This is a genomic window from Flavihumibacter sp. UBA7668 (assembly GCF_002483205.1).
Classification (GTDB): domain Bacteria; phylum Bacteroidota; class Bacteroidia; order Chitinophagales; family Chitinophagaceae; genus Flavihumibacter.
In genome coordinates this window covers 1-230686 of record NZ_DLHM01000006.1, presented here as the reverse complement: position 1 = coordinate 230686, position 230686 = coordinate 1, and the positions used below count along the sequence as shown (strand labels likewise).

The 230686-nt window shown below is 42.2% G+C and carries 185 protein-coding genes, 2 tRNA genes, 1 other RNA gene and 2 pseudogenes (1 of these 190 cut by a window edge); 98 read left to right on the top strand and 92 right to left on the bottom strand.

Annotated elements, in window-relative coordinates; genetic code table 11:
• The 3 genes in view from B2746_RS17610 to B2746_RS17600 are tightly spaced (at most 9 nt apart) and all read left to right on the top strand, a layout consistent with a single transcriptional unit that may run on beyond the window.
• Positions 1 to 1121, top strand: the 3' portion of a protein-coding gene (locus tag B2746_RS17610; protein WP_290796660.1) for a TolC family protein. 250 nt of this gene lie to the left of the window's left edge; only the last 1121 of its 1371 coding nucleotides appear in the window; its start codon lies beyond the left edge, outside the window; the stop codon is at positions 1119 to 1121.
• A 5-nt stretch (positions 1122 to 1126) separates the two neighbouring features.
• On the top strand, positions 1127 to 2194 hold the full coding sequence (locus tag B2746_RS17605) for an efflux RND transporter periplasmic adaptor subunit (RefSeq protein WP_290796656.1): 1068 nt from the start codon (positions 1127 to 1129) through the stop codon (positions 2192 to 2194).
• A 9-nt stretch (positions 2195 to 2203) separates the two neighbouring features.
• Positions 2204 to 5380, top strand: coding sequence for an efflux RND transporter permease subunit (locus tag B2746_RS17600; RefSeq protein WP_290796654.1), 3177 nt, complete (start codon positions 2204 to 2206; stop codon positions 5378 to 5380).
• A gap of 33 nt (positions 5381 to 5413) precedes the next feature.
• On the opposite strand, the gene B2746_RS17595 is transcribed toward B2746_RS17600, so the two are convergent.
• Together B2746_RS17595 and B2746_RS17590 are read right to left on the bottom strand one after the other, a co-directional pair.
• A complete protein-coding gene (locus B2746_RS17595; RefSeq protein ID WP_290796652.1) occupies positions 5414 to 6445 on the bottom strand; it encodes an AI-2E family transporter in 1032 nt (343 codons plus the stop codon).
• A gap of 68 nt (positions 6446 to 6513) precedes the next feature.
• The gene (locus tag B2746_RS17590) at positions 6514 to 8871 is read right to left on the bottom strand and encodes a TonB-dependent receptor (RefSeq protein ID WP_290796649.1); all 2358 of its coding nucleotides are present in this window, start codon (positions 8869 to 8871) and stop codon (positions 6514 to 6516) included.
• Positions 8872 to 8961: 90 nt separating this feature from the next.
• Here B2746_RS17590 and abc-f point away from each other — a divergent pair, with 90 nt between their 5' ends.
• Both abc-f and B2746_RS17580 read left to right on the top strand, forming a co-directional pair.
• On the top strand, positions 8962 to 10917 hold the full coding sequence (gene abc-f, locus B2746_RS17585) for a ribosomal protection-like ABC-F family protein (RefSeq protein ID WP_290796646.1): 1956 nt from the start codon (positions 8962 to 8964) through the stop codon (positions 10915 to 10917).
• Between the two features lie 11 nt (positions 10918 to 10928).
• On the top strand, positions 10929 to 13196 hold the full coding sequence (locus tag B2746_RS17580; protein ID WP_290796643.1) for a patatin-like phospholipase family protein: 2268 nt from the start codon (positions 10929 to 10931) through the stop codon (positions 13194 to 13196).
• Here the strand turns inward: B2746_RS17580 and B2746_RS17575 are convergent.
• Genes B2746_RS17575 through B2746_RS17545 form a run of 7 tightly spaced genes read right to left on the bottom strand, consistent with a single transcriptional unit; the run spans position 13193 to position 21874 of the window.
• Complete coding sequence (locus B2746_RS17575) at positions 13193 to 14254, bottom strand: arginase family protein (RefSeq protein ID WP_290796640.1); 1062 nt, start codon at positions 14252 to 14254, stop codon at positions 13193 to 13195. The two genes, B2746_RS17580 and B2746_RS17575, sit on opposite strands and share 4 nt — an antisense overlap.
• Before the next feature lie 12 nt (positions 14255 to 14266).
• Entirely contained in the window at positions 14267 to 15499 is a 1233-nt protein-coding gene (locus B2746_RS17570) for a cation:proton antiporter (RefSeq protein WP_290796637.1), read from the bottom strand.
• 29 nt (positions 15500 to 15528) lie between these two features.
• Positions 15529 to 16773 carry an imidazolonepropionase gene (gene hutI, locus B2746_RS17565; protein ID WP_290796635.1) on the bottom strand — a complete coding sequence of 415 codons (1245 nt, stop codon included), beginning with the start codon at positions 16771 to 16773 and terminating at the stop codon, positions 15529 to 15531.
• Between the two features lies 1 nt (position 16774).
• Positions 16775 to 18151, bottom strand: a complete 1377-nt coding sequence (locus B2746_RS17560; protein ID WP_290796632.1) for a UDP-N-acetylmuramate--L-alanine ligase — start codon at positions 18149 to 18151, stop codon at positions 16775 to 16777.
• Positions 18148 to 19809: a urocanate hydratase gene (hutU, locus tag B2746_RS17555; protein ID WP_290796629.1), complete on the bottom strand. Its 1662-nt coding sequence runs from the start codon at positions 19807 to 19809 to the stop codon at positions 18148 to 18150. Before hutU ends, B2746_RS17560 begins: the two co-directional genes overlap by 4 nt.
• A gap of 17 nt (positions 19810 to 19826) precedes the next feature.
• Positions 19827 to 21395 carry a histidine ammonia-lyase gene (hutH, locus tag B2746_RS17550; protein WP_290796626.1) on the bottom strand — a complete coding sequence of 523 codons (1569 nt, stop codon included), beginning with the start codon at positions 21393 to 21395 and terminating at the stop codon, positions 19827 to 19829.
• A complete protein-coding gene (locus B2746_RS17545; protein ID WP_290796623.1) occupies positions 21392 to 21874 on the bottom strand; it encodes a MarR family winged helix-turn-helix transcriptional regulator in 483 nt (160 codons plus the stop codon). The genes hutH and B2746_RS17545 overlap by 4 nt, the downstream gene beginning before the upstream one ends.
• Before the next feature lie 118 nt (positions 21875 to 21992).
• On the opposite strand from B2746_RS17545, the gene B2746_RS17540 reads away from it, so the two are divergent.
• Positions 21993 to 22066 (top strand) — tRNA-Arg (locus B2746_RS17540).
• A 58-nt stretch (positions 22067 to 22124) separates the two neighbouring features.
• Here the strand turns inward: B2746_RS17540 and B2746_RS17535 are convergent.
• The 3 genes from B2746_RS17535 to B2746_RS17525 all read right to left on the bottom strand — a co-directional run bounded on the left by B2746_RS17535 (position 22125) and on the right by B2746_RS17525 (position 27240).
• Complete coding sequence (locus B2746_RS17535) at positions 22125 to 23867, bottom strand: hypothetical protein (RefSeq protein WP_290796620.1); 1743 nt, start codon at positions 23865 to 23867, stop codon at positions 22125 to 22127.
• Positions 23868 to 23964: 97 nt separating this feature from the next.
• Positions 23965 to 25623 carry a serine hydrolase domain-containing protein gene (locus tag B2746_RS17530; RefSeq protein ID WP_290796618.1) on the bottom strand — a complete coding sequence of 553 codons (1659 nt, stop codon included), beginning with the start codon at positions 25621 to 25623 and terminating at the stop codon, positions 23965 to 23967.
• 24 nt (positions 25624 to 25647) lie between these two features.
• A complete protein-coding gene (locus tag B2746_RS17525; protein ID WP_290796615.1) occupies positions 25648 to 27240 on the bottom strand; it encodes an ABC-F family ATP-binding cassette domain-containing protein in 1593 nt (530 codons plus the stop codon).
• Between the two features lie 226 nt (positions 27241 to 27466).
• Between B2746_RS17525 and B2746_RS17520 the strand changes: the two genes are divergently transcribed.
• Entirely contained in the window at positions 27467 to 28003 is a 537-nt protein-coding gene (locus B2746_RS17520; protein ID WP_290796612.1) for a CAP domain-containing protein, read from the top strand.
• Here B2746_RS17520 and B2746_RS17515 read toward each other — a convergent pair.
• The gene (locus tag B2746_RS17515; RefSeq protein WP_290796609.1) at positions 27992 to 30106 is read right to left on the bottom strand and encodes a GDSL-type esterase/lipase family protein; all 2115 of its coding nucleotides are present in this window, start codon (positions 30104 to 30106) and stop codon (positions 27992 to 27994) included. The two genes, B2746_RS17520 and B2746_RS17515, sit on opposite strands and share 12 nt — an antisense overlap.
• 37 nt (positions 30107 to 30143) lie before the next feature.
• Positions 30144 to 31187: a glycosylase gene (locus tag B2746_RS17510; RefSeq protein WP_290796606.1), complete on the bottom strand. Its 1044-nt coding sequence runs from the start codon at positions 31185 to 31187 to the stop codon at positions 30144 to 30146.
• 84 nt (positions 31188 to 31271) lie between these two features.
• On the opposite strand from B2746_RS17510, the gene B2746_RS17505 reads away from it, so the two are divergent.
• Genes B2746_RS17505 through B2746_RS17495 form a run of 3 tightly spaced genes read left to right on the top strand, consistent with a single transcriptional unit; the run spans position 31272 to position 33504 of the window.
• Positions 31272 to 32873 carry a DUF7133 domain-containing protein gene (locus B2746_RS17505; protein WP_290796604.1) on the top strand — a complete coding sequence of 534 codons (1602 nt, stop codon included), beginning with the start codon at positions 31272 to 31274 and terminating at the stop codon, positions 32871 to 32873.
• A 22-nt stretch (positions 32874 to 32895) separates the two neighbouring features.
• Positions 32896 to 33216 carry a hypothetical protein gene (locus B2746_RS17500; RefSeq protein ID WP_290796600.1) on the top strand — a complete coding sequence of 107 codons (321 nt, stop codon included), beginning with the start codon at positions 32896 to 32898 and terminating at the stop codon, positions 33214 to 33216.
• A gap of 30 nt (positions 33217 to 33246) precedes the next feature.
• Positions 33247 to 33504, top strand: coding sequence for a YncE family protein (locus B2746_RS17495; protein ID WP_290796598.1), 258 nt, complete (start codon positions 33247 to 33249; stop codon positions 33502 to 33504).
• Between the two features lie 133 nt (positions 33505 to 33637).
• Here the strand turns inward: B2746_RS17495 and B2746_RS17490 are convergent, their stop codons facing one another.
• From B2746_RS17490 to B2746_RS17480, 3 genes are all read right to left on the bottom strand, one after another.
• Positions 33638 to 34669, bottom strand: a complete 1032-nt coding sequence (locus tag B2746_RS17490) for a PmoA family protein (RefSeq protein WP_290796595.1) — start codon at positions 34667 to 34669, stop codon at positions 33638 to 33640.
• 8 nt (positions 34670 to 34677) lie between these two features.
• Positions 34678 to 36033 carry a Gfo/Idh/MocA family protein gene (locus tag B2746_RS17485; RefSeq protein ID WP_290796590.1) on the bottom strand — a complete coding sequence of 452 codons (1356 nt, stop codon included), beginning with the start codon at positions 36031 to 36033 and terminating at the stop codon, positions 34678 to 34680.
• Between the two features lie 62 nt (positions 36034 to 36095).
• Positions 36096 to 36683, bottom strand: a complete 588-nt coding sequence (locus B2746_RS17480) for a DUF937 domain-containing protein (protein ID WP_290796587.1) — start codon at positions 36681 to 36683, stop codon at positions 36096 to 36098.
• Positions 36684 to 36761: 78 nt separating this feature from the next.
• Between B2746_RS17480 and ung the strand changes: the two genes are divergently transcribed.
• Both ung and B2746_RS17470 read left to right on the top strand, forming a co-directional pair.
• Positions 36762 to 37433, top strand: a complete 672-nt coding sequence (ung, locus tag B2746_RS17475) for a uracil-DNA glycosylase (protein ID WP_290796584.1) — start codon at positions 36762 to 36764, stop codon at positions 37431 to 37433.
• 13 nt (positions 37434 to 37446) lie between these two features.
• The gene (locus B2746_RS17470) at positions 37447 to 38187 is read left to right on the top strand and encodes a lysophospholipid acyltransferase family protein (protein ID WP_290796581.1); all 741 of its coding nucleotides are present in this window, start codon (positions 37447 to 37449) and stop codon (positions 38185 to 38187) included.
• Positions 38188 to 38704: 517 nt separating this feature from the next.
• On the opposite strand, the gene B2746_RS17465 is transcribed toward B2746_RS17470, so the two are convergent.
• Positions 38705 to 41440 carry a putative LPS assembly protein LptD gene (locus tag B2746_RS17465; protein WP_290796578.1) on the bottom strand — a complete coding sequence of 912 codons (2736 nt, stop codon included), beginning with the start codon at positions 41438 to 41440 and terminating at the stop codon, positions 38705 to 38707.
• A gap of 17 nt (positions 41441 to 41457) precedes the next feature.
• On the opposite strand from B2746_RS17465, the gene B2746_RS17460 reads away from it, so the two are divergent.
• The 9 genes from B2746_RS17460 to B2746_RS17420 all read left to right on the top strand — a co-directional run bounded on the left by B2746_RS17460 (position 41458) and on the right by B2746_RS17420 (position 54999).
• Positions 41458 to 42438: an N-acetylmuramoyl-L-alanine amidase family protein gene (locus tag B2746_RS17460; protein ID WP_290796576.1), complete on the top strand. Its 981-nt coding sequence runs from the start codon at positions 41458 to 41460 to the stop codon at positions 42436 to 42438.
• Between the two features lie 30 nt (positions 42439 to 42468).
• The gene (locus B2746_RS17455; RefSeq protein WP_290796574.1) at positions 42469 to 43467 is read left to right on the top strand and encodes an MlaD family protein; all 999 of its coding nucleotides are present in this window, start codon (positions 42469 to 42471) and stop codon (positions 43465 to 43467) included.
• Position 43468: 1 nt separating this feature from the next.
• On the top strand, positions 43469 to 45166 hold the full coding sequence (locus B2746_RS17450) for an OstA-like protein (protein ID WP_290796571.1): 1698 nt from the start codon (positions 43469 to 43471) through the stop codon (positions 45164 to 45166).
• A 1-nt stretch (position 45167) separates the two neighbouring features.
• Complete coding sequence (gene nhaA, locus B2746_RS17445) at positions 45168 to 46352, top strand: Na+/H+ antiporter NhaA (RefSeq protein WP_290796570.1); 1185 nt, start codon at positions 45168 to 45170, stop codon at positions 46350 to 46352.
• Positions 46353 to 46521: 169 nt separating this feature from the next.
• Positions 46522 to 47274, top strand: coding sequence for a DeoR/GlpR family DNA-binding transcription regulator (locus B2746_RS17440; RefSeq protein ID WP_290796567.1), 753 nt, complete (start codon positions 46522 to 46524; stop codon positions 47272 to 47274).
• 66 nt (positions 47275 to 47340) lie between these two features.
• Positions 47341 to 49203, top strand: coding sequence for a PQQ-binding-like beta-propeller repeat protein (locus B2746_RS17435; protein ID WP_290796564.1), 1863 nt, complete (start codon positions 47341 to 47343; stop codon positions 49201 to 49203).
• Positions 49190 to 52423: a SusC/RagA family TonB-linked outer membrane protein gene (locus B2746_RS17430; RefSeq protein ID WP_290796562.1), complete on the top strand. Its 3234-nt coding sequence runs from the start codon at positions 49190 to 49192 to the stop codon at positions 52421 to 52423. Before B2746_RS17435 ends, B2746_RS17430 begins: the two co-directional genes overlap by 14 nt.
• Positions 52424 to 52442: 19 nt before the next feature.
• Positions 52443 to 54128: a RagB/SusD family nutrient uptake outer membrane protein gene (locus tag B2746_RS17425; protein WP_290796559.1), complete on the top strand. Its 1686-nt coding sequence runs from the start codon at positions 52443 to 52445 to the stop codon at positions 54126 to 54128.
• Between the two features lie 121 nt (positions 54129 to 54249).
• Entirely contained in the window at positions 54250 to 54999 is a 750-nt protein-coding gene (locus B2746_RS17420; protein WP_290796556.1) for a DeoR/GlpR family DNA-binding transcription regulator, read from the top strand.
• Positions 55000 to 55132: 133 nt separating this feature from the next.
• Here B2746_RS17420 and B2746_RS17415 read toward each other — a convergent pair whose 3' ends face one another.
• Positions 55133 to 56371, bottom strand: coding sequence for a nucleoside recognition domain-containing protein (locus tag B2746_RS17415; RefSeq protein ID WP_290796553.1), 1239 nt, complete (start codon positions 56369 to 56371; stop codon positions 55133 to 55135).
• Positions 56372 to 56547: 176 nt separating this feature from the next.
• Between B2746_RS17415 and ychF the strand changes: the two genes are divergently transcribed.
• Positions 56548 to 57648, top strand: a complete 1101-nt coding sequence (gene ychF, locus B2746_RS17410) for a redox-regulated ATPase YchF (protein WP_290796549.1) — start codon at positions 56548 to 56550, stop codon at positions 57646 to 57648.
• A 321-nt stretch (positions 57649 to 57969) separates the two neighbouring features.
• Here the strand turns inward: ychF and B2746_RS17405 are convergent, their stop codons facing one another.
• Both B2746_RS17405 and B2746_RS17400 read right to left on the bottom strand, forming a co-directional pair.
• Positions 57970 to 59034 (bottom strand): fasciclin domain-containing protein, encoded by a 1065-nt coding sequence (locus B2746_RS17405; protein ID WP_290796546.1) that lies wholly within the window; start codon positions 59032 to 59034, stop codon positions 57970 to 57972.
• A 17-nt stretch (positions 59035 to 59051) separates the two neighbouring features.
• Positions 59052 to 61769 carry a TonB-dependent receptor gene (locus B2746_RS17400; protein ID WP_290796543.1) on the bottom strand — a complete coding sequence of 906 codons (2718 nt, stop codon included), beginning with the start codon at positions 61767 to 61769 and terminating at the stop codon, positions 59052 to 59054.
• 91 nt (positions 61770 to 61860) lie between these two features.
• Between B2746_RS17400 and B2746_RS17395 the strand changes: the two genes are divergently transcribed.
• From B2746_RS17395 to B2746_RS17370, 6 genes are all read left to right on the top strand, one after another.
• Positions 61861 to 62787: a phosphoribosylaminoimidazolesuccinocarboxamide synthase gene (locus tag B2746_RS17395; RefSeq protein ID WP_290796539.1), complete on the top strand. Its 927-nt coding sequence runs from the start codon at positions 61861 to 61863 to the stop codon at positions 62785 to 62787.
• A 9-nt stretch (positions 62788 to 62796) separates the two neighbouring features.
• Complete coding sequence (locus tag B2746_RS17390) at positions 62797 to 63372, top strand: Crp/Fnr family transcriptional regulator (RefSeq protein WP_290796536.1); 576 nt, start codon at positions 62797 to 62799, stop codon at positions 63370 to 63372.
• A 107-nt stretch (positions 63373 to 63479) separates the two neighbouring features.
• Complete coding sequence (locus B2746_RS17385) at positions 63480 to 65870, top strand: TonB-dependent receptor (protein WP_290796533.1); 2391 nt, start codon at positions 63480 to 63482, stop codon at positions 65868 to 65870.
• Between the two features lie 38 nt (positions 65871 to 65908).
• The gene (locus B2746_RS17380) at positions 65909 to 66343 is read left to right on the top strand and encodes an ABA4-like family protein (protein WP_290796530.1); all 435 of its coding nucleotides are present in this window, start codon (positions 65909 to 65911) and stop codon (positions 66341 to 66343) included.
• A complete protein-coding gene (locus tag B2746_RS17375) occupies positions 66333 to 67106 on the top strand; it encodes a hypothetical protein (RefSeq protein WP_290796528.1) in 774 nt (257 codons plus the stop codon). Before B2746_RS17380 ends, B2746_RS17375 begins: the two co-directional genes overlap by 11 nt.
• An 18-nt stretch (positions 67107 to 67124) precedes the next feature.
• Positions 67125 to 68147 (top strand): YCF48-related protein, encoded by a 1023-nt coding sequence (locus B2746_RS17370; protein ID WP_290796525.1) that lies wholly within the window; start codon positions 67125 to 67127, stop codon positions 68145 to 68147.
• Positions 68148 to 68168: 21 nt separating this feature from the next.
• Here the strand turns inward: B2746_RS17370 and B2746_RS17365 are convergent, their stop codons facing one another.
• Positions 68169 to 68741, bottom strand: coding sequence for a peroxiredoxin-like family protein (locus B2746_RS17365; protein ID WP_290796522.1), 573 nt, complete (start codon positions 68739 to 68741; stop codon positions 68169 to 68171).
• 243 nt (positions 68742 to 68984) lie between these two features.
• Between B2746_RS17365 and B2746_RS17360 the strand changes: the two genes are divergently transcribed.
• From B2746_RS17360 to B2746_RS17335, 6 genes are all read left to right on the top strand, one after another.
• A tRNA-Leu gene (locus B2746_RS17360) sits at positions 68985 to 69068 on the top strand.
• A 660-nt stretch (positions 69069 to 69728) separates the two neighbouring features.
• Complete coding sequence (locus B2746_RS17355) at positions 69729 to 70133, top strand: hypothetical protein (protein WP_290796520.1); 405 nt, start codon at positions 69729 to 69731, stop codon at positions 70131 to 70133.
• Positions 70090 to 70566, top strand: a complete 477-nt coding sequence (locus tag B2746_RS17350; RefSeq protein ID WP_290796517.1) for a hypothetical protein — start codon at positions 70090 to 70092, stop codon at positions 70564 to 70566. Before B2746_RS17355 ends, B2746_RS17350 begins: the two co-directional genes overlap by 44 nt.
• A 420-nt stretch (positions 70567 to 70986) precedes the next feature.
• The gene (locus tag B2746_RS17345) at positions 70987 to 71943 is read left to right on the top strand and encodes a hypothetical protein (RefSeq protein ID WP_290796514.1); all 957 of its coding nucleotides are present in this window, start codon (positions 70987 to 70989) and stop codon (positions 71941 to 71943) included.
• A 256-nt stretch (positions 71944 to 72199) separates the two neighbouring features.
• Positions 72200 to 73048, top strand: coding sequence for a toll/interleukin-1 receptor domain-containing protein (locus tag B2746_RS17340; RefSeq protein ID WP_290796511.1), 849 nt, complete (start codon positions 72200 to 72202; stop codon positions 73046 to 73048).
• A 98-nt stretch (positions 73049 to 73146) separates the two neighbouring features.
• Entirely contained in the window at positions 73147 to 73770 is a 624-nt protein-coding gene (locus B2746_RS17335; protein WP_290796509.1) for a hypothetical protein, read from the top strand.
• A gap of 301 nt (positions 73771 to 74071) precedes the next feature.
• On the opposite strand, the gene B2746_RS17330 is transcribed toward B2746_RS17335, so the two are convergent.
• Positions 74072 to 76027, bottom strand: coding sequence for a glycoside hydrolase family 127 protein (locus B2746_RS17330; protein WP_290796506.1), 1956 nt, complete (start codon positions 76025 to 76027; stop codon positions 74072 to 74074).
• A gap of 394 nt (positions 76028 to 76421) precedes the next feature.
• Between B2746_RS17330 and B2746_RS17325 the strand changes: the two genes are divergently transcribed.
• Entirely contained in the window at positions 76422 to 76898 is a 477-nt protein-coding gene (locus B2746_RS17325) for a hypothetical protein (protein WP_290796504.1), read from the top strand.
• Between the two features lie 147 nt (positions 76899 to 77045).
• On the opposite strand, the gene B2746_RS17320 is transcribed toward B2746_RS17325, so the two are convergent.
• Positions 77046 to 78172, bottom strand: a protein-coding gene (locus B2746_RS17320; RefSeq protein WP_290796750.1) for an IS630 family transposase whose coding sequence is annotated in 2 segments (ribosomal slippage) — positions 77046 to 77749 and positions 77749 to 78172 — 1128 coding nt in all. Because the reading frame shifts where the segments join, the coding sequence is not laid out codon by codon here.
• Positions 78173 to 79060: 888 nt separating this feature from the next.
• On the opposite strand from B2746_RS17320, the gene B2746_RS17315 reads away from it, so the two are divergent.
• From B2746_RS17315 to B2746_RS17305, 3 genes are read left to right on the top strand one after another with little or no spacing between them, the layout of a single operon-like run.
• A complete protein-coding gene (locus tag B2746_RS17315) occupies positions 79061 to 81379 on the top strand; it encodes a hypothetical protein (RefSeq protein ID WP_290796503.1) in 2319 nt (772 codons plus the stop codon).
• Positions 81380 to 81398: 19 nt separating this feature from the next.
• The gene (locus B2746_RS17310; RefSeq protein ID WP_290796500.1) at positions 81399 to 84155 is read left to right on the top strand and encodes a hypothetical protein; all 2757 of its coding nucleotides are present in this window, start codon (positions 81399 to 81401) and stop codon (positions 84153 to 84155) included.
• 11 nt (positions 84156 to 84166) lie between these two features.
• Positions 84167 to 85873: a caspase family protein gene (locus B2746_RS17305; protein ID WP_290796497.1), complete on the top strand. Its 1707-nt coding sequence runs from the start codon at positions 84167 to 84169 to the stop codon at positions 85871 to 85873.
• Between the two features lie 68 nt (positions 85874 to 85941).
• Here B2746_RS17305 and B2746_RS17300 read toward each other — a convergent pair whose 3' ends face one another.
• Positions 85942 to 86559, bottom strand: coding sequence for a porin family protein (locus tag B2746_RS17300; RefSeq protein WP_290796494.1), 618 nt, complete (start codon positions 86557 to 86559; stop codon positions 85942 to 85944).
• Positions 86560 to 86707: 148 nt separating this feature from the next.
• On the opposite strand from B2746_RS17300, the gene B2746_RS17295 reads away from it, so the two are divergent.
• The 3 genes from B2746_RS17295 to B2746_RS22850 all read left to right on the top strand — a co-directional run bounded on the left by B2746_RS17295 (position 86708) and on the right by B2746_RS22850 (position 90772).
• Positions 86708 to 89032, top strand: coding sequence for a TonB-dependent receptor (locus B2746_RS17295; protein WP_290796491.1), 2325 nt, complete (start codon positions 86708 to 86710; stop codon positions 89030 to 89032).
• The gene (locus B2746_RS17290; RefSeq protein ID WP_290796488.1) at positions 89032 to 90168 is read left to right on the top strand and encodes a PepSY-associated TM helix domain-containing protein; all 1137 of its coding nucleotides are present in this window, start codon (positions 89032 to 89034) and stop codon (positions 90166 to 90168) included. Before B2746_RS17295 ends, B2746_RS17290 begins: the two co-directional genes overlap by 1 nt.
• A gap of 367 nt (positions 90169 to 90535) precedes the next feature.
• The gene (locus B2746_RS22850) at positions 90536 to 90772 is read left to right on the top strand and encodes a hypothetical protein (protein WP_414655285.1); all 237 of its coding nucleotides are present in this window, start codon (positions 90536 to 90538) and stop codon (positions 90770 to 90772) included.
• 6 nt (positions 90773 to 90778) lie between these two features.
• On the opposite strand, the gene B2746_RS17285 is transcribed toward B2746_RS22850, so the two are convergent.
• Positions 90779 to 92221 carry a PLP-dependent aminotransferase family protein gene (locus B2746_RS17285; protein ID WP_290796485.1) on the bottom strand — a complete coding sequence of 481 codons (1443 nt, stop codon included), beginning with the start codon at positions 92219 to 92221 and terminating at the stop codon, positions 90779 to 90781.
• Between the two features lie 80 nt (positions 92222 to 92301).
• Here B2746_RS17285 and B2746_RS17280 point away from each other — a divergent pair, with 80 nt between their 5' ends.
• The 9 genes from B2746_RS17280 to B2746_RS17240 all read left to right on the top strand — a co-directional run bounded on the left by B2746_RS17280 (position 92302) and on the right by B2746_RS17240 (position 105746).
• Positions 92302 to 93231, top strand: coding sequence for a ketopantoate reductase family protein (locus tag B2746_RS17280; RefSeq protein WP_290796482.1), 930 nt, complete (start codon positions 92302 to 92304; stop codon positions 93229 to 93231).
• Positions 93228 to 93971, top strand: coding sequence for an SDR family oxidoreductase (locus B2746_RS17275; protein WP_290796479.1), 744 nt, complete (start codon positions 93228 to 93230; stop codon positions 93969 to 93971). Before B2746_RS17280 ends, B2746_RS17275 begins: the two co-directional genes overlap by 4 nt.
• An 8-nt stretch (positions 93972 to 93979) precedes the next feature.
• The gene (locus B2746_RS17270) at positions 93980 to 94558 is read left to right on the top strand and encodes a Crp/Fnr family transcriptional regulator (RefSeq protein ID WP_290796476.1); all 579 of its coding nucleotides are present in this window, start codon (positions 93980 to 93982) and stop codon (positions 94556 to 94558) included.
• Positions 94559 to 94621: 63 nt separating this feature from the next.
• Positions 94622 to 95494 (top strand): acyl-CoA thioester hydrolase/BAAT C-terminal domain-containing protein, encoded by an 873-nt coding sequence (locus tag B2746_RS17265; RefSeq protein ID WP_290796473.1) that lies wholly within the window; start codon positions 94622 to 94624, stop codon positions 95492 to 95494.
• A 21-nt stretch (positions 95495 to 95515) separates the two neighbouring features.
• On the top strand, positions 95516 to 96841 hold the full coding sequence (locus B2746_RS17260; RefSeq protein WP_290796470.1) for a hypothetical protein: 1326 nt from the start codon (positions 95516 to 95518) through the stop codon (positions 96839 to 96841).
• Between the two features lie 21 nt (positions 96842 to 96862).
• Positions 96863 to 98824 carry a hypothetical protein gene (locus B2746_RS17255; RefSeq protein ID WP_290796468.1) on the top strand — a complete coding sequence of 654 codons (1962 nt, stop codon included), beginning with the start codon at positions 96863 to 96865 and terminating at the stop codon, positions 98822 to 98824.
• Between the two features lie 130 nt (positions 98825 to 98954).
• Complete coding sequence (locus B2746_RS17250; protein WP_290796466.1) at positions 98955 to 102053, top strand: GH116 family glycosyl hydrolase; 3099 nt, start codon at positions 98955 to 98957, stop codon at positions 102051 to 102053.
• Positions 102054 to 102066: 13 nt separating this feature from the next.
• The gene (locus B2746_RS17245) at positions 102067 to 104667 is read left to right on the top strand and encodes a GH116 family glycosyl hydrolase (protein ID WP_290796463.1); all 2601 of its coding nucleotides are present in this window, start codon (positions 102067 to 102069) and stop codon (positions 104665 to 104667) included.
• On the top strand, positions 104664 to 105746 hold the full coding sequence (locus B2746_RS17240; protein ID WP_290796460.1) for a GTP-binding protein: 1083 nt from the start codon (positions 104664 to 104666) through the stop codon (positions 105744 to 105746). The genes B2746_RS17245 and B2746_RS17240 overlap by 4 nt, the downstream gene beginning before the upstream one ends.
• A 4-nt stretch (positions 105747 to 105750) precedes the next feature.
• On the opposite strand, the gene fucP is transcribed toward B2746_RS17240, so the two are convergent.
• From fucP to B2746_RS17205, 7 genes are all read right to left on the bottom strand, one after another.
• On the bottom strand, positions 105751 to 107085 hold the full coding sequence (fucP, locus tag B2746_RS17235; RefSeq protein WP_290796457.1) for an L-fucose:H+ symporter permease: 1335 nt from the start codon (positions 107083 to 107085) through the stop codon (positions 105751 to 105753).
• A gap of 4 nt (positions 107086 to 107089) precedes the next feature.
• A complete protein-coding gene (locus tag B2746_RS17230) occupies positions 107090 to 108847 on the bottom strand; it encodes an L-fucose isomerase (protein WP_290796454.1) in 1758 nt (585 codons plus the stop codon).
• Between the two features lie 18 nt (positions 108848 to 108865).
• Positions 108866 to 110098, bottom strand: a complete 1233-nt coding sequence (locus tag B2746_RS17225; protein WP_290796451.1) for a DUF6786 family protein — start codon at positions 110096 to 110098, stop codon at positions 108866 to 108868.
• Between the two features lie 5 nt (positions 110099 to 110103).
• Positions 110104 to 111276 (bottom strand): glycoside hydrolase family 172 protein, encoded by a 1173-nt coding sequence (locus B2746_RS17220; RefSeq protein WP_290796449.1) that lies wholly within the window; start codon positions 111274 to 111276, stop codon positions 110104 to 110106.
• Between the two features lie 71 nt (positions 111277 to 111347).
• Positions 111348 to 112403, bottom strand: a complete 1056-nt coding sequence (locus B2746_RS17215; protein WP_290796447.1) for a LacI family DNA-binding transcriptional regulator — start codon at positions 112401 to 112403, stop codon at positions 111348 to 111350.
• Between the two features lie 3 nt (positions 112404 to 112406).
• On the bottom strand, positions 112407 to 114068 hold the full coding sequence (locus B2746_RS17210; RefSeq protein WP_290796445.1) for a ribulokinase: 1662 nt from the start codon (positions 114066 to 114068) through the stop codon (positions 112407 to 112409).
• Between the two features lie 75 nt (positions 114069 to 114143).
• Positions 114144 to 114590, bottom strand: a complete 447-nt coding sequence (locus tag B2746_RS17205) for an SRPBCC family protein (protein WP_290796443.1) — start codon at positions 114588 to 114590, stop codon at positions 114144 to 114146.
• A 117-nt stretch (positions 114591 to 114707) separates the two neighbouring features.
• On the opposite strand from B2746_RS17205, the gene B2746_RS17200 reads away from it, so the two are divergent.
• Positions 114708 to 115697, top strand: coding sequence for a GlxA family transcriptional regulator (locus tag B2746_RS17200; RefSeq protein ID WP_290796441.1), 990 nt, complete (start codon positions 114708 to 114710; stop codon positions 115695 to 115697).
• Here the strand turns inward: B2746_RS17200 and B2746_RS17195 are convergent.
• Positions 115691 to 116479 (bottom strand): hypothetical protein, encoded by a 789-nt coding sequence (locus B2746_RS17195; RefSeq protein WP_290796438.1) that lies wholly within the window; start codon positions 116477 to 116479, stop codon positions 115691 to 115693. The two genes, B2746_RS17200 and B2746_RS17195, sit on opposite strands and share 7 nt — an antisense overlap.
• Positions 116480 to 116606: 127 nt before the next feature.
• Here B2746_RS17195 and B2746_RS17190 point away from each other — a divergent pair, with 127 nt between their 5' ends.
• Genes B2746_RS17190 through B2746_RS17180 form a run of 3 tightly spaced genes read left to right on the top strand, consistent with a single transcriptional unit; the run spans position 116607 to position 119866 of the window.
• Positions 116607 to 117203 (top strand): Crp/Fnr family transcriptional regulator, encoded by a 597-nt coding sequence (locus tag B2746_RS17190; RefSeq protein ID WP_290796435.1) that lies wholly within the window; start codon positions 116607 to 116609, stop codon positions 117201 to 117203.
• 53 nt (positions 117204 to 117256) lie between these two features.
• Positions 117257 to 117985 (top strand): LytR/AlgR family response regulator transcription factor, encoded by a 729-nt coding sequence (locus tag B2746_RS17185; protein WP_290796433.1) that lies wholly within the window; start codon positions 117257 to 117259, stop codon positions 117983 to 117985.
• A 42-nt stretch (positions 117986 to 118027) separates the two neighbouring features.
• Positions 118028 to 119866 carry a hypothetical protein gene (locus B2746_RS17180; RefSeq protein ID WP_290796430.1) on the top strand — a complete coding sequence of 613 codons (1839 nt, stop codon included), beginning with the start codon at positions 118028 to 118030 and terminating at the stop codon, positions 119864 to 119866.
• A gap of 9 nt (positions 119867 to 119875) precedes the next feature.
• Here the strand turns inward: B2746_RS17180 and B2746_RS17175 are convergent, their stop codons facing one another.
• Positions 119876 to 121771 (bottom strand): CocE/NonD family hydrolase, encoded by a 1896-nt coding sequence (locus tag B2746_RS17175; protein WP_290796428.1) that lies wholly within the window; start codon positions 121769 to 121771, stop codon positions 119876 to 119878.
• Between the two features lie 49 nt (positions 121772 to 121820).
• Between B2746_RS17175 and B2746_RS17170 the strand changes: the two genes are divergently transcribed.
• The 11 genes and pseudogenes from B2746_RS17170 (at position 121821) to B2746_RS17125 (ending at position 127498) form a co-directional block, all read left to right on the top strand.
• Positions 121821 to 122222 (top strand): putative quinol monooxygenase, encoded by a 402-nt coding sequence (locus B2746_RS17170; RefSeq protein WP_290796426.1) that lies wholly within the window; start codon positions 121821 to 121823, stop codon positions 122220 to 122222.
• Positions 122223 to 122329: 107 nt separating this feature from the next.
• Positions 122330 to 122770, top strand: coding sequence for an SRPBCC family protein (locus B2746_RS17165; RefSeq protein WP_290796424.1), 441 nt, complete (start codon positions 122330 to 122332; stop codon positions 122768 to 122770).
• A gap of 105 nt (positions 122771 to 122875) precedes the next feature.
• Positions 122876 to 123244: a hypothetical protein gene (locus B2746_RS17160; RefSeq protein ID WP_290796421.1), complete on the top strand. Its 369-nt coding sequence runs from the start codon at positions 122876 to 122878 to the stop codon at positions 123242 to 123244.
• 11 nt (positions 123245 to 123255) lie between these two features.
• A complete protein-coding gene (locus B2746_RS17155) occupies positions 123256 to 124269 on the top strand; it encodes an AraC family transcriptional regulator (protein WP_290796418.1) in 1014 nt (337 codons plus the stop codon).
• 103 nt (positions 124270 to 124372) lie between these two features.
• Positions 124373 to 125224 (top strand): helix-turn-helix domain-containing protein, encoded by an 852-nt coding sequence (locus B2746_RS17150; RefSeq protein ID WP_290796417.1) that lies wholly within the window; start codon positions 124373 to 124375, stop codon positions 125222 to 125224.
• 57 nt (positions 125225 to 125281) lie between these two features.
• Positions 125282 to 125731 carry a hypothetical protein gene (locus B2746_RS17145; RefSeq protein WP_290796414.1) on the top strand — a complete coding sequence of 150 codons (450 nt, stop codon included), beginning with the start codon at positions 125282 to 125284 and terminating at the stop codon, positions 125729 to 125731.
• Positions 125694 to 125795: pseudogene (locus B2746_RS22845) on the top strand (HNH endonuclease); the annotation flags it as partial. The gene B2746_RS17145 and the pseudogene B2746_RS22845, both read left to right, overlap by 38 nt.
• Before the next feature lie 105 nt (positions 125796 to 125900).
• Complete coding sequence (locus tag B2746_RS17140) at positions 125901 to 126326, top strand: hypothetical protein (RefSeq protein ID WP_290796411.1); 426 nt, start codon at positions 125901 to 125903, stop codon at positions 126324 to 126326.
• Positions 126327 to 126371: 45 nt separating this feature from the next.
• A complete protein-coding gene (locus B2746_RS17135) occupies positions 126372 to 126653 on the top strand; it encodes a serine hydrolase domain-containing protein (protein ID WP_290796409.1) in 282 nt (93 codons plus the stop codon).
• Positions 126556 to 127134 (top strand): annotated as a pseudogene (locus tag B2746_RS17130) (serine hydrolase domain-containing protein). Before B2746_RS17135 ends, B2746_RS17130 begins: the two are co-directional and overlap by 98 nt.
• Positions 127124 to 127498, top strand: a complete 375-nt coding sequence (locus B2746_RS17125; protein ID WP_290796406.1) for a hypothetical protein — start codon at positions 127124 to 127126, stop codon at positions 127496 to 127498. Before B2746_RS17130 ends, B2746_RS17125 begins: the two are co-directional and overlap by 11 nt.
• Here the strand turns inward: B2746_RS17125 and B2746_RS17120 are convergent.
• From B2746_RS17120 to B2746_RS17110, 3 genes are all read right to left on the bottom strand, one after another.
• A complete protein-coding gene (locus B2746_RS17120) occupies positions 127473 to 128552 on the bottom strand; it encodes an NAD(P)H-dependent flavin oxidoreductase (protein WP_290796403.1) in 1080 nt (359 codons plus the stop codon). The two genes, B2746_RS17125 and B2746_RS17120, sit on opposite strands and share 26 nt — an antisense overlap.
• A complete protein-coding gene (locus tag B2746_RS17115; protein ID WP_290796400.1) occupies positions 128530 to 129090 on the bottom strand; it encodes a YceI family protein in 561 nt (186 codons plus the stop codon). The genes B2746_RS17120 and B2746_RS17115 overlap by 23 nt, the downstream gene beginning before the upstream one ends.
• A gap of 86 nt (positions 129091 to 129176) precedes the next feature.
• The gene (locus tag B2746_RS17110) at positions 129177 to 129746 is read right to left on the bottom strand and encodes a Crp/Fnr family transcriptional regulator (RefSeq protein WP_290796397.1); all 570 of its coding nucleotides are present in this window, start codon (positions 129744 to 129746) and stop codon (positions 129177 to 129179) included.
• A 60-nt stretch (positions 129747 to 129806) separates the two neighbouring features.
• Between B2746_RS17110 and B2746_RS17105 the strand changes: the two genes are divergently transcribed.
• Positions 129807 to 130337, top strand: a complete 531-nt coding sequence (locus B2746_RS17105; RefSeq protein WP_290796395.1) for a hypothetical protein — start codon at positions 129807 to 129809, stop codon at positions 130335 to 130337.
• A gap of 13 nt (positions 130338 to 130350) precedes the next feature.
• Here the strand turns inward: B2746_RS17105 and B2746_RS17100 are convergent, their stop codons facing one another.
• The 3 genes from B2746_RS17100 to B2746_RS17090 form a co-directional block, all read right to left on the bottom strand.
• A complete protein-coding gene (locus B2746_RS17100; protein WP_290796393.1) occupies positions 130351 to 133626 on the bottom strand; it encodes a GH92 family glycosyl hydrolase in 3276 nt (1091 codons plus the stop codon).
• A gap of 191 nt (positions 133627 to 133817) precedes the next feature.
• A complete protein-coding gene (locus tag B2746_RS17095) occupies positions 133818 to 135254 on the bottom strand; it encodes a RagB/SusD family nutrient uptake outer membrane protein (protein WP_290796391.1) in 1437 nt (478 codons plus the stop codon).
• 18 nt (positions 135255 to 135272) lie between these two features.
• On the bottom strand, positions 135273 to 138269 hold the full coding sequence (locus B2746_RS17090) for a SusC/RagA family TonB-linked outer membrane protein (RefSeq protein WP_290796389.1): 2997 nt from the start codon (positions 138267 to 138269) through the stop codon (positions 135273 to 135275).
• A gap of 248 nt (positions 138270 to 138517) precedes the next feature.
• Between B2746_RS17090 and B2746_RS17085 the strand changes: the two genes are divergently transcribed.
• Positions 138518 to 138727, top strand: coding sequence for a dodecin family protein (locus B2746_RS17085; protein WP_290796387.1), 210 nt, complete (start codon positions 138518 to 138520; stop codon positions 138725 to 138727).
• Positions 138728 to 138744: 17 nt separating this feature from the next.
• Here B2746_RS17085 and B2746_RS17080 read toward each other — a convergent pair whose 3' ends face one another.
• Both B2746_RS17080 and B2746_RS17075 read right to left on the bottom strand, forming a co-directional pair.
• Entirely contained in the window at positions 138745 to 139704 is a 960-nt protein-coding gene (locus tag B2746_RS17080) for a D-2-hydroxyacid dehydrogenase (protein ID WP_290796385.1), read from the bottom strand.
• Positions 139705 to 139734: 30 nt separating this feature from the next.
• Positions 139735 to 141900, bottom strand: a complete 2166-nt coding sequence (locus tag B2746_RS17075) for an alpha-galactosidase (RefSeq protein ID WP_290796383.1) — start codon at positions 141898 to 141900, stop codon at positions 139735 to 139737.
• 127 nt (positions 141901 to 142027) lie between these two features.
• On the opposite strand from B2746_RS17075, the gene B2746_RS17070 reads away from it, so the two are divergent.
• Positions 142028 to 142885, top strand: a complete 858-nt coding sequence (locus tag B2746_RS17070) for a dienelactone hydrolase family protein (protein ID WP_290796381.1) — start codon at positions 142028 to 142030, stop codon at positions 142883 to 142885.
• Between the two features lie 74 nt (positions 142886 to 142959).
• On the opposite strand, the gene B2746_RS17065 is transcribed toward B2746_RS17070, so the two are convergent.
• A complete protein-coding gene (locus tag B2746_RS17065) occupies positions 142960 to 143547 on the bottom strand; it encodes a diheme cytochrome c-553 (protein ID WP_290796379.1) in 588 nt (195 codons plus the stop codon).
• Between the two features lie 170 nt (positions 143548 to 143717).
• Between B2746_RS17065 and B2746_RS17060 the strand changes: the two genes are divergently transcribed.
• Positions 143718 to 144164: a DoxX family protein gene (locus tag B2746_RS17060; RefSeq protein WP_290796377.1), complete on the top strand. Its 447-nt coding sequence runs from the start codon at positions 143718 to 143720 to the stop codon at positions 144162 to 144164.
• 1 nt (position 144165) lies between these two features.
• Here the strand turns inward: B2746_RS17060 and B2746_RS17055 are convergent, their stop codons facing one another.
• A complete protein-coding gene (locus B2746_RS17055; protein WP_290796375.1) occupies positions 144166 to 144411 on the bottom strand; it encodes an acyl carrier protein in 246 nt (81 codons plus the stop codon).
• Between the two features lie 74 nt (positions 144412 to 144485).
• Between B2746_RS17055 and B2746_RS17050 the strand changes: the two genes are divergently transcribed.
• Positions 144486 to 146195 (top strand): phytoene desaturase family protein, encoded by a 1710-nt coding sequence (locus B2746_RS17050; protein ID WP_290796373.1) that lies wholly within the window; start codon positions 144486 to 144488, stop codon positions 146193 to 146195.
• Positions 146196 to 146231: 36 nt separating this feature from the next.
• Here B2746_RS17050 and B2746_RS17045 read toward each other — a convergent pair whose 3' ends face one another.
• From B2746_RS17045 to B2746_RS17035, 3 genes are read right to left on the bottom strand one after another with little or no spacing between them, the layout of a single operon-like run.
• Positions 146232 to 146936 (bottom strand): hypothetical protein, encoded by a 705-nt coding sequence (locus B2746_RS17045; protein WP_290796371.1) that lies wholly within the window; start codon positions 146934 to 146936, stop codon positions 146232 to 146234.
• A gap of 10 nt (positions 146937 to 146946) precedes the next feature.
• Positions 146947 to 147729, bottom strand: coding sequence for a DUF5602 domain-containing protein (locus B2746_RS17040; protein ID WP_290796369.1), 783 nt, complete (start codon positions 147727 to 147729; stop codon positions 146947 to 146949).
• Between the two features lie 25 nt (positions 147730 to 147754).
• Positions 147755 to 149092, bottom strand: coding sequence for a glycosyltransferase (locus B2746_RS17035; RefSeq protein ID WP_290796367.1), 1338 nt, complete (start codon positions 149090 to 149092; stop codon positions 147755 to 147757).
• Between the two features lie 228 nt (positions 149093 to 149320).
• Between B2746_RS17035 and B2746_RS17030 the strand changes: the two genes are divergently transcribed.
• Positions 149321 to 152392 carry a ligand-binding sensor domain-containing protein gene (locus B2746_RS17030; RefSeq protein WP_290796365.1) on the top strand — a complete coding sequence of 1024 codons (3072 nt, stop codon included), beginning with the start codon at positions 149321 to 149323 and terminating at the stop codon, positions 152390 to 152392.
• A 12-nt stretch (positions 152393 to 152404) separates the two neighbouring features.
• Here B2746_RS17030 and B2746_RS17025 read toward each other — a convergent pair whose 3' ends face one another.
• The 4 genes from B2746_RS17025 to B2746_RS17010 all read right to left on the bottom strand — a co-directional run bounded on the left by B2746_RS17025 (position 152405) and on the right by B2746_RS17010 (position 156521).
• Positions 152405 to 153184, bottom strand: a complete 780-nt coding sequence (locus B2746_RS17025) for a LytR/AlgR family response regulator transcription factor (protein ID WP_290796363.1) — start codon at positions 153182 to 153184, stop codon at positions 152405 to 152407.
• A gap of 106 nt (positions 153185 to 153290) precedes the next feature.
• A complete protein-coding gene (locus tag B2746_RS17020) occupies positions 153291 to 154325 on the bottom strand; it encodes a sensor histidine kinase (protein WP_290796361.1) in 1035 nt (344 codons plus the stop codon).
• Positions 154326 to 154484: 159 nt separating this feature from the next.
• Complete coding sequence (locus B2746_RS17015) at positions 154485 to 155399, bottom strand: DUF1338 domain-containing protein (protein WP_290796359.1); 915 nt, start codon at positions 155397 to 155399, stop codon at positions 154485 to 154487.
• Between the two features lie 51 nt (positions 155400 to 155450).
• Positions 155451 to 156521: a saccharopine dehydrogenase family protein gene (locus B2746_RS17010; protein WP_290796357.1), complete on the bottom strand. Its 1071-nt coding sequence runs from the start codon at positions 156519 to 156521 to the stop codon at positions 155451 to 155453.
• Positions 156522 to 156808: 287 nt separating this feature from the next.
• Between B2746_RS17010 and B2746_RS17005 the strand changes: the two genes are divergently transcribed.
• The 3 genes from B2746_RS17005 to plsX are packed head-to-tail and all read left to right on the top strand — an operon-like array spanning position 156809 to position 158566.
• Positions 156809 to 157369 (top strand): YceD family protein, encoded by a 561-nt coding sequence (locus B2746_RS17005; protein WP_290796355.1) that lies wholly within the window; start codon positions 156809 to 156811, stop codon positions 157367 to 157369.
• Positions 157370 to 157395: 26 nt separating this feature from the next.
• Positions 157396 to 157590 (top strand): 50S ribosomal protein L32, encoded by a 195-nt coding sequence (gene rpmF, locus B2746_RS17000; RefSeq protein ID WP_290709547.1) that lies wholly within the window; start codon positions 157396 to 157398, stop codon positions 157588 to 157590.
• Positions 157591 to 157624: 34 nt separating this feature from the next.
• A complete protein-coding gene (plsX, locus tag B2746_RS16995) occupies positions 157625 to 158566 on the top strand; it encodes a phosphate acyltransferase PlsX (protein WP_290796353.1) in 942 nt (313 codons plus the stop codon).
• A gap of 9 nt (positions 158567 to 158575) precedes the next feature.
• Here the strand turns inward: plsX and B2746_RS16990 are convergent, their stop codons facing one another.
• Complete coding sequence (locus B2746_RS16990) at positions 158576 to 158965, bottom strand: hypothetical protein (RefSeq protein ID WP_290796351.1); 390 nt, start codon at positions 158963 to 158965, stop codon at positions 158576 to 158578.
• A 148-nt stretch (positions 158966 to 159113) separates the two neighbouring features.
• Here B2746_RS16990 and B2746_RS16985 point away from each other — a divergent pair, with 148 nt between their 5' ends.
• The 5 genes from B2746_RS16985 (at position 159114) to B2746_RS16965 (ending at position 164224) form a co-directional block, all read left to right on the top strand.
• The gene (locus B2746_RS16985; protein WP_290796348.1) at positions 159114 to 160082 is read left to right on the top strand and encodes a CPBP family intramembrane glutamic endopeptidase; all 969 of its coding nucleotides are present in this window, start codon (positions 159114 to 159116) and stop codon (positions 160080 to 160082) included.
• A gap of 14 nt (positions 160083 to 160096) precedes the next feature.
• Positions 160097 to 160507, top strand: coding sequence for an alternative ribosome rescue aminoacyl-tRNA hydrolase ArfB (arfB, locus tag B2746_RS16980; RefSeq protein WP_290796345.1), 411 nt, complete (start codon positions 160097 to 160099; stop codon positions 160505 to 160507).
• Between the two features lie 10 nt (positions 160508 to 160517).
• Positions 160518 to 161618: a DNA alkylation repair protein gene (locus tag B2746_RS16975; RefSeq protein ID WP_290796342.1), complete on the top strand. Its 1101-nt coding sequence runs from the start codon at positions 160518 to 160520 to the stop codon at positions 161616 to 161618.
• A gap of 34 nt (positions 161619 to 161652) precedes the next feature.
• Positions 161653 to 162042: RNase P RNA component class A (gene rnpB, locus B2746_RS16970), an RNA gene on the top strand.
• A 70-nt stretch (positions 162043 to 162112) separates the two neighbouring features.
• Entirely contained in the window at positions 162113 to 164224 is a 2112-nt protein-coding gene (locus tag B2746_RS16965; protein ID WP_290796340.1) for an LTA synthase family protein, read from the top strand.
• A 6-nt stretch (positions 164225 to 164230) separates the two neighbouring features.
• On the opposite strand, the gene B2746_RS16960 is transcribed toward B2746_RS16965, so the two are convergent.
• From B2746_RS16960 to B2746_RS16930, 7 genes are read right to left on the bottom strand one after another with little or no spacing between them, the layout of a single operon-like run.
• A complete protein-coding gene (locus B2746_RS16960) occupies positions 164231 to 166642 on the bottom strand; it encodes a TonB-dependent receptor family protein (protein WP_290796337.1) in 2412 nt (803 codons plus the stop codon).
• The gene (locus B2746_RS16955) at positions 166639 to 167328 is read right to left on the bottom strand and encodes a phosphatase PAP2 family protein (RefSeq protein WP_290796335.1); all 690 of its coding nucleotides are present in this window, start codon (positions 167326 to 167328) and stop codon (positions 166639 to 166641) included. Before B2746_RS16955 ends, B2746_RS16960 begins: the two co-directional genes overlap by 4 nt.
• Positions 167329 to 167379: 51 nt before the next feature.
• The gene (locus tag B2746_RS16950; RefSeq protein ID WP_290796332.1) at positions 167380 to 168423 is read right to left on the bottom strand and encodes a sensor histidine kinase; all 1044 of its coding nucleotides are present in this window, start codon (positions 168421 to 168423) and stop codon (positions 167380 to 167382) included.
• Complete coding sequence (locus tag B2746_RS16945) at positions 168420 to 169094, bottom strand: response regulator transcription factor (protein WP_290796329.1); 675 nt, start codon at positions 169092 to 169094, stop codon at positions 168420 to 168422. The genes B2746_RS16950 and B2746_RS16945 overlap by 4 nt, the downstream gene beginning before the upstream one ends.
• Positions 169095 to 169130: 36 nt before the next feature.
• On the bottom strand, positions 169131 to 171650 hold the full coding sequence (mgtA, locus tag B2746_RS16940; RefSeq protein WP_290796325.1) for a magnesium-translocating P-type ATPase: 2520 nt from the start codon (positions 171648 to 171650) through the stop codon (positions 169131 to 169133).
• Positions 171651 to 171677: 27 nt separating this feature from the next.
• Positions 171678 to 174215, bottom strand: a complete 2538-nt coding sequence (gene glgP, locus B2746_RS16935; RefSeq protein ID WP_290796322.1) for an alpha-glucan family phosphorylase — start codon at positions 174213 to 174215, stop codon at positions 171678 to 171680.
• Positions 174216 to 174254: 39 nt separating this feature from the next.
• On the bottom strand, positions 174255 to 175244 hold the full coding sequence (locus B2746_RS16930) for a GlxA family transcriptional regulator (RefSeq protein ID WP_290796319.1): 990 nt from the start codon (positions 175242 to 175244) through the stop codon (positions 174255 to 174257).
• 110 nt (positions 175245 to 175354) lie between these two features.
• Here B2746_RS16930 and B2746_RS16925 point away from each other — a divergent pair, with 110 nt between their 5' ends.
• Genes B2746_RS16925 through B2746_RS16910 form a run of 4 tightly spaced genes read left to right on the top strand, consistent with a single transcriptional unit; the run spans position 175355 to position 176888 of the window.
• Entirely contained in the window at positions 175355 to 175651 is a 297-nt protein-coding gene (locus B2746_RS16925; RefSeq protein WP_290796316.1) for an RNA polymerase alpha subunit C-terminal domain-containing protein, read from the top strand.
• Positions 175648 to 175995, top strand: coding sequence for a nuclear transport factor 2 family protein (locus B2746_RS16920; RefSeq protein ID WP_290796313.1), 348 nt, complete (start codon positions 175648 to 175650; stop codon positions 175993 to 175995). The genes B2746_RS16925 and B2746_RS16920 overlap by 4 nt, the downstream gene beginning before the upstream one ends.
• A 7-nt stretch (positions 175996 to 176002) precedes the next feature.
• A complete protein-coding gene (locus tag B2746_RS16915; RefSeq protein WP_290796310.1) occupies positions 176003 to 176494 on the top strand; it encodes a VOC family protein in 492 nt (163 codons plus the stop codon).
• Positions 176495 to 176504: 10 nt separating this feature from the next.
• Positions 176505 to 176888 (top strand): VOC family protein, encoded by a 384-nt coding sequence (locus tag B2746_RS16910; protein ID WP_290796307.1) that lies wholly within the window; start codon positions 176505 to 176507, stop codon positions 176886 to 176888.
• A 41-nt stretch (positions 176889 to 176929) separates the two neighbouring features.
• Here B2746_RS16910 and B2746_RS16905 read toward each other — a convergent pair whose 3' ends face one another.
• The 9 genes from B2746_RS16905 to B2746_RS16865 all read right to left on the bottom strand — a co-directional run bounded on the left by B2746_RS16905 (position 176930) and on the right by B2746_RS16865 (position 190055).
• Entirely contained in the window at positions 176930 to 177790 is an 861-nt protein-coding gene (locus B2746_RS16905; RefSeq protein ID WP_290796304.1) for a PKD domain-containing protein, read from the bottom strand.
• A complete protein-coding gene (locus B2746_RS16900) occupies positions 177787 to 179154 on the bottom strand; it encodes a DUF4832 domain-containing protein (protein WP_290796301.1) in 1368 nt (455 codons plus the stop codon). The genes B2746_RS16905 and B2746_RS16900 overlap by 4 nt, the downstream gene beginning before the upstream one ends.
• Before the next feature lie 28 nt (positions 179155 to 179182).
• Positions 179183 to 180649 carry a RagB/SusD family nutrient uptake outer membrane protein gene (locus tag B2746_RS16895; protein ID WP_290796298.1) on the bottom strand — a complete coding sequence of 489 codons (1467 nt, stop codon included), beginning with the start codon at positions 180647 to 180649 and terminating at the stop codon, positions 179183 to 179185.
• A gap of 18 nt (positions 180650 to 180667) precedes the next feature.
• Entirely contained in the window at positions 180668 to 184099 is a 3432-nt protein-coding gene (locus B2746_RS16890) for a TonB-dependent receptor (RefSeq protein ID WP_290796295.1), read from the bottom strand.
• A 191-nt stretch (positions 184100 to 184290) separates the two neighbouring features.
• Positions 184291 to 185475, bottom strand: a complete 1185-nt coding sequence (locus tag B2746_RS16885) for a FecR family protein (protein ID WP_290796292.1) — start codon at positions 185473 to 185475, stop codon at positions 184291 to 184293.
• Between the two features lie 113 nt (positions 185476 to 185588).
• Positions 185589 to 186194: an RNA polymerase sigma factor gene (locus tag B2746_RS16880; RefSeq protein ID WP_290796290.1), complete on the bottom strand. Its 606-nt coding sequence runs from the start codon at positions 186192 to 186194 to the stop codon at positions 185589 to 185591.
• A gap of 129 nt (positions 186195 to 186323) precedes the next feature.
• Entirely contained in the window at positions 186324 to 187352 is a 1029-nt protein-coding gene (locus B2746_RS16875) for a Smr/MutS family protein (protein WP_290796287.1), read from the bottom strand.
• A 13-nt stretch (positions 187353 to 187365) separates the two neighbouring features.
• Positions 187366 to 189045 (bottom strand): APC family permease, encoded by a 1680-nt coding sequence (locus B2746_RS16870; protein WP_290796284.1) that lies wholly within the window; start codon positions 189043 to 189045, stop codon positions 187366 to 187368.
• 44 nt (positions 189046 to 189089) lie between these two features.
• Positions 189090 to 190055 (bottom strand): polyprenyl synthetase family protein, encoded by a 966-nt coding sequence (locus tag B2746_RS16865; protein WP_290796281.1) that lies wholly within the window; start codon positions 190053 to 190055, stop codon positions 189090 to 189092.
• A gap of 160 nt (positions 190056 to 190215) precedes the next feature.
• Between B2746_RS16865 and B2746_RS16860 the strand changes: the two genes are divergently transcribed.
• The 4 genes from B2746_RS16860 (at position 190216) to B2746_RS16845 (ending at position 195187) form a co-directional block, all read left to right on the top strand.
• Positions 190216 to 190545, top strand: a complete 330-nt coding sequence (locus B2746_RS16860) for a hypothetical protein (protein ID WP_290796279.1) — start codon at positions 190216 to 190218, stop codon at positions 190543 to 190545.
• Between the two features lie 68 nt (positions 190546 to 190613).
• Positions 190614 to 191267, top strand: a complete 654-nt coding sequence (locus tag B2746_RS16855) for a hypothetical protein (protein WP_290796276.1) — start codon at positions 190614 to 190616, stop codon at positions 191265 to 191267.
• A 97-nt stretch (positions 191268 to 191364) separates the two neighbouring features.
• Positions 191365 to 191760 carry a (deoxy)nucleoside triphosphate pyrophosphohydrolase gene (locus tag B2746_RS16850; RefSeq protein WP_290796272.1) on the top strand — a complete coding sequence of 132 codons (396 nt, stop codon included), beginning with the start codon at positions 191365 to 191367 and terminating at the stop codon, positions 191758 to 191760.
• Positions 191753 to 195187, top strand: coding sequence for a DUF3427 domain-containing protein (locus tag B2746_RS16845; protein WP_290796270.1), 3435 nt, complete (start codon positions 191753 to 191755; stop codon positions 195185 to 195187). The genes B2746_RS16850 and B2746_RS16845 overlap by 8 nt, the downstream gene beginning before the upstream one ends.
• Before the next feature lie 7 nt (positions 195188 to 195194).
• On the opposite strand, the gene B2746_RS16840 is transcribed toward B2746_RS16845, so the two are convergent.
• Positions 195195 to 195410 carry a helix-turn-helix domain-containing protein gene (locus B2746_RS16840; RefSeq protein ID WP_290796267.1) on the bottom strand — a complete coding sequence of 72 codons (216 nt, stop codon included), beginning with the start codon at positions 195408 to 195410 and terminating at the stop codon, positions 195195 to 195197.
• A 167-nt stretch (positions 195411 to 195577) separates the two neighbouring features.
• On the opposite strand from B2746_RS16840, the gene B2746_RS16835 reads away from it, so the two are divergent.
• From B2746_RS16835 to B2746_RS16810, 6 genes are all read left to right on the top strand, one after another.
• Positions 195578 to 196462, top strand: coding sequence for a HEPN domain-containing protein (locus B2746_RS16835; RefSeq protein ID WP_290796265.1), 885 nt, complete (start codon positions 195578 to 195580; stop codon positions 196460 to 196462).
• A 95-nt stretch (positions 196463 to 196557) separates the two neighbouring features.
• On the top strand, positions 196558 to 196779 hold the full coding sequence (locus B2746_RS16830; RefSeq protein ID WP_290796264.1) for a hypothetical protein: 222 nt from the start codon (positions 196558 to 196560) through the stop codon (positions 196777 to 196779).
• Positions 196780 to 196829: 50 nt separating this feature from the next.
• A complete protein-coding gene (locus B2746_RS16825; protein ID WP_290796262.1) occupies positions 196830 to 197861 on the top strand; it encodes an AAA family ATPase in 1032 nt (343 codons plus the stop codon).
• Positions 197862 to 198360: 499 nt separating this feature from the next.
• Positions 198361 to 199755, top strand: a complete 1395-nt coding sequence (locus tag B2746_RS16820; protein WP_290796261.1) for a hypothetical protein — start codon at positions 198361 to 198363, stop codon at positions 199753 to 199755.
• A gap of 1332 nt (positions 199756 to 201087) precedes the next feature.
• Positions 201088 to 202227, top strand: coding sequence for a pYEATS domain-containing protein (locus B2746_RS16815; RefSeq protein WP_290796260.1), 1140 nt, complete (start codon positions 201088 to 201090; stop codon positions 202225 to 202227).
• 27 nt (positions 202228 to 202254) lie between these two features.
• On the top strand, positions 202255 to 202983 hold the full coding sequence (locus tag B2746_RS16810; protein ID WP_290796258.1) for a hypothetical protein: 729 nt from the start codon (positions 202255 to 202257) through the stop codon (positions 202981 to 202983).
• A 329-nt stretch (positions 202984 to 203312) separates the two neighbouring features.
• Here the strand turns inward: B2746_RS16810 and B2746_RS16805 are convergent, their stop codons facing one another.
• The 8 genes from B2746_RS16805 to B2746_RS16770 form a co-directional block, all read right to left on the bottom strand.
• Positions 203313 to 203540, bottom strand: coding sequence for a hypothetical protein (locus B2746_RS16805; RefSeq protein ID WP_290796255.1), 228 nt, complete (start codon positions 203538 to 203540; stop codon positions 203313 to 203315).
• Positions 203541 to 203558: 18 nt separating this feature from the next.
• Positions 203559 to 203747, bottom strand: a complete 189-nt coding sequence (locus B2746_RS16800; RefSeq protein ID WP_290796253.1) for a hypothetical protein — start codon at positions 203745 to 203747, stop codon at positions 203559 to 203561.
• 686 nt (positions 203748 to 204433) lie between these two features.
• Positions 204434 to 204661 (bottom strand): hypothetical protein, encoded by a 228-nt coding sequence (locus B2746_RS16795; protein ID WP_290796251.1) that lies wholly within the window; start codon positions 204659 to 204661, stop codon positions 204434 to 204436.
• A complete protein-coding gene (locus B2746_RS16790; RefSeq protein WP_290796249.1) occupies positions 204661 to 205092 on the bottom strand; it encodes a DUF5675 family protein in 432 nt (143 codons plus the stop codon). Before B2746_RS16790 ends, B2746_RS16795 begins: the two co-directional genes overlap by 1 nt.
• A 2-nt stretch (positions 205093 to 205094) precedes the next feature.
• Positions 205095 to 205661, bottom strand: coding sequence for a hypothetical protein (locus tag B2746_RS16785; RefSeq protein WP_290796247.1), 567 nt, complete (start codon positions 205659 to 205661; stop codon positions 205095 to 205097).
• A gap of 193 nt (positions 205662 to 205854) precedes the next feature.
• Entirely contained in the window at positions 205855 to 206172 is a 318-nt protein-coding gene (locus B2746_RS16780) for a LytR/AlgR family response regulator transcription factor (RefSeq protein ID WP_290796245.1), read from the bottom strand.
• A 53-nt stretch (positions 206173 to 206225) separates the two neighbouring features.
• Entirely contained in the window at positions 206226 to 206681 is a 456-nt protein-coding gene (locus B2746_RS16775) for a hypothetical protein (protein WP_290796243.1), read from the bottom strand.
• A 222-nt stretch (positions 206682 to 206903) separates the two neighbouring features.
• Positions 206904 to 207833, bottom strand: coding sequence for a helix-turn-helix transcriptional regulator (locus B2746_RS16770; RefSeq protein ID WP_290796240.1), 930 nt, complete (start codon positions 207831 to 207833; stop codon positions 206904 to 206906).
• A gap of 104 nt (positions 207834 to 207937) precedes the next feature.
• Between B2746_RS16770 and B2746_RS16765 the strand changes: the two genes are divergently transcribed.
• The gene (locus tag B2746_RS16765; protein ID WP_290796238.1) at positions 207938 to 208900 is read left to right on the top strand and encodes a helix-turn-helix domain-containing protein; all 963 of its coding nucleotides are present in this window, start codon (positions 207938 to 207940) and stop codon (positions 208898 to 208900) included.
• Positions 208901 to 209047: 147 nt separating this feature from the next.
• The gene (locus B2746_RS16760) at positions 209048 to 209344 is read left to right on the top strand and encodes a hypothetical protein (protein ID WP_290796236.1); all 297 of its coding nucleotides are present in this window, start codon (positions 209048 to 209050) and stop codon (positions 209342 to 209344) included.
• A gap of 33 nt (positions 209345 to 209377) precedes the next feature.
• On the opposite strand, the gene B2746_RS16755 is transcribed toward B2746_RS16760, so the two are convergent.
• The 4 genes from B2746_RS16755 to B2746_RS16740 form a co-directional block, all read right to left on the bottom strand.
• The gene (locus B2746_RS16755) at positions 209378 to 210721 is read right to left on the bottom strand and encodes a RagB/SusD family nutrient uptake outer membrane protein (RefSeq protein WP_290796235.1); all 1344 of its coding nucleotides are present in this window, start codon (positions 210719 to 210721) and stop codon (positions 209378 to 209380) included.
• A gap of 11 nt (positions 210722 to 210732) precedes the next feature.
• Positions 210733 to 214254: a SusC/RagA family TonB-linked outer membrane protein gene (locus B2746_RS16750; protein ID WP_290796233.1), complete on the bottom strand. Its 3522-nt coding sequence runs from the start codon at positions 214252 to 214254 to the stop codon at positions 210733 to 210735.
• Positions 214255 to 214401: 147 nt separating this feature from the next.
• Entirely contained in the window at positions 214402 to 215601 is a 1200-nt protein-coding gene (locus B2746_RS16745; protein WP_290796231.1) for a FecR family protein, read from the bottom strand.
• A 71-nt stretch (positions 215602 to 215672) separates the two neighbouring features.
• Positions 215673 to 216260, bottom strand: a complete 588-nt coding sequence (locus B2746_RS16740; protein WP_290796230.1) for an RNA polymerase sigma-70 factor — start codon at positions 216258 to 216260, stop codon at positions 215673 to 215675.
• A gap of 114 nt (positions 216261 to 216374) precedes the next feature.
• On the opposite strand from B2746_RS16740, the gene B2746_RS16735 reads away from it, so the two are divergent.
• Positions 216375 to 216902: a helix-turn-helix domain-containing protein gene (locus B2746_RS16735; RefSeq protein WP_290796228.1), complete on the top strand. Its 528-nt coding sequence runs from the start codon at positions 216375 to 216377 to the stop codon at positions 216900 to 216902.
• A gap of 202 nt (positions 216903 to 217104) precedes the next feature.
• Here B2746_RS16735 and B2746_RS16730 read toward each other — a convergent pair whose 3' ends face one another.
• On the bottom strand, positions 217105 to 217479 hold the full coding sequence (locus B2746_RS16730) for a helix-turn-helix domain-containing protein (RefSeq protein ID WP_290796226.1): 375 nt from the start codon (positions 217477 to 217479) through the stop codon (positions 217105 to 217107).
• Positions 217480 to 217638: 159 nt separating this feature from the next.
• Between B2746_RS16730 and B2746_RS16725 the strand changes: the two genes are divergently transcribed.
• A complete protein-coding gene (locus B2746_RS16725) occupies positions 217639 to 218919 on the top strand; it encodes a TlpA disulfide reductase family protein (RefSeq protein WP_349680617.1) in 1281 nt (426 codons plus the stop codon).
• Between the two features lie 440 nt (positions 218920 to 219359).
• Here B2746_RS16725 and B2746_RS16720 read toward each other — a convergent pair whose 3' ends face one another.
• From B2746_RS16720 to B2746_RS16685, 8 genes are all read right to left on the bottom strand, one after another.
• Entirely contained in the window at positions 219360 to 219809 is a 450-nt protein-coding gene (locus B2746_RS16720; protein ID WP_290796225.1) for a DUF6843 domain-containing protein, read from the bottom strand.
• A gap of 11 nt (positions 219810 to 219820) precedes the next feature.
• The gene (locus tag B2746_RS16715; protein WP_290796223.1) at positions 219821 to 221119 is read right to left on the bottom strand and encodes an RHS repeat domain-containing protein; all 1299 of its coding nucleotides are present in this window, start codon (positions 221117 to 221119) and stop codon (positions 219821 to 219823) included.
• A 128-nt stretch (positions 221120 to 221247) separates the two neighbouring features.
• Positions 221248 to 221655: a hypothetical protein gene (locus B2746_RS16710; RefSeq protein ID WP_290796221.1), complete on the bottom strand. Its 408-nt coding sequence runs from the start codon at positions 221653 to 221655 to the stop codon at positions 221248 to 221250.
• Positions 221633 to 223264, bottom strand: a complete 1632-nt coding sequence (locus B2746_RS16705; RefSeq protein ID WP_290796220.1) for an RHS repeat domain-containing protein — start codon at positions 223262 to 223264, stop codon at positions 221633 to 221635. Before B2746_RS16705 ends, B2746_RS16710 begins: the two co-directional genes overlap by 23 nt.
• Positions 223265 to 223365: 101 nt before the next feature.
• Positions 223366 to 223764 carry a hypothetical protein gene (locus B2746_RS16700; protein ID WP_290796218.1) on the bottom strand — a complete coding sequence of 133 codons (399 nt, stop codon included), beginning with the start codon at positions 223762 to 223764 and terminating at the stop codon, positions 223366 to 223368.
• A 2-nt stretch (positions 223765 to 223766) separates the two neighbouring features.
• The gene (locus tag B2746_RS16695) at positions 223767 to 225632 is read right to left on the bottom strand and encodes an SH3 domain-containing protein (protein ID WP_290796216.1); all 1866 of its coding nucleotides are present in this window, start codon (positions 225630 to 225632) and stop codon (positions 223767 to 223769) included.
• A 215-nt stretch (positions 225633 to 225847) separates the two neighbouring features.
• Complete coding sequence (locus B2746_RS16690) at positions 225848 to 226396, bottom strand: hypothetical protein (RefSeq protein WP_290796214.1); 549 nt, start codon at positions 226394 to 226396, stop codon at positions 225848 to 225850.
• A 5-nt stretch (positions 226397 to 226401) separates the two neighbouring features.
• On the bottom strand, positions 226402 to 228420 hold the full coding sequence (locus B2746_RS16685; protein ID WP_290796213.1) for an RHS repeat domain-containing protein: 2019 nt from the start codon (positions 228418 to 228420) through the stop codon (positions 226402 to 226404).
• A 154-nt stretch (positions 228421 to 228574) separates the two neighbouring features.
• On the opposite strand from B2746_RS16685, the gene B2746_RS16680 reads away from it, so the two are divergent.
• The gene (locus tag B2746_RS16680; RefSeq protein ID WP_290796210.1) at positions 228575 to 229252 is read left to right on the top strand and encodes a hypothetical protein; all 678 of its coding nucleotides are present in this window, start codon (positions 228575 to 228577) and stop codon (positions 229250 to 229252) included.
• Between the two features lie 10 nt (positions 229253 to 229262).
• On the opposite strand, the gene B2746_RS16675 is transcribed toward B2746_RS16680, so the two are convergent.
• The gene (locus B2746_RS16675; RefSeq protein WP_290796207.1) at positions 229263 to 230513 is read right to left on the bottom strand and encodes an RHS repeat domain-containing protein; all 1251 of its coding nucleotides are present in this window, start codon (positions 230511 to 230513) and stop codon (positions 229263 to 229265) included.
• Positions 230514 to 230686: the final 173 nt, after the last annotated feature.

Here is a 230686-nt window from a genome sequence, read left to right as displayed (position 1 = left end):
TTCTGCAGTTAAGTGCCGTACCAGGAGATTTGGCCGGGCAACCCGGAACCACTCTGTTAATTCCATTCGGACAAAAATGGAATGCCAGTTCAGCCATCACTTTATCGCAAAATATTTTTGACAAATCTGTATTTACCGGTTTGAAAGCAGCTAAAACCACCAGGGAATATTATCAGGTATTGGGAAAACTGACTGATGAACAGGTTATTGAGCAGGTTGCCAATAATTATTATCAGCTACTGGTACAAAGACAAAAACTTGCTGTTGTAGACACCACCATTGCCAATTCTACAAGGGTATGGGAAGTAATTGATGGACTGTTTAAAAACGGACTGGCAAAAAAAATAGATGCAGACCGCACCAGAGTTAATATTTCCAATTTGCAGGCACAACGGCAACAATTATTAAATGCGGTACAGATTCAGGAAAACACCCTTAAGTTTTTCATGGGAATGGAAATCGCAGATACCATACATGTACCTGCAGCATCTTTTGATGAAATTCAGCCGAACGCTTCTTTAATTACGGAGACACCGGTTGTAACGAACATGACTGATTACCAGTTACTCAAAACGCAGGAAAAACTCCTTCATTTTCAAAAAGAAAGTGTGAAAGCAGCAGCATTTCCAACACTTAGCCTGAATGGCAATTATGGTTACCAGGGATTGGGTAATATATTTCCAATAGGAAAAGGACCTTCTCAAAATGTCAACTGGTTTGATTATGCAAATGTGGGAGTTACACTTCGCGTACCAATCTTTACCGGATTTGGAAACAGGGCAAGAATCCGTCAGGCTGATATTGAGGTGAAAAAAATTCAGGAAGATTTGAATAAGCAGGAATTATCACTCAACCTGGCGTATGAAAATGCAAAAGCCCAATTGGTTAATGCGCTCACTACTTTAAGAAATCAACAGGAAAATGTGGAGCTTGCAAAAGAAGTATATACGAACACAAAAAATAATTATGATCAGGGCTTAGCACCTCTCACAGATTTACTGGATGCTGAAAACTCCCTGACCACGGCACAAAATAATTATTCAACCGCCTTACTCGATTACCGGCTGGCTGAAATCCAGGTAATCAAAACACAAGGAAAACTCCCCACACTATTAAACTAATTGTTATGAATAAGTTTGTAAAAATCCTATTAACACTGGGCCTTATCGGAGGTGCCTTATTTGCAATTGTTGTCGTATTAAAGAAAAATAAAGCAGCTGCTGCTGCAAAAACTGAAATAGTTGCACAAACCAATAGTACCGTATCCGTTCGTGTTGAAACGGTAAAGAAATCCAGTCCGGAAATATCCGTTTTAGCCAATGGAAATTTTGAACCCTTTCAGGAATTGTCTTTTTCAGCAGAAAAAGCAGGCAGGGTGGTTAACGTGTTTGTAAAAGAAGGGGATTATGTAAAAAAAGGCCAGGTATTGGCAACCATTCGCGTAGATCAGTTAAATGTAGACCTGCAGACTGCTGAAGCAAATTTCCAGAATGCACAAACCGATCTGAATCGTTATGAAAACGCCTTTCGCACCGGAGGTGTTACCCAACAGCAGCTGGATCAGGCAAGATTAAATCTGGCCAACGCCAAATCGAGGGTACAACAATCAACCATCAATCTAGGGGACGCTACTATTCGGGCTACCATTAATGGCATTGTAAATACAAGAAAAATTGAACCAGGTTCTGTGGTTGCACCCGGTACAGCACTTTTTGATATTGTAAATATTTCACGCCTGAAACTGAAAGTAAATGTAAATGAAGCGCAGGTTGCACAACTATCCGTGGGGAAACCGGTAAAAATTAAAGCCAGCGTATTTCCCGATAAAACATTTTCCGGAAAAATAGCATTTATCGCAGCAAAAGCAGATGAAGCTCTTAATTTCCCAATTGAGATCGATGTTCTTTCAAATCCGGGAAATCAGTTAAAAGCAGGTATGTATGGTACGGCTGAATTCGACTTCCCTCAACAACGGGCAATTGTTTTAATTCCACGTGCTGCATTTGTAGGCAGCGTAAACAGCAATGAATTATTTGTGGTAAAAAATAACAAGGCTGAGCTTATCAAAGTTACCAGCGGACGCGTACTTGGTAATCAGGTTGAAATTCTGGAAGGTATTCAGGAAGGTGAACAGGTCATAACCAGTGGACAAATCAACCTGACTACCGGAACTGCCATTACAATTATACCTTAAAAAAGCTACATGAAACTTGCAGAATTATCCATAAAAAGACCCTCTCTGGTGATCGTGTTATTTACGATCCTTACACTGGGCGGTCTCTTCAGTTATACCCAGCTGGGTTATGAACTGATCCCGAAATTTGAAACCAATGCCATTACGGTTTCCACCATTTATCCGGGTGCTTCACCCAGTGAAGTGGAAAATACGGTAACAAAAAAAATTGAAGATGCCGTAGCATCATTGGAGAATATCAAAAAACTCGAATCCAAATCACTGGAAAATGTATCCCTTGTAACCATTACGCTCACCAGTAATGCGGATGCCGATTATGCATTGAATGATGCTCAACGGAAAATTAACGCAGTATTGAAGGATTTGCCGGAAGATGTAGATCCCCCTTCATTAACCAAATTTTCTCTGAGTGATTTACCCATCATGACCCTGGCAGCATCCGCCAAACTGGATGAATCCGAATTTTATGACCTGATCGATAAACGCATCAGTCCGGTTTTATCCAGGGTAAATGGTGTGGCACAGGTGAACCTGATAGGCGGACAGGAAAGAGAAATCCAGGTTAGTCTTGATCCTGTTAAAATCAAGGGATTCGGCCTATCTGTTCCTCAGGTACAACAGGCTATTCTGAGCTCCAATCTGGACTTCCCTACCGGTAATGTTCAAACGCGGGAACAAAGTATCCTGGTGCGCTTATCCGGTAAATACAAAACAGTAGATGAACTGCGTAACCTGGTGGTTTTATCAAATAATGGAATTCAGGTGCGGTTGGGAGATGTGGCCGATGTACAGGACAGTCAGAAAGAAGTAGAAAAAATCGCCCGTGTAAACCAGGAAAACGCAATTACCATCTCCATTATCAAACAATCCGATGCCAATGCGGTGGCGGTAAGTGAAGAAGTTCAAAAACAGATCCAGCGACTGGAACAGGATTATAGTTCATCTGAGCTACATCTCAAGATCGCGAACGATAGCACGGAATTTACCCTTGAAGCAGCTGATTCAGTAGTACATGATTTGTTGCTGGCAGTAGTGCTGGTTGCATTTGTGATGTTATTCTTTCTGCATAGTTTAAGAAATGCCCTGATCGTGATGGTATCCATCCCGGCCTCGCTAATTGCCACATTTATCGGTATGGCTTTGTTTGGATACACGCTAAACCTGATGAGTTTACTCGGACTTTCGCTGGTAGTTGGAATTCTTGTAGATGATGCGATTGTGGTATTGGAGAATATTTATCGCCATATGGAAATGGGTAAAAACCGGGTGCGTGCAGCAATGGATGGTACCAAAGAAATTGGGTTTACCGTAACCGCCATTACATTGGTAATTGTAGTGGTATTTCTTCCAATCGCATTAAGTACAGGATTGGTTTCGAATATCATCAAACAGTTTTGTGTAACGGTAATTATTTCAACTCTCTTATCCCTCCTCTCCTCCTTTACCATTGTACCCTGGTTATCTTCCCGATTTGGAAAACTGGAACATCTGACAGGCAAAACTATATTTGGGCGGATAATCCTTGGATTTGAAACCGGGCTTGATAAGTTTACCCACTGGATTTCCGGTATCCTTACCTGGAGTCTCCGTCATAAGCGTATAACCCTGGGTGTAGTACTGGTGCTCTTCTTCGGTTCTTTCTATATAGTAGGTGCAGGTTATGTAGGTTCGGAGTTTTTTGCGAAGAGTGACAGAGGTGAATTCCTGGTTCAATTGGAATTACCAAAAGATGCAGCGATTGAACAAACCAATCAGCTGACCCAAAAGGCAGAAGATTTTCTGAAAAATAAAGTGGAGATTATTGATCTGATTACCACCGTGGGACAAACAAGCGAAGGGCTTGGTGCTTCACAAAGTACGGCCTACAAGTCGGAGATCAAAGTAAAACTGGTGCCGAAGCAATTGCGGGCAGATGACAGTTATGTGTTTGCTGCCAAAGTTAAAAGGGAGTTGGAGCAAAAATTGGTAGGTGCAAAAATAAAAACCACACCAATTGGGATGTTGGGCACCGCCGACCAGGCACCACTGGCATTGGTAGTAACAGCTTCTGATCTGGATAGTGCGATGGTATTCGCCAATGAGGCACATGCTTTATTAAAGAAAATACCCGGTGCAACTGAAACCAAACTGACGGTTGAATCGGGTAATCCGGAAATCAATGTACAGGTTGATCGGGATAAGATGGCGGCATTGGGATTAAATATGCAAACTGTTGGTCTGACCATGCAAACTGCCTTTAATGGTAATACAGATGGCAAGTTCAGGGCAGGTGAATATGAATATGATATCAATATCCGGTATGGAAGTTTTTCCAGATCCACTATCCAGGATGTAAGTAATCTCGAATTTGTAAACAGTCAGGGACAAACGGTGAAACTTTCCCAATTTGCTACGGTAACAGAAACTTCCGGCCCAAGTCAGTTGGAACGGAGGGATAAAAGTCCGTCTGTAACAGTACAGGGACAAACAGTCGGGCGGCCAACAGGAACGGTGGCAACCGAATGGGAAGCAGCATTTTCACAAGTTAGAAAACCAACCGGAGTGAATTATCTCTGGGGTGGTGATATGGAAAACCAGAGTGAAGGATTTGGAACGCTGGGCATAGCCCTTTTGGCAGCAATACTTTTGGTTTACCTGGTAATGGTAACTCTCTATGATAGTTTTGTTTATCCTTTTGTAGTGTTGTTCTCTGTTCCGTTGTCTTTTATCGGTGCCTTCCTTGCTTTGGGACTCACCAACAATTCACTGAACATCTTTACCATTCTGGGGATCATTATGCTAATTGGATTGGTATGTAAGAATGCGATTATGATAGTGGACTTTGCCAATCACCGGAAAGCGGAAGGAGAATCAACCTTCCAGGCATTGGTACAGGCTAACCACGCCAGGTTGCGTCCGATTCTGATGACAACCATTGCCATGGTATTTGGAATGCTGCCCATCGCACTTGCTTCTGGTCCGGGTGCAGAATGGAAAAACGGGCTGGCTTGGGTAATCATTGGCGGATTGGTAAGTTCACTGTTTCTGACCCTTGTAATTGTACCGGTGATTTATGCCATTTTTGATGGCTGGCTGGATAAAGCTAAAAACAAAAAGAAAGGACAAAAAACAATCGATGAATTAATTGTGGAAGACTATGAACCGTCTCCCACACAGGATGGATTTACACCTGCGCATGTGGTTTAAAAACCATAATGAAAGGAAAACATGTGGAAGCAGTCATTCATTGGCTGCTTCCATTTTTTTTACGTGTGTTTCTTTTATCAATACAATTAATGCTGCCAATATTGGAGAAGCTAATAATAAGCCGAGTGCACCTGCAACAGTACCCAATAATACCTGCCAGAATAAAGCCAGTACCGGTGGCAATTCCACCATTTTCTTCTCAATCATGGGGGTGATGAAATAACTTTCAACAATTTGTATAGAGAAATACAGGATGGTAATATATAGAGCCATTTGCGAGCTTTCCAGTAGTCCAACCAACACGGCCGGTACCAATGCAAGGTAGGGTCCGATATAGGGAATGAAAGTAAAAGCAGCTGCAATCAAAGCAAGGATCAACGCCATTGGTACACCCAAAATAGCAAGGCCAATACCGGTTGCCAGTCCCACTACCATCATAGAAGCAAATTTTGCTGCCAGCCAGGTAGCGAGTGTGTTATATATTTTATGAATCAACCCGCTGATTTCAGTTCTTTTTGGCAAAGGGAAAAAACGTACCAATCCCTTAACATAGGTACCAGGCGCCGCAGCCAAAAAGATAGCTGCGATTAGTACAATCAAAATATTTCCCAGAATACCCAGAAATGAACTTAGATAGGATGCCGCTTTAACGAGTAAATCCTTGTTCTCTGAAACTGCTTTTCCAGGATCATCGGGTAATTGTTTGATGAGTTTCTTTCCAATTGGGTGAGACTGCATTTTTTTCATCAACTGATCCACTGATTTCGGCAGAGAAGTGGAGATTTCCTCTATTTGTTTGGATACCGAGGGTCCGGCTAATAAAAAAAAGCCGGTTATTAAAAGAGCGATAGTTAAAAGCGTTATCGTTAACGACCAGATGTATTTGATTTTAATTTTTTTCTCTATCCAGCTTGCTACATAATGAAAAAGGATGGCTGATAAAACACTTGCGAAAATAAGCAGGAAGAAATTAAACTGCCAGATAAACAAAGCCGTTACCCCACAGGCAAGCAGTATTTGAAAAACAAACTGAATTCCAGATGCAGGTAAAAGTGTTCGCTTCATATGGTTTTTAAGTGCTCGCCAAAAAATCATACCAGCAATCAAATGCTCAAACCGGGAAAAAATTTCTCCTACAACTTGAAATTCCAGGTGACACTCGGTATAATTGGAAAAAGGCTTACCTGACGGGCATCAACTTTTAGAGATCCATCCAACGCCGAACCGGTTTGATCAAAATAAATGAAATAGGGATTCAGCCGACTGTAAACATTGTAGATGCTGAATACCCAATGTCCTTTGATCCGTCTTGGCTTTTTTGGTACCGGGGTGTAGGTGGCGGAAAAATCGAGCCGGTGATAGGAAGGTAGCCGATATTGATTAATTCGGCTATACTCTTGGGTTAGCACTCCGTTTACAAGATAAAAACGCTCGGGTAAGGTTGTTGCGCTTCCGGTACCATATACAAAAACAGCTGATAATTTCCACTTTTTATTCAGCTCATAAGATGCTACTGCTGAAAGATCATGCCTGCGATCATAGCGGGCCGGGTATTTATTTCCTTCATTAAGGTCAGGGAATTTCCGGTAGGTCCAGCTCAGAGTATAACCAATCCATCCGGTCATTCTACCCAGATTTTTTCGAACAAAAAATTCAGCACCATAACTCCATCCATCACCAAAAACAAATTCTTCTTCCGGATCAGCCAGTGAGGGTGTATATCCCTCCCGGTATTCGATCTGGTTTTCCATTTGTTTATAATAAACTTCAACAGATGTTTCAAAGGTATTTTCCTTGAAATTTCTGAAGTATCCCGCAGCATATTGCCAGCTTACTTGTGGCCGGACAAACAAGGTACTGGGCACCCATAAATCGGTTGGAAGTGTATTTCCGGCATTGCTGACGAGATGGATATACTGGTAATTTTTTGAAACAGACGCTTTAATCGAGCTGGCATCATTGATGCTATACCGCATGGTTAAACGAGGTTCCAATCCGCCGTAATTTTTCACCCGATCTCCTTTGCCATATACAGCACTATCCGTTTTATTGCCATCGGTATCCCTTTCATATCGGGTATAGGCACCCACCTGTGTGAAATTACTGTAACGCAAACCCGCACTGATTCGAAATTGATCCGTCAGATCCCAATCGTCCTGAATATAAATCGCAGTTTCCCGGGCAAATTTTCGTTGTGCATTATTGGGGGTAAAATCTATTGAATCAGACCGTCCGGAAACCAGATTGGGTTTAAATGTATGATGGGTAAACTGTGCACCAAACTTCAATTTGTGTTGCGAACCGGGATAATAATCCATATCAAATTTACCGGTAAGGTCCCGGATACCGGACTGTACATTAAAAGTCAGGTTATTCTGGGTTCCGTTAAATGCAAAATTATAATCGTTGAAAACCAGGGTGGTATTGGAGAATAATTTCCTGTGAAAGAGGTGGTTCCAACGCAGGGTGGCAGTGGCATTACCCCAGGGGATATTGGCACTGAAGGAGCGCTGGCTGTTTTTAAAGGTGAAAACATCCCGCCCGAAATAACCGCTTAGAAAAAGCCGGTCTTTATCTGAAAACTTATAGTTCACCTTGGTATTCAGATCATAGAAATAATAACCCGATCCATAAAACGCACTTTCCTTTTTTACAAAGGGTTTCACCAGGGCATCAATATAGGTTCTACGGGCGGAAATAATAAAAGATGCTTTATCTTTTATTATAGGTCCCTGTATATTTAACCGGGATGCAATCGCACCAATTCCTCCTTCCACTTCCATCTTTTTCATATTGCCATCTTTCATGGCGATATCCAGGACAGAGGAAAGACGTCCACCATATTGGGCAGGCATTCCACCCTTAATAAGGCTCACATTTTTTATGGCATCAGAGTTGAAGATGGAAAAAAAGCCGAAGAGGTGGCCGGAATTATAAACTACCGCATCATCCAATAATACCAGGTTTTGATCGGGTCCTCCTCCCCTTACATAAAAACCGGCATTTCCTTCTCCGGCATTCCGAACACCGGGGAGAAGTTGAAGTGTTTTCAATACATCCACTTCACCGAAAATTGCAGGGAGGGATTTGATCTGAGCAATGCTAAGATCCACTTTTCCCATCTGTGCATCCCGAACATTCCCATCTTTTCGCTTTGCATAGACTACTACTTCTTCGCTGGCAACGATCCGCGGAGACAGGTTCACCGTCAGATTTACATCCCGATCCAGCTGAATGGAATTGGTCTGCGGCTCATATCCGGTATAAGAAAAGCTAACCTGGTAGGTTCCCGGAGTAAGCGTAATAGAAAAATAACCATAAGAATTACTGTTCACTCCCTTGCCCTGGCCATTGATAGAAACTGTGGCACCGATGAGGTTTTCACCGGACAGGGTGTCTTTTACATACCCGCTAAGGGTAAATTTTTGCTGAGCAGTGGCGTTCCCCAGGGTAGCCAGGATCAGGTAAATGCAGAGGATAAATCGGTTCATTGGTGTAAAACTACCAGCAGTTCAACAAAAACATGCTGTCTTGGTTCATATTTTCCTGCGGAAAGCGCATTTATTTTAACTTTGCGCCCCATGTTAGTAGGATTACAAAATGTTACGTTCGAATTTGGTGCCCGGGTAATTGTGTCCGAAGCGTCCTGGCATATACAGCCGAATGAGCGAATTGGCCTGATCGGATACAATGGTACCGGCAAGTCAACCCTCCTTAAATTAATTGTTGGAGAATACCTCCCATCTGCAGGTACAGTGGAAAAAAGCAGGGGTACCAGTATTGGATACCTGCATCAGGATCTCCTGAGTTTTGAAACAAAGCAATCCATTCTGGAAGTTGCGCTGAGTGCTTTTGAGCGGGTGCAGCAACTGGAAAAGGAAATTGAGGAGATTGGCCAGGAGCTCGAAAGAACAGGTGATGAAAAGACCCTGCATTTGTATTCTGACAAATTGCATGAACTGGAAGTATTGGGTGGATATGATATTCACCACCGTACGGAAGAGGTATTACATGGTCTGGGTTTTTCTGTTGAGGATATGAACCGGCCCTATCAGGAATTCAGCGGAGGATGGCGGATGCGGGTATTGCTGGCAAAAATGATTCTTCAGCAACCGGATCTATTATTGCTGGATGAGCCTACCAACCACCTCGATCTTCCATCCATTGAATGGCTGGAAAAATACCTCCTGCACTATAAGGGTTCGGTGGTGATTGTAAGTCACGATAAGTTTTTTATCAACCGGATGGTTACCAAAATAGTGGAAGTTTACCAAAAGCAACTACATATATATACCGGTAATTACGAATTCTACGAAACCGAAAAAGCCATGCGAGTGGAATTGCAGCAGCGGGCTTTTGAAAATCAGCAGGAATATATTCGTCAGCAGGAACGATTCGTGGAACGTTTTCGGGCCAAAGCTACCAAGGCTGCTCAAGCACAAAGTGCCATGAAGCGACTTGACAAGTTGGATCGTATAGAAGAAGTTGAAATTGAACGTCCAAATATCAAGATCAATTTCCGGATCGATAAAATGCCGGGTAAGGTATTGGTGGAACTCAAACAGGTTACCAAAAAATATGGCGAACATACGATCGTGGAAAACTCCTCTGCTGAAATTGAACGGGGAGATAAAATTGCATTGATCGGAGCCAACGGAAAAGGTAAATCAACTTTGTTGCGAATTATTGCCGGTATTGAATCGTTTCAGGGAGAAAGGAAATGGGGACATAATGTGGACGAAGCATTTTATGCACAGCACCAATTGGAGGCATTGGACATCAACAACACGCTGCTGGAAGAAATGAAAGCCTGCGGAAGTCAGAAAACCGAACAGGAACTAAGAACCCTGTTGGGCTGTTTTCTGTTTAGCGGAGACGATACCGATAAAAAGATCAAGGTATTAAGCGGGGGCGAAAAAGCCAGGGTTGCATTGGCCAAAACCATTGTAAGTAAGGCTAATTTCCTGATGCTGGATGAACCAACCAACCACCTGGATATGCATTCGGTGGAATTGCTGGTGGAAGCATTGAATAAATACGAGGGCAGTTTTATACTGGTAAGTCACGATCGTTATTTTATTTCCAAGGCAGCCAATAAAATCTGGGAAATCGACAATCACCAGATCAAGGAATTCAAAGGCAGCTATGGCGAGTGGGTTGAATGGAAAGAACGAATGGCCAAACAGGCCGCCATAGCTGAACAGCCGGCAAAAGCTGATAAAAAAGAACCGGCTCCAGTGCTTGTTCAACAGCCGGTTGTAAAAGCACCGGCTCCTGTATTGAACAGGGATCAGAAAAAAGAATTACAGAAATTCCAGCGACAATTCAATCAGGTAGAAGAAAAAATTGCCCGGTTGAAAGAAGAAAAAGGGAAGCTGGAAGCAGCATTGGGAGATCCGGGAACTTATTCTAACAAAGATAAATTTGCGGCAGCAGAATCTGCTTATAAAAAGAATTCGGAAACGCTGGCTGAATTGAATAAGGAATACGAAATCTTATTCGAAAAGATCCTTTCAATGGAAACCGAAATGGACTAACTTCATGGACTATGAAACCATGGGTGCTCCTCCTTTCTGGAATTTTAGTAGTATCAACAAATATTATTGAGGCTCAGACCCAGCCTTCACAACGCCCCAAAATCGGATTGACGCTTAGTGGTGGTGGTGCGAAAGGGCTGGCACATATAGGTATTCTGAAGGCTATCGATTCTGCCGGCTTGCAAATCGATTATGTTACCGGCACATCCATGGGAGCAATTGTTGGAAGCTTATATGCTATCGGCTATTCAGGAGATACGATCCTTCAAATTGCCCGCAACATGAATTGGAATGTGTTGCTTAGCAATCGTTCTTCCCTGCAGGCCTTCATCATGGAAGAAAAACAGGAATATGGCAGGTATGCCCTGGAATTGCCTATGGAAAAAGGCAGGTTTCGGATACCATCCGGCGTATTGGAAGCGGAAGAACTCTGGCTAAAATTTAATGAGCTCTATAATCCGGTATATGGAATCCGGGATTTCAATGAATTCAAACGTCCTTTTAAATGTATTGCAACAGATCTGGAAACTGGAGATGCGGTGGTACTGGATAAGGGGGATTTGATTTCTGCGGTTCGCTCCAGCATGGCCATTCCATCTGTTTTTACAGCTGTTGAAATTGATGGAAAAAAATTGGTGGATGGAGGACTGATCCGCAATTTTCCGGTGAGTGATGTTCGGAATATGGGAGCTAATATTGTTATTGGAAGCAGTGTCAGTTCCGGTTTGCTGTCCGCAGATAAAATCACCTCACCAGTGCAGATTCTGATGCAAATTGCTTTTTTTAAAGAAGCTAATCTGAGTAAACAGGAAGTAGCACTGACTGATTATTTTATAGATCACCCGGTTGAAAAGTATACAGCAGGAAGTTTTAACTACAGCGATAGTATATTGGAAATCGGCCTGAGAATGGGAGATTTACATTACCCCTATTTCAAAAAGCTGGCAGACAGTCTGAATGCCATCTATGGAGCACCCTCCAAAGTGGAGTTTCCGCTCGTAAAAGAAAGAGTAACGATCCGGCATATTTTGAGTGACAGTCTAAGGTATATTACCAAACCTTTCCTGCGAAGAATGTTAGGGTTAAAGGAAGGCAATTCCTATAATGTGAGAGAAATGGAAGATGCCATCCGTCAGGCCTATGGAACCCGTTATTTCAACCGATTGTATTATCAGCTGGAACCAGTACCTGGAGAGGATGGTGTAGCGGATATGCGTCTGATTGCAGAAGAGAATGCTCCAATTACAGCAAAACTTGCCGTACACTTTAATTCGCTTAGTGATATGAGTTTGATTGCGAACTTAAGTTTTCGTGATTTTCTGGGCAAACAAAGCCGCACGTCGGTTTCAGCAGCGATCTCTGAAAATTTCCGTTTCAGAGCTGAACACAGCCAGGTTTTCGGTACACCGAAAGTACCGCTGGCCTGGGTGTCTGAATACTATTTTGAACGCCAGGAATTTCCAACCTATAATAATTACAAATCAGTAGGAGTAGCAAGAGAGCTGAGCACTTCAATCGATACCAGATTGCAATTGGCCTATAAAAGAAGACAGTCTTATGCTGCAGGATTACATTGGGAGCGGGCATCGTTGAAACCATTAACGGAGGGATTACAAACCATTGAAGGTAAGATTCGCTACCTGCAGGGTTATCTCCGGTATGAATACAATTCGCATGATCGCCTGTTTCTTCCAAGAAGGGGAACCTATACGCTCTTCGAACCATCCGTAATTTTTGCACAGCAACCAAATGCTGTATTTCTGGCATCTGGTGTTCCCATACTGAATATTGATTCCCTGGGCTTAACCTTCGGCACTTTTGCCAGAGTTCGGTTCCAGATTGAAAAAGTGTTGCCTATCCGAAGGAAATCCTACCTGACCCTTCAGGCAGAAGCAGCAGGCAATTTTAATGCCTCTCAATTTTTATTTCATGATTTTCTAATTGGCGGAATGAAACCAATTATGCGGAATCAGGTGAGTTTTGCCGGCATTCAGGATGCGGCTGTTACTACGAATAGCCTGATAAAAGGTGCAATCAACTGGCGATACCAGTTCACCGGTGCCGTTTATACGGCACTAACGTTTAATCTGATGTATACAAGTTTTCTTAAGGAGCCTTTTGAAGTAAACACAAACAGGCTGTTAAGCGGTTATGCTTTTACATTGGGAATCGACTCTCCTATCGGACCGCTTGAATTCAGTTTGATGTATGGAGATCAGTCACGGCATATCCGCAACTATGTGAATCTGGGATTTCGTTTTTCCCGACAGATGTTTTAATTAATCTTCAGATCCTGGCGGGCTTTCACAAAATCAGCCACCAGAAAGCCTATCAACTGCCCAATGGTATCGGTTTTGCGACCATCACTTAATTGTGCGGCCCCTTCACAAATATGCAGGTAGGCAGGCTTGAGATCCTGTGCTACAAAATTTACATACTGGCGTGCATGCATAACAGTTATACCCGATGATGCACAGGCACTGCTTAATACGTCCTGAATAACATCCAGATCAAGATCAATACCACAGTAATTCTCATCCATCAAATTGGTGCAATGTGCTACAGCCTGAAGAAAATTCCTTTTTTCATGCAGGAAAATATCCTCATAACTGATAAGATCAAGGAAAGGATTATTGACAAAATCGAGCCAGACATTCTGTTGAATATACGATTCCTTTACACCAATTACACTGTATTTCTGCAGATAACCATCTTCTTCTGCGTAGCGAAATCCATTGCCGGAATGCCTGCCTTCTGCGGGCCTGAAATCGGTATGAGCATCCAGATTGATCACATTGATCTGTGCCAACGGAATTTTGCCGGATTTGAACAATCCTTTTGCAGATCCTTTAATTAATGGGTAAGCATTGTTATGGCCTCCACCAATAGCGATAGGGATTTTTCCTGCTGCCGTTATTTGTTTGGATAGCTGTTCAACTTCTTCATCAATCTGATTAACCGCATGTCGGTAGGCTTCGATTTTTTCTTCTTCTGACCGGGCATGGTTTTCAATCAGGTATTGCAGGTCTCCAAAATCAAAATGACCCAGCAACAGGATTTCTTCACCGGTCAAAAAATCGTTGCTCTGCATATTGAGGAAACTGCTTAAGAAAGGCAGCCAGGCCGAATCTGCGCCTCCCTTACCATAGTTGGCCTTAACACCAATATCCTCCGGAATTCCAAATAATACATAGCTGGCGGAAGATTTGTCCAATTTTTCTTCAAATTGATCCGGGTGCGAAAGTACCTGAAGACGTTCGCCCAGTTTTGTTTCAAATCGTCTTAAACGGGTCAGGTAGAGTAAATCTTCCTTGTTGTAAAATTTAAAATGATTCATATGGCTGCATGGTTAAAATATATCGGTTCTTTCCGAAAAAGCGGGTTCTTCCACCAGCTCGGATGGTTTTTTCTTATAAAATAACATACCAATGGTCATAATGGCACCGGTTACCAGAATTATGAAAAACAAAATTCCTTCATCAAAATTATTTAAACGCAGGTTCTCCGGAATTTTATAAAACAGTACAATGGTAATAAGACCGCGTGGAATAAAGAATACTTCCGGAAATACATTGGTCTTGAGGAAAAACCGGAAATAGAGAAAGCGCACCATAAACAACGCCAAAACAATCACGCCACCTACCCGCATCACATTATTATCCAGGATGGTTTGAAAATCGATGGAAAACCCAAATAAAACAAAGAAAAATGTACGGATCAGAAAGGAGGATTCTGCTGTAATTGAATGCAGCAACTGGTTTAAACTATTCACCTGTTCCTGCGGAAAATGACGTTGAATCCAGGGAAAAGTTCTTAATAAATGCCAGTTATTAATCATCAGGCCAAATGCCAGAATAATGATCAGAGAAGGCAGATGCAGCATTTTTCCGCCTGCATAAATTAGTACAAGCAAGGAAAAAATCAGGAAAAATTTGATGGATAGTTTTGTTCTGGTCATGATGAACAGAAGCAGTAATGATACTAACCCGGATAACAGAATACTCAGTATCAGATTCCCAGAAAATATTCCGACCGATTTAATGGAAAATATTTCAGGTGAAATAAAATAGTTAAACAACATAATTCCGAGGATATCGGAAAAAGAAGCCTCATATACCAGAAAATCTTTTTTTTCTTCAGTTAATGCATGGAGGCTGGGTAATACAATTGAACTGCTGATAATTGACAGTGGAATTGCGTACACAATACAATTCAACAATGGCTGCTGTAAATATTCATAGAGAATATAGGATATCAGGGAGGTAGAGAGGAGTAAAATAATCAAGGCCGATAAAAAGGACTCCCGGATCAGTTTGATTCTGGATTTTTTGAGCTCCAGGTCCAATCCGGCTTCCAGCACAATCATAATAAGGCCGACCACACCAAGCGATTCTACCACCAGCAGCGGTACATTTAATTCATATTGATAAACTTCGGCAATCAGCCGTATTCCCATGCCAGCCAGCAGGAGTAATAAAACAGAAGGCACCCGTATGTAGCGGCTCCCTATCGAAAACAGATAAGATAGCACAACAGTGCAGCATAAGATTATTAATAGAAATTCGGATTCAATGGATTCCATTCTGTAATATACAGAACTGTGCGTGCTAATCAAGCGGTTTTTAGCAGCCGTCCTTTCAGGTAAACCTGGTGGATGGAAGTTTCGCTAAAAGCATATGGCAGATAGGCGATTGAGGGTACCTGATTTGTCAATAGTAAGTTTGCCCATTTACCGGGGTGGATTGATCCGGTTTCCACTTCAAGTCCCATGGCAAATGCACCATTGATGGTAGCAGCCTGAATTGCTTCTTCTGGCAACATTTTCAATTGAATACAAGCCATTGATACAACCCCCTCCATTCGATAGGCCGGAGATGAACCCGGATTAAAATCAGAAGCCAGGGCGATAGCAGCTCCGGCTTCAATCAATTGCCTGGCTGGTGGCGGAGCCATCCTAAGGAAATAGGCGGCTGTAGGTAAAAGGGTACCTATCGTGCCTGATTCAGCAAGTGCATGAATGGCTTCCATATCCATTGATTCCAGATGATCCACTGATAAAGCACCTACCTCTATACCTGCCTGCACACCACCTGAAACAGCCAGCTGATTAGCATGAATTTTGGGTTTCAGTCCGATTTGTTTACCGGCCTCACAAATTCGGATTGTTTCTGCCGGAGTGAAAAATCCCTGTTCGCAGAAAACATCGATAAAATCAGCCAGTCCTTCTGCCTGAATAATGGGTAACATATCTTCGATGAGTAAGCGAATATACCCTTCCCGGTTTTGTTTATAGGCTGGCGGAATGGCATGTGCTCCCAAAAAACTGGCTTTTATTGGAAGGCGGCTGGCTGCTTTCAGTTGTTTGATCACCCGAAGCATTTTTAGTTCAGCTTCTACCGTTAATCCATAACCGCTCTTAATTTCGATGGCGCCGGTTCCTGAAGCTGCGATTTTATCCAGCTTAACCATTGATTCCCGAAATAATTGTTTTTCCGGCATGGCGGCAAGTTTGATAGCAGAAGAAAGAATCCCCCCTCCTTTTGCGGCAATCTCCGCATAGGTTCGGCCACTGATTTTATCAACAAATTCTTCTTCCCTGCTGGTAGCAAATACCAGATGTGTATGGGAGTCACAAAAGGAAGGAAGCATAAAACGCCCGGTACAATCAATGATTTGATCCGCATTCGGTAAATCAGAAGAGGTTCCTTCTCTACCAAAGCTATGGATTCGCTCTCCCTCCGTCAGCAACCAGGCAGGTGAGAGTATGTTCAAATCTGCTAATTGTTCTCCTCTCAAAGCTGCCATTGGGTGTCCGATACCAACCAATGATTTTATATTTCTGAATAGAATGCGCATATCAGAGCTCTTTCCAGATAGTACCTGCAAACTCTTCCAGACTTGGATCACGGGCACCCATTAATAACAGTACCGAATTTTCTGTGAGATGTGGTCGAACTGTTTCAAGAAACTTAGTTCTGTCTTCTACGAAGTAAGCGGATTTACCAAGTTTTTTGATATCGTTTATCAAATCATTGGCTGAAATATCTTTGGTAGCAGTACCGCCTGCATAAAAAATTTCGCTCATCCAGATTTCATCCTGTGGACGAAGAGCTGTAGCAATTTCCTGCACAAAATCGGCCCGGAGAAAACGGGTCGGACCATAACCGTGTGGCTGAAACCAGGCTATTACTTTGGGTGCCAAAGGCTGACAGGATCGTATACTGGCAGCACACTTAGCAGGATTATGTGCATAATCATCCATCAGCCAAACTCCGTTTTTTTGTCCCAGTACCTGATTCCTGCGATAAATTCCTTCATATTGTTCCAGTGCCTCTGCTGATTTTGAAAGATCCACTCCCAATTGTGCTGCAACGGTTGCAGCTGCCAGCGCATTCTCCATATTGTGTTGTCCAACCAATTGGAGGGTAAACGGGCTATTGTTGATGGTGAAGGAGATCGATAAGCCTTCCTGCTTAAAGTCCCGGGCAATAAAGCCGGAGGGTTTGGATTCGTCCCAACTAAAATCCAAACTTATTTCTTCTGATAAAGGCGCAGCAAGGGGATGCGATTGATTGACGATAAACAGTTCGCTGTTTCTTTTGAATGTGGAGAAAATATCAATCAAAGCATCCACTTCCTTATGGTCTTTATCAATATTTAACAGCAATCCGATAGCAGGATGATATTGTACAATAGAGCCATCGCTTTCATCGGCTTCAATCACCAGCCAATCGCCGTTTCCGACTTTAGCGTTGCCGATTTTCCCTTCGCGGATAATACTGACCAGACCTGCACCACTGATAATACTGGGCTCCAATCCGGCATACTGCAGAATATCATACAACATGGCACTGGTAGTTGATTTTCCGGAAGTACCTCCTACAGCAATGGTCTTTTTGCTTTTGGAAATAATTGCCAGTAATTCACTTCTGCGGATAAGGGGAATATCAAGAGATTTTGCCTTTATCACTTCCATAACAGTATCTTCAATGGCAGCTGAAACAACCACCAGATCGGTAGTTGGAAGTATTCCGGAGCCATCCTGTTCAAAACATACTATACCTGCTGCTTCGAGTTTTTTGCGGGTATCATTGGCTTCATTGGCTTTAAAATAGCGGTCTGATCCGGCAACATCCTTGCCTATACCGCGCAGATATTGTGCGATGGCACTCATGCCGGTGCCGGCTATGCCTATAAAAAAAACACGTTGAAAATCGTTGATAGTTTGAATCATTTTGGGTAATTGGAAGCCGTGAAGATAGCAAGCTTTTCTTTCAGGTCGAGCCGATGCTGGCGGGCAATATCTTTTGCGCTATCATACCCTGCATCGGCATGTCGGATAACACCGATACCCGGATCATTACGTAAAACCCGGGCCAAACGTTTTTCGGCTGCATCGGTTCCATCCGCAACTATAACCATACCGGCATGAATACTATAGCCCATTCCCACCCCACCTCCATGGTGCAGACTAACCCAGGAAGCACCTCCTGCCGTATTCAGGAGCGCATTAAGGATGGGCCAGTCAGCCACTGCATCTGAACCATCCAGCATGGCTTCCGTTTCGCGATTAGGGCTGGCTACGGAGCCAGTATCCAAATGATCCCGGCCAATTACGATGGGAGCTTTGACTTTACCTGTACGAACAAGTTCATTAAAAGCAAGTCCCGCTTTCTCCCGTTCTCCCTGTCCCAGCCAGCAGATCCGTGCGGGAAGTCCCTGAAAAGCAATTCGTTCCTTCGCTAGTTTTAACCAACGTTGGAGAGAGGCATTTTCCGGAAAAAGTTCAGCAATTACCTGATCAGTAACTTCAATATCATTTGGATCGCCACTCAGGGCAACCCATCTGAAAGGACCTTTTCCTTCGCAGAATAAGGGACGGATATAGGCGGGTACAAAACCGGGAAAATCAAAGGCATTTTCGAGACCGTTTTCCTTTGCCCGGGCCCGGATATTATTTCCATAATCAAACGTGATGGCCCCTTTTTTCTGCAGTTCAAGCATATAAGCAACATGTTGATGCATGCTGGCATAGGCAAGTTTAAGGTAGGCTTCAGAATCAGATTGACGGAGCAGATTGGCTTCTTCCAGGGAAATACTATGTGGCACATAACCTATTAGCGGATCGTGTGCGGATGTCTGATCCGTTACTGTATCAGGAATTATATTTCGTTCCAGCAGGCGGGCTAATAAATGAACAGCATTGCAATGAATTCCGATGGAAATAGCTTCACCTCTTGTTTTTGCTTTGACTGCTCGGTCAATAGCGGAATCAATGTCGTTCATTTTCAGATCGAGATACCTTGTTTCAAGCCGTTTATCGATTCTCCATTCTTCTACTTCCGCTATCAGGGCCACTCCTTCATTCATTATGATGGCCAGTGGTTGAGCACCACCCATCCCTCCTAATCCGGCAGTCACATTGAGTGTACCTTTCAAACTTCCATTAAAATGATTATCTGCAACTGCAGCATAGGTTTCATAGGTCCCCTGTACAATTCCCTGTGAGCCGATATAAATCCAGGATCCCGCTGTCATTTGTCCGTACATCATCAATCCCTTTTTCTCGAGTTCATCAAAATGCTTCCAGTTCGCCCAGTTCGGTACAAGTTGCGAATTGGAGATCAATACCCGGGGTGCATCTTCATGCGTTTGCAGAATCGCAACCGGTTTACCACTTTGAATCAGCAGGGATTCATCGTTTTCAAGTTGCTCCAGTGCTTTTATTATGAGCTCCAATGATTCCGGGTTGCGCGCCGCCTTTCCTCTTCCCCCATAAACGATGAGGTCTTCCGGACGTTCGGCCACATCGGGATGCAGGTTGTTTAGCAACATTCGCAGAGCGGCTTCCTGGAGCCAGCCTTTGCAGCGGAGGGTTGGAGAGGTGAACATGGTGAATAAGTGAATGGTCAATGGTGAATGGTGAAGGAGGGGAATCCAGCGGTTAATGGATTTCCCTGTTGTTGTGCGAATCGATGCACCTGATCTACAAAGGAAAAATTTTTAATCAGGAGCGCGATCCGTTCGATGTCGCGCGCGAATATCCGGTCTTCAGAAGCAAATCCCACAAACTCGCGTACATGATCATGCGCAAATTCCAATACCGGACTGCTTTTTAAGGGCCGACGGAATTCAATTGCCTGGCAGGCACTCATGAGTTCGATAGCCAGAATATATTCGAGGTTATCAATTACCTGGTTTAGTTTTCTTCCACTTATGCTACCCATACTTACATGGTCTTCCTGTCCGAGTGAGGTAGGAATACTATCCGCGCTGGCAGGGAAGCAAAGTGTTTTGTTTTCTGTAACCAAAGCAGCAGTAGTATACTGAGGAATCATGAAACCACTGTTTAATCCCACCTTATTCATGAGCAACATAGGCAATCCCCATTTTCCTTCGAGTAATAAATAACAACGACGATCAGAGATATTCCCTATTTCTGCAGCAGCAAAACAATTGTAATCCAATGGAAGAGCAAGTGGTTGCCCGTGGAAATTTCCTCCACTTATCGTATGTTGTGCATCCAGTACGATGGGGTTATCGGTTACGGAATTGAGTTCAATTTCAGTTAGTTCTTTCAGGTGCAGCCAGGCATTTCGCGAAGCCCCATGTACCTGTGGCATACACCGCAGCGAATAGGGATCCTGTACCCTGCCGCAATCCAGGTGGCTGTCCATTATGGCAGAGTTTTCCAACAGAAGACGTAAGCGGTGAGCAACATATATACTCCCCGCAAAGGGACGCAATACATGCAGGGCTGCTTCAAAAGGAGCTTTGGTTCCGGTGAGTGATTCAAGACTCATGGCTCCTATTATATCGGCTGCATCCAGACAGTTTTGCAGGCGCTGAACCGCTTTTACCGCATGTGCCAGGATAAATTGAGTCCCATTGATCAATGCAAGTCCCTCTTTGGGACCCAGTTGAACAGGTTCTACTCCATATGCTTTTAATACTTCTGAAGTTGGTTTTCTTATTCCCTTTTCCGTTAGTTCGCCCAAACCTATTAAAGGAAGACTAAGATGTGATAAAGGAGCCAGATCACCACTGGCACCAACACTACCTTTTTCAGGTACAACCGGAATGATATCATTATCTATCATCCAGCAGAGCCGTTCGAGAGTAGTCAGTTGAATTCCTGAATAACCTTTTGCCAGCGCATGTACTTTTGTAATGAGCATAATTTTGGCAATTTCAGGAGCTATGGGGTTACCCACCCCTACACTATGGCTTTGTAAAATTTTATATTGCAGGGTTCTGGTATCTTCTTCCGAAATCGAACTATTGGCAAGGATTCCGAATCCGGTATTAACTCCATATACAGTTCTGCCTTCTGCTACAATGGAGGCCACAGCTGCGGCACTGGCATTAATTTTTTGAATCGATTCCGGTCCAAGTATTCCCTGGATATGGCCATCTCCAATACCAATGGCAATTGCAATGGTGAGCTGATCAATTCCATATTGAAAGGTTGGTTTCATGGGAGGTGTTTTTCAATCCGGTTAAAAATGGATGTTTTACCAAATGATGCTTCTGTTTCTGTGATGGCTTTCATCAGGTTCACGGTGTGTTCCGATTCCTCCAGCAGTTCTTCCATTGCTTTTTGCATAGCAGTCCAGATAGGTTGTACCTGTTTCAGCAGTTTTTGACCTTTGGTAGTGAGTGCTACTGTCTTTTTACGCCCATCGGCTTTATCAGCAGTAGATTTGATCAGGCCTTTTTCCTGGAGTTTGCTGATAAGCTGGCTGGCTGCAGAATGAGACACTTCCAGTTCCTCTGAAATATCCCGGATGGAGACGCTATCTTTCTGGGAAAGCATGAAAAATACAGGGAACCAGGCGGCATCAAATCGTATCTGATGCTTTTTATATACAAGGTTGACATCTGCCAGAAAAGATTCGCTGATACGTCTTAACCGACTGCCAAAAAACAGTACTCCGGATTGTTGATAAAATGCCAAGAAATCGTTTTTAATTTATATAAGCGCTTATACAAATATAGCCGGTTTGGCGAAAATTTTTCTCTTTTTGATCATTTTTTTGACTGAAAAGCGCTTTCCATTATCTTTGCCGCCCTGAGGACCGGTAGCTCAGCTGGATAGAGCAACTGCCTTCTAAGCAGTAGGTCATTGGTTCGAATCCAATCCGGTTCACTTTTTCAATAAAAAAAACCGCATNNNATGCGGTTTTTTTTATTGAAAAAGGGCTTTATCACCTGGTGGTAATCTTACCAACTGCAAGTTTTGTTTTTCCCATCATACGATCAGTTTTTCCAATAATATATACTTCCTTTCCAATGACAGATGCTTTTCGGGGCATAGCTGTAGGTTGATCATCATTTGAAAAAATCAATTTACGTTGCATTTTACCAGTGTAGATATCCAATTTAACCGAAAAACAAGCAGATTTGCTATACTTATCAATTCTGCTAACATTTTGACCCGCTTCAAGAACGTTAAAATTCCGTTTGTGGTCATTGAATAATAGAAAGATATTGTCTTTAAATTGCATTGCCATAAAACCAGCATAATATGGTCGCCCGCTCGGAAAAAAGAAGCTATTGAAATGTATGCCGGTGCTGCCCCCAGGACCACCACCGCTTGCGCCACTTGATTGACTGATGAATTCTTTTTGGAGTTTTGGTAATATTTGGAGCCAGGCAATTTGATTGGTGGAATCCAGTTTACACATCACCACTTCACCACATTCATAAACATGTATCTGAGTAGAAGTTGTTTGAGAAGGTCTTGTAGAACTTCCTGAATAATAATGTGAACTTTCATAAATAAAGTAACTAAAGTGTTCCGCCATAATTATCAGCCCCTTATCAGGTGTGTAGAAAATATTGCGGAATTTCATGTAGCTGGAAAATCCTTCTCCTTCATTCTGTAATTTTGCCAGTCGCGCCCTTTCTTTACGTTCAGCCTTACTCTCTTCTTCATCTTCAAGTTCATCATTATTGGTAACTTCTTTACTTACCATTGCATAATTTATAGATTTTTCAGTTGAACTTATGATTGTTCCATCATTGAAATTTATGCGCTGCACAAGTAAACCGTCTGCCTTTCCTTTTTTTTGTTTACTATAAAAACTGGCTAATAAAAGTTCATTTTCTTTTCCAATCAATAGTTTGGTAGAAGTAATCCACTTCCCATTAATATTAGTATTTATTTCTCCGGACTGCTTTCCTTTTTCATCATAGAACCGGATATTGTAATTTGCGAAATCGAGAAATTTTTCTTTTTTCTTTTTGCCATTTTCGAATTCAAATATCCTTCCAACAAGGATGATTTTTTTATCTTTTGTATACATTACATCCTCCAACTGATAGGTTTTGGATTCAAATTCATTAGTAATAGTAGCTTTTTCGGAGTTGGGTTCCAGCCTGTCATCGTATTCCTGTACCTGAAAAGTGTTTTTCTCCCTTCCGGAACTGGTACAGATGAGCACCAGCCTCGAACTATCCGCATTAGGAAAAATACGAAAGTCTATTTTGTCTTTTTTTTCGACTTTTGGCAGGGTAGCAACTGTTCTCCAGCCACTCATCATTTGACCGGATTTTTTATTGATTTCAGCAACATGAACTAATAATGCTTGCTGTCCGCGGTTATATTCCGATGCAATGATCAACAATTTGTTTTGAAAAGGCAGGAAATTTTCGAATGCTTTGCCTTTTAGTTCCTGATTAAAGTCAGATCTAAAAACCTCTTCCAGACGGTGATTTAGTTTAACCAAAGTTGCTGATTCCCTAACACTATATCCTACTACGAAATAGGCGCCCAAGGCAGCATGCTCTTCTTCTATATAAACTCCTGTTTCGTCACTTAATATGACGTTAATATCGCCAGAGCCTTTTTTCAATTTAAATTCTTCGCCCCAGGTAATGCTTTGTTTCTGAGAATAAGCAGTTCCACTTAGCACAAGTATTACCACTAATAAAATCGTTCTTATCATGGAAATTTAACGATTCGTGCCATCGCAAATTGTAAATCGTTAAAAATTTAATGACAAATTACCTTTCACAATTCCCCCATTCACTTATTCACCTCATTCACTTATTCACCTTATTCACCTTCCTATACTCCAGCTCCTGCACCCTTCCCGCGTTCACTTCAAATGCTATTACTTTTTTATTCTTATCCCGGATAAAACGGACATGGCTCATCCACCAGAATGGGGAAGTAAATTGATCCGGCGCAATATTGGTTAGAGGAACCGTTTCAAATTTTCTGTGTTGCAATTCCAGTTTTCCATTTTTGAATTGAACCGAATAAAATGCTTCCAGCTCATCACTGTAAAACCGACCCTCATATTCAGCTGTTACCGGAACTGGTTTTAACGGTTGCCTTTTAAAAAATTGTTTATTAATTGGGTTTATGATTTCAAATGTTACAATGGAATCACCGGTCAGTTCTTTTGGATTTAGCACCATTGTACCACCTGATGATAATTTATACCGATGCTTAGCTTCTTCGCTCAGCTTCAATTCAACCGGCATTCCGGCATTTCCCATTCGCACAAACAGGCCACCTTTATAAAAAGAGAGCTCTGCCAAATCACCACGTTCTGTATAATACTTCCCCTTTAATTTTTTGAACAGAACCGTATCCGATTTATAAACAGGTGATTTTACCGTATCAGGTTTGGTATCGGTAATCAAAACTTCTGCAATCAGGTTGGCCAGCCGGCCCGGATTTGCAAAACCAAGATTACTGAATACAACGATACCCAATTGTTTTTCGGGATAACGAACTGCATAGGTCCGATAACCAGCATCTGCACCCCCATGACCAATTTGCTCCCAACCTTTGAATTTTCCAATTACCTGTCCCATGGCATAATTCAACTGCCGGCCATCATTCAAAGCGCCGGTAATTTTCATTTTGTCAACCAGCTCCTTCCCTCCTACCTTTCCGGTTTCCAGGTTATTCAGCCATTTCGTCTCATCCAGAACTGTTGTAAATAAACTGGTAGCTCCAACAATGGAATAACTAAGAACAGCATGCTGATATTTACCTCCTGCAGCACCATTGTAAGAATACGCGCGTCCCGGTACCAACTCCTGATAATTATCATGAAAATGTGTATCCTTCATGCCAAGGGGAGAAAAAATCCGTTCTTCTGCGAATTGCCGGAGCGATTTACCACTTAGTTTTTTTATTATCTCAGCCAATAAAGTGTATCCGGTATTACAATACATGTACTCATCACCGGGATTAAAATTCAATGCGTTTTGTCTGGAAACCAGTTTGATCACATGTTCCTGCGTAATTACATCATCCAATTGCCAACCGGCATTCGCCAGTAATTGCCATTGATCTCTTAATCCGCTGGTGTGAAGAATCAATTGCCGGACACTAATCTTCTTTCCAAAATCTGGAACATAATCAAGATAGGTCCGGATATCATCTTCCAGTTTCAATTTGCCATCTTTCTCCAGCAACAAAATACAAAAGGCAACATATTGTTTGGACTCTGATGCTATATGAAATATCGTGGTCGGACGTATAGGAATTCCATATTCCATATTGGCCAGACCATAGCCTTTTTGAAAAACAACAGCTCCGTTTTGCTGCACAGCAACTGCACAACCCGGTGTTGAGCTGGTATACATTTTAAAAATCGAATCAATTTTTGTAATTACCGAGTCCGGTACCTGTTGTGCCTGAAGGCTACAGGATAAGAAGAGGCAAAAAAGCAATTTATTCATATTTAAAAGATACCAAAAATTGCCTCATTCCAATGTAAATTCACTATTCGCCTTAATATCCTTAAGAAAATTTTCATCATGGGAAACCACAATGAGAGTACCCTTATATTGATTAATTGCTTTTGTAAGGATTTCCAGATTCTCCAGATCAAGGTTATTTGTCGGCTCATCCAATAGTATTAAATCGGGGGATTGCTGACTTATATTCAAACAACAGAGTAAAAGACGCATTCGCTCCCCTCCACTGAGTTCCTGGCAGGATGTATTCCAATCTCCTTTGTCAAATAAAAATCGATGTAACCGAATATTGATTTCATGTTCTTCAAAACCGGTCCGGTTGAACTCTCTGGCCAATTCATACACTGTCAATTTTCTATTAACCAAAGAATATTCCTGATCAATATAAACAGTTCTGCATTCCGAACGGAAAATGGAACCAATGGTTGGTTCGATACTTCCAAGTAAAATTTGCAACAGCGTAGTTTTGCCAACGCCATTCTTTCCTTTAATCACCCACCTCTCACCACTGTTTAGAAGCCAGCTGATTGGTTTTTTCCAGAGAGCCTGCTGTTCTGCAAATTGTATATTCATTCCTTCTGCTGCAAAAAGTCGTTTTCCCACATGTAATGCGGATGCATCCCATTCCATTTTCATTTGGTTTGGGTTCGGGATAGCTGATCGAAGCGATTGTAATTCCTGCTTCAGCCCCTGCACTTTTTCCGCATGTATATTCTTCAATTTTGCACTTGTTTTTTCAGCATTATTCCGAAGTGTATTCATCATAATTTTTGCCACACCTGATTTTTCTTGTTTATTTTTTCCCCTTGCATTTAATTTATTTTGTCGTTCTTTTGTTTCCCGGTCAATTTCCTTTGCAATACGCAATGATTTAGCCGTTGCTGCAATATCTTCCTGCAGGGCCTGGTGCTCCTTTTTTTTCTGATCCAGATAAAATTCATAATTACCACCATAATATTTAATGCCGGTTGCATTCAATTCTCCTACAGCATCCAGTAAATTCAATAAATTACGATCATGACTAACAACAATCATGGCACAGGAACAGGATTGCAGGAATTGATACAAACAATTCCTTGCTTCAAGATCCAGGTAATTACTGGGTTCATCCAGCAATATCAGGTCCGGTTGATGAACCTGTATTCCGGCTAAAAAAACTTTCGTTTTTTGTCCGCCACTTAGAGAACCAATGGTTTGATCGAGGTCCACCTTAAACAATTGCCAATAGGCCAATGCTTCCCTGCAACGATCCTCAATCGTCCAGTCATCCTGTAATAATTCAAGCTGAAGTTCTGATACATTTCCATTGAGAATAGATTTGAGTGCCTTCCATTTGGTTTCAACCCGCATAGCTTTTGCAATGGTCCAATCATTAAATTGCCCAAAAATTTGAGGTATATAATAGGGATCAGCCGAGGTTTTCAATTGGCCGGCAGATACGAAGAACTCTCCTGCTATTATTTTTAACAAGGTAGATTTACCTACACCATTATTGCCAATTATAGCCATTTTCTCCTTCGCATGCAGGTGCAATTGAAGATTTTGAAATAATACTGTCTTATTTGAATGGGAATACGATAGGTTCTGCAAATGCAACATAAAAACTAATTTTTTGTGAATAGAAATAGAAGCCCGAAGAGGCATTCAAGTCTTTATCAGAAAAAATTAGTACTTCATCGTAGTCAGGAATTCGTGAAAAATCTGCTGCAAATATAAAAAAAACATTGATCAGCTTTCCAATTATCGAAATTTTAGCAGGTTGTGCAGAGCAAGGCATACTAATTGTATCCAGCTATCCATTATGTAATTGATCCACTCAATAGCTATGAAAAAAGTCCTTTTTGTTGCCTGCATTTTCCTTTTTGTTGCCTGTCAGAAAGAATCAAAAGAACCGAAAAGCGGGGAAGAAGAATCTACTCCTGCTACCCCAACTAATCCACCAACTGGCAGCACGGTAGTTTACAATGTCAATAAGGCAACCATGCTGCAATTAATAAATGATATCAGAACAAAAGGATGCACCTGCGGAAGCACGGTAATGCCCCCTGTACCAAAATTGGAATGGAATGATAAACTGGCGAAAGCTGCCTATTTGCATTCTTTCGATATGAATTCAAAAAATTATTTTTCTCATACCAGTCAGGATGGTCGCTGTCCGGGTGACCGAATCACTGCCCAGGGATTTAACTGGAGCAGTTATGGAGAAAATATTGCACGCGGACAGGCAAATGAAGCAGCCGTTATGAATGGCTGGTTAAACAGTGAAGGACATTGTAAAAATATAATGAACAGCCGGTTCAAATATGTTGGTGTTGGTATGCAAAATAAATATTGGACACAGGTATTTGGATCATTGCGCTAATACCACTTTTCTCAATTCAGTTGCCCAAATTTTGTACCCCGCTTCTACCAGATGAATACCATCCCTCGAGTATAAATCCGGATGCAATAAACCATCTTCTCCAATAAATGGCTTATGCAGCGGCAGATATTTTACACCTGGCATAGCATAATTTTCCAATAGAAGATGAATGGTTTCATATTGCTGACGTCTCCAGTCACCTTTCTCTGTACCTGCAGGTAATGGTCCGGTTAGGATCAATTTTGTTTGCAGTAGATTTTCTCTGATCCAGTTAACACAGGAAACGATTCCTTCAAAAATTTCCTCTCCACTATCATCTGCCATATTATTCACACCAATTGTCAACACAATTATCCGGGGATTTGCATCTTTATACTTCCCGTTTCTCAGTCGCCATAAAATGTTTTGGGTGCGATCTCCACTTATACCAGCTGAAAGCCAGGAATGGCCTTTAAACACCGAATCAAATGCAGCAAGTCCGGGTTTATAACTCACGGAGGGACGATCACCACCTATACCCTGTGTTATGGAATTTCCAAGAAAAACGATATCCAGTTTCTTCTTAGCCAACAACATGGAATCAATATCTTCCCGCTGTTTCCACCAATCCTTACCTTCCTGCCAGCCAGCGCCGGATCGGAATTCACTTCCCGGAGCCGGGATGGTGGCGAAATTGGTTTTATTTCCGGTTGCCCTTAAAATAAAATCAAGTATCGGCGAAGGATTGGGCAAACTGTGCGGATGATGTTTAACATCCGGCTTGTGAAGCACTGTTATATGTCCGCCAGCAGCCCTGATCCGTTCCTCAAATGGTTGGGTATTTTCATTCAGCGGTACCACTTCATCCGCATCTCCCACCACATGAATAAGGGGAATTTTCAGGGACGCTATCTTTTCCGCATTATCCAATGGCGATTGATTGAATTTTCGGGCTGCCGTTTCTGAAAGATTATAGGCTTTTTTGAACAAATTCCAATCGGTTTTACTACCCTTTCCTTTACCCAATCCACCAGGCCAGCTTTTTAAATCAAGCACCGGTGCATCTGCATATATACAGGCTACTTTATCAGGATTGGCGAGTGCCCAATTGTATATATAAATACCGCCTCTGCTCATTCCTTCCAGCGTCATTTTTCGGGCTAATCCGGTTTTTTGTAAGGCAGCATAAAACCTATTCCACAACTGAACAGCCTGTGTATTTCCAAACAATTCTGTCACATCACAATAGACCAGATGAAATCCTCTTTCGAGCAGGGCACGATCCAATTGAGGCTCATGCCCCCAGAAACGGGCTCTCCAGATCCAGGGCCGGCCTTTAGCTGTTTTTTTGGGTTCAACAATATGTACGGTTCGGTTTTCCCATTGAATAGTTGATTGCGTATAACCATAAAAATTGGAGCGACTAACCTTCTCTTTTAAAAGCTGCCTAAAAATTGGGCCAGGAACCTCCTCCAATTTCACCACTTCATAAATGCGTTTAGCCATTATCGTTGCCCCCAGTGAATTGGGATGAATTTTATCAGGAAGTAAATCATCCCGATTAATAAAGAGTTGATAAAGATCGATCAACTCTGCTCCGGTTTCATAAGCGACCTGTTGAATAGCTGGAATAATGGAACTGCGGATTACAGGATCATAAATACCAGTACTATCCGGATGAAAGGAAGGAACCGGCAATAACAACACCACACGCGGACGGCTTGGTAATTCCTGATACCGCTTTACCAATGCAGTAAGGTCAGCAACAAATTCATTATGGAAGGGGCGATTCACGGCTTTACTGTCATTGGTTCCCAATTTAATCAACACCATATTGGGATTGCTTTCCATCGATTTACGAAATTGCTCCGTTAACCAATAGGGTTTATTTCCTTTCCGAAGAAGTGTAGTTCCGCCCAAACCAAAATTCTGAACGATGTAGCCATTTCCCAACATGGACTGCAATTGAGCCGGATAACTGTTTTTCTCCCTGTTGGCAACACCCGAACCATACGTGATACTATTGCCAACACAGGCAATTCTAAATTCCTGGGCAATTAAAAGAGATTGAAAACAACTGCTAAATAGTAGTAACAGGCAACCAATCAATACAGAACGTTTCATATAAAAAATTATACCGGCAATTAATTGAAAGGTACTCTTATTTGAGTTTTCGGGAGGTGGCGAGCGCAATTACCCTGCCTTCCGCTCCAACTGCATTATAGAAATGATATACCGTATTGTTCCAGTTAATTACCATAGGTTTATGTGCATAAGTAGAGTCGTAGGATTCAGAAGGTTCAACCAGACTGGGTCCCTTCCATTCCGTCCAGTTTTCCAGGTCATAGGAACAGGCGAAACGCTCGAATGCAGCAGGCCGATCAGGCCAGAAAGCGCCAAAGTAGAAAAGCACATAAAGATCATCTATCTGCATTACCTGTGCATCGCCGCAAATACTTCCATTTACCCCCCTGCTGATAATGGGCCCATTGCCCAATCGATTCCATTGTTTCAGATCGTTGGAACCAGCCATTGCAATACTTTCATATTTTGCTGTATCACCAGAAGCATTATAAAATAACAGGAATGGATATCCTCTTTTTTTATCGGGATCTGCAACTATTGAAGATTTGAAAATTGTATGATTATCATACCAACGGGCATCCTTATCTGAAGCGGATAAAACCGGCTCCGGAAGTCTCATCCATTCTTTGGCACTTGATGGGTCTTTCGAAAATGCCATCCCCACACCTAATTGTCCGGCTTCATACCCTTTGGTTGATCCCCCTAGGTAAGACATCCAATAATTTCCCTCAAATTTTTGTGGTTCGTAACTTCCTTCCCATCTATTATCCAGCAAACCAAGATATCCGCCCTTTTGATTGGCGTCCCATCCGGAATCTGTAAAGGATAAAATTCTGCCTTGCGAAGACCAGTTCAGCAGGTCATCGCTTTTAGCCATCCAGGTTTCATACCCGCGTCCATCAAAAATAACATAGGACATAAACCAGGCATTTTTCCAACGAAAAATAGTTGGACTATCCATCATCTTTGTACTATCAGGATGTTTGAACACCACTCCAAATTTGAACGGAGTTTTTACAGTTTCATACACTTCCTTCATCCTGTCTTCCGATACTTCCATGGAAGATTGTCGGGGACATTGAATCATCAGCAGCCAGCCCAATAGAACAAGTATTCGCATATTTCTTCAGAATTTGCCCATAAAATAAGTAAATTCCGGTTAGCCTGATTAGCAATTGAGCGAAACAACATTAAAAAGCCATTTATGTTTTTCAATAAACAGGTAAAATATCCGCTCTTATTGGTAAGTACTACCATATTGATTTTTTCCCAATGTAAAAATGAAACAGAAGTAAATTTTTCTGTTTTCGAAGACAGTTCCGCAATTGCCTATGGGCCCTACAGGATCTTAAAACTACCAATAACCAAAGGTGTAACCATTCAAAACCCGATCCAGGTAAGTCTTGGTCCGGGTGCCTGGATGTATGCAGCCAATGCTTCCGGAACAGTGTACAGACTGCTCGATTCAGATGGTGATGGTATAGAAGATGAAGCCCGTTTTTATTGCTCCGTAGCGGATGATGGATTACATTCTCCTGGTGGGTTTGCAAGCAGGGAGGATACTATTTTTATTGGTACCCGGGAAGAAGTACGTGCTTATCTGGACCGGGATAAAGACGGTCGCTCAGACAGCAGTTGGACATTTTTCAACCAGATTCCTCATAGTGAACATCCATATGAATGGATTAGTGGCATCTGTTTTGGGAAAGACGGCTGGTTATACGGTGCCATCACAACTGATTCCTGGAATGCAGGTGCCTCACCAGATCCCAATGGATATCGTGGATCAATAATACGGATAAGTCCGGATGGAAAAAATGCAGAACGTTTGGTGACAGGAATCCGATCTGTTTATGGTATGGGGTTTCACTCAGATGGACAATTATATTTTACCGATAATGAAGGAGGAGGTAATCCAACCGAGGAATTAAATCAGCTGATAGCAGGGAAATTCTACGGCCATAATCGCAAAAAATTCGGTACCACAGATAGCACGGAAAAGCCTATACTCTCCTTACAAGCGGAGCTTGCACCCAGTGGTATTGAATTTAACCGGATCAATAATGATTTTGGCGGAACTGCAGGACAATTGTTTATCGCATTTTATGGCCCTTCTGAACGATGGAAACGAGGTGGAATTGCAAGAGTCAATTTTCAGCCAAATAAAGAAGGTGTTCTTGAAGCAAAAGAATTTTCTGTAGCCGAAATACCAAAACTGACCGACCTCGGATTTGGAAAAGACGGTTCACTCTATGTTGCCACACATGGTGTAGCAGATTACTGGTATAATCCGATTAAGGAATCTACAGGTGGATTTTACAAATTAGTTTATGATCCCAAATTGGTGGGAAAACATCCGACCCGTAAAGAAATAAAGGAGGAAATACTGGCTGAATCGTCCATCGAAAAGGGGAAAGACCTATTTATGAAAACGGCCTGTTTCGCCTGCCATGCAACAGATGGAACAACCGATTTACTTGGTCCCAATTTGAAAGATATTTACAAACGATTATCCAGAGAAGATATCTATGGTGAAATCACCGAACCTTCGAAAATAATCAAACCAAGTATGGAAGGAATCAAACTTACCAAATCGGATGGAAAAGTTTTACTGGGCCGAATTGTAAATGCCAATGAAGAGCAGGTAGATTTGATGTTGATTGGCAACCAGGTTATTCAGGTGAAACGATCTGAAATAAAAACAGCAGAACCTCAAAAAAAATCGCTGATGTATGAAGGTTTAATTGCTAATTTATCAAAAGAGGATCAGGAAAGTTTACTGGATTATTTAATGAATATTAAATAAGTGCAATGAAAAACAATCTATCTTGGTTTGCGCTGGAGAAAGTCCGCAAGAACTGGTGGTAGCGCAGGATAAACAGGTAGCCATCGTAGCCAATTATGGGAATCAGCAAGCTGGAAATACCATTTCCATCGTTGAACTTGGAGCAATTCAAAAGCCACATGATTTAAATATCCTGCGCAATGCAGTTTATTTTACCGCAGAAAGAAGTCGGCTGAATGGTCGGTTAAATTTAACTAACTATCAGGTAGACTGGTTCCAGAGTACCGGCCAAAACGGAACCCACCTCTTACGTTTGAATCCGGATGGAAAAACAGTATATACAACCAATCGCTTATCAAATTAAGTTTCCCGAATTAAGATAGATGCACCTGATTTGCCAGAAAACATCCAATTAATTCCAGTCGGACTTCGGACTCAAGGCATCGATTGCAGTCCGGATTGCAAGGAAGTATGGGTGGGTTCCAATGAGAAGAGAAAAATCATTGTATTGATTACAGCATCCAATACACAGCTTACCGAGGTAAAAGCCGGAGCTATGCCGATCCGGATAAAATTCAGTCCAAATCAGGCATCGGTGCTGGTATCAGATTTAAAAGCCAGGAGGCGTACCCATGGGAATAATATAGGCTGATGATAACAAATCAGCCTATATAGCTCTAAGCAGTACCAATGAAGTAATTAAAATCAGGCTGCCGGAATTAAAAATTATGGCCCGTGAAAAAACAGGAACTAATCCCCATGGAATTGCATTGGTATATTAATTTCTATTTTCCAAACCCATCAGCAAGTCTGTTCATTTCTGACTCAGTAAGATTATGGCCTCCATTAATAACTACCTTATACAGGAATTGAACCGATTTTCCGGGCTCCAATTCAAGATTGCGAACTTCTTTCCCATTGCTGAACACAGCAGCACCCAATGGATTCAATGCAAACAGTCCATACCCACGTGCATGCCAATACGTAGGGTAACCTGTATTGGATGGGTGATCTATCATTGCCACTGTAACCGGTTCCTTGTTGATTTTTCCGTTTAACATTACCCAACGAGCCCTGGTACTCCAAACCGCATCACCTTTAATTCCTTCGCTGCTGGTATACATTCCAGTTATATTTTCTGCAGGCAATTGATCAACTTTGGTAACTATTCCATTGGCATCTACAAAGGAACTCGCTTCTTTGGAAGGTTGTTCCAATTCGCGGGCTACCCGGATAGCCAGCATACCATCTTTCACATCTTTAAATACCACTTTTTTTGCTGCTGTAAGTGTTGTAATCCGAACTACTTCCCATTGTTTACCATTCACCACAAACCTGTATTCAGTTTTTTCTGTCAATTGAGTTTCACCAACTTTATTTTTCCAGCTGGCAGTAACCAGCAGGGAAGCTCTGTCTCCTTTCGCTTCCTGTCCTGTAATTGATTCGTGATAAATAGAACCATAAGAACTTCTTCTGTCAAAAGGGATAGCCGGTGAATTGTTCCAGAAATCCAACCCATTTACCGATTCATAATTCAGCCATAAACCTACATGGTGTGGATGATCCGTTCGGTCGCCCTGCCTCGGCGCAATAGGAAAACCCCGTGTTACCGTTGTTCCATTCACCGTATTCAGCGGATATAAAACTGGTTTCATGATGGAATCATCGTACCGGTAGGCGGTCAATACACGCCCATTATATTGTAATTCATGCATTTTTTCTGTGGGTTTATTGACCCATTTCAATCCACCGGATTGAGCAATAGCAAAGGTTGGCAGCACTATCAGTGCTGCACAACCGAGAAGGAAATTTTTCATGGCAATCCTTAATATTTAAATACTTTACCATCCACCAATACCTGCCTGGTTTTTGCATCAAACACAGCTTTTCCTCCGGTTCGAACGGCGGCATTGGTCATGATGGTTGCGATGGAATGATTATACCCCGCTTCTACCGGAGCATTCGGTTGCTGCCTGCTGCGAACGCATTCCATCCAGTTGCGCATATGCGCACTTGTTAGCGCATCGCCACCGGTATTGGCAGAAGCTGAAACTTCTACTTTTTCAGCCACCAGTTCCATTTCGGGTAACCGATTGGGTTGCATTTTCATGGCATCCGCATGATTTTTACGTAACCCGCCGGTTGGTGAAACTTTATTAGTAATCAGGTTGAGTTCACCTCCGTTTGAATAATATAATTCAGCCGGTCGTTCATCCCCATTATGCATACGCGAAGAAAAGATTACCTGAAAACCGGAACTTGCATCATTAGCCGGACCATAATCAAATACGGCGGTAGTGGTATCCCAGTTGCGTCGGCCGTCTTTCCACATATAAATTCCCCCATTGGCCACCACGCTCCGGGGATGTGCCAGTCCGGAGAACCAGTGTACAGTATCAATCTGATGACTCATCCACTGTCCGGGCATACCGGAAGAATAAGGCCAGAACAATCGATATTCCAGGTATTTTCTTGGATCCCATGCTTCAAAAGGCCGATTGAGCAGGAATCGTTTCCAATCGGTATCCTGCTCCCTGATACTTGCCACCAGGTCTGGGCGACGCCAGCGGCCGGGCTGGTTAACATTCCAGGTAAGTTCAACCATGGTGATGGCACCAAATTTTCCTTCTCCAATAAATTTAGCTGCTGCTTTATAATTAGGTCCGCTTCTTCTTTGCGAACCGATCTGTACAATTTTACCGGCTTTTTTCACGGCATCGAGGGCGGCATTATTATCGTCCATCGTTTCCGCAAAAGGTTTTTCCGTATACGTATCCTTCCCTGCTTTCATGGCTTCGATGGTATGCAGGGCATGTTGAAAATCAGCGGTACTAATGATTACCGCATCAATATCTTTCAGCGTATAAAGCTCTTCGTTATTTACACAGGCACGCACATCGTGACCGAATTTTGATTTCAATTCCGCACTACCCTCCTCTCTGCGACGTTTCCAGATATCTGAAACGGCTAACATATCAAAATTCAATTCTTTGTAATGGTTCATAAAACTGGGCAGCAGGGATTGCCGGAAACGGTCGGAGAATCCCACCACACCTACATTTACGCGATCGTTGGAGCCCATAATCCGGGCATAGGAAACAGCACTGAGTCCCATTGTACCGAGGTAAACCCCGGCACCTGCTTTCAGCGACTGTCGGATAAATTGTCGTCTGTTTGACATTGTTGCTTGTTTAAAAAAAACCGGAGCTGCACAGAGCCTCCGGTTTCAGGTTATAAAGTATCTTATTTGCCGAATATTCCTTTTAATGCATCCAGCGCATTTCCACCTCCCGAAGAAGTATTTCCTGCGGGTGCCCCACCACCTGTAAACATTCCTGCAAGATCCTGAAGATCCACATCACCATCACCATCTTTATCCAATCCGCCTCCGGCTAATTTTCCCATGATGCCTTCGAGATTCATACCCGAAGTTCTACCTCCACTCAATTGACCAAGTAACCCATCCAGGCTGAATCCATTATTGACAGGTGCATTGGTTTTGCTAACCAGTTGACCCAGAATAACCGGTAGCAGGCTGCCAACAAGGGAACCGGCTTTATTTTTATCCAGACCAAATCGCCCCATCATATCACTGATTACATTACCTGAAAGGTTTTGGACAACGGGGTTATTTTGATCAACTTCTCCTTTTGCGAACATCCCCAACACATCTTTGGCTCCGCCCTGGGCCATCATTCCCTGCAAACCGGAAAGAATGGAAGCACCTGTTGCTTCAATGGCTTCGTCGTTGCGCTCGTTCGGAATGTCGGGGTTGTTGATAATGCTATCCCCGGCATTTTCCCGAATAAGATTTAAAAGGTTCTCTATCATAATTGCTGATTTAAGAATTAAAATATACGTTGATTTTCGTTCCATACTATCTTGTGCCCGGAATTAAACCAAGATTTAATGGAAGTAAAAATGGAACCGGGCTGGAAGGCATTTCTGAAAAAGGAATTTAGCCAGCCGTATTTTCTGCAGGTGGTGACGCACCTTAAAACCGAAAGAAGTGCCGGAAAGATCATCTACCCACCAGGTTCCCTGATTTTCAACGCTTTTGACAAAACACCACTGGACCAGCTTAAAGTGGTAATACTTGGACAGGACCCCTATCATAATCCGGGTCAGGCACATGGACTAAGTTTTTCAGTTCCCGATGGTGTAAATCCCCCACCCTCCCTTATAAATATATATAAAGAAATTGCTGCTGATATCGGGTTGCAATTACCCAAAAAAGGCAATCTGGAGAAATGGGCGGAACGAGGGGTGCTGCTGCTCAATGCAGCGTTGACAGTACGTGCCAACGAACCCGGAAGCCATGCTAAAATCGGCTGGATGGATTTCACCGATGCTGTCATCCGAACCGTAAGTGATCGGAAAGAACATGTGGTGTTTTTGTTATGGGGACGATTTGCTCAGGAAAAGCAGGTACTTATTGATGAAACCAAACACCTTGTTTTAAAAGCTGCACATCCTTCCCCATTCAGTGCAGATAAAGGATTTTTTGGCTGCCGGCATTTCTCCAAAACCAATGAGTATCTGGTTAAAAACGGCATTGATCCGATTGATTGGTCATTGTAAACTATCTTCAAGTATGAATTGGTTCAAAGAAGTATTTGGTAGAATCTGGGCGGCCTGGGCGATGCTTTTATTCACCGTCACCATGTTGATTTTTTTGATTCCGGTTATTCTATTCTGTTTACCTGCTGCAGAACCAAAACGTACCCAACGTTTTGTTTTATATGCCCGGGCATGGATGGCGATTTTTTTACCGGGTATCGGTTGTCCGCTTACAGTACGCGGAAAACAGCATTTTAAAAAAGGAACTCCCTATATCGTTATCTGTAATCACAATGCATTGATGGATGTGCCCATTTCATCACCTGCCATTCCGGGCGGCAATAAAACTATTGCAAAAGCAGAAATGGCAAAAGTTCCTGTATTTGGAATGATTTATAAATTGGGCAGCGTGTTAGTGGATCGCAAAAGTGATAAAAGCCGGAAAGAAAGTTTTGCTAAAATGAAAGCGGTACTGGATATGGGGCTGCACATGTGTATTTATCCGGAAGGAACACGAAACACGAGTTCCGAACCATTGAAACCATTTCATGATGGCGCATTCCGACTGGCGATAGATACCCGGAAAGCAATCATTCCCGGTGTAATTTTTAATACCCGAAAAGTTAATCCCCCTCATAAGACATTTTATCTGATACCGCATCCCCTGCGCATCCAATTCCTGGAACCCATCGAAGTATTGGATACTGATACCTGCGAAACGCTGAAGGCAAGAGCATTTGAGCGAATGAAGGAGGAGATAGAAGGTGAAAAGTGAGAAGTGAAAGGTGAAAGGAGAGGTGAAAGGTGAAAGGAGAGGTGAAAGGTGAGTGGTGAATGCAAAGCAAAACTATACAAACACCAATGAAATATTTTACAAGCAACTAATAATCAACACTCTGTATCGCCAAAAAACCATGAGTTCAATACGATTCCTGTGGGTACTGATCCAATTAATGTAGTAGACGCAATAGCAAATCTCTGAAATTCACGTCTGCACTCAATCCGTTTGACATATATGTTTTGGCCCCGATCTAAGTTTTGGCCCTGATCTAAATTTTGGCCCTGATCATTTAGAATTGAACCTTCCCAATTATTGAACTTTGAGAATTATTGAACCTCCCGAATTATTGAATTTCCAGAAAATTACTTTGTTGATTAAAACGTATTGATGCAAAGTATTAAGCTAGCATGTTTGATTTATGAAATATCCTTTTTGCGTGTTACACTTCAATCAACCTGCTCCCTTGCTTTGAGTGCCCGATTTTTTACTTTCAACTTCTAACTTTTTACTTCTACTGCGTATAAAAGAATTTCGAGCGGTTGATTTTCAAATCACGCAACAACCCCGATTTCGGATTGATGGTGATATTGAAGGTACGATACAATCCCACGGGCGTGATATTGATCCCCAATTGCCAGCAATGTAATTCCCGACTAAGAAACATCGTCAACTGCTGAATGGAAGCGCCGCGAAAATCATAAAAGGTACTGGCGCCCAGTTTCCATTTGGGAGTCAGGTTAAAATCACCACTAACGTTTACACTTGAATTGATCTGGGTTTCATATCCTGAGTAATCGCGTTTGAGAAGGCGACTAAAACTAAGCGAATAGGAAAGGTTTACTGACCAGGGAATATTGAAATCGGCGTATTCAGCGGGATTATTCCGCACATTGTTGAGCAAAGCCTGCTGTTCTTCATTTGTCATAGGTAAGCCGATTCCATTGGGATCCTCATCCGGTGGAATTTCTTTTTTCTCTTTTTGCTTGGAAGTGAAGGAAGTTGAAACAGCTATATTTCCGGAAGTGATTCTTCCCAGTGAAAAACCATCCCCACTCCAGGCATATTGATTGATCCGATAGCCCTGCCGATCGGTTTTATAGGGGTCCATACTGGCAGAAGCTGTGATATTAATCTTTTCAAAAAGGGTGCTACGCACATATAAACTGATGGGAGATAACTGAAAACTATCTGCTAAAAAGTTATAACTACCCGTTAAACCAAAACCATCCAGCAGCCGCACTTTTTTGATTCCATCTTCAGAAGTCGTATCCTTTTTCGACCGCACTTTCATTTCGAGGTTATTATCGAGAGTGAAACTCAGTCCACCAAATTCCCCTTCTCCAAATGCACCATATAAACTACCGGCATATTTACTGAATCGCACCTGACGCCCGCTGGTATCTACCTGTGTGGAATAATAATCCTTCCCATTCATGTCTGGTTTATAACTGGCAGATAAGGATGGCCGGATGACATGCCGGATGGCTCGAACATTACTGTTTTTGCCAAACTTTTCAAATTTTCCGAAGATGGCGGTATTCAGACTAAGGCTGAAAGACATATCGCGTGCGGTATGAAACCCACGGTTGATGGAGGTATCAATTCTGTTGGTATTGGGATTCCAGGTACGGAAAAACTGCTGTGCATACCAGCGCTCTGAATAACTGATACCGGGTGCAATCTGAATCGGCCCAAGAGAAGGCAATGACAAAGTAATGGGAATATTATGCTGAGCGCCCCATTGCATGGTATCGATCAGTTGGGTAAAGGAAAAAGCACTGTCGTAGAAGGAAGCCTGATTTCTGAACTGGGTGTTCAAACCAATTCCCAGTTTTTCATACCATTTGGGAGTACCCACCATTTCCTTTTTCTGAAAGGGATAAAAGTTATTGACTGTGAAGGAACCATCCGGCAAACGGATATTGATTTGGCGGTTTCTGCTATTCTGATCATGGCCCGCAGTTAAACTCAGGTTGTATTTATTGTTCCAGTTTTTGGTATAGGATATAGAAGAATACAATTGGTTTTGAAAGTTGATGGATGGATTTGCCCCAACAAACTGGTTAAACTGAGTAGAACCGGCGTTCACACTTGCCTGGAAATTGGTACCCGGACGTGCTTTGGCATCTGCCACATGGCTCCACTGAATATTGAAGCTACGATTGACATCAAATTCCTTATCAGCATCGCGGCTTAATATTCGAGTATTCTGCACCGATAGATTCAATCGGCCTGAATACCGGTACCGGCGTTTATAGGTAGGAGTCAGTACTCCCCGCCAGCCACCATAGGAATAAATATCACCACGAAGCATTACATCAAACTTTTCTCCGAGTACTTTATAATAGCCCAGCCCTTCAAGCCCAAGACCGAATTGTTCATTGGCCACAAATTGAGGAGGAAGGATACCTGATTTTCGTCCCTGTGATAAGGGGAAAAATCCAAACGGAATATAAATTGGCACGGGCACACCTTCGAATTCGGGATGGATCGGGCCACTCACGGCCAGTTTTTTATTGACCAGTTTCAGTTTTTTTGTACGGAAGGCAAAGTGAGGCGTATCCAGGTTACAGGTAGTAAACCGTCCATCCAATGCAAAAAAATCATTGACATTAACTTTTTTGATCCGGCTTCCGTATACATACATTTCACCCTGTTGGGTGAAGGTACTTTTGGTAATTCCCTTCTGTGTTTTGAAATTATAGATGATGGAATCCGCATCCATATTGCTTTCACCCTGAATAAAATGAGGTTTACCCTGTTTTTCACCAAGTGTATCTAATTTATACGTAGCAACTACAATTTGTGTTGGCTGATCCAGTTCAATGCTATAGGCGGTCAGATCAAGGTCTTTGTACTTGGTGCTGGCCTGGTTATACAGGGTTATCTTTTTGGTTGGGACATCCAGCACCATGGAGTCGGAAGCAGCATAAGAGACAGGTGCATCCAAAGAATCGCTGGATATTTTAACATTTAAGGTATCAATCTGTTGTTGTAAACTGTCTCTCTTTAAAGAAATAGAATCTTTTGACAAGGGAACGGTATCGCGTTTCAATGGGATGGTATCCTGTTGTTGAAGCGTTAAAGCCGCATTAAAATTTATCGATTTATAATAATTAGCGGTTGACGTCTGCGTTATTATTAAGAGTAGCAGAGTAAAAAGCCCGATAAAAATGTATTTTAAACTAAATTTGCCGCCGTCCTTCATACTATTGAATGGGGGCAAAAATAGGGATTCGGTACCCATTAATCAAAGGTTATTGTATGATCAAACAGTTCAAGACCAAACTCTTCATAGTGTTCGCTGCCGGAGTGTTGCTAATTTTATCACAAAGCAGCTACGCTCAGGGTGCTAAAAACGCCTTAAAAACAGTAATAATAGATGCCGGACATGGTGGGCGTGACCCAGGTGCACGGGGTTTAATATCCACAGAAGCAGAGGTGGCACTATCAATTGCGCTGAAACTGGGCAAAGAACTGGAGCAGGCCTATCCCGAAATCAATTTTATTTATACCCGCAAAGATGCCGCACTTCCAAAGGGAGTTACCGATCCCAACCTGGCAAACAGAATCAGGGCGGAGATGGCAAATGAAGCGAAAGGAGATCTTTTTATTTCGATTCACCTGAATGCAACCGGACAAAAAGCCGGTGGCTGGTACCAGAAGAAAATCACCGGCTACAGAAATAAGGTAGTGTATGTCGGAAAAGGTAAAACCAGGAAGAAAAAGCTGATCAAACAGCCAATTTACCAGTCTTATTACGTAAAAAATACGCGGATCGGTACCGAAACCTATATCTGGGCAGCCGATCGTTCAAGTGCCAAAAGTGAAAATATAGTATTGGATGATGAAGACAGTGGTGAGGATGAACCGGTGGATGACCCCAACAACGTGTTGGACCTGAATTCACCTGAAGCCAAAATCAGGGCACAACTCTACACTAAGTATTTTTTCCGTAATTCAGCGCTGCTTGCGCAATTTGTTGAGGAAGAATTCGCCAGTGCCGGTCGAAAAAGTTTTGGTGTAAAGCAACGAAATCACAAAGGAATCTGGGTACTACAGGCAACCGGAATGCCCAGTATCCTGATCGAAACCGGCTTTATTTCCAATAAAGAAGAGGAGGAATATCTGGTTAGTGATGCCGGTCAGAAGGAAGTGGTACAAAATATTGTAACTGCGTTCAAACGGTACAAGGAAGAGTTGGAAAATCCCCGGCACCTGCCCCGCAGCGCTACTGGGAATTAATTTATTACATTTGACTCCAATTCTTTACGCATGAAAATATCTAATGAAACCAGGATTGGTATCCTAGCTGTGGTGAGTATTGTCTTACTGATCCTTGGCTTCAATTTCCTGAAAGGGAAAAGTTTTTTTGATAAGAACGATCGTATTTACGCCATATTTCCTAAAGTAACCGGTTTGGCAAATTCAAGTCCGGTTTCATTAAATGGACTTCAGATCGGGATGGTTTCTGAAATAAAGGAAAGAAGTCCCAATATTGAAGATGGCATCGTGGTTACCATTAATCTGGCCCGGCATATCAATATTCCAAAAAACTCGGTTTCCTATATTAATGCAGATTTACTCGGCACATCCAGCCTGGTAATTGAACCTGGCAATGCAGGAGAATTCCTGGCAGATGGAGATACGATAACCAGTCGGGTGAAAGCCGGGCTGATGGATGAAGTAAGCGGAAGCCTGAATCCTGCATTGAAATCGCTCGATGCCACACTGATTTCACTTGATTCGCTGATTCAGGTAGTAGGAACCTATTTTGATCCGGCTACCAAAGATAATTTTCATGTAATTGTAGCCAATCTTTCCAAAGCGTCTGCAGGTTTGAATCAACTGATTGCCTCTCAGAATAGCAATCTGAATAAATCAATGCAAAATCTTGAATCGGTAACAGCAAATCTGGCTGCTAATAATGAAACGATCACACACACGCTGAGCAATTTGGAAAAAACCACTGACCAGTTGGCTACGGCAGATATTAAAGGCACGGTTACATCCCTGCAGGGAGCTATTGGAAACCTGAACGGAGTGGTAGCAAAAGCCAATAGCAAGGATGGTTCCATCGGACTCTTGTTAAATGACAAAAAATTATACCAGAATCTGGAAAACACTTCGCGGAGTTTGAATATTTTGCTCGACGATTTAAGAACCAATCCGAAGCGATATATCAATGTGTCGGTTTTCGGTCGAAAAGATAGGAGCAAGCCGCTACAGGCACCATTAAATGATTCTACACAAACTACGCCCCAATCCCAATAATATGCGACTAGTTGGATTTGTTCTGAGCTGGTTGCTTTTTCTGGCACCTATGCTAGCTGGTGCCCAGGAGCCTGTGCCTGTTGCAGCTGATACAATGGACATTGTACTGGTTCGAAAAACGGACCGGTTTCGTTATCTCAAAAAAGATTCGGTGACTGAATTACAGATGTTGGCCGGCAATGTTTTTCTCGAACAGGGAACCACCAAATTTTATTGCGATAGTGCTGTTATTAATCCGGCTACCGGCATAGTAGAAGCATTCGGCAATGTGCATATCAATGATGCAGATAGTATTCATACCTACGCCCAATACCTGATCTATTATTCCAACGAGAAAAAAGCCTATCTCAAAAAAAACGTACGGCTTACAGATGGCAAAGGTGTGCTCACTACCAATGACCTGGAATACGATACCAATCTGAAGATTGGAACCTATACGAATGGCGGCAAGGTGGTGAGTGAAAAAACCGTGCTTACCAGTAAGGAAGCCACTTACTATGGCGATATGAAAGATGTGTATTTCAAAAAAGATGTGAAGATGAAAGATCCGGAGTATGATCTGGAAACGGATTCTTTACTCTTTAATACCGAAAGCCGAATTGCCACTTTCATAACAAAGACGAGGATTCTTTCAGATAGTGGTCGCCGTGATATAACCACCTCGGAAGGCTATTATGATATGAAAAATAAGGTGGCCAAATTCGGTCGCCGTCCGCAGATCAAAGACGGAACTACTTTTATTACAGGAGATGATGTTGGATTTGATGACAATACCGGCGACAGTTATGCGCGCGGCAATGCGGTGTTTCGGGATACGGCACAGGGAATTTCCATATTGGCCAATGATCTGAAAGCAAATAAAAAGACGAATACTTTGCTGGCTACCCAGCGCCCGCTGATGATCATCAAACAAAAAGAAGATTCCATTTTTGTTACGGCAGATACGCTTTTTTCAGCTCGACTAACGGATAAAAAGGATTACCAGAAAACATTTATCCGACCGGTGCAAGTGGTAGCGGATAGTCTTTCCACAGACAGCACGGGTATTGCAGATAGTACTGTTTTATCAGACAGCGCCTGGCAATTAACGGTATTGGATCCGGCCGATACAACGAACCGAAATCGGTATTTCCAGGCATGGAACCGGGTTCGGATTTTTAGTGATTCCCTGCAGGCGGTTTGTGATAGTTTGTTTTATTCAGGAGTGGATTCCATCTTTCGGATGTTCCGGGATCCGGTAGCCTGGGCAAATGGAACACAGATTACAGGCGATACAATATTCATGTACACAAAAAATCAGGCACCGGAGCGCCTCCATGTTTTTGATAATGGACTGGTGATTAATCGCACGGCCGATGATTTTTATAATCAGATCAAGGGCAATACCATTAATGGGTATTTCATAGATGGGGCCATCCATTATATGCGGGCAAAAGGATCAGCAGAAAGTATATATTATGCGCAGGATCAGGACAGCGCCTATTCAGGAGTGAATCGATCCACGGCCGATATAATCGATTTTTATTTTGCCAATAAGGAATTAAACCGGGTTGTATTTCGCAGTTCGGTGGAAGGCACGTTGTATCCATTCAGACAGGTGAATCATGGAGAAATGCGGTTACGAGGATTTAAATGGTTGGAAAAGCGCCGGCCAAAAACTAAATTTGAACTTTTCGAAGACCCGGTAATAACTGAATAGAATGGCAAAAATCCCCAGCATACGGCAGATCATCAGGAAACAACTAATCAGTCCGATTCAGGAGTTTATCAAAGACAGCCGGGCAGTGGGGGTTACTTTGCTGGTTTGTACGGTGGTATCTTTATTACTGGCGAATAGCCAATGGAAGGATACCTATATTCATTTGATGGAAAGAGAGGTTCATCTACTGCCTTTTCTTCATCTCCCCCACTCTATTTTACATTGGATCAATGATGGGTTCATGACCTTGTTTTTCTTTTTGGTTGGAATGGAGATCAAGCGGGAATTGTTGATAGGTGAATTATCCTCCATTAAAAAAGCATCCTTACCCATAGCGGCCGCGCTTGGGGGAATGCTGGTACCAGCCGGCATTTATCTGTTGTTTAATTCATCCACCCCATATCATAGTGGCTGGGGGATTCCGATGGCTACTGATATTGCCTTTTCCTTAGGCGTTGCTTCTTTATTGGGGAACCGTGTTCCGGTGCAATTAAAGATCTTTCTGATGGCGCTGGCAATAATTGATGACCTGGGTGCAATCCTGGTGATTGCCGTGTTTTATGGTGGCGATATTTCCTGGTATTACCTGCTGGGTGGAGCTGTTTTATTGGGTATACTGCATCTCCTGAACAGGTTACGTGGTAATAAATGGTGGGTTACCCTGATAATCGGATTGCTGGTTTGGTATTGCATTTTTAATTCGGGAATCCATGCTACCATTGCTGGCGTACTGATAGCCTTTTTAGTACCGCTGGACCGGCTCTCCAACTATGAACACACCCTGCATGATCCGGTCAATTTCATCATCCTGCCCCTGTTTGCCCTGGCGAATACAGCCATAGAAATTCCCGGCAATTTCACAGAGGCAATTACTACCAGTCTGAGTTGGGGAGTTTTAGCCGGACTGGTATTGGGAAAACCGATTGGCATAACGCTGGCATCCTGGATAACTGTGGCAACGAAGTTGGGTGAGCGTCCGAGCGGCACCAACTGGACCCAGTTAATTGGCATGGGAGCATTGGCGGGCATTGGGTTTACGATGTCGATATTTATAACAATGCTGGCGTTTACGGACCCAATCCTGCAAAATATTGCAAAACTTGCCATATTGATTGGAGCTGTAATTTCGGTAATTGCTGGTCTGCTCCTGCTATATTTCGCTTCTCCGTCTAAACAAAACCGTTAGCAATTCAACCACATTGGTGAATTTGCATCTTTTTATTGCTCTTTTGCAATATTTAGTGCATTAATCAGGATTTTTTTGCTGTTAATTGCTTTTTAATCTGGCATTTTGCGCTTTTTTGCGTTTTTTCTCCTACTTTGGACTTACCAAACAAGTAGCCAAGCTTACTGCCATGCTTAAAAAAGAACGACAGGCCTATATACTTCAGAAGGTAAACCTGCACAACAAAATACTTTCGGGTGCCATCAGCGAAGAGATCTGTGTATCGCAGGATACCATTCGGCGGGATCTGGAGGAATTGCAACAACTTGGTAAGTTGATCAAGGTACATGGCGGTGCAATGTCTCCCTCTTTTCATTATCAGAACTGGTCCTCTCCAGAGGAAATTTATGCGATAGGAGCCAAAAAGGAAATTGGTCGCAAAGCTGTTCACCTGATCGAAGATGGAATGGTGGTTATTACAACCGGGGGAACTACAGTTATAGAACTAGCCAAAGCTTTACCTCCAGGTTTAAAAGCGACATTTTTCTGCGGTAGTGTACCAGCAATATGCGAATACATGCAACATCCCAATATTGAAATCATAGTAATTGGCGACAAGCTTTCAAAAAATTCCAGAATAACGGTAGGGCATCAGGCCATCGAACAGATTAAATCAATTCGTGCTGATTTATGCATTTTAGGGATCAATGCCATCCATCCTGAATTCGGTGTTTCCGATAATGACTGGGATGTGGTAATCCTGAAAAAAGCAATGATTGAATCTTCCCGAAAAGTGATTGGATTAACCATATCAGAGAAAATAAACACCATTCAACCGATACAATTATGTCCGCTTAGTGAAATAGATATACTGGTAACAGAAAGAGCGCCTTTTGACCCGATGTTGAACGAACTAAAGTTGAAAGGAATCCGAACTATTTGATTCACTAAAAAAAGAATTCCCGGCATGCACCTTCATTTAACCAGAAAATGCAGTATACTTTTTTTAATGCTGATTTTCCTTCATTCGGCTTTGCAATCACAGAAACAAGTCCGTTTCGCCTTCCTGACCGATTTACATGTAAGTCCGGGTAGTGATAGTGAAACAGGACTTGCCACAATTATAGATGACATCAATAAAGACAGTGTGGATTTTGTTGTAATCACCGGTGATATTACCAATACAGGATCCAATGCTGAATTGGAAGCTGTTTATAACCTTGTTTCAAAGCTAAAGACCAGGTATTATATGTTACCCGGCAACCATGAAACCAACTGGTCTGAAACTGCAGGAAAAAAATACCTCGAGTTATGGAAAGAAGATCGCATTCACTTTTCTACAGGTGATTTCTATTTTATTGGATTTAATACAGGCCCCTATATGAAAATGGGTGATGGACATGTTAAACAGGAAGACTTGTTATGGCTTGAAAAAACGCTGAAGGCAGAAGTAAAACAAGGTCAAATGGTGGTTTCTCTTGCACATTATCCATTAGGTGATGGTTTGGATAACTGGTATGATGTAACGCGAATTTTAAAAACAGTGCCTACCAAATTAGCATTATGCGGACACGGGCACAGATTATCGATCCACAATTTTGATGGAATAACAGGTATTATGGGACGTTCAAGTTTACCCAAAGGCACACCTGGAGTGGGTTATAACATAGTTGTCCTAAATAAAGACTCAGTACAGATTCATCAAAAAATTGTGGGTGAGCTGAATACACGATTAGCTTATTCACTTTCATTATCATCCAATCCTGCACTGGATAAAAAACTAAACGGATTGGTACCCGACTATTCAGTGAATGATAGTTTTAAAGCATTTTATCCGGTTTATCAGTTTACTGATAATAGTTCCATATTCACGGCTGCTGTACCTGCAGGCAGGAATCAGGTTATTTATGGAGGTTCAGATGGCACGGTTAAATTATTGAATCGCAAATCCAACCGGATTGAATGGCAGGTAAAATTGCCAGGGTCGGTTTATTCAACCCCATTCGTCCTGGGCAAACAGGTAATTGTAGGTGGCATCGATGGTAAACTTCAGTCACTTGAATTAAAAACCGGGGCGGTTATTTGGGAACAGACCCTTAGTGTGCCGGCTATAAGTGAAGCTATAGCAAAAAATGACCGTATCTATATTGGATCAGGCAATGGCACGATGTATTGTTTATCTGCAGAAAACGGATCAATACAATGGAAATTTGATGGAGTTCAAGGTCAAATCCAGGCCCGTGCAACACTCGATGGAGATAAGTTGGTTTTTGGAGCCTGGGATAAACATCTTTACTGTTTAAATAGCAATTCAGGGCAACTTATTTGGAAATGGACCAATGGGTCTCCACAAAAATTGTATTCACCGGGCAATGTTGTACCGGTGATTGCAGACAATAAAGTATTGATTGTTGCACCTGATCGTTATATGACAGCTATAGACCTTACAACAGGTAACACTATCTGGAGAAATAATCGCCATCGTGTCCGTGAATCATTAGGGGGTTCTTCAGACAATCACAACGTCTATGCGAAACTGATGAATGATTCGATTATTGCAGTTTCTACCCTTCCGGATAGCATGCAAACTAAATGGGCCACCTATGCCGGGTTTGGTTATGAGCACAACCCATGTCCAATTACCGTTGCTGACGGCGTAGTATATGCAGGAGGAAAAAACGGACTACTGGTGGCGCTGGATGAAAAAACTGGTGAACTGCTTTGGAAGCATAAGGCAGGGAACTCATCTGTAAATGGAATTCGTGCTGATGAAAGTGGTGGCATCTGGATCAGCCTGATAGAAGGAACCATTGCTTATTACAAAAACAAACATACATCTAAAACCAAAACAAGTAGACATGGGAAAAATTAAGAATTTCCTTTTGTTTGCCGTGCTATGCTGCTTAAGCAGCTGGGCAACTGCGCAGACAATTACGGGTGAGGTCGTAAATCGATCTTCCCAGCAGCCTGTTATAGGTGCAACAATTTCAGCTGGAGAGGCAGGAACTTCAACAGATGAAATGGGCAGGTTTAGCATAACGCTGCCAAACGGCGTTAGTTCACTTTCAATTAGTTCGATTGGTTTTATTAAACAAACCATTCGAATTAGTAATCAATCAAGTATCCGGATTCAGCTGGAGGAAGACGAAAACTCACTGGATAATGTGGTTGTAGTAGGATATGGTACTCAGAAAAAGGCCAACCTTACGGGAGCAGTTTCAACTGTACAAGTGAGCAAAGTAATGGAATCACGTCCTGTAACGGATGTGGGCCGCGCCTTACAGGGTGCTGTTCCTGGTTTAAGTATTACCACAACAACAGGTGATCTGGCAACTAATCCAACGATTCGTTTACGAGGTTTGACCGGATCAACTAATGCAGGAAATGGCGCACAACCGCTTATTCTGGTAGATAACGTTGAATTTCCCAATCTTCAATTATTGAACCCGGATGATATTGAGTCCATTTCAGTACTGAAAGATGCTGCTTCAGCTTCAATTTATGGAAGCAGGGCTACCTGGGGAGTTATTTTAATTACCACCAAATCAGGTAAGAAAAACAGTCGCTCAACAATTAATTACAATAATAACTTTTCCTGGAGTACACCAACTACACAACCTAGAAATGCGGATGCTGCTGACGGACCAACATATACATTATCAGCAGCACAGAGAACTAATCCAAATCAGGATTTCTTTGGTTCCATAGGTATGACATTTACGAGTGAGAGTATTGAAAAAATTCGCGAATGGCAGCGTACCTATGGCGGTCAGGATTTAGGACGTGAAATGGTGGAAGGACGCGATTTTGAAATTATTGGAGGTCGTGCTTATTATTATCGCCCATGGGATCCGGCTAAAGAATACATGAGAAAATGGGCTCCGCAGCAAAATCATAACTTAAATTTCTCTGGTGGTAATGAAAAAACGTCCTTTAATGTAAGTCTGGGATACATGGGGCAGGAAGGTGTTTTAAAAGTTAAAACGGATCAGTTCAAAAGATACAATGCAACTATTGGCGTTAACTCTTCCGTTACCCCCTGGTTAGATATAAATGGAAAAATCATCCTGACAAAATCAGAATTTGAAACGCCGTTTTCTTATAGTGGCGCAACATTCGATCCTCTTTATTATATGTATCGCTGGCATGGTGTGTATCCTTATGGAACCTACCAGGGTAAAGGATTCCGTAATATTATTTCGGAAATGGAGCAGGCTAATATGACAGAGAATACCAACAACTTTGTCCGTGCTCAATTGGGAGGCTTATTTAAAATTACAAAAGGCCTCACCTTTAATGCGAATTACACGTATACAAGCAATAACAATCATTATTATGAACCTGGTGGGCAGGTATTTGCCTGGAATCAATGGAATCCGATATGGGATTATATCCAGGTATCTCCTGTTTCGGCAAACCGTGTCTCCTACTCTTCCGGTTGGAACGAACAGCATACCGTAAAAGCCTTTGGAACATACCAGAAAAAATTTACGGATCATAATTTCAAATTTATCGGCGGTATGGATGTGGATCTTTACAAAGGGTGGTCTCAATATTCAGAACGTCGCGACCTGATTGACCAGAATCTTCCGGAACTGGACCTGGCAACAGGTGATCAATACATTGGTGGAGGTCGTGGTCATTGGTCAACACAGGGCTTTTTTGGCCGGATCAATTATGACTATAAAGGAAAATACCTGTTGGAATTAAACGCACGTTATGATGGTTCGTCTTTTTTCCCAGCTCAGGACCAATGGAATTTATTTAAATCCGCATCCGCTGGTTATGTTATCAGTGAAGAAAACTTTATGGAGTTCACCAGAGACTATTTAGATCACTTAAAGATTAGAGCATCCTACGGTTCAGTAGGTAGTACGGATGTTGGAAGTGCTACATTCCGTCCTTCCATGAGTTCCAGTGCATCCGGTTGGTGGATTGGTGGTTCCAATCTGTTAACTGTTAACACGCCGAATCTGGTACCAAATACACTCAAATGGGAAACTATTAATACCCTTGATTTCGGTTTGGATGCAAGGTTCCTGAATGGAAAGGTTGGACTGACCTTCGACTGGTACCGTAGAACAACAAAAGACATGATCACCCCAGGTATTGTTCTGCCTAGTACATTCGGATCTGCACCTCCCAGAAGAAATTATGGTGAATTACAAACTACAGGATGGGAAATTGCTGTTGATCTCAATCATAGTTTCCGCAATGGTTTGAGTTTAAATGGAACCTTAATGTTATCTGACTTCCAGGAGGAGATTACAAAATATGATGGAAACCTCGTTAATGGTTTTTATGCAGGAAAAAAACTGGGAGAAATCTGGGGGTATAAAACCGATCGATTCTTTACAAAAGATGATTTTGAACAGGACGCCAGTGGTGAATTAGTACGAGATGCACAAGGCCACTATATTCCTGTAAAAGAAATACCTTCTCAGTCAAGACATGAATCCGGCTGGTTCTTCTATGGCCCTGGTGATATTAAATACAAAGATCTAAATGGCGATGGAGAGATTTGGAGAGGTTCCAGTTCCCTGGATGATAAAGGTGATCTTACTGTAATCGGGAACAGCACGCCACGTTACCAATATGGTATTCGTTTAGGAGCAGAATTTAAAGGATTTGATTTCAATATGTTTATTCAGGGCGTGGGTAAACGCGAAATGTGGGGAAATGGAATGATCGCTATTCCTGGCTTTAATCCCTTCGATAATATGTATGCACATCAAATGGATTATTGGACTGAAGACAATCCAAATGCCTTTTATCCGCGTCCAACCAATACCGGCCAAAGTAATAACACGCAGAACTTCCTTATTCAGGATAAATACCTGATGAATATGGCTTATACCCGTCTGAAGAATATTTCTCTGGGATATACCATACCTGTAACTATTACAAAACGACTTCGTTTTTCACGTTTACGCTTTTATGTAAACGGAGAGAACCTTTGGACCAGAGACAAATTGCATGTTCCAATTGATCCGGAAGTTGGTTTCCGTACTCCCTCTTCACCTGCAGCAACTTTTGGAAGAGTTTATCCTTACCGCAAAACTGTTTCCTTTGGCTTACAGGCAACCTTATAATTCTTAAATTTTTACAATCATGAAAAAGTATCTATATATATTGGGACTTGCTGCTATTGGATTCAGCAGTTGTAAAAAAGATTACCTGGAACGTCCTCCTTTGGATCAGTTATCAGATGAAACTTATTGGTCCAGTGAAAACAATGTCCGCATTTTTTCCTGGGGATTTTATACTGCATTTTTTCCGGCTTATGGTTCCGGATTCACCTGGGGGCGATATTTCTCCGGGCAATCTCTGAATGATGATTTTGCGGGTACTACGCCGCCACAATGGATTCAGAATGTTCCATCCACTTCAGGTAGTTGGACTTTTGCCTGGGTTCGGAAAGCGAATTTATTCCTGAATCGGATCCAACAGGTACCCATGCCGGAAGAGGCAATCAATCACTGGAGTGGCGTAGCCCGTTTTTTCCGTGCATTGGAATACCACGATCTTGTTAAGCGGTATGGCGATGTGCCCTGGTTTGATCAGGTGATTGCTGAAGCAGATAAAGATCTATTATTCAAGCCCAGAGATTCCAGAACTTTTGTAATGGATAAAGTATTGGAAGATCTTCAGTTTGCTGCGGAAAACGTACGCGAATCAGATGGCACGCCTGGGCTTGTTGTAACAAAATCAGTAGTATTGGCATTTATGTCCCGAATCATGTTATTTGAAGGTACTTTCCTGAAATACCATGGAATTGACGATGCAAAAGCTACAGCTTATCTGGAGGCTGCTAAATGGGCTGCAGAAGAGGTGATCAATTCCGGTAAGTTTTCAATTACAGATAATTATCGTGCTGTATTCAGCAGTAATGACCTTTCCGGTTTTAAGGAAATTATTATGTATCGGAAATATGAAACCGGTATGTTGACACATGCTTTAATGAGCTACAACAACAATGAGCCTCAAACCGGGATTTCAAGGAATGCCGTTGAATCTTACCTTGCCAGCGATGGATTGCCAATCAGCATTTCTCCACTATATCAGGGTGATCAGGGAATTGCGAATGTCATGGCGAATCGTGATCCCCGCCTTGCGCAGACGGTTGTGGGTCAATTGCGGATCAACCAATATGCTGCTAATTATTCAACCAGTGGATATTCCATTCATAAATTCCTGAACGAAGCATTGAAAACAGCTCCGGAAGCTAGCGGCGCATTAAACCAAACCGATGGTCCGGTTATCCGCTATGGTGAGGTATTAATGAACTATGCGGAGGCTGTGGCCGAATTGGGAACCATAACGCAGGCCGACTTGGACAAATCCATCAATGTATTGCGTAAGCGCCCGGGTATTAACTTGCCGGATCTGCAGGTTTTGGGTGGATTACCGGCTGTTAATGGCGTTGTTTATGATGATCCGGAGCGTGATCCTACTGTATCCTCCCTGATCTGGGAAATCCGCCGGGAACGTCGTACAGAGCTGATGATGGAAGGGTTCCGGCTGGATGACCTGAAACGTTGGAAAAAACTGGAATATGCCGATACCCAGGAAAACCTGACTATTAACCGTGGTGCCTGGATCGACAAAGCAGAATATCCCAATACCAATGTGCATATTGAAGGAGGTGGAACACAGGGATATATTATTCCTGCCATCAAACTCGAATCACAACGTCTTTTCACAGATCCTAAAGTTTACCTGGATCCCCTGCCACTTGATCAGATTAAACTCTATCAGGATAATGGCTATACACTCACACAAAATCCGGGATGGTAAATTCCTCTGAAAAAAGCTGCTCAAAAGAGCAGCTTTTTTCTTATATTTTAACTAAAAAACGCAATATTTAGGTATCTTTTCCCCAAAACATTCAAAAAACTGCAAATTCCCGGATCATCCCATGCTAAAGAAAGAAAGACAAGCCTATATACTTCGGAAAGTGAACCTGCATAATAAAGTCTTATCTGTACAGTTAAGCCAGGAGATTAATGTATCTGAGGATACCATTCGGCGGGATTTACTTGAGATGGCGGATGAGGGTAAGCTTATCAAAGTTCATGGAGGTGCACTGTCGCATTCCTTTAGCCAGGTCAATTTTATTAAGTCTGATGTCTATTCCCAGGAGAATAAAGTATCGATTGCTAAAAAGGCAGCCAGCCTGATTCAGGATGGTATGTTTGTTTTAACCAGTGGTGGTACTACCATTATGGAATTGGCTAAAGCCTTACCCCCCGGCCTGAAAGCAACGTTTATTTCGGGTAGTATTCCGGCAGTTTTGGAATACATGAATCACCCCAATATTGATATCATTCTGATTGGTGATAAGGTTTCCAAAAATTCTAAAATCACCATTGGATCACAGGCGATCAATCAGATCAAACGCATTAAAGCCGATATCAGTTTTTTGGGCATAAATGCGATTGATCTGGAGAATGGGGTAACCGATAATGATTGGGATGTTGTGATGATAAAAAAAGCGATTATTGAATCATCTCAAAAGGTAATCTGCCTGACAATCTCTGAAAAAATGAATACTTTCCAGCCATTGCATGTCTGTGATATCAACCAGGTTGATATGCTGATTACTGAACTGGACAAAGACGATCCCCTTTTACGTCAATATGCCAAAGCCGGCATTGAAATTCTTTAGGTGTCAGACACCAGTGAGACAGGTATCAGATATATATTAAGACGCTGTTAGAGAAGTATCAGACAGGTGTTAGAACACAGTCCTAACACCTGTCTGATACCTGTCTCACTGGTGTCTGACGTCTTTGGACGTCTTACGCAAAAAAGATATAGGCAATGAAGATGGCGGCAATTACGCCAATGAAATCGGCAATCATGCCGGCCCAGATAGAATATCGTACATTCTTGATTCCAACACTCCCGAAATACAGCGCAATAATATAAAACGTGGTATCGGCAGAGCCCTGAAATATACTGGCCGTTAATCCCGCAAAAGAATCCGGACCCAGTTCAGGATTTTTGAAGATATCCAGCATCATCCCTCTGGCTCCGCTCCCACTAAAGGGTTTCATGATGGCTACAGGCAGCGCATCTACGAATTTGGTATCAAATCCCAACGAACCGATGATCCAGGCGAAAAAACGGACTACATAATCCAACGCACCGGAATCCCGGAAAACACGGATCCCCACCAGCATGCCAACCAGATATGGTATGATCTTCAGCACCACTTCCCATCCCCCCTTCGCACCTTCTATAAAGGCATCGAATACATTCACTTTTTTCCAAACCCCGCCCAATATAAAACCCAGGATGATCACCATCAGCAATACATTTCCCACAATCTTCCCAAAGGTTTCCTTGCCGGCAGTATCCAGTCCGCCTACATAAAAAAGCAATAACCCTACAAATGCAATCGCCGACAGCACCCAGGCATACAATACCCAATCCCACTTGATCTTTTGCCAGAAACTTACCACAATTACACTGGCCAGAGTGGTCATCAGGGTACCAATCACACAGGGTATAAAGATGGCAGCAGGTTGAACCGACCCAACTGAAACACGATAAGCTATTATGGTAAGAGGTATCAGCGTAAGTCCCGATGTATGCAAAACCAGAAACATGATCTGTGCATTAGTGGCTTTTTCTTTCTCCGGATTTAATTGCTGCAGGCTTTCCATCGCCTTCAGTCCAAATGGAGTTGCAGCATTATCCAATCCCAATAAATTGGCAGAGAAATTCATCACCATTTGTCCCTGTGCCGGATGTCCACTCGGCACTTCCGGGAAAATGCGTTTCATCAGCGGATTCAGAAATCGGGCAAGAAATCGCACCGCACCGGCTTTTTCCGCAATATTGAGCAATCCAAGGAAAAAAACCATGGTTCCTGCCAGCGGAAAGGCAACATCCAGCACAGATGATTTCGCCGAATCAAACACCCCATCCGCCAGCCGCTTGAAAATTTCCACGTCTCCTAGGAAGATCAGTTTCAGCAGGGCAACAAAAAATGCAATAACAAAAAAAGCAATCCAGACGATATTTAAAGCCATCGGAGGAAGTTTGAAGTTTGAAGTGGGAAGTGAGAAGTTTGAAGTTGAAGTTTGAAATGGGAAGATAGGAATTTTCACCTTTCACCTTTCACCTTTCACATTCACCCGCCGGGCACCCGGCGGGTGAATCCTTTTCCTTATCTTCGCGGCGCGAAAAAATGTAAATACAAGGAAGCATGGGATTACAAGCAGGAATTGTCGGATTACCGAATGTGGGCAAATCTACCCTCTTTAACGCAGTGAGTATCAGTGCCAAAGCGCAAGCGAGTAATTATCGCTTCTGCACCATTGAGCCCAATATGGGTCTGGTGAATGTTCCCGATGAGCGGATTGATAAACTGGCGGAACTGGTGAAACCCAACCGTACCGTTCCAACTCAAATCGAAATAGTGGACATTGCCGGCCTCGTAAAAGGTGCCAGTAAAGGAGAAGGTCTGGGCAATAAATTCCTGGCCAATATACGGGAAGTGGATGCCATCGTACACGTAATCCGTTGTTTCGAAGACGAAAATATCCTGCGCGATGAAGGCCCGATCAATCCCGTTTCCGATAAAGACATCATCGATACCGAATTACAGTTAAAAGACCTGGAAAGTGTAGAGAAAAAACTGCAAAGGGCTGAAAAGCTGGCAAAAACCGGCGACGCCAAAACAAAAGCAGAATTCGAAGTACTGAAACGCTGCTACGCTCATCTCGAACAGGGAAAAAACATCCGTGAACTCAACCTGAGCAAGGAAGATCGCAGCGCCATCGCAGACCTATTCCTCCTCACAGAGAAACCCGTTCTCTATGTAGCCAATGTGGACGAACCCTCCATGCATACCGGTAACAAATATTCCGATGCATTGAAAGCCGCTGTTGCCGGCGAAGGTGCCCAGGTAATCATCATGAACAATTCCATCGAACAGCAGATTGCTGAAATGGAAGATCCGGATGACCGCGCCCTCTTCATGGATGAATATAAAATGACCGAACCTGCTCTGAACAAACTGATCCGCGCCGCCTATAAACTGTTGCAGTTGCAAACCTATTTCACCGCCGGTGTACAGGAAGTGCGCGCCTGGACCATCCAGGAAGGATGGAAAGCCCCACAGGCTGCCAGCGTTATCCATACCGATTTTGAAAAAGGATTCATCAAGGCCGAAGTGATCGCTTATGATGATTTCATTCATTATGGCTCTGAATCGGCCTGCAGAGATGCCGGCAAACTGCGGATCGAGGGAAAAGAATATTTAGTGAAAGATGGAGACGTAATGCACTTCCGTTTTAACGTCTGAGGACGTTAAAACGGAGTAAAAAGTTGAAAGTAAAAAACCTTAATACTCAAAGATCACAACTTTTTTCATACCTCACTATATTCGAAGCTTACCATTGTTGTTTCAAAATTTACAATACCTTCAACGCTGTTGAAATCGACCCAATAGAAAATAACGTTCCCCATGACAAAGGCCCTCGCAAGAGGGCCTTTTTATTTGAGAAGTAAGATGTAGGAAGTAAGATTTTGAAGAAATAAGATTTAAAAGAAGTGATCGGAGCTTTTCACCTTTCACCTTTCACCTAATCCCCTTTCACCTTTCACCTTTCATGTTTCACCTCCATCACATCTGCGGTATCAATACCTGATCAATTTTATGCAAAACACCATTCACGGCATGAATATCGGCAGCTACTACATTAGAGGCTGTTGGATTAATCCGACCTTTAACCGTTGGCGCCATCGGATTGGTTGCATCAATTGTTAGCTGCGGCATCGGTGCCGGACCAATCAGCGTTTCTACCGTCCCACTTACCAGATTCGGACTGAATACACGGAAAGCCGGGGTACCATTGGTAGCCAACACATGATACGCCAGAATCCCCCTGACTGTTGCCGGGGGAATACCCGCAAAAGCTTCCACTACTGGTGGCGCACCAAGCAAAACCAACGCTGCTTTGAATGCATCATCAGTTGGAGCAAATAAGGTAATATTCGGGAAAGGGTAATTCAGCAGTGAATCTATCCGGTTCAATCCGGTTTGTCCCTCATCCGCACGGGCGATGGCAGCACGCAAAAAGGAAAGATCCGCCTGAGCAGCAATCACCCCCTTCATTGTTGCCTGAGGTGGCGCCACCAATGCATACACATCATGAATAAACCCATTCGCCGCTCTTGTATCCACCGCAGTTATCGGAATATTATTCACAAAAGCACCTGTTGCCCGCTTCGAAGGGAAAATGCTCATTTTAAACAAGGGCTGGGTTGCCAGCGGTTGCAGTAAAGTTGGCATTTGAATATTGGGCAAAGGAAGTCCCGGTATAGCAGAAGAAGGCACCGCCTGCGGAATCACATGATAACTCAGAATCGCCGCAAGCTGCTGTGCAGGTAAAATACCAATCACCGCTTCAGAAATATTAGAACGGGCCATCGCATCATTATCTGGTGCAAATAGCGTAAGGTTGTTATCGCGTTTGCCCAATATCGCCCCCACCCCTGCTTTTGCAACCGCTGCTTTTAGAATTGAATATTTTGGTTCACTATTGATGATTTCCAATATGGTTTGTCCGGCTGTTTCCTCCGGACCAATTTCTTCCACTTCAGGAATTTTATTACAGGCTGTAATTTGTCCCAGCAAAGCCAGGCCAATCAACCCCGTACCGGTATATTTTTTGAGTAAGCTTAGCATAGAGAATCGTTTTACCATTAATAAATGTTGTACCCGAATGATACATAGTACAAACCACCCACAAAACTGTTTCCTACTGCATTGAAGTAGTACTGGTTGAGGATATTATTACCACCCAGCTTGATCACACTTTTCACTTTCGGTAACTTGTAAGACACCTGTGCATCTACCGTATGAATGGCTGCAATATCTCCATTGGCGAAATCACCCTCATAGAAGAACGCATCCTGCCAGCGATAACTTACATTGAAACCAATCAGCTTATCCTTTCCAAATCCGGTATTGGATAAGGTAGCATTATACCGATACTTGGGTGCATTGAAAAAAGCAATATATCCCGGAGGTACATCCTGCAAACGATCTGAGGAGAGGTTCATACTGAGTGTCCAGGCACGTACAAAACGATAATCAATCCCCAACCCAAATCCATAAGTAGTAACATCATCTTCAATATTCACCGGAACAGAGAATTTACGATCCGTCACCGGATTCGGTGTTCCTCCCGGCGTTGCAGTTTGTCCAATCAGGGTACGTGCAATAAAATTCTTGTACCGTCCATAATACCCATAAGCATCAATCAGTACTTTCCCGTTTCCAACCAGTCCTTTATATCCCAGTTCATACGAAGTAACTGACTCTGGTTTGAAAGTTTCAAATTGATACTGCTGTGATGGATTCGATAATGTATAGGGCTGATTCCGATCAAACTGATAAAAGCTCTGGAAACTTTTATCACCACCTATCAATTGCACTCCACCTCCCACATTCAGGTTAATAAACTGCTGCTGGGTGGAAGGGAAACGATAAGCCGACTGGTAAGACAACCTGATATTATTATTCTTCGCAATTGAAACAACTGCAGTTGCTCTCGGTGTAAACCGACCTTCAAAATTTTCATTCTTATCATATCGGCCGGAAAACGTCAGTTTCAACACATCGTTAAACAACCGGCGGGTAGCCTGGATATAAGCACCCACTTCATTGATCTTGATAGGAGCTGCAGAGTCTGTAAAAAGCGTTCCTTCCGAATTCAATACATACTGCCTCCAGTTGCCTCCAATCAGGATATCCGCAAACTTACCCGTCCAGTCGGAAAGATTATACTGCGCTTCCGTAAAATAGAGATCCGATTTTTCAATAAACAATCCACCGCCGCTGGAAATCGGAATGGAACGTACCCGATCATACAATTGCTTGAATTGCTGCGAACCCGCAGCCGGACGGTCACGATCTGCAAAGGCACGGGCATTGTTATGCGCACTCTGGTTATCCTGTCCGGCTAATAAATTGGCCAGATAAGTTTGCGAATACTCAGGATACCAGGTGGTGGACGGTTTCCATGCTTCGTTCAGCAATCTCGCAGTAACGGTAGCGTTGAAGGATTGTCCCGCATTTTCCTGTGTGGTATAGGTACGAACAAACCAGTTTTTCGCATTCAGTTCCAACTTGTACTGCCCCATTTTGAAATCGCGGAAAGAATAGCGGTCAGATCCTGTATACACAGAATTTCCGGTTCCCCAGCTACCCGCCAAAACCGCTTCCAGTTTTGGGGTGATTTTATAATGAAACGCACCACCCAACTTGAAATTGAGTGTGGTGGGATCAATAATATCCGATTCATTATAACCGGTACGGGAAACATTAATCGGATCCGATCCCAGTGTAGAAATAAAGGGAGCTAAAAAAGGTGCCTGTTGGGAAATAATCGGAAATACGGCAGAATTGATATCAATGGTGGTTTCATCGCCATAGACATTGATTCCGTCATAGTTGGGATCTGTAGTACGGGTACCCGGACCAGCTGCCCCCCTGCCGCTCTGCCGGCCTATATAATTGCGCTGATCCGCACCCAGCCAGTCCTTGGCATGAATGAATTCCGCATTGATTTTATAGGCAAATTTATCCTTGATATTTTCTGCATACCGAACGGCCCAGTTATGATAACCCGAACTGCCTCTGTAACGGCTGTCGGTATTCATGATTCCTGTTTTGGCCTGGAAGGAAAGCCCGGTATACTTGAAAGGATTTTTACTACTTACAAGCAGGGTTCCGTTCATACCACCCGGACCATACAATGCCGAGGAAGCGCCCGGCAGCAATTCCATATTATCTACATCCAGTTCCGACAAACCAATGATGGCACCAACCGAGAAATTCAAACCAGGCGCCTGGTTATCCATTCCATCTACCAATTGGTTGAAACGCGTATTACCACTCCCGGCAAAACCGCGGGTGGTAGGTGTTTTAAAAGTAAGAGAAGAAGTCGTCATATCTACCCCTTTCAGACTACCAACAATATCGTAATAACTGGCAGCAGGGGAAACACGAATGGCAGCAGCACTTACGCGCTCAATTGAAACCGGAGATTCCAGAATTTTTTCCGGAACCCGACTGGCAGATACCACCACTTCTGTTCCCAATGAACTGGAAGGATTCATACTGATGGTAACAGGATCGGTGGCATTGTTCACCACCGCTTCCACCAGATCAAATCCGATGGAGGTAAAAACCAAGGTGAATGGGGGTTTTTGGGAAGTTGATAAACTAAAGTTTCCTTTGTCATCCGTAAAGGTACCAATGGAGGTTCCTTTGATGGTTACTGACACGGCTGGCACAACATCAGCATTCGAGCTGTTTTTTACGTTTCCGGTAATGGTAACGGTTTGGGCAAAGGCAGCAATCGAAGTGAATAGCGCCAACAGCATCATGGCAAAATAGCTGTTGGATTTTCTCATACCACGTAGGTTTTATGTGTTAAACAGGAGCAAAATAAGGATTTATTAATTCCGTTCCGTTTTTTTCCAAACGGGAGTATAACTTCGCAATATGGCACCATTTCAATTCCCTTTCCAGACCGCCTTTTATAAAGGAAAAGTGCGGGATGTTTACACCATTCAGGATCGTTTATTAGTGATGATTGCATCGGATCGGATTTCTGCATTTGATGTAATATTACCAGCCCCTATTCCTTATAAAGGACAAGTATTAAACCAGATAGCTGCATACATGCTCAAAGCAACAGCAGATATTTGTCCGAACTGGTTACTCGAATCTCCCGCACCACATGTTTCCATTGGCAAAAAATGCGAGCCTTTCAAAATCGAAATGGTGGTGAGAGGGAATTTAACCGGACATGCATGGCGCACTTATAACAGTGGCAAACGAAGTTTGTGTGGTGTTGCATTGCCAGAGGGACTAAGTGAAAACGATTACTTCCCAACGCCTATCATCACTCCTTCCACCAAGGCATCAGAAGGACATGATGAAGATATCAGTAAGGAAGAAATCATTGCAAACGGACTGGCTTCAGCCGAAGACTGGGCCGTGCTGGAAAAATACACCCTGGCCTTATTTGAAAGAGGAAAACAGATCGCAGCAAAACGCGGACTGATTCTCGTAGATACCAAATATGAATTCGGTAAAATCGGTGATACCATTTACCTGATGGATGAAATTCATACGCCCGATTCTTCCCGCTATTTTTATGCAGATGGTTTTGAAGAACGGCAGGCAAAAGGGGAAAAGCAACAACAACTTAGTAAAGAGTTTGTGCGCGAATGGCTAATCGCCAATAATTTCATGGGTAAGGAAGGACAAACCGTTCCGGAAATGACACCCGATTGGATCAACACCATCAGTGAACGATATATCCAATTGTACGAAAAAGTAATCGGCGAAAAATTTGAACCACAAACATGGACAAACGAAGAAACAAAAGCAGCTGTTGAAGCATCGCTTTCAACCCTGTTTTAAATCCAACACATGTTTGATGGTATCCGGAAATACTACGAATTATTGATTCCAGCGCTTACTGAATTGCTATGGCAGGAACTGGAAAAAAGACTGGTTATTGAACGCTATCCAAAAGGAAGTTTGATTTGTCGGGAAGGTGATATTTGTAAAGGAGTCTATTTTATTCAGGAAGGGCTGGCCCGTTTATATTATACGGTGGAGGGCCGCGAAATTTGTACCGGATTCGCCAAAGAAGGCGAATACCTGAGTGAATATGATAGCTTCCTTACCCAAAGTCCGGCTGCCCAATCCATGGATGTATTGGAAGATACAATCGCAATCAATCTTCCCTTTGAACAAATGCAAACACTGTATGAACATGCACCGGTTTATGAGCAGGCTGGCAGAAAAATAGCGGAAAATTTATTTGTGCTGATCTCCCGATATAACACCCGTTTACTCACACTTAGTCCGGAGGATCGATACCAATACATAATAGAAAACCAGTACCACCTGATCCAACGGGTTCCTCAATATATGCTGGCTTCTTTAATTGGAATTAGTCCCGAACACCTCAGCAGGATCCGCAAAAAAATGACCCGTTAACCACATCATTGATAAATATCAAGATCGGTTTCGTATTTTTTCTTCTTGATATATGTTAAGGGAAATGAGGGTATTGTGCAAGTAGCTTGCAGTCAAAATCAAGAACCATGACTGCGAGGTATTTTCTAATCATTTTGCTTTGCTTTCCCTTTTGGGTAAGCGCACAGCAGGCAACACAAACTATTCGTGGAAAAATAGTCGACCGCATATCCGAACAGGCCCTGGAAGGAGCCAGTGTACAGGTAATTGGAACCAATTTTGCCAGTCTGTCTGACAAAGAAGGACGTTTTGTACTATTGGGAGTTCCCATTGGTAGAATTCAACTGCGGGTAGATTTTATGGGGTACAGTCCGGCTGTATTAAACGAAATCCTACTCACAACCGGCAAGGAAGTACAATTGGAAATTTCTCTGGAACAAGCTGTCAGCACACTTGCAGAAGTAACGGTGAAAGCGCCCAAACTCAAAAAAGGAGTGGCTTCCAATGAATATGCCGTGGGCAGCAACCGTTCCATCAATATGGAAGAAGTAACCCGGTTTTCAGGCGGACGGAATGATCCCTCCAAAATGGTAGCCAATTTCGCCGGTGTTATTTCGAATGATGATAACCGGAATGATATTGTAGTGAGAGGTAATTCACCATCCGGCGTTTTATGGCGGGTGCAGGGATTGCCGGCTCCAAATCCCAACCACTATGCAAGTTTGGGCACTACCGGAGGTCCCATTACCATATTAAACACCAATGCGCTGAAATCGGCCGATTTTTTTACCGGTGCATTTCCGGCAGAATATGGAAACGCCACGGCCGCTGTATTTGACGTGGAATTGCGTGCCGGCAATGCCTACACGCACGAGTTTACCACCCAGGTGAATCTCTTCAGTGGATTGGAGCTGATGGCAGAAGGCCCCTTAAGCAAGAAAACGAAAGGCGCTTCCTATTTGGTGGGTTATCGTTATTCATTTGTGCAGATTGGTCAGGCAATGGCATTAAATATTGGTACGGATGCCGTTCCAAAATACCAGAACTGGGTGTTTAATATCCAGTCGGCGGCCACTAAATTCGGACGTTTCTCCGTTTACGGAATGGGTGGTATCAGCTCCATTGATTTTATCGGGAAGGATATTGATACCAGTGATTTTTATGCGCGCCAGGATCAGGATGGTTATGTGCGAAACACCATGAATATTCTGGGAGTCAAACACCAGCTGGATTTAAACGCCCGCACCTATTGGAAAACAACTGTGGCCTACAATTACCAGCTCGATAAATTCGATAACTACCAATACCCTGCTCCTGTTCCACCCTATCAAAACCGATGGCAGATCACGCAGCGAAAAAACCAGACCAATTCGGTTAGTCTGAGTAGTTATATCAACCAGAAAATGAATGCCAAATTATCCTGGAGAGCTGGTATTACCGGAGAGCTATCGCAACTGGATGCTTTATTAAAAGATCGGGAAGGAAAACCACCTACTGAGGAGTACCTTGTGTTGAACGATTATAATAGTCGCTATAGTTTATGGCAGGCATTTGCCCAAACCCGGTATAAACCAACTGAGCATTGGCTGATTACAGCCGGTTTGCATGGTCAATATTTCAGCTTTAATGATCGATCAATTGTAGAACCACGTGCATCTATCAGTTGGTTGCCCAAAGCTGGTTGGAATATTTATCTCTCTTATGGATTGCATGCACAAACACAACCCTTACCGGTGTATTTGTATCAGGAAATAGATGAAACTTCCGGAAAAATCAACGATGCCAATGCACAACTGGATTTTACCAAAGCGCATCACCTGGTTGCCGGCATTGAAAAACGATTTGGTACCAATTGGCGTCTGAAAGCGGAAACCTATTACCAGCGCCTCTTTGATGTACCTGTTGAATCGATCGCATCCGGATTTTCGGTAATCAACAGCGGAGCTGATTTTGAGTTTCCCCGAAAAGCCGGATTGGTGAATGAAGGAAGCGGCACCAACTACGGATTGGAAATCACCCTCGAAAAATTCCTGCAGAAAGGATGGTATGTATTGAATACCATATCGCTGTTTGAATCGAAATACAAAGGCAGTGATGGCATTGAACGAAATACCAGCTTTAATTACGGGTATGTTTGGAATGTATTAGGAGGCAAGGAATGGAAAACCGGAAAAGAGGGAAAAAATGCGTTTACGGTAGATGGAAGATTCAGTACGCTAGGCGGACGGTATGCCACACCGGTAGATCTGGCTGCATCGCAGGCTGCAGGAAGAGAGCTATTGGATGAGAGCCGCTACAATAGTGAGCGGCTGGATTCCTATCTGCGATTCGATTTAAAATTCGGCTATCGCATCAATAGCAAAAAGCGGAAACTAAGCCAGACCTTCTACCTCGATTTGCAGAATTTAACCAATAGGGAAAATATCTTTCTTCGCAGGTATAATGCACAGCGGGGAGGCATTGGCAATGTAAATCAATTGGGCTTCTTTCCAGATTTACTTTACCGGATTCAATTCTAACGAACCACAAGTAGTACATTCGGATAAACTAATTTTTTATGAGTGCCGATCAATTGTTTCAACTAAGCAGTACAGCTGCCATGCTTGCCTGGATTCTGCTGATTATTTTTCATAAAACCTTGTGGATTTCAAAAGCATTGATCGGCACTATTATACTGGCGATGAGCCTGCTTTATTTTTATCTCATCGCCAAAAATTTCGGAGGCATGCAGCCCGATAGTTTTAGTACGCTCGATGGCGTGGCCGCCCTGTTTACCAATCGCGAAGCCCTGCTGGCGGGATGGGTGCATTACCTGGCTTTTGATTTAATGACGGGAATTTTTATTGTAAACAATGCGCGCAAAAACGGCATTGGAATCGGTTGGCTGCTCCCCTGTTTGTTTTTTACGTTCATGCTGGGTCCGGTTGGTCTCCTGCTCTATATTTTAATTCGCTGGATACACACCAAAAACTATTGGATCGATGTTGAATAAACTAATTATACAGCTTAAGAGCCGCAACAAAATATTGTTTTATGTTGGCAGTATCAGTTTACTGGGAGCCCTGATCTGCGCAGTGCTGGCTGTGTGGAGTCCCTTGGAAGTGGGTGGTATTCCGGCTTTCATCAAACCCATGAAATTTTACCTGGCGCTGGCAGCCGCCGTTTTTACCATGGCCTGGCTGATGGTATACCTGAAAAATCAAAAAGCAGTCAGGCGTTATAGTTGGGTGGTTGTATGGACCATGCTGGTGGAATTGGGCATCATAACAACCCAGGCAGCTTTGGGAAACCAATCGCATTTCAATATCAGTTCCTGGCCCAATGCAATTCTTTATCAGATTATGGGATTGGCGATATTGATTTACACTTTCTGGACGGCTTATATCGGTTATTTGTTTTTTAAACAGAAAGAGTTTCCACTATGGATGAACGCGGGGTATATCTGGGGAATCCGGTTGGGGATTTTGTTTTTTGTGCTGGCAGCCTTGCAAGGCGGACATATGTCAGCCATCATGCGCCATAGTATGGGGGGCATGGATGGTGGCGAGGGATATCCCCTGCTGAACTGGAGCCGGATCCATGGCGATCTGCGGGTGATTCATTTCTTCGGCATGCATTCCCTTCAGCTATTTCCTTTACTGGGATTTTACCTGATCCATTCAAAACGATCGATGCAGATCATTGCAGCAAGCTGGTTGATTTTTCTGGTGTTGCTCTATGTGCAGGCCATGAAGGGTTATCCGCTGTTGGGATAATTTTCCCATTTTTGCTACATGAAAAATACCCTCCTGTCCGGAATACTATTCCTTGTTTTTTTCCTTCCTGCCAACCATACCAGCGCGCAAAAAATTGATAGCCTGCCAGGGAAACCAGGCATCAGTTTTCGGGGACTCAGTGTGGTCAATGACCGGTTGCTTTGGGTTAGTGGAAATAAAGGAACGGTTGGACGAAGTACCGATGGTGGTAAAACTTTTCAGTGGATGACGGTACCCGGACATGAAAAACGGGATTTTCGTGATATTGAAGCCTTTGATGCGGTGACAGCCGTAATTCTGGCGGTTGATTCACCCGGCCTGATCCTGCGTACCTTTGATGGAGGCGCCAGCTGGCAGGAAGTTCATCGCGATAATCGATCCGGTATTTTTCTTGATGCGCTCCATTTCAGAAATGAAAAAGAAGGTAGGGCGATTGGCGATCCGATAGATGGAAAATTCCTGCTTTTGCAAACGGCAGATGGTGGTCGAAGCTGGCAATCCTATCCGGCAAATTATCCCGCACCGGTTGAAGGCGAAGCTTTTTTTGCAGCCAGTGGTGGTAATATAATTTCACTCAAAAAAGGGGAAACTATTTTTGTAAGTGGTGGTAAACAATCGAGGGTATTTTATGCCGGACAGGGTTTTGAATTGCCCTTGAAGCAGGGTGAAAGCAGCACAGGTGCCAATGCCATTGCCTTGAAACATCCCGGAAAAAAGCGGGGTGGCCGGCATTGGGTAATTGTGGGCGGTGATTTTGCAAAAGATAAAGAAACAGCGGGCAATTTCTGTTATACCCGCAATGGCGGACAAATCTGGTTAAAAGCAGAGCAGCCGCCATTCGGTTACAGATCAGGGGTAGCTTATGTCCGCGGTAATAAACTGATCAGCTGCGGCACATCCGGCGTTGATATTTCGAGGGATGGTGGTCGCAACTGGAAAAACATTTCTGTCACCGGGTATCATGTGGTACAAAAAGCAAAAGCGGGCCGCACGGTTTATTTAGCCGGTGGAAACGGACGGATTGCCAGACTGATTTGGTGATTGGTAAGGTTGCTTCCTGGATTACAACTGCTCCGCCAATTCTCGAACACTTGGGCGTTTGGTATAATCTTCATTGAAAAAGCGATAGCTGATTTTCCCGTCTTTAATGATATAAACAGCCGGTACAGGAAGTTTGGCGCCATTGCTGCCATTCACTTCATTAAAATCGATTTTGTATTTTTTATACCGTTCGATGGTAGTAGGATCAACATCATAAGCCACGTCATAGGCTTTCATAATACGCAATCCTTCATCATGCAGCACCGGAAAGCTTGCCTTTGTTTTTGAAACGGTTTTAGCGATGTTTTCCTGGACTTCCGGACTCACAGCCAGGATGCTGGCACCTTTACCGGTAAGCACCTGCAGGGAGTCCTCCATTTGTTTAATTTGTTTATTGCAATAAGGGCACCATTGTCCGCGGTAGAAGAATACAACCACCGGGCCTTTTGTTGCCAGCGACTTCAGGTTCACCTTTTTACCATTTTGATCGACGGCAGTAAAATCGGGAGCCTCCGAGCCGGTTTCAAGGCCTTTGGGTTGGGCGAAACAAATGTTGGAAATAAGAAGAGTAGTTAACAGGATAAAAGAACGCATGCGCTAAATTTTAGGTAAATCTAGGCCCCGTTGCGCGCAAAAACTGTCGCCTGGCTGACGAAAACCTACATTTGCATATGCTTTTAAAGAAATTTTTCAGGCTCTTAGGTAAGTTTCTGTTACCCAAAAAATCCTGTTGCAAATAAATTTTGGCCGAAACTCTCCGCTGCCGTAATATTGCAACCCGGTTTCACCACCTTTCACCACCCGACCGGTGGCACCCGACCGGTGAAACAGAGACAAGCCCAGATGGCGGAATTGGTAGACGCGCTAGACTCAAAATCTGGTTATCGCAAGGTAGTGCAGGTTCGATTCCTGTTCTGGGCACGAGAAAAAAGATCACTATTAGTGGTCTTTTTTAATTTCTTAAGGTCCCGTTTTCGTGGATCAACAGTACAAGGATTTAATCGCAGCATTTTTACCGGATGGGTTATTGAATTATTTTGATTCAGGAAGGTATACCTGCGGATCAAACCTCAACACCGGGAGAATCAACTAACCGGAGACATCATCAGCAGAGACTGGAAGCTGGTACAATCAGGAACGAGGATGACCGCCAAATTCTTACCAGTTTTTTTCCATTTTTATAGTAAAAAACCCTACTATATGATTGCAAGCCCGGTGCAGGTCCGGTACAGGTGCGGTACAAGTCCGGGATAAGTCCGGGGATGCTGGGGAAATCACGGCCTGTTTTCCTTATCTTGTACTGAAAAAACTTTACAGTTGGGTAGGAAATTACTAGTATAACTTTACAAGTGTTCTGATCATTATATTGTACTTTAGAAATAATACGATAGCAGTTTTCCGGTTGGCAGAGATGTTTGGGTATTCATCAGGTAATGACTACCTGTTCTTTTATCAAAAGACAGGCAATGATTGGCAGCAATATTTGAAAAAACCCATGGGAGCATGGTAAGAGACAATATGAAAACGACGGTAATTTTATAATTAATAGTGCATATTTAATAGTACATTCTTCTTAGACATATGAGTTTCTTTAAAAAACTATTTGGCTTAACAGACAAAAAAGATAATCCCGGAAATGGTCCTATGCCAACACGGGAAATTAACCTTCAGTTTAACGCAATCGCTGTCAATGGTCCAAAACTGGCTCAACAATTTGTTGACGCAGTAAGAAGTAACGACAATATTGCATTGAACTTTTCGATTGACACGGTAACCTATGTTGACAAATTTCTCCAACGATTTAGAGACGAAGGTCTAACCGTAAACGATTTTTGCCGAAACAATATTTGTTGCGGGAAGTTATGTTGGACAGGTAATGATCAACAACAACAATGGGATTTGGATTCAACAAGAGGAAGCAAACCTGCCAGACGGAGTGAGCATGATGCCAATTGTTGTAAAATTACCAAACGGCAATATAGTTGACCCAATTGCAAAAGCGTTTAAACGGTTTCACTATGGGGAAGCCGAAAGCATCCATTATTTCTATCACTTTTTCACTTCTTCGAATAGCCGCCAAAATATAACGCCAGATAACATCAGTTATCCTCCGGGAAAATTTGAATTTCTGATCTGCGGTGAAATTGAATTATCTCCCGAGCAGTTCACTAGGCTAATGATGCCCGTTTCATTCCAGGTAAAACAGGTGGAGCGAAATGAATTGGTATATTTTCAGGCAGACGGAGACGAATTTTCCTACTCATGCGAGCCGCCAGGCATCCAAATGACTTTCAACGACGAGTGCACCTATCAAAAGGCCAGGAAAATTGCAGACGAAGTAGTGCATAACCTTACTATAGCAGGATTCAGTGCTGAACTAATAGTACTCGACAATTCAAAAATCTACAAATTCGAATAAAGACGCACAGGATGTTTTGGCGAAAAAAACAAAGGCAGTGGTCGAGAAACGGCTACTAGATAAAGAAGAGGTATTAAATGGACTTCGATGCGCTAGCAATTGCTTCGAACAATGGGTTCAAAAGAATGATTTATTCAAACCCGAATTTGAAACATCACAGAGAATCAACAAGGCATTGGAGGAAGCGGTTCCCCTTACAAAATCAGCAGTTATAGAAATACTACAATCCTTCAATGACATCCAAAAAGTTAAACACGCCGATGGAATCGGCTGGATAGACTATGGATTTCGACTGTGCCATTACCTACGATTAAACGGATTCATAACCAAATTCGAAGATAAAAACCTACGCTTGGAAGAGCCTCTTTAATGTGGACTCAATCTATGAAATGTGAATGTTGTAATATAAGATCTTTTGAAGTGGAAGAATCCGCTGACGTAGGACAAAATCCGTTCCGCTTGTGTTTGGCGTGCCACAACAGACTAATCAACCGTGCATTAAGGCCATTAGAGTTTTTCAATCTCGTTGCGATTCATGGACATTGCCCCTATTTACACGATGATTTTTACGATTATGATACTGGGAAAGCAACGCAACCGAACATAGAGGTAACTAACGCCGAAAAGCACCCATTTCCAAACTTTGAGCAAATCAAAGATGACCTGAACAAAATAATTGACTTTTCATTCGTCCAATTTTTCACAGACAACTATGTTATCACCGAACTGGCAAAATTCGACAAACAGAAAATCTTAACCCGTCTGAAAGAAAAGGTCGAGTATAATCGAGCCATAAATCACAAAGCCTATGAAATTGCCGGGAAAGTTGTTGGTAAAACAGCAAATAAATGGATACTGAAAGAATGGACGAACCGGAAAGCAAATGAAATTCAGCTATTCGCAGAGGCATTAGCCAAGTGTTTAGATACAGACGATGCATTTGAAACCATCACAACAGAACTTGAAAGCGGAAACGATAAATACTTATCAGAAAACGTACTCGTAATGATCTATTTGCAAAGCGAAAAAACACTGGACTGGATTGAGAAAGTCAGCCACAGAATTAACAATATATCTTCTAACTGGGGCTATGTTGCCGCCAATTCTCAATTTAGCTGGAACAGAGCAAACAAATGGCTGACGAGCGGGCGACCATTGAGCCTCATAGCCCTTGATGGTCTGGCAATTTGCACGACTATAGGAGAAAGGTTAAACCAATCGCTGTGGTTGCGAAAACTGAACCCAACGCTTACCGACCAACCAAGTGCGGCCACCATTGCTCACAGACTTAATGAATATCTGGTTAGCGATTATGTTCCGAGAACAAAAAATGCGGTGGATAGTGTTATTCGAAATGTATTTGAAACAGGAAAATAAAGGAAGCGAAACATGCTATGTTGATATAATCAGCTATCACGAAATCCACTTATCTGGCCCATAGAAGGCGGCACTTCACCAGACGCTACGAAAAATAGAGGTTTTACCACTGTAAGCAATCCGAAGAAATGAAGCCTATAGTTTTAGATCAAAAAACAATTAGATCCATTAACTTTCGGTAGTATAAAAATTATTAACCACCTTTAATTTCATAAATTATGGCGTTGGCTGTAATTTTAGAGCAACAAATCATTAAATGGAAAAATATTGGGACGTATTTATTTCCCATGCATCTGAAGACAAAGACACGATTGTGAGGCAACTAGCCGACACTCTAGAAAAACTCCAAGTTAAAGTATGGTATGACGAGTTCTCACTTAAGGTGGGTGACAGTTTGTCAAGAACTATTGACGACGGTCTTATAAAATCAAAGTTCGGGATTGTAATCATTTCAAAAAAATTCTTAGAGAAACGTTGGACTGACTACGAATATCGTTCGCTCCTTTCTAAGGAGGAGAACGAGACAAAAGTAATACTACCATTATGGCACGGTATTACACAAGAAGAGGTAAAAAGTTTCTCGTTATATCTATCCGACAAGTTTGCTCTTGACACCTCCAAAATGTCAATCAATAAACTTGCATTGAGTCTAATAGAAACAATTCGACCAGATATTTATCGGAATATCAAAGGCTATTACCTGTTCAAAAAAAGATTTAAGAATGCAGAGGAGGTAACAGTTGAATTTAGCGACTTAAAACCACAGGAAAAACCGCAAAGTAAGCTTTCTAAGCAATTAGAAGTAAGAGCAAGAAATATTCATTTCGGCATTGGACAGGTCTTGAATTCTACCATTGATGAAGATATCTATAACTACGAACTTGATCTACGACCTGACCGGGAAATACAAACATGGGAAATTATGAACTTATGTTTCTTGGAGCTGATTGACAAGTATAAAATCAAAGAGATAAAAGCCAAACAAGCAATAGCTTATTTACTAATCGGTGTTTCATTGGGTCAGCTGTTTAAGACGGATGACCTTTCGGATGAAAAAAAATATGAACTTTATGAACTTTGGAAGAAATATTTCTACGAATACTGATAAAACCACCACCGATAAGAGTGTTTACACAAGTTTAGCACGACGCTATAAGTTAAACGACGAACTAGCAAGGAATTCGTATTTTTCAATCAGCAGGAGTGATGCGAATCCCACACCTTCGCCGTAGGGGAAGTTTTTTTGCGACATTTGAAAATATTATGCAAACTATTTATCTAAAAGACTTTGTAAAGACAGGAAAGTTTGGTTCAATTGTTTTGGGAATGACTATTGATGAAGTCATTGAGATTTTGGGCACGCCTGAAGGAATAACGGACTACAAAAATGGGCATTCGGAAATAATATACGCCTATTACGAGTTCTTCTACTTAAGCGATAAAAGGATTCTATACGGAATTCAAAATGACCATTTAGCAACCTTTCCAAATATCAAAACAGGGCGGGTAAATAATAAAAATGACATTTGCTTTGAAAATGGAAAATTTAACATTGATATTTGGTTCTTAAAAAAGAATAGGTTCTTGACATTTAAAAACGTTACTGACAATCTTAGAAAAGAAAATATTGAATTCGAGTTGACGAAAGGATTTAACGATGACAACATTATTAAATTCGAAAGTGGTGTAACACTTGACTTTGATGACCTAAGCGGTATGACATCTTATGACCCAAACACAAAAGATTGGACATGGGCTGAAAAAATTGTTGATGATGACATGAAGATTTTGAACGGCATTAGATTATATGATTTATCGTTAACATAAGCAGCTGCTAGCATTCCATTGGAAATATAGTAGGAATGAATATATTCTCCGCTTTTACTTGGGATTGTCGTATATAGCACTCCGTCGCCGATCCAGCAGGGCACATGCATTCTTCAGGGTCGCTCTATTTCCGAGATAGAGATTCACCCTAATACGAAACACTTCTCAATACATACATTTTAGGAGCAACTTTCAATTTAATCCTAATCTTAAAAGGATTTAGGAGTAATTAAGAGAATCCGGAAAAACAACCAGGCATAATTCTGTCATTCAATTACAAAGAAACTACTCTCTGTTCCCCCTAATAATTAAACCTCACCTCTTCCACATACAACGGCAACCAAACCTGCATGGACGCTGCGCCCCGGTTATTCCAACTGAAATAAGGAATTGCCGTTACGGTTTGGGTGGTGGTTTGAACGGTTTTACGATCGGCACCAATACTGGTTACGGGTGCAGTAAAATTGATGACGTTGATGCCGCCCAGAAAATCTGGCCGGTACACCACATTGAAAGCGGGTTTCTCGGGTAATACCAGGTTCCAGGCAGCATTGTTATTGTCCTTGCTTTCCACACAATACACCAGCGGACCGTACTGAATAGCCATCCGGTTATTGTTCTGCTTTAACTCGGGATGGCTTACCACCAGCTTCGCTTCCATGGGCAATTGCAGACTTAGTTTATCGCCCTTCGTCCAGGTACGGTTGATTACCGCATAGCCATTTTCCATGGTGTACTCCACAGGTTTACCATTCACTTCAATGCGGGGAGCCGTTTTACTGTTTTCGGCATACTGGTATAAAGTTCCCGGTACCGGCTGATTCAGCCAGCCCGGCACCCGCAAACGCAGCGAAAACGCTTTCTTTCGTTCAGGCGTTACCATTAACTGCGTGTTACCTTTCCAGGGATAGCCGGTTTCCAGTTGCAGATTTACTTTAGTGCCGGCAATCTTTTGTGTTGTTTTACTGCCTACATAGAGGTTCACCCAAATGCCATCTGCTGAGGTGGAATAAATATAGTCGCCCACCGATGCTACCAGTCTCGATATATTGGACGGGCAACAGGCTGTTCCAAACCATTCACTCCGATTATGGTTGCCTGTTGATGCAAGCGGATTGACATAGAAAAAGCGATCGCCACTGAGCGATAATCCGTCCAATGCACCATTGTATAAACTGCGTTCCAGCACATCGGCATATTTAGCATCTCCGGTGAGCATGTTCATGCGCTGGTTCCAGAATACCATCCCAACCGATGCGCAGGTTTCGCCGTAGGCGTCTTTATTGGGAAGGTCATAATCGTCGCCAAAACCTTCGGTATGTTGTGTTGCGCCAATGGCGCCTGTGATGTACATATTGCGGTGCACCACATCTTCCCAAATGGCATTCATTGCCTCCATGTAGCCGGCATCATTCGTTACCGCGGCAACATCGGCCATGCTGGTATAAAGATACATGGCCCGTACGGCATGACCGGTTATCTCCCGTTGATGCTTAACCGGAACAGCATCCTGATAATAAAGGTGGGCGGTTTCCTCGTCCCACATACTACCCTGCCAATGCCCCCTGCCACGCTGTTCCAGGAACCACTTTGACAAATCGAGGTAGCGGTTAATACCGGTGTGATGATAGAGTTTCATCAGGGCCAGTTCTATTTCCTGGTGGCCGGGAACCCAGGGCCGGTTTGCCATCCGGAAAATAGAATCGATATGATCGGCAAAACGAATAGAAACATCCAGCAATTTCCGCTTGCCGGTAGTTTTATAATACGCGATGCCAGCTTCAATAAGGTGACCGGCACAATAGTCTTCGTGGCGATCCATATCTGTCCAGCGTTTATCCAAAGCCGTTAGTATATAATAGGTATTCAGGTACCCGTCGGGTAGTTGCGCTGCTTCAATTTTAGCGATCCATTCATCGGCTTTGGCTTCCACGGCAGCATCGGGCCGGTTTCGAAGGGAATAGGCGATTGCTTCCAGGGCTTTGTACACATCGGAATCGTCGAAGTAAGTGCCTTCAAATTTGCCTGACTTATGGGTGGCCGCGCGCTCGAAATTCCGTATGCGGCCGGTTTTGTTTTCGGTATAATCAATGCAGGCTTTGATGGTAACATTGGCTACTGTCGCCTGCCTGGGCGACCAGAAAGCATCTTCAATCGTAACGTCTGAAAAAGGCACGGGGTGCAGTTGCTGGATAGACTGGCTGTAAATAGTGGTTGCTGCGCAACTAAGTGCGGTGCAGATAAGCAATCGAATCATACGGCAAATTATCAAATAGGGGGATCAGATTGCTGTCGTTTTGCGTATAATGATCTTCATTTTGCTTTGGGGAGGGAGAATTGCGAAACCTAAATGATGGGAAATCCTCTAACGTTTAAGTCGAAGTAAAATATTATATTAGATGGGCGTGTAATACATCTTTACAACCCTCATTGGCATGAAAATATTTGGAAAGCTATTTGGAAAAAAACTCGCTCCTGAGAAGAGTTCTGCCTTAGACAAAAAACAAACGATTTACCACAAACCACCGAAGAGAAATTTGCTTCATTAAATTCAGACGAACGCCTGGGAGCGATTATCTGATACAGATGTACAGTTTACCGCCCTTAAACGAATTCATCTCTTTAAAGATCACCCAGACCTGATTCCATTCTTGAAATCACAAAACGAACAGGAAAAATATCCAAAACTTGAACCATACCTTTCCATGGCTTTAGAGAGGGTAGGAATAATATCACAGGAAGAACTCAATCAAAGACTCAATAGTACTACTTCAAAAAATGTCACTACATTCAATTCACGGTGGACAAGATTTGACAAAGGAAGATCTGTAAATACGTATGGTAGTGAAGGAGGAAAAATAACCGAGGATTGGGAATGTATAGACGGAGCAAGGGTTACTATTGAAAAAGACGGGTCTATTGCTCCTTACTCTGTTACATTAGGCATTTACAGGCTTATGTTTCATACACATTTTTCCAACACGGAAGATCGGGCAAAAGAATTCAGGGATTTTTCGATCGAAAAAATAGACGAACTATTTGCATTATATGATACTGCCGAATCTCAAAGAGATGAAACATGGCACGCAAATCACAATCGCCTGGTAAACGAAATTGCAGAGCAGTAGAATATAAGCCACCGCTGTAGGAGTCTAAAAACGCATGAAAGATACAGTTGTGATTATATTCTTAACTTTCTCTATTTTGCTATTATACCTGGCGGTAGTTACTTCGGTATGTGCCTGCATTCTATCAATACTAGTGTCTCTTCACACCTAAGTTGACGTGTAAAGTTTTTTGAGTTTAATTCTTGCCTGGCTTGTCGTAAACTGCCAGTTTATTTGTTGATTTTTGTTATTTCGATCTTTTTGCCAAGCTGCAATTGCGGACTTGACTTTTCCAATCGTATCGATATGCCTGCTGAGACATTGCCGGTTTATCACATTGAGTTCTATTTCAGCCATGTTTAGCCAACTGCCATGTTTGGGAGTATAGATAAACTCAAATCGATCCCAGATCCTCTTTGCTTCAGCTGGTGAAAAGACCTCATAGAATGAACCAGCACTGTGGGTTCCGTAATTATCCATGACCAGTGTGATCTTCTTTGCCTTGGGATACCATTCATCAGAAATACGTTTGATGAACAGTGCCCATTCCCTTCTGGTCTTTAGTTCCGTAACCGCGGTAAATCTTTTGCCTTTGAGTGGTTCGCTGGCCATGAAATCATTACACACCCCGTGCCGGATGTACTCGTAATCGACCCGCAGGTCTCTGCCTGGTTTCATGGGTATCGATGAACGTGCTTCCCGGATCAACTGTTTGGGCGATTCGTCCATGCAGATAACCGGATTGGATAGATTGTACGGCCTCTTGTAAACATCCAACACCTTTTCCATGTTAGCCACAAATTCACCGCTCCTGGCGTCTGGGATCACCCAGCCTTTGACTTTCCAGGGCTTAAGTTCGTTTTTTTTAACACCCGGCGAACCGTCTCATAGGAGATACTCTCGGCGTACTTCAATTCAACCATTTTGTCAGCCAGGAGCCGAAGTGACCATTTTGCATATCCCCTGGGCGGTTCGCTACAACACAAGGTGATTAATCGGGCTTCAACGTCTCCGTCTGCTTTCACATCGTAGATTCTGCTAGTGGGCCTTCGCTCCAACGTGGCCTCCAGGCCGCCGTCTATAAAACGAGCTTTGATCCGGTCGATCGTTCGCATGCCTATTTTCAACACGGTGCATATCTGCTCATTGGTGACCTTTTCTGCATACTTGCCTTCATCACAATTCAACAGCACATAGGCTGCGCGGAAAGTCTGAGAACTGTGAGAGCCTTTGCTGATAATATGCTGCAATTCTTCCCGCTCGCCCTTTGTCAAATGAACCGTGTATTTTACCATAGCCTTTTTTGGATGGCTAAGATACAAAAAAAGATAATACGTCATATTAAATGTGACGTGACACTAGTCCTAACCCCTCTTTTTTACCCCCGAAAAAAAATTATTTCAAAAGAGTTGAACAGGGAGGATATAGTTTTTACCTGATTTCAAAATAATAAAAGCAGCCTAATGATTATGAACCACTTGCCGAACTAGATAAGTTTTGCAAGCTCAAAGAAGTTACGATGAAGCTTGGATGAAGTATGGATGAAGTAAGGAATTAATACTACACGGCAACTTCGGCCATATTGAATTAGGAATCTCAAAAAATGATTTACTTACTCAGGGATTGAAGCCGGAAGCCTGGTTTGCAGAAAAATCAATGGTAGAATCCAATTGTTGGAAATATGGAGATTTTGAGTTTTATTTTGACGAAAACATGAAATTGGAGTCCATATTTACTGATTATGTGGCTAGTAAAATTGATGGTTGCTTTCACTACAGCTCGATTTTGAAAAGGAATTTAAAGAACCAGGCTACATTGTTATCTCCTTACCCAATGGAATTCATTTGGGATTTGATTATTCAGATAACCGCAATGAAGATCAAATTAATTGGACAATGACTTTCATCGAAAAAAAATCAGCGACTTAAATTCAACTGAAACAGCAATCATTCAATCAGTTATCCAAACCGTATTTTCTGCAATTCAGCTTCCTCTTTTACGATTTGTTCCGGGGGCCTTTTTCCCCTCTGTAAAAGGGTGAAAACAACCTGCAACTCTCTTTACTTTTTCGTACCTTTAATGTCTTCTAACCCATTCTGAATTTTTCTTTTCTATTCTACTCTGGTTCCTAGCTACAGCTGTATTAGTCCGCCTATATTTCACCAAACATTAAACTTATTGTTATGGCAACTACCGCTTTGGGCCCAACCATGGCCGGTGGGATTCAACCTATCATAAAAGACGGGTATGAACTCATCTATTATCCTGATGTAAATAACGATGCCCTGCAAAATGAAGGAAAGCCTCCGGTCTTTTACTGGCTTCCCAACTATGTACATATCGCCCGAAAAGACGGACGTGCAGACGGGGATCTCCAGTTTCTCATGCTTCGTTTTGCCGGCAGACAAACCAGTGAAGCCAATATCGGACTGGAAGAAGGAGAAAGCCGCGAAGTAGCCGGCGGCGTACTAGGCGTAACCACCACCGCCGCACCACCCGATCATGTACTGGAAGAAGGTCAGCAGGAAATCATCAATATGTACCAGGGAAAAGTGGATTATTTCTGGGGTATCCGCTCCAGCGTTAAACCAATTTTCCGTCCGGTTGTGATTACTGCCAACCACACCTCTATTTCTAACCTCTCCCCTAATCCGGATGGCTCCGTAGTACAACCCGTTTCCGGAACGCCTGCTACTCCGGTTAATCCAGCCGCGCCTGCAGCCCCAGCCGCACCCGTTGCCCCCAACCGCCAGGTGCGTTATGAAACCGTACCCGTTCCGCGCTTCATCACACAACCAGGATTTACCACCCGCTCCTTTGATAAAAGAAATGTACGGGATGGCAATCTCGATCCCTGGTATTTCAACATGCAGGGACAAGGCAACGGTTCCATTGATCCAATGGGACAAAATGCCTATTCCGGACTGATGGGTGTTTATCCGGCCAGCATATTGTATCAAGCCTTCAAAATGGCCTATACACCGGTACGTGTTTGCCAGGCGATGAAAGTAAAATTCTGGGTACCCATTATTGAAATCACCATCAAAGGAAACTGGGAACGCATTTTTGAACATTTCTCTGCCAATGCAAAAGGCAAATATTTATGGTTCTCTGCCGACATCAAAGCCGAATTCAATAACATGCGCATCAGCGGTGGAATTGAAGTGGATGTAAAAGTTGATCCAACCATTCCGGGAGCCGATAAAATTCAGGAATACGTAGACAAAAAAACCGACCTCATTTCTCAGAAGTTTATGGAACAGGCCAAGGGAATCATCTTTGATCCGCCACAACCCAATGTACAGGCAGCAGAAGCCAGTTCATCCGGCGGATTATTCGGACTCTGGGGCGCAGGTGTGGCGTTGAAATATCGCCGCGACAGCACCCGACTAAACCTGAGTTATCATGAAAAAAGACAGCTGGCCTACCTGCAGGATCATGTCATCTCTTCCAATCTGGAAGGAGCTTTTGATGAAATGAAAAAAGATCCCGAAGCAGAAAAAAAATATTTCGTAACAGTTTATATGGATGACTGGCCACGCAAACTGGCACGTATCATCAAGCCTGTTGTCAACTGGCCACAGCCGGCCATCAACTGGGCAGGCGAGCCTGTTTCCTTCCTCTCTGTTCAGGTTGGTTATCCAAATACAGCCGGAGAAATTGATTGGGTTGGACATATATTCGATGGCAGCGGCTCCCCTACCGAAACATGGAAAGTGGAAACCACCCAAAAAGCGGCAGCTGATGTATCCAATGCACCCGCCAACTGGACGCCCGATAAAACATTTATCAAACGCAAAGTACATATGCTGGAACCACCTGATCCGATTGCCAATCCTTTTGTACGGGTACAGATTGAGGACAATGAGATAGATCTGGATCCGGGAGAAAATGGCAGCATGGTAAATGATGTAACCCTGGAATTAAGGGCAGATGAAGCTGGACGCGTTCGGGTTGGACCATTAGGCTTAAATGTTGCATTGGAAGACAATAAACAACTGGTTGAAGTAACCTTCCAGGCAACGGATGAAAATGGGGCAGATTTAACCCGTTTTCCACCACAAAAATTCATCTGGAATAATCTTGATCAGGAATCTCCCCGCTTCTGGTCCGTTTTTAGTTCCGATTCCACCATTCGATCCTTCTTCAAATATCAGGTCAGAGTTATTGTAAAAGGCAGTCTTTTCACCAAAGGAATGGAATGGACGGGTCCATGGGTTCGGAGTATCGGCAATGGTCCGCTTACCGTAAGTGTACCATCCACCGAAGATGAAGGTGTAGTAATTAAACGTGATATAGCGTCCAAATCCAGGGAAATCACCATCCAGGCGCCTGCAACTAAAGGAAGCCGGGGAATAAGTACACCCGCAGCTCCAATGAAAGGGAGTTATGCAGTGGAAGAAGGCGGAAAAATTCATCAGCCTCCATCTGGTAAAACACCCCTTTCAAAAAAAATCGCAACCCGTGAAGTAAGCGGAAACGGTGGATGGAAACAGGTTTAATCTTTAAAGCGTTGTTGCCATGTCTACAGAAACATTACAGGAAAAAACCCTGCTCCTTGCCAATGGAACAGGCTGGCCCTATCTGGAAGAAGAGCTGGGCAGAATCAATATTTACCCCGTGCTGTCAGGCAGCAACAACGCTTTTACTTTTTTTATGGATCATTTGCCTTCGATTGAAGAATCAGTAAGCAGGATAGAACCCGAACGTGCCACAGCCAGCATCCGGTTATCGATGAACCTGCCGGAGTCTGCAACAGGCGGATACGTATTGCGAACGATGACCACATTACAGATTGTCCTGCAAAACGAATCAGGAAACCAGGCTTTGCTGGAAAAAAACTTTTCAGGAACAGAAACGCAGCTGCAGCTTTCTGTACCGGCAAATGCAGCCAATGCTTTTTTAAAAGCTACCCGGCAGGAAAAATCAGGACTTATTCTGAAAATAAGATCGGAAGTATACATATCCTCCAGTCAGCATCAGTATACCATCAGAAGCCAGGTATCATTGGAAGAGCTGCTACATGTATTTGAAAACTATCAGGTAAGTTTTAAATATTTCGATCCTGTCTACAATAATTACCGATTAATACCGGAACAAATAAAAGGGAATGAAGCAACCCGCTCAATTAATCCGCCTATTGCAGGTAAATTGGAAAGAGGCAGTATTGTCAATGCTAATTTTGCCCAATTATCAACCGCTTCTCTTCCGCTATTGTCCATCCAAAAGCAGGAACAGTTGGTATTTGATACCAAAATCAATTTACACCGCCTTGAAAACTGGACTATTGCCTTAACCGGACAGGAAAAAATAAAGGATTACCCAATAATTACGGATGCATCTTCCAGGTTTTGGTTGAACCGCAGAAATGAGCAGGAAGTACTTGCCTTACCCGAATTCCGGATCCTGGTTCCTGATTTGCAAACAAGCCCGGATCAATCGGCCTTTCGTTTTAGTTTTCAAAACACCGGATTAACAGATACAGGTGGAAAACCGGTATTGGAAGGATCGCTTCATATCACAGTAGATTGCACTATCAGCGAGGCAGTTAAAGCGGAGGCATTGGCTGCGCATCCCGGTAAAACCATCCGTCCAATCCGATTGGATCAGGTGAATTATCTACTGGAAATTCCCTATGTAAACGATCAGCAGGAAACTGTTAAGCTATCGCTTGTTCCCAGTGAAATGAAAAGCGGAACGGGAGAACAAACTCAACTGGTTTTCCGGCTGTTGAACAATGCCATCCGTATGTGTTATGCGGCTATCTCGGGTACCGAACCAAAATTGACCCTTCAGGTTATGCTGGCCTTTACCGGTTATTCCAAAGTGGAACCGCAATTATTGCAACTACAAAATATTGTTGGAGCTAAAATCTCGCAGATCAAACCAAACAGGAGTTTTCGTCCGGCACTGGCAAGTGCGATCAAACTGAATGCCCATATCCTTAGCCAGCCAATTACACACTTGCAGCCTGTGGTATTGGCCCAGTTGATTGAACCAACTGTCAAATACAAAAAACAGAGTTATATACGATCCCAATCAATTGAGCTGCATTTTCCCTGTGTTGAATATGGTCAGTATTATCTGGAAGAAACAGCCGGAGCAAGCACGGCCATTGGTTGTAAAGAAGCCTATAAACTGGGAGAAATTTCTCCTTCCTTTTATAGCCCTGTTCCTGATTTGGATACAGATCAGTATAAACTATTCCGGTCCACCAATGTACCGAACGATTTTCTGGTAGTTCCAACCAACTATATAATTGGAAGACAGCAGGTGGAAGAAGAGGGAAAAGAAGTATTCAAGCCAATGATTCTACTTTATTCCACCCTGGACGCCGTTACCGGCACCAGCAAATGGGTATTGGATGCAACACTTATTCCGGATCTGAATCCGGAAACCCGCTATGACCTGGAACAAGTATGTGCAAGGCTTACTCCTTATCCACCCAATTTGCATTACCTCACTGAAATACCGGCTGGTTCTGCGGAATCGGTTTTATCGCTGGATCATATGACAGGCACAAGCACCCGAATAGTTCCTTATGGAAAATTCATTCGGCTGACGGTTGAAACCGATATCAGTTCCATCCTGATTTTGTTGGAAATGCTCGAAAGAGATGCGATCAATGGTCTGTTCACAACAGTACTCTCAGCAACCGAAAAATATACCAGCAGACTTCAACCGGGATTGCAGAAAATTGGTGGAGAATGGCTTAATGGGCATGCAAGTATTTCCTATGATGGAGCCGGTCAGTTGAAACTTTTAAATCGTACAGAAAACCGGCTACAATTCTCCGGAATATTGGCTAAAACAAGTACAGGAGCGGCCATTCAGCTGGAACTCCTGGAAGAAATCGAAGGATTTGCCAGTCTGGAAAAAACAATTCCGGAGGATCAATACCTTGGCTTCATTCCGCAATACCAGGTGATCGATGCAAGTCCGATTGAACTGGAACAGATCAATAATTATATCGAAGATGTACAATGCCAGGTCATCTTTCTCAGTACAACGGATTTTAATGAAGAACAACTGGCGGGTGCCGAAATCACCTATAAATTAAAAAGTAGTACAGGGGAAAATATGCTTGAACTTACTGCACAGGAAAGAAGTCGGGAAGTTTATATACAAATGCCGGTTACCAATTTTCTATTGGAACGGGTAATCGAATACAGAATATCCAAACTGGTAAAATCGGATCAGACAGAAACGGTCGTACAGTCCGCTTTTATAGAACAGGATCTTAGTGATAAAGGAAACATCATCTATATCAATCTTTAAAAAATCAACTTATGTCAAGAGGAATCTCCCTCCACATCGGACTTAACCGGGTGGATAACAGCCAGTATCCCGGATTCATTATTCCGGATTTAGCAGGTTGCATCAATGATGCCAATTCCATGCGTTCAATTGCCCAACAAGCCGGGTTCAGTACCAGTGAGCAATTACTGGATGGACAGGCAACAGCGATGAATGTATTGCAAAAAATAAATGATGCTGCTTCCCAATTATGCAGTGGTGATATTTTTCTGCTTACCTATTCAGGACATGGAAGCCAGGTACCCGATGAAACGGGTGAGGAAGAAGATGGCATGAATGAAACCTGGATCTTATATGACCGCCAGCTGATCGATAATGAACTCTATACCTGTTGGAATAAATTTGCGGCGGGCGTTCGCATTTTTGTAACCTCGGATAGCTGCCATAGCGGATCAATGGTACGGATGCTCCTCTTAAATTATTTGCACGAAAAAAATCCGGGTAAACGGTCGCTGCGTAAAGTTTTTGATGAATCCGATATCAGCAAATTCTCTAAACAACTGGAAGAACATCCATCCCGTTCTGTACTGGTTGGACCAACCCGGAAAAGTATTCCTATTGCAGCCGGTTTGCAAAACTATGTAAAGAATAAAACCCTGTACCAGAATATTCAGTTTCTGACAAAAAATGCAAAAGCCGCCAATGAATTTGACGCTTCCCTCATCTATATTTCCGGATGCCAGGACAATCAACTAAGCGGAGATGGTGCAACCAACGGAGTATTTACAGGACGATTGTTGACCGTTTGGAATAATGGTAGTTTCAGTGGTCACTACCGAACATTTTATGATAATATAATTGCAGGTATGCCATCTGATCAGACACCGAATTACATGACACTTGGAACTAATCTTGCCTCTTTTGAAGCCCAGAAACCCTTCTGCATATTAGGTAGCAGCAGCGCTGGAAGCGGATCCGGAACCAATACAACACCTTCGGCCCTGCCTTCCATGCAGGCACCAACCAGTTGGAATGCAGCCAGCTTGCCACCCGGTTTCAATGTGGACAAAGCAGGCAATCCGCAGTATTATGTTGAATTTGCAACCGACCCCCAATTGTTTAATACTGCCACACATGAAAGTAGCAGAAACAGCAGTAATTTTTATGCAAGCTATGGAGATGAACAAAACAATTATGCACTCGAATCAGGAGATACCTATACCATGAAGTCCTATACCTGGGAGGCCTTAAAACACGCTCCGATAATCTACTTCAGAATCGGTTCCACAATCGATTACAGCTGGAATGGATGGAAGGTATCTTTCCAGGACAGTGAATTTGCTCAGGCACCCTCCTTCCAGGTTATTATGGCAGGAGAAGTGGAAGAACCTGTAATGGATCCGGAACCTATTACAGATGATACTCCTGAAGAACATGAAACAGGCAGTAACAGAATCCTGCAATCAGTTGGAAGCGGAGGCAGTAACCAGGCTGGAGATGTACGGCTGATTCAGCAATTGCTCAAACAGGTTTCAGTAGCTGAAGGCGGTACCCCGGGAATTGTTGTTGACGGAAAATCCGGACCTGCAACCGTTGCAGCAATAAAGAAATTTCAGAATGCCAATGAATGCGCACCATCCGGAATATTCCGTCCGGGTATGGGTTCTGTTATATTGCTCTATATAAAAGCAGGAGTGGCTACCTATAATATGCGGATGATGGAAGAGATGGAATATTAAAAACAGACCCAAATAAAAAAGCATTTCCCGAAAGAAATGCTTTTTTATTTGGTGTCGAATGAAAATTTTTATTCACTTGAATGGCTGCCAAACATCCAGCCAACCGAGAAACCTATAGCGTCCAGTGAACGTAATTTTTGTTCACTTGTGTTGTAAAGATTCGTCGTACCAATATTTATAAAACTGCTTAATGCAATACCATTGGCAAACTGGTATCCGGCTTTCACCTGAACACCTATATCCATGCGTTTTAATTGCTCGTCACCAGATCCGAACTCAATATCCTCAGACCAACCGTCGGATGAATATTTACCCGACATATTATACATGAAATTTGGTCCAAGTCCGGCAAAAAGTGTACTGCTGTTGTCAAATACATGCGAATACATAATAGGAACGGGAATGGATATGCGACTCAGTTTAATTTCATCCATATCGTCGTAACTCATCTTTCCGGTTCTGAATAAAACAGAAGGGCGTACTGCGAGGAAATGGTTCAACTGAAAATGGGCGGTAACACCTCCGTGAATATTAGCGCCGGCATAAGTGTCTGCATCCTGGTCATACAAACCGGAGGCGGTGAAACCTAATTCAGGACCCACACTAATCTGTGCAAATGAAGCTGAGGAAAAAGAAATAAGGCCAATAAATGCCATTCCCAATGGCTTAAGAAGGGTTTTTCTCATGGTAAAGTTAATTTTAATCCTGCAAAATTATACGCGGTTTTGAGATCTCATAATTTATTGGCATATTTTTTCCTGATATCGTAACAGCTGATCCATCATCTGCTGCTAGCTTTGGCCCCGCAGTAATAAATCCCTTAATTGAACAATGATGAATCAGTTCTTTTTTCGAATACTTATCTCCATTATTTCTCTCACCGTTGGAACCTGTTGTTTAGCCCAGGAAGTCCGGATACAGGTCAGCCATCCCGACAAAACACCGGTTCATATGGCTTCCATCCTTATAAATGGGAAACATATAGGATTAACTGATAATACTGGACTGTTTACGTATAATAATACAAGCAATAACCCTTTTCGTTTGCGCGTTGAATCACTTGGCATGAAGCCTTATGAAGCAGTTCTTGCAGCAGACACCATAACTAATCCGGTTAAAATTGTACTGGAAGAGGGAGCTTATCTCGAAAATGTAGTGGTAACCGCCGGACGCAGATCGGAATATATTTCAGCTGTACCTTCTTCTGTAACCATATTAACGGCAAAAGACATCGCCAGTCAAGGTCAGATTGCCACCAACCTGTCTGCCATATTGGGTAATACAGTACCAGGACTTGCTACTGCCTCCAATCGTGCTACCAATGCCGGACAAACCCTGCGCGGAAGACAGGTATTGGTACTGGTAGATGGCATACCGCAATCCACGCCACTCATGAACGGGCAGCGGGATCTCCGAACCATTGATCCCGGAGTAATTGAGCGGGTGGAAGTAGTAAAAGGAGCAACTTCTATCTATGGCAATGGTTCTGCCGGAGGCATTATTAATTATATAACCAAAACAGCCAGAAAATCAGATCCGGCTTTTGGAGGAACAACCACTCTGAGAGGTACGATACAGCCTTTTGATGGTGCAGGCACAGGTGGTTATCGGGTTGCACAAAATATATACGGTCATAAAAACCGCTGGAATTATGTAGCCAGTGGAGCGGTGGAATACATGGGTGTGCAAAGAGATGGAGACGGGATCGTTTTGGGACAAACAGACGGACTTTCCAATTCGTATCAATACAATGCATTTGCCAAGGTCGGATATGCAATTTCAGACAATAGCAGCATCACGGCTTTTTACAATTTTTATTCAAGTACCTCCCATGCGAAATACATTACACAAACCGGAAAATTCGGTGAAACACCGGCAATTGGTATAAGAGGCGACGACCCGGGTGAGCCGGCAGGAACGCCCTTTAATCACAATGCCATGCTGAGCTTCAGCAAGAAAAACCTGTTTGGTAACACGCAGCTTGACATCACGGCCTATATGAATTCATTTCGTTCAATGAATCGATATGTTGCAAATGCCACTGCCTGGTACGGGCCCGGACAAACCAAGATCAACTCCCGCAAAAAAGGGGTACGCCTAAACCTGCATACGCCCATTCAAATCAGCAACCGGCTGCTTGAATTAAGCTATGGGTTGGATGTGCTGAATGATAAAACCAATCAGGATCTTACCGATGGCAGGGTATATATCCCCAATATGAATATGGTGAACCTGGCTCCCTATGCCCAGGCGAAATTGGACATTTTTCAAAATCTGGTGTTCAAAGGTGGTGTTCGGTATGAAAATGCCCGGGTTACAATCAAGGACTTTAATACCATCGCAACCGGTCCGGGTAATGAAGGAAGCATTGCCGTTAAAGGAGGTAAAATCCCTTATAATGGTGCTACATTCAATGCAGGATTACGGTACAATAAGTACGAATTCTTTAATCCCTTCATCAGCTTTTCACAGGGATTTGCCATCAATGAATTGGGAAGAATCGTGCGTCGGGCTACAGACAGTGATCTGGATAGTTTAAAAACCGACCCAATCATTACCAATAATTATGAAATCGGATTTTCCAGTACAGTGGGCATTGTTGATTTTACGGCAGCCTATTTTATCAGTCATTCCAAACTAGGCGTTGAATTAGTGGATGTGGGCGGCTATTTTATGCCGCAACGCTTACCAGAAACGATCCGGGGGTTTGAACTAACGTTAAATGTGTCTCCATCAGAAGTATGGAAATTCGGCGGCTCCTATGCCTTTGTGGAAGGAAAATCCGAGGCAGACAATGGAACAAAAAATTACCTGAACGGTACCCGAATTGCACCTCCAAAAGCAACCGGTTATTTATCCTTCACACCAAAAAAATCAATGAATATTCAATTATTCTGGCTGAATACCGGAAGCAGAAACAGATTTGATAAAGGCAGCAACGGACTCTATAGGGGAAATGAAGGCGAGGTGAAAGCAGTGAATCTTTTCAATTTGTCGGCAGCCTATTCAATCAATAAAAACTGGAGTCTCGGAATAGGTATAGAAAATATTTTCAATACCACCTACTACCCTGTTTCCAGCCAGTATGGAGCCAATAATGCCACTTATTTCAGAGGTCCGGGTACGGTATCTTCGCTTAATATCGGGTACAAATTTTAATGAAAAAGGAACTCTTTTTTCAGATTCATAAATGGCTGGGGATCCTCAGTGGGTTAATTGTATTTGTTGTTTGCATAACAGGTTGTATCTATACTTTCTATGATGAATTAAAATTGCAATTTTATCCAGACCGATACCTGATTGAAACGCCAACAGATAATAGCACACCGCTGCCCCTGAGCAATCTGACAAAGCTTGCTCAGGCTGCTTTACCGGCCAATGAAAAAATAACAAGAGTCGATTTATATCCGGCCAGCAATCGTACCTGGATTTTTCGGGCACAGAAAACAGACGAAGCTGCATTTGGCTATGGCAGGTATCAGCAATACTACAAGCGTGTTTTTCTTGACCCTTATACAGGTAATATCCGGTTTGTAGAGAATACCAAATACGAGTTTTTTCAGGTGGTTTTGCAACTGCATATGAACCTCTTGCTGGGAAAAAAAATGGGCGCTTTACTGGTGAATATTGCTACCAGTCTGTTTTTAGTTTTACTGCTTACCGGAATGGTATTGTGGTGGCCCAGGAACTGGAAATGGAAAAATCTAAGAAGAGCCATCTGGCTAAACACTTCCGTCAAATGGAAAAGACTGGTGTATGACCTGCACAATGTGTCGGGGTTTTATAGTCTGTTTTTTGCCATTATACTTAGTTTCACCGGACTTGTATTTGGCTTTGAATCCGTTAAAAAAAACTATGTCCGGTTTTTTAACCAGTTTTCAGATGCAACCCTAAAAAAAGAAATACAACCCCAAACCATTCCCGGGGTTTTCAGTGATCCACTAGACAATGCATTATATTTTACATTGGCCAATAACAGCCAGGCTGATATGATGTCGATTCGCTTGCGCAACAGCAACCAAAACCAACACGATATTCAGGTGCGGTTGAAACCAAATAGAACCGGATCCTTCCGATGGTATTATTTTGATGGAAGCGGCACCCAAATAAAGGAAATCAGATCCGGTTCCACATTAGCGCTGGGAGATCGCCTGGTGACACTCAATTTCGATTTACACACCGGAAGTATTGGAGGAATTCCTACCCGAATATTGGCTTTTATTGTTTCTTTAATTGGTGCTGCATTACCTGTAACCGGATATATCATGTGGTGGAACAAAAGAAAAAAGAAATAGCTATCCGCAAATCAGCAATTCTCCTATCGATAAATGGTATTGTTAATGTTATTGAGTATGGCATGAATTACAACAATGAACACATCCATTTACTTGTTGAAATATCTTTTTTGCAGCAATAACTGCAGTAACGCAAGAAACATGTTCGTCTAAATAATATAGATTTATCTGGTTTGGCATCCAGTAGCATCCTTCTACATGTACTTCATGATCCCCATTAATTTGTGCCTGCTTATTTACATAATACTTTTTCATAAACAATAATTTATCCTAAAATAAATAATAGCTATGGTATGACTTTACGGGAAACCATAATATTCAATAAATAATTCAGATTAAATTCATTGGCAACAAAAAATAAACCCATATGCGTATTATTACACTAATTGCAATTTTGCTGACTATAGCATGCGGAAAAGCCGATCCAATTGAAAATGATTTTACACCAGCTGGGTCATCTACAGATTCACCGTCTAATTCAACAAGTATTGGATGTGGAACACACAATGGCAGACAACTTTACAAGGGGCCATCAGGAGGGTGTTATTATTTAAACAACTCAGGAAAAAAAACATACGTGGATCGAAATAAATGCAACTGTTGATTTGCATCATATCAAATTAACATTGGAAATCAACTCTCCCAAATACTGCAGATCGTTTTTAAGTTTATCATTCCAAATCAATCCATAATTCAATCGTAAACAGTTATTGTACTGGTTCTGTAGCGTAAAGATTCTACCGGGAGCAAAGCCGATTTTCGCCTGCAAACATTTTTCATACAACAACATCGTATCAATTTCCTCAGGCAATACAACCCAAAGTACAAATCCACCCTGTGGCCGGCTTGCGCTTGTTCCTTCCGGAAAATATTCGGCAATAGTTGTGCTATATTGATGAAGATTTGCCTGAAGGGTTTGGCGGAGTTTTCGAAGATGTTTCTCATATCGCCCTGTTTCCAAAAAATCAGCAATCACTGCCTGTGTAAGAGATGCATTGGAAATGGTATGATACCGTTTCATTCGATTCAGTTCCGCTTTAAATTTACCGGGTGCCACCCATCCTACCCGATACCCCGGAGCCAGGGTTTTGGAAACCGATCCACACCATAAAACCAGTCCGGCTTCATCGTAGGTTTTGCAGGACTTTGCACGTTTGGATCCAAAATACACATCGCCATTTATATCATTTTCAATCAGCGGAATTGAATAGTTCGTCAATAACTGAACTGCTTGTTTTTTATGCTCATCCGGCATACAACTGCCCAACGGATTGCTGAAATTGCTGATAAAAAGACAGCAATTAATCTGCCCTTTCCGCAAAGCATCTTCGAGTGCATTTATATCCACACCTGTTTGCGGATCGGTTGGCAGTTCCAGCACTTTTAGTCCCAGTACTTCTGCCAATTGCAACATCCCAAAAGAAACCGGACTTTCCATGGCAACCGTATCGCCTTTTTTAGTGATCGCCATCAGGCAATAGGAAATTGCATTGAGACAGCCATTGGTAGTAATTATATCGGAGGAACTCAGATTTGCTTCCATCGCAAAGGACCAACGGGCAATTTGCTGACGTAACCTTTCATTACCCTCCGTTTTTTCATAGGATACTGCTGAGCCATTTAAAGACCTGGCAGCCTGTGCCAGACTTTTATTCAGCTTTGCAACAGGCAATAATCCGTTGGCAGGAAAACCCAGGGCGAGTGGTAAATGCCCTTCTTCTCCCAAACTCTCATAAACAGCCTGTACAATACGATCATTGTCTGCATCATGAGCAATTGCAGCGGGATTGGTAACAGCAGGCAGCGATGGCAGTCTCCGTTTTGAAAAGCGTACAAAATAACCGGATTGTGGCCGGGATTCAATTAGTAATTTTATTTCCAGTGTATGATAGGCACTGAGTGCGGTATTCTGACTGATGCCGTATTCTCTGCAGATGGTTCGGATAGAAGGAAGTTTTTGTCCGGGTTCCAGGGTTCCATTCAAAATCTGTTCTTCAATAGTATCGGCTATTCTCAGATAGGCGAAATCGGCCTTAGCAGCTTTAGCTTTCATATGCATCTTATAAACTGTTACCAACGAAAATAACAATACTGTCCCTGTTATTGCTCCAACAGGTAATCGAAATTTGATTTATGTATTCTTCCACAATTTATATAATTGGAGCAGGTGCAATTGGTAAAGCGCTGGCGGTATTCCTGCTCCATGCTGGCAAAAATGCAGTTCTGGTGAGAGGCAGCGTGAACGATGGAACCAGCAAAATCCAGGATATAACAATTGAGATTGCTGATGGCAACCTTCTAACCTATTCTGTACAAACAGTTACGTTGGACTGCATTGACCAATTTGAAGGAATCGTACTGCTCACCAACAAAGCGTTTGGGAATGCCGCATTAGCCGGTCAACTTTGCAATAAAGGAACTGATTATCCGTTGGTCCTTATGCAAAATGGATTAGGGATTGAAGCAACTTTCATTGAGCACGGTTTCAAATTTGTATACAGGTCTGTGTTATTTGTTACCTGTCAGGAGATGGGTGAAAACATGTTCCGGTTCAGACCGGTAAAAGAGTCGCCGGTAGGTATAACAAAAGGATCGAATGAAGAATTAGAATTATTGGTGGACAGGATGAATACAGCCTTATTTCCATTTTCTCCCTCTCATGATATTCGTACCATTGTTTGGGAAAAAACCATCATGAATACTGTCTTTAATTCAGTATGTCCCTTATTGGCAATTGATAATGGAATTTTTTACCGAAGTGAAAAAGCTCTACAGCTTGCCCGCCGGTTAATTAATTCCTGTGTACAGATTGCACAGAAGGCCGGAATTACTATTTATGCAGAGAAAATAGAAGATGGTTTATTAAAAATCAGCAGGGCATCGGATGGTCAGTTAATTTCCACCTTACAGGATATCCTCCATGATCGGCTAACTGAAATCGACCACCTGAATTTTGAATTGGTGCGCATTGCAACATCATTGGGAATTCAGGAACAGGCGAAAGAAATCCTGCTATTGGGCGAATTAATCAAACTAAAATCGAATAAACATCATACAATATGAAAACGATGTTAATAACAGGTGCCAGCAGAGGTATCGGTGCTGCTACCGCAGTACTGGCTGCTGCAAATGAGTATGCCGTGGTGGTAAATTATAACAGGAATAAAGCTGCTGCAGAAGCCGTAGTGGAAAAAATTCAGAACAGTGGCGGTAAAGCAATTTCCCTGCAGGCAGATGTTTCCAAAGAAAAGGAGATCATCCGGCTTTTTGAAGAAACAGAGAGCCGGTTTGGAAGACTTGATACCCTGATAAATAATGCGGGGATTTTATTGCACCAAAAGAAACTGGCAGAGATGGACAATACCCGTTTGCAGGAAATGTTTGAAACCAATATTATCGGTCCCATGTTATGTTGCAGGGAGGCCATTAAACGGATGTCTATAACACAAGGCGGGAACGGCGGAACCATTGTAAATATATCCTCCATCGCATCCAGAACAGGTGCAGCTTTTGAGTATATTGATTATGCAGCTACCAAAGGCGCCATGGATTCCCTGACTATTGGGCTGGCTAAGGAAGTAGCTGAGGAAGGTATTCGGGTGAATTCGGTACGTCCGGCTTTTATCCATACAGAGATCCATGCAGCAGGTGGAGAACCGGATCGGATCAACCGGCTGAAAGACAGTATCCCTTTAAAAAGAGGCGGTCGTGCAGAAGAAGTAGCCGAGGCCATTATCTGGCTGGCATCCGAAAAATCCTCCTATTCCACCGGAATATTTGTTGATGTTACCGGAGGGCGTTAGATTGAGGGATGAATTCTCCACCAGTTGAACATTTATTCCGGCATTTTGAAAAATATATTCGCCTCTCAGATGAACTCAAACGGGCGCTGAACGAAAAACTGGGTTTTGTACATTTCAAAAAAGGAGAACTGATACTGGATGCCAATAAAGTCTGTACGCATTCCTATTTTATTATATCCGGACTGGTAAGGGCCTATTATCTGAAAGACGGAAAAGAAATCAGTGAATATTTTCCGGCTGAAAACGAATGGTGTAATTCGCCGAAAAGTTTTATAACACGGCAGAAAGACATTTATTATATCGATGCCATTGAAAACACGGAGGCGTTCAGTTTGCACGTAAATGATCTGGTCCAACTTTTTGATCAGTTTCCTGAAATGGAACGCTATTCAAGATTATCGATGGGCACGGTATTCGGTCATTTGATGGAGCGGATTGCATCGTTGCGGTTTACCACAGCCAAAGAAAAATACGCGCATTTTTTACAAACCTACCACGATATTTACCACCGGATTCCGCTGGGTATGATTGCCTCCTATCTGGGTATAACACAGGAAACGCTGAGCCGGATCAGGGCGGACAACTGATTATTTGATCCAGATCAAATTATATTAACTGTTGATCCCGCAGCTTTGTAAAAAACAATCCACTTGCGAAACCTACTAATTATTCTATTCTCCATTTTTCTGTACAGCAGCAATACAGGCTACTCACAGGATACCTTAAATACCCCCAATGTGCAGGCTATTTTATACAAAGGAATTGGAAATAAGCAACCCCTGGTTGTTGGATTTGGCGGATCAGAAGGAAGAAATGCCTGGGCCAGCCGGTACTGGCAGAAAACCAGAGAGGAATTCATTCAAAAAGGATATGCATTCCTGGCTGTTGGGTATTTCGGTTCTAAAGGAACACCCGCCATACTGGATAAAATCGCCCTGGATGAGGTTTACAATGCCATTTCAGCAGCTAAACAACACCCCTTGATAGATGGGAATAAAATTGCATTGATAGGCGGATCAAGAGGCGCAGATCTGGCTTTATTAATTGGAACTTACTATTCCGATATTTCCTGTGTTATTGCGATGTCTGCCAGTCATGCGGTGTTTCCCGGACATACCCAGGATTTCACCAGTTCCTGCTGGACCTATAAAGGAAAAGAGTTGCCCTTTGTTCCGGTAAATGAAGCGGCCATTCCTTTTATGATGAAACAGGATTTACGGAGCAGTTTTGAAGCAATGCTTATGGACAGTATCGCTGAAAAAAAAGCATTGATTCAGGTAGAAAAAATTAATGGTCCTATTTTATTGATGGCCGCAACCCGGGATGAAATAATTCCGGCGGTGGAGATGGGCAAAAAAATGGCAGCCCGTTTAAAAAGCTACCATTTTAAGCATTCCTATGAACTGGCTATTTATGAAGGCACGCATGTGGAGCCAACCAGGCATTTTGATAAGATATTCAGTTTTTTAGCTGAACATTTTTTTTCAGATATTAAAAAATTAATGGTGGGCAATAAAAATTAAACGAAAACTGTTAGTGAGGTCATGAACAGTTTAAACCCAAAAACTCCTTTTTTACGAGTCTTTTTATTGATTCATATTATTTTTTTCCATCAACTCACCCAGGCGCAGTCGGGACATAAAACCTGTGCACCGGGTTGTGAGTATATACAAAACTCACCAGGCACGGTTTCCTGTATTGATGCAATCTGTTCCATTTGCCACGAAAAACAGAAAAAAGAACGGGAGCAGAAAAAACAACAGGAGAAAATTGCTGCACAGAAACGAGTTCAGCAGGAACAGCAACGAAAAATGGAACGGGCCAAAGCTGTAGAGGAGCAAAAAAAACAAGTGGCCATTCAACGCCAGAAAACGCGGGAGAATGAACTGGTACTGGTGGCTCCTGGTTCTTCAGGCAAAACAAGTTCTGGTCCCGATCGAATAGTCAAAACGATTGATGCAAAAGATCGTGAAATCATGGAACTGGCTAAAACGCAGTCAATACAAGCTCGTTACTTTTCCGGAAAGGAATTTTATAATGGAGAGTGGGTTGAATTTCCATCACCGATATGCCATATTTATTATAACCAGGGGGATCAGGAGATTATCTTAAAAAAAATAATCCCCAAAACGAATTTGGATATCTACGTAATGCGAATCATTCCATTGAACGATACACATTATTTTACTATTAGTATTCAAACCAATTCCAATCAAACAATTTTAGACCTAATGGATCTATCCGGCGAAATGCTTCTAAAAGATGAGCGGATCACCAGTTTAGACTATGTAGGAGACAATTTTTACCAGATTGGAAAGAACATGCAACAGGAATCGGGCACTGATTATTATGAGATGTTTAATATAGCAAGCTCAAAACATTATCCGTTTCCGGATGGGTTGGTTAACAATTGGGCATTTTACTTTCACGGAAAGAAGCCGGTAGTTTACGCTCCTTATAATGAATGTATTTTAGCTGGCTCAAGTTCCAACGTTAGAAAAAAGCCGGCTATTAACCTGATCTGCACCTGGAATATGAAGCAGTTTCGTAAAAATGGATACCAATTTTACAGCGATTATAAAATTGGTACAGGATCAAGCAAAGGTGAGTCGTTGAAAAGTCAAACGCATGGTATTCCGCCTCAAGCCTTTCAGGATAATAAAGATAATATGCTACTCATGTTTGCTGCATTCAATAAGATTGAACCCGGCAAATACGACGATTCACGTAACCAGATTGCGAATGAAATTGCAGTTTATGGTTTCCTTCCCGGAACTGGTAAATATATTTTAATTGATGCCATTCCCTTTAAGCGGAATGTTACCAGTTACCATATATTAACAGGATTCTGGTTTGGACAGATGAAATAAGCTAACTCTTGAATATTTAGAATGAAAAATATCCTATTTATACTTATCTATACCTTCTCACAAGTAATCTGTCAGGCGCAGAACAACCTTAAAGATGAGGCAGGCAATACCTACAGCGGCGCTTTTCTGAAAACTGATTTCACCGGACAGGGAACCTGCAAATACGCAGATGGTTCCAGCTATACGGGGGGGTGGAAAGATGGTTTGTTCAATGGGCAGGGAACCTATACCTGGACGAACGGTGATTCCTATACAGGTAACTGGGAAAATGGAGAACGCCAGGGAAAAGGTACACTAACTACCGCCTCCAGGGAAAAATTTGAAGGCCACTGGGAGCAGGATCAGTTGGAAGGAAAAATCACCTGGTACAATGCAAAAAAGGAGCTGATTTATGAAGGTGAATGGCTGAATGGGCAACCGCATGGAGAAGGCACCTATCATAGTAGTCCAACAGAAACCTACGCTGGTCAATTTAAAAATGGTGAACGGATAGAAGGAACCTTAATCGTGCGTATTGGTAAAAACACCCTTACCTATACCGGACAGTTTAAAGAAGATGAAATATTCACAGGCAAAATAAGCTATCCTGATGGTAGTACTTATGTAGGTTCAATCAGAGACCGGGCTCCAAATGGTGCAGGAAAAATTTATGTAGAAAAAAATGGTATCAAAGAAAAGACCTATAATGGTATTTGGATTTATGGAAATCAGGTTCAGGCGAGGGAGTATGTTAGTAGTAAGGAATCTTATCCCGGACTTTTCTCCACCTACCAGATGCTGGAAGCTGCATTAAATGGAGATGCCAAAGCAATGTATACACTAGGGCTTTTTCTTGTTCAACATAAAGAGTTTGAACCGGCAGTAAAGTGGCTCCAAAAATCTGCAGATGCAGGCTATGGTCCGGCACTTTATAAACTCGGACAAGCCTATATTGATGCAGAATGGGTTAAAGAAGATAAACCAAAGGCCTTGGGCCTTAAGCTTAAAGCGATTTCTACTTTAATGGCGGAGGTAAATGGCAGGGATGAAAATGTATGGGTATGTTTAGGATTACATTATGCACAAATTCAAAAATATGAGGAGGCATTGGAGCTTTTTAAAAAAGCAGCCAACCAAAATAACCCGGAAGCGATGATGGCCATCGGTGCATTTTATGAAAATGGATTTAGTGTTGCGAAAAATCTAAAGACCGCTGAAGAATGGTTTATAAAAGCTGCAGAAACACCCGATATACGTGCACAACATTATCTGGCCGATCAATATCAAAACGGGACATTTCCCAAAAGCGCAGAACAACAAACCAGGTGGCTGATAGCAGCCGGATTAAACGGGTCTGCAGCTGCTTATTTTGAACTTGGTCAACTTAACTACGATAAAAAAATCGGACTCGGCTATTTTCAAAATGCCGCCGCACTTGGAAATGTTACAGCCTTGTATCGGGCTGCAAATTATTATCTATGGGGCTACGCAGGTATTTCTATTGATGTACCCAGGGGAATTCAACTGATGGAAACGGCCGTTGAAAAAGGCTCGGTGGATGCCATGCTGGCAATGGCAGATGTTTATCAATATAACCGGCATAATCTTGGTGTAAATGAGGCTAAAGCCATTCATTATTATGAATTGGCGACCCGGCAGGGATCTTTGCGTGCGTACGAAGAACTTGCCTCTATCTATATATTCCCTTCCTTTGGAACAAAGGGTGGGAATTATCAGAGAGGGGTTGAATGGGCTAAAAAAGGAGCAGCCCTTGGTAGCGGAAAATGCCATTATCTTATGGGAGCTGCCTACTATGATGCACGAGGCGTGCCAAAAGATCATGCAACAGCCGTTAGCTGGTATCGCAAAGGGGCTGAATTGGGTGACGCCTCCTGCATGCACTATCTGGGTGATGCTTATCAACTCGGACATGGGGTAAAAAAGAACAAAAAACTTGCTGCCTACTGGCATCAAAAATCTGTAGAAACCCTGAACAAGAAATAGAATTTTCTATTGATTATCACCAATCATCCCAATTGCGTAAATTATTATTCCAAATCCGTAGAATGATTGAATTAATGATTTGCTTAAACGCATAAGCATTAATTTCAGGCAGTTAAATAATCGTTTATTTATGAGATTGCTGCCTCTTCTATTCTTCGTACAAAGTATTGCTTTACTTGCCAATGCCCAGGAATTGCACCCAAGTCACAAAGTGCCGCTAAACAAGAACCTTCCGGAGGGCTGGAAAAAATCACTCTGGAGTACCGAAAGAAAACCATACAAAGGCAGGGAACTCGAAACAATTGGTATGCCGGTGGGAGGAATTGCAGCCGGACAACTCTATGTACGGGGAGATGGCACCCTTGCCAACTGGTGGATCGCCAACAATGCATACAATACCGGATATGGAATTGACTGGTTGCTGAACTTTGAAACGCCACTTGGTCCATGGAAAGTTTGTTATCAAACCTTCGAACCCTTTAGCTATATCGATCAGGGGTTTGCCGTTTCCATTACACAAAACGGGAAAACGATCCGCCGTGAACTCAGTAAAAAAGAGTTTGATGACATCGAATTCACCGGCGAATATCCCATTGCCAAAATCAACTACAAGTCGCAAAAAGCTCCACTCCCCCTGCAGGTGGAAGGCACTGTTTATTCTCCTTTTATTCCGTTGAATGCCAGGGAAAGTGCAACACCTGCCACCATACTTCAATACCGGTTAACGAACACATCCAATCAAAAAATGGAAGTGGCTTTAACCGGCTGGTTGCAAAACCTGGTTGGAATTGATCTGAAGTATCAGGTAGCAGGAAACCTTCGTAACAGGGTTGTTACAACAAGCGACCGAAAATCGGTTACCATGGATCTGATCAAAGGACAGGTGCAGCCACTTCCGGTTAGAAAAGAAACGGTATTTGAAAATTTTGAATCCGGCACCTACGGAAAATGGAAAGTGGAAGGAAACGCCTTTGGTAAAGGTCCCGTTACGCGCGCAACTGCAGAAGCGGATTTTGGAGGCGGAATTGAAGGCAGCTTTTTGGTCAACTCAAAATTGACCGCCTATGGCGATAGCGGAACCGGCAAACTGACTTCTCCCCTATTTATTATAAACAATGATTTCATTAATTTGAAAGTTGGTGGTGGTCCGCATAACGGAAAAACCTGTGTGAATTTGTTGGTGGATAATAAATTGGTGAAAACAATTACCGGGGCCAGTGTTGAAGCCCTTGAATCAGTTAGCTGGGACGTTAAACAATGGAAGGGCAAAAAAGCCTGTCTGCAATTTGTAGATAATGAAATGGGTAGCTGGGGACATATCAATGTGGATGATATCCGGTTCAGTAACCTGCCTGCTACGGAACGCTTTTTTCCGGATGATCATCCTTATTATGGAAATATATCATTGAGTGTTTTAGGGAGTCATTCATGGGCAACAGCCAGGTATTCTCCACTCACAACTGATGCGCCGGTATCCGAAGCCATCCAGCCTTTTGATGAGAAACTGGTAGGTGCAGCGGGCACAACGGTTGTACTTGCACCCGGTGAGTCAAAAGAAATTACCTTCCTGTTAAGCTGGTTCTTTCCCAATCGACCAATGCAATATGGAGAAGGTGGGAATTGGAACAAACCAATCCCAACTGATGGAGAAGCTATTGGTAATATGTATGCGAACTGGTTTGATCATTCGCTGGATGTGGCTGACTGGTTGCAATCGAATCTGGCCAGGCTGCAGAAAGAAACCTTCTTATTTCACGATACCTATTATAATAATTCAACGCTGCCTTATTGGCTTAACCAGCGTATTATGATGCCCGTTTCCACACTGGCAACCGAAACCTGCCAATGGTGGTCGACTGATAAATTCTGGGCCTGGGAAGGTGTTGGTTCCTGCGTTGGAACCTGCACCCATGTTTGGAACTATGCGCAGGCCGTATCCCGACTGTTTCCTGAACTGGAACGAAATATCAGGGAGAAAACCGATTATGGAACTTCTTTTCAGGAAGACGGTGGTATACAGGCACGAAATGGCTGGGGTGGTATCTTAATAGATGGACATGCAGGTGCTATTTTAAAAGCCTATCGCGAACATCTGCAATCAAAAAATGAATTCTTTCTTTCCCGCAACTGGCAACGCATCAAAAAATCAACCGAGTTTATTATTAAGGAAGACGGAAATGCAGACGGACTCATAGAAAAAGAACAGGCAAACACCTATGATATTGCTTTTTTTGGCGCCAATACGTATGTAGGCGGATTGTATCTCGGTGCTTTGAAAGCCGCTTCCAATATGGCCATATTGATGAAGGATACTGCTTTTGCAAAACGTTGCGACAGCATTTTCACCAATGGATCCAAAGGCAGCGTTGATAAACTTTGGAACGGTGAATATTTTGTGCAGGACGTGGATCTTATCAAACATCCATTGGCACAATATGGAACCGGTTGTTTGAGTGATCAGTTATTCGGACAAACATGGGCACACCTGAATAATCTCGGTTACCTGTATCCGGAAAACATGGTGAAAACAACCCTTCAATCTGTTTGGAACTATAACTGGGCTCCCGATGTAGCGGTGCAAACCAGTGTACATAAACCAGAGCGTGATTATGCGCATCCGGGTGAGGCTGGTTTATTCATTGCTACCTGGCCCAAAAGCAAACATATGGGCGAAGCAGGTGTACGGTACCGTGATGAAGTTTGGACCGGCATTGAATATCAGGTTGCTACCAATATGATTTTTGAAGGCATGATTGAAGAAGGCTTGTCTGTAGTTAAAGCTGTACATGACCGCTATAATCCGGCCAAACACAATCCCTGGAATGAAATTGAATGTGGTGATCACTATGCCCGTGCATTGGCAAGTTGGGGTGTACTGCTGGCTTTACAGGATTATAGATATGACGGTCCGGGTAAACAGCTCTCCTTTGCACCACGAATCCATCCTGAAAAATTCCAAAGCTTTTTTACTGCTGCTGAGGGATGGGGGAATATTTCTCAATCAAGAAAAGATAATGTGCAGGAAAATACTGTGCGACTGGCCTGGGGTAAATTATCATTGAAATCGGTAACGGTTGAAACTGTTTCACAGCCAGTTTCCTTGCTTGTAAAAATCGGAAACAAAGAGATTCCGGCTCAATTCAAAAAATCTGGCAATCAGTTGGAGATTTTATTTGAGGAAATCAATCTGCTGCCTGGAAACGAGCTTACTATTCGTATAACATTATAAAAATCATTCTGGCATGTCAGCTAAAAATCCACGCAGGAATTTTATTCGCAACCTGACCCTCGGCGGTTTGGGTGCTACCGTACTACCTGGCTTCACCCGACCGGTGCCACCGGTCGGGTGGCACCGGTCGGGTGAGCAGGAACATTCATTCAACCTGGCTTACTCGGGAGAAAATCTGCGGCGGCTGGCCTTTCCGATTGGGGGTATTGGTGCCGGAATGTTTTGTGTGGAAGGATCAGGCGCCATTTCTCATATGTCAGTTCGGCATAAACCACAGCTTTTTCATGAACCGACCATGTTTGCAGCTATTGCTATTAAAGGTGGCGCCGCCAAAGTGGTGGAAGGGCCGGTTCCTGAATGGAAAATTTTTGGTCGTCCGGCAACCGGGAATGGAGCACCCCTCACCTCCTATGGCTTACCCAGATTTACAGATGCCAGCTTCGAAGCCCGGTTTCCCTTTGGTAATTTGTCCTTAAAGGATCCTGAATTCCCTTTTGATGTAACAATAAAAACATGGAGCCCGTTCATTCCCGGTGATGCAGATAATTCCAGTTTACCCGCAGGTGCACTGGAATATCATTTCCATAATAAATCCGGCGAATCCAAAGAAGCCGTCTTCTCTTACAATTCCCGAAATTTCATGACCCTGCCCGATCAAAAAGGAAGCATCAAAAAAATGCAGCAGGGCTTTGTATTATCCCAACCATCCATACAAGACAAGCCATTTGCAGAAGGAGATTTTGCCATTTTCACGGATGATCCAAAAGCGGTTGTGGATTACTGTTGGTTTCGTGGGGGCTGGTGGGATCCCCTCACAATGTTATGGAATACCATCAAAGATGGCACTGTCCGAACCAGTGAACCTGTATCGGATGGCGCACCGGGTGCTTCCGTTTTTGTACCGTTCCGGCTGGGTCCGGGTGAGAAAAAAACAATCACCATTTTAATGGCCTGGTATGTGCCGTATTCCGATTTGAAGGAAGGGGATATTAATAAAAATCAGGAGAAAGGAGGACTAGCCGGCAACTGTGATTTATCCGCTGAATTAGGTATTGCGATCGATACCGCATCAACGGTTTATCGCCCCTGGTATGCCAGTCGATTTAAATCCATAACTGAAATTAGCGAGTACTGGAAGCAGCAATATGCTTCCCTGCTTAAAACAACCAATCAATTTACAACTGCATTTTATACAACCAGTTTACCGGCTGAAGTTATAGAAGCCGTTGCTGCCAATTTAACCATACTCAAAACACCCACAGTAATGCGCCAATACGATGGCCGTTTATGGAATTTTGAAGGAAGTGGTGATGAAGGCGGCTGTTGTCATGGATCCTGCACCCATGTTTGGAATTATGCACAGGCGATTGCACATTTATTCCCGACACTCGAACGCAGTCTTCGGCATACTGAATTTTGTGAAAGCCAGAATGAAGAAGGACACCAAAACTTTCGCTCGAATTCGCCTATTAGTCCGGCTGAACATAAATTTTATGCAGCAGCAGACGGACAATTAGGCGGTATCATGAAAGTATACCGTGAATGGCGAATTTCCGGTGATATGGAATGGATGAAAAAAATGTACCCACTGGTACAAAAAAGCCTGGATTACTGCATCCGAACCTGGGATCCCAAACGAAAAGGCATATTGGAAGAACCGCATCATAATACCTATGACATTGAATTCTGGGGACCGGATGGCATGTGCACCAGTTTTTACCTGGGTGCACTGGATGCTTTTATACGGATGGGCAATCACCTGAAAAAGAACATGTCTTCCTATCAGCAGCTTTACAAAAAAGGTAAAGCCTATATGGAATCGGAACTGTACAACGGAGAATATTTCATCCAGCAAATTCAGTATAAGGGGCTGAATGCACCCGATCCGGTAAAGGCGTCCAAAGAAACATTCGGGGGTGAATATTCAAAAGAGGCGGTAGAATTATTGGAGAAAGAAGGCCCCAAATATCAGTATGGAACCGGCTGTTTATCGGATGGTGTTTTGGGTGGATGGATAGCCCGGATGTGCGGTTTGCCTGATCCGGTGGATAGTACCAAACTTACCAATCACCTTCTTGCAGTTCATAAATACAATCTGAAGAAAGATTTAAGCGAACATGCCAATCCGCAACGTCCGGCTTATGCAGTTGGCAAGGAAGGCGGATTATTATTATGCAGCTGGCCAAAGGGTGGAAAGTTATCACTCCCATTTGTTTACAGTGATGAAGTATGGACCGGAATTGAATACCAGGTGGCCTCTCACCTCATGTTGATGGGCAAAGTAAAGGAGGGATTGGAAATTGTTCGAACCTGCAGAGAACGATATAGTGGTAAAATCCGAAATCCTTTTAATGAATATGAATGTGGCAGCTGGTATGGCAGAGCATTATCGAGTTATGGGTTATTACAAGGATTAACCGGGCTCTTTTATGATGCGGTAGACAAAACACTATACATCGATTCGAAACTGGGTGATTTTACCAGTTTTATTTCAACCGAAACCGGCTTTGGTACCGTTGAATACCGAAATGGAAAAGTTAACATCGATGTCGTATATGGCAGTATTCAGGTAGAGAAAACAAGCAGTGCAGGAATGGGGGCCAAAAAGATATGAAAATCGTTCTGACAGGAGGATTTCTGGGAAGCGGAAAAAGTACGGCTATACGCCAAGCCTGTGGTATACTCTATGGCATGGATAGAAAGGCTGCTGTAATTACCAATGATCAGGGAATGCAGCAGGTAGACAGTGCCTATATGAAAGCGGAAAATTTTCCGGTTTGCGAAGTGCGTAATGGATGTTTTTGCTGCCGTTTTCCGGAATTGGATAAACACCTCAATAGTATATCGAATCAGTTTGAGCCGGAAATCATATTTGCTGAATCAGTAGGATCCTGTACCGACTTGATTGCAACGGTGGTAAATCCATTATTGCAATTCAGACCTGAGGCAACTGTTGTGGTAAGCATTTTTGCGGATGCCGGTATGTTGTTGAAAATTGCCCACCATGGATCCCTTCAATTTGACAGCACAGTCCAATACATATATGATAAGCAACTGGAAGAAGCCGATATCCTGGTTATCAGTAAGGTGGATTTGCTGAAAGAAGAGGAATGGGAAACGCTTCACCAACTGTTGTTGAATATGTTTCCGGGAAAGCAGGTTTTATTTCAAAACTCCAACAATCCGGAGGATGTTTTGGAATGGCTCAGTGCTATTGAGCAATTTGAACCCGCAGAAAAGAGAAGATCACTGGAAATCGATTATTCCATTTATGGCAAGGGGGAAGCCATGCTGGCCTGGCTGGATGAAGAATTGGAAATTGAATCGGATAAAGGTACAGCTCCTGCACTTACACACCAGCTCATGGAAGGTATTTACAGGAAACTGAAAGAACATTATTTACCCATTGGTCATCTTAAATTTTTTCTTACATATGGCAAGCACCAGGAAAAAATCAGCTTTACCAACATGGATAAAGCCTGGGAACCATTATCTGTAAGCGAAGAAAAAATTTATTCAGTCGGCTTACTGATTAATGCACGCATCCAGACTGTTCCTGAACACCTGCATCAGCTGGTATCAGAATCGATTTATAAGTTGGTATCGGAGCAGCAAGACATGCAAATCCGGGTGAAGGAAATGGCTGCCTTTCAACCAGGCTTTCCCACTCCTACACACCGGATCTCCAGTTGATTGCTTAATGCTGATTAAAACTGACAGTAGCCTGCTTCGCTGATTTTCCTACTCCGCGGAAAGCATACCAGGCAATAAAAGCAAAACAGCCAAGCGGTAAAATAAATCCTGTAGCCATGGAGGAATGATCGGCAATTAATCCCATTACAGGCGGACAAAAAGCGCCACCTGCAACGGCCATTACCAGAAAGGAAGCTCCTTTTTTGGTAAGGCTTCCAAGATCTGAAATACCTAAGGCAAAGATGGTTGGAAACATAATTGACATAAAGAAATAGGTGCTGAATAAAGCTATTACGGATAACCAGCCACTGTCGAGTAATACCAATGCAACCAGTACTACATTAACGATGGCATAAATTCCAAGCATCCGATGGGGTGCAAAATATTTCATCAGATAGGAACCGCTCAACCTACCCAGCCAGAATGCGCCCATGCCACCAATTGCCAGAATAAGGGATGCTGCCTGTTCATTATTTTTTGGCATAAAGAAAGAACCAAATGAACCAAGCTCCTGCATAATGGAACTAATGGGAGATTTCAAATTCGGTATGGCATCAATAACATAATTGATAAAAAAAGAATTGGTTCCGGTTTGTGCTGCCACGTACAAAAATTGTGCAACAACTGCTGCAATAAAGGCCGGATGTTTCAGCAGGTTCCTCATGGGAGGATCTTCTTCGGTTTCCTGGCCTTTCTCTTCCTTTATTTCCGGCAATTTGATGAACAGAAAGAGAATTGCAACCACCACAACTACCAGTCCGATTGCCATATAAGGTTGTACCAGCGAATCAAATTTTTCTTCTTCGCCAACAGTGTCTGCACCAAAGATGACAAGTCCTCCAATCAATGGACCAAGTATCCAACCCAATCCATTGAACGACTGGGAAATATTAATCCGGCGTGCACCCTGCTCTTTTGCTCCTAATACAGTGGAGTACGGATTGGCGGCTGTTTCCAAAAAAGCTAATCCGCATGCCAGCACAAAAAGTGCCAACAGGAACGGAATAAATGCTTCCAGTTTTGCAGCCGGATAAAACAGGAAAGCTCCAATGGCAAACAGACTCAGTCCAAATAATATTCCCCGCTGGTAGCCGAATCGTTTGATAAACAAGCCGGCTGGAATGGCCATTGCCAGATAGCCTATATACAGAGAGAACTGTACAAATCCACTTTGCGCTTTGGATACATGCAGCAGGTCCTGAAAATGTTTGTCAAGTACATCCAGAAATCCATGAGCAAATCCCCATAGTAAAAAAAGGCTGCAGATAAACACAAAGGGCAAGAGATAACTGGTTCCATCTTCTGCTTTGAAGAGGGATTTTTTATTGGCAGGCTTCATATCGTTATTTATAAAGAGGTCCGTAGGTTTGGCAGGCGCGGTAATCACTTCCTTCAGTATTCATTCCAAAACTTTTCCAGGCAGATGGTCGGAAAATGCGCTCTTCTTCCACGTTATGCATACAAACCGGAATGCGCAACATGGAAGCCAGGGTTATCAATTCATGGCCGATATGACCATAGCTGATAGAACCATGGTTGGATCCCCAATTGGCCATAACACTATACACATCCCGGAAAGCTCCTTCACCGGTAAGCTTCGGTACAAACCAGGTGGTGGGCCAGATCCGGTCGGTGCGTTCGTCCAATAATTGGTGAACATGGTCGGGCAGATCGATGGTTTCCCCTTCTGCGATCTGCAAAACAGGGCCCAAACCTTTAACCAGATTTAACCGGCACATCGTAACGGGCATGCCTCCACGAGAAACAAATTTGGAGGAGAATCCGCCTCCGCGCATATAATCGACATTAGAAGGATGAAAGCGCGTGGCTTCCAGGCAATCCTTTGCTTCCTGCTCCGTGATTTCCCAAAATGGTTTCATAACCGGCTGTCCATTGGCAGACTGACGACCAGTTCCGTCTAGGGTTGCTGATCCGGAATTAATCAGGTGAATAAAACCGGCTGCAGCAACACCTTCCGGTTGCCATCCGCTTACACGTTGTACGGCATCCGGACTCCAATAGGTTCGTACATCAGCAAATATCTGTGCGCGGTTGGTAAGCAGATAACCAAGGAGCATGCTGATCCCATTCATCGCATCGTTTTCCGTTGCCACCATATAAGGAGCACGGATTCCATTCCAATCAAAAGAAGAATTCAGCAATGCTTCCGAGAAATCCCCATTGGGCAATAAATCAGTCCATTGCCGCTGTCCCTGAAAACCGGATACAATGGCATTATGTCCCAGTGCCTCTTCTCCAAAACCTTTGGAAGCGAGTTCCTCATTTCCTATCATAAGGTCACGGATAATGATGGTCATTTTGGTAACAAATTCCCAATGTTTGTCCTTTTCTTCCCGACTGTACTGTTTCTCAGCCGGATTAAAATCTTCTCCCTCCTTGCAATTGGCTTTTACCCATGCCAATGCTCTTTCGTATTCAGATTCATCATAAATCTTTTTTTCTATGCGGCGTACAATCTCCGTTGAATCCACATATTCGGTCCGCATGCCCATATAAGATTGAAAAAAATCATTGTTTACAATGGAGCCTGCAATACCCATACTTACACTTCCAATTGCCAGATAAGATTTACCCCGCATGAGTGCCACTGATAAACCGGCTCTTGCAAAAGAAAGCAAACGATCCCGCACATCATTGGGGATGGTTGCATCTCCCATGTCCTGCACATCCTGTCCATAAATTCCAAAGGAAGGCAGACCAAACTGATTGTGTGCAGCGAGGGTTGCTGCAAGGTAAACAGCACCCGGACGTTCTGTTCCGTTAAAGCCCCAGATGGCTTTCGGCAACATCGGATTCATATCCATTGTTTCACTTCCATAACACCAGCAGGGTGTAACGGAGAGGGATACCCCAACATTTTCGCGTTCAAATTTTTCAGCGCAGTTGCTGGCTTCTTTTACTCCGCCTATACAGCTATCAGCAATTACCACCTGAACAGGTGAACCATCGGGATAGCGAATTTCTTTCTCATAGAGTTTGGCCACCGCTTTGGCCATATTCATTGTTGTTTCTTCCAATGATTCTCTGATACCACCCAGCCGGCCATCGATGATGGGACGGATTCCAATTCTTGGATACATATAAGTTGGTTTATCGATTTATAATGCCTGACTGATTTCTTCCAGACTAACTCCTAATACTTTTTGGGCAATGCGATTTAGTGCATCTTTATCACCAGTAAAATGATACACATTATGCCGGTGTTCTATCATCTCACCAGGCGCCAGATTTGCTGCGGGCGATACTGATTCCAGTTCATAAAAGGGGCCCATTTGCGAACCATTTTCAAGTGGTCCATCATTGTAGGCATTCATGGCATCGCCACTAAAAACCGGTTTGGTTGTATTCCATTCCTGATTAAGATAAGCTGCATTATTATCCACTGTAAACCAGGTGATCGTAAGATGATTGGCAACAGCATCATAACTTCCGGCAACCGATAACGCGTTATTTGGTTGAATCCCCAGTTTACCTCTGTTTTTTCCATCCGCTTTGAAAAAAACAGTTTTATCGGTAATTCGGATTCTGTCTGAAGGTATTTTTCCAAAATAATCAGTAGTTACCACTTTTTCATTTCCTTTTTTTGGAATAAATGGAATTACAATCGTGGTATTCGGAGAAGGCATAAACATATCAAGGATCCAGATACAGGGCATGCCTGTTTTATCTGTCCATGCTGTTGTTCCTGTATTGGTAAGCCGGTTAATTGTCTCATAACCGACCAACTGAATACTATCTGAAAGCTGAATACCCAAGGTGGATTCCACGCCGGCTTTTGTGGCAATGGATACTGCACGAACTACCTGCATATTCAATTCTGTGCCCTGATAATTCTGGAGATTAATGTTTTTTTGCAGTACGACGAGTGTATCAGAAGAATTGGAAATTTCCCAGGCTTCCGTATCAATGGCTGCAGGGGTTTTCCAATAATCAAATACCATCTCCGTTCCGGGTTTAAAAAACACGGAATAGCTTCCTCCTTCCGGCCCCAGCCAGAAACGATTTTCTCCGCCGTAGGCATTCATATGTGCATCAACCGGAGCATCAAAGGCCTTATAATTGATCCATCCGAAACTTGGTCCAGCAGCGCCTGTTGCGCCACTGGTAAAAACTTTTGCCTGGTATTTTGCTGAAACCAATACAGAAGCATTTCCAATTTTCAATTCCACTAAATTGCTGTCGTATTTTTTCAGAAAGGCCTGATCATAACCCAGACTGCCTTTTGTATATTCGGTTGGTGCACTCATGGTAGTTTCTTTTTGCTGAGCATTGTTGCAGGAAATGAATGCCGTGGCTGCCATAAGCAGACAGAAACACAGAATTTTATTCATGGGTATTAATTTACTTCTAACAGATCCTTCTTAGGCAGTGTTGGAAAGTTGGCATGTGGTTCACGTTGATACCAGTAGGCAACTGTAATGATATCGGAATGCTGGGGTAAATAACGCCCGCCATGACGCCAACCAAGGTCCTGAATAGTTACTTTTAAATCACCATCGAAGCGGATCGGATCCATGATATGCCACCGGTACATACCAAAGCGCTGTTGCGATTTATACAAGCCATCCGGACGAATAACCTGGTGTAACCCAGCATAAGCAGTGGAAAATTCCTGGTATTGATGAATCGCCTTATTTTCAAAATTATAGGAGCCACAGAAATAATCTTCCGTGCCAGTCCCAACAATCGTTGCATATTCCTTATCACCATCCATAAAAAACTTGATTTCACCTTCACCCCACCAACTGTTATTGGTTACACCCACGCCCATATAAGTGCCCACATAATGCCCCTTTCCTTTAATGCCGTCAATGATGGTATGAAGGCTGGATGAATTGTTACTGGCATTGGAGCGACGGTATTGTGCATGAAAATACCCTTCTTCATCACCTACCTCCGTTAGGGTATAATCGATCTGGTAATAAAGTCGCATAGCTTCTGCATCATTTATATTTTCCATCGTGATGCGGCATTTTTTCCGGAAAGGCATTTTCCAGTAACAATTAAATGCACTACCGGGATTTACGGTTACTGCCTGACTATTCAAATGCGCATACTCACCCCAGGCCATGCCGAAGAATGCACCAACGGGTGCTTCAATGGAAGGTGTTTTTTCATCGTCCCAATAAACGCGGATAATGGTAAAGTTCCAGTTTCCGGTTGGTGTCATCCAGATATGCTGGATGGCACCGGGACCTTCCATTTCAGCGATGGTAATCGTTTCGTTGGGGTTGATGATGATAAAGGGATTCACTTTCCAGCCGGTGCCGAGGTCGCGGGCTTCATGGGCAGCATTTGCCACATTACGTTTTCCTTTGTCTTTAACAGCATCCGCCATGCCACCTTTTCCTTTGGCCCCGGTGAAGTTCTCCGGACTAATGGATCTTGTTTTGGCATCGGATAGTTTCGACAGATTACCCAGGTTCATATCGAGTCCGTTGAATTTCTGTTGAGCGAAAACCGTTCCGCTCAGCAGCATAATAGCTAATAGCAATGTTTTAGTTCGCATACCGTTGGATTTAATAATTATAATGATTTGATAAAAGCATAAACGTTTAAGCAATTTTATTTTAAAAAAAGCTATCGCTTCTTTTTCTTTTCTCCGCAAGATTCCCTGGGTATTAATTGTGCATCAATAACAAGTTGGGTGGTGTCTGAATCTGTACTTGTTTTTCCGGGTTTTTCTTCCAGTTGGTTCATCAGAATTCGAACGGCTTCTTTTCCGATCCGTTCAGTACTTTGGTTGATATAGGTAAGTGGGCAATAGAAAAAATCAAAAGCATCCGACTCATCAAAACTGATAATACCCAGATCATCCGGTACGCTCAGTTTTCGTTTATTGATTTCTTTAAGTCCATTTATGGCAAGGGAGTTGGTAGCAAATAAAAAGGAGTCCGGGCGGTCTTTTTTATTATCCAATAAGCGCTGCATGATTGCTGCCACATCTTCCTGAATTCGTTCATAACTCGATTCCATCAGACTGAATTCATGCAGAGGCAGTTTCAATTCTTCCATCGCTTTAAAAAAACCCTGTTTACGATCCTGCATATGCGGAAGCCGGGTTTGATAGGCCACCATACAGATTTTTTTATATCCCTGTTTGGCAAGGTGTTGAACAGCTTTATAAGAAGCTAGAAAATTATTGATCCGGACACCATTCGCATCCAGGGTATTGAAGTACCGATCAATTAAAACGAAGGGGAATTTTTGCTGTCTTAGCAGTTTCAATTGTTCTTCCGTGTGTTCAGCCGGTGCAATAATGAGTGCATCCACCTGACGTTTGATAAGTGCATTGATCAGGCTGTCTGATTTCTCTGCATTTTCATCCGAGCTTCCGAAGATTACTGTATAATTATTCAGGCTGGCTTCGTCTTCAATTACACGGGCGATGTTACTAAAAAACGGGTTGGAGATATCTGCAACTATCAATCCGATTGTTCTGGTTTTACCGCTTTGCAAACTGCGGGCTATCATATTGGGCTGATAGTTCATTTCCTTTGCTGTTGCGCGAATCCGTTCCGCCATTTCCGGCCCAACCCTGGCTTCTTTTTCTTTGTTATTCAGGACATAACTCACCAGGGCTGTAGAAACGCCCAGGTGTTTGGCAATATCCTTTATAGACACTTTTTTCTGCATCGGTCAAATGTAATGATTAAGGCTGGTTTCAATAAACTGACCGAGCAACTTATACTGTTCATATCGTTTGGAATAAAATGCCGCTTTTTCTGTATCCGGATAATATTCCATTTCAAATCCCTGTCCCATTTTTTTCATAGCAGCTGAAACGTCCGGATAGATTTCGGCTACTGTTGCAGCGAACATGGCCGCTCCCAATGCACCGGTTTGTTCTGCCCGGTTTACTTTTAGCGGAAGGCCGGTAATATCTGCCATGAGCTGCATGATGAAGGGTGATTTTTTTGCTATCCCTCCCACCCCGGTTAGGCCTTTTACGGGAATATTTTCTCTTTGGAATCGTTCAATTATTGCACGGGATCCGAAGCAGGTGGCTTCTGCCAGCGATCGAAAAATTGCAGGTGCGGAAGTACCCAGATGTAAACCGGTAATGGCCGCTTTTACAAATGGATTGGCATCCGGCGTTCTTCTTCCATTGAACCAGTCTGCACTCAATGGAGAATTTTCTGATAGGGGAATAGTTTCAGCTGCTTCAGATAAAGCAGGAATCAGCTGATCAGCAAGAAGGGCAAGCTGATCCTGTGTTACAACGGTTTGGGCGGTATTATGAAGTGGCCATAAAAGTAATTCTTTAAACCATGCATACACATCACCGAAGGCTGATTGACCTGCTTCGAGGCCGATCATTCCGGGAATGATGGAACCTTCCACCACGCCGCAGATTCCCTTAACCATAACAAGATCTTTGGAAGCCGGCACCACCATCATATCACAAGTGGATGTTCCCATTACTTTACAAAGGTGATAAGGTTCGATTTCTCCACCGACCGCAGCCATATGGGCATCCATCGCGCCAATTCCTATTTTTACCGATTTGGGTAATCCTAATCTGATGGCCCATTCAGGGGATATTTGTCCGGCAGATTCACCTGCATGAAAAACCTGCGTATATAAATTTTCTGTAAAATCAGTTAAAACAGGATCCAGTTGCTGCCAGAAAGAGGCAGGCGGTAATCCATTCCAATCGGGCGACCACAGGGCTTTATGGCCGGCTGTGCAGACACTTCTTTTCATGAGCCGCAGATCTGTACCTCCGGTTAGCAGAAAGGGCATCCAGTCGCAATGCTCCACCCAGGAATAGCAGGCATCTTTAACCGCTTTATTCACCCGCAGGGTTCTCAATAATTTGGCCCAGTACCATTCCGAAGAATAAATCCCTCCAACATAGCGGAGATAATCCGGTTCAAACTGGCTGGCTAAAGAATTAATTTCAGTTGCTTCACGGGAAGCGGTATGATCTTTCCATAATACAAACATGGCATCCGGATCCGCTGCAAATCGTTCCTGCAAAGCAAGTGGCTGACCCGTTTTGTCAACTGCAACAGGAGTTGAACCGGTAGTATCGATCGATAATGCCTTCACCTGGGCAGCAGCAACCGGACCGGCATTTTCGAGGCAGGTTCGAATGCTTTCCGTAAGTGATTCAATATAATCGAGGGGATGCTGGCGAAACTGAAATTTAGTGGCATCACAATAGAGGCCTTGTTTCCATCGGGAAAATGCAACTACAGAGGAGGCAACTATCGCTCCATTCCGGGCATTCACCAGTATGGTTCGAACAGAATCTGTTCCAAAATCCACCCCCAATACCAATTGATCCTGCTCCATATGGCTGTTTAAACGTTCGTACTATATTTTTCGAAGATAGCTTAAACGTTTAAACAACCAAATTAATTTCCAGTTTTAATTCCAATTATCAATTTTGATATCATATGGATTGGGAGCGCCGGTGCCCGTTTCCACCAGGGCTTTCAAACTCAATAAGAAGATGGCCCACTTGGTGCTGCAATGGTGCATGAACTCAGTCGCTTCTCTCCAGTCAAGGTGTTTGAATAAGACGATTATATAGTCGCCTTCTTTTTTCAGGTCCCACTGAATGATGGTTCCGATCCATTCTTTCTCCAGAGCAGTTACTTCCCATGAAAGAGAATTGGGGGGTTGAATTGCTTTTACTTTCATATCAAAACCACCTGCTCCAAATCGAAACTGAAGAACTCCTCCTTCTTTATCTGCAATTCCCGTAGTATCAATCGTCCACCACCCCGCTAGCCCTTCTATAGAGCTAATCGCTTTAAATACCTTTTCAATTGAATCAGTTTTGATGCCGACTCTGTGTAATATATGTGCCATACTATTGATTTTATTTCCCTCTAAAACTACCATTGTTTGAAATAGCAGGCACTGTGCCATTTAGACAATCTAAAGGGTTGATTTGGACAAATCTAATTGGTACCTTTAAACCAAAAGATGAAACATATAACCATACTGGTTCCAAATGGAGAGAATAACCTGAGCAGTATTGTGGGAGCCTATAAAATCTTGTCAAGAGCCAACCGATACTGGATGGAAAAAGGCAACACCAATGGATTCATAATTGAACTGGCTGGTTCTGTAAAAAAAATTGGTTTCCATGAGGGACTGTTTACCGTTCAGCCACATAAGGATATAAGTAGTATAAAAAAGACAAACCTGGTGATCATACCCTCACTGAATCATAATTATGAAACAGCGCTCAAAGAGAATGAAAAAGTGATCCGTTGGATTTCAGATCAATATGAAACCGGTGCTGAAATTGCCAGCATCTGCACTGGTGCCTTTTTATTGGCAGCCACTGGCTTGCTAAGCAACAGATCCTGTTCCACTCACTGGTCATTTGCCCAGACATTGCAAAATCTTTATCCGGAAATCCGGGTAAAACCGGATCTGCTTATTACTGATGAAAATGGTCTATACACGAATGGAGGAGCTTATTCCTTTCTTAATCTTCTTTTATATCTGGTTGAAAAATACTTTGATCGATCCACGGCCATTTTTTGTTCCAAAGTTTTTCAGATTGAAATGGATCGGCAGCGCCAGTCGGAATTTATTTTGTTTAAAGGATTGAAATCGCATCCGGATGAAACCATCCTCGAAGCACAGAAATATATGGAGTCACAATTCAGTAACACAATAAATATAGATAGGCTGGCTGCCAATTTTTCTATTGGCCGGCGTAATTTCGATCGTCGCTTCATAAAGGCAACCGGCCATACGCCACTTGAATATATGCAACGTTTAAAAATTGAAGCAGCAAAAAAAGCCTTTGAAACCAGTTCTCAAAACATCAGTGAAGTAATGTATGAGGTAGGTTATTCCGACATAAAATCGTTCAGGGAATTGTTCAAAAAAATCACCGGCCTCTCGCCACTTGAGTATAGGAAAAAATACAACAAAGCAGCTGCACAAGCCAATTATTGATATTCCTTTAACCTGAGTACCAGCTTATCGTGTTCTTTCTTAAGGAGACCGGGACCATCCGTAATGGCCCAGATGGCCGATTGGATTTCATCATAAATTTCCATCCATTCCGGCATTACATAGTCATCCTCGAGCGCCTCAAACGGATTAAAATGCCGGGATAACTTCAACCTGGGTTTATTTTCAAAAAGTTTCAACAGCTTAAGCAGGTTTGCATCATTGGTGATCTTACCAATGCCATGCATATCCTTCCCAATGGCATACTCCCGGGTATCAGGTTCCCAGTTTTCCTCCCAGGGAAGTCCCTTTGTTTTATTGAGGCATGCAAGTCCCAGGTAAACTGTTAATGTATCCTTTGAATTGGTACAGGTACTGGGAGGAACCAGTATCACCACATCCGAAATCAACAGTCCGTGTTGCATTCTTGCTCCGGAACGATTGACAAATACCAATCCCTTTGGCAGATGTATTGCTACCGGAGCAGTACCACAGGCGGCATTATTTACCAAATGCAAATCTGTATAAAATGTATTCATATGACCATTCAATTTATCCAGTGAAGGATCAAATTGATGTGTGGGGCGACGAACCACCTCTATACCCGGTGGTACTGTTATTGTTGTACCTTCTGGCACGCCATCATTTACACCAATACCAACTTCTTCTTTCGAAGAACCAATCAGGATGGTATAATCATTGGTTGAACCATCCTGCGCATTATTTGATTTTGAACAGGCCAGACAGGAAAATGCCAGTAATAAAAACATCCCACTCCATTTCATAAAAAACAGGTTTAATGATTTTCTAAGGAGCGGCAAAAGTATTTTTGATTAACTTTCTGCCTGCATCAATTCGCCAAACTACCTGTAAAACCGATCAACAAACGTATAATCCGACAAAAACATGTCGATGGATCTTAACTTTACAGCAGCCTGCAACTTTCTTCAGGAAAGGAATCTGTTTTTTACACTTGAAGAACAAGCTATTTTAAAACAACATACCCGTTCTGAACAAATCCCCAAACACAGCATCATCATGCAACAGGGGCAGCCGGTGCCAAAACTTTATTTTCTTAATGAAGGAATTGTCCGGCTTACACGAGAACATAACGGAGCCTTGTATACGCTGGGTATTGTTTCCTCCAAAGAATTTGTTTCCACTCCTCTCTATCTGGTGAATCAGAAAGATTCAAGCTGTTCGCTGGAAGCCTTAACCGATCTGGATGTTTTGTATTGGGATCGGCAGGATCTGCTGGACCTGAGGAAGCTCATTCCCAAAATGCATGAAATGGAAATGGCGCTGATGGATCGGGTTCTCACCTGGGTACAGGATAATCAGATTTCAGCACTCTGTCTTTCTGCTGAAGAACGATACCAGAAACTGATGGATGAACAACCTGAACTCATCAACCGGATTCCGCTCAAATACATTGCTTCCTATCTCTCCATTCATCAGGACAGTCTAAGCCGCATCCGAAAATCAGCGGTCAAAATGAATAAAACCTGACATATGTCAGATTGGCGGGAAGCCGGCGTCCTTAATTTTGGCTTTAACCAGCCATGAAAAGAAAAAAAGTATTTATTGCGATGGGGAATAGTCCCCTGCGAGCAACCATCATTGAAATTGTGCAACAGGAACCGGGTTTTGTTCTGGCTGCAGATACACTACCTCATTCCTTTCTTCAAGAGGAAATTGAGGCTGTTATGCCTGATTTATTGATTCTGGAAATTACCGAACAGTATCGGTTTACACCTATTACGGGCATCAGCTTCCCATTGCCGACTATTTTTTTGGGTAACCATCAGGAGGATGCACTTGAATCTTTTTCCTATCATGTAGTTGATTTTTTGTTCCCCCATTTCAACCGCTCTGATTTTCGAAAAGCATTGAATAAATACAAACAATGGAAGGCCCTTTTTGTACATCACCTGCTGATGGAATCAATGCCTCTAACCGTACAGTATCCAAAAAAGATTTTTGTAGAAGCGGGACAAAAACGCCGCAGTATGGATGTTGGATCCATTCTTTATTTGAAAGCAGAGGGAGATTATACCAGAATCTATAGCATCGACAATAACCAATATATGAGTTCCTATGGAATCAGTGTGCTGGAAAAACGGCTGGATCCGTCGAATTTTATCCGGATCCATCGCTCTTATATTATCAATACGGACTATATAAAGGAAATGTATCGGGACATCTCAAAAACCTATGTTCTGCTTAACAACAAGGTAGAACTGAGTATTGGCCGCATTTACCTGCCTAACTTGAAGGAGTTGCTGTTTTAATCCGGCTTGATTTTTACCAATTTCCTATATGAGGCTAATCATATGTCAGAATTAGGAGTCGATGTAATATTGTCGCCAATTATGCAATACTCACCAGTTCACCGGTTTCATATTCCCGTAATGGGATTAGCATTTACAATTGATACCCCGATTAAAGTAGCACGGTACGGTATTTCCTCCGTTATCTCCATTGTTGAAGACAAACTGGTGGAGATGATGCGGCAGCATTATTATCCAACTGCCAATAAAGAATATTTCCCCATATCAACAAAGGAACCCGATTACCGTGCAAAACGTATCACTGATTACCTTAATCTGGTGCATTCCATTGTTCAGACGCAGGTAGAAAAATTGAAAGCATCTGCTTTTGAAACGGGCTCAGAAATAGTGAAGTATTTTGAGCTTTTGCCTGAAAATAATACTGTCAAGCAACTGTACAGGCAAATGGTAAAGTTGAATGATCCGTTCGAAAAATTAAAACTGGAAGAAATTCTGCGCAGTCAGATTCGGGCAGGAAGCATCGATGTTAATATCATGACAAAAGTAGACCGCGATAATTTTATCAATGGCGAACTTATAACAGATGGATCGGATGCAGTTTCCGCCTTGCGTGGGTATGCGAATAGTAAATTAACCAATTCTTCCGTGGTTTTCTCGGCGGGATTAAATCCGCGACTTTACAATTATCTGAGTACATGCAGTGAATTTAATTTGAATGAATGTGGTGATTTCAATAAAAAAATCATTGTAAAAGTCAGTGATTATCGGTCAGCTCTGATTCAGGGTAAATACCTGGCAAAAAAAGGACTTTGGGTTAGTGAATTCAGAATTGAATCCGGATTAAATTGTGGCGGTCATGCCTTCGCTACTGATGGAATTTTATTAGGTCCTATACTGGAGGAATTCAAAACAAATAAACAGGAACTGATTGATTCACTTTTTGAGATCTACCAATCAAGTATTTTCAGATTGAAGCAGATTCAGGTTAAAGATCCTGCTCCGCTGGCCATATCGGTTCAGGGAGGAATTGGAACAGCTGAGGAAGATCAATACTTACACGAGTATTATAAAGTTGACAGTACAGGTTGGGGAACCCCTTTTTTATTGGTACCGGAAGCTACTACAGTAGATCAAAAAACGCTTGATTTGTTATCCCGTGCAGGAGAAGCGGACCTGGAATTAAGCCGCAATTCACCACTGGGAATCCGGTTTCACTACCTGAAAGGAACCAGCTCGCACAAAGAAAAACTCGAACGGATTAGGCAAAACAAAGCTGGCAGTCCTTGTACCGAAAAACACCTGGCCTTTAATACAGAATTTACCAAAGAACCTATTTGTACTGCGTCAAAAAAATATCAGCAATTAAAACTGGAACAATTGCAGTCCTTGAAACTTCCGACTGAGGAATACAACAGACAAAAAACGGAAGTTCTTGACAAAGAATGTTTATGCATTGGATTAAGTAATTCAGCCGCCATCAACTACAAGCAGACATTGGTGAAAAAACTGGATGCTGTAACCATTTGTCCCGGCCCCAATATTGTCAATTTCTCCAGACAGGTATCTCTTCAAAAAATGATTGATCATATTTATGGCAGAGATAATATCCTGACAAGCCCTCATCGTCCGCATATGTTTATTGCTGAATTATACCTTTATATTGATTTTCTAAAGGAAAAGCTCACCAGAGATCTTGAATCCGGATTGTTTCAGAAGAATAAAAATGCACATGCTGTATATTATCAGCATCTTCTGGAAGGGATCAGCTATTACCAAACGCTTCCCAGATTTAGCCATACAGAACAGGAAAGTTTCAGAAAAGCACTTGAGCTGGCGGTTATAGAACTTGATTGTTTGAACATCCAATTCGAGTTTCAATAAACTAACAGATCACTTAATTTTAATAACCGGTAATTTTATTACTGAAGGATATTTGGCAGAATGGTGAATCGTATTTTCCACCAGTTTTCCGATAGCCTCATCAAAATTAGCACCACCGGTATTCAGGTTTCTTTCGAAACGAGGGAAATTACTGCTGGAAATTTCAATACGGATTTTATGTCCGGGTGCAAAATAGTTACTGGTAACCATTGGCGTCAGATCCACTTTATACACTTTCCCATTCTCCATAAATACTTCTTTATCATACCCCTCGCGATAACGCAGGCGCTGAATAGTTTCATCCAGGTTATAGGCTTTGCCATCCGGATAAACATCAATCAGTTTAATAGTGATATCGGTATCAGGTCCTGTTGAAGAAACATAAAGAGTTGATTCAATAAATCCGGTTATTTCCACTCCTTCTTTCAATTCTTCCGAAGTATAAACCAGGATATCTTTTCTTAATTCCATTTCCGATTGATCATAGGCCCCCCCCTGGATTGCATTACCGGTACAACAAACATTTCCTCCATTGGAAGGAACCGGGTTCATCGGGTCATAGGTAAAGGTATCGGGACTGTTTTTTGAGCCGGGTTTTTTCATGGTCAGACTGCCATCTCCGAGGCGACTATTGGCATTGCCGCCGCTGTTTAGGAAGAAGCTGCGCATGTCTGTATTCGGTAACGGAAAACTTTCCGCCTGTTGCCATTTGTTGCTGCCCATTGTGTAATAACGAACCCGGGGATTGCTGCTTTTGAAATCATTTTGTTCACCTTTCAGCAACATATCAAACCAACCCCAGGTAAGTTCATCATAATTGAGTCGGGCATCCCCAACACTTCTTTGTCCCACTATGGTATTCTCCGTTGCCCGCTTATACGAGCAATGTAATACCGGTGCTATTACCAGATATTGGTTATCAGCAACTCCGGGTTTTTTCGCCGTATTACGAACATGGTTGAAGAGCGCAATATTGGGAGCGGAAGACACATCATACCAGGAAACAAACCAATAAGTGGGCACTTCCATAGGCATATTGTCATGATATAAACCACCTTCAAACCAGGCAGGATCGTTGGGTTTACGAACAATCATCTTTTCATAAATTCCAACCGGCCCCTGCACATTTTTAATAATATCCTTAACTGGAAGGTGTTTCAATTTAACAGACCAGTCAACCCGGGGCATTTCAGGCCCCATATCATAAAATCGCTGAAGTCGTTGCATGTCTTCCTGCTGGAGCCCTTTCGGAAGTTGAGGTTTATAGAGATCGTGCTGGGTACCATATAACCAGGTTGTAAATAACATTTGTTGTGCGCCGCCCCGGTACCAATTGCCCTGCTCCATAAACTTCCCTACCCTGCCAACTCCGGCACCAAAACCCTGCGCCACCATTGCCGCGAGCGCAGGATGATTTTGAGAGGCTACTGCCATTTGCCATTCTGCGGTAGAGGAACAACCGATAAGTCCCACCTTCCCGTTACTCCACTCCTGTTTAGCCATCCATTCCAATGCATCATATCCATCGGTAATGGGAGTACCAAGAATATCCCATTCCCCTTCTGAGAAAAAACGTCCCCGTTCGTTTTGTACCACAAGCGCATAACCCCGACTTACTGCATCATAGGCAGCATCCAGGGTACGGGTACTCATCTTTCCATCAATCCAGGTATTGAAATTGTAAGGAGTGCGGGAGAATATGATGGGAACTTTTTTATTCCCCTTTGGTCGGTATATGTCGGTTGCCAACCGGATTCCATCCCGCATGGGCATCATTAGCTTTTGATCTATTACAGCGATGGAATCCAACTTTCTATAGATAGCTGCAGTATCTTCAACTGGTGCCTGTGCGGAAACCAGAGAAGCCATAAACACAAAAGCAATCAACAGGAGGAAATTTTTCATGATTCAATTTAGGAAATTGGTCATACATTTCTTTAAATATCGAAGACATATGTTACGGAAATCCGCATTTAAGAAGCTACGAATAATTGGATTATTAGTTTTGGCATTCCTGTTTTTTCAACATGCCGGAGCCCAGGAATCCAAACAAATGGTTCGTTTGGCAAAAATTATCGTGGACTCAACCCAACTGAAGGCTTATTCTAAGGCACTGAACGAGCAAATGAACGCTGCCATAAAACTGGAACCTGGAGTTCTTACTTATTATGCAGTAGCAGAAAAATCGGCGCCCAACCAGATAACCATTCTTGAAATTTATGCAGATACAACCGCTTATCAGTCCCATATCAAAACACCTCATTTTCTAAAATACAAGGACACTGTAAAAAACATGGTAACCTCCCTTGAACTTGTTGATGTAACATTGATTGGTGTGGCGAAAAAACCAGATTGACTACTTGTCGGAATTAACCCCTGATTCTGTCAATTTTGCCACCTTGATGATCATCCTTTTTGGTGCAATTTTAGTACGTAATACAACATCACTAAAACACCATTCAAATGAAAAAAATCAATTTCTCTATCTACATAAATGCTCCGAAACAAAAAGTATACGATACTTTAATTGACCCTCAGCTATACAAAGTATGGGTTGATGTTTCCTGGCCCAATTCATTTTATGACGGAAAATGGGAAGAAGGCGAAATCCTGCGGTTTATTTCTCCTGGCAATGGTGGTACTGCAGCTAATGTTGCAGAATTACAAAAAGGAGAGTACATTCTGTTAGTTCATAAAGCAGTGTTAAATCCAGATTTAACTAAGGACATTACAAGTGATGCTGCCAGGGAATGGATTGGAAGCAAAGAAAGCTATCGTTTCAATGAAACAGGTGGTGGCACTACTTTATTGGTTGAACTACATTGTACACCGGTATGGGTGACTATGTTTGAAGAAGGATACCCACCTGCCTTAGCAAAACTGAAAGAAATTTGTGAAGCATAACGGTTAGCCATATTGGCTGTCGCAATAAGATAACATTCTGGTAGCTGCGGGTAGCAGACAGGTCTTTTTTGAACGATAGTTTTGTATTCAATAAAAATCTACACTATGTTATCATTAAAAACAATCTTGTTAATCAATGGAATCAGTTCTGGTATTACTGGAATTGCGCTTATCTTGTTTAGTCAGCCGGTTGCGAATTTATTTGGGCTTGATTCAACCATTGCTTTCACGGGTACCGGAATTTTCCTGGTTTTATTTGCTTCCTATGTTCTTTTAACCGCCACGCAGAAAGAATTAAAAGCGGCACATATTAAAACAATCACAGGTTTGGATATCTTGTGGGTAGTGCTTAGCATTATGGTAACGATTGGCTCCTGGGCAACCATCAGCTTAGTAGGATCCCTCTTAATTTTAGGGGTAGCAGGATGGGTAGGATTGATGGCCTATTTACAATCCGGCAAGCCAGCTATTTAAATAGGTAAATCATGGATAATTTTCAGCGACAATTCACGCTGGCTCTATTAGGATATGCTGTGCAGAGAGATCTTGATCCGGCTGCCCTGAGCAAAGCCTCAGGAATAAACTTTAGAGAACTCAGTTCTAATCCGGGCTATTCCATCAATCCGGAACAATCGGAGGAATTATGGAAGAATGCAAGTCATATGAGTGGAGATTCACTTTTCGGTCTGCATTTTGGAGAATCCCTTCAATTGGCAGCATTGGGGGTAGTGGGACAAATTATTCAAACAAGTTCCACCGTCAGCGAAGCCCTAAGTAATGCCTGCGCCCTGGTGAAAATGACCTCTGCTATTTTCGAAATGCAGATTCAACACGAAAGGAAATGTTTTTTTATTCACCTGTTGGCAGATCGGCATAAAGCAGTAAAATATCCCTATTCTTACCGACACCTCTCCGATTGTCTGCTAGTTTTTGTTATTCACGAAATGGATGGGCTCTTATTTGAAAAAGTAAAACCTACTCAAGTTGGATTCCCCTATTTTCTTGCGGAACCCTATGAATATGCCCGGGTGTTCCGATGTCCCAAAATTGGAAAATCCAATGAGTTGCTGATGGAATTTTCAGCCCATTATCTGGATATTCCGATTTTATCTGCGAATTATGAGTTACAGCAAATCCTGTTAAAAAAAGTTATTAGCCTGTTGGCACCGGTTGAAAATAAGGGAAGCTGGAAGCTAAAAATATTCAATTACCTTCTCACTAACTCCTATTTAAAAACACTTTCACTGGAAGCAGTTGCGCATAATTTCAATACTACAGAAAGAGCGCTGCAGCGAAAGTTAAAAGAAGAAGGCAGTTCCTATTCACAGATTGTGGATGCAGTCAGGAAAAAACTGGCCGTAAACTATCTTGAAAATGATAATTTCTCTTTGAAAGATATTGGCCATATGCTGGGTTATACAGAACAAACAGCTTTCCTGCGGGCATTTAAACGGTGGACCGGATTATCGCCATCGCAATACAAATCTAAAACGAATTAATATGAAACTGAACGCTGGTATTAGTAAAGAAAAGGAATGTATTTTACAATTGAAGTGGATTATTTTGATGAACTTTCTAAAAAATTAATTTTCTTGTATTGAAATGATCCTGAACCAGCAAGTATTAAGCTTTATCGGGCGCCCGGTTTTCGAAAAACTGGAAATAAAACCCCCTTTTCAGCATAAAGCCATTTTTTCGGATGAAGCCTGCTTTTTGCATATTAAAAAAGGTCGACTCACTTTATATTCAGCAGAAGGTAGATCCTATAGAAACGTGTCAGAAAGCTTACTGTTAAAATGCGGTTTATATATTGCTGATTTTCCGGAAGAACAAACAATTGAATCAACAGAATTGATTGCAATACATTTATACCCTGACCTTTTGAATAAGTTATTTTATCATGAACCACCACCAGGTCAGCTAACCAGGGTTAATAAATCAAATTCTTCAGTTTCAGAGATCAGTCTACCAATTATCCAGTATATCCAATCTCTGGAATTTTATTTTAATTCACCTGAATTTGCAACGGAAGAGATATTAAGCCAGAAAATCAGGGAGCTTGTCCTTCTTTTGCTGCAAACAAATTTTGCCCCTTCCTTTACTGATTTAATGAAATTTCTCTTTTCTCCCAAACAGGCATCATTTAGGGAAATTATCCAGTCTCATCTTTTCACCTCAGCTACCCAGGCAGATCTTGCAGCCTTAACCGGGATGAGCCTTTCAACCTTCAAAAGAGAGTTCGGTAAAATATTCAAAGAAAGCCCGGGAGCATACCTACTCAACAAACAGGTAGAAGAAGCAAAAAAATTTCTCGCAAACTCTAATCTTACCGTCAGTGAAATTGCTTATAAAGTTGGATTCCAGGATCCATCCAATTTTTCAAAAATATTCCGTAGAAAAACGGGTTGTTCTCCAATTGAATTCAGAAAAGCAAGTACAAATGAGCTGAAATAACCCAACTCTGAACCAATTCTTCAGAACTTGGAAAAAGGATCCTGCTAATTTTGGGGTATGATTAAATACCTAACCAAAATTCTTCCCATTTTTTTGGGGACTACCATTTCCCTGTTTGGCCTATTGAAATTTACAGACCCGTTTAAGACCTGGTATTCAATCCAGATTGAGACCAGCGGATTGGGAAAGTATGCTTACTGGATGGGCATTATTGGAGAACTTAGCGCAGGAATTCTATTTTTATTTATTGCTAAAAACAGGAATATCTATTCATCCGGAATGATCTCCCGTCTCAATAGTATAGGTTCCATTTTGATTATTAGTATGATGGTAACCGGCATGTACGTTCATCTGCATCCGGAAGTTCCGGCAACAGTACTACCCTTAAAAATAAAACCACCCTATATCCCCGGATTTTTTCTTCTCCTGGCAGTATTTAATCTTATCCTAAATAACCTAATTTGCAGAAATGGCCGAATGTTATTGTTGCAAAAAAACTCTGAATAAAAGCAATCATTCCTGGGAACATATTATTCCGAGTGCTTTGGGATCGTCTCTAAAAAGCAGGCGACTTATCTGCAGGAGCTGTAATGAAAAAGCAGGCGGACTGATAGATAAAGCACTAATTAATTATTGCCGGCCTTGGATACAACAATTCCATATTCAGCCAGACCGAATGGCAAGAAAGACAAGAAAAGCACGTTTAATTTCTAATGACCCGTCTGAAATCAACCCCGATCTGATAAAGCAGGCAGTCATAAAAATCTGCACCAATTTTTACTATTTGAAAAATTCATCTTTTCAAAGATTTTCAGATCCTGTCTGTGAACAAAAAACACTGGGTATCAGCCCTGCTCTATTCAACTCCAAGCCGTTTCATATTTTATATCTTTATGCCAATCCGGTTACCAAAACTATTCTTGCTTTTCTTGAACTTTTTGGTGAAATCGGATTTAGAATTCAGTTATCCGACTCTTACCCGGGGCAGGAAATAAAACAACTATTGGTGATAGATCCTATTTCAAATACTAAACAACCCGCTTATAAATTTAATGAAGCGGAAAGTGTTGGCAACTATCTTGATACTATTCCATTATCTTGATTAAACCGCCTGTCGGGGAGCTTCACCGGCTATCTAATATGCAGGATGATGAGTCTCCTACAGGCCCAGGACAGTAGTCTTTTATCAAAGAAAAGTATAGATACTTACATAAAGGAAGCCATGCATGCATGGAAAATTCCCGGGGTTGCAGTCTGTATAGTTAAAGATGGCGCTGTTTTTTATCAGCAGGCAAATGGTGTCCGGAACTGGAAAACCGGAGCCCTGGTTGATGAAGAAACGCTGTTCCCCTTGGCTTCTGTATCAAAAACATTTACCGGAGTATTATTTGCAACACTTGAAGCTGAAAGGAAAAATATCACTGAATGATCCTGTAAAAAAATGGCTGCCTTATTTTTCAATGAAAAATAAACTATATGAGCAGCAATTAACGCTCACCGACATTGTGTCCCATCGATCAGGCTGGAAAACATTTCAGGGCGATTTACTCAATACCGAATCTTCCATGAACTATCCAACCATGATTAAAAAGTTCGGAAATCAGGAACCAGCCTACCCTATCCGAACATAATTTGGCTATTCCAATTTCGGATTTATTATGGCAGGAGAATCAATTAAATATATAACACAACTCAGCTGGCAAGAGTATATTTCACAACGGCTTCTTGCGCCCTTACAGATGAATCGCACCTTTACAACTGCTGCTTCATTTTTGAACGAACCCAATATTACCGCCGGACATACATTTTCCAACGACAGCTTAACATTGGTACACCTATTGATAAAATTGAACCCTATAGCCACGGCGGATTCTTATACTGACCAACCAGGACAATCACATGTTGCATGAAACACTAAAATGGCAATTAACATCAACAGGTTCCACTAATAATACAACAGCATCCATTGAAGCATTTGCAGTTTCCATGGATGCTGTTTTGGGTGATTATGAATGCGATGCGTATGGAAAATTAACCATTACCAAAAATAACGGACAATACCTGTTGAAAATGGAATTTCATCCTGAGTTGGAAGGGGCATTGTCTCCTTCCGGAAAAAACCAGTTACTCTGTACCTATAACCACCCAATGTTCGGGAAAATGAAACTGCCTTTTATTATTAATGAAAACAAGGTAGAGTCCTTTACACTTTATGTAGACGGTTTTGTAGAAAATGATGGGCACAAATTCATGAAAATTCACCCATCTCCCTAATCAGACTCGAAAATAAAACAGCGGCATCCTTGTGTTTTAGAAGAGAAACTGATTGTCCGGCCCAGGAAGACCTAAAGGCCTGATTGATTTTTTCTGATAAGTCAGGATTCTTCAGTTTTCCCATTAATTTACCCTGTAAAGGATATGGCGCCAATATCGAATTTTTCCCGGCTAACCCATCCGTTAGTTTATTTTTTAAACCTCTCGCCAATCTGCCTGAAAACACACGGGTTAAGGTGGTATCGACACCATTGCTTTTAAATAGAAGCTCTTTGTGTTCCTTACTTGCGTTGGATTGGCGGGTGGCCAGGAAAGCTGTACCCATTTGTACTCCGGATGCCCCTAAAATAAGCGACGCTTTAATACCACGCGCGTCTGCAATTCCACCAGCCGCAATAACCGGTACCTGCACTGCATCTGTAACCTGAGGAATCAGGGACATCGTACCCATTAGTGATTCTTCTGGTTTTCTAAGAAAAGAAACCCGGTGCCCGCCTGCTTCAAAACCGGTTGCAACGATGGCATCCACACCGGCATTTTCAAGGGCGATAGCTTCTTCCACATTGGTAGCTGCGCCAATGGTGCGAATCCCCAATTTTCGACATTTTTCCAGAATATCGCTGGAGGGAATGCCATATACAAAACTGAACACCGATGGTCTTATTTCGAAAATAGCTTCTATCTGATCTTCAAAACGCGGACCTAAATCCAACGGCAATTCAGGGAATGGCAACTTCAATTCCTCAAAATAAGGTTGAAACTGATTTTTCCAGCGGTGGAAAGAAGATGCATCAAATTCAATCAATTCCGGATCGCGATCCTCCACCCACAAATTTATATTGAATGGTTTTGAAGTCTGAGATCGGATCGCATGGGCAGTTTCCACTAACTCATCTGCAGAAAATGGTTGTCCGCCAAATGAACCTAGTCCGCCTGTGTTGGACACCATGGCAGTTAATTCAACAGAAGATAATCCGCCGCCAAAAGGCCCCTGTATTATCGGATATTCAATACCCAACAGCTCTGTAAACTTAGTTCGATTCCAGCTTTTCATAGATGGTTGCATTTACTTTATTACCAATTAGTTTGAATTGAAGTACAAATTTGTCGTGGATCAGTTTATCTCCCAACTCGTTGAAATATTTTCCCGATCCGTATCGGATATTATAGCGTGTCCTGTCAACATGGATTTCGCCCAGCACATGTACCATATCCGTAAATCGTTCAATGCTGGCAATAAACTCAACCGGATGAGAAATATCTTTGATTGTCAGAATCCCTTCCAATTTGTATTGATTATTTCCCATTTCTTCTGCAATCACGAATTTCCAGTCAGCAATCGGGTGGTTTGCCACATCAAAAAAGTCAACGTGCTTTAAATGACCTGAAAATTCATTTCTGGATTTTTCCTCTTCCATATCGGTTACCAGAATGGAGCGCATATCAATTTCAATGGTTGCAGCATTGAGTTGGTCCTGCTCAAATGCAATTGTTCCTTTTTGAACCTGAATGGTTCCGGTATGCAATCCCAGTATTTTTTTTCCGGTCCAGTTTATTACGCAACTGGCGGTGTGTAATTGAAAAACAGTCATGGTATTTATTTTATACCACAAAGCTTTAATTAATTCAATAGAGAAAAAAGGAGCTAACGCACGAATAAAATGTGAGGTAGATCACATTATCCGGATGACTTAAACCGGCTTAATGTTTCGCGGGTAACACCGAGGTACTTAGCAATTAATTGTTTTGGGACTTTCTGAAAAAGTGCGGGATATTGTTCCAATAACTGATCGTATCGCTCTTTGGCGCTGCTGCTTAATAAAGAAAGAATCCGTTGTTGAAGGGCCACATTTCGCCGGTTGGTTTTCTTCCTGAAAAAATGTTCCATTTTGTGTAATTCTGAACATAATTTCTCCCGGTTTGCATACGACAAACAGAGCACTTCACTTGCTTCAATACAATCAATACAAACGGTAGCTTTCTGCTGAAAATAATAGGCCTGATAATCGGTAATCCACCAGTCGGGCAGACCAAATTGAATAATATGATCTTTGCCATTTATATCCGTACTATATGACTTTAAACAGCCACTAAGGATAAAATAATCGTATTCCGCCAACTGCCCTTCCTGAATAACAAACTGATGTTTTTTGAATTTCCTGTAACTGAAATGAGATAGCACCAGCTCAAATTCATGATCCGTCAACGACACTATCTTTTCTATCTGATTACGCAGCAAATGGCTCATTCCTGGTGTCTATTCAGCTTGTAATTTAGAACTATTGTCCGTATTTAAAGAGACAAGATCATGCTAAAAATGATCCTATACCTGTTATTTCTGTTATTCATGCTTCCTCTTTCTGTCCTGGCACAGAGGAACAGTACCCTTTATTTACAGGGGCAATACAATCATACAATATACGATGCAACAAAAGGAAATAATCCTTGGGGAATTGGTGCAGCCTTACAGTTGTTCATCAAGCCCACAGCAAAATTACGACCAACAGTGGAGCTTTCCGGAGACCTCTATCTGGCGGATGACAAAGTTCAACGCCTGGATGGAAATGCTAGGCCCCTGAATGAAATCAGCGGCATGGTAAATCTTTTTGCAGGAGGTTCCCTGCATCCAACCAAAAATCTCTTTATTTCATTGACAGCCGGACCTAGTTTTCTATCCGGACAAACAAAATTCGGAATCAAACCATTCCTGGGTATTTTCTTAACATCCAGTCAAAGCTGTCTGGCGAAACTATCTTATATAAATATTTCGGATCGGAATAAAGAAACAAAAGAAGATTTCGGATCAATCAGTTTCTCGCTGGGCTTTCGATTATACTAGCTGACTTTGCTCCTTACTCCATCGGCAACATTTCTTCTTCAATTTCATCTGCATTTAATGCTGCTGCAAATACTTTAAACCCATTAATCCGACCATTGAAGTATCGTTGATCAGGAAATTCTTCATTTCCACCTAAAACCCAACGCAATCGGCTGGACAAATTCACTGCTCGATCTATTTCGAAAGACCCTGCTTTCACACCATCAAGATAGAGTGTAAACTGACGCCCCTTACAAACACCGGCAATATGGTGCCATTTATTTTCCCAATTGGCAGGCAGCGTAATATCACAGCTTCCCTGTCCCCAACCGCCTGCAAAAAAACTAAGTGTACGTCCAGACTGCTGAATTACAATGAAATCGCCTTTTGAAATAATATCAGCCATTCCCTGCTGTTTACCGGGCAATACCCAGGCCATAATGGTTATTTCTTCTTCCAATTCATCCAGACTGGCTGAATTTTCGAATTGAACATACTCAATGGTTTGAGTGGAATTATCGCCCATGATTCTGGTTTCCTGAATATATTGGCCATCGTTTCCAAGACCGGACAAATCTTTGATAATATCCCCCGGCTTATTTTTCCCCATTGCAATATCCAACACCATTTTATCCGTTGCACGCTCAACTGATTTGATTCGAATAGATTTATTTCCAATTTCTACCAATTGAATACCCGGATCAGCTGGTATAAAAGTGCTGGATTGTACTTTTTGTTCACCTGGTTGTAAAATGATCCGTTCTTCCTTTTGCACCCGGCCATTGTTACGTATCAATACAATTGCCGTATCAACGCGACCGGTACTATTTTTTATGGCATATTCCAGGAGATGTTCTTTTCCAATCGCCGCCAATGGTTTGGCCTGCAATTGTACTATTTCAAATTTGCCGACTGATTGAGTTGCAGGAAGATCGACTGTAACCAACAGGTCACTTCCTCCTTTTATTTTTATACGATGTTCTCCTGGCAAATACAGCCTGATTTCGATGGAATCAGTTACACTGCTATCAGCAGGCACCCAGGTATTTTTTGATCCTGCGGGTCTTCCATCAGCTATAACTTCAATCGCATGGTTACCTTCTGCGCCTTTGTTTGTTAGTGAATAATGTAACCACACAGGATCATTTGGGTGAACCCTGGTATTGGGGATATGATAACCCGTAACGCTTACATTCATTGGCAATTTGGTGGCAGATCTTCCTTTAAATTCGGTGTTCTGAAATGCCCCGTTTGCAGGTTCATTTCCCATGGTAAAATGGACGATTCCTCCCTTTGCGATTTCATCCTGCTGAAGAAATAATCGATTCTGCTTTTGTCCATTTAGCTCAAGCTGTTGCACATACAAAGATTTGGATGAATTTCCCGGAGCAGAGATTGTTAGGGATTTATCTCCCTCTAACTTAATCTTTAGCTTTTTAAACAGGGGTGATCCAATTTCATATACCGGGGCTCCTACTGCAACCGGATAAAATCCCATAGCGCTGAAAACAAACCAACTCGACATGGATCCAAGATCATCATTGCCTGGAATCCCACCCGGACCTCCAGTAAATTTCTGCTGCATGATTTCACGTAACCATGCCTGTGATACTGCGGGTTCATTCGTAAAATTGAAAAGATAAGGAACATGAAATGCCGGTTCGTTGTCAAATAATAACAAACCTGTGGCCAGGGCGGAATCCAATCGCGCTGAAAAAGAGGAGTCCCCTCCCATCAGGTTCACCAATCCTCTTGCATCATGGGGAATAACATAACTGTAAATCCATTTATCACCTTCTTTATAGCCGTTGCTTTCCGGCTCAATAATAAATTGATTGCCTTTTCTAGGCACAATAAACCCCGTGGGAAAATGAAAAAGATTTCTGTAGTTCATGGCACGGGGTGCGTAGATAGCATACGCAGCTGTATCACCCAGCTCTTTGGCCATTTCCGCCATGACCCAATCATTATAAGCAAACTCTACGGTTTTGGTTACGGATTCGGAAAAGGCAGCTGATACATATCCCAGCCGGATATATTCGGCAAAATCAGGTTCTGCAGCGGTTGAATCAAGCGATGCTTTCATAGCGGTCCAGGCTTGCTGAATGTTGAATCCTTTGATACCTTTTCTCCATGAATCCAGGATCACCGGTAAGGAATGATAACCTGTCATGGGGCCTTTGGGAAGTCTTCCGGTTTGCTCAAAAACATCCAGCATGGAACGGATCATATCTTCCTGTACAGCCGGCTCTAATAAGGTTAAGAGTGGATGCAAACTGCGGTAGGTATCCCAGGGAGAGAATTTTCCATATTGATTTTTCCCTTTGGTTTGGTAAATTTTACCTCTTGCACCTTTATAACGGCCATCTACATCCGAAATAATCCAGGGTACCAGATAGGAATGATAAAGTGCCGTATAGAATTTGGTTTTGTTTTCAGATGATTCGTCTTCAATTTCAATATTGTTCAGCAGTGCAGCCCATTTTTGCTGATTGATTGCTTTAAATTGTTCAAAATCCCAACCCGGGCATTCAGCCCGCATATTTCGCATACTCCCGGTTTCATCTACCGTGGAGAGAGATACCTTCATCAATACGGAATTATCACCGGGTTTATGGGCGAAGGTGAGGATGGTCCCACCCTCCACATTTTCCATCCCCATCATATCCGAAGGGAAACTGATTACCAGGTGGAGCCGTTCACTGTAAAGCAATCGTTTGGATCTTGTGATGAGTTTGCCCATATCGCCCAGGAAAATTCTGGGCAGAATGCCGTTGGGAAAACTAAAGCGGAAGAGTCCGGTATGCACGGCACTGGTCATTTCAACCGATCCCTGATCATCATTGAACTGCACTTTGTAATATCCGGGTGAAGCTTTTTCCTGCTGGTGCCGGAAGGGCCTGCCGGCAGTGTATTTTTTTCTGAAACGAGGATCTGCCAGGGGTAATACTTTCATACTGCCTGCAGATCCGTTCGGATAACCGCTGCTGTGGTTGGCTAAACTAAAAAAATAAATGGTTGAATCACGGTAATCATAGCCTTTCAGGTGACCGGTTTTGGTTTCCGGACTCAATTGAATAAGGCCCCAGGGTGCTACTGCACCAGGATAAGTTCCACCCTCGGCTCCCCATTTGGTGGGTTGTTCGGCATTTGTTGTGCCTATAAAAGGGTTGACGTGCTCAAGGGGCGTGATGTCCGGTGTATCAGATTTTGCCTGCGGATTGGATTGCGCAAACCCGGCATATGGTATAACCGCAAGTAAAAGCAGACTAACCTTCCCTGCTGAAAATAAAAAATGGGGCTTATTCATATAAGCCCCAAAATAAGTAATATGTGTCAGGTTAAATCGCGCCTATCGTTTGCGCTTCCTTCAATTTGCGCAAACCCGCTCACCTCTCACCTCTCACCTCTCACCTCTCACCTCTCACCTCTCACCTCTATCCTTTCACCTCTCACCTCTCACCTCTATCCTTTCACCTTTCACCTCTCACCTTTCACCTCCTAATATCCCGGATTTTGAACCAGGTTGGTATTCACCCTGATATCGTTGAAAGGAATCGGGAATGCCCAGGAACGGGAATCGGCGCCAAATGAACAATTATTGGAAGAAGATCCATCAGCTACTCCACATTCGCTGCGGTTAATTATCCGGGTGGTGCGTTTGAGATCAAACCAACGATGTCCCTCGCCAAGCAATTCCACCCGACGCAGCAATAAAATAGCATCGAGCAGATCATCACCGGTTTCAGTACCTTCATCCACACCACGGGCAGCTCGCAATTCATTCAGATCATTCAGGGCAGTAGCATCATCCAACCGCTGTTTGGCTTCTGCACGTATCAGCATCATTTCGCCCGCGCGGAAAACTTTGAAGCTGTTAACGCCAGGATATTTATCAACAATCGTGCGTTGAAATCCGCCAATACCATCCTGATTAAAAAGAATCACACCCGGCTCATCGTAGGCACCGCCCAGGTCTTCAATCAAATCAGATAATGGAGTGGCTACCCGGTAACTTGGATTGCCTCCGGAAATGGCACCACCTGGTGTGATGGCATTATCAGAAGGAATTGCCCAGTATACTTCACTGGATGGTGCAGCTTCTGTATCAGTTGAAAATACAGCCACATATCCTTCTTCATTGGTCAATCCACGATCATTCAGTGCAAGAGTAGCATCATCGATGGCAGCCTGCCAGTTTTTAGCATATAAATTGATTCTGGCTCGCATCGCATATACTACAGTTTTATCGATATAATAACGGGCTGTATTATTGGCGGGATCACCACCTTCATCAAATGCAACCAGTGCATCTGCCAAATCTTCAAAAACCCGGTCATACACTTCCTTAACCGTGTTTCTCGATGGGAGAATTGTCAACGGATTTAAGGGATCAAAACTGGTTACATATGGAACCGCTAACGCAGTGGAATTGCGATCATATTCAGTTGCAAAATAGCGAAGCAGATCAAAATGTGCATGTGCTCTGATGGCAAGCGCCTGTGCCCGGATGGTTTTTGCTTCTGCTTCCGTATCACCGGTTTCATATTCAGGCAAGGCCTGTAACACATTATTTACTCTGGAGATAATCTCATAAGGCTGACTAAAGGCCAGCTGCACAGCAATATTATCTGCATTAAAAGCCATTTCAGACATTACCCGCCAGTTACCTAAACTTTCCAGCGCTTCAATCATGTCATCCCCCATCAAATCAGGCAGGGCACTCCAGGCACTTGCAGAACCACTTGCAGCCGGATTATTATAATAACGCGTGCTTTTAAAGCCTTCATAACTACCCAACAGAGCCGACTGAACATCTTCAAATGTTTTGAGTTCGGTCAATTCCGTTTGTGGAGTTGTTTCCAATTGTTTGTTGCAACTCGCCATTGCGAACAGCGATCCTGCCAGTACAGCTGTATATATTAATGTACGTTTCATTGTTTCTTTTTTGTGTGATTAAAGGGTAAGATTAACGCCTACGGTTACACGCTTTAAGGATGGATATTGGGCCCCACTTACAGCAGCATTGGAGTTTACGTCAAAGTTGTTGACAGTGGAAACTTCCGGATCCCATCCCTGAAATTTAAAGCTGGTATAGAGGTTTTGTCCCTGTACAAAAATCCGGAAACCCTGAATTTTAAGGCGACTTACCACTTCTGTTGGCAGTGTATAGGCCAATTGGATATTTCTCAACCGGAAGAAATCTCCTTTCTCGAGAAAACGGGTCGTACTTCCTTCTGTAGTTTCACTGAGTCTCGGGAAATTAGTTACCTGGCCGGGTGTAGTCCAGGCAGTTAATCCGCTTTTTGCAAAACCGGAAGTTGTGTATCCATTGTATTCCACATTGAAACGGGCATTGTTATAGATATAGTTTCCGGCAGAATAAACACCAAAAGCGCTCAGTTCAATTCCTTTATAGCTAACGGCGGTGGTTATCCCAGCGTTATGAGGCGCATCACTGGTACCAAGTACCACAAGATCATTCGCATCGTATTGTTCGGTAATGGTTTTGCCATCGGCTTTGTAGTATTGAGAATTTCCATTATCCGGATTTACACCGGCATATCGAACCAGATAAAAACTGTTGAATGGTTTACCAACCTGCAATGCCTGAAAACTTTTATACAATTGAAAATCCTGTCCGTTTGGAAGGGACTTGATGGTGTTTTTATTATAAGCATAATTCATATCAACCGACCATTTGAAATCGCGGGTATTGATGATTTTTACACCTAAAGATGCTTCAATTCCACGGTTCTGCATGCTACCATTATTGCTGAGCAGTGCACCGTTCCCACCACTGGTACTGGGCACAAAGGGGGAGAAATACAATCCTTTGGTGAGACTGCTATACCATTCAACAGAAGCTCTCAAACGGGACTGGAAAAACTCCATATCAGCACCAACGTTCAGGGTGCTCCGGATCTCCCAGGTAAGCAGGTTATTACCCAGGCGATTCACACTCAGGGAACCACGACCGCCATAACTACCCCGGCCATATTGTTGCAAATACGGGAAATCACCAATACCATTCTGGTTACCTACCGATCCATAACTGGCTTTCAGTTTCAGGAAGTTCATGAAATTGACATGGTAAAAATCTTCATCACTTACGATCCAGCTGGCACCCACCGATCCGTATTGTGTCCAGCGATTTTCCGGACTCAGTTTGGAAGAGCCATCTGTACGGCCGGTCAAACTCAGGTAATACCGGCCTTTATAGGCGTAATCCACCTGACCAAAATAAGACATCAGGGCATTATTTTCGGGGAATCCGCCTCCTACAACAGGGATAAATCCATTGTCGGCAGTACCCGGCACCAATCCGGCTTCATTATCAAAAGGAAGTAATACACCATAGGCGGTATAATCAAACTCTCTTGAGGTATTCTTTACAAATTCCGTAAATAAGGTAGCGGATAAACTATGATCTTCATCTGCACCAAAACTTGTTTTGTAATTCAGGCTATTGGTTACTGTATAACGGAATCGACGTTCCAGACTTCGGGCGATTTCACCATTGCGGCGAAAATCCTGTCCGAATGCCTCATTCTGACGGGCAGACTGGGTACCATTTTTTATAATACTGAATCCTTCCAGTTGGGAATAATCGCCCCCAGCATTGATTCTGTAGGTCAGGTTTTTGATCCAGGGTAATTTGTACTCCAGAAAAATATTACCCGTGCCTTTCAACTGCCAGCTGCGATTCGGATTTTCAGTCAGATCCTCTACCGGATTAATCCAGAATGGAAACTGTATGGATTCACCATAGGAGCCGTCTTCATTGATGGCTCGCTCATAGGGCAGTGCCCAGATAACGGTGTTCAGTGCAGATCCAATGCTCTGATCACCCTCGAAAGTGCCGGTATAATTCGACCAGCCACCAGCCAGGTTGGCTCCAATTTTGAGGTTATTATCCGTATGTGATACATTGATCCGTCCATTGTATTTTTTAATCCCGGTTCCAACTGTGATGCCTTCTTCGTCGTACATTCCAATAGAAGTATAAAAAGTCGTTTTATCTGTGCCCCCTGAGGCAGAAATCTGGTGCGATTGCATTCCTGCATTGCGGAAAACAAAATCGTTCCAGTTGACATTAATCTGTCGCAGTTCTTCTACTTCAGCAGGTGACCAGCCATATGGATTACCGGCGATATTCATTTCGAAATCCAGTTTTTCCTGGGTATTCATCAGTTTCAGCTGATTCTCCGGCAAACGGGCTGTACCAATTTGACCGTCGTAACTCAGGCGCATTTTGCCGGATCTTCCTTTTTTGGTAGTTATCACAATAACCCCATTTGCACCCCTTGAACCATATATGGCAGTTGAAGCGGCGTCTTTTAGAATTGTTACGGATTCAAAATCATTTTGGTTAAGTGTGCTGAAATCACCTGCCCGAATTTCCACACCATCCATGATATAAAGCGGAGCATTGGAACCATTAATGGATCCTTTACCACGAATGATTACATCCGCATTTCTACCAGGCTGACCGGATCCGGTTTTTACGTTGATACCCGGTGCCTGTCCCTGAAGCATCTGATCAAAAGATGCATTGGGCTGTGTACGGATATCATCAATAGATACCACTGAAACCGAACCAGTATTGGCGCGGCGGCTGCGGGTTTGATAGCCGGTCACAACCACTTCATTGAGTGATTGGGAGGCCTGTTTCATACTCACCAGCATTTCTCCATTAATGATAGCAACATCCAGTTCATTGTATCCTACAAAGGTAAATACCAATGTTCTTGCATTGGCCGGAGCGTTCACAGCGAACCCTCCCTGTTCGTTGGTAGTGCCGAGAATGGCACCGTTTTTTACGCGAATGGTAGCCCCAACTATTGGACTTCCATCCTTTTCATCTACCACTTTTCCTGAAACAGCTTTTTGTGCAGCTGCAGATGTACTTATGGTTATCAATACCGTTAAGTACAAGATAAATTTCCTCATAATGCTGATTTTGTGTTAACGTGTCATCATCTTACCGTGATGGGACAGACAACCCAAAACGATCGAGTGTTGCAGGAGCGTATGTTGAATATGTTGAATGGTAAAATTCAAGGATTAACAACAGTTTCTAGATGATTGATTACTTATTCTTTTCTACCGAAACACATTTTATTTTATTTATACTTTGTTAATCACAAGAAAACTACCTTTAATATGTAATTCATTCCATTAACGTTAAAACAAATACTATGTCAGTTGTTAAAGTATTGGAATTGATGGCGAACTCCACCAAGAGTTGGGAAGATGCAACCCAGCAGGCAATTACCGAAGCTTCCAAAAGCCTGCATAATATCCGGTCTGCCTATGTGCAGGATATGAGTGCTACTGTTGTTAATAATAAAATCACCGAGTACCGGGTGACGGTAAAGTTGAGTTTTGAAATCGACAAAGGGAAGTGATAAAAAGAGGCTAGATGTTACCCGTTGACCTGGTGGATGGGTTGGCCGTTTAGGAAGGCATGTACATTGGCTACCGTTTCATTCAGTAATCGTTGGCGGGCTTCTACGGTGGCCCAGGCAATATGAGGGGTAATCAGGCAGTTTTTTGCTATTAGTAAAGGATTATCTGGTTGAGGCGGTTCTATGCTCAAAACATCCAGTCCTGCTCCTGCTATCCAATCTTCATTTAATGCGTTTGCAAGATCGATTTCGTTGATAAGCGGACCGCGCGCGGTATTGATCAAATACGCAGATTTTTTCATCTGCTTTAAACTGGCAGCGTTGATAATTTCATTTGTTTCCTGTGTTAGGGGACAGTGCAAACTGATAATATCAGACTGGCTGAACAAATCATCAATGGTTGCCCAACGGAAATTCTTTCTATGTTGCTGATCGGTTTGGGTTCTGCTGTAGGCCAGCATGTTCATGTCAAGAACAGTGGCAAGATCAGCCATCTTTTTTCCTATATCACCAAAGCCGATGATGCCGATGGTTTTTCCGGCCAGTTCCATAAGAGGTTGATTCCAAAAAGAAAAATCAGGTGATGACACCCAACGGCTATTCATAACCGCATCGCTGTGTTGCTGAACACGATGGGTGAGTTCCAATAATAATGCAAAGGCGAGCTGCACAACCGAAGCGGTACTGTAACCCGGTACATTACTAACAATAATGCCTAACCGACGAGTGCAATCTATATCTATTATATTATATCCGGTCGCTAAAACACTGATGAATTTGAGTTGAGGTAATTGCTCCAGAATGGTTGCTGGAAGCGGAGTTTTGTTGGTTAATATAACGTCTGCATCTTTAGCTCTTGGAATAATATCGTCCTGGCAGGTACGGTCATATACTGTTAAATTGCCTAATATTTCCAGGCTTGACCAGGAAAGGTCACCGGGATTCAGGGTGTAGCCATCGAGCACAACAATTTTCATCGCACTTATTTTAGCTGCTAAATATAAAGTTTATGGTGCTGTTACAGTCAGCCAGGTATATCCATTGGCTGGAATGGTAACGGTTATAGTGGCAGTGAAATCCCGGTTAATGCTCACCGTTTGACTTCGATTTTCCTGTTCGGTTATTCTTGCGTTAAGCGAAAGTCCGGTATAGTATAGTGGTAACCGGATGGTTCGTATAATTGCTGTTTCTGTTGGATTATACAGCATAGCGAGACCTTTTGTTGGCTGGGTTGGATCAATATGCAGGATTCCATCCCAATCACGGCCATCCGCCCTTCGCAGATGGATGATATCGGCATTAAGAATTTGGCGGTATTTTTTGTACCAGTTGATCACTTTTACAACCGTTTGCCGGGTGGCTTCGGTATCGTAAAGACGAGGTCCCCGATAACAGGCCTGCACGCCCGAACCATAGTATTGCATCATGAGTTGCTCGTAATCAGTGAGGTGTTCGGATAACGGTTCGAGTATTGCTTCCGGTCCGCCCCCCTGGTATTTTGTAAGTGGCACAAATCCCCATCCCATGGAACTTGTTTTTTCCCAGGTACCATCGTAAATATTTTGCCGGTTTAGGATTTTTTGTTGTTCCCTGCTGAGGGAGAAATTGACTTCCCGGTATCCAATCGCGATTTTATGCGTACCGTCGAGAAAATACCAGTCCGGGGCATTTACATAAATGCCATTTTCATTGCACCATCGATACAAACCTTTCTGCAATTCCATCTGTTTCCATTGCGAATCATGCAGGTCTTTATGTCCGGGGTGTTTGGTAGAAGCACATCGATCACCCGGATAAGGACCATCATTTTCGAAAATATCAAAACCGGTTTTTTCCATGAAGGTTCTGAGGGTCCTTAGATAATTGATTCCCCAGTTGCTGGCAAGACAGGGAGCATTTCCAAACATAGTTCCACCGGGCTTTCCTGTTTTGGGGTTTATGACATCTTCTTCATCATTGATGCGACGGGAACTGAAAAGCGAATAACTTCCGATAAAGATTTTTTTGCTGTGTGCGAAATCGGCGAGTTCTTTCCATTTTTTAATATTTGCGGCACTGGTATCTTCCATATTACAGTGGCTGCCAAAGCTTAGGATCAGGGCTTCATAACCAGTTGCCGCACACTGTTCAATGGCGGTTTTTACTTCGTCATCGTTTTTACTGACGAGGTGCATAAAGATTGGGTTGGAAGTAATCCAGGGCGCGATGGTGCGGTACATTTTTCGTACGGCTAACCCCCGGCGTTCCCGGTCGCTGTTGTCCATCGCGAGTTCATAAGTGGTAATGGATTGGAGAGATTCGCCGGGCTTAATTTCGGAACCCGGACCATGATCTGGATAGATTTCAAGCAGGCAGGGAGTTTCATAATTGTAATTTACCTGCGATGTGTAAGCGGGATCGGTTTTCCAATGCAGGGTCTGATCACTCAATTCATACCGCATGGAATTATTGAAGGCGTAGTTGGATTCGAAATAAAGTCCGGTTGGCTTTTTCATTTGGGACGGACTTCCAATGACAGCGCTCTCCTCTTCCACCATACCTAATACTTCATTTACGATGGTATCGATTATAAGGTTTTTTCCGGATTGATTGCGTACCTGAACGGATTTACTGATCAGAGGGATACCGTTGTATATATCATAAAGGATATCCAGTTCAAGGCCTTTAAGGTCAGCTAAGGGAGATGTATACCTGAAAATGATTCTTTTTCCTTTTGCAGGAAGCGCCCCAGCAGACCAGAATTTCTTCTTCCATTGGATGGCGGGTTGAATTTCTGCTATGGTATAGTTGAGGTAGCGGAAAGAGCTGTCGGTTGTATTGCCGGTATTCAGCCATTCTGGAAGGAAATAGGCTTTTTCTGCGGGAGGTGTTAATCCGCCGATTTTATAGGAGCTGCCGTTGATGCTTATACGCGCTTCTTCACGGATGGTCCGGATGAGTTGCTGGTTGGTGCTGAGGTTGGTATAATCGTAACAGACCAGGTTGGGTTGTAGGCGGAAGGTTCTGCGGATGAGTCCGTTGGAGAGCGTGAGGGTAGCTTTGTTGGGCGATTCCTCAATAACTGCTTCAAAACCGGCCGGGTTAAGCAGCCAGTCCTTCTCCGGAAGCGGCTGTGCAAATAGTTTGGTGGAACAAAGGGTTACAATAAGAAAGCAAGCTGCAAAAAATCGCATGAGTTCTACTAATTTATTCGGAAATTACCGAAAAGGTGTCAGACAGGTGTTAGAACTGTGTTAGAACAGTATTACTACAGGTGTCAGACACCAGTTGGAACTAGTGTCTGACACCTAAACAAACATTATGATAAAATTACTTTTAATCCCTTTTACAATTCTGCTAACCGGAATGAGTTGGTGGATGCCGGTTGACAACACGTCACATTTTAAGAACGCTGTAATCTGTCATCCGCTCGAAGATGGAATGATTGCTTTTGCCGGAGATCCTGAATTTCAGGCACTTCATCCGATCCCTATCCCAATTTCGGCAAATGAATTGGGTAAGATGATCTCCTACCCCACTTCGGATGGAAAATCAGCGGGTGCCTATCTGGTCAAAGCGAAACAGACTAGTTTCAAATGGCTTTTCGTTTATCAGGAATGGTGGGGGCTCAATGATCATATCAAGCAGGAAGCGGATCGATATTATTCAGATTTGGGCGAATCGGTGAATGTGCTTGCGATAGATATGTATGACGGAAAAGTGACGGCTGATCCCAAAATAGCGGGACAATACATGCAGGGTACCAATCCGACAAGGTTGGAATCTATAGTGAAAGGGGCCTATCATTTTGCTGGTTCCAATGCAAAAGTTGCGAATATTGGCTGGTGTTTTGGTGGAAGCTGGTCGCTTCGATCCGCCATTATAGGGGGTAACCAAAATATAGGATCCGTAATCTTCTACGGAATGCCGGTTAAGGATGTGGAGCAACTAAAAAAGCTCAATTCAGATGTGCTGGGCCTTTTCGCCAATGAGCAATATATCTCTAAAGAAATCATAGAACAATTTGCTGTTGACATGAAATCAGCCGGCAAACAACTGCAATATAAAATATTCGATGCCGTACATGGTTTTGCCAATCCAAGCAATCCCAAACACGATGCAGCAAAAACCAAAGAAGCCTACGAAATGGCGCTAGGTTATCTAAGAAAGAAGTTTTAACAAGAGGTATCAGACACCAGTTCCAACTGGTGTCTGACACCTCTCTAACACAGTTCTAACACCTATCTGACACCTTATAGGGAACTAAGTTGCTTCGGAGCAGGAACCACGTTATTTACTGGTTTGGTTGATTTCAGGTAAAGGAAAATCGCACGCAAATCCTCGTCCTTCAACTTTGCAAAATTCTGCCAGGGCATAGGTGGTAAAAGTGGACGGCTTGCTTCCAATCCTTTATATTTTCCTTCCCGCATCGCACGGAAAAATTGCTCTTCCGTCCAGTTGCCAATCCCCGTTGAATCTCCACTGATATTGGCAGAATAGGAAATGCCCCAGGGTCCAACTGCAACCGTCAGTTCAGGACCAAACAAAGCCCATCCCTTTGACAAAACAGAAGTATCAATCGGTCCAATCGGGTGCGTGGATAAATGCCCGCCAAAACGGTTCTCAAGATCCAACTCCGGGCCACGCGGACCCATTTTTTTAGGAGAATGGCAGTCGTCGCAGCCAATCGTATTGACAAGATACTCGCCTCGTTTAACCGGATCCTCAGCTGCTGCAGTTTCTTCTGCTGGCTTAGTTTCACCGGCTGGCGGCTGACAGGCAACTGTGGTAATAGCAATGATAGCTGCCATTCCAACTGCCGTCAATAAAATCTTTTTCATTGTTTGTAGGTTGTTTATTGGTTAATGTATTAAGAGACCAAGGTAGACTAAGAGACCGGGCAAATCAAGGAATTATTGAATAGACTGGGGAAATCGGTGGTTGAACTGCCACCAATAAGATTTTCGTACCTTCAAGGTAGCTCTTTATTCTTTCACATCAACTCTACGTTATGAATCTTCTTCATCGTATTGAATTGTGGGGTGACAGGCATCATCCCCAATGGATGGACATCGTACGGATTGCCCTCGGCATTTTTTTGTGTATCAAGGGAATTCAGTTTGTCTATAACATGAGTCATCTGATGGCTCAGGTGGATGCTAAACTACCAATGCCGGAATTTGCGCTGGTGGTACTCGGACATTATGTTTTCGTAGCACATCTGCTGGGTGGAATTTTGATGATTCTTGGTGCCTATACCAGAATCGCCACCCTTATTCAGATTCCCATACTATTGGGAGCGATTTTTTTCGTAAACACCTCGCGTGCGTTATGGAAACCTTTTCCTGAATTGATCGTTTCTCTTATTGTATTGGTATTGCTTGTTTATTTTCTGGTGGCCGGTGATGGCCCATGGTCTATAAAGGCAGATGATATGGAAAAAGAAAAGTTGAAATAAATTATACCCCACATTTCGCAAAAGCGTAATTATAAAAATCCTGCACGGTAATCATCCGGGTAAAATCTTCCGGTTTTACCTTAAAATTAAGGTTGTGCTCTATCACAACCGCCAGATCTATATAATCCAGACTATCCAGCTCAAGCGTCTCCTTCAACTGTGCATCCGGTTTTATTTTCTCGGGTGCAACTTCAAATTCTTCAGCTAAAAAATGATTGATTTTCTCTATGATTTGCGTTTCTGTCATACCATTCAAAATAAATATGTTTAATATCCTACTCAAATGTACAACTAATGCCAACTGTTTAGTAATTTTCTCGCATGCTTAAACCAGGTTTAAACGAGTCCTATGATGTAATTGTAATCGGGTCGGGTGTGGGTGGCTTAACTGCCGCTGCATTGTTAACCAAGGCCGGTTACCGTGTTTGTGTATTGGAAAAAGAACCACATGCGGGTGGCTATCTCGCCGGCTTTAGAAGGAAAAACTTTCTGTTCGACACGGCCATTCACTGGCTGAACCAATACGGTCCGGGTGGACTCATCTGCCGTATTTTTGATTTGGTTGGAAAAGATTATCCCACAGCTGTTCCCCAACAGCGGATTCGTCGTTATATGGGAAATAATTTTAATTATTTGCTAACTAACAATCCGGATGAATGGAGAGATCAGTTGATTAAAGAATATCCTCACGAGGAAAAAGGGATCCGTAGATTCTTTGCCAGCGCCAAAAAAATTGGCCGCTCTTTTAAGGAATTCAACACTGTTTTTCGTTCCAAAGAAAATATGACAACCTGGGAAAAAATTTCATCAGGATACAAGACTTTTCGTTTTGTGATCCCTTTTATTCCCTATGTTATGTACAGTGGTGAAAAGGGGCTGAAAAAAGGACTGAATAAATTTTTCAAAGACCCGGGATTGCATCGGATTTTCGCATCCGAACATGAATTGATCGGTTGTTTTGTTCCCATCGGCTGGGCTTACTATGGCGATTTTCAGAGTCCGCCTAAAGGGGGCAGCCAGATGATACCCAAATGGTTGCAACACAATATTGAATCGCGCGGGGGACAGGTACTATTTCAAAGTAAGGTAACGGATATTATTGTGGAAGATAACCAGGCGAAAGGAGTTCATTTTCTGCACCGAAACAAAGCCTATACATTTAAAAGCAGGTATGTAATCGCAGCCAATGATATCGAAACGATCTATGAAAAAATGCTTCCGGCTGAGGCGATTCCGGCGAAATTAAAAGAAAAATTACGCCAGGCGGAATTGTATACTTCATCTGTTACACTGTCCATTGCGCTGGATTGTCCGGCTGAACAGCTTGGTTTTAATGAAGAGATGATTCACCTGGTGGATGAAAACCTTCCCTTTGATGCATATTCGAATGGAAATCCTGAAACCGTTGAAGTAAGTGTATTGGCTGCTACTGTACGCGATAAAACCTTGTGTCCGGAGCATCAGGGTACCCTGACTATTTATATGCCGGCTGAAATGAAGTATATGGATGAATGGAAAACCTCCCGCGATGCAGATGGAAATTATGTTCGTGGGGAAGCCTATAAAGAATTGAAACAGAAAATAGCTGAAAAACTAATTGCGCGGGTGGAAGATAAAATAGCACCCGGACTCAAATCGCATATTCTGTTTTACGAAGTTGCTACTCCGGTTACTCATTATCGTTATACGGGAAATAAGAATGGTACGATGATGGGTGCTCGTCCGGGCAGGGCCAATATGCAGGCGAAAATTGCGCATTATCAAACACCGGTGAGAAACCTGATCTTAGGCGGACATTGGGCAGAATTAGGTGGCGGTGTTCCGATAGCCGTCAAAGCAGGCGCCAATGCGGCATTTCTGATTTTCAAAAAGGAGCGGCCATCTTTATTTAAGAGCATGGCCCGGTATATGGATGGAAAAGCATTGGTGGAAGAACCCTTGCTGCATCCGGAATTCAGTAATGATCAATATCCGTTTTCCACTGCGCCCACTCCATCCGAAAGGGCAAAACGCCGGGAGGCCCAGGTTTAGGTGTCAGACAGGTGTTAGAACAGTGTTAGAGAGGTGTCAGATACATGTCAGGACGCTCTTAGACATGTGTCTGACACCTTTCCGGTGACCTTCAACCAGGTCCCATTTCAACAGGGGTAATTCACCGGTAATTTTTTCCAGCAGCAACTCAAACACTGGTTTGGGTAAACCCTGCTCCATGGTATTTAACCAGTTTGCAATATCCGCATCATCCATATCCTTCATCATCCAGGAACACAAATCCAGCCATTCCGACATGGTTTGCTTGCCTTCAATTTTTAATTGCAGCGCATAAATAGCATCATCCGAAAAATATTTCCATAAAAGTGGATTCAGCATTTCTTCCTGCCGCTGCATCGCCTGAATTACCCAATCCGACAAATGCCGGAAACTCGCAGAAAATAGTGCCGGTGCCCATTTACGCGAACGTACTGAACCCGCTTCCTCATCAAATACCCGCATATGCTCCACAATCCGGTCCAATGGCGATATCCGACCTGTTTTATCTGCAGCAAAACATTCCGGCACCCGCACCGCAAATGGCTCAAGTGCCGGTATGATATACCTACTTTCCTCTTCCGCCTGGCGTTGACAAGCCAGCACCAGTTCAATCACCTGATCGAACCGATGCTGTACCTGCTGTATCTGAGAAAAATTGGTAAACTGTAGCTGCAGGCTGGCATCCAGCAACTGTGCCCTTAAAGCACTGTGCGATGTCTGAAATATATTAAACCTGCGCATTTTAGTTAGTTTAGTTGGTTGCTTCTCTGTATACAAAATCTTCCAACGTAATTTCCCGGTTTCCACCTGTCCGCTTAATCTTCATCTTAGTGGGATAATATCCCGCTGTCTGAAATTTCTGCGGTTGTGGAATCGCCCGTACAAATCCATTGGACTGCTCAATAAATAATTTGGTTACCATCGGCTCCCAAAAATTCACCTTTCCGTTATAGGACCCGAATAAAAAGGTTTCCGTAAAGGTTGACCCGTTTAATTCAGGTGCCGTTGCATCCAGCCAATGTTTTCCCATTTGAGGAACTCCACCCGGAGGCGCGATATAATTCGCGGGGAAATATCCCGCTGCGGGAACATTGTCAAAACCAGTCGGATTTTGCTCATACGGTGGAATCGCCATCCGTTCCCCTTCATTGATCAGATAATAATGAAAATCAAAATGCGGCAAGGTATACACTTCTTCCGGCTCATGTCCGGCCGGATTCCAATCCAGTCCGATATGTTTGAATGGTGTAAGCGTCAACGCTTTAGCATGCAAAGGCAAGGTAACACTGTTGGCATGATTATGCCCCCCATCACCTCCTACCGGCAAATTATTCCAGGCTTTGTCATTGATCGAAATCCCTAATTTTTCCGGTTTACCTTCTTTTGATACCTGAATCCAGGAATGCGCTTTCCCCTCATGGAAACTTATCTGCGCCCCTTTAAAAATTCCGTTGTTTTCATTGTCATCTTTACTGCAGGAACTGAATCCTACTACAGCTGCAACAAGCAGCAAATTGCTCCATCTTTTTTTCATGTAGATTGTTTTAATGGTTAATGGTTTATATTAAGGATAAACTGCGAACTGGTTCTTTTATACGTTTGTTGAGGAGAAGTTCACGCACATACAAAGAGGTTAAAGTGGCCGGCTGGTATTGCAAAAACTCTCGCGCCATTTCTTTAACATTATCGCGATATGCATCCTCCTTCAATACGATCTCTACGGCATTCCGGATGGCTTTTACTGTTGGACGCTCGGTATTCAGATTTATACCCAACCCAAAATAACCAACCCGCACATTGATCTCCGATTTCCCTTCATTCATGCCCGCAACCACCAGAGGAACCTCCTGCTGAATCGATAAGAGCACGCCCCCATACCCGCCATTGGAAACATATACATCTGCATAGGGCATCACTTCCTCAAAAGGGATAAAATCTTCAATGATAATATTGGGTGCCAGGTATTGCTGGCGAAGGCGGTCTGTACCATAGCCACCCGTTGTTATGATTACCAGATAGTTGCTGTTTCGCAACGCCTCTAATGCCGGCTCCAATAATTTGGTGGTATCTTTTTCAAAAGTTCCCTGCGTTATCAACACCACCCGCTCATACGATTCAACACGTGAATCATACCAGGCTTTTCTATTGCTTATTTTTTTCTGCGGCAAAACCGGACCAATAAACCGAACCCGCTCATTCAGGTCCTCCCGCTCAAACTCAAAAGAAGGGGTACCACTTTGCAGATAGAGATCCGATTTGGTAACCGCCAGATCAAATAGGTGCTGATTACCATGATAAATCGCATGCTCATCCAACAACTGATGCAATAACCGGGAAGATGGACGAAACACATAATCCAGAATAACTTTTCTCAGTATCCGATGCCATAATTTTCCAAACAAAGTTCCTGCAGGCGGCAGCCCTAATCCGGGTGGCGCCAGATTGCGGGAAGTTTCCATTAGTGGCATAATCCCGATTGATAATACCGAGATGCCCATCTTATCTTTGACATAGGGAATACCGGTAAACGCACAATCCGCAATAAATAAATCGAAGGGGAACGCCTCATAAATCGCCGCAATATCTTCATAATATTCGGGCCCTCTTCTGATAAAAAACTCCTGCATATCAAAATTCAGTAGCGCCAGTTTACCTTTGATTTTTTGTCGCTGTGGCAAAATCATATCAATAGTTGCTGCATTGATGTCCATCGCTTTCCGAAAGGGAAAATGCAGTATACCTAACTGCCTGATTTTCTCTGCATATAAACCAGAACTGTACCAGGCTATTTCATAGCCTTCTGCTTTTAAATGAGCAGCCAGCGAAGTAAGCGGATTGAAATGTCCATCCGCAGGAACATTGGCAAACAGGATTCTCCTGCCTTTTTTGGGGTTCATAGTTGATCTGATAAGGTTGGTTAATTCAGCAGCAATACTACCACCCGGAACACTCCAAACAAACCAATACCTGCATGAAACCGCAAAATCCCGCTACCAATTGTAACGAGCTTATCTAGTTAACAATTGATACCCGGAATTCATCAGTCCATCCCTTATTCCAACAAACAAGCGGATCACTCCCGTTTAAAACCGGCAGCGAAGTATATTTGACTACCCAATTCTGAAATGGCAAAGCATCTGCAAGTTTTCTTCATGGTCCTGTTGCTCAAAACAGCTCCACTCCTGGCCCAGCAGGCCCGGCAATATTCCTTTACCCAATACACTACGGCAAACGGTCTGGTATCCAACCACGTTAATGCAGTTGGACAGGATACAAAAGGATATATATGGCTGGCTACAACAAATGGACTGCAGCGTTTCGACGGCCGCGACTTCATCACCTTCAAGCATAACCGAAATACACCCAACAGCATCCCGTCCAATAACCTGGCTACGCTTTTTTGTGATAAAAAAGGACGGATCTGGATAGTGAATGAGGATAACCGGGTGGGACTTTTTGACGGGGCCCGCTTTACCTATCGCGATGTTCCGGTGGAGATGCAACCTAAACCACATAGTTTATTTCATACGTCCATTTTTAAACAGGACTGGAATGGCAATCTTTACCTGCTGATGATTGGTCAGGGTGTATTTTTATACGATGAGAAACAGGAACGCTTTGTGGCCATGGCAAAACAATTTGCTATACCGGCCAACTGGGTGGTGCTCTATTTCCAGCCGGATGCCAACCGCAAGGTATTTTGGCTGGGCTGCGATTCCGGGCTGATAAAATATGAACCTCAATTGAAACGAAGTTCCTTTGCAGGTTCAAATGCCTCCGGCGATCCCATTATTGAAAGTTTTGCCGGCATCCATAATATTCAGGCAATAGAACCTATACATGGCAGTAAAAGTATCCTTCTTTTCCACTGGCCCTACCGGCATCCTGTGCCATATTCCTATTGGTACGATGGCGCTACCGGAAAAAAAACCAGACATTATATCGGTCAGCAAATCCCAAAAGAATATCATGAATACAGAGGGATGACGCAACAAAAAAATGGAACCATCTGGTTATACGGACTTCCCTTTATTGCTGAATTTGATACACTTCGTCAGAGTTTTCAATTTGTACATCAATCCGCGCCTTTCAGCGAACAGTTTCGGTTTGATGTGGGCCTCCAACTATTCGAAGACCGTGATCAGAATGCCTGGCTGGCCACGACAGATGGATTATTTCTTTTCAATCCGGGCGCACAGGCTTTCAACGCGTATTACCTGCTGCGACCCAACCAAAAACAGCCACTCGACGGACCGGTAGAACATGTAAAACAATTGAAAAACGGACAAATCTGGGTAGGCACCTGGGGAGTCGGTGTTTATATTTATGACAGCCTTTTTCAACCTGTTCGAACACCACCGGCCTTTGATCGATGGAAGGATAATATGAATCTCTGGTTTATTCAGGAGCATTCGAAAACAGGACTTATTTTTTTGGGTGAACAAACCGGTTTCATGAAAGTGTACAACCCGAAAACCGGTAAGGTCTGGGCAAGCCAACCTCCCATTTTTAAGGAAAGAACCATCCGGCAAATGGCAGAGGACCGGGAAGGAAATATCTGGTTTGGCACACAGGGAGGCCGCCTGGTTAAATGGGATTTTAAAAAATCAGGGGGCGATCCCACTAAAGGATACGAACTGGTGCATGAACTCGGACTCGTTCATAAATTATATATCGACTGGGATGGAAGTTTATGGGTAGGCACCCTCGGCTGGGGTACCTATCATATAGATCCTGCTACCGGTAAAATATTGCACCATGTTACCAAAGAATCATCGGGTTGGAAAAGTGGCAATGATTCTCCCACGGATATCATCCGTTATAATGACAGCCTCTTATTACTGGCAACAGCCAATATAACGGTGCTGAATACGCGAAATATGACGCATCGTATTGTATCGTCCGATGATGGACTGCCATCGAATTCAGCCTATCTGCTTCAAACAGATAAAAAAGGCAGGGTGTGGATCGGATTACAAAACGGTTTATGCCGATGGAATCTCAAGCAAAACTCTTTTACTATTTTCGACCGGAGGGATGGCATCCAGTTTGACAATTTCACTTCGGGAGGTGCTTTTCGCATCCACGATTCTTTGCTCGCATTTACAACCAGTCATAATTTTCTGGTTTTTGATCCGGATAAAGTAATGCATTCCATTCTGCCGCCTCAGGTTACCATCACCGGTATGGAGGTCATGAATAAACGGGTTAATTATGATTCCATCCGTCCGGAAGGCAGACTGGAACTTAATCACAATAATAATTCGATTAAGATCGACTATGCTTCGCTTCAATACCTCGAACATGGACAATTGATTTATTATCATAAGCTGGATGGGTTGGATGAAGATTGGGTTCGGTCGACTCGTAACCAGGCCATCTATAATTACCTGCCTTATCGCAACTATACATTTATGGTAAAAGCGGTTAATGGTGATGGTGAGGAATCAGCCCGTATTACAAGTTTGGCCATTCAGGTAAAACCACCGTTCTGGCGCTCCTATTGGTTTATGGCGCTGATGGTTTTTATTGCGATCGTTTTTCTGTATTGGCTCGATCGTTTACGCATGCAAAAAATCAGGGCAACCGAGAGTATTAGAACCCGGATTGCAACGAGTTTGACAGAAGATCTGACGAATTCACTCAGCAGTATTAATATTTCAAGTGAGTTGGCCAAAACCAAGATCGAACAGGATCATTTGCGGACCCGCGATTATATCCATCATATCAGTGAAACCAGTAACCGGATGACGCAGGCCATGTACGATATGGTGTGGAGTATTAATCCGCAGAACGATCAGCTGGTGAAAACACTCGAGCGCATGAAACAGTTTGCGCTGGAACAGGAATCCATGCACGATATCAATATTCAGATTGATGCCGATCCGTTTATCGAGGATAAACATTCGGATATGGAACACCGTTATGAATTATTATCTATTTTTAAGGAGGCTGTTGTAAATGCGGTGAAACATTCCGATGCCCGGAATATCCAGGTACAGTTGCGCTTGCGTAAAAAGAAATTGCAATTAGTGATACAGGACGATGGGAAAGGATTTGATACAACAGGCGTTGCTAAGGGCAGGGGTATCCTGGATATGAAACGACGTGCCGCCGCCATCGGTGCCCATCTCGAAATCCTTTCGGAACTGAATACCGGCACGCTGGTGCGGCTGGAGATGAAACTGCGAACCTAACCTTTCACCTCCCTACTTCCCCATCCAGCGTTTGAAGTCCGTTACTTTCTCCCGGCTCACAATCGATTCTTTATCCAGTACAGGAATTAAATTCAGCAGCAGGCGGTTGCCGAAATAATCGTGGATCTGGTCCACACTTTCGATTGAAACATAAAAAGAACGGCTGATCCGGAAATAGCGATCGGGATCCAGCATGGCTTCGAGTTCGTCCATGGTGTAATCGACAATGAACTTGCGGCTATCGCGAGTTTTAAAAAAATTGACACGGCCATCGCTATAGAAATATGCGATCTCCTCTACTTCCACACTAACGAGTTTTTGGCCCTGTTTTACGAGGAACCGTTTACGAAAATCTTTTGGCTGCAGACGTTGCTGCAATTCCTTTACCAGGTTATCCATATTGAGATTTCCGGCAGGTTCCGAGCCTTTCATCAAACGTTTCATCCGATGAAATTTCTCGATGGCGGCTTCAAGGTCTTCCTTTTGAACTGGCTTCAACAGGTAATCCACACTGTTTACCTTAAAGGCTTTGAGGGCATATTCATCGTAGGAAGTGGTGAAAATCACGGTACTGTTTACATCCACCTTATCGAAAATTTCGAAACTTTGTCCGTCTGCGAGTTCTATATCCATCAGGATCAGATCAGGCGCCTGGTTGTCCTGCAACCATTTTACGGATGAACGGATACTGTCGGTAATGCCCACTACTTCGGCCGATGCATCAACTGCCTGCAGGGTTTTTTGCAATTTTTTTACCGCCAGTTCTTCGTCTTCTACTATGAGTACTTTCATATAAATGATATTACGCAAAAATAAGCAGGGGTTTCCGGCAAATGGGGATTCGTACGCACCAGTTGATAAATTCAGTGGATGAATTGTAGCTGTTGGGCTTCCTCCCTTATGGCTGGATCAACGGTACGATTACCGAAAACTCCTTTCCATCATCTCGGATCAGGATTTCTTCCTGTTTCATCAGCCGGTATTTATTGTGAATATTATTGAGTCCTACTTTATTGGAAAAGACCAGGCGATTTTTTCGCTGCAGGTTATTGGTAACAATGAGCTTTTTGCTATTGGTAGTGAGTAACTGGATGGTCAGCGGGCTATCGCGTAAAATCATATTATGTTTAACAGCATTCTCCACCAGGATCTGGAGGGTAAGTGGCGGGATCAGGTAATGCAGGAGTTTTTCATCGATTTTAAGGTCCATATCGAGGCCATCTCCATACCGGGTTTTGAGCAGGTGAAAATAGCTCTGAATGAATTGCAGTTCAACCTCTAGGGTCGTGAGTCCGTCTTCATTGGTGCGCAGCATGTAGCGATACACTTTACTCATTTCATCGAGGAATTTTTCAGCTTTGGAAGGGTCTTCACTGATAAGGCTGGAAAGGGAATTGAGGCTGTTGAATAGAAAATGCGGATTAACCTGGCCTTTGAGGCCTTCGAGCTGGCTTTGCAGATTTTCTCGTTTGAGTTGTTCGGCTTCATCCACAAGTGATCGCCATTTTTCATAAAAAGCAGCGCCTTCGTTGAAGCTGGTGGCGAGGAAATTGCAGGCAAGTCCAATTAATATAGTGGTGAAATACGCGGTATAATTCATGGTAAAACCCAGGAAATTCAGGTAATCGTATCCGAAAAAAAGCATGCTGATACCGGCTATCATGAGCAGGATATAAACCAGCAGACTGATGGCTATGCGTTTGAAGGTCTGACTGTATTTGGGGTATTTATTCAGCAGGATGACGGCAACCATACCGCAGGTAATATATACGAGTAAGATAACCGAGAGGGTGATAAGGGTAGCCAGCAAAAAGCCCGAAACCGACTCGAAATACCGGGAGCCGAAAAGAAAAATATTGGCCACAATGGCGAAGGGAGGCAACAACAAAACAGCGATCCAACGTTCGCTTTTTGAATATTTGAGAAATGCCATGCTATTCAACATCCGGACTTTTTATCAAGATACCAGTTTGCTTCAATTTGACCGTAACTGACAGTACAAAATTGCAGTTTTCGGGATGAATTGGTGATTTTCCGGTATAAGGTGTCAGACACCAGTTAGACAAGTGTCTGACACCTCTCTAACAGCGTTCTAACTCCTGTCTGACACCTTACTGGTTTGGGAACTGTACGTACTCTCAAATATTTTATCGGCATTACCGGCTTCGAAGCCTTCACGGCGATGCTCCCGGCGGAGCTGATCAGCCGGTAAATGCCTGAACTCTGCCAGCACGCCACGTTCGGCAAATTCAACATAGGAACCTGCAATCAACTGGCTCTCCCCACCCGCAAATTCCGCCTGCACTTTGCGCGCCACCGTCGAAGATTGACGCAGGTAGCCATCCGGACTCGCTTTGATCTTACCACCCGAATCATTCAGCACAAATCCATTCCGCTCCAGAAAAGCATTAAAGTCTTCAAGTTTATTAAATGGAGCCGGCAGGTTATGCACACTCACCGTAAAATGATTCAGGTAATAACGATTATAAATCACCCAGGCCGCATATTCCGATTCCTTTCCAAGCTCCAGAAAATCAGCATAAGTTGGTGTTCTCCACAAACCACTGTGCAGGAAACTATCTATTGCCTGCGCATTGTTCAGATCCAAAACATCCACCGGATCACTGGTCACTTCATGAGTATAGGAATGAATGATTGCCTGCGTTGTTGAACTCAGGTCGCCCACCCGCAATTCACTGATAAAAATCCGCGGATATTCCGGTGCCGGTGGCGCATACCAATAGGCATCGAGTTTTTTCTCTTTGAAAAAATAATGATCCCTGCGCTCATACCCAAGGTGGAGAAATATTTTTTCGAGTGATTGAATCCCGAGATGCGGAACCCCCATGGTTCGAAATGCAATATGATCATTCTCGATATCATCTGCTGTAGCAATCAATCCTTCCTTTTTCATTGCCGCGATGATTCCCTGAACATCAGGCACTCTTTCCTGGTACCGGCGCATGAGTCCTCCCAGCACCGCTTCCAAAGCTGTATACTTTTGCATAGTAAAATTTTTATTCATTCACCCGACCGGTGGCACCGGTCGGGTGAACGTTTATTTCGCGGCTTCGTGCTTTGTGTAAAGCGAGCCGTTTTGGGTTTTGATGAAGGCATCAAAGGGGATTTCCTCCTGCTTGATGAAACCCTGTTGCGGCAGGGTGCCATTGGCCACCATCTCCACCACCGCAGCAACGGATGCAGCCGTCGTCCAGCTGATTGCCCTCCACTCCTTGCCATGTATCAAAATGGGATGATAGGCATGATAAAATTCTTCCCTCGCCAATTGCTCGCCCTTCCAGCCTTCCACCACCGCATATACATAAACAACATCTTCGCGAACAGGAGGTTTGGCTTCGGTCAGGATTTGCTCCACCAGTTCCCGCTTCTCTTTCAGGATCAGCTCATACAGCAAAAACCGCATCAGTTTTGCATGTCCCGGATACCGCATGGTTTTATAGTTCAGGGTATCCACTTTACCGGCCAGGGTTTCGCACATGGTTCCCAATCCGCCGGAAGTACTGAAAGCTTCAAATTCCTGTCCCTCAATATTGATCATCTCAATCCCATCCAGCGATGGCACCATTTTATGTTGTCCATTATGAATCACTTCTGCATCATTGATGTATTCATTTATAACACCGGCCGGCGACCAGGTAAAGGAATAGCCCATGAGGCCGTTGGGATACCGGGGAAGCGCCCCCACCCGCAGTTCAACATCGCGCAGCTTGGTAAAACGATTATACAAATCAGCCCCAACAATCCCGATAAATCCGGGTGCCAGTCCGCATTGCGGCGCCATCGCCCCTTTGGAAGTCTTCGCCATTTCGCGAATCGCGGAAGTAGTGGGCACATCTTCCGTCAGGTCAAAATAGTGGATCCCCAGTGCATGGGCCGCCTGCGCAACCGGAAGATTCAGGTTATAAGGCAAACAGGAAACCACGGCATCCATGCCACTTAAAAACGACCTCAACTGGTCGACATCGGTAACAGATCCCGTAGTAACGGAAAAAGGAACTTCCGTAGCCGGTTGTTGACGATCAAATCCGGTTACGGTAAACAAATCGCTCAGTAGGGTTCCAACAAGGGAACCAACCTTACCGAGACCAATAACAGCAACATTCTTCATTAGAAGGAAGTTTAATGTATGAATTAATGGAAATCAGTGAGAACCAATAAAAAAAGGGGAAATACCCAAACGGATAAAAAAACACCCGCCCGGCGGTGCCATCAGGGAATATTGGCACAGGCAGACCGCAGGAAGGCCAGGTAAGCACCGAATATGTTAATGCGTGCATTCATGCCCGTGAAAAACGTACTTTTGATTACGCTGACGAAAATACGGGATTCCTCCAAAAATTTCCCGTTTATTCAAAACTATTTTACTACCTTTGCCCACCTTTAAAAAAGGTACTCATGAGTAGCAGACGGGAATTTGATATTGCTTTTGTGGGATTGAAGCCTGGAATTCATGAATACTCCTACGATATAACCGATCGTTTTTTTGAAGCGTATCAGTCGACTGTATTCTCCAATTGTTCAGCACAGGTTAAATTGTCGCTGGATAAGAAGAATGGATTCATGTTGCTGAAATTTGAAATTGGTGGAAAGGTGAATGTGGCCTGTGATCGTTGTGGAAGTACCAGCTTACCCTGGAATTTGTGGGATGAGTTTAATATTGTGGTAAAGCTGGTAGACAATCCCGATGAGATGAACGCACAGGAAGAAGACCCGGATGTATATTATATAGCCAGAAGCGAAAGCCATTTGCATGTAGCTGATTGGATTTATGAATTTCTACTCCTGAGTCTTCCCATGCAAACCATGTGCGATGCCACTGAAGCCGGCCAACATCCCTATTGCAACCAGGAAGCCCTGGACTTGCTGAAAAAGATGGAAACCGGAACCGGTGCGACGCAGGAAAACGCCAATCCCTTGTGGAAGGGACTGGAAAAATTTAAGGACCTGGATAATTGATTTTTGTATTTATAAATTGTTGAGAGATGCCAAATCCGAAACGCAGACATTCACAGCAACGTAGTGCCAAAAGAAGAACGCATTACAAGGCAGAAGCCGCTACACTCAGCACTGACAGCACTACTGGTGAACTGCATGTACGTCACCGTGCTCATGTGAGTGAAGGAAAATTGTTCTACAAGGGTAAGCTGGTGGCCGAAAAATCGCCCATCAAGAAGTAATTAACCTGTATACAATACGTTAGCTTTGCCGGAGATGAAAATCGGTCTGGACATGATGGGTGGGGACTTTGCACCGTTAGAAGCGGTAAAGGGTCTTCAATTGTATCTGTCTGAGTCGAAATCCCCGGCAAAGCTTTTTTTATTCGGGGATGAAGCTCAGCTCAATCCCCTGTTGGCGGAATATTCCATTCCTGCCGACGCCGTTACCGTGGTGCATACACCGCAGGTAATCGGGATGCACGAACACCCCACCAAAGCCCTGAAAGAAAAACAGCAATCCTCCATCGCCATCGGGTTTGGTTACCTGGGCAAAGGAATGATTGACGCCTTTATCAGTGCCGGTAATACCGGTGCCATGCTGGTAGGTGCGGTTTATTCGCTTAAAGCGATGGAAGGTGTTTTACGTCCCACCATCTCCACTATCATTCCTAAAGAAAACGGCGGAACCGGATTACTGCTGGATGTAGGCCTGAATGCCGATTGCAAACCTGAACACCTGAATCAGTTTGCCTTGCTGGGATCACTTTATGCCAAACATATTCTGGGAATAGAGGCCCCGCGTGTTGGTCTGATCAATATCGGTGAAGAAGAAGGCAAGGGCAATCTTCTGGCTCAGGCCACTTATCCCCTGCTGAAAGAAAATTCCGCTATTCAATTCGTTGGAAATATTGAAGGACGCGATGTTCTGCTCGATAAAGCCGATGTAATGGTATGCGAAGGTTTTACCGGAAATATCATCCTGAAACTGGCCGAATCACTCTACGAGATTACCCACCGCAAATCCATTCACCACGAATATTTCGATCGCTTCAATTTTGAAAACTATGGTGGTACTCCGGTACTGGGCGTAAATAAACCGGTAATTATCGGGCATGGCATCTCCCAGTCCAAAGCTTTCTCCAACATGATTTCCCTCTCTGTAAAAATGATCGAAAGCAAACTGCTGGAAATTATGCAGGATTCGTTCAAAGGCTGATCTAATTCCTCACCAGGTACGCGACACACCCAGACTGAATGAAAAAGAATTGTACGCCTTTATTTTAAGATCATTAACCAGCGCCACATTCAATTCCCATTTTTTGTTTATTTGCGTAATGTATTCAATTCCGATTCCCGTTTTTACTTCATAACCTGTCGCCTGCAATTCTTTTGCAATAATAACAGCCGTGCGGGTTTCCATAAATCCCAATTCCGGATTGGCATGAATGTCTTTAAACAACTCTACCAGATTTGAAGAATCTGCCTGTACAAGTTTATTCACTTCATTTACCCGGGTATGGAGCGCACCGGGTTTAGCCGTCTTTTTTTTCTGCGCGCTGGCCAGTTCCATAACAAAGAAGAACAGAAGAAATAAAAAGATGATTGACTTTCTCATACAATCTACTTAAACAGAACTTCAAGTCAAAATGGTGGGAAGCGGAATCAGAACGACGCAATAATTAAACACAGGGATTTGATAAATTCAACCGAGATTATCTACCTTCAATAAAAGCAAACCACCTCTCAGCGCACCTTTTTCTCGTATGTTATTCAATTATATTTCAGAATATTTCTCTCAACTTAATAAGCCACATTTTTTTATCTGCACGGTATTTACTGCCCTGCTGATAACCGGCAATTATTATTGGGGCTGGGAGAAACAATGGATTTATAATCTGCCCTCGCGGCCGCAAAGAGTACTGGGATTTTATTTTATCTATGGTATGGCATTCACGTTGCCTTATTTATTGTATGGATGGATGAGTACTGGCGCTGCGTTAAGCCTTCCGCCCGCCTTGCGCTGGATGCTGATTTTGGCTCCACTTATTTTTGCGCTCAAATCAGGCATAGGCGGCTGGCAGGAAATGATACAGGCTGCCCGGCCCGGTGTGCAGGGTTACCGGCTTAATGTATTGGTCAACTGGCCCATCCGGTTAGTGGTGACGGTGAGTATACTGATGATTTTATATGCAGTGCTTCGGCAATCCGGATTAATATCAGTGGCCGGAACTTCCGGATTTCTCCCTGACTTTGCCAATGCAATGGGACTTCGCCTCAAAGAAGTAAACTGGACACCTTATTTAATTATGCTGGCCCTTGTAATTCCACTCGTAAGTTTCGCCGCAACACAGGCTGATTTTTTGCAGACCTATCCAAAGATGAAATTATTGCAACTGCAGACCAATCCCGTTCCCAACCTCTGGCAAAAACTTGCTTTTCAACTGGCTTATGGTTCCGATTTTCTCACCATCGAATTATTTTTCCGTGGATTTTTGGTGGTGCTTGCAGCTCGGTTTGTTGGTCCGGCTGCTATACTTCCCATGGCTGTTTTATATTGTTCCATCCATTTTGGAAAGCCTTTACTTGAATGTATATCCTCTTATTTCGGCGGACTGCTGCTCGGCATTTTTGCCTGCTATTCCGGCTCTATCTATGGTGGAATAGTCGTTCATCTCGGACTCGCCTGGATGATGGAATTGGCGGCAACTATCGCGCTGTATTGGAAACGATGAGCTAATTTTACGCAATGGCACCCGATATCAGCAAGGAAATAGAATTTCAAACGGCCCGCAGCGGAGGCAAAGGCGGACAAAACGTCAACAAGGTGGAGACCATGGTGCAGGGGCGATGGTACCCCGCGCAGTCGGTTGGGCTGAAGGAAGACCAACGCACCCTTGTACTGCAGAAACTTACTCATTTGCTGAATACAGATGGCAGTATCTTACTGAAATCACAGGAAGAGCGATCGCAGCTCGGCAATAAAGCAAGAGTAATAAAAAAATTTCAGGAGCTGCTGCAAAAAGCCCTTACCAAAAAGAAATCACGGATCGCAACCCGGGTATCCAAAGCCGCACACGAAAAACGTATTGAGTCAAAAAAACAAACAGGAACGGTAAAGGCTAACCGAAAAAAAATCCGTCCGGGTAGCTGGGAGTAAAATTTACACTATGAGTACTTTATTGAAGGATATCTATTCGGAAGATTTTTATCGTGCTTTTGGCGGTCAGTTGAAAAAAGTGCTTCCCAAATTTTCCCCGGCCAAATTTATCGATCAGATTTTTGCGGAAGAATGGGAGCGGAAGGAATTGAAGGATCGCATGCGGCATACGGCGGATGTTTTACATCTTCATCTGCCTTCCGATTTTCGCCAGGCTGCTCCCCTGCTGGATCAACTTTCCACACAACTCTCCGGTTTCCGGTTTGCAAGTGGTAGTCTGGCTCTGATGTTTCTTCCTGATTATGTGGAACGATACGGGATTGAACACTATGAGGCTGCAGTGCCCTTATTTGAAAAAATCACCCCCATAACCAGTTGCGAATTTGCGGTCCGCCCTTTTCTGATCCGTTACCCCGATTCCATGCTGCTGCAAATGATTCGCTGGTCCTCCCATCCCAATCATCATGTACGGCGATTGGCATCTGAAGGAAGCCGACCCCGGTTGCCCTGGGCGATAGCCTTGCCGGCGTATAAAAAGGATCCCCGCCCTGTACTGCCCTTATTGGAGAACCTGCGGAATGATCCATCCGAATATGTCCGGCGAAGTGTTGCGAATCACCTGAATGATATCGCGAAGGATAATCCCGCGATTGTACTGGAAGTAGCACGTTCCTGGAAAGGGCAATCCGCTGAAACCGATGCCCTGATCAAACATGCCTGCCGAACCCTGCTGAAAAAAGGAGATCCAGGTATTTTGTCCCTACATGGATTGGATGCCCGACAACTGGAGGTAGACAGATTAAAGCACCGTCGCAAGTTGCAGATGGGCGAATCGCTTGATTTTAGTTTTACGGTACTTAATAAAAGTAAAAAGCCGGTATTAGCCCGACTGGAATATGCCTTGTATTTCCTTCGCCAAAATGGACAGTATGGAAAAAAGGTATTCAAGATCAGTGAGAAGACCTTACCGGGTGGTACCGAAATCGAGGTAAGCCGCAGTCATGCCTTTCGCCCCATCACTACCCGTGTTTATTACACCGGCATTCAACGCCTGAGCATCGTCGTCAACGGCCGCGAAACCGCTCCCGTCGATTTCCGGCTGGTGCTCTAACTTCACCCGTCGGGTGAAAACCCTATCTTCGTATTCTTCTCTCCGCGCTATCGCGGTGCGCTTGCGCATCGAGGAAAGTCCGGACAGCACAGGGCAATACACCGGCTAACGGCCGGGGAATGGGCAACCATTCACAGACAGTGCCACAGAAAATAACTACCTCCGCAAGGGGGCAAAGGTGAAAATGTAGGGTAAGAGCCTACAGCGTTCTCCAGCAATGGACAACGGGGGTAAACCTTGTATGCTGAAATGCCATGTATACCGGTGGTCGAGAGCGGCCCGTTCAAGATTGCAGCAATGCACTCACGCCGGAGGGTAGGCAGATAGATCTCGTCAGTAATGACGCGACCAGATAAATGGTAGCGGTCTGTCTTAGTGAAAACGAAGGCAGAAACAGAATCCGGCTTACAGGAGAGAAGATTTTTTACCTCATTTTTCCCTGCCTCCTCCCAAATTCAGAAAATCTTCAGTTTCCCCCCGGAACTTGCAGAATTATGCAAATTCCAATTAAGGTAAATTCTGCCCTAATCAGATATAAACTGGCCCTGCTTCTTGCAGGTTTCGCAGTGGTTGTTTCCATGCTAACCAGAATTGTTTTACTATTCTATTCGGGCGATGCCGCAGGTTTAAATTTTAGCACAACTGCCCAACTGTTTTCAATTGGATTATTGTATGATTTGATAACCGCTTCCTTTGTTATTATTCCCCTTCTCTTACATTTATCAGGTTTGAATGAAAAATACTATTCCGGTAAATGGATCCTGCTTTTACCTGCCATTGGATTAACAGTTCTGCTGGTATTGATTTTTACACAGCTTATACCCGCCGATTTCAATAAAGATCTGAGAAAAGGAGTGATTTTCTATGTCGCCGCACGATTACTGATTTTTCTGCTTCTTGCCTGGGCTGGATTGCGTTTCCGTATCACCTGGAGAAAAGCATTTTTATTGATGGATATAGCTATCCTGTTCTTTATTGTTCTGTTTAATGCAATGGGAGAATTTCTATTCTGGTCTGAATTCTCGAACAGGTATAATTTTATCGCAGTCGATTACCTGATTTATACCAATGAAGTATGGGGAAATATAAAAGAGTCCTATCCCATATACACCCTATTGTCAGTGCTGCTTTCTCTTTCCCTTTTACTAACCTATTTGAGCCGGAAAATTGTAACCAGATCGGTCGAAGAACAACCTGGCCCGGCACCAAAATGGGGATTATTTTTATCCGTCCTTTCCATCCCACTACTTTCTGCCTTCAGTATTTCTGACTCGATGCAGAAATTCAGCAATAACCAATATGCCAATGAGCTGGCAGGAAACGGGCTTTTTGATCTTGTGCAGGCCTTTAAAAACAATGAACTCGATTTTTACAGATTCTACAAAACCATTCCGGATAAAGAGGCATTCGCTATCGTCAGAAAGGCCCTTTCCGGAAAAAACGTAGTGTTGACTGAAGATGAATTCTCTATTGAAAGAACCATCCAATATGAAGAACCGCAGCGCAAGGCAAATATTGTATTAATCAGCGTAGAAAGCTTAAGTGCTGATTTCCTGGGTGAATTCGGAAATACAAAAAACATAACTCCTAATCTTGACTCCATCGCAGAGAAAGGATGGCTATTCACCAACCTGTATGCCTCCGGTACCCGAACCGTACGCGGACTGGAAGCGCTTTCACTTTCCATACCTCCCACACCCGGACAAAGCATCATTAAACGACCCGGCAATGAAAGTATGTTCTCCCTGGGATCTGTTCTGAAAAGCAACGGATACCAAACCTACTATGTGTATGGCGGGGATGCCTATTTTGATAATATGAACTACTTTTTTTCACATAATAATTATACGGTGAAAGACAGGGATGCCATACCTGCATCTGAGATCCATTATGAAAATATATGGGGAGTAGCAGATGAAGATTTGTTTTCCCATACGCTACAATTGCTCGATAGCAGTTCAGGCACTGGTGCTCCTTTTTTTGCTCATGTAATGACCGTATCAAACCATCGTCCTTTTACCTATCCGGATGGCAGAATCGATATTCCATCTTCGAATCATTCCAGAGAAGGAGGTGTTAAATACACCGATTATTCCATCGGCAAATTTTTAAAAGAAGCGGCATCAAAAACCTGGTTCAATAATACCGTTTTTATAGTTGTGGCAGATCATTGTGCCGGTACCGCGGGTAAAATGGAGCTTCCCCTGAATGGATATAAAATACCAATGATCTGGTATGCCCCAAAATGGATCCAGCCTGCCAAAATAAATAAACTGGTTGCTCAAATCGATATAGCCCCATCCATTATGTCCTGGTTGCACCTGAGTTACAACAGTATGTTTTTCGGACAGGATATGTTTGATTCCACTCAAATAAAAGAACGGGCTTTTATCAGCACCTACCAGAAATTGGGCTATTTAAGAAACGATACACTGCATATTCAAATGCCCCTTAGAAAAACAGTTCATTATCTTGAAAAAGATAAAAATGCAACCCAACTTCTTTCGGTTCCAACCGACTCGTTGGAAAAGGAAGCCATTGCTTTTTACCAGGTAGCCAGCTGGATGATTCGAAACAAAAAATTCCATCCCGCATCCAACAATTAATCGTTCCTAAAACTTAATATTATATCCCATTCGAATAACCTGTGTTTCCAGGTAGTCAATGCTTGAATAGGAAAAACCATCCCCCACTATTTCCCTCTTAATCCGCAACGAATTGGCGATGTCGGTTGCATTCACAAACCACTCCCCTTTTCCGCTTTTTGTCTTCTTTTTTAGACCCATGTCAATCGAAAAACGCGCTCGTATTTTACCCTGTGGTATAATATCTGGCGCAAGGTAAATGGCAGACAATTGACTCTCCCAATTGGAAGCCAGTTTAAAAAGGCCATTCAACTTTATATTTCCGGAAAAAATCTGCTGTTGCTCAGCAGAATAAAGACTTTCCTGCGGATACTTGTTTAGAATGGTAAATGCATCGATACGATTATAGTAACCTGTCAGATTTAAACTGAGTGTAGCCCAATCGGCTGTCTTGTGCGAAACCATCAGCTCCATACCGGTATTTGAGCTCCTTCCTGCATTCTGAAATACATTGTAGATTAGCGTATTACCGGGAACAATGGTTCCGATTCTTGCAATTGTTGCCGTTGTTCTTTTGTGAAATAAGGAAGTCAACAGATATCCTTTTGCCCAATCCGATTTATAACTAAACTCCATGGTTTGGGTAAATTGAGGCCTTAATGCAGGATTACCCACTTTAATTATTTCTGCATCGTCATATTTAGGAAATATACGGATATCCACCTCATTGGGCCGATCTACCCGATTGTTATAAAAAACTACCAGCTTATTATGTTCATTTAGTTTATACGCCAATCGCAGATTTGGAAATGGCCTAAAATAGTCATACCCATCACTGGAATAGGTTGGATGATCCGGATTAACCTCATAATTAAGATGTGCATATTCCACCCGCAGACCGGCTTCCATTTCCCAACGATTATTTTCCAGAATATAGTTGCCGTATACAGCCGGAATGGTTTCCTTATAAGTTGCCCATCCGCCCGCATCCACATCCAAAGGAGAATTAATGCCAGGTTGAAACAGCATATTGGTGGGAATCGATCTTCCTCTGAATTTTAAACCAGCTTCCAAACGGCCATATCGCAAAGGTTCAACATAATCAATCGTCAGATCCAACACATGTTCATCCGAAATCAACTTGAAAGAATCCAGTCCTGTATAGGCGGGTAAAATATTGGTAAAAAAATACTTTTCATCTTCCCGATGAAAAGTATAGTTAATTCCGGCATTTAAAATCCTGCCTGGTTCAATGAATTTGTGCTGCCAGCCAGCTGAAGCAGTGGCAGTTGTCTTCAGTTCGTCCTCCAGAAATTGCCAGAGTCTTTTCCGTTCGGTGAGTGATCCGTTAAAAAAGGGTTGATCACCCCGATCAATTATTTTTTCGCTGCTGAAAAGTCCGGAAATGGTAAACGTATTGGATGCATCAACAGTCCAATCCATACCAGATTTTACCGTAACAAGATGGGTGATTCTGTTTCGTTTTAATTGTTGTCTGATGGTATCACCCGTATCATAGATCCGGTCAGAAAATTCATTTTTATTAAGTGTGTGGGTGTACAGATCATCTGCCTGCAGAAACAAATTCACCTTATTCTTTTTGTAATTCAGAGAAAGGGAGGGATTGAATTTCGGGGTTCGCTGGTATTGCGGACGGATATCCGGATAATTGCCTGCCTTGATCCAAAGGGCTCCCAGACCTCCGCTAATTCCAATTTTACCATTAAAGCCTTCTTTCTTTTCCTTTTTGTAAATAATATTGATGATTCCTGCATTTCCATTCGCATCAAATTTCGCAGATGGATTATTGATTATTTCTATCCGTTCAATAGCGGATGCGGGAATATTTTCCAAACTGCTTTGTCCCCCAAATCCAGTTAATGCGGTTTGTTTCCCATCTATTAAAACCATTACCTTATCACTGCCCCTGATAGAAATCTTTCCATCCTGGCTGGTGGTGACTCCTGGAATATTTTTCATAACATCCAAAACTGATCCCCCGGCCTGGCTTAGGTTCTCTGTTACCCCAAACACCTTTTTATCCATGCGAGCTGTTACCGCAGCCTGTTTGCCAACTACGGTTACTCCTGTCAGTGATGCAGCATCTGGAGTCAATTCAATGCTGCCCATCTCGAGAAAATTATTGATTGTGCCAACCACCAGCACCTGCCTTTTGGACAAATAACCGGTATAAGAACAGACCAGAAAATAAGTGCCCGGTTGAATTTTCTCCAGCATAAATCTACCCTGCTCGTTTGAAATGGTGGCGAAAACCACCATACTGTCACTCGACCGCTGCAAAGCCACATTAGCATAGGCCATGACCGAAAATGTGTTTTTATCTTTGATCAGGCCGGAAACAGTGGCCCCATTGGATTGACTTCGCGCAGGAAAATTCACCAATAGCAGGAGAAACAACAAAGCGGAAAACTTCCTCATAAAGAACTATTTATGTGCTTATGTTTTTTATTTGCCCAGTTATACCGGTGCGTCCAATAAGCCGCTTTCATAGACAGTAGTCCAAGTCCGGCACCCATCAGTACGTCACTAATATAATGGCGGTTATTTGCCATCCGCAGTAATCCTACAGAAGAAGCAATTCCATAGGAGGCGTAGGGCATCCAGGGCCATCTGTCTTTGTACTCTTCACTCAGAAAGGTGGCTGCTGCAAATGCCTGTGCCGTATGTCCGGAGGGAAAGGAAGTATAGGCCGACTTATCCGGTCTGAGCTGGCGGGTTGTTTGTTTAAGAAGGGAAACCGTACCAAACATGAACGCTTCACCTTTTACTAAAATAGCCGTTCGATTGGCAAAATCAGTTTTGGAACGAACACCGGCCGCATCTAATCCATATGCTATAAGAATAGGACTAAACTGTAAATAATTATCAATTTTTGTATTAAACCCTGAAAAATGCTCAGTTCTTGCTTCCACAATTTCATTTTTGACGGATTCAGGATTATTATTATTGGTTAACACACCTGAAACAAGGAGAGCAGTTGGATAAGCCAGCTTTTTATGCGTCCAACAGATTTTACGTGGCAGTAAACTACTGTCGTTCTCCTGAGCAGAAACGAGCGAACTTACTGTAAGTAACAGCAAAAGAAATAAACAGGAAAATTTCATATCATTGATTTCTACTGCATAGGTAGGAACCAAATTGGAAGAAAATTTGAATTAAAAGGTGATCGTAAAGAGGTGGAAATTATTGACAAAAGAATAATCCAGCACCCAATTATACCGTTTGCAAATTTGATTAACCAGGGACAAACCCAAACCAGCACCTGGTGAATGATCAGAGGATTTACCAAAACGCTGGAAAACATGCGATCTGTTCAGGGAAACATCGCCTGAATTACTAAAACGAAGCTGGTTCTTCGACAATTCAATAATCAATTTCCCGTTACGGGGTGTATATCGGATAGCATTTGTAAATAAATTATTAAAAATAATTATCAATAAACTATCATTTGCATGGAGTAAAATTTCCGGTTCAATGGATGCCTGAACTTGAATCCCCTTTTCCTGGATGAAATTATCAAAAACAGTGATTTTCTCTTTGAGCAAAGCAGAAATATCAAGCGCCTCAACCTCCAGAAATTGATTGTTCTCAATTTTGGAAAGTAACAGTAAATTTTTGTTGATCCGGGAAACTCTGGAAAGTGCTGACTGCATTTCATCCAACAGCTGGTATTGTAAATCAGTCAGGTCTTTATTCTGCAATAATATATCTATTTTTGACTGAATAATTGCGAGTGGTGTTTGTAACTCATGCGAAGCATTTTCAGCAAACTCCTTTTGCTGTACATAAGCACTCCTGTTCCCTAAAAATAATTTATCCAGGCTTTGATTTAATTCTGTGAATTCAAGTACTTCCGTGCTATTAAAATCTATGGATTCCTGCTTTGTAAGATCAAAATTTCTTATTTTTTCAATACTGTCATAAAAGGGTTTCCATAAGATTCGCGAAACCCGCAGATTAATTAAAACAAACCCAACAAGTTGCAGGATAAAAAATAACAGGGTGAGTGATGTGATAGAGAGAATGATAAGAAAACTGTCTTCTTTTGCAGCTTCAGATGTTAAAACAATATTGTGCTCGCCCAACTCATATGCCCATAATTTTCTGATGATATAATAATATACAGGAATACTGCAGATCAATAAAATGGCTGCAAATAGTGTAAACCGTTTTAATGATATATTCAACAGCTTTTTCATACATCCCATTTATATCCGCTTCCGTACAGGGTTTTAAGGTAGTTACCGGCCCCTGCTTCCTGCAATTTTTTCTTTAGGTTTTTTATGTGCGCATATACAAAATCGTAATTATCAAACATATCGGCAATATCACCTGAAAGATGTTCAGCCAATGCACTTTTGGAGAGCACCCTGTTTTTGTTACTCATCAGATACAAAAGTAAATCATATTCTTTTTTTGTAAGCGGAACCTCGCGCTGCTGTATACTAACTTTTTTCGCCAATAGGTCAACCTTAATTTCCTTTTGCTCCAGCATATTATCACTGCCGAAATTTTTTCTTCTGATAATAGAATAAACTCTTGCAGCTAACTCTGAAAGATGAAAAGGCTTGGCCAGATAATCATCAGCACCCAGTTTAAGTCCTGCTACTTTATCCTCCAGTGAATTCTTAGCAGAAATGATGATTACTCCGTCTTGTTTTTTCTGGTCCTTTATAATTTTTAATAATTTAATTCCGTCCCCACCGGGCAGCATCAGGTCCAATAGAATACAATCGTATTGAAAGCTCTCAATTTTCACAATGGCTTCTGAATAGGAACCTGCAATTTCACATAAATAATCCTCCTGCGATAAAAAATCACTGATGCTTTTTGCGAGCGCTGCTTCATCCTCAATGATCAATATTTTCATGCTTCAAGTTAGGTTAAACCGGCTGTTTTTTCTTCTTCAAACCGGCTGAAAACGCTTAAAGAACCAAACCTTTAGTAAATCCGCAGTTAAGATATACACTACCACAATGGATAACATAGCGCTGAGATTAAGTAATGGAATCGGGCTCAGACCTATTTCAGCTGCAAAAGGCAGATAAGGAAACAGGATCGTGCCCAACAAAGCAAGGGCACTGAATATAAAGAGGTATTTTCCGGGCCTGCTTTTAAAAAAATGCTGGTGCGTTCGGATAATGAACACAATACAAAGTTCAGAAATAACAGACTCTACAAACCACCCGGTCTGAAATTCAGCTTCTTTTACCTTTAAAAAATAGTAAAGTGTGCCGAATGTAATCAGATCGAAAATGGAACTGTGAATCCCAAATACGATCATATACTTTCGAATAAGTTTCAGGTCCCATTTACCGGGGCTCACCAGTTGCTGTTTATCTACATTATCAGTTGATACAGCTAAAAATGGGAAATCCGTCAGAAAATTGGTAAGCAATATTTGCTTAGGAAGCATGGGTAAAAAGGGTAATACAAGGGAGGCTGCTGCCACACTGCACATATTACCAAAAGTTGCACCGGTACTGATGTATAAATATTTTAAGGTATTGGCAAAGGTTTTTCTGCCTTCTTTTATGCCATCTGCCAAAACCGCCAAATCTTTCTCCAAAAGCACGAAATCAGCAGCCTCACGGGCTGCATCAACCGCATTTTCAACTGAAATCCCTACGTCGGCAGCATTTATTGCAGATACGTCATTAATACCATCACCGAGGTAGGCAACCGTATAGGTTTGTTTTAGGGCTATAATTATCCGTTCCTTTTGCTGAGGCTCTACTTCAGCGAAAATATGCGTCTTCCTAACCAACAGTTTTAATGCTTCCGGACTGGTAGTAAAAAGTTCCTTACCAGTCATAATAACCGGCTCCTGAATACCGATTCCCCGGCCAATGGATGCGGCAACATTTCTGCTATCTCCTGTAATGATTTTCAATTCAACGCTAAGCTGTTTTAATTGAGCTATAATTTCAGAAATGCCAGCTTTAACCGGATCCTGCATCAATATAAATCCGCCAAAAATCATGTTTACCTCCAGCTCTTTTGAAATGGTTTCTGTTTGAAAATTTTTATAACTGACGGCGATGGTACGCAAACCATTGGCTCCATGTTCTTGCATTTTTTCCTCCAGGAGCTTTCGATAGGGATCGATATCTACAATACTGTCATCTGCCAGGCGAATAGCAGAACAGATGCGGAAAATTTCTGAACAGGCACCCTTGCTGATAAAAAGCGTTTCGCTTCCAGCAGTAACGGCTATACTTATCCTCTTTCTGATAAAATCATACGGTACTTCACCCATTTTAATAGCAGGAAGAAAATTCAGAGATTCCATGTTTTTGATCGCTTCATCAATCGGATTGGAATAGCCTGATTCCATTGAAGCGTTCCAATAGGCCAACTGTTTTACCCAGGCAGATTCATTTCCCAACCCATCCGTAAAGCCTGCAAGATTGATTTTACCTTCCGTAATCGTTCCGGTTTTATCCGTACATAATAAGTTAACTTCTCCCAGATTCTGTATGGAATTCAATTTTTTTACAATTACTTTTTTCGCCAATAACTTCTTCGCTCCGGCACTCATTGCAATGGTGGTTATCGCAGGTAGTAATTCAGGCGCCATTCCAACTGCAAGTGCCAGTGCAAACAAGGCTGATTCAATTATCCCCTTATGATTCAGTAGGTTGACAAGAAGGATAAACAAAGCCAGGGTAACGGTAATTTTCATCAAAAAGAAACCAAAATCCCTGATACCTTTTTCAAACTTTGTTTCAAATGAGCGAGCCGCACTCTTCGTAAGTTGCCCGTACAGGGTAGACTCTCCGGTTTGAATTACCAATGCTGTTGCATTTCCACTTACAATATTAGTGCCTTCCCAAAGACAATTGGATCGATTGGCGAGTTCTGTCTGCACGGGAAGTACCCCGGGTTCCTTTCTGGTGGGAAAAGACTCTCCGGTTAGGGAAGCTTCATTGGCATATAACTCATCTGATGAAAGCAGCAGACAATCTGCCGGTAGCAGGTCTCCTGCATTTAGTATAAGTATATCACCACTCACTATGTTTGAAGCGATAATTTCCTGTTGTACCCCCTCTCTAAGTACAGTTGATTTAATAGAAATCAGGGACTGCAGCTTTTCTACCACCTTACCGGCATTTCTTTCCTGATAAAAACTAAGAAGTCCGGTTGATACAACAATAAACAATATAATAATCACATCGGATGTATCACCAAGCAATCCGGACAGGATAACCGCTCCGATCAGGAGTAGCATCAACGGACTTTTAAATTGGCTAAGGAAAAGAAAAAAATACTTTTTAAAGGAGCTATTCCGGACAGGATGGAGACCTTTCGCCTGTACAATCCGGTTCACTGCAGCTTGTGTTAATCCATTTGCGGAACTATTCAATACCCCGAACCAATGATTCGTATCATATTCCCAAAAGTTATTTTCATCCTTTGCTGGCATAAAGCCTTTTTTAAGTTGATTTCAAATTCATCGTTGCCAAAGAATATGATTGTCTTCCAATGGAATGGAAACATGTTCATAGGCAGGTATAATTCGCACCGTAAAATCAGTTGCCGGCCGGTTGGTTATAATAGTTGCCTGGTACCATTTTTCCCCAGTACCGTTGAATTCTTCCTGCATACTCGTTTTTTCCGGATCAATACCTGATATCCCTTCCGAATAAATCTCAACAGCAATAAAATCCCTGATCAGTTCATCCAACTGCAGCAACATTCTTACAGAATATCCGGTGGCGGTTGGTTTCATATCAACTCTTGCAATTTGAATGGTTTCCCACTTCTGCTTCAGCAGGGTTGCGATATGAACCATTTTTTTTGCCAGACCTGCATCATTCACGGATCTCTTCCTAAAGTTTGCTGCCATCGGCAGATAATACTTCTCCGTATATTCCCGTACCGTTCTGTTTGCTGAAAACCGGGGTGTAAGTTTGGACATGCTATGCCGCATTTTTTCTACCCATTGTTCCGGAATTTCTTTTTCATTCCGCGTGTAAAACATTGGAATGATCTGTTCTTCCAAAAGGGAATACAATTCATTCGCCTCGTTGGTATCCCATTCCGGATTATTCTTATGTTCCAATGCATCTCCGAGCGCCCATCCAAGGTCCGGTGTATACGCTTCTGCCCACCATCCATCCAGTACAGAAAGATTAAGTCCGCCATTTACCAGCACTTTCATACCACTGGTTCCACAGGCTTCCCAGGGACGACGGGGGGTGTTTACCCATAGATCCACCCCCTGCACCAAATGTTCTGCCAGATGCATATCGTAATCACTCAGAAACAAGACATGGTCGTATAAATTGAATTGCTGAATAAATTCATTCCATTGCCGGATCATTGCATTGCCATTCTCATCAAAGGGAGGGGCTTTTCCGGCCAGTACCAATTGAACCGGTCGTTTTTCATCGGTCAATAACCGGTAAAGCCGTTGGGGGTCTTTCAGCAATAGGTTGGTACGTTTATAGTTTACAAAACGACGGGCAAAGCCCAGCGTAAGCCGGTTATTATCAAGAAGCTCTTTTGCCCGCTCAAGCATTTCAGCTGATTGCCCTGATAGAGTTGCCTGACGTTCGAAGCGTTGTCGCACATAAGTTACAAGGGTCTGCCTCTGCCGGTTCCGGAAGGTCCACAAGGTATCATCCGGTACTGCACAGATATCGGTTTCCGTTGATGAAAGATCTCCTTTCCAGCGAAGTTTACCACAGGCGGTCGTCCAGAGCTCATCGGCTGTTTCCGAATCCCAGCTGGGCATATGAACGCCATTGGTTACCGTACCTACCGGCACTTCTCTGATTGGCCAGCGCGGATAAAGCGAACTGAAAAGATGCCGGCTTACCCTGCCATGCAATTGACTTACACCATTAACTGCACCACTTCCCCTGATTGCAAGAAAAGCCATATTGAAATATTGGTCAGAATCCTTTTCATCCTGCCTGCCCAGCGCCATAAATCGGTTGAAATCACATTTGAGTTCATGCCGTACATACTCACCAAAATATTGCTCCATCAAAGCAGGAGAAAAATAATCAAATCCGGCTTCAACGGCAGTATGGGTGGTAAATAAATTTCCGGCACGGGTTATGGTTAAGGCTGTTTCAAAAGGAAGGCCGGATTCTTTCATGTAATCATTCGCACGTTCCAATACAACAAAAGCAGCATGACCTTCATTAAGGTGGCAGATCTCCGGCCGGATATCCAAGGCCTTCAATAAACGCCAGCCACCTAAACCCAGTACTATCTCCTGTTTGATCCGAAGGTCTGCTCCCCCCCCATATAATTCACTGGTAATACCCCGGTGAATAGGAAGATTGGCAGGGTCATTACTGTCTAGCAGAAAAAGATTAACATTCCCCACCTGCACCTGCCAAACCCTTAGCCAAACCGGATAACCCGGCAATGAAATTTTAATCCGCAGCCATTCTCCATTGTCGAGTCGCAAGGGTGTAATGGGTAGTGAACCCGGGTCATTGTAGGGAAAATAGGCCTGTTGATTGCCTTTGCTGTCTATATCCTGTCTGAAATAACCCTGCTGATACAACAAGCCAATTGCCGTGATGGGCACCCCAAGATCGCTGGCTGCTTTTAACTGATCTCCTGCCACATTTCCAAGTCCACCTACATATATGGGCAATGCTTCACTGAGCATGTATTCCATACTGAAATAAGCCACATTGCTTAGCGAGGATGCAGGAAAATTTTGCTGAAACCAGGTAGTACTTTGTTTATAACTATCCCTGCTTTTTTGAACCTCCTTCATAAGATGCCGGAAGGCAGGATCAGCCAACTGACGTTCCAGTTGATCATGCGAAACTGTTTGTAAAACTACCCAGGGATTTTGAGTAAGCTCCCAAAGAGCCGGGTCTATGCGTTCCCAAAGCTTATCTGCTTCATGGTTCCATGACCATCGCATATCAAGTGCCAGATCTGCAAGCGCATCCACCCCTTCCATCTCCAGGGGTATAAACCCATAGATCTGGTTGGCTCTGATGATTTTTTTATTCATGGCTGCGTAAACGAAGGTAGTGTTTGTCTGTTGCTTCTCTTAATGGATCTTATTCACCCCTTCCATCATATATTTTTTCCGGTATTCCAGCGGACTCAGTCCCACACATTTTTTAAACACATCCCGAAACGCTTTGGAATCGGTATAACCACAATCATACATCACTTCACTCACAGTTTTACGCCCTTTTTCCAGGTTCATTTTTGCGGCTTCCATCCGCACTTTCTGCGTGTATTCGATAATGGAATTTCCGGTGGCCTGGCGAAATCTTCTTTCCAATGTTCGGCGCACCAGGTTATGATCCACCGCCAGCTGATCAATCGTAAATTTATCCCCGATATTATTTTCAATGTATTCCTGCACCTGCAATACGGTTTCGTCCTGGTGTTCTTTTTGTCCGGCAAATAGCTGATAAATCGATTGGTATTTCCGGTCTATATCAATCATAAACAATTTGGAGATCAATACCGCCAAATCACGACCACCATATTTTTCGATCAGATAAACAACGAGGTTGGTAAACGCATAAGCTCCGCCACTGGTGATTATACCCTGCTGATCGGTTATCAATCGTTCTCCTTTCACCTGAACCTGGGGAAACATTTTTTGCAGGTAGGGCGCATGCTGCCAGTGAATGGAACAGTTTCTCCCATTCAACAGGCCGGTTGCTGCCAATAAATATGCGCCAATACAAAGCGATGAAACCACTGCCCCATTTTTATATTGTTCTTTTACAAACTGAATCAGTTCCTGATTTTCCTGTATCACCAGAGACGGATCATTGTGTACGGCAGGTATAATAATCAAATCAGTAACTAAAATTTCGCTCCATAATTTCGTAGGTATTACCTGTGCAGTTCCTGGTTTCGATGAAGTAACCGGCGCAAAGCCAACCAGGTCAATTTCAAATAATGGTTTCCTGCTCTGTTGCTGGTATTGGCCACTGGCAGCTCCAAGAATCTGGAAACTACCCATTATGTTTACTACACTAACATCGCCCTGCGGAATCAGGATAGATACATGTTTCATCTGCGAATCGTTTGTACAAATATAATCGGATACACTGTCGCAATCAACCCATTCAATTGTCGTATTTAAGATTGTTTCCGGTGCGATTAATTAACCAAATTTGAAGTCCTATGGCTAAATCAACACTTCGAACCTGCGAAAAAGGACATCAATATTCCAAAAGCAGTGATTGCCCAACTTGTCCGATTTGCGAAGCGGCTCGCAAACCACTAACTGGTTTTCTGGCCGGCTTAGGTGCACCCGCCAGAAGAGCGCTGGAAGCAGCCGGTATAGATTCGCTCCATGCAGTCAGTACATGGAGTGAAAAAGAATTGCTGCAACTGCACGGCTTCGGTCCTTCCTCCATTCCTAAACTGAAGCAGGTGCTTGAGGCAGCAGGATTAAATTTCAAAAAAGAAGTAACATGACAAAGACCTCTATCGCAACCTTCTTTTCAAGCGGAAATTTTGAAGAAACTTTTCCCTTTCTTGGAGAGAATGCCAGCTGGAATGTAATCGAAGAAAATCAATTCGATGGCAAAGCTGCTATTCTTAAACAATGCCGCGATGTGGCCGCTTATTTCAAAACAGTCACTACCAATTTCAGGGTGCTGCAGGTAATAGAAGGCGAAAACAAAATAGCAGTTTCAGGAACCGCGGAATTCCTGCGCAATGGAAAACGCATTTCGTTTATACATGGTTGTGATATCTACCTTTTTACGGATGACGGCCTCCTGGAATCCATCACGTCCTATTGTATAAAATCAAAATAAACCGATCATGAAAAAACAAACGATGTCTATCTGCCTCTGGTTTGATAACCAGGCAGAAGAAGCCGCCAATCATTATCTATCGATTTTCAAAAATGGTTCCCTTGGAAAAATTTCCCGTTATGGTAATGAGGGAGTTGAGTTTCATAAAAAACCAGCAGGCACGGCCATGGTGGTGGAATTCACCATCAATGAGATGAACTTCCTCGCCCTGAACGGAGGCCCTCAATTCAAATTCAATGAATCGGTTTCGGTGGTGGTGAATTGCGACACCCAGGAAGAAATCGACTACTATTGGCACCAACTTACACAAGAGGGCGAAGAAGGTCCCTGTGGATGGCTGAAAGATAAATACGGTCTCTCCTGGCAAATTGTACCCACCATTTTGGCAACCTATATGTCCGATTCGGATCCTGCCAAAGTACAGCACGTAACCGCCGCTTTTCTTAAAATGAAAAAATTTGATCTCCTACAGCTTCAGCAGGCATTTAATGAAATATAATCAACTCAAAATGAAATATGATACAGTAGGATACTTTGAAATCGAATCTTCCATTCCGGAAAGAGAAGTCAATTTTTATAGTTCCATTTTCGGCTGGACCATCAAAAAAGATGATGACCATTACATGGAATATTATCGAATTGAAACAGGTGGCATACCCGGCGGACTCCTAAAACGTCCAGACCGCGTACCGCCAACTGAAATGGGAATAAATGCATTTGTTTGCTCGATTCAGGTCGAAAACTTTGATGCCACCCAGGATAAAATATTGGCACTGGGAGGCACGATTTCCCTGGCTAAGTTCGCCGTTCCCGGCCGCTGCTGGCAGGGCTATTTCATTGACCCCGACAATAATGTATTCGGCATTTTTGAAGTGGATGTGAATGCACAGTAAAATTTTACCCGCCGGGTGGCACCCGGCGGGTGAAATTCTACCTACAACTTAACTTCCAGAAACTTCGATTCCGCATCACCGCCCTTGGGAATGCGGCCGATCTCTGACCAGCCTCCATTCAATTCCACCAATGCAAAACTGATGGATCCGCTTAATGGACCCAGCGCTGATTTCCGAACAGAAAACTCCACGATATTTTTACCCGCCTGCGGTTTGATAGCAGAAAACTTCATCTCCGCATCAAATGCAAACAAGGGTGTAAATGCCCAATCATTCGGTCCGCCTGAATGTTTATAGCCCGATCCCCAGCCCGGCGTTACACCCGGACCTTCCAACAGAAAATCCATCCCGGATCCCGCAGGATAAGCCCCTACCGAATACCCGGTAGCCGGATTATTATCGGTATTGATAAACATATCAAACAATTCCAGTTTCATATCTGTAGTACCCTCAAACAAAAAATTGATATCCTGCGATGTCGCAAATGCCTTTACCGACCGAAGCGTACCCGGTAAATCATCCGGATTCACATGCAGGTACTCCACATATTCCCAATCCGTAAAATCGCCGTCTATTTTGATATTCGGTCCTATGATCGTAACCGTATCGGTGAAACTATCCGTTTGTCCGCCATTGGTTGCCGTCAGCGTCACCAGAAAATCGCCCTTGGATGAAAACACATGCTGCGGTGATTTCAAGGAAGAACTATCACCCGGACGATCATTGAAATCCCAATGATATTCCGTTGCTCCGGTGGAGAAATTGGTAAAGGTTACCCGAAATCCATCGGCTACATAACTGAAAACTGATTTCAGGTTCCCGTTGTCTTTTTCTTTTTTGCAGGCAGTTGTTGATACCAAAACAAACAAACAGCCCAGTATATAGAAGGATGTATTTTTCATTTTATAACTATTTGAGCATTCAACTTATTGATTCCATTATGATCCTCCAGCCAGCCATTGGTATTGGCCAACCGCACCGCGAATTCAGACCGAGCTTCCAATGAGGCATGCTGATCCGCTATCCGCAGATACAATTCATAAGTGCCCGCAGGCAATCCTGCCAGAGAAACCGTTTCTTTGATCGGCATCGTAACGGTTGGCTTACATAAGCGCAGATCAACCGTCAGTGGTTTATCATAATAAGTTCCCGTTGCAGTATTCTTCAATACCAGCATGGTTTTCTTCTTATAATAAAGCGGCGCATACCCATTGTTGACGATGTTTAAATCCACGGCCAGGTTACCACCCGCCATTGCCTCTTTCGGAAAGAAAGCATCTACTAACCCCAACCGATACCCGAGATTATTCTGAAACTCTTCAAAACATCCGGAATTCTTCCAGGCATTGATAGTAGCAGGGTACCAGTCCAAATTCAGATAAGTCCATTTCAACAGGCGCATCTCCCTACGGCCTTCCGCACAGGTTGGGTCATATCCACCTGTAGGCGGACAGGTTTCTCCACCCGTTGGAACATAGAGTGCTTCATTGCTGATGTATTGTTTTTCCTGCTCCACATTGGTGTAGGTACCATAGTCGGTTCCGCCCGATAAAAAACAATCGTTATGGTGCCCTACGCGCGCTATGTTTTCACTGCTATAAGCCTGGCTGGCAGTTAAGGCGACTGTGCTATTGAAGATCTGCTGCTTGGCTCCCGGCGTACGCACCTGCACCATAATATCCATGGGTAAAACAGACAGCAACTTATTTAACACCGCCCGCTCATTGGCCACTGTTGCCAGTCCATTGCTTGAACTATGCCACTCTCCCCAGGCACCAATAAAACCCGCCTGCACAAAGGAGATGATATCCTTATGATTTTCGAATACCGGTTTCAACTGATCCAGATGACGTTCAATAATCGCCAGGGGCGCATCGGTACCAGCCATGTCATCGGTATAGGCAAAACGAAGAATCATTTTCAACCCGGCATTCCGCGCTGTATTTAAATCACTTTCAATCAGCGATAAAAAACCTGCACTGATATCCTTATCCTTGAATTGATCAAAGTAAATCACGCACAGAATCATCGACACATGCTGACTGCGAAGCAGACTCAACTGTGCGCTTGTTAACGCCACACCATCCGACTTCACACTCATCGTGCGGATGAACCCGCGCTCCGGATTGGCAAATGCCGTATTCGAAAGTTCATACTGAATGCGCTCTTCTTTTGGCTTCGGATCACCATCTGCGCGTTTGCAACACAGAAAGCAGGAAGCCACCAGCACCAACCCTAAAAATATAGATCGATTAGTCCATTTCATGTGAATTCATTTTAGTTTTCAATAGCTGTTATTGGTAGCCCGGATTCTGAATAAATTTCCCCTTGCCTTCACTCACGGCCCGCAGCGAAAAAGGAAATACTACTTTATTCGGATTGGTATAGGTGGATTGCGTTACTTCCTGACAGCGACTCACAAATTTTCCATGCCGAATCAAATCTGCCCGGTACTGTCCATTCTCACACCAGAACTCATGACTTCTTTCCAATAAAATCAGGTCATTAAATGCTTCCTTAGAGGAGTAATCAGCCAGGTCTTTGTCTTCCAGGCCTGCTCTTCTTCTCACCACATTCACCAGCTCCATGGCTTCCGCATTCGGTGCTCCGGCATTGGCAATGGCTTCTGCTTTGGATAACAAAACATCGGGGTAGCGATACATCACAATATCCACGGTGGTTAAACTGGTGGTGCGTGCTGCATCCTCATTAATCTTTAAGGGAATTGGACCGCGATCCAGAATATTACCCGGATTCGCCCGGTTATAGGTAATACCATCGGTACCGGTATATTCAGCAATCAGCATTTTCTTGCGCTGGTCATTCTCTTCAAAGCGATCATAAAACCACCAGGTGCTGGAGATGGTACCCCATCCGCTTTTGGGACCATAATTGGTGGGCAGCACCATCAGCTGCCACTGGTTTTCACTGGTACCGATATAATCACAGGGAATGGCCCAGATCACTTCCTTACTGCTTTTGGCGCCTTCCAGATCCCAGATAGCCGAATAATCCGCATCCAGTGAAAAGGCCCCATAGGCAATCACTTCATCCGCCAATTCCCGTACCCGATTCCAGTTTTTCTCATGCAATTGCAGGCGGATATTAATCATTTTGGCCAGGGCCTTGCTGAATCGGCCATACTCCGCATTTTGCGGAGTCGGTAAATCAGCCGCTGCCGCTTCCAGATCCGCTTCAATAAAAGCCACCATCTCATTGTATTCCATTCTTGCCAGCGGTTCTTCAATCAACGGATTTTTCAATACTTCCACCGGTGCAATTACCAGGGGACCATACAAATCAAACAGCGTGTAGGCCAACAAGCCTCTTGCACACCGAACTTCGGCTATTGCTTTCCGTTTGAGGTCTTCGCTTACGGATGATTGTGAAATCAATTCAATGGTCATCGTCATACGGCTGATCTTATTATAAAAATCATCGTAATAGCGGGTAAAACCTCCGTTATTCGGATTGTAATTATGGAGCGATGCCAGTCCCTGATCTCCATATTTTCCAAACAGAATTTCGGTGGTGGCATCACTGATATACATCACGCCTCTTTCGGAAGTGGTGAAAATTCCATCACCCCAGGAACCGCGTAACGGATGATAACAGGCATTCACCATGGCTTCCAGATCTGATGCTGTTTTTGGAAATATATTCGGATTGATTTCAGAATAATCAAGCGGTTTTAAATCTTTGGTACAACTGCTGAGTCCTACCGCAAAAAAGAGGATAGCTGCACTTATATACTTTATCATTTCTGTACAGTTGATGGATTAAAAATTAAGATTCAGGCCAAAGTTGAAGGTTCGGATATTCGGATAGGCTGCAGTGTAAGAATCCGTTTCAGGATCCACGCCTTTGTATGGAGTAATCACAAACAGGTTCTGCGCATCCACATGCACCTGTACGGAAGAAAATGCTTTACCCAAAAAACGTTTGGGAAGGGTATATCCCAGCGATACGTTCTGCAAACGAACAAACCATGCATCCTGCACAAAGAAATCACCTATGCCATAAGGAGACCAGCCCCAGAAAGAACTCGGATTGGTAGTGGATGGATTCTCCGGCGTCCAGCGATCTTTCACTGAGCGCAGTGCATTGTATCCATTGGAATAAACACCGGCTGCACCAATGCCGTAAGCAAAATGATTCGGGTCTGCAAAACGGCGACCAAACAAGCCATTGAAATCAAAATTCAGGCTCCAGTTTTTGTATTGAATGATATTGGTAATACCGGCCATATAACTGGGATCATTGGTGCCCATCATTCTGGTGTCGGCATCATCAATAATACCATCAGGTGCACCCAGGCGAATAAACCGTCCATTGGCATCCACCATCGGATTTCCATTGGCATCCCGCTGGAAACCATCAATATCCTTGATCTTTATCATGCCGGGTTTCAATTCCGGTTGTCCGGCTGGTGCTTTCTCTCCCACCTGCAAAATGCCATCGGAAACACGGCTGTAAATGGCGCGGATTGGATCAGTAGCATTTTCATATACGGCGGGTTTCCAATCAGGCGCACGTTCCATCCAATTGTCTTTATAGCGGGCCAGGGAGAAACTGGTTCTCCATTGAAAATCTTTGCGCTGGATATTGCGGGTATTGATCGTGATTTCAAAACCTCTGCTTTGTGTTTTTCCCACATTCGCAATGATGGAATTCACTTCATGGTAAGAGTTCAATACTTTGGTGGCCAGCAAATCAGAAATCACATTGCGATACACTTCAATGGAACCATCCACTTTTCCATTTAGAATCGAAAAATCCAAACCCAGGTTGGCACCGGTGGTAGTTTCCCATTTCAGATCCGGATTCTCCAGTCTTGCGAGCGAAACACCAATCAGGCGCACATCGTTTCCGGTTAACCAGGCTGGATAGGCGCCATAGGCAGCGAATGCATTGCTGTTGATGGTGGCATTCCCGGTTTGACCATAACTGAAACGGAATTTCAGTTGAGAAAACGTGCTTTTCAGAAACTGCATAAAGGGTTCTTCCACTACATTCCAGGCGATGGCTGCAGATGGAAAAGTTCCCCATTTATTATTGGCTGCAAATACACTGGCACCATCGGTACGTACCGTAGCAGTAAGATAATAGCGGCCTTTATAATTATAGTTCAACCGGCCGAAATAAGAAGCAATCATATTTTTGGATCCGGCTGAATTGCTGGGCAATTGCACACTTCCTGCACCCAGGTTATTCCATAAAAAAGCATCGGTAATAAAACCGGTAGCCCCTTCACTGTTCATGGCTGTTACAAATTGCTGTTGCGATACACCCCCCAACAGATCAACCGTATGGCCATTTCCAATTTTTCGGTTATAGTTGGCCGTTGCTTCCAATAAATAGGAATTTGATTCTGAATTGGAAATAAAGGCCCTGCCCTGTTCCAATGCACCATGTAAGGTGGTGGTGGGCAGGTAGTTCTGTCTTTTTGAATTGCCGCGATCAATGCCTGCTTTGAGTTTCACCGTGAGCCCGCTGATCGGCATGATATCCACATAGAAATTTCCGAGAAAACGTTCAATGCGGCCACGGTCGCTGATGGTTAAGAGGGAATACGGATTGGGTTGCAAAGCCAGTTGGGGATTCAGCGGATAATTGCCCTGCTCATCAAGGGCGGGAATATGCGGACCCTGTTGAATGGCGGCCCGAATTATACCGGAGTTTTCAAACTGATCGGCTCCCAGTTGTGTGTTGGAATTATCAATTCTGCTGAGGGTCATATTGAAGCCGGTGCGGATGTATTTATTGACATCCTGATCAATATTGGCACGAACGGAATAGCGTTTGAATTCAGAATTTTTAACAATCGCTTTCTGATCATAAAAGTTGCCGGATACCAGGTAACGGGTGGTTTTATTTCCTCCTGATAAAGAGATATTATGCTGCATGGTTTGTCCGTCTCTGGTAACGAGATCAAACCAGTCGGTACCACGTCCCACATTATTGATGGCATTCTGTGTATACAGTTTTCTAAACGGACCATTTACCGGATTGGCTTCTGCTTCGGCCTGGGTTCTGGTTCCGTACGGCATTACATTGTTGTCGAATTGCCATTGTTCCCAGGCGGCTTCATTGCGTACCTGCATCCATTCATTCAGCGGCAATACATCAAAGGGATTATTGTATTTCTGGAGCGAATAGTTACCGGAATATTGCACTTTCAATCCGCCTTCACTTCCTTTTTTAGTGGTGATGAGGATAACGCCATTGGCAGCTCTTGATCCATATATAGAAGTGGCACTTGCATCTTTCAACACTTCAATAGATTCGATATCATTCGGATTGAAGGAATTCAGCACACTTTGTGTACCTGCATTGTAACGGCCGCCGCTTTCTGGTTGAGCCAGATCGGTGATGGGAAATCCATCCACTACAATCAATGGTGCATTGCTGGCATTCACCGAACCTGCACCACGTACCAGGATATCCAGTCCGCCACCGGGCTGCGCACTGTTCTGGCGAATCGTTAAACCGGCTACTTTACCTTTCAGCATATTGCCGATTTCCGGACCGGAAGACAGTACCAGGTCTTTGGTTTTTACGGAAGAAACCGCACCGGTAAGGTCTTTTTTCTTTTGGGTTCCGTAGCCGATTACCACTACTTCTTCGCCCTGTATTTCCTGTGGTTTCAGCGAAATACTGATGGTGGTATTGCCTTGGGAAACCGCCACTTCCTGAGTTTCATAGCCCACAAAAGAGATGATCAGAATGGCACGTTCACCCGGAATATGCAGGTTGAATTCGCCATTGGCATTGGTGGTGGTACCGCCTTCCGAGCCTTTTATTTTAATGGACGCTCCATCAAGGGGTTGGTTGGGATTATCGGCCGAAAGGATGCGCCCTTTGATGTCCATGGGAGGCGGAGCAGGGGGCTCCTCTTCTTTTATGGAGACGGCTTCCGTTTTTGGTGCAATCACGATAAACTTATCGCGAATGGTATAGGAAAGCGTCTGATTTTTGAAGATCAGGTTGAGTGCGTTTTCCACGGAGGTATTACGTACATCGATGTCTACTTTGGAGGCCCGGGCCAATTCAGACTTGCCATAGATCACGCGGTAGCCCGATTGTTTGGTTATTTCCTTCAAAACCAGTTCGAGCCGCGCATTGTTCATCTTCAGTGTTACGGCCTGGGCATAACTGCCCGCATTGGCCTGTACAAGGAAGGCGAAGAATAAAACAACAGTCAGTTTCATACCTAAGCAGATTTTGGGTAGTTGGCGATAAGGGATCAATCGCATAGCTTTGTTTTGATTGGTTAGTTAATAAATAGTCGTCGCAGATTGTTTTTCAGCTACCAGTTTCAGCCGGGAGTGCTTCGAACGCTTCCGGTTTTTTTGTAGCAGTTAATGGTGTCAGTTACATATTGAAGGATTTTTTATGGGGTTTATTTACTTACGGTGATTACTTTATTATTGACGGAAAACTTTACCTGTTTGGTGAGTTCCAGTAATTCCAGCAGTTTCGACACATTTACATTCCGCGGAATCTCCGCTACAAACTGTTCTTCGATTTTGTCTTTATACACCACTTCCACCCCATACCAGCGGGCTACATTGCGCATAATGGTTTCGATATTGGTGCCGTTGAATTGAAAGAGTCCGTTTTTCCAGGCCAGGGTTTCTTCGAGATCGGGATTGGGATTTAGTTGCAGGTTACCCTGGTTGTTTTTGGCTTGCTGGCCGGGTTGCAGGAGGAGGGTGCTGGCGCCGGTGGTTACTTTTACCTTTCCTTCCACGAGGGTTGTTTTTAGCGTTTGTTCATCGCTGTATGTATTTACATTAAAATGGGTGCCCAGCACTTCGATTACCTGATCGGCGGTTTTTACTTTGAAGGGTTGCCTTGGATTTTTGGCCACTTCAAAATAGACTTCACCGGTGATGGTCACATTTCTTTCCTTGCCTGTGAAAGCAGTTGGATAGGTAATGGAGGAAGCTGCATTCAGCCAAATGCCGGTACCGTCTGGCAGAGTGAGCTGGTATTGTCCGCCTACCGGGGTAGACATGGTATTATAGACTACTTTGTCGGTGCTGTTGGCATTTTCATAAGCCAGCTCACCGTTGTTCAGTTTGATGATTTTTGTATTACCCTGATTGGCAATAAGGCCATTGGAAAGCGAATCCAGCACCACTTTGCTGCCATCGCCCAGGGTAAGGGTAGCGTAATTGCCACCGGGTTCAACATCTTCTCTGAGGGGTGTAGTTGCTATTTGTTTTGGTGTGATGGTTGCCTCTTGTTTGGTTGCCAGGTAAATAAGAAAGCCTCCTAAGCCGAGTATAAAAATTGCTGCTATTTTACTCCAATGCTTCCTGAATAATGGAATGTAGCGGAGTTGGTTGGGTGCTTCTTCCTCCCTTGTCTCCTCTTGTATTCTCTGAAAATACATTTCCCCTTCCCCCTCCGACAAGTTCTTCTCCGCTGTATAATCGGCCCATTTCTCCTTCATCCAGTCCTCCAGTGGCGTATCCTTTTCCAATTGGGAAAGCAGTTCATTCAGTTCTGCCGTTTCCAGTTCGGTAATCGATTTTTGGAAGAATTGCTCCAGTAAATAGTTGAGTCGTTGGGTTTGCATATTGGCTTCTTTTCCACCCGCCGGGTAAATGGTATTACCGGACAGATATCAAGTAGACAATCGGACAATAAAAAGGGAGTAGTGAGATGGAAAAAATAATCGGAAGCTTTCGCTTAAAGCAGGTTCAGCCATTTAAACAGACCAACAATCAGCGCACCGGTTAGCCCGGTTTGTTTTTCCAGCAGCAGCCGGATGGACCGAACCGCCTGTGCCACATGTTTTTTAACTGTGAGCGGTGAGATATTGAGCTGGTGGGCAATTTCCCTGGTTTTCATTCCCTGTTCCTGCCGCAGGTGGTAGATTTTCTTTTGCTGCGGAGGCAATTGATTGATGGCTTCCTGTAAGAAGCGATTGGTTTCCCTGTAATTGATGGATTGGGTTACGGGATCGCAGGTATCAGGTGCGGATTCCTTGATTCCGCTGAGGATCGTACGTTCCAGACTGGCTCTTTTAAACCCATTGATGACCTGGTTTTTGGCCAGGGTGAAGAGCCAGGCATCGAAGCTGCGAATTTCCTGCAGGTTTTCACGCTGCTGCCATACTTTAATAAATACGTCCTGCAGAATATCTTCTGCCTGTTGTTTGGATTCAGTTAAACGCAGCGTGTAAAAGAACAGTTTATCGCGATGTAAATCGTACAGGGTGCGGAAAGCGTCCCGATCGCCCTCAGCCAGTTGCTGAAGCAGCAGAAATTCATTTATGGAACGGTCAGGATGCACGCAGTTGGTTTTGTTTTCGCAGCATCCTAAAGTTAACCAAAAAACAATATGCCGCCTCCAACCCACGCAATCGTATGCGTATTTCACCCGGCGGGTGCCACCCGACCGGTGGCACCCGGCGGGTGAAAATTAGTACTGAAAGTAGATTTCGGTGGCACCGTAGCCGTAGCGGGCATCGTATTGGTTGACGAAGGATTTTACGGGTTTGCGGAGGCGCAGGAGCGCATGAATCTCATCGCGCAAACGGCCCGAACCCAAACCATGTATCACGGTCAGCATCGGCTGGTGATGCGCCAGGGCCAGCTCATAGTATTTCTCAAACTCATCCACCTGAAACTGCAGGATCTCCGCATTCGACATACTCTTCCAGCCTTCGGTCAGTTTCTCGATATGCAAATCCACCACCGTTCGTGCCGGAGGCAAGTGCTGCCGGGCCTGCGAAGCGGCATACACTTTATATCCCGCCGCTGCCAGCTTACCCAATTCCATCTTGTCCTCTTCCACAAAATCAGGGTAGTCCTTAAACAGCTGATAGGAAAAGGTCGGCTCACCAGATTGCTGCAATTGCTGAATCCGCAGAAACAATTGTTTCGGCTTCAATTTCAGCGAGGCCTCATAATGCGGCTGCTTTTTCTTATCCGGCGTTACCAGGGTAAAATCAAAATGGAAAGAAGGAGAATCGTTCAGGTTGGCAAAGGGCACATCGTGCAGGTAAAAATCCTGGTGCGCCAAAACCTGGTTTTTCAATTCAAAATCGGGCTCGCCAAAATAATGCAATCCATAGGTAAACCCATACCCGATATCATTCTGGTTGTGGAGATGCACTTTCAAAACCGATACCACTTCATCACCAAATTCATCCTGCTCAAAAACGGGAATAAAGGTGAGCCAAACCCCATTGGGATCGCGTTTGGGAAGCTGTTTGATCTTCTCCTTCGGAACCTGATCAATATAGGTTTTGGGCACCGGTTTTTTCTCCGGTACCAGTTTCTGTTTGGAAAACTGTTTAAAATAAGGATAATCGAGCTGATCGGTGTAAGCGGGAAATTTCACTCCGCGTACATCCACCATCACCATCCGGTCGTTCACGATCTCCACGACTTCCGCATCTTCATTGGTGAGTCGCACCACCACTTTATCGCCCACTTCAAATTTCATGGGGCAAAGATAATCAACTGCCGGCTAACTTACTTTTGCGATAGCCATAGAGGAAATAAATCAGCAAACCCAGGGCCATCCAGCCGAAAAACACCAGCCAGCTCTTGGCCGGGATTTCAATCATCAGGTACAAACAGCAGAGCATGCCCAGCACCGGAATCAGGGAGTATTTGCGAACAAAGGAAAACACCGCAATCAGCCAGGCCACTACCATAAATACCAGGAATAAAATCTCCTGATAACCCTCATTATCCAGGTGACTAACGGCCAGCTGTATGCGATCCCAAAAGAGATAGGTAAACAATACCGTCAGCAGGGGAATTATGTATTGTGCATTGATATAAGGCAGGTTGAATTTGCCGGGTTTATTTGCCATACGGGGCAGGATCAGCACGCCGCCGCAAACCAGCACAAAGGCAAATAAGGTACCGATGGAAGTAAGGTCGGTCATCAGTAGATCATCCACAAACAAGACCGGGATGCCCACTACAAAACCGGTAATGATGGTGGCGAACCAGGGGGTCTGGTATTTCTTATGGATTTTAGCAAAGGATTTGGGCATGAGGCCATCGCGACTCATACTCATCCAGATGCGTGGTTGGCCGATCTGGAAAACCAGCATTACACTGGTAGCTGCCACCACGGCGGAGATGGAAATAAAGGTACCCAGCTTCTCCATATTGATACTGTCGAACACAAAGGCCAGCGGATCGGTAACGCCTTTGAATTGCTCATAGTTCACCAGTCCGGTTATTACCAGGGTGGTAATCACATAAATTACCGTACAGATAATAAGGGAATAAATCATACCCCGCGGCATATCGCGCTGGGGATTGCGGCATTCCTCGGCGGTAGTGGAAATGGCATCAAAGCCGATATAGGCGAAGAAGACGGCCGATACGCCCTTCAGCACCCCACTCATGCCATTGGGCAGGAAGGGGGTCCAGTTACCGGTGAGGTCGTCGGTAAAAATGATCCAGATGCCAATAACGGCAATCAGGAGCAGGACAACAATTTTTAAGCCCACCATAAAATTGGCGGTGTTTTTACTTTCTTTTATGCCGATATAGGCCAGCATGGTAACCAGCACCACAATAATAAAAGCCGGCAGGTTGATGATGAAGGGAATGCCGGCAATGCGGGGTGCGGTGGCATAGATCATATCCTGCACCGGTTTGCCTTCAGCCAGGGCCGCTTCGTAGGCATGTTTGGCGGTTTGGTACCCGATGGTGAGGTGATCGGCCAGTTGCAGACCAAATACATTTTCCAGAATATTCTTAAAATAGGAACTCCAGCTGATGGCCACTACAATATTACCGATACTGTATTCCAGGATCAGGGCCCAGCCGAGGATCCAGGCAATGAGCTCCCCAAAAGTTACATAGGAATAGGTATATGCACTACCGGAAACGGGTACGCGCGAAGCGAATTCGGCATAACAGAGGGCGGTAAAGCCGCAGGTAATAGCGGTGATGAGAAACAGAAAAATCACACCCGGACCGCCACTATATGCAGCCGACCCAATGGTGGAGAAGATGCCGGCGCCAATAACGGCGGCGATGCCCATGAGGGTCAAATCACGTACGCCCAGTACTTTGCGCATGCCGCTGTGGCCATGGTCGTCGGCGAGGCCCTGTTCGTGGTCCTTAATAATTTTCTCAATCGACTTTTTCCGGAAAAAAGAATTCGACATGCAGCGTTCGGTTTTAAGGGGCCAATATAGGGATTTATTGAAGATCAATAATCGCGCTGGATCAGGAAATCGGCCAGTTGTTTGAGTGGTTCTTTTCGTTTACTGAGAACCGCAATAGCATCGAGGTGCTGGAGCGACTGGTTAAGGAACTTGTTTTTGAGTTCCATGGCCCATTGGTCTACCCCGCAATTTTTATAGATGTGGAGTACCCGTTGCACTTTATCAGGGGGATTGGAATGCAGCAATTCGGTCAGTTCCTGCTGGTCTTTACCCGTGGCGGTTTCCAGTGCGCGAATCAGGAGGAAGGTTTTTTTATTGGAGAGGATATCACCTCCGGTTTGTTTGCCGAATTTAGCGGGGTCGCCAAAGCAATCGAGGTAATCGTCCTGTACCTGGAAGGCGATGCCCAGGTTTTTACCGAATTCGTAGATATGGTGGAGATTGCCCTCTCCTGCCCCACCGAGAACGGCGCCGAGTTTGAGGCTGGCAGCCAGCAGTACGGAGGTTTTGAGTTCAATCATTTTCAGGTAGGCATCGAGGGAAACAGTTGCCTGTTTTTCAAAATCCATATCCAGCTGCTGGCCTTCGCAAACTTCTTTGGCGGTGGCGTTGAAGAGGGAAATGATGCGATGAAAATGGCCCGATTTAACCTTATTCAAATAATCATAGGCCACTACCAGCATAACATCACCTGCCAGTAAGGCGGTGGGCTCTCCATATTTGGTATGGACGGTTTCCAAGCCTCTGCGCAGGGGTGCTTTGTCCATGATATCGTCATGGATGAGGGTAAAATTGTGAAAGAGTTCAATGGCAGTAGCCACCTGCCAGGTATCGGGCAGAATTTCGTCAAACAATTCATTGCCCATGAGGCAGCAAACCGGCCGCACACGCTTGCCCCCCAGTTCAAGGAAATATTCCGCCGGGCGATACAAGCTCTCTGGCTGGGCCGGGAAGTGGGCCTGGTTGAAGTAGGTACTGAATTGCGAGGAAAGCTGTTCGAATGATTGCATAGTGCGAATTTGCGAACAGCTAATTTAGGTGATTTGGCGGGAAGAAAGGGAAAATAGTGAATGGTGAATAGTGAATAAGTGAATGGGCGTCAAAAGCCTAATCATATCTTTAAGGCTAAAGTAAAAAGCAAACACCATATAATAAAAATATTCAAGCTCAATGAACCAAACAGAAACTATTAACAGTAATACCGAACAGGCTGTAATAATAAAATTCTACTACCATTCCATTGATCTAAAGGCATTACATGAATTGGAGGACAAATTAGAAGACCACCTCAATCACACAGGCATTGGTGAATTTGATGGAAATGAAATTGATTTGTCCACCAAAAAAGTAACAATCTATATGTACGGCACAAATGCCAGAACAATATTTAATTCTATAGAAGCAATTCTAAATGATACAGATTTTATGAAAAATGCTCAAGTAACGCTTCGTTTTGGGCCTCCGGAAAAAGGTGTAAAAGAAATTCAAATCATATTATAATTGTAAACAGATCGTATACAAAAAACATTTCCATTTAAGCAATACGGTTTCCCGTACAAAATCGAGTCGTGATTTATATAATTTACATTGGTAAAACAGCAGGCTCAAATAATTTAAATAAAACCTGTGAATCAATGCAATTAAAACTCAAAAAAGTAAACATGAAACTTTTGGTACTATTATTTTCATTAGCAATTGCGAACCTGCTAATAGGATGTATGCAGACTAGACATATTACAGAAAAATATATTAAGACAAATATCGAAAAACATAACCAGGGTGAGTTTAGTACCATTAAAACCTATACTATATATAAGGGGTTATCCTATGGCGGCAGCGCTTATCTTGAACTGACAGGCTACAAGTATTCGAACACGAAAGCACTAGTATTAGGGGCAGACAAATATTTTTATGCCCGACAGAAATTTAAAGGGGATCAAACAATGATTGCAAATATCACTTACATTGAGCTTAACATGAGTCAATGCAAGGATATAATAACCAACTACAAAATATTACAAGATAGATTAAAAAGTGAAAGACCAAAAAAGAATGAGGAAATATACCATGATTTTACGGTATCAAATGATTTATTCATAAGCTTTAGAAAATCCTCCGGATACATGAACGTTAGCTATATTGATTTTTGGATAAGTGGTGAAAAATACCGCATTTCAACGGCAACCATCATTAGTAAACTGAATAAATTCATGGCCTACTAAAAAAAGTGCGCAGATTTAATTTATAATTCCTAGCTCTAATAAACGATCATTTTTTGACTAAATTCGACACAGTAAAATTTGAATAAAAAAATTGGTAGTGAAAAAAATTGAAGTTGTTGCAGCAATAATTAAACATGGCAATGAAATACTATGTACTCAAAGGCCCGAAAACAAATTGCAGTATATATCTAAAAAATTCGAATTCCCAGGCGGTAAGATTGAAGCTGGTGAAACAAAAGAAGAAGCATTAATTCGAGAGCTTTCCGAGGAGCTAAATCTAACGACAGTCATCAATTCCCCTTTCATAACAGTAGTTCATGAATACCCAGATTTTGAAATTACTATGCACAGTTTTATCTGTGAAGTAGATTCCAAAAACATCACCCTAACTGAACATATCGATTCAAAATGGATGACATTGGAAAACATTGAAAGTTTGGATTGGGCAGCAGCTGATATACCCATTGTAAATAAACTAATTTCCAATGGATAATTTAAATGATGTTTTTAATCAAAGTCTACAAACTGGATTTGTAAATAAATCGATAATTTCAGACGCAGTATATCAACCGGAACTTTTAGTCAATCAAATTCAACCTCCCAAAAAAATCCTCTCAATCCTACTTCAAGAATTCGAAAAATGCAGTGAGTTTTATATTACAGTTGCATTTGTTACAACAAGCGGTGTTGCCACAATTATTAATAAAATTAAGGAGCTAGAAAATAGAGGAATAAACGGTAAAATACTTGTTTCGCAATATCTGAATTTCACAGAACCAGAAGCTCTTAAAAGACTACTTCAATTCAAAAATATTGACTTGAGAATTGCCACCACTGGAAATGCGCATTCTAAAGGGTATATTTTCAAGCATAAAAATCATTATAACCTAATTGTTGGCAGTAGTAATCTGACAGCCAATGCTATCACCACAAATAAGGAATGGAACATAAAAGTATCTGCACTAAGTCATAGTGGTCTGGTCGAAAAAGTGTTGAATGAATTTAATGCTGATTTCGAAAATGCAACTATTGTATCGAAAGAATACATAAATTCTTATGAAAAATTATATCAACAACAATTTTTATTAAGTGCAAATAATCAGGAAAATGACCAACAATTAATTTCAGGATTAGCAGTACCCAACAGAATGCAATCTGAAGCATTACAGAATTTGCAAAACCTTCGCGCTGGTAATAAAAATAAATCCTTAATTATTTCGGCGACAGGAACAGGAAAAACCTATCTATCTGCATTTGATGCCAAAGCATTCAATCCTTCCAAGTTGTTGTTTGTTGTGCATAGACTAACCATTGCCAAAAGTGCGCTGAAAACATTCAAAAAAGTATTCGGAAATGGAAAATCAATGGGTCTATATTCAGGAAACCAACTTGAGTCTGATTGTGACTTTCTTTTTTCAACGATTCAAACGATCTCAAAACCAGAGCATCTACAGCAATTTGAAAAAGAGCATTTTGATTATATAATAATTGATGAAACACATAGATCAGCAGCAAATTCATATTCAAGATTAATCGAATACTTCAAACCCAAATTTTTATTGGGAATGACAGCTACACCTGAAAGAGCTGACGGAGAAAACATCTTCGAAATTTTTGATTATAACATTGCTTATGAAATTCGTTTAAATAAAGCGATGGAAGAGGATATGTTAAGCCCTTTCCATTATTATGGGGTAACAGATTTAATAGTAAATAATAAAGTTGTTGACAACAAAACAGACTTTAATCATCTAGTTTCTTCTGAACGTGCTGAGAGGATTATTGAACAATCAAAGTTCTATGGAAGCGATAATGGAATAATTAGAGGGCTAATATTTTGCTCAAGAAACGATGAAGCCTTGGAACTATCCAGACTGCTAAACTTAAAAGGATATAAAACAGTTGCTCTTAATGGAGCTAGTTCCGAGCAGGAAAGATCAAACGCAATAGAATTATTAGAAACAGACGATTTATCAAAAAAAATAGATTACATACTTACAGTTGATATATTCAATGAAGGAATTGACATTCCAAGGATCAACCAAATTATTATGCTTCGTCCCACCGAATCTGCTATAATTTTCATTCAGCAACTAGGCAGGGGCCTTAGAAAAGCGGACGGTAAGCACTATTTGACTTTAATTGACTTTATCGGTAATTATGATAAAAACTATTTAATACCCATTGCATTATATGGTGATACTTCTTACAATAAAGATTCTCTTCGGAAACTACTAACAGATGGAAGCAGAATGCTTCCAGGTTCATCAACTATTAATTTTGACGAAATCACAAAAGAGAGAATTTTTCAGTCCATCGATGTAGCTAATATGCAATTATTTGCAGACCTTAAAAATGATTATAACCTTCTCAAATTTAAAACAGGAAAAATACCAATGATGATGGATTTCATAGAACATGGCTCCAGAGATCCTTTTTTGTACGTTGAACACTCAAAATCCTATTTTAACTTTGTTAATAGAGTCGAAAATTATAAAACAATATCCTTATCCAATAAAGAGATAAAATTACTTGAACTGTTTTCCAAAGAAATAAACAATTCTAAAAGAGTAGAAGAAAGCATTATTCTTAAAGAATTGATAGACCAAGGTCAACTATCTATTAATACTATCAAAGAACAAATAAATTCTGAATTCAACTACATTGTTTCAAATCAAACAATTCAATCCTGTATTCGCAATTTAAATTTTGAATTCATCCGGGAAAATAAAAACAATAAATTGGTTCCAGTCAAAGAGATAATAGGTCATGATATAATAGCTATAAATGGTAATAATTTTGAGTTTTCTGAAACATTTAAGTCCTTATTAGACCACTCTGATTTCAAAAAATATTTACTAGACTCAGTTAATTACTCTATTTACCAATTTAAGGATCATTTTATACCAGAAAACTGGAGCAATGGTTTTATTCTTTATAAAAAGTATTCAAGGAAGGATGTATTTAGGATTCTGAATGTAAACGAAAATCCTGTAGCACAAAATGTTGGTGGATACTTAGTTAGTCCGGATAATAGTCATTGTCCAATTTTTGTCAATTATCATAAAGAAGAGCATATTTCTGAATCCACCAAATATGAAGACGAATTCTTAAATACTAAAGAATTTGTATGGATGTCAAAGTCAAATCGCAGAATTTCGAGTAGTGACGTACAATCAATATTAGGAAAGAAAGGACCAGTTCGTTTGCCACTGTTTATTAAAAAAAATAATGATGAAGGAACTGAATTTTATTATATGGGAGAACTAACACCTAATCATGCGTATGTTGAGGAAACAACAATGAACAATAACAGTGGAGGGCAAGTTCCAGTGGTGAAAATTCGATTCAACATTTCTCCTCTTGTTTCTGATTCAATTTACAACTACCTGAATGATACAGGCGTTCTTCATCGCGACATCACAAAGCATACAAACAAGAATGAAATGCCACTTGAATCAAAACGTATAGAAACTCCCAAAACCATTCGTCTTTATAATTTCTATGCTGCTGCCGGAACATTTAGTGAAATACAGTCTGACATTCAATACACTGAAATTGAGGCACCAAATAAAAATATTGAAACCAAGAATTATTTTGCTTGTAAAATAGTTGGAGAATCAATGAATCGAGTTATTCCAAATGGATCGATCTGTTTATTTAAATTGTATTCCGGAGGAAGTAGAGAAGGGAAAATTTTACTGATAGAAAACCATGATTTCCAGGATGAAGATTTCAATTCCGCATTTACAATTAAAACATACTCCAGCGAGAAAATTGTTACTAGCGAAGGATGGCAGCACAAAAAAATCAGCTTAAGACCTAATTCTTATGACAACTCCTATAAAGAAATAATTATCACTGAGGAAAATGCAAAAAACATGAAAATTATTGGTGAATTTATATCTATAATTAGTTAAGATGATTTTATTTTTTTTCTTCCGTTTTCCCAAACAACGCCTCCAACAAATCACATGGCTTCACATAAATGGCGTTTGCTATCAGGTATAATTCTTCCGCTCTTAAGTGACTACGCTCATGCAATGTGAGCTCGTTCATCCTGGCTCGGGATAAACCAGTTTTCCTGGCTACCTCCGATTTATTAACAGATTTCTGAGCTAGATATTCTCCCAATTTCGTCATACCTATTTCGGTTATTCTATAATAGTTAATAGAATAAATATAAATTATTGTAGAAATTCCTTCGCGCGATTTGGAATTATGTTGGTATTTAAATAAATTGTGTAGGTTATTCTATACAATTCAATATAATTTCTACAAATCGTTTACCCTTTTAAATCCCCCCAACCATGAAACCCTTTTCCCTATATCACCCCAACCGCGATAACTTTATCTCTATACAGCAAGTGCTGGTGGATTGCATCATAAAATCTGCCAATCCCGATAAAATCTTCCTGCTGGGTGTTACCAATCACCAGCGGAAATCAGAAAGCATATTTATCCCCTCCGCTCCCACTGCCAATCGCATTGCAGCTTGTATCCTGCTTGTTTTAGTTCGCCATCCCGCCAATAAAGAACTCTATGAATGGCAGGATAAAATTGAAGCCAATGCCAGGGCCATCCTGCCGGTTACGTCCATCGTGCTGACATCCGGCAAATTTGAAGAATGGTGGAAAGCCGGCCATCGCTTTGCCTGCAGGGTGGTTGAATCGGCCGAGCTCCTCTATGATTCTGGAACCAGTCCACTCCCTGTTCCGGAGCCCGGTACCCCCGCAAGCACGGCAATGCAGCAGGATCGCCTCCTTGCAGACGGATTGGCAAGGGCGAACGAGTTTCTGGCCGGCTCTGAACTTTACCGGATCCGGAAACAGCATTCCATGGCCGCCTTCATGCTGCACCAGGCTGCCGAACAGGCCCTCTCTACCCTGCTGGAAACAGGTACAGGTTTTACTGCCAATACCCATAACCTGGAACGATTACTCCGCTATGCCAGTCTCACCAGCCACCGCCTGCCCGATCTCTTCCCTCAAGATACCGATCAGGAAAAGCGGCTCTTCCAGCTCCTGCAAAGAGCCTATATCGAACCCCGCTATAAAGCCGACTACAAAATCAGCCAGCATGACCTGCTGCTACTGACAGAAAGAGTGGAAGAATTACTGGAAATCCTGCAATCCAGGAATAAACCTTGTGCCAACCATGTGTTATCCTTGTGCCGTGCTACTGATTTTCAATAGGTTAGTACATAGTTGGTACATGGATAACACATGGATTAGACATGGATAAAGCAAGGATAAGCAAAATGCTAATATATTTAGTATTTTTGACCCCTATGCCCTGGTATTTTATTTCCTACACATCCGGAGCCGGCAAAAAGATCAAAGGCTTTAAAGAGTTCCATATCCGGAATGTGGATGATGCATTTTCCTTTTTCAAAGACAAGGCGAAGCTGGCCGATCCGGACCATACCCGGTTCAATTGTGTGATGATCAGTACGAAATCAGAGGACTGGCAGGAATGGAACCGGAACCGGTATAAATCAAGGTATGGGTAAGGCTCTAATTTTGCCTAATTTTACTCCTCTACTTTAAATTTTGGCGTAACATGATTCATAAATTAGCCATATCAAATTACAAATCCGTAAAGGAGCTTACAATAACTCCGAAACGTGTGAATATATTTATTGGTGAGCACAATACTGGTAAAAGCAATATTCTGGAAGCGTTAACCTGGTTTTCTGCTAATGCATTGCAGCAAACAACTTTTCATGAACTGTTTCGTTTCAAAAATGTAAGTAACTTTTTCTTTGATTCAAATGGCAATAATTCAATCGAAATTAATACTGATGAAATAAGCTGCCGTATTCGATATGCACGAAACAATAATGGAGCCTTACTAAACTTTTTTGAAGGAGTTATATATCCTACTGGGCTATTCAATAATAATGTTGATGAACTCTTTCATTCACGAAATAACCAGGAAGTCTGCACCTTTCAGTTATCATTTAAAGAGAATACGATTGAAAATGTGAAAATGACACCACCAACCAATTTTCGTACCTACCAGTTCAAAAGATTGGAACGGTTTGAAAATGGATACCTCCCCTTTCTGAGCCCTCCCTTTGGAGAAAACATCCCAATTTTATTACAATCGAATTCGATTTGGAAACAAATGGTTTCGGAGTTTATAAGAAGTAAAGGATTCCGCCTGGTAATCAAACCAACTGAAAATGAAATAGAGATAGCAAAGGATGTAAATGAGGAGTTGTATAGTTTTCCTTACCAGACGATTTCAGAAACCATGCAACGATATATATTTTTATTACTTGCTGTGGAAACAAACGAAAACTCAATAATGGTGCTGGATGAACCTGAAGCAAATATGTTTCCTTTTTTCGTTAAAGAATTTGCCGAACGAATAGAATTGAACCAATCCAATCAGTATTTCATTTCAACCCACAATCCTTATCTACTGGGTTCATTACTTGAAAAAACTAAAAAGGAAGATATTGCCGTATTTGTAACTAAAATGAACGATTTTAAAACCACTGCAAAACCATGTAATGAGGAACAGATTCAAGAATTGATTTCATCAGAAGGCGGGGCATTTTTCAGTCTTAATAACATTATGGATTAAAGACTATGGCTAAGAGAATTGTTTTGGAATGCAATGCTGATGAAACCCTGATGCGAACATTAGGTATAACAAGGAAGGAGATTCAACCAAAATACCTATCAAACTTTTATATTGCTGAAGAGCAGTATGGAATTCGGGTACTCAAACACCCAAATTCACACCAAACAGTGTTAGTCATCTGCCCCATGCTGGAGGGGTGGATAGTAGAACGATGCCGTAATGCGCACATTCGACCAGAACAATATAGTCTTCCTTCCACCGCAGTGAGTTGCATAAAGTCATCAACAACAGACTATCCCAATTTTCAGAACTCCTGAAAGCCATGCTCGCATCAAAAGAGCCAGGAATTCTGTATTTATCCCAGCTTATAAGGAAATAGTTACTTTATTAGCTGCAGCACGAAACTGGAAAATGGCTATACATATCTCCAGTCCATACAATTCATTTGCATTAAATTTACCGGTTTTTACAGTTCTCCCCGCATCTTATCTTTACCCCCATGAAAATTGTTGAAGATTTTTATTCCTCCGATTATTCTCCTAAACTTCCGCCCAGCCTGAAGCTGGAACTGGAAGAACTTGAAACGCAGGCTTTTGAATACAACCAGCCGGTTGTACATCAGCTTAAATCAATGATGGAGGCGCACCCGGAATTTCCAGAACCGGGCTGCCTGCTGGTTGCGATCTATGACCTTCAGGGAAAGAAAAAACAGTCGCTCGAGCTGCTCCATTACCTGAACCAAACATTTAAAAATACGCCTGCAGTACTAACCACACTGGGCGAATACCTTATTGCCAGTGAAGACTATGATGAAATGGAGCAACTGGCTGATTTTGCGCTTTCATTTGAACAACAATTTCCAGATAGGGAATTGGTAGCCATCGAAGAATGGCTGCCCTATGAGCTGGTTAGTGCAGAATGGCTGATCCTGAACGATGAAATAATGCAGGGCATTGATCGCGTAAAAAAGATTGCTGAAACACTGCAACTGATGCCTGGGAAATGGCAGGATTATACGGTGCTGATCGAACTGATAGAAGAATATATTGATCCGGATGAATACGATCCTTCCACCCATGAGTTACTTCAATTCCTGTATCGAAAATCACTGGGTGAACCATCCTATTCCGACTATGCATTTATTCACCCGGAACTATCTCTTCTGCAAAGAGCCTTATTTCCTACAGATATTCCTGCGGTAATGAATCTATTGAAACTGCCGCGGGTTAGTCTACTGGCAGATCTTCGGCTGGCATTACAGGATATGTATCAGAATGATTTATATTACCGGCAGTTCTCTCCGCAAGAAATTCAACCGGATCTTCCAATTGCGTGTTTTCTGTTACTGGCTGAGCTGGAGGAACCTGATGCATTAAAAGACTGGCTTTATTTTCTTCATCAACCAAAAGCATTTATTGAATTCTGGATGGAGGATTTACTGCTTGAACTTGGTCATTGGATAAGTTGGAAACTGGGCCGCCATTCATTATCCGAGATAGAAGCAGCCTTACGCGATACCTATGAGAATAACTGGTCTGCCGTTACGCTGGCAACCGGCCTCATCATCACCTATTTTCATGAAGAAGATAAAAAGCAAGAAATTCAAGCCATCATGGAACGCACCTGCCATTATATTATCCAGTCAAAACCTGATGAGTGGAAACAAGATCTGCTGGCCACCCTGCTCCAATTTGGAATAGCAATAGATTCAACCCTATTCACCCCAATAGTGCAGGAGGCTTATGAAAAAAACCGGATGAACAACTGGCTCTATGGCAGTACGCCAGAAAAATTCATAGCAGATTCAACCTATTGGTCTGAGCCGGAAAAAGCTGTTGAATACAAACAATCACTGCTTTCGCTGGAAAAAATAGTTGAATGGTTGTTGAACTGAAAACTAATAGGGGCATTTTTCAATCCTGATAATATTATAAAAAAAAGTGCGGCATTCTATAGCCACAATAAAAAAACCACTCATTACTATTGTTGAAGTTGATTCAGCCATACGGGATTTGAGGATACAATAATCCAATCCGGCTTTACCTGGATCCACCAGAAATTGCGCCGGGAGTAACAATTTTTTTTAACTTACCAGATTTCGTCAACAAACCTAACTCGGTTAATAATGCCCTCGCAGCATTCGTAGAATTTGTTACTTCACGGTTTTGCTTGCGAAGTTCCTTCAGAAATATTTGATTGTCTTTTGAATTCATATTGTACTACTCAAAAATTTATAAAATCATTTCCGCTATTTGCTAAGAAGAGAAACACAATTTACAAGTAATTCGGACTGATCTTTTCTGTGATTGCTTCACTTTGAAAGTCTCTCCTAACCGTCGTACTTGTGCTAAAGCCTGCGTATAAGATATTTCCGGCTGTTGCGCAAGTATCTGTTGCCCCTCCAAAATAACTCTGGTATCATCCTTATCCATTTAATGTAAAGTTACTAATATTTAAAATGTGCTTATCCCTCCCCTACACCTCCAAATTTTTGAATCACAACTATAAAAGGAAATTACAAGAATAAGATTTTAATATGGGCCGGGGTCCACCAAATGTACCATTGCAATGGAGACTCCATAAATCAATCCACCCCAAAATATGAGAATTATATTAGCAGCATTTTAATGATTGATTTGTGGTCTTAATTCAACTTTTTCTATAATTACATTAAATACAAAGCTGAAATAAATATCCTTATGCTATATATACGAATATTCCATCAAATAAAAAAGGGTATTTTTCACGATAAACAATAACAGCAATTTATTAATTTCATTGTATCAAAATAGAACAACCGGAAACATTATTCCGTCTCCTTATTAAAACATTAGATAGAGAAAATTTACGGTTTTCTTTGGTTTGGTATATATATAATTGTGCTTAGACCAACTAAAAATAATAACTAAACTTACAAGCTATATTTATTCTTTAACGCTTGATGTTAGAGTAAATGTAATTTTCAATTTCTTATAACATTTTTTAAGTCGTTTGTATAATAACAAATCATCTCTATTATTCATTGTAAACAAAAGATTCCAAATAATCAATTTGTAGGTATTTATAATTTTCCACAATACATCATTAGTAAATAGATAAACCAATTTTATTGAAAATAAACGAATAACCTATTTCAAATTTCTCATAATAGACTAATCATAAAATTCTGAATTCATTAATATAACTCATATTTTTTTTCAAGAAAACCATGTTTAAAATTAAACAAATGAGAATACTTAAAAGTATATTTGGAATTCTATTATTTTTTTTATTATCAAAAATATGCCAAAGCCAATCTCTTAGTAATACTGTAATCTGGGATGATAAAAAAATATGTGTTTGCTGGATTAACCCAACAGTAAATGATGTCAATGAACGAAATTGGGTTCAAAGAGCAATATCAAAAACATGGCAAGCAGCATCATTGCTGGAATTTACAGGATGGTCAGAATGCAAAACCTTTGATTCAACAAAAGAAAACGGAATAAGGATTCTTATTGCTGATAGGAATCCAGAAGTTAGTAAAATTGGTAAAGATTTATCATATGATTCAATTGGCATGATCCTAAACTTCAAATTTTCCGATGGCGTTTATTTGCCGATAATAACTAGCAGATATCAAAGAGTTGTAGACTATGAAAAACAAAATATAAAAAGCACCAAAAGAATTTATCCTGACGAAACAAATAGAAGATTATTTATTGAAGCTACTGCAGTTCATGAGTTTGGACATGCTTTGGGATTTTCACATGAACAAAACAAATGCAATTACGGTACAGACTGTAAATACCCAGAGAAAATTCCAGATACTAAAACAATAATATCTGCAACATGCAACGAAAGATCCGTAATGAATTATTGCAATGACGTATATCTAAATGAAGGATATTTAAGTTTTATGGACATAAAACTATTACAACAATATTATGGAATCGCAGATAAAACAAAAAATATTCCGCCTATAAAAATTCATGTTAATCATATTAAATTATTTAAGTTAAATAAAAATATAAATCAACAACAATCTCAAAGAACTGGAGATTATAAAATAATAAATAAAAAACGAAGTATAAACATATCGTTAACAGGTGATAATAAATTATTAAACGAAATCGAAAAAGTAGAATATTTTTTTCATCGAAACACTTTCTCTCCTATTACTATTGAATCAGACAAAACAAATAATTTTAAGATTCGACTTAACAAAGTTTGGGGAAACTTTACTTGCGAAGCAAAAATATATTTTAAAAATAAAGATCCCGATATGATTTCAACTTATGTAGCTGTTGTTCCTGGTGTATATAAAAGAAAACGGCTGAATTTAATTTTTTTTCCAGACCCTTCAGTAAAAGGAGGCTTTCAATAATCACCTTAAAAAACCAAAACTAATAATATGTACAAATTATCAATAAGATTAAAATTAGTATTAATAATTAATCTTTTTTTCATAGCAGTTTCACAGAGCCAAACTATTAAATTCAAAGAATCACAAATTGAATATTATTCTTATGAAGCTCGAATTGAAATGGCAAATGCATCTGGAGCTCCATTTTCTCCAATTAAAACTATAGTTATAGATGATGTAAATGTTGCCAATGATCTTGAAAATTATGTTGGAAGATTGATACGTATTTCAAAAGATAGCCAAGGCAATGAATCTATTGATTTCTTAATGAAAATTATTTATGACATTGATACTGTTACTTTGATTACTCCATCAAGACCAACAACCGATTTTAAACATATTTCAAAAGAACGTATAGGTGAATTGAGTTTTTGGGGTATTACAGGAGGCCTTGAAAACAAAGATTTATATGAATACAAATCTACTACTGCAGTTATTGGGCGGATCCTTGATAAACAAATAGATAAAAATAAAATACCGGAATATGCAAAATGCCAAGGTCAAACAACATGCGAATATTATTATTTAAACTCCGCTGCAGTTCAAACCTGTTCAATTATGATGTTACGTACAAAAAGTAGGAATATCAAAATTAAAAACATTCCCGTTCCAGCTGCACTAGTTTCTTTAAATGGAGAATATTATTCTGGAGATCGGAATGAAGAAAGGAATACAAGGAATTATGTGTTTTGTTCACTTTTAAGAGTTTCACTATAAAGTTATTAGTTACTCACATCATGCTGCGCTGATTAGCCAAAATTAGATGTGTCATAGATTGATAATAAATACTATGACACATCTTTTTAATTAAAAATATCTCATTCTTCATAAATAATTTTGACACCATTTAGTACTTTAAATTTTTCGATATATAACGAATCCACTTTAATTTGTTTATAGGCTTTTTAGCTAGCAATAAATATTATATCATTAAAGACTACGGTTTCAATTAAAACAGAGCCAATGCATTATTGATAGCTGAAAAACTTGACCTAATAAGACGATTCGAGCAATCTCTGATTAATAGCAAATAATTGGTTGTACATTTAGCTCATCATTTTGATCCAGTCCGCAAATGAAATTCCGTATTTTATTCGATACTGATAATAAACCTGTTCCAGATTTATCGCATCCAGTTGCAGCGTAGTAAATTCATCGCCGTTTTCATTATCTACCCAGGTATGATAAACAATCTGAAATGGTTCCTGCCGGTAATAAAAAACGCGTAGCTGCTTTTGCAATTTTACTTGCCCTTCCGGTTTAATTAGTTTCATACAGTAATCTGATAGACATTAAAAGGTTTTTGCCATTTCAACTACTTCCTCATGGCTTAAGACTTCTCCTCTTTGAATTTCTCCCACTTCTTCCTCGAGTTCCTTATTATATTGCTCTTTACTTACCCGCATAAAATCATCCATCCTGTTTTTCGAAAAATTATGCGAATAGCTCTGTGATATCTTATCATTTGGTGAAATTGCCATACTGATAATTTGATTCAAATTTACCCTATTTTAATATTTATAAAGAATCCTTTCTATTAACCGAGGGGACTGAATTTAAACAACCTTGTTGTGCTTAAACTTAACGACGCTAATAGTGGTAATTCTAATTAATTGGATGTTATCATAATTGTTACGATTAAAAAGGCAATAAAGAACAGAAAACATCCAACATTACCTCGCGTTTCAGAATTGCCGGTTGAGCCCGTTGTTTGAACACCATGACATTCGGGACATGTAATATTCTTCCAGACTAATGTCCTACCTGTGCCGTGGCAAAAAACGCAATTCGGCGTTTGGCCCCAACAGGTTGGACATCTGTCTTCAACTTGTGTATAAATTGTACCGCTGCCATTGCATTTCCAACAATTTGACATACCAGCAGACTTTGTTTATTATTTAATTAATTAAATGACCAATTAAATATCGCCTCTAACCAAAATTTTTATAAGAAATGCTTCGCCACATGAGTCACAGCAACCAGGACTCAACGATTTAGTATTATCAATTTAATTATTCCTGAAAACTTTTGAGTAAGGGAAACCGTATTTTAATGGAAATACGGGAAAAATACCCCCCCTATTGATATTGCCAATTTATCCTGTGTCTGGTAGGGGACAAAAAAATGCCCGACCAGATGGTCGGGCATTGGACAGTTGGCTTTTAGGTTAACCTTTGACGGTAACCTGGCTTACTGCGCTGGCAACGGCACCAGCTACGCCGAGATATCCGGCGATGGTGGTGACGATTGCAGGTAGCGCAACGGGTGTGGCCAATAAAGCGGCACTGACGGCGGCCAACGCTAGTCCGATATTCCGCAACTTCAAAAAGAAGCTGGGTGTTTCGGCATTGGCGCGGCCTATGATGGAGAGCCTGTCGATTTCCTGTTGTTTCATTAATAATTGAATTTTACGTGTGAAAAATCGGCTGGCAGTTTGCCAATCTCCAGCCATACCGGTTGTTCATGGGTAACGGATTTAAAAACGAGGCGCATCAATATACTGAATGCCCGGACTGAACCTTTTCCCATTCCAGGAGCCGTTAAGTCAGATACAGGCGCAATGCAGCCTTTGAGCTCTTTAGCTGCATTGTTGGCCCGGTGAATCAAAATCAGCGTTCTGTCGGGAACACCTTTCACCATCAGGTGAGACTGGTGTTTTTCGCTGTATCGTTCCAACAACTGATAACGACCTTCCGGAATACAGGATACCATTCGTTGGTTCTGCAACCAGGGTAATTCAATTGTATAACACAGTATCTTGTTTTCATGCCACAGGATACCGTTGGTTCCTAGCGGGTGGTAATGCCGTTGTAATAGGAGTTCCATAATCAGATGGTTTTTTCCAACATGGTTCTGTTCTTTGGCAGGTCTTCTGCTGTCACCCGAATGATGGTGCCAGCAAGCGCCTCATTGGGCTGGGTAACTGTATATACGAAATCGAGTCCATTGGCATCCGGAACTGCAGCACCCTGTTCCAATACTGAACCATCTGGTGCCAGGATGAATACCTGCACAGCGGCAACAAAGAAATCATCTGTTGCACGTACGGTAATTGTATCCCCGACATTTCCAGCATAGGACTCCGTATCAAGATTGGACAATTCCGGTGCCATATATGCATCGGAAAATGCCACGTTAAAGGCAGATTGTCCAGGACGAGCAACCGCCAGATAATCCAGCTTAAGTGCGGGATCTTTGATAGCTGCTTTTCCATAAACAACCGACTGCTTAAATCTTAATTTCACCGCTTCCTGTTCAGGTGTATCCACCCTGTTAGGGTTGCGACTTGGGCGGTTAGCCAAATAAGTACGATCGCCGCTTGTGCGCAAGACAAGCTGTTTGCCAAGCGTACCGCTAAAGCCTCGTACCAGGATATTGTTTTTATTTTTTGCCATTTTGTGTTTTTTTATAGGGTTGAATTAAATGATGGTGGCCTCATGGTGGCCTCATGGCGGCCTCATGCCGGCCTCACGGTGTACTCAGGACCTCTTCCAGGTCAGATAAAATCCGGAGTGGCGGTACAGGGCTGTTCCTCCCATACATCCAAACAGCTGCCTCCAGAGCTGTAATCAGAACCTGAACCAGGTTTTATAACAGGATATCCAGTTGTTTTAAAAAATTTTTATAAAAGCTATAACCGATCGGGATCTCCAAATCATCGAGAAACACATGTTTTCGTTCGACATGGCTGATTCGGCTAATGGGAATAATAAACTTTCGGTGCACTCTCAAAAACCCATGTGGGTAAAGAATACTTTCCAATTTTATAATTGGAGTATGAACCAGGTAGTTTTTAGAAGTTGTTTTAATCTGCCGGTATTCTCTCGTTGCTTCAACCAGAACAATATCTTCCGGCTTAATCCGAATGATTCTATTCTGAGAACTAATGAAAATATCCTTGCGCATATCTAAAACTAAAAAAGACTCCAGAATTTTATATACCGTTAAAACACCCATTTTTAGCCAGGCAATTTGAATATTTGGGTAACTCTGTTGCCAGGGTTATCCTCCGCACTAACAATTATACTACAACCATCAATTGCCGGGTTTTCAATTTCTACTGTATAAACCCATTTAACCATGTCATATACAGGAAGTGCATAACTATCTTCAATTAAAAAGCCATTTTTATCCACGATGGCAACCTCAACCAAGATTACCATGGAATCGTCGTAAACAGTAATGGGAATCTCATCATACTGCTGACCGGTGTATTTTTTCCAGCCTACTTTAACTATAACAGGTTCATATAAACTATCCAATAAGGCGCATTCAAAGAGTGTAAGACCGGGTTTTTCCAGTGCCCGATAGAAGTCTTTCAGATATTCTTCCGTCATTGCATACTTTGCATAACGCATTCTGTCAACAAAACGGGGGTGATGGAATTTGCTTTTTGGTGCTTTAATTCTGTTCATAGAAATAGTTTTATTGGAACTGTATCAAGTATAAATAAAAGCACCTGTAATTTCCAAACGGAATACCGCGAGTAATAATAAGATTACCCTGAACAAATAAATTAAGCAGTTGAATGAAAATTTGAAGGAACAATAAAACACAAATCCTCTACTCTACCATTCAGTTAACAGGAATGGAAGCAGTATCTCTTGGATAAGAAGCTTAACCTGATTGGATAGTTTTTATTGCTTGTGTTGCTTTCGCCATTGGCTTGGAGATAAGCCGTAACACTTTTTAAAAGCTTTCAGGAAACCCGGCAAATGAGCATAACCTGCCTGTCTGTATAATTGATTAATCGGAAGAACTGTAGTTTCTAATTGCTGCCGGGCCCATTCCAGGCGCATATACACTTGCTGATCAAAGGGACTTATGCCATAATGCTTCTTGTACCCTTTTTTAAGGCTGCTTTCACTTAAACCGATGCGTTCTGCCAGTTCTGTCAAAGTAAATTTAGTGTCCATTCCAGCGGCTAAAATCAAATCATGCACCGCTTTAATTGGTTCCGGAATACCAGTGTACTTATCATCTGAAACAGCCTGCTCCACTGCCAAAAAATGGTAAAAAAATGCGTCCGCAATTATTTTTTCGTAGTATAGACCCCTTAAAATATCGTTATATTCATTAGAGAAAAACTCTTCGAGCAGCAGTTGAATGGAAGGAGGAATGGGTTGAACACAATTAAAATTCTGCGCATGATTTAACCCATCCCAAGCCCTGTTATCGTAGGAGCTGATTAATAATACCACTGCCTTTTGTCCTTCAAAAAGCTTAAGTGCATCAGGTGTTTCTGTAGTATAGATGTATTGGCCCGCTTGCAAATGCTCAGCATACCCAGTACCTGCACCCAAAACAGCATTGCCTTTCAAAACAAAAAACAGATTGCTATTGGATATTGGAAACTCCAATTTTAATTCAACTGTTTTATTAAAATCAAATTCTATATAGGAAATTGTAAATGAATCATTTACATACTGTTGGAGAAAAATAGCACCCAAAAATACAGGCGCTGCATAAAAGGTAGTACCACGAATACGGAAACCCGTAAAAGAATCAGGTTCGTTCCTGGAAAAATGAATCTGACCAATTCCTCTATGTGAAAATATGCCCTGCAAAAGTAGATAAGGTTGCCAAAAAATAACCAAAATGGTCAAATAAATGAAGTAAGGTAGCAAGAAGATTAAATTTTTATTATTTTATCTGGTAAACCTTAGCCGAGATGCCGCAGTTGATCGACACCAAATTATCCTGTAAACTGGAGATATCCAATACACTGCCTGCCGGTTTTCCGGGATGCCGGATTACCGAGCATCCTATTTGCACTTATTGGTTTCCGCAAGGTTACCTTACCATGCAGGAAATTCAATCAGACAATTTTATATTCAGCTATAATATCCTATATACCCAACGCCCTTTTCCTTACAATAGCCAACTTGACCCAGCCTATGAAGCAATTCTATTTTGTTTGAATGGCAGCACCTCTCTTACCTTAACGAATGGTCTTGAATATGCTATTGCTGCCAATCAATGGATAAAAGTAAGCAGTGCAAAAGGCATTTCACTGAATAATGGAACTGAACCATTTGTTGAACTTGTATTTCTGCAATTCAAGGGTGACCTATTGAATGAAATGCAGGAATTATTTCCATTATTAAACAATCACATCCCAAACGAGTTCTTTGATAAAACTCATTTTACTCCATTAGATTCAAGAGAATATATTCAACAAATATTAAACTGCAAATACGAATCTGAACTTAGAAAACACTTTATTGATAATCGGGTGGAGGATATTGTATTCAATATCCTGGTTAGTGTAAATGGAGAAAACCCCATCAAGGAAATTAATCAGGAAGATTATGAAAAAATTATGCTGGCTGAGCGCCTTTTGTCGGAAGATTTAATAAAGCAGCGAACACTGAAATCGCTGGCAGAAGAAATTGGGATGGGACTAACCAAATTCAAGCAATTGTTTAAACAAGTATATACATTTACGCCACCAGATTACCAAAAGAAAATTAGATTAGCAAAAGCCATTTCCTATCTGACAGAAGGTTATTCTGTAAAAGAATCAGCTTACAAATCGGGCTGGCGACCAGCAGTTTTCATAGAGGCATTCAAAGAAGTGTACAACACTACACCAGGAAAATATATACGTGAAAATCGACACAGATCAAAATGACGAATTCAACAATAGTTGCGGCTATTACAAGTATTATTCAGCAAAAAAACGGAAATAAAATGAAAGAGATTTATATCCTGTTGCAACGGCAGGAAAATTGCTGAAAACCTGTATAAAAGAGTAAGCATAATTTTTAAAATTTTGTTTATGAAATTGTATCAATTGGGCTTTGCGCTCTTGCTGACTGGCGGCATCCTTGCTTTTACACCGGCAAAAGAAAAGCCATTAAATCAAACCTTCAGGTACATTGGCCCAAGTGTTAACCCTCAATATCACATACCCGGTAATTGGGAACCTAGTGATTTAACGCCTTGTCCAACCGAGGGAACAATTAAGTGTCTTGTTACACCCAATTCCAGTTCTATTACAGATGAATTTGAATTGGCGGATGAAATCTTAGCAAATGGTTTCGCAAATATTACTACAAACGATACCAAATCTTAAAAAAAAGCTGCCGATATAATCGGCAGCTTTTTTTTAACGTGGATTTTGAACAATCCTCGAAATAGCAATTACATCCTCTGGAATTGCCAGAGCATATCGCAAATCATTTGGCAGAAGTAATACTTCCATATCATTAACAATCCGCTTCAAAATTATTCCAGCCCCTAATACATTCAGCCGTTTAATATCCATGAAACGAAGACCACGCATTAGTAGCTCTTTTCTTCTTTCCATTAAAATATCAGCAATTAGTTGTTGCGTTGTAGAAAATAAATAGGGTGAAAACTGATCTGTTTTAATCCTATGCTTTAACAGTAAATTCAGCCCTTCAACTGCTTCCGTTGATCTATTTAAACGAGCCGCAGCTTCAATTTTCATCAATAGAACTTCTGCAGCTGTTATTCCCGCAAAGTTATAGCCGTTATTGTACGAACCTTTAAAAGTAAATTGATTACCCAATCGAATAAAGAAAGCAGGCTTGCGAATATCATGCAAAGAATAGCTAGCTACCAAATTGGTATCGATAAAAGAGTATTGTTGATTCGTTAACTCAAGAAGAGATGCATATTCAAAGATCACTTCTTTATTAAAATTTTGAAATGGTTTTACAACTGAAGTATCAACCTCTAATTGATTATTAAAGTCCAGTAAATCTGACCGCAGGCTCCAAGCCATTTCTGCGTACTTATAACAGCTGTCATATTGATTCATTGAAAGAAAAACTCTGGCCAGAAGCGCAATAGCTGCCGGTTTTGACGGCCGAAATACATGCATTGGAAGAGTAGGCAATAAATCAATTGCTTTACGTGTATCTAGTATTATTTGCTGATAGGTTTGCTCCAAATCAGAACGCCCAACTTCCTCATTAAAATTGGTGCCCGTTCTCAGGGGTAGCCCTAATTTGGAGGAAGCCGACGTCTTTTCATAGGCAAGGGCCCATGTCCAGGCTGCCTGTAAATAATGATGTGCCCGAATAAAATAAGCCTGCCCTTTAATATTTCCATACTCCAGTCCACCCTGCTTAAATTTTTCCACCTCCTCCAATACGGTGTTTGCGCGGAAAATATTATCATAGCAATAGGACCACTCATTACCAGTTAATCCATACGTTGTAAAAATATTTTCAGGTGCCCATTGATACATATTCCGATTCTCTTCAGAAATTTGATTCCAGAAATCAGGATTTAAATAAAAATTGTCCGAAGAAGACTCCATTGCCCCTATCCCAAACTTACTTACATATAGGTTTCTATCTAAAATGGCCTGGCAATCTTCCAATGAATTGATGGCGCTTAATTTTTCATCCGGCTTTTCATTCAAAAATTTAGAGCAGGATAAAAGAAATAAAGAAAGAATAAATAATATAATGTATTTCATAGTCAATTCGTTTAACGGTTTACACGTATGCCCAGCGTATAACTACGGGCAGGTCTGATATCCTGAAAATCAGGATCCACATCAAAATTTGTTTTCTTCCAAACCATACCCAGGTTGGTAGCTATTGCAAAAATCTCCATGGATGAAAACATCTTATTTTTTCGAATATTCGGGCTATAATTGAGATTTACCAGTTGTAACCGGATATTATCTGCTCTGGACACTAACACTTCAGATCGCTGGTAAAAAGCATCCTGTCGGGTATTACCCGGATAGGTAAAAGCAGGCACAAATGTGTTCAATTCATCTCCCGGTTTTTGCCAACGCAGGGCAAAATCGGAATGACCAATATTTTGATTAAACAATTGGGCGTAATTCAGTGATTTTTTCCTGTAATAGTAATTGAATCGATATAAGAGGGTAGCCGCTATAGAAAACCGGCCAACATGAATCGTATTGGTTAAGGAGCCATAGGTTTGGGGAACATCCGGCCCGTGAAACCTTAATTGATCCACCGGATACCGGGCATTTGTAATTGCACTGTGATTATCAGAAACCTTCCCATCCAAATAGCCCAGCGGTTTACCGGTTTCCGGATCCAGCCCAGCCCACCGATACGAATAAATAGCGTTTAGAGGTCGTTCTAAAATTCCACCAACACCTGCTTCATTTACCAGTGTATTGGAACTACGCGGGTTATAAAATTCTTTCAGTTTATCTTTCGCAATGTTTACAAGAAGAGAGCTAGTCCATCTAAAATTAATCGTCTTTATATTTATAGAATTGATTGAAAAATCCATTCCTTTTGTAAGCAGCCGACCGGCATTTCTTACAATAGTTGGGCGGTTTATGCCTGCACTGTAGTCTATTGGAACCTGAACCAATAAATCTTTAGAATTCTTATTGAAATATTCAATACTACCGGTAATTCGATCATTTTTCGACCGGAAACTAAGCCCAATATTGGTTTGCCCAACTTTTTCCCATCTTAAATCAGGATTCGCAAAGCGACTAAAATCAGCTTCTGGTGTACCCAAAAATTGATTGGTAGAGACATAGCGAATCGTTGTAACACCAGCCTGTGATGGATCAATATTACCAGAATACCCGTAAGTAAGGTTCAGCCTCAGGAAGGGAAGCAAATCAAGCTTGTAAAAATTTTCGCGACTCAATTCCCATCCCAGGCCGCCAGACCATAGTGGATTCCATTTGTTATTGGTATTCACCCCAAAAAGATTGGACGCATCCTGCCTGGCACTGGCCGTTAAAAAGTATTTATTGCGGAAGCTATAGCCCAGGTTGGTATAAGCAGAAATAAAGCGATTACTAAACCGATCTATAACCCGACCGTCCTGAATAAACCCTGAAAAACCTGTAACAAAATTTGGCCATGCACTGGCTAAATCGATGTTGGTGTATCCAAGATTGTTTGAATTGAAACCATATAACCTGTTCCCATCCAGGGCTGTACGAATTTGCCGAAGTTCAGTCCCCGCAATCCAGTTAAAAGAAGAGCTGCCAACTTCTTTGGAATAATTCAATTGCAACCTGCCGGAATGATGATACAGGGAAGTAGATCGTTTGTCCAAAATGCCACCAACCGGCACTTTGTAAACCACCTGCCCGGTAGCATAATTTAGCTGAGTAAAATTATTGATATAATCTCTGGCATAGAAACTTTGCTGGTCATACTCCGTTTGATTATCACCCAGCTGGTATTCGAACCGGTATTTAAAATCAATATTTAATCCGGGTAAAATATCATAGCGAAGGCCCAGGTTCAATAAAATGGAATTGGTGAGATTCCTGTTTTTTACCAACTGGTGATCATTAAGTGCATAATACTGCCAATCCAACAGCTTGCCCCCTCCTACTGTATCGAGGTAAGAAAAGCGATGCATCCTGCGGACCGGAATGGGGTTACCATGATCATCTGCAAAACGTGTATAGGGCTCTAATTGACCACCTGATGCAGTTATAGAATTGAAAGCCGGATTACCGTTACCGGTTTGAATATTGAAATAATTCATACCGGTGGAAAGGGTAAGGCGTTTACCCAACAGAAAATTATTCACCAGATTCATGGTAATACGACGGTAGGGCTGGTCTAATTCTGATTTGTTATAATCAAAACCTGTTGAAAAAAGCCAGTTCATTTGCTTACTGCCACCCGACATACTGATGGAATATTGCTGGTTAAAAGCGGGTTTATAAAAATAGTTTCTGTACTCATCCCGTATATCCCGGCGACGAAGTGCATCAATTTGAGCCGCGGAGTCTGCAGCTGAGATTAACCCATTTCTACGTTTAAATAAGATCTCATAGGCTTGCGAAAATGCCGGTTTACTGATGGAAGCGGTATCAGCAAATCGAAACCTCCGGCTAAAGAGGAAAAGCTCCGTATCTACAAAGTCGGAAGAGGAAATCAGTGGTATAGTAGAGAGATCAGGCTCTTCCATCATTGTGAGGTTAGCCGCGAAATTCAGCTTGGTTTCCTGGTTGAATTTTGCTTTTTTGGTGTTAATTACTATGACGCCGTTGCCTGCCCTTGCGCCCCAGATAGAGGAAGCTGCTGCATCCTTTAAAACTGTAATGGATTCAATATCATTTGGATTAATATTGTTGATATCACCTTCATAGGGGAAATTATCCAATACAACCAGGGGATCACGGGATGCCTGGATACTACTTAAACCCCGAATGGTGATATCCAATCGTTTTGTAGTAGCATTGGTTCGTTTAGAATCAAATAGTATCCCATTAGTGATGCCCCGCATGCGTTCCAGAATATTGGGGCCAGCCTGTTTATTTAACTGGGTACTGTTGAGCTGTGTAAAGGAACCTGTAGCCCGTTCACCAGGTAAAACTTCGTACCCCGTATTAAGATTTACCACCACATCTTCCAATTCACTGGGCCTGGGCTGAAGTCGGATAATCCAATCGGTTTGATCCGACACCCTGAGTTCTTTTCTTTCGTATCCTATGTTGGTAATAATGAGGACGGTTGCTTTATCTGGAATAGTTATGGCAAACCGCCCATCCTTATCAGTGCTTACCATTTCTCCGCTGGCCTTGATTTGTATAGTGGCGCCATTAAGTGGCTGGCCCTTTTCATCAAGCACTGAGCCACTTATTTCAATAGGTAGGGATGGAGAGGGAAGATTTGGGCCAGCCTGCTTCTCCTTAATTATTACATATCGATTAGCAATTTGGAACTGAAGGGGTTGATTGGCCAAAGCCATTTCCAGCACCTCCTGTAGCGATTGTTGTTTTACCTCAATAGTTACTGGCTTTGCATTTTTAATGGTTTCTTCGGTATATATAAAGCGATAACCGGTTTGTTTGCGCAACTCTGAAAAAAAGCTTGTCAGAGAGGCATTTTCCATTTTTAGGGACAGAGATTGCCCATAACCGTGGGCGAAACCATTCAATACAGAGAATAAGGTTAAAACAATGGTTAACCGCATACATTTAGCGTTTATATTAAATGCTGGGGTGCAGGAAATGGCATGGCCATGAAGTATGAATTTCATACCTTTAGTTAGTTTGGTTAATTAATAAAATCCTTCCGGGGATTCAATCAGCAAGATTGTACAGTTAATTGGCCTTATTTCAGCCGCTTCGTCCGCAATACGAAGCGGTTTTTTTAGCCTCTTTCTTTAAGCATAGGCAAAATGGTTTTACGGTTTAACAATGATTTTACTGTCTTTATATTCGAAACTTACCTTACCCGTCATTTGTAACAAATCCAGCAGACCTGCTGCTGGCAAGTTTCTTTCAATACTGGCCGTAAACCGGTCGTTTATTTTTGTTTCGTATTGAATATCCACATTGTACCATCGTTTCACTTCCTCCATAATTTCTTCAATGGAAGCATTTGAAAATTCAAACCAGCCATTTTTCCAGGCAAGTACCTGTTCTTCATTTGGTTTTGTAATATTTAATTTATTGTTCTGAATAGTTACCATTTCACCCGGAATCAGCTTTTTTACAACAACCGGGTTATTGGAGGAAGAAAGTGTAATCGCCCCCTCCTGTAGAAATACTTTTGGTAGCTGATCAAAGGCATTTAGATTAACATTGAATCGGGTACCCAGTACTTCTACCTGAAGCGCATTGGAACGTACAATAAATTTTCTCAAGGGGTCTTTTTTAACATCAAAAAACAGCTCACCAGTAACCATGACCACCCGCTCCTGCTTGTTCATTCCAGACTGAAATTGAATGCTGCTTTCCGCGTTCAACCATACCAGAGAACCATCCGGTAACTGCACTTGATATTGAGCCCCCCTGGGGACGCTGATGGTATGCATTTCTGCATTGCCGGAACCGGGTTTATACCGGATGAAATGATTGTTTGTATCAAGCTCAAAGTCAGCCCTTGCAAGTATTTGTTCTGGAAGTTGATCAAGTGCGTACACAGCGCCGTCCTGCGTGGAAAAAGTAGCTTTTTGTTCAGCAGGTAACAAACTAGCCAGTTGGGTAGTGGCATCATTTGAGACAACCGGAACCTCTTTATTATTGATCCAATAGAGCATAACTGCTATTATAAGAATAGCAGCCGCAGCAAGTGGAGCTAGCCATTTACGGATTGATTTAACGGGGGTGACTGGCTGATGAAACTGTAGTTTTTCACGAATTTTTTCAATTGCCAGGGAGCTGTTGTAAGTATGTCGTTCTTCCAGGCCTTGTTGTTGAAATTTTGGATCAATCAATTCCAGGAAAGTATCTTCATTGGCTTCCTTTTCACAGATCCAAACATCAAGTTCATCTCTTTCTTTTTCTGAAAGTGTATTGCGTACATAGCCTGCAATTAAGTAGGCTATGCGTTGTGCTTTATCCAATGGCGGATGCTCATCTCCGTTATTTCCAAAATGCATGATTGGTCATTTAATCAGACAGTCAGGTACTATAAGGTACTCAATAATTTTTGAAAGACTGGGTCTGTACCTTATATAAGAGAGCAACGCATGAAAAAGACTAAAAACGATATAAATAAATTTGCCTGAAAGGATTTTTTCAGGTAATTCAAACCAATTTTCTTCTGAGTTTTGATGGTAGAAACGGAAAGGTTGAGCTCTACAGCTATTTCATTTACAGACAGGCCATCAATATATAGTTTGGCGAGAATTTTAGAGCATTGGGGTGGAAGCGATTCAATTTGTTGGTGGAGGGATTCCATCAGCTCGGTATGAATCATGGCATTTAATATATGATCCTCCGTTGGCTGGGAAGCAAAAGTCCATTCCTGGTGGAGGGCTTCTCTTTTTTGTTTTTGCTGGAGCCATTGAATGCAGCTGTTTCGAATAGCAGTATAGCAGTAGCGCTTGAGTTCTGTGGGGTTGGCTAGTTTCTGGCGATGTTTCCAAACGGAGAAGAAAGCTTCCGAAACCAGGCTTTCGCTTTCAGCACGATCTTTTATTAGGTGATTGGCGAACTGACACAAGGATGGATACCAGGATTTGAAGAAGAAGGTAAAGCCCCTCTCCTCGCCATTTTGAAAGGATTCCCAAGTGTTGTATATGTAAGTTCCGTCCAAACAAATTCATTTTACACCATAAATCTAATCATTATTTCATTTGGTACACATATTTGAACCTATTGAAATATCAAAGCAGGTTCTTTTTGCTGTGTGATTTCATCCCCCGAAATAGTGAAGAAAATTATAGGCGATAACCTTACTTTAATAAGGCAGTCACTTGTATTAACCCATCAGGAACTTGCAGATGTAAGCGGTATTTCGAAAGGTTCTATAATCAAATTAGAGCAAGGCGATAAAGGTTACTCAATCGACACACTGCTGTTATACATTGATAAAATCGGATTTACACTCCCAGAAATAAGTTCGGCAAAAACGGAAATTCCAGAATATAATCAACTAAAGAATAAGATTGTTCAATACCACACAAAAAATGGTAGTGCCATTCCAGAGGATCTTTTTCCCAGTCTGGAGAACAAAGTTAAGAATTTGGTTCTTACCAGGTTAATACCTTCTCGGTACTTAAACAAAAGCAGGACATTAAGTGAAATTCTAAAATATTTTAAAGATGAACTAGGGTATACTATTAAGAGCACTTCCCTTTCAAACACTTTAATTCGGCTATCTAATGATGGTGTAATAGAAATTATTAAGAATGGCTCCAATACTTTTAAGTATAGTGTAAAAAAGGCAAAAAAATAGTAACGGTATTAATTTAATGGAGCAAATAAAAATAATTTTCTTAAATAATTCATTTATCAACTGCTCCGTTGGTTCAATTCAGAATCTACCCAATTTTAACGGGTTAGGTAACCTTTACCTATTGAAACAAAATTCTGAAATAGAAATACTTATAACTGAGATAAAGCGATTAAGAACCGAGAATAAATCGCTACTTAATCGATTACTTTCTATCACCTAGCGCCTTAATAAGCTCAAGATTTTGTTTTCTAAGAAAATCTAGTTCTGATTTTAGAGCATTAACTATTGCATCATTCGCAGTCGACCTATTGTCATTTTCAACATGCCCAACATATCCGTTATTGCTGTTTTCAATTTTATTATCCTTAAAAATCAAAACTGGCATTGTTTCAGATAAAATATCACTTATACCTACATTATAAAACTCTGCAAGCTTTTGTGCCTGTTCGGCTGTAAGGGATTTGGGACTTCTTTCCAACCGGCTATAGGAGTTCTGGCTAATATTCAGAACTTCAGCCAATTCCTCCTGTTTGTATCCATGGAGATCACGAAGTATTTTCAAAGTTGTTGTAGACATTGATAAGATTTAAGGTGCTACAAATTTGGATAAAAATCTCAATAATTGATAATCCTAATCCAATTTCTACCCACAATTTAGCAATTCCGCAAAATTTCTAACCAGCAAGATTGTACAACCAAACAGGAATTTAGTTTTTCCAAAACAAATGCGTTGTACATGAAATACCTTCTATTTCTGCAACTATGCCTATCAATGGCAATGCAGAGTCGTGCTCAAACTGAAAGCAAAATCAATCCATTAAACTTGGGAGATCACGTACCCAACATACATTTTGAAGCAGTAACCAATGGCCCATACAAATCCACTTCAATTACAGATCATCGAGGTAAATTGTTGATCCTAGGTTTTTGGAGTATGTATTGTCCACCCTGCATTAAGAATTTTCCCAACATGGATTCCCTTCAGCAGGAATTCAAAGATAGTGTTACCATACTGTTGGTAAACACTGACAATTCAGGCAACACTGAAGAGAATATCCTCCGATTCCTTGGTAAATGGGAACAGAGAAATAAACAGAAATTTACGCTTCCCACCATTTATAAAGACACCATCGCCCGCTCTGTATTTAACTGCGTGTATGCTCCACATTATGCATGGATAAGCCCGGAAGGAAAATTATTAGCCCTGACAGGAACGGATGAACTTAACCGGATACAGATTAAAAAAGTTCTACAAAATGAGAACACCCCTTTAACCATAAAAAACGATGTAGACATAAGGCAACCGCTGTTTGCCAAAGAAATACTACCAATGGAACAGGTATTGCAGCATACGGTATTCTTAAAAGGATATTACCATGGATTAGGAGGAAGCAGGTATGCATTTGGGCCTGGTGAAAAGCCCTATGGTTTTAATATAGCGAATCAGCCATTGTTAACAATCATAAAAGAAGTAGCCCATCGAATGGATAATACCCTTACGGAAAACCGGATTATTATTGATACTGACTATGAAAAGGATCGATTCATACGAGATAGTATACTGGAGGAGCTTAGTACTTCAATTTACAGTTTAGGCGTACTGGTGCCGCCCAACCAACCAGCCTCCTTATTTCACTCCATCTTTGAAACTATTAATCAGTATTCAGATTATACAGTAAAGCTGGAAACCAGAAAAGTGCCTTGTTATGCATTGGTTTACAAGGGAAAAAAAGGGGGACTCAAATCCGATGGAGGGATTTCAAAATCCACCCTCTATAGCATGAACAGCCCCTATTTACAGAATGGCAGTATTGAAAAATTGGTAAATATCCTGAATCAGGTACCTGAATTTAAGCTACCGGTTGTAAATAAAACGGGAATTAACTATAACGTTGATCTCTATTTTGACAACCCACTACGAGACTTGAATGTAATAACTGCCGAATTGCGAAAGTATGAATTGGAATTAATGCCTTCGAATACCCAATTAAAAGTAGTGGTGATCAGGAAAAAATAGTATAGCGGGAATATTAAAATTTACCCGCTAGCGGTTTCTCATGTGTGAAAGTGGAATTGTTAGTTTTAACCACTTTAAAATCCCCGATTCTTCGGGGATTTGTTTTAGTTATTTTCCGTTACTAAAAGTATAACATTTAACTGTTTCTTATACTATGCAAATTGAGCTCAAATATAGCCTGCACCCTCGATTTGGCTTCGTGAGATGGCATCTATTCCATAGATTAAACTAGCACAATTTTTTGTTTGATACCTTTCAACCAATCCTGCAGAATATAAGACCATGCGCTCAGTGTTCATAAATTCATTCCTGATCAGAAATAAGCACTAACATTAATTCACTTCCTCATTATTACTGGAGTACACCATTTCTGCATCGTATTAATATCTGTGAAAATAGGCATCGGGTAAGCGCGGCTCGTAACTGAATTAAATATTCAATTAATAAAATAAATACTTCTTATAGTTCACACCGTAATCAACAAAATATTCAAAAGTATAATTAGGTGCTGTATAACCACTACTATGATAGTAAATATACTTTTTGTATCTATTATTTAATGTATCTTTTAAGTACTCATTTTCATAAAATTCAAAAATCTGATTTACACTTTCATCCACATTAACTTCAAAATATTTATATGTATTGTTAGGATATGCGCTACCTTGTTCAAATTGCAACGAGGTCTTACAGTCACCGTTTGATCCTATTCGATACATCACACATCCATCTTTATCAAATTCTTTCTGACCTCCCTTCTGATTAAAATAAATTGTAACCTTCCCAATAAACCCATTAGGCAGGAAATGCCGCTGACATCTAACTGTATTATCACAGGACATAGAGAGTAAAGCAAATAACAAATAAAATAAAATTGATATCTTTTTCATAATTTTTATTCTTATTTTAAGTCCATAGCAGCAGAAACTCCTTCGAATATTTTATTATGCGAAGTTGGATTTCTTATAATTTGATTGCCGTTTGAATCTTTGCCATAAACTCCTAAAAAGTTACCATCTGCATCAGTTGCAATTTTCAAATTGAATGCTTTCCCGTAGGCAAACTCACTACCAGATAAGGCTTGAAGAATATTTGATTTACCCGGCGAAATATTTATACCCATAAATATCTTAGTACCATTTTGATCTTCAATGAAAGCTTCAAACGCTGGGAATCCTTTTCCAATATAATGGTAATTAACATCAATATATCCCTTTGAGATATTGTTTTCAATTTTTGTGGTTCCAGTCCACACTATTGGCTGATCTACTAAACTACTCACTGGGTCTAATATTGGGAATGGAGCAATTGGGGCTTTCCCCTCTATCCTTGCTTTTATCGTAAGTTTGTTTCCCTCCTTTAGTGGTTTCCATAAACTAACTTCAGGCGTCACCTGTGGGGCTATTTTTAAAACTTTCTCACTCTCACTCTCATATCTAACCGTATTACCCGCCTGTTTACTCTCAGTAAGAGTAGCTTTTGCAGATGCAATAGCTACGGTTATAGATGTAGATACTTTACTTTTTACATTATTGTCTGAAGCAACAGTAAAGCCTCTATTATCACCGGAATATTTATATTTTCCGCCTGTCGCTATTTCACCAAAAAAATCCCACGGTGCGAAGCTACGCTGATGAATAATATACTTTTCAAGACCATCTAAATCAATTGACCTAATTACATCCCCTTCAGCATAAGCATATGTGCTGTTCCAAGGATATGATTTCGCAAGAGGATCTACGGATAAAAATCGTCCTATTCTCGAATCATGAATCCGCATTCCATAATCAACCTGATTGCCCGTTCCTTTCACCTCGTTGTCGTTCTCCTTCCCATTAAACCCATACCTAAAACTACCCGCATTAAACTTCTTGCCGGGCATTAACATGCCGAAGGGATAATAATCATTGGCGCTGCGTACATCGGCCAGGTAATGCCGTACTGTATCGCCGGTTACTTTTACCTGCTGAACACGGTCGGCAAGGGTTACGAGTACATTCCCCAGGTGGTTACTTAATTCAAAGAGCTTTTCGCCTCTCGTAAATTTATAACTATAAATTTTACCAAACGAATTCACTAAGATAAAACTGGAATCCGCTGCCAGGTGACGGTTTACTATACCCAGCCGGCTATTGCCATAAAGATGCACTTCCTCCTGATTAATTTGGCCTGCAGCAGGTTTACGATATACACTCAGCACATTGCCCGATGCATCGCGTACTTAGAAAGTAGTATCGGTAGTGGTGGACTTGCTGATCCGATTGCCGGCTGCATCATAAGTATACCGGATTACCTTGGCATTTTGGTTAACCCATTAAAGACAGAATGCTACAAAATTTTCAAACACTCAATATCGTCTACAAAGAAAAAACAATACTCAACCTTTCTAATAACACCACTAGTAGTTACCAAAAAACCCTCTTTTCCAACATCAATAAATATTTCTGAAGAAAGCTTGTTAGCCAACTTAATTAGAAAGGCTTCCCAGTCAGGAATAATTTCATGAATTAATACAGAACAAATCATACAGTATATTGGAATTCCTTTTGGCTTGATATTAAAATCTATATAAAGCTTTGGTAAAACACTTGCATGATTATCTTGTTGATCAGATAAAACAACTTCCCCATAAGAGAGTGATAATACTTCACGTATTCCTTCTATTATTACACTATTGTGACTCTTATTTTGTATAGCAATTGCTACACAAGAACTATCTCGATTTATTGTAAACATCTACTGCTTGTTTATATTCTTCAACACTGAATTGCTTCCCAATTGCGTTTCTAAGTTGTTCCGAATTGCTGCTGCCTGCATCATTCATCAAACCTAATGCCTTTGCAGCACCACGGCTCAAGTCAACATACCCACCACCAGCTAAGGGCTTTATTGTTCCACCATCGTTATAATATCTATTACCATTTTTTAATTCGTAAATTATTCCATAAGTCTTATCCTTTACTTCAGCTGCTAATCCATCATTTATTTCAGATAAATCGCCCTTAAAATCAACTCCTTTCAATGCTACTGTATTTTTATCTTTAATATAACTTGATTTAGCTGAAATTCGACTAGCAACATGGCGCTTTTCAAAAGAAGTTCCTAATGAAAAATTATTTACATTAAATCCCAACTGCCGAAGACTTTTTGAATTCAAACCCATTTTTTTCAACCCGGCTAAGACTGCCTTACTTCCATGTTTTGATATTGCATCTCCTACAATCGGCTCTAGTAGTCCAATAAGTCCCGACCCTACCAAGCCTTCCCCTGTAATATTTTTCACCCCAACTTGGTCTATATAGGTCGCCATCCCCATAACTGCATTTGAAGCCATTTTTATCTTCTTCGTACCTATCATATCAACAACTCCTTCACCAAAAGCCTGCCACAAAGTCACCTTTCCCCAAGCCTGTTCCCAATTTGAAACATTTGGATCCAGCATGTACGCTGTCAACATCTGTGTCATTACGTTGATACCGACATTTATACCATATTGTAAAATCCACTGGGCAAATTCACCATCCTTATCTATGTGGGAAAGCGGTGAATTTGCAGCAAATGAAAAAGGCGTAAAATCTGGAAATGATAACGAATATGGATCTACACTAAAAAACCTGGCAACTCGTGGATCATAAATCCTTGCCCCAAAATTTATTTGATTGCCTTCACCCTTTACATCATTATCATTTTCTTTTCCATTAAACCCATACCTAAAACTTCCAGCATTAAACTTCCTTCCCGGCATTAACATGCCGAAGGGATAATAATCATTGGCGCTGCGCTCATCGGCCAGGTAATGGCGAACAGTATCACCGGATACTTTAACCTGTTGAACCCGATCGGAAAGGGTTACCAGAACATTCCCCAGGTGATTGCTTAATTCAAAGAGCTTTTCACCTCTCGTAAATTTATAACTATAAATTTTACCAAACGAATTCACTAAGCTAAAACTGGAATCCGATGCCATGTGACGGGTTACTATACCCAGCCGGCTGCTGCCGTAGAGATGCACTTCCTCCTGATTGATTTGTCCGGCTGCCGGTTTACGGTACACACTCAACACATTGCCCGATGCATCCCGTACATAGAAAGTAGTATCGGTAGTGGTGGACTTGCTGATCCGATTGCCGGCTGCATCATAGGTGTACCAGATCACTTTGGCATTCTGGGTTATACTCTCTATTTTACCATATACATTCCAGGTGATATTGGTGATGGTATCCTTTACATCCTGCACCAGGTTTCCAATGGCATCGTACACATAGTTATTGTCGGCTTGTCCGGTTCGCAGATCCTGGTAATTCGGATAAGCTCCTGCACTGCCATCGGCCGCGGCATCCGCCACTTTATGCAATTGGTTGAAGGCATTGATAAAAAATCAAAGGATAGCCTATTTTCATCTTTACACTTGGACCAATTAAACTCGAAAATAATTATCAGTTAAACCTATTCAATTAACTTTAAAGCATCTTCTGCTTCTTTATGTCCGCTTTTAATTGCCTTCAGTAAATATTCTTTTGCAAAGCGCTTTGTTTGTTCATCCATATCATTGAACTTAGTAATATCACCAACATAAGAAATAACAAGCTTTTCGAATACGTCATAATGCGCCTTAGAATAGTCATGCTTATTTGACATGTATAGTGCCCAAAATAAAAAATCACCACTAAAATCATCTAAATAAAAATTCCTTAACTCCAAATATGCTGAAGTATCACCTTGAAATATTTCCCTTTGAATTAATGAAATATCCCTTGTAGGTTGATTAATCGCTACTGATTTCTCCTTGTCATTACATGATATAAAAAACAATAGGCAAATAAATAAATAATAATGATGTTTCATTTTTAATATGTTGCTTTAGTATATTGAGAATCTACCCAACCTTTTCTTCCGTCAGGTGTATTAACTTCCATCCACCCATTACTTACATTACCCGTTGGCAGTAACTCTGTTCCTCTTTCTAAATGAACTCCATTTTTTTCAAAAGAAGTACCAGCACCTTGTCTAAGGTTTAATTTATTTGCAGACACCGAGTAACTTAAATCTTTTTTATATAAAATTTTGTCTAAAAAACCAGGCTTTGCTACTGGATCCCATTTGCCGTCAAAAACTCCAGTTAAAACACCCTCATTATACACTAACCAATTAGCACTTCGACCTGTGCTTTTTCCTCTTTGCTCAACAGTGGTTCCTGGAATATAATCTCTATTACCTTCATCAGTACTTTTTGTATAGAAAGGTCCTTTTTCACCTGAAGCGCTGAAATAATCTCGCTCATCTGGCGCAATGACTGTCATTAATAATTCTTTTGACATTTTCTGAGCAAATGAGGGCGATATATTTCCATTTTTATCAATTATTGGTCTTCCAGTTCTGCAAGAATGAAGCACAGCAACTACATGTCCAGAATTAGATTGAACCTCATAGTGGGGACTCATTTTTAAAACAGATTTAAACTCAGTTGCTTTTGAAATTGTTTTACCATTTATATCATCGACGATCAAATTTTGTGATCCATGTGCAACAATATGTATAGCACTATTATCTGTGATCTTCATTCCGCCGCTCCATATTATTTCATCTTTACTTTTGTTTACTAATACAACTTCCAAACCTTCTAATTCTATGCCATCAATCACTCTATTTTCGCTAAAAGCATAGGGACTATTCCATGGAAATGATGAATTCAATGGATCAACACTTAAAAACCTCCCCAATCTTGCATCGTGAACACGATATTTAAAATTCACAACATTCCCTTCACCAAATATTTCATCGTCACTTTCTTGATTTTGGAACCCATACCTAAAACTACCCGCATTAAACTTCCTCCCCGGCATTAACATGCCGAAAGGATAATAATCATTGGCGCTGCGGACATCGGCCAGGTAATGGCGAACGGTATAGCCGGTTACTTTTACCTGCTGGACACGGTCGGATAATGTTACGAGTACATTTCCAAGGTGGTTACTTAATTCAAAGAGCTTCTCGCCTCTCGTAAATTTATAACTATAAATTTTACCAAACGAATTCACTAAGCTAAAACTGGAATCTGGTGCCAGGTGACGGGTTACTATACCCAGCCGACTGCTGCCGTAGAGATGGACTTCCTCCTGGTTTATTTGTCCAGCTGCCGGTTTGCGATACACACTCAGCACATTGCCCGATGCATCGCGTACATAGAAAGTGGTATCGGTGGTGGTTGACTTGCTGATCCTATTGCCGGCTGCATCATAAGTATACCGGATCAGCATGGCATTTTGGGTAATACTTTCAATTTTACCATATACATTCCAGGTGATATTGGTGATGGTATCCTTTACATCCTGCACCAGGTTTCCAATGGCATCGTACACATAATTATTATCCGCCTGCCCGGTTCGCAGGTCCTGGTAATTCGGATAGGCTCCAACACTGGCATCGGCCGCGGCATCCGCCACTTTATGCAACTGGTTGGTATTCGGTTTGTAAGAATAGGTCAGGTTGTCCATAGTTAACCTAGCCGCATCCCCATTGCGCTGATAGGTCAGGATATTTCCATTGGGATCATAACTCACCCGCTCTCTGTATTCTGTACTGATAGAAGCCGTAAAACTGCCGGCTACCGGATTGAGCCCATTGAAGAGATCCATCGCCACCAGGCGGTTTAACTGATCGTATTTGTAGTTGTAGAGTTTAGTGGAACTCAGCTTCGGAATATTCACCGCCATGGCTGCAATATTTCCATTGTAGAGTGGCGATGCATTGGTAGTGAGCCCTCCAATAACCGAGCTGGCCTGCGGGTTGTACCAGATGGCTAGCGGTTACCATTCCGGATCATAGCATTACCAACGTCAAGGAATGTATCAAAGTCCTGAAAAATAGAATCATTTCAGGAATGTTTGTTTAATCCAAAACATTCACCTCTTATAGTCAGCAAAATAAATCATAAAAACGTTTCAATTATAAGATAGCATAATTCTCTTTTCTCACAATACCTAACTAAAACTCTTCCATCCCATTTTTCGTCCCTAATTATTCGGATTGCCTTATTGCTGCTAAAGTACAATGAACCGTATACACGTTGTGAATCACAATCAAAATTATCCCACCATTTTGATTCATCAGTGCTTACATAATCACGTAATTTTATTGAAGTAATTATATTATACAAATAATTATCTCCCTTACATACATTCTTTTTAAAAGTACTATCAACTGGAAGTAATTCAATTTCCCTTACCCATTCTTCAAAATTTGCATTAGATATATTGAATTTGCTGTAAAAAGTGCAAGGGGATTTGAAATCTGCACTTTGGCATTTTTTTGAAAACTTGAAATTAGTGATCCCCTTTGGAATTTCACCACTAATATATTCAAGAAATATTTCACTTTCACTTATTGAATTGATTCCACACCCAATAAACAAATATGAAATCACCATAATTTTTATTAGAAACTTGGCAAAATCACTTTCTGGCATTTTATTCTTCATGATACTTACTTTTCAATTTCATTAGTTGCCGTACCTATCTTTCTGATTTCCTTAGCTTCTTTTGAATTACCTCCTCCGAACTTATTAGGAATATCTTTTGAAGACTTTCCATTAAACCAATCAAAAAAGTTTGAATTATCTTGTTTAACATTAATCCATTCGCTACGTATTTCAAATGGTGTGCCTGGTAAATTATTTTCAGCGAACCTAGTTTGAAAATCCCCCCATTCACTTCTTTCCAGATCTCCTGGAGAACTACTTTCACCTTTGAAATCATAAGTATCAATAAATCTCATTTGACCTTCAAATCTCCAAATATCACCATCCTTTTTATCCTTTGTAACTTTTCCACAAAGTTCAATTTTAAATCGCCCTAACGTGCCAGCAAGTCCAGCACCGCCCTGAATTGAATATCCATCTGGCAATTCTTTGGTTTCTCCATTTTTTATAGTGGCCAAAAATGCCGAAGTCTTATTAATATCATTTGGTGCGCCTCCATGTAAACCTGTATGGTAAATATTCAAATTTTCAGTTTCATACTTACTTAAAATGTATTGTCGACCAGCACCATATGAATAATGGTTAATAAGTCTTTTGGGGAGATCCTGATTAAACGCTGCTTGAAATGCCTTAACAACAGTTTTTTTCTTAATTGCAGAAGCATCTTCTGGAGTCAAAATCATCCCAATTGGTCTTTTACTCTTTGAAATTGGATTTGGAATTCCTGATGGAATCAATCCTTCTAATCCATCTAAATCTATCATAGTTATTGGACAATTACTTGCAAACTGAAATGGTGTTAATTCTGGATATAATTTAGCAATTGGATCTACGGATAAAAATTTACTTATTCTGGGATCATAGATTCGCATGCCATAATCCTGTTGATTACCCGATCCTTTTACTTCATTATCATTCTCTTTCCCATTAAACCCATACCTAAAACTACCCGCATTAAACTTTCTGCCGGGCATTAACATGCCGAAGGGATAATAGTCATTGGCGCTGCGAACATCGGCCAGGTAATGCCGTACAGTATCGCCGGTTACTTTTACCTGCTGAACCCGGTCGGATAAGGTTACGAGTACATTCCCCAGGTGGTTACTTAATTCAAAGAGCTTTTCGCCTCTCGTAAATTTATAACTATAAATTTTACCAAACGAATTCACTAAGCTAAAACTGGAATCGGGTGCCAGGTGACGGGTTACCATACCCAGCCGGCTGCTGCCGTAGAGATGCACTTCCTCCTGGTTTATTTGTCCGGCTGCCGGTTTGCGATACACACTCAGCACATTACCCGATGCATCCCGAACATAGAAAGTGGTATCTGTAGAGGTGGACTTGCTGATCCGATTGCCGGCTGCATCATAAGTATACCGGATGTCATTGCCAGACTGAATGATACGCTCAATCTTACCGTATACATTCCAGATAATGCTATCAGTACCTTCTTTGATTAAGTTACCAATAGAATCGTATTTGTAATAATTATCCGCCTGCCCGGTTCGCAGATCCTGGTAATTCGGATAGACTCCAACACTGGCATCAACTGCCGAATCATAAACCCTGTGCAGTTGGTTGGTATTCGGTCTGTAATGATAGGCCAGGTTGTCCATGGTCAAGCGTGCCGCATCCCCGTTGCGCTGATAGGATTTGATATTTCCATTGGGATCATAACTCACCCGCTCTCTGTATTCTGTACTGATAGAAGCCGTAAAACTGCCGGCTACCGGATTGAGCCCATTGAAGAGATCCATCGCCACTAGGCGGTTTAACTGATCGTACTTGTAGTTGTAGAGTTTGGTGGAACTCAGCTTCGGAATATTCACCGCCATGGCTGCAATATTACCATTATACAGCGGCGATGCATTGGTGGTGAGCCCTCCTATCACCGAGCTGGCCTGCGGATTAAACCAGATGGCTTTATAATCGTTCCGGAAATAATGCAAACTGAATCCAAAAACATCCTGTGCTACCGGTTTGGCTTCAGTAGTGTCCGTTCCGTTGGTTAAACTGCCGCCCATAGTGGGGTTGATCTATAATTTGCAATTTGGTTTATAATTAACCAAACTACCTTTGATATAAAGTATAAGCCCGCATATTTTTGAAAGAACTTAAAAACAATTAAAATACATTGTAAATTGATATATTTATTGCTATTAAATAAATACTATTTCTATGGAATATTACGTACTTAAATACTCAACAGGAAAAGAAATCGGTAAAACTTACCCGCAAACAAACGGAATGAGTGATAATTATAATTTCGAAATATCCGACTCTATAAATTTTCTACCAAATTTAGAAACACCATTATTTATCCCAAACTTAAACTATTTAAAGGTTGACGAAAATGCGAAAATAACTGACTTTATTAGCACAGGCCTTATAAACGCAACTGGTTTTATTGTAAATGAAAAAATAAAATCATTATTTGACAATTATAAAATTGCAGATCATATGTATTTTCCTGCAAGCTTGTACTATAAGCACAAGCATATTAAAGCTCATTGGTTACATTTCACCAATGATTATACCTCTTTAATTGACTTTAATAAATCCACCTTTGACCTTCGATCGCCTATTACATGGGATATTTGGTCTACTATTGAAGCAAACATCAAATTTAATACTCTTTCAAGTTTAATTGAAAAACACAAAGAAAAGGAAGTATTAGATCAAATTTTTCCCGAAGAATTATGCATTAAATTAAAACTCGAGATTCATCTCTTAACATTTAGATATTTAGGAACCCGTGTTTTAATTTCAGAAACTTTATTAAATCAGCTAAAAAAAGAAAAAATTACTGGTTATGAAATTGCAGAAAAATCTATTCCAGTAATTTTTTCAAGTTGAAATAATTTTTTTATTCTAATTTATTAACAACATCAACGTAATTTTTAGCTTTAGGTATTAAATTAGTTTCAATAAATTCTCTAGCTTGTTCTGGAGAAAACCCTTTGTTCTTAGGATCATTTGCCCAATTGGTTAACTGCTCAGTAATCCATGCACTATATTTTCGATGACCGCCTGTATTATGCTTTTTGGAATCTACACCTTTGCCATTGATTGTACCATTAAAATCGAACCCAGCAGAAACAGCAGCCTGCACTACATTATTTTCACTTAAAATTTTTACTGGAATTAAATGATGAGCAACTTCACCTTTTGCCAATTTTCCAGACTTTAGTAATGCACTTCGTAAATCACCTCGTTTTTCAATAGCTGTAAATATATTCTCTACATTAGCTGCATATTTATCACCAAATTTTACAAGGTTTTCAGTGAATCGAATTTTAGTTTTTAATTTATCATATGCTTTCCAAGCTTTTATCCCATCAATTGATGTATTTATTAAATCATACCCAGTACCAACACCTGGCGCAAAACTCAATCCAATTTCCCACCAAGATTCGTCAAGAATGTCCATTATGTTTCCAGCATCATCTGCAAGTTGCTTATACCAACTTTTAGTCATGTACGCTTTAAACCTTTGCTTTATTCCCGTTTCAACTAATTCAGAAACTGCTTTCTTAATAATCATCCGAGCCGCTTTGGTTGCTGCTTTCTGAAATTCTAGTCCATCTTTATCAATACCAGAAATTGGGGAATTTGAAGAAAATTGAAAAGGTGTCAATTCTGCATACTCTTCGGTCATTGGATCTACAGAAAAAAATCTACCTAATCTCGGATCATAAATCCTCATTCCATAATCCTGCTGATTCCCAGTTCCTTTTACATCATTATCATTTTCTTTTCCATTAAACCCATACCTGAAACTACCCGCATTAAACTTCCTGCCGGGCATCAGCATGCCGAAGGGATAATAGTCATTGGCGCTTCGTATATCAGCCAGGTAATGCCGTACTGTATCGCCGGTTACTTTTACCTGCTGAACCCGGTCGGCAAGGGTTACGAGCACATTACCCAGATGGTTACTTAATTCAAAGAGCTTTTCGCCTCTCGTAAATTTATAACTATAAATTTTACCAAACGAATTCACTAAGCTAAAACTGGAATCGGGTGCCAGGTGACGGCTTACAATACCCAGCCGGCTGCTGCCGTAGAGATGCACTTCCTCCTGATTGATTTGTCCGGCTGCCGGTTTACGGTACACACTCAACACATTGCCCGATGCATCCCGTACATAGAAAGTAGTATCGGTAGTGGTGGACTTGCTGATCCGATTGCCCGCTGCATCATAGGTGTACCGGATCACTTTGGCATTCTGGGTTATACTCTCAATTTTACCATACACATTCCAGATGATATTGGTGATGGTATCCTTTA

Excerpts from the sequence above, each read along its gene's own strand:
- B2746_RS17605 (WP_290796656.1), top strand. The coding sequence starts at position 1,127 with ATGAATAAGTTTGTAAAAATCCTATTAACACTGGGCCTTATCGGAGGT.
- B2746_RS17600 (WP_290796654.1), top strand. The coding sequence starts at position 2,204 with ATGAAACTTGCAGAATTATCCATAAAAAGACCCTCTCTGGTGATCGTG.
- B2746_RS17595 (WP_290796652.1), bottom strand. The coding sequence starts at position 6,445 with ATGAAGCGAACACTTTTACCTGCATCTGGAATTCAGTTTGTTTTTCAA.
- B2746_RS17590 (WP_290796649.1), bottom strand. The coding sequence starts at position 8,871 with ATGAACCGATTTATCCTCTGCATTTACCTGATCCTGGCTACCCTGGGG.
- abc-f (WP_290796646.1), top strand. The coding sequence starts at position 8,962 with ATGTTAGTAGGATTACAAAATGTTACGTTCGAATTTGGTGCCCGGGTA.
- B2746_RS17580 (WP_290796643.1), top strand. The coding sequence starts at position 10,929 with ATGAAACCATGGGTGCTCCTCCTTTCTGGAATTTTAGTAGTATCAACA.
- B2746_RS17575 (WP_290796640.1), bottom strand. The coding sequence starts at position 14,254 with ATGAATCATTTTAAATTTTACAACAAGGAAGATTTACTCTACCTGACC.
- B2746_RS17570 (WP_290796637.1), bottom strand. The coding sequence starts at position 15,499 with ATGGAATCCATTGAATCCGAATTTCTATTAATAATCTTATGCTGCACT.
- hutI (WP_290796635.1), bottom strand. The coding sequence starts at position 16,773 with ATGCGCATTCTATTCAGAAATATAAAATCATTGGTTGGTATCGGACAC.
- B2746_RS17560 (WP_290796632.1), bottom strand. The coding sequence starts at position 18,151 with ATGATTCAAACTATCAACGATTTTCAACGTGTTTTTTTTATAGGCATA.
- hutU (WP_290796629.1), bottom strand. The coding sequence starts at position 19,809 with ATGTTCACCTCTCCAACCCTCCGCTGCAAAGGCTGGCTCCAGGAAGCC.
- hutH (WP_290796626.1), bottom strand. The coding sequence starts at position 21,395 with ATGAAACCAACCTTTCAATATGGAATTGATCAGCTCACCATTGCAATT.
- B2746_RS17535 (WP_290796620.1), bottom strand. The coding sequence starts at position 23,867 with ATGATAAGAACGATTTTATTAGTGGTAATACTTGTGCTAAGTGGAACT.
- B2746_RS17530 (WP_290796618.1), bottom strand. The coding sequence starts at position 25,623 with ATGAATAAATTGCTTTTTTGCCTCTTCTTATCCTGTAGCCTTCAGGCA.
- B2746_RS17525 (WP_290796615.1), bottom strand. The coding sequence starts at position 27,240 with ATGTTGCATTTGCAGAACCTATCGTATTCCCATTCAAATAAGACAGTA.
- B2746_RS17520 (WP_290796612.1), top strand. The coding sequence starts at position 27,467 with ATGAAAAAAGTCCTTTTTGTTGCCTGCATTTTCCTTTTTGTTGCCTGT.
- B2746_RS17515 (WP_290796609.1), bottom strand. The coding sequence starts at position 30,106 with ATGAAACGTTCTGTATTGATTGGTTGCCTGTTACTACTATTTAGCAGT.
- B2746_RS17510 (WP_290796606.1), bottom strand. The coding sequence starts at position 31,187 with ATGCGAATACTTGTTCTATTGGGCTGGCTGCTGATGATTCAATGTCCC.
- B2746_RS17505 (WP_290796604.1), top strand. The coding sequence starts at position 31,272 with ATGTTTTTCAATAAACAGGTAAAATATCCGCTCTTATTGGTAAGTACT.
- B2746_RS17490 (WP_290796595.1), bottom strand. The coding sequence starts at position 34,669 with ATGAAAAATTTCCTTCTCGGTTGTGCAGCACTGATAGTGCTGCCAACC.
- B2746_RS17485 (WP_290796590.1), bottom strand. The coding sequence starts at position 36,033 with ATGTCAAACAGACGACAATTTATCCGACAGTCGCTGAAAGCAGGTGCC.
- B2746_RS17480 (WP_290796587.1), bottom strand. The coding sequence starts at position 36,683 with ATGATAGAGAACCTTTTAAATCTTATTCGGGAAAATGCCGGGGATAGC.
- ung (WP_290796584.1), top strand. The coding sequence starts at position 36,762 with ATGGAAGTAAAAATGGAACCGGGCTGGAAGGCATTTCTGAAAAAGGAA.
- B2746_RS17470 (WP_290796581.1), top strand. The coding sequence starts at position 37,447 with ATGAATTGGTTCAAAGAAGTATTTGGTAGAATCTGGGCGGCCTGGGCG.
- B2746_RS17465 (WP_290796578.1), bottom strand. The coding sequence starts at position 41,440 with ATGGGTACCGAATCCCTATTTTTGCCCCCATTCAATAGTATGAAGGAC.
- B2746_RS17460 (WP_290796576.1), top strand. The coding sequence starts at position 41,458 with ATGATCAAACAGTTCAAGACCAAACTCTTCATAGTGTTCGCTGCCGGA.
- B2746_RS17455 (WP_290796574.1), top strand. The coding sequence starts at position 42,469 with ATGAAAATATCTAATGAAACCAGGATTGGTATCCTAGCTGTGGTGAGT.
- B2746_RS17450 (WP_290796571.1), top strand. The coding sequence starts at position 43,469 with ATGCGACTAGTTGGATTTGTTCTGAGCTGGTTGCTTTTTCTGGCACCT.
- nhaA (WP_290796570.1), top strand. The coding sequence starts at position 45,168 with ATGGCAAAAATCCCCAGCATACGGCAGATCATCAGGAAACAACTAATC.
- B2746_RS17440 (WP_290796567.1), top strand. The coding sequence starts at position 46,522 with ATGCTTAAAAAAGAACGACAGGCCTATATACTTCAGAAGGTAAACCTG.
- B2746_RS17435 (WP_290796564.1), top strand. The coding sequence starts at position 47,341 with ATGCTGATTTTCCTTCATTCGGCTTTGCAATCACAGAAACAAGTCCGT.
- B2746_RS17430 (WP_290796562.1), top strand. The coding sequence starts at position 49,190 with ATGGGAAAAATTAAGAATTTCCTTTTGTTTGCCGTGCTATGCTGCTTA.
- B2746_RS17425 (WP_290796559.1), top strand. The coding sequence starts at position 52,443 with ATGAAAAAGTATCTATATATATTGGGACTTGCTGCTATTGGATTCAGC.
- B2746_RS17420 (WP_290796556.1), top strand. The coding sequence starts at position 54,250 with ATGCTAAAGAAAGAAAGACAAGCCTATATACTTCGGAAAGTGAACCTG.
- B2746_RS17415 (WP_290796553.1), bottom strand. The coding sequence starts at position 56,371 with ATGGCTTTAAATATCGTCTGGATTGCTTTTTTTGTTATTGCATTTTTT.
- ychF (WP_290796549.1), top strand. The coding sequence starts at position 56,548 with ATGGGATTACAAGCAGGAATTGTCGGATTACCGAATGTGGGCAAATCT.
- B2746_RS17405 (WP_290796546.1), bottom strand. The coding sequence starts at position 59,034 with ATGCTAAGCTTACTCAAAAAATATACCGGTACGGGGTTGATTGGCCTG.
- B2746_RS17400 (WP_290796543.1), bottom strand. The coding sequence starts at position 61,769 with ATGAGAAAATCCAACAGCTATTTTGCCATGATGCTGTTGGCGCTATTC.
- B2746_RS17395 (WP_290796539.1), top strand. The coding sequence starts at position 61,861 with ATGGCACCATTTCAATTCCCTTTCCAGACCGCCTTTTATAAAGGAAAA.
- B2746_RS17390 (WP_290796536.1), top strand. The coding sequence starts at position 62,797 with ATGTTTGATGGTATCCGGAAATACTACGAATTATTGATTCCAGCGCTT.
- B2746_RS17385 (WP_290796533.1), top strand. The coding sequence starts at position 63,480 with ATGACTGCGAGGTATTTTCTAATCATTTTGCTTTGCTTTCCCTTTTGG.
- B2746_RS17380 (WP_290796530.1), top strand. The coding sequence starts at position 65,909 with ATGAGTGCCGATCAATTGTTTCAACTAAGCAGTACAGCTGCCATGCTT.
- B2746_RS17375 (WP_290796528.1), top strand. The coding sequence starts at position 66,333 with ATGTTGAATAAACTAATTATACAGCTTAAGAGCCGCAACAAAATATTG.
- B2746_RS17370 (WP_290796525.1), top strand. The coding sequence starts at position 67,125 with ATGAAAAATACCCTCCTGTCCGGAATACTATTCCTTGTTTTTTTCCTT.
- B2746_RS17365 (WP_290796522.1), bottom strand. The coding sequence starts at position 68,741 with ATGCGTTCTTTTATCCTGTTAACTACTCTTCTTATTTCCAACATTTGT.
- B2746_RS17355 (WP_290796520.1), top strand. The coding sequence starts at position 69,729 with ATGAGTTTCTTTAAAAAACTATTTGGCTTAACAGACAAAAAAGATAAT.
- B2746_RS17350 (WP_290796517.1), top strand. The coding sequence starts at position 70,090 with ATGATGCCAATTGTTGTAAAATTACCAAACGGCAATATAGTTGACCCA.
- B2746_RS17340 (WP_290796511.1), top strand. The coding sequence starts at position 72,200 with ATGGAAAAATATTGGGACGTATTTATTTCCCATGCATCTGAAGACAAA.
- B2746_RS17330 (WP_290796506.1), bottom strand. The coding sequence starts at position 76,027 with ATGATTCGATTGCTTATCTGCACCGCACTTAGTTGCGCAGCAACCACT.
- B2746_RS17315 (WP_290796503.1), top strand. The coding sequence starts at position 79,061 with ATGGCAACTACCGCTTTGGGCCCAACCATGGCCGGTGGGATTCAACCT.
- B2746_RS17310 (WP_290796500.1), top strand. The coding sequence starts at position 81,399 with ATGTCTACAGAAACATTACAGGAAAAAACCCTGCTCCTTGCCAATGGA.
- B2746_RS17305 (WP_290796497.1), top strand. The coding sequence starts at position 84,167 with ATGTCAAGAGGAATCTCCCTCCACATCGGACTTAACCGGGTGGATAAC.
- B2746_RS17300 (WP_290796494.1), bottom strand. The coding sequence starts at position 86,559 with ATGAGAAAAACCCTTCTTAAGCCATTGGGAATGGCATTTATTGGCCTT.
- B2746_RS17295 (WP_290796491.1), top strand. The coding sequence starts at position 86,708 with ATGAATCAGTTCTTTTTTCGAATACTTATCTCCATTATTTCTCTCACC.
- B2746_RS17290 (WP_290796488.1), top strand. The coding sequence starts at position 89,032 with ATGAAAAAGGAACTCTTTTTTCAGATTCATAAATGGCTGGGGATCCTC.
- B2746_RS22850 (WP_414655285.1), top strand. The coding sequence starts at position 90,536 with ATGCGTATTATTACACTAATTGCAATTTTGCTGACTATAGCATGCGGA.
- B2746_RS17285 (WP_290796485.1), bottom strand. The coding sequence starts at position 92,221 with ATGAAAGCTAAAGCTGCTAAGGCCGATTTCGCCTATCTGAGAATAGCC.
- B2746_RS17280 (WP_290796482.1), top strand. The coding sequence starts at position 92,302 with ATGTATTCTTCCACAATTTATATAATTGGAGCAGGTGCAATTGGTAAA.
- B2746_RS17275 (WP_290796479.1), top strand. The coding sequence starts at position 93,228 with ATGAAAACGATGTTAATAACAGGTGCCAGCAGAGGTATCGGTGCTGCT.
- B2746_RS17270 (WP_290796476.1), top strand. The coding sequence starts at position 93,980 with ATGAATTCTCCACCAGTTGAACATTTATTCCGGCATTTTGAAAAATAT.
- B2746_RS17260 (WP_290796470.1), top strand. The coding sequence starts at position 95,516 with ATGAACAGTTTAAACCCAAAAACTCCTTTTTTACGAGTCTTTTTATTG.
- B2746_RS17255 (WP_290796468.1), top strand. The coding sequence starts at position 96,863 with ATGAAAAATATCCTATTTATACTTATCTATACCTTCTCACAAGTAATC.
- B2746_RS17250 (WP_290796466.1), top strand. The coding sequence starts at position 98,955 with ATGAGATTGCTGCCTCTTCTATTCTTCGTACAAAGTATTGCTTTACTT.
- B2746_RS17245 (WP_290796463.1), top strand. The coding sequence starts at position 102,067 with ATGTCAGCTAAAAATCCACGCAGGAATTTTATTCGCAACCTGACCCTC.
- B2746_RS17240 (WP_290796460.1), top strand. The coding sequence starts at position 104,664 with ATGAAAATCGTTCTGACAGGAGGATTTCTGGGAAGCGGAAAAAGTACG.
- fucP (WP_290796457.1), bottom strand. The coding sequence starts at position 107,085 with ATGAAGCCTGCCAATAAAAAATCCCTCTTCAAAGCAGAAGATGGAACC.
- B2746_RS17230 (WP_290796454.1), bottom strand. The coding sequence starts at position 108,847 with ATGTATCCAAGAATTGGAATCCGTCCCATCATCGATGGCCGGCTGGGT.
- B2746_RS17225 (WP_290796451.1), bottom strand. The coding sequence starts at position 110,098 with ATGAATAAAATTCTGTGTTTCTGTCTGCTTATGGCAGCCACGGCATTC.
- B2746_RS17220 (WP_290796449.1), bottom strand. The coding sequence starts at position 111,276 with ATGCGAACTAAAACATTGCTATTAGCTATTATGCTGCTGAGCGGAACG.
- B2746_RS17215 (WP_290796447.1), bottom strand. The coding sequence starts at position 112,403 with ATGCAGAAAAAAGTGTCTATAAAGGATATTGCCAAACACCTGGGCGTT.
- B2746_RS17210 (WP_290796445.1), bottom strand. The coding sequence starts at position 114,068 with ATGGAGCAGGATCAATTGGTATTGGGGGTGGATTTTGGAACAGATTCT.
- B2746_RS17205 (WP_290796443.1), bottom strand. The coding sequence starts at position 114,590 with ATGGCACATATATTACACAGAGTCGGCATCAAAACTGATTCAATTGAA.
- B2746_RS17200 (WP_290796441.1), top strand. The coding sequence starts at position 114,708 with ATGAAACATATAACCATACTGGTTCCAAATGGAGAGAATAACCTGAGC.
- B2746_RS17195 (WP_290796438.1), bottom strand. The coding sequence starts at position 116,479 with ATGAAATGGAGTGGGATGTTTTTATTACTGGCATTTTCCTGTCTGGCC.
- B2746_RS17190 (WP_290796435.1), top strand. The coding sequence starts at position 116,607 with ATGGATCTTAACTTTACAGCAGCCTGCAACTTTCTTCAGGAAAGGAAT.
- B2746_RS17185 (WP_290796433.1), top strand. The coding sequence starts at position 117,257 with ATGAAAAGAAAAAAAGTATTTATTGCGATGGGGAATAGTCCCCTGCGA.
- B2746_RS17180 (WP_290796430.1), top strand. The coding sequence starts at position 118,028 with ATGTCAGAATTAGGAGTCGATGTAATATTGTCGCCAATTATGCAATAC.
- B2746_RS17175 (WP_290796428.1), bottom strand. The coding sequence starts at position 121,771 with ATGAAAAATTTCCTCCTGTTGATTGCTTTTGTGTTTATGGCTTCTCTG.
- B2746_RS17170 (WP_290796426.1), top strand. The coding sequence starts at position 121,821 with ATGTTACGGAAATCCGCATTTAAGAAGCTACGAATAATTGGATTATTA.
- B2746_RS17165 (WP_290796424.1), top strand. The coding sequence starts at position 122,330 with ATGAAAAAAATCAATTTCTCTATCTACATAAATGCTCCGAAACAAAAA.
- B2746_RS17160 (WP_290796421.1), top strand. The coding sequence starts at position 122,876 with ATGTTATCATTAAAAACAATCTTGTTAATCAATGGAATCAGTTCTGGT.
- B2746_RS17155 (WP_290796418.1), top strand. The coding sequence starts at position 123,256 with ATGGATAATTTTCAGCGACAATTCACGCTGGCTCTATTAGGATATGCT.
- B2746_RS17150 (WP_290796417.1), top strand. The coding sequence starts at position 124,373 with ATGATCCTGAACCAGCAAGTATTAAGCTTTATCGGGCGCCCGGTTTTC.
- B2746_RS17145 (WP_290796414.1), top strand. The coding sequence starts at position 125,282 with ATGATTAAATACCTAACCAAAATTCTTCCCATTTTTTTGGGGACTACC.
- B2746_RS17140 (WP_290796411.1), top strand. The coding sequence starts at position 125,901 with ATGGCAAGAAAGACAAGAAAAGCACGTTTAATTTCTAATGACCCGTCT.
- B2746_RS17135 (WP_290796409.1), top strand. The coding sequence starts at position 126,372 with ATGATGAGTCTCCTACAGGCCCAGGACAGTAGTCTTTTATCAAAGAAA.
- B2746_RS17125 (WP_290796406.1), top strand. The coding sequence starts at position 127,124 with ATGTTGCATGAAACACTAAAATGGCAATTAACATCAACAGGTTCCACT.
- B2746_RS17120 (WP_290796403.1), bottom strand. The coding sequence starts at position 128,552 with ATGAAAAGCTGGAATCGAACTAAGTTTACAGAGCTGTTGGGTATTGAA.
- B2746_RS17115 (WP_290796400.1), bottom strand. The coding sequence starts at position 129,090 with ATGACTGTTTTTCAATTACACACCGCCAGTTGCGTAATAAACTGGACC.
- B2746_RS17110 (WP_290796397.1), bottom strand. The coding sequence starts at position 129,746 with ATGAGCCATTTGCTGCGTAATCAGATAGAAAAGATAGTGTCGTTGACG.
- B2746_RS17105 (WP_290796395.1), top strand. The coding sequence starts at position 129,807 with ATGCTAAAAATGATCCTATACCTGTTATTTCTGTTATTCATGCTTCCT.
- B2746_RS17100 (WP_290796393.1), bottom strand. The coding sequence starts at position 133,626 with ATGAATAAGCCCCATTTTTTATTTTCAGCAGGGAAGGTTAGTCTGCTT.
- B2746_RS17095 (WP_290796391.1), bottom strand. The coding sequence starts at position 135,254 with ATGAAACGTACATTAATATATACAGCTGTACTGGCAGGATCGCTGTTC.
- B2746_RS17090 (WP_290796389.1), bottom strand. The coding sequence starts at position 138,269 with ATGAGGAAATTTATCTTGTACTTAACGGTATTGATAACCATAAGTACA.
- B2746_RS17085 (WP_290796387.1), top strand. The coding sequence starts at position 138,518 with ATGTCAGTTGTTAAAGTATTGGAATTGATGGCGAACTCCACCAAGAGT.
- B2746_RS17080 (WP_290796385.1), bottom strand. The coding sequence starts at position 139,704 with ATGAAAATTGTTGTGCTCGATGGCTACACCCTGAATCCCGGTGACCTT.
- B2746_RS17075 (WP_290796383.1), bottom strand. The coding sequence starts at position 141,900 with ATGCGATTTTTTGCAGCTTGCTTTCTTATTGTAACCCTTTGTTCCACC.
- B2746_RS17070 (WP_290796381.1), top strand. The coding sequence starts at position 142,028 with ATGATAAAATTACTTTTAATCCCTTTTACAATTCTGCTAACCGGAATG.
- B2746_RS17065 (WP_290796379.1), bottom strand. The coding sequence starts at position 143,547 with ATGAAAAAGATTTTATTGACGGCAGTTGGAATGGCAGCTATCATTGCT.
- B2746_RS17060 (WP_290796377.1), top strand. The coding sequence starts at position 143,718 with ATGAATCTTCTTCATCGTATTGAATTGTGGGGTGACAGGCATCATCCC.
- B2746_RS17055 (WP_290796375.1), bottom strand. The coding sequence starts at position 144,411 with ATGACAGAAACGCAAATCATAGAGAAAATCAATCATTTTTTAGCTGAA.
- B2746_RS17050 (WP_290796373.1), top strand. The coding sequence starts at position 144,486 with ATGCTTAAACCAGGTTTAAACGAGTCCTATGATGTAATTGTAATCGGG.
- B2746_RS17045 (WP_290796371.1), bottom strand. The coding sequence starts at position 146,936 with ATGCGCAGGTTTAATATATTTCAGACATCGCACAGTGCTTTAAGGGCA.
- B2746_RS17040 (WP_290796369.1), bottom strand. The coding sequence starts at position 147,729 with ATGAAAAAAAGATGGAGCAATTTGCTGCTTGTTGCAGCTGTAGTAGGA.
- B2746_RS17035 (WP_290796367.1), bottom strand. The coding sequence starts at position 149,092 with ATGAACCCCAAAAAAGGCAGGAGAATCCTGTTTGCCAATGTTCCTGCG.
- B2746_RS17030 (WP_290796365.1), top strand. The coding sequence starts at position 149,321 with ATGGCAAAGCATCTGCAAGTTTTCTTCATGGTCCTGTTGCTCAAAACA.
- B2746_RS17025 (WP_290796363.1), bottom strand. The coding sequence starts at position 153,184 with ATGAAAGTACTCATAGTAGAAGACGAAGAACTGGCGGTAAAAAAATTG.
- B2746_RS17020 (WP_290796361.1), bottom strand. The coding sequence starts at position 154,325 with ATGGCATTTCTCAAATATTCAAAAAGCGAACGTTGGATCGCTGTTTTG.
- B2746_RS17015 (WP_290796359.1), bottom strand. The coding sequence starts at position 155,399 with ATGCAAAAGTATACAGCTTTGGAAGCGGTGCTGGGAGGACTCATGCGC.
- B2746_RS17010 (WP_290796357.1), bottom strand. The coding sequence starts at position 156,521 with ATGAAGAATGTTGCTGTTATTGGTCTCGGTAAGGTTGGTTCCCTTGTT.
- B2746_RS17005 (WP_290796355.1), top strand. The coding sequence starts at position 156,809 with ATGAGTAGCAGACGGGAATTTGATATTGCTTTTGTGGGATTGAAGCCT.
- rpmF (WP_290709547.1), top strand. The coding sequence starts at position 157,396 with ATGCCAAATCCGAAACGCAGACATTCACAGCAACGTAGTGCCAAAAGA.
- plsX (WP_290796353.1), top strand. The coding sequence starts at position 157,625 with ATGAAAATCGGTCTGGACATGATGGGTGGGGACTTTGCACCGTTAGAA.
- B2746_RS16990 (WP_290796351.1), bottom strand. The coding sequence starts at position 158,965 with ATGAGAAAGTCAATCATCTTTTTATTTCTTCTGTTCTTCTTTGTTATG.
- B2746_RS16985 (WP_290796348.1), top strand. The coding sequence starts at position 159,114 with ATGTTATTCAATTATATTTCAGAATATTTCTCTCAACTTAATAAGCCA.
- arfB (WP_290796345.1), top strand. The coding sequence starts at position 160,097 with ATGGCACCCGATATCAGCAAGGAAATAGAATTTCAAACGGCCCGCAGC.
- B2746_RS16975 (WP_290796342.1), top strand. The coding sequence starts at position 160,518 with ATGAGTACTTTATTGAAGGATATCTATTCGGAAGATTTTTATCGTGCT.
- B2746_RS16965 (WP_290796340.1), top strand. The coding sequence starts at position 162,113 with ATGCAAATTCCAATTAAGGTAAATTCTGCCCTAATCAGATATAAACTG.
- B2746_RS16960 (WP_290796337.1), bottom strand. The coding sequence starts at position 166,642 with ATGAGGAAGTTTTCCGCTTTGTTGTTTCTCCTGCTATTGGTGAATTTT.
- B2746_RS16955 (WP_290796335.1), bottom strand. The coding sequence starts at position 167,328 with ATGAAATTTTCCTGTTTATTTCTTTTGCTGTTACTTACAGTAAGTTCG.
- B2746_RS16950 (WP_290796332.1), bottom strand. The coding sequence starts at position 168,423 with ATGAAAAAGCTGTTGAATATATCATTAAAACGGTTTACACTATTTGCA.
- B2746_RS16945 (WP_290796329.1), bottom strand. The coding sequence starts at position 169,094 with ATGAAAATATTGATCATTGAGGATGAAGCAGCGCTCGCAAAAAGCATC.
- mgtA (WP_290796325.1), bottom strand. The coding sequence starts at position 171,650 with ATGCCAGCAAAGGATGAAAATAACTTTTGGGAATATGATACGAATCAT.
- glgP (WP_290796322.1), bottom strand. The coding sequence starts at position 174,215 with ATGAATAAAAAAATCATCAGAGCCAACCAGATCTATGGGTTTATACCC.
- B2746_RS16930 (WP_290796319.1), bottom strand. The coding sequence starts at position 175,244 with ATGAAACATGTATCTATCCTGATTCCGCAGGGCGATGTTAGTGTAGTA.
- B2746_RS16925 (WP_290796316.1), top strand. The coding sequence starts at position 175,355 with ATGGCTAAATCAACACTTCGAACCTGCGAAAAAGGACATCAATATTCC.
- B2746_RS16920 (WP_290796313.1), top strand. The coding sequence starts at position 175,648 with ATGACAAAGACCTCTATCGCAACCTTCTTTTCAAGCGGAAATTTTGAA.
- B2746_RS16915 (WP_290796310.1), top strand. The coding sequence starts at position 176,003 with ATGAAAAAACAAACGATGTCTATCTGCCTCTGGTTTGATAACCAGGCA.
- B2746_RS16910 (WP_290796307.1), top strand. The coding sequence starts at position 176,505 with ATGAAATATGATACAGTAGGATACTTTGAAATCGAATCTTCCATTCCG.
- B2746_RS16905 (WP_290796304.1), bottom strand. The coding sequence starts at position 177,790 with ATGAAAAATACATCCTTCTATATACTGGGCTGTTTGTTTGTTTTGGTA.
- B2746_RS16900 (WP_290796301.1), bottom strand. The coding sequence starts at position 179,154 with ATGAAATGGACTAATCGATCTATATTTTTAGGGTTGGTGCTGGTGGCT.
- B2746_RS16895 (WP_290796298.1), bottom strand. The coding sequence starts at position 180,649 with ATGATAAAGTATATAAGTGCAGCTATCCTCTTTTTTGCGGTAGGACTC.
- B2746_RS16890 (WP_290796295.1), bottom strand. The coding sequence starts at position 184,099 with ATGAAACTGACTGTTGTTTTATTCTTCGCCTTCCTTGTACAGGCCAAT.
- B2746_RS16885 (WP_290796292.1), bottom strand. The coding sequence starts at position 185,475 with ATGCAAACCCAACGACTCAACTATTTACTGGAGCAATTCTTCCAAAAA.
- B2746_RS16875 (WP_290796287.1), bottom strand. The coding sequence starts at position 187,352 with ATGAAATTTGAAGTGGGCGATAAAGTGGTGGTGCGACTCACCAATGAA.
- B2746_RS16870 (WP_290796284.1), bottom strand. The coding sequence starts at position 189,045 with ATGTCGAATTCTTTTTTCCGGAAAAAGTCGATTGAGAAAATTATTAAG.
- B2746_RS16865 (WP_290796281.1), bottom strand. The coding sequence starts at position 190,055 with ATGCAATCATTCGAACAGCTTTCCTCGCAATTCAGTACCTACTTCAAC.
- B2746_RS16860 (WP_290796279.1), top strand. The coding sequence starts at position 190,216 with ATGAACCAAACAGAAACTATTAACAGTAATACCGAACAGGCTGTAATA.
- B2746_RS16845 (WP_290796270.1), top strand. The coding sequence starts at position 191,753 with ATGGATAATTTAAATGATGTTTTTAATCAAAGTCTACAAACTGGATTT.
- B2746_RS16840 (WP_290796267.1), bottom strand. The coding sequence starts at position 195,410 with ATGACGAAATTGGGAGAATATCTAGCTCAGAAATCTGTTAATAAATCG.
- B2746_RS16835 (WP_290796265.1), top strand. The coding sequence starts at position 195,578 with ATGAAACCCTTTTCCCTATATCACCCCAACCGCGATAACTTTATCTCT.
- B2746_RS16830 (WP_290796264.1), top strand. The coding sequence starts at position 196,558 with ATGCCCTGGTATTTTATTTCCTACACATCCGGAGCCGGCAAAAAGATC.
- B2746_RS16825 (WP_290796262.1), top strand. The coding sequence starts at position 196,830 with ATGATTCATAAATTAGCCATATCAAATTACAAATCCGTAAAGGAGCTT.
- B2746_RS16820 (WP_290796261.1), top strand. The coding sequence starts at position 198,361 with ATGAAAATTGTTGAAGATTTTTATTCCTCCGATTATTCTCCTAAACTT.
- B2746_RS16815 (WP_290796260.1), top strand. The coding sequence starts at position 201,088 with ATGAGAATACTTAAAAGTATATTTGGAATTCTATTATTTTTTTTATTA.
- B2746_RS16810 (WP_290796258.1), top strand. The coding sequence starts at position 202,255 with ATGTACAAATTATCAATAAGATTAAAATTAGTATTAATAATTAATCTT.
- B2746_RS16805 (WP_290796255.1), bottom strand. The coding sequence starts at position 203,540 with ATGAAACTAATTAAACCGGAAGGGCAAGTAAAATTGCAAAAGCAGCTA.
- B2746_RS16800 (WP_290796253.1), bottom strand. The coding sequence starts at position 203,747 with ATGGCAATTTCACCAAATGATAAGATATCACAGAGCTATTCGCATAAT.
- B2746_RS16795 (WP_290796251.1), bottom strand. The coding sequence starts at position 204,661 with ATGAAACAACAGGAAATCGACAGGCTCTCCATCATAGGCCGCGCCAAT.
- B2746_RS16790 (WP_290796249.1), bottom strand. The coding sequence starts at position 205,092 with ATGGAACTCCTATTACAACGGCATTACCACCCGCTAGGAACCAACGGT.
- B2746_RS16785 (WP_290796247.1), bottom strand. The coding sequence starts at position 205,661 with ATGGCAAAAAATAAAAACAATATCCTGGTACGAGGCTTTAGCGGTACG.
- B2746_RS16780 (WP_290796245.1), bottom strand. The coding sequence starts at position 206,172 with ATGCGCAAGGATATTTTCATTAGTTCTCAGAATAGAATCATTCGGATT.
- B2746_RS16775 (WP_290796243.1), bottom strand. The coding sequence starts at position 206,681 with ATGAACAGAATTAAAGCACCAAAAAGCAAATTCCATCACCCCCGTTTT.
- B2746_RS16765 (WP_290796238.1), top strand. The coding sequence starts at position 207,938 with ATGCCGCAGTTGATCGACACCAAATTATCCTGTAAACTGGAGATATCC.
- B2746_RS16760 (WP_290796236.1), top strand. The coding sequence starts at position 209,048 with ATGAAATTGTATCAATTGGGCTTTGCGCTCTTGCTGACTGGCGGCATC.
- B2746_RS16755 (WP_290796235.1), bottom strand. The coding sequence starts at position 210,721 with ATGAAATACATTATATTATTTATTCTTTCTTTATTTCTTTTATCCTGC.
- B2746_RS16750 (WP_290796233.1), bottom strand. The coding sequence starts at position 214,254 with ATGAAATTCATACTTCATGGCCATGCCATTTCCTGCACCCCAGCATTT.
- B2746_RS16745 (WP_290796231.1), bottom strand. The coding sequence starts at position 215,601 with ATGCATTTTGGAAATAACGGAGATGAGCATCCGCCATTGGATAAAGCA.
- B2746_RS16730 (WP_290796226.1), bottom strand. The coding sequence starts at position 217,479 with ATGTCTACAACAACTTTGAAAATACTTCGTGATCTCCATGGATACAAA.
- B2746_RS16725 (WP_349680617.1), top strand. The coding sequence starts at position 217,639 with ATGAAATACCTTCTATTTCTGCAACTATGCCTATCAATGGCAATGCAG.
- B2746_RS16720 (WP_290796225.1), bottom strand. The coding sequence starts at position 219,809 with ATGAAAAAGATATCAATTTTATTTTATTTGTTATTTGCTTTACTCTCT.
- B2746_RS16710 (WP_290796221.1), bottom strand. The coding sequence starts at position 221,655 with ATGTTTACAATAAATCGAGATAGTTCTTGTGTAGCAATTGCTATACAA.
- B2746_RS16700 (WP_290796218.1), bottom strand. The coding sequence starts at position 223,764 with ATGAAACATCATTATTATTTATTTATTTGCCTATTGTTTTTTATATCA.
- B2746_RS16695 (WP_290796216.1), bottom strand. The coding sequence starts at position 225,632 with ATGGCGGTGAATATTCCGAAGCTGAGTTCCACTAAACTCTACAACTAC.
- B2746_RS16690 (WP_290796214.1), bottom strand. The coding sequence starts at position 226,396 with ATGAAGAATAAAATGCCAGAAAGTGATTTTGCCAAGTTTCTAATAAAA.
- B2746_RS16685 (WP_290796213.1), bottom strand. The coding sequence starts at position 228,420 with ATGGGCGGCAGTTTAACCAACGGAACGGACACTACTGAAGCCAAACCG.
- B2746_RS16680 (WP_290796210.1), top strand. The coding sequence starts at position 228,575 with ATGGAATATTACGTACTTAAATACTCAACAGGAAAAGAAATCGGTAAA.